Here is a 216,386-nt window from a genome sequence, read left to right on the forward strand (position 1 = left end):
GTCCGGTGGCGCGGCCGGCGTCCCCGCCGACCGGACCTGGACGCAGGCCGGGCTGCGCGCCGCAGGATACGACGTCAGGTATCTCGGGACAGGCGGCACGGGGTTCGTGGCCACGAACCGCGGCGGCGCGATGAACTACCCCTCGGCGCTGACCCGGGGACAGTGGGTCCTCCCGTGCGCCGATCCGGCGCTCATCGTCATCGAGGGTGGCGGCAACGACGCCGCCCGGGGCGCGACCGACGCGCAGATCACCGCCGGTGCCGACACGGTCGTGGCCACGCTCAGCCGGACCTACCCGTCATCGAGGATCGTGATGATCGGGACCCTGGCACGAGGAGCTGCCCATGGCGGTGGGAGGCGGACGGCGGTGGACGGCGTCCTGGGCGCCTTCGCCGCGAGCCACCACCTCCCGTTCATCGGCGTGGGTGACTGGGTGACCCGTTATCGGGCAGGCGACCAGCTGGCGGACGGGGTGCATCTCACCCAGGCCGGCCATGACCATCTCGCCGGCGTGCTGGGAACCCGTCTGGACGACATGCAGCTCACCCAGCCCGACCTCGCCCGCGCTCGGCCGCACGGCGGGTGATCCTGCTCCCGGCGGCCATCGGAGCGGCAGGGCGCAGGAGCACCCCCGGACGGCGTCAGGGAAGGGGCGCGGCGCCCGAGGCGTCCGCACGGGCCTCCGCGATGCGCGCGAACGCCGTGATGTCGAGGACCTCGCCGCGCGCGGTCGGGTCCACCCCGGCCGCCCGGAGGGCCTGCTCGGCCAGGACCGGGCTGCCGGCCCAGCCCGCGAGCGCCGCGCGCAGCGTCTTGCGGCGCTGGGCGAAGGCGGCGTCGATGACGGCGAACACCTGCTCGCGCGTCGCCGTCGTCACGGGGGGTTCCCGGCGGGTGAAGCGGACGAGGCCCGAGGCGATCTTCGGTGCCGGCCAGAACACGTTCATGCCGATCACCCCGGCCTTGGCCATGCTCGAGTACCAGGCGGCCTTCACGGACGGGACGCCGTAGGTCTTCGACCCGGGAGGCGCGGCCAGCCGGTCCGCCACCTCGTCCTGCACCATGACGAGGCCGTGGCGGAGCGATGGGAAGCGCTCGAGCAGGTTCAGGACCACGGGCACCGCGACGTTGTAGGGCAGGTTGGCCACGAGCGAGGTGGGGTCATGCGGCAGCGTGGTCACGCGCAGGGCGTCCTCGAGGACGACGTCGAGGGACGCGGCGCGGTCGGGACGCCACCGGGCAACGGTGTCCGGCAGCTTGCCGGCGAGGACGGGGTCGATCTCGACGGCGACGACACGCTCCGCGGCGTCGAGCAGGCCCAGGGTCAGGGACCCGAGGCCGGGACCCACCTCGAGCACGGTCTCGGCGGGGCCGAGGTTCGCGGCGGCGACGATCCGACGGATGGTGTTGCCGTCGATCACGAAGTTCTGGCCGAGGGTCTTGGTGGGGCGGATGTCCACCTCGGCTGCCAGGCGGCGGATGTCCGCTGCTCCGAAGAGGGGTGCTGGCGGGCCTGCGGCGGGGGGCGTGGTCACCCTGCCATCGTATCGGTCCGGCCGTGCGGGATCAGGCGAGGGACGCGGCGGGTGCCGGAGCCGGCGACGCCTGGTGGAACCCCTGGTCTCAAGGGGGGCTCCGGGCGCCGCCGACCCGCTGGGCGGTCTCCCGGCTGGGAGGGGGACCACCGGTCTGCCGCCGACTTCCGGTCTCAGGAGAAGGGCGGCCGGGAAGGCATCGCCTGCGCCGGTGCGACGCGGCGGGCAGCTCTGCCTCTCCACGAACACTACGGAGGCGCTCGTGGCCGGACACGCGTGCCGACCACCCGAGTGGACCGGGCGGACACTCGGGTGCTGTCCACCGGCCACCCGTTTCCGGGCCCTCCGGTACGGGCCCGCCCGTACCGGTCAGTCCCAGCTGCCGTAGACGGCCTCGGTGTTGGCCGTCAGCCGTGCGCACAGGGCGTCGAGGTCGGCATCGAGGATCCCTGCCATGGCGCGCACGGTGTACGGCACGGCGTAGGAGGCGTTGGGCCGGCCGCGATACGGGTGCGGGGTCAGGAACGGGGCATCGGTCTCGGTCAGCACGAGCGCCGGATCGGCCACGAGGAGGGCCTCGCGCAGGTTCGCGGCGTTCTTGAAGGTCACGGTGCCCGCGAACGACATGTACCACCCGTGCTCGTTGCAGGTCCTCGCGAGGTCCGCGTCACCCGAGAAGCAGTGCAGCACCACGCGGTCCGGCGCGGTGTCGGAGAGCAGTGTCGCCACGACGTCGTCGTGCGCCTCGCGGTCGTGGATCTGCAGCGCCCTGCCCAGCCTGCGCGCGATGTCGATGTGGCTGCGGAAGGACGCCAGCTGGCTGTCCCGGCCGTCCTCGCCGGTCCGGAAATAGTCCAGGCCCGTCTCGCCGAGGGCGCGGATCCGCGGCCCGGCGGCGAGCTGCTCGATCTCCGAGAGCGCGTCGTCGAGCCTTCCCGCGGCGGCGAGCAGCGGGGCCTCGTTGGGATGCAGGGCGACCGCCCCGAGGAGCCGCGGATCCTGGTCGACGACGGCGGCCGTGAAGCGCGAGGACGCGAGGTCCGTGCCCACCTGGACCGCCCCCCGCACGCCTGCGGCCCCGGCGGCGTCGAGGGCCTCGCCGATCGACACCTCCACCGCCCCCTCCTTGAAGTCGAAGTGCGTGTGGTTGTCGATCACGGGCACCGGCAGCGGCTCCGGCAGCGGGAGGTAGGCACCCTTGCGGCGCCGTCGGGCGGCCGGACCATCCCCCGCCCCGTCGGCACTGGCACCGTCGGCACCGTCGGAGGTCCCGGCATCCTCCGGTTCGCGGTAGGCGTGCGGTGTCTCCCCCACCGCGTAGGGGTGACGGACGGTCAGGGCGCTGGTACACATGGTCCACAGCCTAGTTGTGGTGCGGAACTAATCGCCCGGGAAGCAAGTTGAGCTAGTAACCTGTTGAATCATTCAGCTCGGTCTGTCCTGCCCAGCGCCGGAACGGCCGCGGCCGTTCCCTGCGTGTCGAGCGATCCCGGCCCTCCGGTACCGTTCGGCGCGGCAGCCGCACGCATGGAGGATAGCCATGGACGTCCAGCACAATATCGCCGAGGCGGCTGCGGACCCACGGCTCGCGGCGGCGCAGGACCCGGACGCCGCCGGCTTCTACGACATCGCCACGCGCATCCTCGACTCCATCCAGACGGTGATCGACGGCAAGCCCGAGGCCGCGCGCCTCGCCCTCACGGTCCTCCTGGCCCAGGGCCACCTGCTCCTCGAGGACGTGCCGGGGGTCGGGAAGACCCTGCTCGCGAAAACCCTGGCCCGGACGATCGACTGCACCGTGAACCGCATCCAGTTCACGCCGGACCTGCTGCCCTCGGACGTCACCGGGGTCTCCATCTACAACCAGGACTCCCGGCGGTTCGAGTTCCGGCCCGGCCCGGTCTTCGCGAACATCGTCATCGGCGACGAGATCAACCGCGCCTCGGCCAAGACGCAGTCGTCCCTGCTCGAATGCATGGAGGAGCACCAGGTGACCGTGGACGGACACACCCATCCGCTCGGGGACCCGTTCATGGTGGTGGCGACGCAGAACCCGATCGAGATGGAGGGCACCTATCCCCTCCCCGAGGCGCAGCGCGACCGCTTCATGGCCCGGATCTCGATGGGCTACCCCGACGCCCGCGCGGAGGCCGACATGCTGGAGACCCACCAGTCCGTGTCACCGCTCGCGGGCATCCGCCCGGTGGCCAGCGTGGCGGACATCGCCGGGATGATGCGGCAGGTCCGCGCTGTGTACGTCTCGCCGGCCGTGAAGGACTACACGGTGGCCCTCGGCCGTGCCACCCGCGACCACCCGCGGCTGCGGCTCGGCGCGAGCCCGCGGTCGCTGCTGCAGCTGCTGCGGGCCGCGAAGGCCGGCGCCGCCCTGGAGGGCCGCGACTTCGTGCTCCCCGACGACGTCGCCGCGATCGCCGACGCCGTCCTCGCCCACCGGCTGCTGCTCGACCGCAAGGCCACGAGCGCCGGGGAGACGGCGTCGACCATCGTGGCGGACGTGCTCTCCCGCGTCCCCGTGGCCCGGGAGGCGCCGCGGCGATGACACTCCCCCGTCCCGGTTCCGCCACCTAGCGCCCGGCGGCCTCTGATGAATCCCATCGAGAAACTCCCCTCGGGCTTCCTCACCGTGCGCGGCTGGGGGTTCGTCCTCAGCGCCGTGGTCGCCCTGCTCTCCGCGCAGGTCCTCGGCCGCCGGGACCTCCTCTATGTCGGTGTCCTGCTGCTCGCCCTGCCGCTGGCCTCCGTCGTCGTCCTCCGGCTCGTGAGACCGCGGTTCACGGTGAGCCGCCGGTTCCAGCCGCAGACCATGGAGATCGGCTCCACGACCACCGTCACGCTCTCCCTCACGGCGAGCGTCGCGGGTGGAGCGAGCATCGCCATGGAGGAGCAGCTCCCCCCGCGGTTCGGCCTGGCACCCCGGTTCAGCTACCCCTCCCGCAACCCGACCCGCGACGGCGTCTCGCTCTACGAGTACCGGATCCGCTCCGCCTCGCGGGGCGTCTACGAGATCGGGCCCGTCACGGCCGAATTCACGGACCCGTTCGGCCTCGGGAAGTCGCGCCGCGTCCTCGGCACGGCGGACCCGCTCGTGGTCACCCCCGCGCCGGTCGAACTGCTCGTCTCCGCGCTCGCCGGGTCCCGTGGCAACGACGGCATGGCCGCGACGCGACGCCAGGCCAACCCGAGCGACGACGACGTCATGACGCGCGAGTACCGGCACGGCGATTCCCTGCGGCGCGTGCACTGGGCCGCGACGGCGCGCCACAGCGAGCTCATGGTGCGCCAGGAGGAATCCGTCACCACGCCGCAGGCCACCCTGCTGCTGGACCAGCGGCACCACAGTTTCAGTACCGGATTCAGCGCTGTCTTCGGCGCCGACGCGGCCGGCGACAGCGCGCTGTCCACATCGCCGACCTTCGAGTGGGCCGTGACCGCCGCCATGTCGATCAGCGCGCACCTGCTCGAACGCAACTACGCGCTGCGGTTCCTGGACCAGCAGGGGGCGCCCGCGCTCCTGCACTCGCCCTCGGCACCGTTCCCGTCCGAGGAGGAGCACCACGGCCAGGGTGCCGTCGAGGGCATCGCCGAGGGACTCGCGGCACTCGAACTCGCCCCCGAGGCCGGGCACCGCTCGCAGGGCCACAACGAACACTCGGGCAGCACCGCCGTGCGGGCCGGCGAGGCGGCCCGCACGGCCGTGCGCCGCGTCCGCCGGAGAGCAGCCGAGACACCCCTGAAGAGCCCGCACGCCAGGACCCAGCACGCGGCCTTCGGCGACGACCTGCTGGACCGGCTCGCCGCGAACCGGCACCGCGGGCCGCTGATCGCGGTCCTCGGCCTGATCACCACGGAGGAGGCACGGGCCCTGGCGTCGGCCGCCGACTACGGGTCGCCGGCCTACGCCATCCTCGCCACCGAGCGGCCTGCCGAGTCTCAGCGGCAGCTCGACCTCCTGCGCGAGGCCGGCTGGCATGCCACGGCGGCCTCGCGCTCGGCCGGGCTGCCCGTCGTCTGGGCCGGCCTCGAACACGCCGTCGGCCCGCGGCCCGCGCAGGCCTCCCCCGCGGCGGGCCCGACGCCCCCGGGGCGTCCCTCCCGCGCCCCGGTCCCCGGGGGGCCGGCATGACCTCCACCCTCTCGCGTCCCGCGTCGACGCCGGCTCCCCCCACGCCGCGGCCGGTTCCCCCGACCGATCCCTGGCACTGGGCCGTCACGGGAGCCGCGCTGCTCACCGTGCTCGCGGCGTCGACCAGCCTCAACGGCGTCGTCGAACCGTGGACGTGGCTCCGCCCCGTCCTCCAGACACTCGTCCCCGTGCTCCTCGCCATGGCGCTGACCCGGACCCTGCGCCTCAGCGGCGTGCTCACGGCGCTGGTCGGCGTACTCGCGCTCGTCGGCGCCCTCACCGCGCGGTTCTTCCCGCAGCAGAGCGTCCTCGGCATCATCCCCGGGCCGGGAACCCCGCTCGAGCTGCAGCGCCTCCTCGCCCAGGCGGAGGAGACCGTCGTCTCCCAGGTCGCGCCCGTCCTGCCGGGAGCGGGACTCGTCCTGGTCCTGTGCGCCGCCCTCGGGCTCATCGCCATCATCATCGACATCTTCTCCACGACCATCCGCATGCCGGCGGCGAGCGGCCTCGGGCTCTTCGCGGTCCTGGTCACCCCCGCCGTCGTGAAGCCCGACGGCGTGGGGATGCCCGCCTTCGTGGCGACCGTCGTGGCGTTCCTGCTGCTTCTGGCCGTCGCGCAGCGCCGGGAGGACCGCCTCGCCTCGAGCGGCGCTCGCGCCTCCTCCGGCTTCGCGGGCCGGGCGGCGATCATCGGCGCGGCGGCGCTCGCCGTGACGGTGGCCCTGCCCGCGATCATCCCGGGATTCAACTCCGGGGCGTTCCCGCAGGGCGCCCGGGTCAACGTGTGGGGCAACGCCACCGGGCTGAACCCCGCGGTGACCCTCGGCAACGACCTCCGCAACCCCACGGGCTTCGGCCGCATCACCTACTCCACCAACTCCGACGTCCCCCTGTACCTCCGCGCGGTCACCCTCGAGGATTTCAGCGGCCGCCGCTGGGAACCCGATCAGCGGATCAACGACCGCGAGAGGGGCGTGGCCGAGATCGGCGCGGAGGCCGGCACGCCGGAGAACCCTCCCGAGAGCAGCACGGTGTTCACCCGCGTCACGACGCAGAGCTACGCGAGCCCCTGGCTCCTGACCCCCTATGCGCCCGCGGGCGTCACGAACCTCGCCGGGGCGTGGGCGTGGGATCCGGCGAACCTGTCCATCCTCGCCACCGACGGCGGGTCGACCGCGCGCCAGGAGTACCTGGTGCAGAGCCGTTCCGCCGACCTGACGCGCGAGGGACTCGGCGTGATCGGGCCCTCGGACGCCGATGCCGTCGCCGAGGTCTTCACGGCGCTGCCGGACGACACCCCGGAGATCGTCCGCACGAGGACCGCGGAGGTCACGGACGAATTCGTGAACCCCTACGACAAGGCCATCGCCATCCAGAGCTACCTGCGCGGCCCCGACTTCTCCTATTCGGTGGAGGCCCCCGTGGATGGCGGGTACGACGGCAACGGCATGGATGTGATGGCCCGCTTCCTCGAGGCGAAATCCGGGTACTGCGTGCACTACGCCGGCACGATGGCGGTCATGGCGCGTGCGGCGGGCATCCCCAGCCGCGTGGCGATCGGCTATACCCCCGGCAGCCCCACCGGCGACACCACGGAGGGCCCCCTGGGCACGGAGCTCCGCGAATTCGTCGTCGACTCCCGCAACGCGCACGCATGGCCCGAGCTGTACTTCGAGGGCGTGGGCTGGGTCCAGTTCGAACCCACGCCCTCCCGCGGCGTGGTGCCCACCTACGCGCAGCAGGCGTTCTCCCCGGTCGGGCCCCGGGCGGACGATACCGATGCGCTGAACCCCGGCGGCAATCCGGGCCCCCCGGACCCGTCGGCGTCCGCGACCGACCCCGCGGAGGAGGGTGTGCAGGCCGGGGGCGGAGCCGCGCAGGACGAGGCCCGGCCCGTGGCGGGTACGCTGGCCGGCTTCGGCCTGACCCTGCTCGCGCTCCTGCCGGTCCTCCTGCGGACGGCGAGGACCAGGGCCCGCCGCCGCACCGTCACCGTCGGCGAGGCCGCGGGCGGCGTCGGGGGCACGGGTGGCAGTGCTGGCGACCGTGCGGCGACCGCCGCCTGGGCCGAGACCACCGAGATCGCCGGTGACTACGGCTACGCACTGGAGCCCACCGACACGCCCCGCACCTTCGCCGGCCGGCTCAGCCGTGACGCAGGATTCGAGGGCGACCCCGCGACGTCCCTCTCCCGCCTGCGCACGGCCTACGAGTTCGAGGAGTACGCCGACCACGGAACGACCGGCCCCGCGTCCCTCCCGGCGTCGACCCGTGCACGGCGGGCTGCGCCGCGCTGGGACGACGTCGACACCGTCACGCGCGCGCTCCGCCGACGCAGTTCCTGGTCCACCCGGGTCCGGGCGAGGATGCTCCCGCAGTCACTGCTCAACCGGTTCCGGAGCAGCGGACGCCGCTGAGGCCCGCGCATCCGGACGCACGAAGGCCGGCACCGCGGGTGCCGGCCTTCGTGCGTGCCCGGAGGAGTTCCGCGTCCTAGGAGGCGTTGGGGTCCGCGATCCCCACGTACTGCGTATACAGGTACTCCTCGATGCCCTCCGCGCCGCCCTCGCGGCCCAGGCCCGACTGCTTGACGCCGCCGAAGGGTGCCGCGGCATTGGATACGACGCCGGCGTTGAGGCCCAGCATGCCCGTGTCGAGCCGCTCGCCCATGCGGAGGCCGCGGTTGAGGTCGCGCGTGAAGACGTAGGCGACAAGGCCGTACTCGGTGTCGTTCGCCAGCTCCACCGCCTCGTCCTCGGTGCTGAACGTGATGATCGGCGCCACGGGTCCGAAGATCTCCTCCTGCATGATGCGCGAGGAGCGGGGCACGTTCGTGAGGACGGTGGCCTGGTAGAAGTAGCCGTCGCCCGTCACGGGGGCGCCTCCGGTGACGGCGACCGCGCCGTCGCCGACGGCCGCGGTCACCAGCTCGTGGACCTTGTCGCGGCTCTTCCGATCGATCAGCGGGCCGAGCTTCGACGCGTCCTCCGTGCCGCGCGCCGGGGTCATACCCTGCATGCGCTCGGCGAGGGCGGCGGCGAAGCGGTCGGCCACCGATTCGTGGACGATGAAGCGGTTGGCCGCCGTGCACGCCTCGCCCATGTTCCGGAGCTTCGCCAGCATCGCCCCGGTCACCGCGGCGTCGAGGTCGGCGTCCTCGAACACGACGAACGGCGCATTGCCGCCGAGCTCCATGGAGGTCCGCAGCACGTTCTTGGAGGCTGCCGCGAGGAGGTTGCGGCCCACCGGGGTGGACCCGGTGAAGGAGAGCTTCCGCAGGCGCGCATCCTCGATGAGCGGCCCGGTGACATCACCCGCGGTGGTGGTGTTGACGATGTTCAGCACACCGGCGGGGAGGCCCGCCTCCTGCAGGACGGTGGCGAACAGCGAGGACGTGAGCGGCGTCAGGTTCGCGGGCTTGAGCACCATCGTGCAGCCGGCGGCGATGGCCGGCGCGATCTTCCGCGTCGCCATGGCCAGGGGGAAGTTCCACGGCGTGATGAGCAGGCACGGGCCCACGGGCTTCTTGCTCACGAGCAGGCGCGACTTCCCGTCCGGGGAGACCGAGTACCGGCCCGAGGTGCGCACGGCCTCCTCGGAGAACCAGCGCAGGAACTCGGCGCCGTAGGTGACCTCGCCGCGTGCCTCGGCCAGCGGCTTGCCCATCTCGAGCGTCATCAGCAGGGCGAATTCGTCGGCGCGCGCGGTGACCAGGTCGAAGGCCCGCCGCAGGATCTCGCCCCGCTCGCGCGGAGCGGTGCGCGCCCAGTCGGCCTGCGCGGCGACGGCGGCGTCGAGTGCTGCCATGCCGTCCGCGGGCGTCGCGTCCGCCAGCGTGAGCAGGGTGCGGCCGGTCGCCGGGTCCTCGACGTTGAAGGTGGCACCGGACGTCGAGGCCCGCCACTCCCCGTTGATGAGGAGCCCGGTGGGCACCTTGTCGAGTACTGCCTTCTCCTGGTCGGCGGTGACAGCCATTGTGAGCTCCTTCGCGAAGATTCGGGGCGCGCCCCGACGGGGGCATTCCCGCTCACGCTAGACCCGGCGGTGAACGGGTGTCCAGTAAGGGCTGCACCACGGAACGTCATTCCCTTTGGACGAGTGCACAGCACCCGGAGCGTCCGCGTCAGCGTGCGGCGATCACCGCGGCGTACAGCTCCCGCTTGCTGACGCGGGCCTCGGCGGCGACGGCCGCCACGGCGTCCTTGAGGCGCATGCCGCCGTCCATGAGGGAGTTCACCTGGGCCACGTGGTCCTCGGGCCGGGAGGGCGGCGCCTCCGGGGCGCCGGCGAGGACCACGGCGATCTCGCCGCGCACCTCGTTCTCCTGCGCCCACTGGAGGAGCTCGAGGAGGGAGCCGCGGATGACCTGCTCGTGCACCTTGGTCAGTTCGCGGGCCACGGCGGCCTGCCGGTCCGAGCCGAACGCCTGCTGGAGGGAGCGCAGCATCGCCTCGAGGCGGTGCGGGGCCTCGAAGAACACCATCGTGCGGCGCTCCGCGGCGAGGTCCGCGAGGCGTCCTGCCCGCACGCCCGGCTTGCGGGGCAGGAACCCCTCGAAGCAGAACCTGTCGGTGGGCAGCCCGGACAGTGCGAGCGCCGCGAGCACCGCGGACGCGCCGGGCACCGCCGTCAGGTCCAGGCCCTCGGCCACCGCGGCCTCGACCAGCCGGTAGCCCGGATCCGAGACCGAGGGCATGCCGGCGTCGGTCACCATCAGCAGGGTCGCGCCGTCGCGGACGAGGTCGAGGAGCTCGGGCGTGCGCTCGGCCTCGTTGTGCTCGTGGTAGCTGATGACCCGGCCCGTCACCGTGACGCCGAGCGCCTGCACCAGGCGGTGGAGCCGGCGTGTGTCCTCGGCGGCGACGACGTCGGCCGTGTGGAGCAGGCCGATCAGCCGCTCGGTCGCGTCCCCCATGTTGCCGATGGGCGTCGCCGCGAGGACGATCCGGCCACGGCCGCTGTCGTCGCCCGCCGTGCCGCGGTAGGCCGTGACGGGGGTCCTGACCTCGGCGTCGTCGGGCTGCTCCGCGTCGTCGGGCCGGTCGGCCTCGTGGACGTCGTCGGGCCGGTCCGCCTCGTGCGCCGAGGGGTCCTCCCGGACGGAGTCGGGGGCGTCGTCGTCGCGTGGCTGGTTCACTGCACCAGCCTAGCCCTCCGCGCGGCCACGCACCCCTCCGGGTGCGGAGCCCGCGCCTCCGCCGCCGGTAGCATGGCAGGGTGAGCCCCACCGCCGTCCGACCCCGACGGGACAGTCCGCAGCAGGCCGGGTCCTGGGTCCTCGCTCCCTCCCTCGCCTTCACGCGCGATGCGCTGCTGGCCCGCCTCATCGGCGCCGCGACCGCCGACGGGGCCCTGCGCTGGATCCTCCCGCTGGCCCTGGCCCTCCTCGGCGGGATCCTGCGCTTCGCCCGCCTCGGCGAACCCGGTTCCCTCGTGTTCGACGAGACGTACTACGTGAAGGACGCCTATTCGCTGCTGCAGTCGGGCTACGAGCGGGAATGGCCCGAGAACGCGAACGACTCCTTCAACGCCGGTACCCCGGACGTGCTGCTCAGCACCGCCGACTACGTGGTCCATCCGCCGGCCGGCAAGTGGATGATCGCGTTCGGCATGCTGCTGTTCGGCTCGGACAATGCCTTCGGCTGGCGCTTCTCCGCTGCCGCCGTCGGGACCCTCTCGGTGCTCCTGCTCGCCGTCGTGGCCCGGCGGATGTTCGGCTCGGCGCTGCTGGGGGCCGCGGCCGGGCTGCTGCTCGCAGTCGACGGCCACCACCTGGTGCAGTCGCGCACCTCGCTCCTGGACATCTTCCTGAGTTTCTGGCTCCTCGCAGCGTTCGCGGCGCTCCTGGCGGACCGCGACGACGGACGACGGCGCCTCGCCGGTCGGCTCTCCGCGCCGGCGCACGCGGGCGGCCTCTCCCCCGCACGCCTGGCGTACGGGCCGTTCCTGGGCTTCCGCCCGTGGCGCCTCGCGGCCGGGGTGTGCCTCGGGCTGGCGCTCGGCACCAAATGGTCCGCCCTCCCGTACCTCGCCGCCTTCGGCCTGCTGACCGTCGCCTGGGACATGAGCGCGCGGCGCATCGCCGGGGTGCACCACTGGGTCCTCGGGGCAGCACTGAAGGACGGCCTGCTCGCTTTCGCCTCGCTCGTCCCCGTGGCCGCGCTCACCTACCTGGGGACGTGGACGGGCTGGTTCCTGTCCTCGGACGCCTATGACCGGACCTGGGCCCGGCAGAACCCGTCGGAGCAGTGGGGCTGGCTGCCCGACGGGCTCCGTTCCCTCGCCGAGTACCACCGCAGCGCCTACACCTTCCACCAGGGCCTCGGCTCCGACCACCCCTACGAGGCGAGCGCCTGGTCGTGGCTCGTCGTGGGCCGGCCGACGTCGTACTTCTACGAGAAGCCGTCCGGCTGCGGGGCGGACGCCTGCTCGCAGGCCGTGACCGTGCTCGGCAACCCGCTCATCTGGTGGAGTGCGGCACTGTCCCTGGTCGTCCTCCTGTTCTTCTGGCTCGGGCGCCGCGACTGGCGCGCCGCGGCCATCCTCACCGGCGTCGCCGCGGGCTACCTGCCCTGGTTCCTCTACCCGGAACGCACCACCTTCTACTTCTACGCCGTGGCCTTCGAACCGTTCCTCGTCCTTGCCCTGGTCTACTGCCTCGGCCTCGTGCTCGGCGGACCCGCCGCGGACGGCGCCCGGCGGCGGACCGGCGTCGTGCTGGTGGGTCTCTTCCTGGCCGCCGCCGTCGCGCTGTCGGCCTACTTCCTGCCCATCTGGACCGCCGAGGTCATCCCCTACGACCAGTGGCGCGCCCGCATGTGGCTGCCGAGCTGGATCTAGGGCCGCGGCCCACCCTGACCCCTCCCCGGAGGCGCCGGTTCCCATCGGACGTCACCGGAACGAAAGCGAGCCATCGTGCGCGAAACCATCACGGAACTCCTGGTCGACCTGCCGTCCACCAGCAACACCACCGACCTCCTGCTGCGGACCCACGACGCCGATCCGGGGCGGGCGCTGTACGCACTGCGGTCGGGGACGCGGTGGCAGGACGTGTCGGCGGCGGAGTTCCTGCAGCAGGTGACCCGCCTGGCCAAGGGCCTGATCGCATCCGGCGTGCAGCCCGGCGACGCCGTCGCCGTGATGTCGAGGACGCGCTACGAGTGGACGCTCGCCGACGTGGCGATCTGGTTCGCCGGAGCCGTCACCGTCCCCATCTACGAGACCTCCTCCGCCCACCAGGTCGCGTGGATCCTCGAGGACGCACAGCCCGCCGTCGTGTTCGTCGGGGACGGGCCGACGACCGGCGTCGTCCTGGACGCCGCGGCCCGGGTGGGCCGCACGGAGACGACCTTTGTGGTCCGGCTGACCTCCGGGCCGGTCGACGGCACGGCGACCCTCGCGACGCTCGGCGAGGCCGGCGCTCGGGTGTCCGACGACGCACTCGAGGCGGCGCGCTCTTCCCGCGGCCTCGACGATGCAGCCTCCATCGTCTACACCTCGGGCACCACCGGACGGCCGAAGGGCTGTGTCATCACGCACGGCAACTTCGCGCTGTTCGCCGTCAACACCCTGGAGTTCCTGCCGGAGTTCCTGAAGCAGGAGAACGCACGGACCCTCATGTTCCTGCCCCTGGCCCACGTGCTGGCGCGTGCCGTGCAGGTGGTGTGCTTCACCGGTGGCATCACCCTGGCGCACTCCGGCTCGGCGGCGCAGCTGCTCGAGGACCTGACGACCTTCAAGCCGACGTTCCTGCTCGCCGTCCCGCGCATCTTCGAGAAGATCCACGCCACGGCGGGCAGGCGTGCGGCGGAGTCCGGCACGGGGCGGCTCTTCGCGGCCGCCGAGCGCACCGCCGTCGCCTACTCGAGGGCGGTGGACGCACGCGGCCGGGGTGGGCGCGGCCCTTCGCCCGTCCTGCGCGCATCGCACGCGGTCTTCGACCGGACCGTCTACCCCCGGCTGCGGGACGTCTTCGGCGGCGAGGTCGCCTACACGGTGTCCGGGGCCGGTCCGCTCAGCGAGCACCTGACGCACTTCTTCCGCGGCGCCGGGATCATGGTGCAGGAGGGCTACGGCCTCACCGAGAGCACCGCACCGTGCACCGTGAACACGGTGTCCCTGACGCGCGTCGGATCGGTCGGCATCCCGATGCCCGGCACCAGCGTCCGGCTCGACGACGACGGCGAGGTGCAGGTGAAGGGTGCGGGCGTCTTCGCCGGGTACCACCACGACGACGCCGCGACGGCGGAGGCCTTCACCGGGGACGGCTACTTCAGGACGGGTGACCTCGGCTCGCTCGACGAGGACGGCTTCCTGACCATCACCGGGCGCACGAAGGACCTGATCGTGACCGCCGGCGGCAAGAACGTGGCACCCGGACCCCTGGAGGAGAAGCTCCGGGAGCACGCGCTCGTCGGCCAGGCCGTCGTCGTGGGTGAGGGCAGGCCGTTCGTCGCGGCGCTCATCAGCCTGGACCGTGAGGCGCTCGGGCCCTGGGCGGCCGCCCACGGCAGGGCCGGTCTCACCGCCGGGCAGGCGGCCCTGGATCCCGACGTCCTCGCCGGCCTGCAGTCCGCCGTCGACGTCGCGAACGCCACCGTCTCGCAGGCCGAGCAGATCCGGAAGTTCACCGTGCTCGACATCGAGTTCAGCGTCGAGTCGGGGCACCTGACGCCCACCCTCAAGCTGAAGCGGGCCGCCGTCGTCGCCGACCACACCCGGGCGATGGAGGAGCTCTACGCCGGGCGGTAGCCGCCCGGTGTACGGCTAGGAGGCGTCCAGCGCCTCGCGGTTCCGCGCCTGCGCTGCGTCCTGGGCCATCATGGAGCTGTCGCGGCGGGCCTTCGTGGGCCAGGTGAGGACGAGCGTGAGGAGCGTCGCCGCGAGCACGAGGGCGGCGACCGTCACCGCGGAGTCCGTCCAGAACTGCTCGGGGAACAGCCGGATGAGGGTGTCGTCCACGCGGAAGGTCCAGGTGCCGTCGGCGAAGAACAGTGCATGGACCTGCGTGAAGAAGGTCTCCCAGGCGAGGACCGCCAGCACGGTCAGGACGACGATGCCGACCAGCGTCAGCACGGCCCCGGAGAACAGTGCGCGCCGGATCCCGCCCCTGTAGTGCCGCGCGAGGTAGATGCACGCGAGGACGGCGAGGACGAAGAGCACGAGGGCGATGAAGAAGGACAACCCGAGGACGCCCTTCACATCCGCCATGTGGCCGACCTCCGAGTCGAGGAACAGCGGCTCGCCCTCGGGCGTCACCAGTCCCCCGAGATAGCGCGGGGGCGCGAAGTTCAGCACGTAGTCGAGCGCGTACGAGCCGTAGGTCATGCGGTCGTCCAGCGAGAACCCGTACTGGTCGGCGGGGAACCCGGGCCGGTGGTACTCGAGCCACAGGAACGACGACGTCGCAACGGCCCGGATGGCGGCCGCGACCACGATGATCGGGAAGAACAGGGCGACGACGACCTGCAGGAAACGCGGGAGGGCGGGTTTTGCTGCGGCCGCCTGGTCCCTGGCCGCGGCACGCCTGGCGGCTTCGCTGTCCGGCGGGCGCACGGAGAGGGCCGCCGTATCCGTCGACGGTTCCGCACCGACCGGCGCGTGGCTTCCGCTCCCCGAAGCGGGGACCGCGCCGGACGACGGCGATGCTGCCACCGCTACGGCGGCAGCCCGCGGTCCGGCGGGGTCCTGTGCGTCGTCGGGCCGACCGGCGGCCTCCGGCTGACCGGCAGCCGACCCGCCCGACGGCGTGTCGTGGTCCGCATCGACGCCTGAGAGGTCCGGGAGGACCGCGGCGTCCCGCATGGGGAGGTGGTGGCGCTGGGCGATGGCCGGGCGCGGCTCTTCGACGCGGTCCGTCCTGGCGGCGCCGTCCTCGGTCGTACCGGATCCGGCGCCGGAATCGGCAGCAGCGGACCCGGCGGCGTCGGCCTCCGTGTCGCCGACCTCGGCAGCAGCGGACCCGGTAGCGCCGGCCTCTGTAGCACCGGCCTCGGTGGCACCGGACCCGGTAGCGCCGTCAGTCTGGTCCTCGACCCGGGCAGCGCCGGGAATCCCGGAGTCCGCCCCGACCGCGGCCGCGTCGTCGCCCACCCCGTGCTCACGGGACGCGCCGGAAGCGCTCGGACGGGTGTTGTCGGTCTCTGCCACTTCGCTGTCTCCTTGATGGGTGCCGCCGGTGACTGCATCCGGCGTCTTTCGACCCTAGCGGGCGTTCGGGTGCCCGGCCGGGAGGCTCCCCGCATGCCGGCCGCACACCGGGTCAGGCGGTGACGACGGCGTCTCCCCGGTCCACGACACCGAGGTCACCGCGGTGCCCGGCCGCGACGGCGCGCCGTCCGAGGATCAGCGTGTACGCCCAGTAGGCGGCGAAGACCAGGAATCCGAGGGTGAGGCGCAGCCACGGCGGCAGGCCGCTGGGCGTCACGAACCCCTCGACGAGTCCCGAGACGAGCAGCACCAGCACCAGCCCGAGCGCGACCGTGATCAGCGCGCGGCCCTCCTCCGCGAGGGCTGCGGCACGCGGCCTGCGCCCGGGCGCCACCCAGGCCCAGAAGATGCGCAGCCCCGCGGCGGTGGCGATGAAGATGGCGGTCAGCTCCATGAAGCCGTGCGGCAGGATGTAGACGAAGAAGACGCCGAGACGGTCGTACTCCGCCATCATGCCGGCGGCCATCCCGATGCCCTGCGCGTTCTGGTACAGGATGAACACCGGCCAGATACCGGTGACGCCGAACGCGACCGCCTGGAGGGCGATCCACGCGTTGTTGGTCCAGACCAGGCCGGCGAAGGACGCGGCGGGATTCTCCGAGTAGTAGTTCACGAAGTCCTCCTCGACGTACCGCCGGAGCTCCTCGTCCGTCCCGAGCGCCTGGATCACCCCGGGGGTGTCCACCACCCAGAGTGCGTAGAGCCAGGTCACCGCGATGAAGAGCACCCCCACCACCGCCGTGAGCCACCGGATGCGGTAGAACGCGGCGGGCAGGGAGAAGGCGAAGAACTGCGCGATGTCCTCCATGGTGTTGGACCTCGCACCGGTGAACCGGGTCCGCGCGCGGGAGAGCCTGGTCGACAGTGCCCCGGACAGCGCGCTCTCGGGGTCCACGGACCGGATGATCGACAGGTGCGTGGACACGCGCTGGTAGAGCACCAGCAGTTCGTCCGACTCCGCGCCGTCGAGCCGGCGCCGGCCCACGAGTTCGTCCAGGCGTTGCCAGTCGCTGCGGTGCACCGCGATGAATGCGTCCACGTCCATGGCCCAACCCTATAGTCACGGCGTCGTCGCGGAGCAGCAGCGGCACGACGGCGCTACGCTGCATGAGGGGAGCACGGACCAGCAGGATCCGTCACCAGCTGGTCAGGGGGACATTCATGAGTTCGGTCGTCACCGGCGAAGCAGTCGTCCTCGAACTGAAACCGGCCGGATTCGCCGCCCGCGGACTGAGTGTCATCATCGACATCACCGCCCAGGTCGTCCTCGCGATCCTCCTGCTGCTGCTGATCGGGAACGTCTTCGGCGGAGTGTTCGACGAGGCGTTCACAGCGGCCCTCGTCCTGGTCGTCGTCGTGCTGCTCCTGCTCGTCCTGCCGGTCACCGTGGAGACCCTGACCCGCGGGAAGTCGCTGGGCCGCCTCGTCATGGGCCTGCGGATCGTGCGCGACGACGGCGGGGCGATCCGCTTCCGCCACGCCTTCATCCGCGGCATGCTGGCGATCCTCGAGATCTACATGCTCCTCGGCTCGCTCGCGTTCCTCGTCTCCCTGTTCAACGAGCGCTCCAAGCGCCTCGGCGACCTGCTGGCCGGGACCTATGCCATGCGGGAGCGGGTGGTCGCCAGGCCCCGGGCCGTGGTCGTCATGCCGCCGCGCCTCGAGGCCTGGGCAGCGACGGCGGACATCGGCCGGCTACCGGACACCCTGGCCCGCCGGATGTCGCAGTTCCTGGCGCAGGCTCCGCGGCTCACGCCGTCGGCCCGTGCCTCGCTCTCCCTGGACCTGGCGGCGGAAGCCAGCCACCACGTCTCCCCCGCTCCCCCGGCGGACACCCACCCGGAGGAGTTCCTGCACGCCGTCATCGCCGCGCGGCGGGACCGCGACTACGCCGCGATGATGCGCCAACGCGAGCGGACGGAGTCGACGGCGAGGAGGCTCCACACCCTGCCGTTCGGCGAGGGGGCAGGGCGTCCGGGTCACAGTGGACCGGACCACCCTAGGGCTGGTTGACCCACTCGTCCCACGGGACGTTCCAGTCGCCGAAACCGTCCCAGACGTACATGGGGCCGTAGTCCGTGTTCAGGATCTGCACCACGTCCCCGGTCCCGAAGGTCTCGTAGAAGTACTCGGCGCCCTCGGGCGACATCCCGATGCAGCCGTGGGAGACGTTGAAGTTGCCGAGGGCCACCTGCGCGGCGGGCAGCGCCTCGTGCACGAACGCTCCGCCGTTGCTCAGCCGGCTCGCGTGGTTGACGACCGTCGGAGGATAGTAGGCGGGGTCACCCGGCTCCAGCCCGATCGATTCCGCCGTGAACCGGGTGCTCTTGTACTGCTCCATCACCACCATGTAGCCCTCGGTGGAGGGCCAGTCCTCGGTGCCGAGGGTGATCGGGAACGTGGCGTCGAGCTTCCCGTCGAGGTACACCTTCATGGTCTTGGTGGCATTGTCGGCGACGGCCAGGCGCGTGCCGTGGGTCTTCACGGTCCTGGTCGTGTCGCCGTTGCCGATCATGCCGTTGCCGAAATCGACGCCGAACAGTCGGGACTGGACCGTGATCGTGCTGTTCGGGGCCCAGAACGTCTCGGGGCGGTAGCGGGCCTTGGTGTCCGAGAGCCAGTAGAAGGCGCCGGCCTGCTTGCTCGTGCTGGTGACGGTGATGGCCTTCTCCACGGCGTCCCGGTTGGTCACCGGTTCGCTGAACGTGAACTCGAGCGGCTGGCCCGTGCCGACGGTCGAGCCGTCCAGCGGGTACATCGCGGCGTCGGCCTCGTTCGCGGGTTCGACCGTCCGGAAGGTGGAGGTGCCACGCCGGGTCTCGCCGGCGGCATCCCGGGCCGTGTAGGAGAACTCGTACTCGGTGTCGAAGGCGAGGCGGTCGGTCGCGGTCCAGCGCGCGCCGTCGTCGGAGAAGGTGCCGACAACGGGTTGGCCGCCCGCGCGCGGCGCGAGTTCGACGGCGTCGAGCGTCGCCCCGGTCACCGTCACCGCGGCCTTCGTGGCCGGGTTGACCGAGAACGCCTTGTCCGTGGGCGTGAGGCCCACCGTGTACTCGCCGGCGGGCGCGGCAGCCTGGGTCGCCGCAGGGGCCGCGTCGCCGGCCGCCCCGGAAGGGGATGCCGATGACGGCGACTGGGGGTTGTTCCACGGTGACGCCGTCGCGATGCCCACGCCGCCTCCGACGGCGACGATCGCCGCAGCACCGATGGCCGCGATCTTCCAGCCGTTCCGACCCGCTGCGGCCCTGCCCGATTTCTGCTTCATGCGCATGCGTCCAGCCCTTCCACGTCTCTGCCTGTGAGCGACTGTACGTGACGTGACGCGCCTCACCGCGCAGGCCGCACACGGTGTCCGGAACGGAATCGGCTGCCGCCGGTGCCCGTGCGGGCACCGGCGGCAGCCGTGTCGAAGGGTCCGCGTGCTCCCTAGTAGCGGTACTGCTCCGGCTTGTACGGACCGGCGACGTCGATGTCCAGGTATTCGGCCTGTCCCTTGGTCAGCTCCGTGAGCTCGACGCCGAGTGCGTCCAGGTGCAGGCGGGCCACCTTCTCGTCGAGGACCTTCGGGAGGACGTACACCTCGTTCTCGTACTCGGGGTTGCCTTCGGCGTCGTCCTGCTCGAACTTCGTGTACAGCTCGATCTGGGCGATCGTCTGGTTGGCGAACGAGTTGCTCATGACGAACGAGGGGTGGCCCGTGGCGTTGCCGAGGTTCAGCAGGCGGCCCTCGGACAGCATGATGATCGAGTGCTGCTCCACGCCGGCGGCCTCGTCGGCCGGGATGACCCACTCGTGGACCTGGGGCTTGATCTCGATCTTCTCGACGCCGGGGATGCGCCCGAGGCCGGCGATGTCGATCTCGTTGTCGAAGTGCCCGATGTTCCCCACGATGGCCTGGTGCTTCATGCCGGCCATGTGGCGGGCCATGATGACGTCCTTGTTGCCGGTGGTGGTGATGAAGATGTCGCCCTGCGCGAGGACCGACTCGAGCTTCGCGACCTGGTAGCCGTCCATCGCGGCCTGCAGTGCGCAGATCGGATCGATCTCCGTGACGATCACGCGGGCGCCCTGGCCGCGCATGGCCTCGGCCGCACCCTTGCCGACGTCGCCGTACCCGCAGACGACGGCCACCTTGCCGCCGATCAGCACGTCGGTGGCCCGGTTGAGGCCGTCGGGCAGCGAGTGGCGGATCCCGTACTTGTTGTCGAACTTGGACTTGGTGACGGAGTCGTTGACGTTGATCGCGGGGAAGAGGAGCTTGCCCTGCGCGGCCAGCTGGTAGAGGCGGTGCACGCCCGTGGTCGTCTCCTCGGTGACGCCCTTGATGCCCGCGGCGATCGTCGTCCACTTCTGCGGCTCGGACCCGATCGTGGAGCGGACGGTGTCGAGGAACACGGTGTACTCGTGCGAGTAGTCGGCGTCGCCCTCCTGCGGGTTCGCGGGCACCGCTCCGAGCGCCTCGAACTCGGCTCCCTTGTGCACCAGCATGGTGGCGTCCCCGCCGTCGTCGAGGATCATGTTCGGGCCGAGGCCGTCGGCCTGGCCGGGCCAGGTGAGGATCTGGGTGGCGGTCCACCAGTAGTCCTCGAGGGACTCGTTCTTCCACGCGAACACGGGCACGCCGGCGGGCTCCTCGACGGTGCCGGTGCCGACGACGACGGCTGCGGCCGCCTCGTCCTGGGTGGAGAAGATGTTGCACGAGGCCCAGCGCACCTCGGCGCCGAGGGAGGTCAGCGTCTCGATGAGGACGGCCGTCTGCACCGTCATGTGCAGGGAGCCGGCGATGCGGGCTCCGGCGAGGGGCTGTGCGTCGGCGTATTCCCGACGCAGGGCCATGAGCCCGGGCATCTCGTGCTCGGCCAGGCGGATCTGGTGGCGGCCCGCCTCGGCGAGTGAGAGGTCGGCAACTTTGTAGTCGAAGGTCATGGTGTCCTGGTCCTTGGAGGTTCGGGAGGCTGTGGAGTAGGCGGTGCGGTCGGCCGTGTCAGGCGCGCGCGCCGCCCTCGGGTAGTTCGCGGCGGAGGAGCACGGGGATGCCCTCATCGAGGGAGTAGGACAGGGGAACGCCGTCGGGCCCCGGTGAGGAGGACCTGAGGACGCTGCCGTCCTGGACGAGCTTCGACCCGGTGACGGGGCAGCGGAGGACGTCGAGCAGTCGGGATGGGAGGTTCGCCACGGGGGAACCCTTTCGCTCGGAAGGAATGGGGATTCTGCTCCCAAGTCTAGCGCGGGCGCCTTCTCCGGCCTCAATCGGACGATCCGGCCGGGCAGGGCCCGACGAGGTCCCGGAGGGGCGCAGGGCGGCGCCCGTCAGGGTTCCGGCAGGATCCTCAGGTGGCCACGCCGGGGGCCACTGACGCCGATCGGGGGTTCCATGGGGGCCTTGGTGCCGCGGGGTCCGACCGGCGGGGCCTCCACCGGCTCCGCGGCAGCCTCCCGCACGGCGTCGGCCAGCGCCAGCAGGTCGTCGGAGTTGTGCTCCGGCGCGGCGTCGGGGAGCGTCAGGCGGACCACCTCCCAGCCACGGGGCACGGTGAGGCGTTCGGCGTGGACGGCACAGAGATCGTAGGTGTGGGGTTCGGCGTAGGTCGCGAGGGGGCCGAGGACCGCCGTCGAATCCGCGTAGACATAGGTCAGCGTGGCCATCGCCCGGCGGGCGCAGGCCGATCTGGAGCATTGACGGAGTGATCCCACGATCGGCAAGCCTACCGGGGATCGGCCGGGCGGGCCGCCGTGACGCGCCCCGGGGACCGCGCCGCATCACGGATCCGGCCGCGCCGGGCGTCGGCGCGGGAGTGCGTGCATGCGGGGCAGTCGAAGGCATAGAGTCGTTCCATGCAGGATGCTCCTACACTCTCGGTGAACCTGACTGATCCGGCGGCCGCGGAAGAGCGTCCGGCGCGGTCGTTCTACGAGCGCCGGCGCAATCGTCGGGGGCGCGGCATGCGCGGCGACGCACTCCCGCAGTACCTGCCGGGTGCGCGGTCGCGCTCGGAGCAGTTCGACGACTGGGTGATGGAGTCGGCGCAGCGCCTCGAACGCCTGTGGGGCGAGCGCATCCAGGACGTCCAGATCGTGGTGCAGGAGATCCCGGACGGCCTCGAGGACATGACGCCGGAGTCGCTGAGGGGACTCCTGGGATCGTGCTCCCCCGCCTCACCGAACCGACCGGCGGTCATCACCATCTACCGGCACCCCGTCCTCATGGCCGCCCGGAGCGTCCTGTCCGTCAACGAGCTCGTGCACGACGTCGTCGTCGAACAGGCCGCCGAACTCATGGGACTGGCTCCCGAGGCCGTCGATCCCGCCTACGGGCGCTCCCAGGCCTAGCAGCCCAGGCGGTCCCGCAGCGTCCGGACGCAGCCCCCGCTAGTACCCGAGGTCCACCGGGATGCTCTGCGGGCCGGTGGCACCGGCCGGGACGCCTGCCACGGAGATCCCGCTCCTACCCCCCGGCAGCGTCATGACCTGCGCGCCGTACACGGGGTCCCCGGTCGCATCAATGACCACGCCGGTCGGCGACCGGCCCAGGGACGACGACGGCACCGTCACGGACGTGCCGCCCGCGATGCCGATCATCACCGGCTCGCCCAGTGCGCCGTCGGCCAGGACCGGCGTCAGGGTGATCTCTCCCCTGCCGCTCGGCGCGCCCAGGACCAGGGAGGAGTCCACGCCCTCGGCCAGCGCCACCGCATGATCGCTGCCCAGGCGGACAACCGCCGGGGCTCCCGCGAGATCCACCGGTTCGCCGTCGTCGGTCCCGCGGATCACGCGCGCGGCCGCCACCACCGAGACGTCGGAGGTGACGGCGACCGTGTAGTTCCCCTCCGGGAGCGCGTCGAGGGGGACACTCGTGACCGAACCCGCCGGGGCCCTCACGACTCCCCCGCCGGGCAGGTCCACGTCACCGTCCGGGCCGAAGACCCGGATGTCCAGCACGGCGTCGCTCGCTCCGGGGACGAGCACCTGCAGCTCGGGTGAGGCGGTTCCGTACCCCTCCTGCTCGCGGATGCGCCGCGCCGTCGCCGCGTCCTGGACGACGACGCCGGGCACCACCTGGGTCAGTCCCGCCGGAGCGCTCGGCGAGAGGAGGTCCACCCCGCCGGGCGTCAGGCCGCGCAGGACGCTCTGCTGGATGACGCCGGTCACACGCCCGCCGTCGCTGCGCACGCGCACTGCCACCTGCTCCTGGTTGCCGGCGAGCGCGGCCAGCACGATCCGCCGGGTCTCGCCGGGCGCGACCAGCTGGTCGCGCGTCCCGGCCGCTTCGATGGGACCCTCCGGCCCGTGGAGCTCGAGCGACACGGCGGCGGGCGTGCCGGTGGGGTTGGTCAGGATCAGGACGGAGGACTGCCCGACGGTGGTCGCGGCGCCCAGGAGCCACAGATCGCTGGACGGCACCTGGCAGCCGGTGGCTGCGAGCCCGCGGAGGTCCCCGTCGGTGGCGGTGTAGGTGGCGGTCGCGGCGGCCACCGGGGTGAGCCCGCCCTGCGGCTGGGCGCGGAGGACGGTCGGCGCGTCGACGGCGATCCCGCGGGTGACGCCCGCGACGCGGTTCGTCAGGCCGTCCTCGCCGCTGCTGGCGGGGCTGTCCGCTACCAGGGTGGACCCGGGCGTGAAGTCCCGGATCAGCGACAGCGGCTCGTCCCCGCCGACGGGCAGGAGCGCGCTCCCCGTCACCGTGGCGCCCAGGTCGCTGAGCACGACCCCGGACACGGTGGTCTTCGCGCTGGCCGACGCGGGGCCGAACTCCGGGTCGGCGCCGTCTCCGATCGACTCGATCAGTCGCGGCGGTGCAGGACAGACCGCGGTGTAGTCACCGGCGGGGACGGCGGCTGCCGGGATCCCGACGTCGGTTTCTGGGGTCGCGGGCAGGGCGGACGGGATGCCTCCGGAGGCGATCGCCGCTGTGGCCGCGAGGAGGACGACGCCGGTCGCAGCACCGAGGGCGGTGCCGAGGCGGCTGGGTGCCCGCACGCCGGCCGCCCTGTCGCGCGCCACGGCGCGCGCCGCCACAGCCGTCTCCGCGGCGTGGGTGGTAGCCGGGACACCCGGGGCGTGGGTGGTATCGACCGCGTGGGCCGCCTCCGTGGTGCGCTCCCCGGATGCGCGCTCCTCCGCCGGACCCTGCGGCGCGGCGTCCTTCGTCGATCGGTCGGTCTTCCGTCCCCAGCTCACATCGAACCGCTTCCACTGGTCGCCGGCTGCGGGCGGGCGCCGTCGCCGTCCAATTCGCCGTCAAGTCCGTCCTCGAGTCCGTCGTCGATCGGGTCGGGCCCCCGGCCGGCTCCGGACCTGCCGGGCCCTGCGCCGTCGGGGCCGGGACGCTGCGTGGGCTGCCGCGACGGGCGGCCCCCGCCCGGTCGCACGGCCACGGGCCGGGACGGGATGGGGACGGCGAGGAGGAGCGTCAGTCCGAGGACGAGGGCTTGGAGCCCCTCGGACCAGGGCTGGTAGGCGCTGGTGTAGGAGAGGTCCACCGTGCCACCCGTGGCGGGCAGCACGAAGGACTGCTGCCACCCCTCGGACACGGGTGCGAGCCTCCGGCCGTCGAGGCTCGCCTGCCATCCGGGGTCGGCCTCCTCCGCCAGGACGAGTCGCCGGCCCTCGCCGCCCGCGGGGACCGTTCCGCTCGCGTCCACCTCCGAGGACGGGACGACGTCCTCCGTCCGGCCCTCGGCGTCGACGACCCGCGCCCGGGCCGTGAGGTCGACGGCGTCCTCCGTGCCGCCGTCGGGCGTGGCCGGAGTGACGCGCCAGAGGCGCCCGGCCTCCGTGTCGCCGACGGCGGTGAGGCCGGGCACGGAGTCGATCCGTCCGCTGAGGAAGTCCCCGGCGGCGTCGGCCTGCCGGAGGACGACGAAGCCGACACCGAGGTCGCGCAGGTCGCCGCGCGGATCCGCCCCGGTGGCTCCGACGATCACGGCGACGCTCGTGCGGAGGAGCCGCGCGGACTCGGTGTCCTCCTGCAGGGTCACCTGGCCGGTGCCCTGCAGGGTGCGGGCGGCGTACAGCGGGTTGAGCGCGTCGAGGGTGGTCCCGGCGCCGCGCGTCAGGGCGGCACCGACCCTGTCGTCGTCATCGACCGTGATGACGAGCGTGCGGGTCCGGTCCGGGCCCGTGCCGCGGTCCGCCGCGGTGGCGGGCAGCGGGCGCTCGGCCACCGGATCCACCCCGATCGTCGTGCCGAAGTCCGTCGTGCCGGCTCCGGCGGGGGGTACCTCGTCGGCGGGGCTGTCGGGAAGAACCACCGGCTCGGCGACGGCTGCGGGAGGGCCGGCCGGCCCGGGGGCGAGCCACAGTCCGAGGCTCAGCAGGGGGCCGATGGCGAGCGTCGCGCCTGCGGCGATTCGGAGGAGCTGCCGGCCCGCGCGGGCCGGGGCCGCAGGTGCACCGGCGTCCGGGCGGCCCGGCAGCCCCGAGAGCGCGGCGGCGAGCAGGCACAGGGTCACGGCCGAGACGAGCGGTCCGGGGAACGCCGTGACCAGGGCCGAGCCGTCCGCGGCGACGGGGACCAGCGGGGTCAGCACGCCCAGTGCCAGCGCGAGGATCGCGAGCAGCCAGAGGGGGCGCACGAGGGTGCCGCCGGCGCCGGGTCGGAAGAGCGCGACGGCGGCCAGGACGATCACGGGCCCGCCGACGGCGATCGCGGCGACGAGCGACCAGGGGCCCGGCCCGAGGAGGCCGGCCGCGGCCGGCGCGAGCATCGGGTCGAACCGCACGGGGAACCCGAGGAGCTGCTGCCAGGGCGCGGCCGGGTCGAAGGCGAGCGGCACGCCGGGATCGCCGAGGAGCCCCCGGGGGTCCGGCACGGCCGAGAGGACGTACGGCAGGTACAGCGCGACGACGGGCAGCAGCGTCCACCACAGGGGGCGCGCCCGCTTCCCGCCGACGATCAGGGCGACGACCAGCCCGGCCACGGCGAAGGCGCCGAGGGAGGGCGCCGAGGCCGAGGCCACGGCGAGGACGAGCCCGGCGGCGGCGCCAGCGGTCCAGCTGCGGGTCCCGTTGATGCCCGGTCGCAGGATCCCGTCCGGCACTGTGCGGGAGGTCACCGCGCCCCCGACCGCCCGGACGACCCCCAGCAGGGCCAGGGGAAGGAGGATGTGGGCGAGCAGCGCGCCGAGGCGGCCCTGGCCGAGGGCCACCTGGAGGGCGGGCGCCGCGCCCCAGAAGAAAGCAGCCCAGAGGCGCAGCCCGCGGGACCGCGTCAGGGCGCCGGCCGCGAACCACGCGGTCAGGCCGGCGAGGGGAAGCGCGCAGACCAGGGTGACGACGACGGCCGTGTTCGCCGAGCCGAGGCCCAGCAGGGAGAGCATCCACAGAACATAGGCGAACGGCGACCCGTGGGCGGGGAACCCGGTCCCCAGGCCCACCCACCATGCCGTCGCACTGTCCCAGGCGGCCCCCGGGGTCGCGGCGACCGGCAGCAGCGCCCCGCCGGCGACGGCCGGGGCCCCGACAAGGCGGTGGAGGCCCAGGAGCGCGGCGGCGAGCAGCACCACGACGGCGAGGACCGCCCCGGACCCGATCCAGAGTCGCGCCGGGGTGGACAGTGCGGCGAAGTCGTCGTTGCTGTCCCCCGACGGGATGTACTCCTCCGCCCGCTGCAGCGCATCCTGACCGGTGGACGCGCCGCGCGAGGTGAACGCGTCGATGACCGACCGGCGGTGGGACCACACCTCGCGGCGGGACGTGATGAGCGGGCGCACCACGGACCGCGGGCGGCGTCGGCTCCGGGCGGCGGAGCGGCGGGACCGCCAGAGGTGGAACGGCCGGCCGACACCGGCGAGGCTGCCGAGCAGCTGGCCCGTGCCATGCGCCGGGTCCTTCGCGAGGAGACCGAGGAGCAGCCGGGCCAGGCCGCCGAGGACCGCGCCGACGGCGAGGAAGGGCACGGACGGGGCGGCGGCGTGCTTGAGCCGCAGGTACACCTCGGCGGCCCGCGCGCCGTGCGCCGTGGACACCGGGTGCGGCCTGGACCGCGCGTGACGCAGCACTGCCCTCGGCACCACCACCACGCGGTGGCCTGCGAGGCGGTTCCGCCAGCACAGGTCGACGTCGTCGCCCACGCCGTGGAGGGCCGGGTCGAAGCCGCCGAGGGCGTCCCACACGTCCCGGCGCACCAGCATCCCGGCGGAATTGACGGCGAAGACGTCGCTCCGCGCGTCGTACTGCCCCTGGTCGTGCTCGTCGACATCGATCAGCGTGAGCCGCTCCGCCCACCGGCTGACGGACAGTCCGACGTCCACGAGTTCACGGCGATCGTCCCAGGCCACCTGCTTCGCGCCCGCCACGGTGACCGACGGGGCGCGCTCGACGGCGAGGAGCAGTTCGGCGAGCGCCCCGGGTTCGGGTGCGGAGTCGTCGTGGAGGAGCCACAGCCAGTCGTGGTGGCCCTCCCCGGACCCGCGGTAGGGCGGTATCTCGGCGACCGCGGTCCGCACGGCGGTTCCGAACCCCGCCCGGGCGGGAGCTCCGACCACGGGGCTGCCGGCCGGGAGCAAGAGCTGGAGGAGGGACGCCGAATCGTCGGTCGATCCGGTGTCGACACCGACACAGAGATCGGCCGCGCGGGTCTGGCGTCCGAGGGCTTCCAGGGTTGCCGGAAGATACTCGCCATCGTCGTGGGCTACGACGACGGCGGTGACGCGGAGGTGCTGCTGAATCAGACTGCTCGCTTCCGCAACCTGCGGCGCTCCCGCTCGGACAGACCACCCCAGATACCGAAGCGCTCGTCGTTCTCCAGCGCGTACTCGAGGCATTCGGACTTCACGATGCAGGAGCCGCAGACCTTCTTGGCGTCGCGGGTCGAGCCGCCCTTCTCCGGGAAGAAGGCCTCGGGGTCGGTCTGCGCGCACAGCGCGTCAGCCTGCCAGGACAGTTCGCCGTCGTCGTCGATGTTGCCCGGCGCGATCGGGGACCCGATCCAGGTGGGCCTGCCGGCGGGCGCCGACTGCGGCCGCGCGTCCTCCTGCACCTCGGGCAGGGCCGGGGAGAACTCGGGGGCGAGGCCCGGAATAACGAGGAGGCTGCTGGGGCCGTCGACGTCGGGAAGCTGCGTGAGTGTCTCGTGGGCGGTGAGGAATGCCGTCGCCTGGTCCCCGAACGGGGAACGCGTGCCTTCGCGGTAGCGCTCGCCGGCCATCGGATCGGCAGGATCGAGGAACCAGTCGGCGGGAACGCCCCGTGAGCCGTAGCGGGCCGAAGCCTGCGCCACGATATCCGGTCGTTCCTGTGTGCGTTCTGCCTGCCCCATGATCAGCCTTCCCGGTGTCGCCGTTCCAGCATCAGCTCGGGTCGACCCTCGCGCCCGGCTGCTGGAACAGATCCGTTGCCCTAATTACACGGGTGTAAGACGATTTTCGTCAAGCGGCGGGGTGAATCTTATAGAGTCGGAGCCGGACAATCACGAGCGCCACGCCGCCTGGACTACCTGTCTTCGTCGGCGCGTCGGCGCGTAGTCACTACTTGTATCGACGCGGAAAATCGACCATCGAGGCGGAAGAGGCCCATCATGCCACAGACACCAACACAGCTCCTGACAAGGATGCGGTCCGTCAGTCCCACCTCCCCGCGCCTGGTCTGGCACGGCAGGGAAGGCCGCATCGAGCTGTCCGGGCGCGTCTTCGACAACTGGGTCGCCAAGAGCTCGAACCTCCTCGTCGACGAGCTCGACGCCGCCGGCGGGACGACCGTCGCCGTCGACCTGCCGGTTCACTGGAAGACGCTCGCCCTCGTCTTCGCCTGCTGGCAGGTGGGCGCCGTCGTCGTCCTGGAGGACGACGACGTCCGGTCCGCCGCGACCGTCGGCACGTCCGCCGACGCCGACATCGTGCTGTCCTCGCAGGCCGGCGTGGAGGTGGACCCGCCGCGACTGCTGGCCTGCGTGGCCCTCGGCTCCCTGGCGCTCCGATGGGACGGGACGCTGCCCCGGGGGGCGGTCGACTTCGCGGCCGAGGTGCGGTCCCACGGCGACGTCTTCCTCGACGCAGCGGACGATCCCGGGGCGGCGTCCGCTCCCCTGGTCCGCACCCCCGGAGGAATGCTGACGGCAGCGGACCTCGTGGACACCCTGGCGCTGCCGGGTGGTCACGGGCGGGGCAGGGACTCCGCTGCCGGAGCCGCCACCACCGATACCACCAGCACCACCTATACCGATGCCGGGTCGCCGACGCTGCTCCTCGAACCCGGCGTCGGTCTGCTGCGGGCCCTGTCCGCGGCGCTCGCGGTGTGGGAACGGGACGGGGCACTCGTCCTCGTGGAGGACGGCGTCCCGGTCACCGATCGGATGCTGAGCGGCGAGAGGGTCACTGACCGGCTGGGGACTGCCTGACCTTCTCGGCCCCGGGGGCCGTCGCGGCTGGGTCCGCCGGGTCGGCCTGGCCCGCCTGCGGATGGACGAGCTCCTGGTCGTGGCTGAACTCCGGGTCCTCGTCGAGTTCGACGTTGAACACCCAGAACCGGTAGGCGACGAAGCGGACGAACGTGGCGAGCACGGTGCCGAAGACCCCGACGATGAACAGCGGACCCGGCTCGATGACGTCGAACACATACTTGGCGACCCAGACGCAGCCCGCGGCGATGCCCATGCCGATCACGTTGATGAAGACGAACATGGCCAGTTCGCGGGCCGGGTTGGGCTGGCGGCGGCGGCGGAAGGTCCAGTAGCGGTTGGCGACCCACGCGAAGATCGTCGCTATGCCCGCCGAGACGAAGCGCGCCTTGACCTCGCTGCCGCTCATGGGCCCGTGGATCAGGTACCAGTACAGGCCGTTGTCGATGACGAAGGCCACTCCGCCGACCGCCCCGAATTTTGCCACCTCGCGCCAGAAGATGGAGGCGAGGCCCCTGATCCGATCCATGAGTCCTGCCACTGTCAACCTCCGTGGTCCGATACGAACGCCGGTACCGCAGGGCATGCTCCCGGCGGACCTGCAGGACAAACCGCGACGGGGCCAGCAGAGCGAGCAACCCAGGCTGACCTTTGCATGGCGCGTTTCGAGCCATTTTACGGCCTCTTCGCGGCCACCCGTCCCCCACCGGGTTCGAAAACCCCGGTGGCGGTCCGACGACTCCCCGTGAGACACGGCCCGGACTCCTCCGTCCGACCCGCCGGATGGCCGGGTCCGGCCGCCCCGTGGTTACCCTGTAGTGGTGACTTTTCCCGTGATAGGCGTCATCGGCGGCGGCCAGCTCGCCCGCATGATGGCCGGCCCCGCCGTCGAACTCGGCCTCGAACTCCGCGTCCTTGCAGAGGGCCCCGACGTGTCCGCAGTGGCGGCCGTCGCCCACTCGCAGGTGGGCGACTACCGCGACCGCGAGACGCTGCGTGCCTTCGCCGCGGGGGTCGACGTCGTCACCTTCGACCACGAGCACGTCCCGGGTGAGCTCCTCGCGGAACTGGCGGGCGACGGCGTCACCATCCACCCCTCGCCGGCGGCGCTCCGGCACGCCCAGGACAAACTGGTGATGCGGCGGGCCGTGGACCGGCTCGGCCTGCCCAACCCGTCGTGGCAGGCGGTGACGGACCCGTCCGACGTCGTGTCCTTCGCGGCCTCGACCGGGTGGCCGGTGGTCCTCAAGACACCCCGCGGCGGATACGACGGCAAGGGGGTCCTCGTGCTGTGCGACGCCGCGGCCCTCGAGTCGGCCCGGGACTGGTTCACCGGCGGCGAGCTGCTGGTCGAGCAGTTCGTCCCGTTCAGCCGTGAATTGTCCGTCCTCGTGGCCCGGCGGCCGTCCGGGGAGGCCGTGGCGTGGCCGGTGGTCGAGTCGATCCAGGTGGACAGCGTGTGCGACGAGGTGATCGCCCCCGCCCCCGCCCTGGCGGACGATGTCGCCCGCGCCGTCACCGCTGCAGCGCTGCATCTCGCCGAACGCCTCGACGTCACCGGCGTCATGGCGGTCGAGCTCTTCGAGACCCCCGGGTCCGGACCGGGCTACCTCATCAACGAACTCGCGATGCGCCCGCACAACTCGGGCCACTGGACCATGGACGGCGCCGTGACCGGCCAGTTCGAACAGCACCTGCGTGCCGTGCTCGACCTCCCCCTGGGATCGACGGCCCCGGTGGCGGAGCACGCCGTCATGAAGAACATCCTCGGCGGGGTGAACATGGACATCTACGCGGCGTACCCGGCGGCCCTGTCCTCAGGACCGTCCGCTAAAGTGCACTTCTACGGCAAGGACGTGCGTCCCGGCCGGAAGATCGGCCACGTGAACGCGCTGGCGGCCCGCGGGGAACCGCTGGCCGACGTCCGCGCGAGGGCCACGAGGGTAGCCGCGACACTCCGCGACGGCACCGGGACACCCTCCACCATCCAGGAATGACCGAAGGGAATGCAGTGACGAACGCCCAGGTAGGCCTCGTGATGGGCTCGGACTCCGATTGGCCCGTCATGGAAGCCGCAGCGGCTGCACTGGCCGAGTTCTCCATCCCCTACGAGGCGGACGTCGTGTCCGCGCACCGCATGCCCGACGTCATGATCGAGTACGGCCGGAGCGCCCACGAGCGCGGACTCCGGGTCATCATCGCCGGCGCCGGGGGCGCCGCCCACCTTCCGGGCATGCTCGCCTCCGTGACGCCGCTGCCCGTGATCGGCGTGCCGGTCCCGCTGCGCTACCTCGACGGCATGGACTCGCTCCTGTCGATCGTGCAGATGCCGGCCGGCGTCCCCGTGGCCACCGTGTCCATCGGCGGCGCCCGCAACGCGGGACTGCTCGCCGTGAGGATGCTCGCCTCCGGCACGGACGAGCAGGCGGCCACCCTGCGCCGCCAGCTCATCGAGTTCGCCGGGGCGCTCCGGCGGACCGCCGAGGAGAAGGGCAGCGCCCTCCGCTCCCGCATCGCGGAGTCGACGGCGGCCGACGCATGATGACGGCGACGCGCACCAACGGCCACGGAGCGCGCGGCGCCGGCACCTCCACCGATCCCGTGCGGTACCCGGAGTCCGCTCCGCCCGCGGTCCGCACCAAGCGCGCCTTCGTCCTCCTCGCCCTGACGCTCGTCCTGCCGGGATCCGCGCAGACCGTCGCCGGGGACCGGCGCCTCGGGCGCAGGGCGCTGCGCACCACGTTCGCCTGCTGGGCGCTCCTGCTCCTGGGCATCATCCTCGCCGTGACGGACCGGAGCCTCGTCGTCGGCATCGTCACCCACCGCTGGTGGTCGCTGCTGCTGATCGCCGTGCTCCTCGGGATCGCCGTCGCGTGGGCACTGCTCTTCCTGAACACCCTGCGCCTCATCCGCATCCCCCTGCTCGACCGCGGCATGCGCCCCGTCGTGGCAGGCGCCCTCGCAGTACTCATGGTGCTCACCAGCGGATCCCTCGCCTATGGCGCCTACGTCCTCGGGGTGGGCCGCTCGACGGTCGGCTCGATCTTCCAGTCCGGACCGGCCTTCGACCCCGTCGACGGCCGGTACAACTTCCTCCTCATGGGCGGCGACGCCGGGGAGGACCGCACAGGCCGCAGGCCGGACAGCATCTCGGTGATCAGCGTCGACGCCGAGACGGGCGCCACCGTCACGTTCAGCATCCCGCGCAACTTCCAGAACGCCCCGTTCTCCGAGGACTCCCCCCTCTGGGAGGTCTACCCCGACGGCTACAACTGCGGCGACCCCTGCATCATCAACAGCCTGTACACGGACGTGACGCAGAACTACACGGACCTGTACCCCGAGGCCCAGGATCCGGGCGCCGAGGCGATGATGGACGCTGCGAGCGGTGTCCTCGGGATCGAGGTCCAGTCCTACGTCCTCGTCGACATGAACGGCTTCGAGCAACTGGTCGACGCCATGGGCGGGATCCGGATCGACGCCGGCGGCTGGGTCCCCATCACGGCCGCCGAGATCCCCGGCACCGATCCGATCCGCCACTACCCGCCGGACGGCTGGATCAAGCCGGGCGTCCAGACCCTCGACGGCTATCACGCCCTGTGGTATGCCCGGAGCCGCGAGTTCGTCACGGACTACGACCGCATCGCCCGCCAGCAGTGCGTCCAGCAGGCCATGATCGCCCAGCTGGACCCGGCCACCCTTTTGAGGCGGTTCCAGTCGATCGCCGCCGCCGGCACACAGATCGTCGAGACGGACATCCCGCAGGACCAGCTGGCCGGCTTCGTCGACCTCGGGCTCAAGGCCCAGGGCCAGGAGACCCGCCGCCTCACGATCGGCCCCCCGGACTTCGGCACACCGGCGGAGAACTTCGTCACCTATCCCGACATCGACCTCATCCATGCCCGGGTGCAGGAGATGCTCGCGGTCGGTGACCCCGCCGCGGGCGGAGCCCTGCCGCTCGAGCGTGCGGGACTCGTCGCACGGGTCCCGGAGCAGACCGTCGACGACGGCATCACGGAGGAGTACCTGCAGGAACTCGCGACGATCGGCGACGACCTGACGCTCGGCCAGCTGCTGTCCGACAACGGGGAATGCTCCCCCGCCTGACCCCGCAGTGGCCGCCTCCCGACGATCAACCCGACCATCCCAAGGACCTGACGATGTATCTCCTCGACAACACCCTCCGCCCCTACGCCTGGGGGTCGGACCACGCGATCGCCGACCTGCTGGGCAGGGAGCGGTCGGGCGGGCCCGAGGCGGAGCTGTGGATCGGGGCGCACCCGGACTCGCCCTCGGTGGCGCTCGGTCCGGGCGGACCGGACGAGGCGCCCGACGCCGCCGCGAGCCGTGCGGGCGGGCGCCCGCTGGACGAGCTGATCGCGGAGGACCCGGAGCACCACCTGGGCGCCGTAGTCGCGGCGGAATTCGGCCGGCTCCCCTTCCTGCTCAAGGTCCTCGCCGCGGAAACCCCGCTCTCGCTCCAGGTGCATCCGACCCTCGAGCAGGCCCGGGAGGGCTTCGCCCGCGAAGAGGCCGCCGGGGTGGACCGCGCTGCGGCGGGACGCAACTACAAGGACGACAACCACAAACCGGAGATGCTCCTCGCGCTGACGCCGTTCGAGATGCTGTGCGGCTTCCGGCCGGCGGCGCAGGCGCGGGCCGTCGTCGCGATGCTGGCGGCGCAGATCGACGCCGCCGGCCTCGCCCTCCCTCCCCTGGTCCCGCTGCTGCTCCAGGATCTGGCCCAGCCGGAGGAGCGCACCGCCCTGCGGTCGGCCTTCGAACGGCTGATCGCGGGCGGCACGGATGTCACGGAAGCGACGGCGGCGGTCGTGGCCGCCCTGGCCTCCGGCGCCCCGACGGCGCCGTACGAGGCGGAGCTCTCCACCGTCGTGACGCTCGACGCGCAGTACCCGGGCGACTCGGGGGTGCTGATCTCCCTGCTGCTCAACCGCGTCTCGCTGGCGCCCGGGGAGGCCGCCTACCTCCCGGCCGGCAACGTCCACGCGTACCTGCACGGGCTCGGCATCGAAGTCATGGCCTCCTCGGACAACGTCCTGCGCGGCGGACTCACGCCGAAGTTCGTGGACGTGCCGGAGCTGCTCCGAACCATCTCCTTCGAGGCCGTCGGCGTGCCGACACTCGGCGCCGAGACGACGCTGCTGGGACAGGAGGTGTTCCGGCCGCCCTTCCGGGAGTTCCAGCTCCAGCGCGTCCAGCTCGAACCCGATGCCGGGCCCGTCCCGCTGGCGCAGGAAGGGCCCGCAGTGATCATCGTGGTGTCGGGCTCCGTGCTGCTCGACTCGCCGAAGGGCGAGCTGCGGCTGGAACGCGGCGACAGCGCCTTCCTGCCCGCCGCGGAGGCGCCGGTCAACGCCCACGTGGTGTCCGGGGCCACGGGCCCCGCCCTGGGCTTCGCCGTCACCACCGCCCCGGGACGCTGAGACCATGGACCACTTCCTGCAGAGCCCGCAGTGGGGCGCACTCCAGCGCGACCTGGGACGCACCGTCCATGAGCACTCGGGTCCCGGCTGGCGCTTCCTGGCCATCGAGGAGAGCAATCCCGCCGGGCCACTGCTCTACGTCCCCTACGGTCCGATCGCCACCTCCCCGGCCGCCTTCGACGCCGCACTGGCCGCACTGACGGACCTGGCGCGCAGCAGCGGCGCCGTGTTCGTCCGGATCGAGCCGGTGGATGCAGGCCTCGCGGATGCCGACCCCGCCGCGTTCCTGCGCACGCGCGGCCTCCGGCCGGCCCCGGCCAACCAGCAGCCGGAGCTCACCTGGATCGTGGACCTGGACCGGGACTTCAAGGACGTCCTCGCGGACATGAAGCCGGTCAACCGCAATCTGTACCGCAACATCCACAAGAAGGGCGTGACCTTCCAGTCCAGCCAGGACCCCGCGGAGATCGCGGTCCTGCTGCGCTTCCTGCACCTGACGTCGGCGCGCAACGGCTTCAAGCCGCAGAGCGACGACTACCTGACCCAGGTGGCCCGATCCCTCATGCCCGCCGGCGCCGCGACCCTCTTCATCGCGGAGCTCGACGGCGCGCCGATCGCCGCCGCCCTCGCCTACGACTCGGCGGACACGCGGACCTATGCCCACGCAGCGCTGGACGACGCCCACCGGAAACTCAGTGCCGGGATCCCGCTGCTGGTCACCCTCATGGCCGATGCCGCGGACAGGGGACTGAAGCAGGTGGACCTCTGGGGCGTCGCCCCCGCGGACCACCCGGACCACAAGTGGGCGGGCTTCACGGCGTTCAAGAAGTCCTTCGGCGGCCGCGAGGTCGCCTACCCGGGGACCTGGGACCTGCCGGTGCGCAAGCTGCGCTACCGCGGCTACGAGCTGGCCCGGGCCGGGGCGCAGGCCGCCCGCCAGGGCCTGCGCGCCGCACGGACACTGCCTGCCCGGCTGCGCACCGCGGTCCACCGCTGACGCGGAGGCTCGTACGGCGGCGCGGCCCCTGTCCCGGCGGCTCGTACTTCGCAGGACAGCCGGCCCCGGCGGCTCGCGCGGCGCGGCCCGCTAGTCCCGGACGCGCGCGTAGGTCTCCCACTTGTGGGCCTGGTGCTCGCCGTCGACCACGCGGATGGTGCCGGACTTCGAGCGCATGACGATGGACTGCGTGAGGACCTTGTCCTTGCTGTAGCGCACGCCGCGCAGCAGGTCGCCGTCGGTGATGCCCGTGGCCGCGAAGTAGCAGTTGTCGCTCGTGACGAGGTCGTTGGTCGACAGGACGCGGTCGAGGTCGTGCCCCGCGTCGAGCGCCTTCTGCTTCTCCTCGTCGCTGGTGGGCCAGAGCCTGCCCTGGATGACGCCGCCGAGGGACTTGATGGCGCAGGCCGCCACGATCCCCTCGGGGGTCCCGCCGATGCCCATCAGGGCGTCGACGTCGGTCCCCTCGCGGGCCGCGGCGATGGCCCCGGCGACGTCGCCGTCCATGATGAACTTGGTGCGCGCGCCGGCCGCGCGGATCTCCTCGACGAGCGGCTTGTGGCGGTCGCGGTCCAGGATCATCACGTTGAGCTGGCTGACCTTCTTGTTGTTCGCCTTCGCGATGAGATGCAGGTTCTGCTTGACCGGCAGGCGCAGGTCCACCATGTCGGCGGCTTCCGGCCCGGTCACGAGCTTCTCCATGTAGAAGACGGCGGACGGGTCGAACATCGAGCCCCGCTCCGCGACCGCGAGCACGGCGAGCGCGTTGTTGATGCCCAGCGCCGTCAGGCGGGTGCCGTCGATCGGGTCGACGGCGACATCGCACTCGGGACCGCTGCCGTCGCCCACGCGTTCACCGTTGAACAGCATGGGGGCCTCGTCCTTCTCGCCCTCCCCGATCACCACGATGCCGTTGAAGTGCACCGTCTGCAGGAGGGACCGCATTGCGTCCACCGCGGCGCCGTCGGCCAGGTTCTTGTCGCCGAACCCTACCCAGTGACCGCCCGCGATGGCCGCGGCCTCCGTGACGCGGACGAGTTCGAGGGCGAGGTTCCGGTCCGGTTCCTTGTCCCCGACGGCCAGGGCCGGTGACAGGGTCGAGTACTGGGCATTCGTAGCGTTCTGGGACACGTCTATCCTCATCGTCGAAGGTCATCGGCCAGGATGCGGGCGTACCTGTCCGGTGGTGTCATCATAGGCGCGCGGACGGCGCCGCGCCCGCCCATGGCGCATCCGTGCTGCACCCCGGGCACCCGCCCGGTTAGGTGCCGCGGCCGGCATCAGCGAAAATGGAGGGGTGAGCGATCAAGGCGACGAGCGGACCACCCCCGGGACACGACCACGCTCCGGGGACGGGCGGGACGAGGCCGAGCAGCCGGCCGCGCAGGCGGTCGAACAACCGTCCCCGCGCCCGGCCGACGGCGCCCGGCTCGCGGAGGAACTGGACGCCGACGCCCCGCCCATCACGCTCACGCCGAACCAGGCCAAACGCGCCAGCTCCACGGCCCGCGGCATGCTGATCGCCACCGGCGCGACCATCGCCGTCGTCCTCCCGGTCTACTTCCTGAATCCCACCTACACCGCGGAGACCTACCGGCGCGACATCGACGTCGAGACCGTCGCGCGCCAGGCCGCGGGCGACGCCGGCTACCTCCCGGCGTCGCCGGCCCTGCCGGAGGGCTGGTCCTCCAACTACGCACGCTGGGTCACCGGACGCAGCGACGCCGTCGATTTCTGGGAGGTCGGGTTCCTCACCGCGGACACCGGCTTCATCCAGCTCACCCAGACCGACGACGCGAACCCCACGTGGACGGCCCAGCGCGTCGGCGACGCCCAGGTCTCGGGCGCGCGGACCATCGGCGGGATCGAGTGGGACCTCCTGGACGCGCCGAACGGCGACACCGTCCTGACGTCCGAGGTGGACGGCGTGACGGTCGTCCTCAACGGGGAGGCCTCCCTCACCGAGTTCGACACCGTGGGCGAGGCCGTCGTCGAGGACATCCGGCAGAACGCCGTCGAGGAGGCCGAGCGCCTGTCATCTTCGGCCGCGGACGGCTCCTGAGGGCCGGAGACAGTACAGTGGGCGGCGTGACCCAGCAACTGACCCCCGCCGCTGCCTGGCTTCGACTGCAGGAGGGCAACGCGCGGTTCGTGGCCTCCGACGTCTCGCACCCCAACCAGGACGCCCTGCGCCGCACCGCGCTCGTGAACGACCAGAACCCGTTCGCCGTCATCTTCGGCTGCTCGGACTCGCGCCTGGCCGCGGAGATCATCTTCGACCTCGGCCTCGGCGACGTCTTCGTGGTCCGCACCGCCGGGCAGGTGATCGACGACGCCGTCCTCGGCTCGCTCGAGTACAGCGTGAGCGTGCTCGGCGTCCCGCTGATCGTGATCCTCGGTCATGACAGCTGCGGTGCCGTCACCGCGACCATGAACGCGATCGAGACCGGCGACATGCCCACGGGCTTCCTCCGCGACCTCGTCGAACGAATCACCCCGTCCGTCCTGACCGCGCGGCGGGCAGGGATCAGCGACGTCAACACGACCGTCATCGAGCACACGAAGCAGACCGCCCAGCGGCTGGTCGACAGCTCCCGCGTCATCTCGGACGCCGTCGAGGACGGGGCGGTCGCCGTCATCGGCGTCTCCTACCGCCTCGACGAGGGCAAGGCCGTGCTGGTGTCAGGATTTGGCGCACTGTAGAGCCAGCAGTGAGAATTGCGGCATGACTCCAACGCCTGCAGCCAGCCCGGAATACCGCATCGAACACGACACCATGGGCGAGGTGCGTGTCCCGGTCGACGCCCTGTACCGGGCGCAGACGCAGCGGGCCGTCGAGAACTTTCCCATCTCCGGCACCACCCTCGAGCGGTCGCACATCGAGGCGCTCGCGCGCATCAAGAAGGCCGCAGCGACGGCCAACGCCGAGCTCGGCGTGCTCGACGAGGAGCGTGCGCGGGCCATCGAGGCGGCGGCCGAGGACGTGGCGTCGGGCCGGTACGACGGCGACTTCCCCGTGGACATCTACCAGACGGGCTCGGGCACGTCCTCGAACATGAACGCGAACGAGGTCATCGCGACCCTCGCGAGCCGCGCACTCGAGGCAGCCGGGAGCTCCACCTCGGTGCACCCGAACGACCACGTCAACGCGTCGCAGTCCTCGAACGACGTCTTCCCCACGTCCGTCCATGTCGCCGCGACGTCGGCGCTCGTCAAGGACCTCATCCCGGCGCTGGCGCACCTCGCCGAGGCGCTCGAGCGCAAGGCCGCCGAGTTCAGCACCGTGGTCAAATCCGGCCGCACCCACCTCATGGACGCCACCCCGGTCACGCTGGGCCAGGAATTCGGCGGCTACGCGGCCCAGGTGCGCTACGGGATCGAGCGCATCGAGGCCTCGCTGCCCCGGGTGGCCGAGGTGCCGCTGGGCGGCACCGCCGTCGGCACCGGCATCAACACCCCGGCCGGCTTCTCGGCGCGGGTCATCGAACTGCTCGCCGAGGACACCGGGCTCCCGCTCACCGAGGCACGCGACCACTTCGAGGCGCAGGCCAACCGCGACTCCCTCGTCGAGGTCTCGGGCATGCTGCGCACCATCGCTGTGTCCCTCACGAAGATCCACAACGATCTGCGCTGGCTCGGGTCCGGCCCCAACACCGGCCTCGGCGAGATCGCCCTCCCGGACCTGCAGCCCGGCTCGTCGATCATGCCCGGCAAGGTCAACCCGGTGATCGCGGAGGCCGTCATCATGGTCTGCGCGCAGGTGGTGGGCAATGACGCCACCGTGGCCTGGTCCGGTACCAACGGGGCGTTCGAGCTGAACGTCGGCATCCCCGTGATCGCCCGGAACGTCTTGGAATCCATCCGCCTGCTGAGCACCTCGACGCGCGTGTCCGCCGACCGCATGATCGACGGCATCACCGCGAACGTCGAGCGTGCGCGCTTCCTCGCCGAGGCGTCCCCCTCGATCGTCACGCCGCTCAACAAGTACATCGGCTACGAGAACGCGGCGAAGATCGCGAAGAAGGCCGTCGCCGAGGGCCTCACGGTGCGCGAGGCCGTCGTCGCCCTCGGGTTCGTGGAGCGCGGCGAGCTGACCGAGGAGCAGCTGGACTCGGCGCTCGATGTCCTCTCGATGACGCGACCCCCGCAGGCCTGACCCGCAGCGGTCCCCGGCTCCGGGAGGGGCGTACCCGCCCGGGTGCGCCCCTCCCCCGTGTCCGGGACGCATTATTTTGCACTTGAAGGTTTCGAGTGCAAATATATACTCCGTGACTGAGAGTGCAACAGACGAGGCCCCCGGGCTCCGGGAGCGCAAGCGCCGCCGGACGAGGGCCTCCGTCGTGTCGGTGGCACGGCGGCTCACCCTCGAGCACGGCCTCACCGGATTCACGGTCGAGCAGCTGTGTGACGAGGTCGGTATCTCCCGGCGCACGTTCTTCAACTACTTCCCGTCGAAGGAGGATGCCGTCCTCGGGCATCCCGACGAGGGCCTCCCGCAGGCGATCCTCGACGCCTTCATCGACTCCGGCCGGACCACACCACCCCAGCCCCTCCTCGACGCCCTCGCCGACCTCTTCGCGGCGTTCGGCAGCCGGATGGCGATCACGCGGGAGGAGTACGAGGCGATGTCCGCCGTCCTGCACCGTGAACCGCACCTCCTGGTGAGGATGGCCGCCCGGACCGAGTCGAAGTCCCAGCTCCTGACCGACCTCATCCTCGAGCGGGAGGGCCTGCCGGCGGACTCCCCGGAAGCGCGCGTCGCCACCTTCGTGCTGGGCGGCCTGGCCCGCAGGTCCTTCGACGAGTTCTTCGCGGAGGGCAACCCCCTCTCCTACGGGGAGGTCTTCCGGCGGAACATCGACGCCCTGCGCTACCTCTTCCCTTCCCCTTCACCCTCCCCTTCCCCGGAGGCCGCCGGCGGCCTCCCCGTTCCCGAGAACCAGGACACAGCATGAGTACAACGACGGCGCAGGACGGCGCGCTCCTCCTGACGCAGAGACGCATCTGGATCATCTTCTCGGCGCTCATCGCCGGGATGCTGCTCTCGAGCCTCGACCAGACCATCGTCTCCACCGCCATGCCCACCATCGTGGGCCAGCTCGGCGGCGTCGAGCACCAGGTCTGGATCACGACGGCGTACCTCCTCGCCACCACGATCGTGATGCCCATCTACGGCAAGTTCGGCGACGTCCTGGGGCGCCGCAACCTCTTCCTCTTCGCCATCGCGCTCTTCACGGTCGCCTCGATCGGGTGCGCGTTTGCCACGGACTTCTGGGCGTTCGTGATCTTCCGGGCCATCCAGGGCCTCGGCGGCGGCGGCCTGATGATCCTGTCGCAGGCGATCATCGCCGACATCGTCCCGGCCAACGAGCGCGGCAAGTACATGGGCCCCCTCGGCGGCATCTTCGGCCTCAGCGCCGTCGCCGGGCCCCTGCTCGGCGGCTACTTCGTGGACCACCTCACGTGGAACTGGGCGTTCTACATCAACATCCCCATCGGTATCGCCGCCTTCGCCATCGCCTGGTTCACGCTGCGGCTGCCGTCCAGGAAGGCCACGAAGCGCATCGACCTCCCCGGCGTCGTCCTGCTGTCCATCGCCACGACCTGCCTGATCTTCTTCACCGACTTCGGCGGCGACGCGGCAGAGGGCTGGACCTCGCCGCTCACCTGGGCATTCGGGGCCGGTATGGTCCTGGCCGTGGCGGCCTTCATCATGGTCGAGCGCCGCGCCGAGGACCCGATCATCCCGCTGCACCTCTTCCGCAACCGCACCTTCGTGACCAGTACCGGCATCGGCCTGACGCTCGGCCTCGGCATGTTCGCCGCGCTGGCGTTCATGCCGACCTTCCTGCAGATGGCCTCCGGGACGTCGGCCGCCGTGTCCGGGCTGCTCCTCGTCCCGATGATCGTGGGCCTCATGGGGACGTCGATCTGGTCCGGCATCGCGATCTCCCGCACCGGCCGGTACCGCAAGTACCCGATCGTCGGCGTCTCGATCACCCTCGCGACCCTGGTCTGGATGTCCACGCTCACGGCCGCCACCCCGATCTGGGTCATCTGCACCATGCTGTTCTTCTTCGGCGCGGGGCTGGGCCTCATCATGCAGGTGATCGTCCTCGTGGTGCAGAACGCGGTGGCCCCGACCATGGTCGGCGTCGCCACCAGCACCAACAACTACTTCCGCGAGGTCGGTGCGTCGCTCGGCGTCGCCGTCTTCGGCGCCATCTTCACGAGCCGCCTCTCGGAACGGCTCAACGGGACATTCGCCTCGTTCGGCGCCAGTCCGGAGGCCGCGGGCCAGGCAACATCCACCCTCGATCCGGCCGCGCTCAACGCCCTGCCGGACCAGGTGCGCGCCGCCGTCGTGAGCGACTACGCCGAGTCGCTGGCGCCCGTGTTCCTCTACCTCGTGCCGTTCCTGGCGATCGCCCTCGTCCTCGCGCTCCTGCTGCGGGAGATCCCGCTGTCGGCGACATCGGGCATGGTCGCGCGCGGCGAGGCGATCGGCGGCGAGGAAGCCGTCCGCCTCGAGCGCGAACGCGCTACCGGCCCGGGCGGCTCCGCGGGCCAGGCGCCGACCACGACGGCGGGCGCACCCACCGGGTCGTCGGAGCATTCCGACGCCTGAACCGTCCGACGCCCGGCCCGAGCGGCGGCCGGCCCGTGCGCGCTGCCGACCCGAGCGGCGTCCGGCCCGAGCGGCGGCCGACGCGTGCGCGCTGCCGGCCCGTGCGCGCTGCCGGGACGGTCAGGACAAGAAGCGGGCCACGCCGTCGAAGGCTGCGGCCCCCTGCACCAGGCCAGGTGCCGGGGGCTGAGGTGGGGCAGGGCCTCCAACGCGAACCAGCGGACGTCGGTCGACTCGTCGTCGTTGACGCGCGCAGTGCCGCTGACCCATCGGCACCGGAAGTCGAGGGTCAGGAACGTCGCCACGTCGCCGTTGGGGTAGGTGATCGGCCCCACGACGTTCGTCCCGAGCAGGCACTCGACTTCGACGATGACGCCGGTCTCCTCCTCGACCTCGCGGCGCAGGGCCATCGCCGGCTCCTCGCCGGGGTCCACCATGCCCGTGATGATGGCCCACGCGCCGTTGTCTGCCCGCCGACCGAGGAGCACGCGCCCGTCGTCGTCGAGGACCACGCCGCCCACCCCCGGGAGCCAGAGGGGGTCGTGGCCGATCTTGCGGCGCAGTGCGATGACGAAGTCCGGGGTGGGCATGATTTTCAGCGTAGTACAGCGAGGCCGAGGGCTGCCCCCGCGATGAGGAACGGCCCGAAGGCCACCGACGAGTGGAGCGTCGCCCGCCGTACGGCCAGGAGCATCAGGCTCCAGGTGCCGCCGAGCACGACGGCGAGGAACGGCCCCCACCAGAGTTCGTCCCGACCGGCGAAGCCCAGGTAGAGGCCCAGGAGTCCCGCGAGCTTCACGTCCCCGAGACCCAGCCCCCGGGGGTGGAGCAGGTGCAGCGCCGCGAAGGCGACCAGGAGAACCGCTCCCCCGCCCAGCATCCACGGGATCCGCTGCCAGTCCCCCGCGGTACCGGCGGCAGCCCCCAGGAGCAGGATCGCGGCGGGATAGGACGGCAGGACGATGCGGTCCGGGAGCCGGTGGGTACGCCAGTCGATGATGCTCAGCCGGACGCCGACGACGGCGAACCCCGCGAGCGCGGCGGCGAGGAGGACGAAGGCGGCGGGCTCCCTGGCCAGGTAGTCGGAGAGCAGGGCGGTCACGGCTCCAACCTACGCGACGGCCCTGATCCGGCGGTACGGCGACGGCTAGACTGTGGAAATGTCGGCCCACCACAGTTCCAGTCCCGAGGAGACGTTCCGCTCGCTCTGCCGCTCCTCGCCCTGGCGCTGGGAGACCCTGCGGTTCACCATCACCTGGCGCGCGCCGTCGGAGGCGGGCAGCGACACGGCCCCGCCGCTTCTGGCGTGGCTGCGCCGGCCCGCGGCGCTGCGCGTGGAGGCCGCGGACGGCACGCTCCTCCATTCGACCACCGGCAACGAGACCTCCCGCGACGCGATGTACGTGAGCGCCACCCGGAAGTCGTGGCTCCTCGCACCGCGCCTCGTGACCCCCGTGTACGACGACGCCGGGTTCGTGCGACGCCGGCCGGAGGCCGCCTACGGCGAGGCGGTCTTCGGCGATCCGCGCTGGTCCTCGATGCTCGACCCGGTGGAGCTCGCCGGCAACGCACCCGTCGCGATGCTCTTCCCCGGGGCCAACCGGGTCGAGGTGGAGGATCTCGCGGAGGAGGTGTTCGCCGGCCGCCCGGTGCTCGCCGCGACGCTCACCCCCAACGCCGGCTACACCGCGACCGCACCCGACCGACCCCTGATCGGCGAAGGGCGGACGCGCGTGCTCATCGACGTCGGCACGGGGGTCTGCGTCTCCACGACCGCGCTCGACGGCCCGACGCGCGGCGCCGGCCACGACCTGCAGATCCTCGGCGTGGACGAGTACCTGACCGACGACTACTTCCGGGCGGCGCCGCCGGAACTGAGCGACGTCAGCCGGCATGTGCCGTGGATCGTGAAATGACCTAGGTCTCCGTACCTTCCAGCAACTCCGTCACGAGGGCCGCGATCGGCGAGCGCTCCGACCGCGTGAGGGTGACATGCCCGAACAGCGGGTGCCCCTTGAGGATCTCGACGACGGCCGCGATGCCGTCGTGGCGTCCCACGTGCAGGTTGTCGCGCTGGGCGACGTCGTGCGTGAGGACGATCCTGGAATGCTGCCCGATGCGGCTCATGACCGTCAGGAGCACGTTCTTCTCGAGGGACTGGGCCTCGTCGACGATGACGAAGGAGTCGTGCAGGCTGCGGCCACGGATGTGGGTGAGCGGCAGCACCTCCAGCATGCCGCGGTCCAGGACCTCCTCGACGACCTCCTGCGACACGAGCGCGCCGAGGGTGTCGAAGACCGCCTGCGCCCAGGGATTCATCTTCTCGTTCTCACCGCCGGGGAGGTAGCCGAGCTCCTGGCCGCCCACGGCGTAGAGCGGCCGGAAGACCACGACCTTGCGGTGCTCCCGGCGTTCGAGCACCGCCTCGAGTCCCGCGCACAGGGCGAGGGCGGACTTGCCGGTGCCGGCCCGGCCGCCCAGCGAGACGATCCCCACCTCGGGGTCCAGCAGGAGGTCGATGGCCAGGCGCTGCTCGGCGGAACGACCGTGCAGCCCGAAGACGTCGCGATCGCCCCGCACCAGGCGCACGTGCTTGTCCGCCCCGATGCGCCCCAGCGCCGAACCGCGCGGCGAGAGCATGATGACACCGGTGTTGACCCGCTGCTCGGCGGCGGCCGGCGTGAAGACGGCCTCGTGCCGGTACAGCGCGTCCATCTCCTCGACCGTGGCGTCGAGTTCCGCGACGCCGGTCCAGCCGGAATCCCTGACGAACTCGCTGCGGTACTCCTCGGCCCGGAGTCCCATCGCGGAGGCCTTGACGCGCAGCGGCAGGTCCTTGGAGACCACCGTGACATCGCGCCCCCCGACCGCGAGGCTCTTCGCGACCGCGAGGATCCGCGAATCGCTGTCGCCGCTCCTGAACCCGACGGGCAGCACGTCCGGGGACACATGGTTCAGTTCGACGCGCAGCGTACCGCCCTCATCCCCGAGGGGGACGTCACGGTCGAGGCCGCCGTGGGCCACCCTGAGGTCGTCCAGCAGCCCGAGCGCCTTCCGGGCGAAGTATCCGAGCTCCGGATCGTGCCGCTTGCCCTCGAGTTCGGAGATCACGACGATGGGCAGGACCACCTCGTGTTCCTCGAACCGCAGGATGGCCCGGGGGTCCGACAACAGGACCGAGGTATCGACGACGTAGCTGCGACGGTGGGCCGATGCACCGGTCGGTCGTGCGGTGGTGGGTGTCGCCACGTGGACTCCGCTCCGGGGTGGACGCACCCCGAATTCGTAGGGTCGGGGCACGGTACGGATCCGGGCACCCGTCGATGGCTCGACCCTACGCCTCCGGTCCGTGCGGCGACGATCGGAGCCGCCGTGTCGGGCGTGAAGAACCGGTGAACTCTCAGGAGCCGAAACGGCGCTGGCGTCGGCCGAAGTCGCGCAGGGCGCGCAGGAAATCCACGCGGCGGAAATCGGGCCAGAGGGCCTCGCAGAAGTAGAACTCGCTGTACGCGCTCTGCCACATGAGGAAGCCGGAGAGCCGCTGCTCGCCGGAGGTGCGGATGACGAGGTCCGGGTCCTGCTGGCCGCGCGTGTAGAGGCGGGCGGAGATGTGCTGGTCCGTCAGCTCCTCGGCGAGCGTCTCCAGGGACATCCCCCGGGCCGCTGCGTCCCCCATGAGCTCCTTGACGGCGTCGACGATCTCACGCCGCCCCCCGTAGCCCACCGCGACGTTGACGTGGATCCCGTCGATGGTCGACGTGGACGCGGCGAGGTCCACGAGCTTGCCGCTGAGGTCCTCCGGCAGCAGGTCGAGGGCGCCGACCGGCTGCACCCGTACCCGGTTGCTCTCGCCCAGCCGGTCCAGGGTGTTCGCGATGATGTCGAGGAGCTGGTCGATCTCCTCCTGGGGGCGGCCCATGTTGTCGGTGGAGAGCATGTAGAGGGTGACGACGTCGACGCCGAGTTCCTCGCACCAGCCGAGGAACTCGTGGATCTTGTCCGCGCCGGCCTGGTGGCCATGGCTCGTCGGAGCGCCGGCGAGCTTCGCCCACCGGCGGTTCCCGTCCACCATGACACCGATGTGGTGGGGGATCCGCTCGGGCGCGAGGTTGCGTTGCAGCCTGCGCTCGTAGAAGCTGTAGCCGACTTCGGGGAACTTCCACGTCACGCCCGGCAGCACCTCCTGAGTCCATGGTCCGGCGGGGGCCGGAACTTCGTCGCGACGGAACGCCCGGCGCTCCGCATACCTCTTCCTACCGTACCGGCAGTCGCCTCACAACGGCCTGCGCCGATGCTGTCCAGGGGTTGCGGGTGCCTCACGGGCAGCGGTCCGCACGCATCGCCGTGGGCTAGAATCCGGGCTATGACCCCGCGCGACCAGGCCCCCCACCCCCGCCCTTCGGACCCCGCCGGCAGCCGCGCCACGGCGTTCGAGGACACGGTCGGTTCGGTGGCCGGACCCCTCGCGGACGCGATGGCGAGCAAGCCGCTCTGGCGGGGGTGGATCCATGCGGTGGCGACCCCGCTGGCGGTCGCGGCCGGCATCGTCCTCGTGGTGCTGGCGCCGACGCCGGGGCTGAAGATCGCCTCCGCCATCTACGCCTTCACCGGCGTGCTGCTCTTCGGGGTGAGCGCCGTCTACCACCGCGGCGACTGGAGCCCCGGGGTGAAGGTGGTGCTCAAGCGCCTCGACCACACCAACATCATGCTGGTCATCGCCGGGTCCTACACGCCCCTCGCCTGGGCGCTGCTGCCGCGCGGCAAGGCCGAGACACTTCTGTGGATCATCTGGGGCGGCGCGATCGCCGGCGTGCTGTTCCGCAACCTCTGGGTCGATGCCCCGCGCTGGCTGTACGTCCCGATCTACGTGGCGCTCGGCCTCGGCTCGGTGTTCTACATGCCCGACTTCTTCCGGGCCGACGTCGCCGCCGCCGTCCTCATCTGCGTGGGCGGCGCGCTCTACATCACGGGCGCCGTGTTCTACGGGATCAAGCGTCCCAACTTCTCGCTCCGCGTCTTCGGGTTCCACGAGCTGTTCCACGCCTTCACCGTGGCGGCCTTCGCCGCGCACTTCATCGCGATCATGCTCGCGGTCCTGAACCCCGTCCAGGCCTAGCGGTTGTCCGGTCCGTGCTTCCCTCCGGGCATGGGCCGCCCGGTGTCGTCCTGGCCCGTCGGCCGCCCGTCGGCCGCACCGTCGGGAACGCCGTCCGCCGCAGCGCCGGGCCCGGCGTCGCGCTGGGCACGAGCCTGGTCCACCTCCGCGGTGTAGCGGACGCGGCGGATGCGCTTGGTCATGTCGCGGATCAGGAGGATGACCAGCACGACGACGAAGAGGGTCGCCAGGAACCCGAGGGTCCCGGGCGTCACGGACGCGGGGTCCAGCCCTGGTTTCAGCGTCGGATCGCCCGACGGCGTCATCGTCGTTGCAGCCAGGCTGAGGTCAAGGAACACGCATGCACCACTTTCGAAGCTCGCAGCGGATCACGGTGACCGCCGCCTGCAATTCTACGCGGGATAGAACTGGTGGACGGACCCCGGGGGTCCTACGCGTCGGCGGTGATGCCCGCGAAGAAGTCGTGCTCGGGCACCTGCGACGCCACCCGCGAGGTGATGAGCGAGTAGTCCTCCCACGGCCACACCCTCTGCTGCATCTCGACCGAGACGGCGAAGAAGAAGCCCTCGGGGTCCACCTGGGTGCGGTGCGCGAGGAGCGCCCGTTCGCGGTGCCCGAAGAAGTCCCCGCAGTGGATCTGCGTGGTGGTCGCGTGGGTGGGAGCGGACGGCTGGTGCCCCTCGGCATCCGCCTCGAGCCACTGCGCGATGCGCTCGGCGTACGGGGACTGCAGGCCGGCATCCTCGAGGGCGAAGTGCAGGGCGCGGAAACGCTCGGGGTTGAACGCGCGGTCGTAGTAGAGCTTGGACACGCTCCAGGCCTCGCCCGTCCTGGGGTAGCGCCCCGGGTCGGCCGCCGCGTCGAACGCCTCCACGGCGACGCGGTGGGCCATGATGTGATCGGGGTGCGGGTAGCCGCCGTTCTCGTCGTAGCTGATGATCACGTGCGGACGGAACTCGCGCACCAGCTTCACGAGGGGCGCGGCCGCCCGCTCGAGCGGCTGCAGGGCGAAGCACCCCACCGGCAGGTCGGGCAGGGGGTCGCCCTCGGGCAGCCCCGAGTCCTCGAACCCGAGCCACCGCTGCTGGATGCCGAGCTCCGCGGCGGCGCGGGCCATCTCGAGCCGGCGGAGGCCGGCGAGGTCGCGCCGGCCGTGCGGATCGTCGTTCATCGCCGCATTGAGGATGTCGCCGCGCTCACCCCCGGTGCAGGTCGCCACCATCACCTCGGCTCCTGCCGCCACGTAACCGGCCATCGTGGCCGCACCCTTGCTCGACTCGTCGTCCGGGTGGGCGTGTACCGCGAGGAGGCGGAGACCCTCGCGGGACTCGAGGGGCTGATCCTGGGTTAGCAACACGCGCTCCTGGCTGTTCGGGGGGAGGTTCGGGTGGGAGCGGCCGGAAGGGGCCGCCGTCGACGGACGGTAAAATGGGAGCGTGAGCTCCGCCGAAACGCCAACACCCAGAGTAGCCAATCGCTACGGCACCCCCAAGCCGAAGAAGCCGATGGGGCGCATCCGGATGCTGGTCGTCGCCCTGGTCCTCGCCGCGGTGGCGGCGATCGCCGCCGTCGCCCTCACCACCGGCAGTCCCCCGGTGTCCTCGAAGGACGTCGGCTTCTCGCTCGTCTCGGACGAGCTGGCCAGCGTCGACTTCGAGGTGACGAAGGACCGATCGGCGACCGCGCAGTGCGCCGTGCAGGTGCTCAGCGAGAACTATGCGGTGGTCGGCTGGAGGATCGTGACCATCGGCCCGAACAGCGCCGAGGAGGGCGCCAACGACGGCGGTACCACGGCCCACCGCACCGATGTCCGGACCGATTCGCCCGGCGTGTCCGGCGGCGTCAACGCCTGCTGGGTCGTGGAGGACTGAGCCGGACGGCCCGGCTTCTTGGGTTCTGGCCCTCCCCCCACTAGAATGATGTGATACGTATCGCCCCGCTTCACCGGCGTACCGGCCACCCGGTCCCACGAGGCGGGGTGTTTGCTTGCCGGTGACCTCGGCTGCACCGCCGGCCCGTCGAGTGACCATGAGCCCCGCCGTCCTGGTGGCGGCCGTACCGAAGGAGTTACCCCGTGTCCACCAACAGCGCCCCCGCGGCCTGGCTCACGCAGGAGTCCTACAACCGGCTCAAGAGCGAACTGGAGCACCTGTCCGGTCCCGGTCGTACCGAGATCGTCGCCCGTATCGAGCAGGCCCGCTCCGAGGGCGACCTCAAGGAGAACGGCGGCTACCACGCCGCCAAGGAGGAGCAGGGCAAGTCCGAGGCCCGCATCCGCCAGCTCACGCATCTGCTGGAGAACGCGCATGTCGGCGAGTCCCCCGCGGACGACGGCGTCGTCGAACCGGGGATGATGGTGTCCGCGAAGATCGCCGGGGAGGTCGAGGACTTCCTCCTGGGCAGCCGCGAGGTGGCCGGTGACACGGATATCGACGTCTACAGCGAGAAGTCGCCCCTCGGCGCGGCCATCCAGGGGACGAAGGCCGGCGACACCGTCACCTACGTGGCGCCCAACGGCAAGGAGATCACCGTCGAGATCATCTCGGCCACCCCGTACGTGGGCTGACGATCCGGCCCCACCGGTCGGCTACGAGCCGATCCCGAAGCGGTCCGCCCTCCCGGGGGCGGGCCGCTTCCGTTTGAGCAGGAACGCGGCGAGGATCCCCCCGCAGGCCCCGAACAGGTGCGCCTGCCAGGAGATGTTCGAGCCGATCGTGGGCAGGACGCCCCACAGGATGGAGCCGTATGCGGCGAACAGGACGACGGCGAGCAGGATCTGCTTCCAGTCCCGGTTGTAGAAGCCGCGCGTGATCAGGTAGGTGAAGAGGCCGAACACCACGCCCGAGGCGCCGACGGTGAGCCCGCCGCCGAACAGCCACGTGCCGATGCCGGAGGCGAGCCAGCTGATGCCGATGGCCGCGACGAAACGCCGTGCACCCTCGAGGAAGGCCAGGAACCCGAGGACCAGCAGGGGCAGGGTGTTGCTGGCCAGGTGCTGGACGCCGCCGTGCAGGAGCGGCGCGAAGACCACGCCGTCGAGCCCGTCCACGCGGCGGGGCGCGATCCCGAGGGTCCTGACCAGCAGGTCGCCGAGCCCGGCGTTGACGAGGAACACCGCCCACATCGCGGCGACGAGGCCGACGACGGTGATCAGCCCGGCCTGCGCCCGCCGGGCGAGGGGCTGCTCACCCAGGGCACTCACCCCTGGACGACCATGGGCTGGAAGCCCTCGGCGCGCAGATTGCTGAGGACCTGCTCGCAATGCTCGTCCCCCTTGGTCTCCATGTTGATGGTGATGGCCACGTCGCCCATGCTGATCGATCCGCCCACCCGTGTGTGGTCGACCCCCGTCACGTTCGCGTCGGACTCCGCGATGATCCGCGAGATGGTGGCGAGCGAGCCGGGGCGGTCGTCGAGGAGCATGCGCACCACGAGGTAGCGTCCCGCGGCGGCGAGGCCGCGCTGGATGACCTTCAGCATGAGCATCGGGTCGATGTTGCCGCCGGAGAGCACCACCACCGTGTTGCCCGGGTCGGCGCCGTCCTCCGTCAGCTTGCCGTCGAGCAGGGCCGCCACACCGACGGCACCGGCCGGTTCGACGACCATCTTCGAGCGTTCCAGCAGGAAGATGAGCGCCCGGGCGAGGGAGTCCTCGCTCACCGTCACGACGTCGTCCACGAGCTCCCGGATGATGGAGAACGGCAGCTGCCCCGGCCGGCCGACGGCGATGCCGTCCGCCATGGTCGAGACCTTGGTGAGGGGCACGAGGGCGTCCGCGGCGAGGGACGGCGGGTAGGCGGCCGCGTTCTCCGCCTGCACCCCGATGATGCGGATGTCCCGCCCGAGCTCCTTCGCGCGCGCCTTGACGGCGACCGCGACCCCGGCGAGGAGCCCGCCGCCGCCCACGCCGATGAGGATCGTGTCGACGTCGGGCACCTGCTCGAGGATCTCGAGGCCGACGGTCCCCTGGCCGGCCACCACGTCCACGTCGTCGAAGGGGTGCACGAACACCGCGCCGGTCTGGTCGGCGTACGTCCTGGCCTCGGCGAGCGCCTCATCGACGTTGTGGCCGTGCAGCACCACCTCGGCGCCGTGTCCGCGGGTCGCGGCGAGCTTCGGGAGGGCCACACCGAGGGGCATGTAGATGCGCGCCGAGATGCCGAGCCGCGCGGCCGCCACCGCCACGCCCTGCGCATGGTTGCCGGCGGACGCCGCGACGACGCCGCGGGCGCGCTCGGCGTCGGTCAGTTTCGCCATCCGGTTGTAGGCTCCGCGCACCTTGAAGGAGCCTGCGCGCTGCAGGTTCTCGCACTTGAAGGACACGGTGGAGCCGGTGAGCCGTCCGAGGGCCCGCGACTGCTCGATGGGGGTCCGGGCGATGACGCCGTCGAGGGTCCGGTGCGCGGCCTCGACGTCGGCGAGGGTCACCGCGAGCTCGGTGGTGGAATCGGTGGGGGGAACGATCGCGGGCTCGAGCACGCCGGTGGTGCCGGCGCTCGCCGTCCCTGGGGTGAAGTCGGTCGTTGCTACGGTCTGCTCGGTCACGGGGAGGTCTCTTCCTGGGGGGCTGGCACCGTCGATACGGCGGGTGGGTCCGGGGTGCTGGCCGGTGACGACGAAGGCTGGTGCTCCGCCGTGACCGGCCCGCTAATGCCGGCCCTTCCCCCCTGGGGCCAGCCCTGCCGGAGCACGACCTCGTCGTGCTCCCAGGCCCTGTGCGAGATGTACCGTACGGAGGCGTTCAGGACTGCCAGGATCGGGACGGAGAACAGCGCTCCGGGGATCCCGGCCACGATCGTGCCGCCGGCGACGGCGAGGACCACCGCGAGCGGGTGGAGGGAGACGGCCGGCCCCATGACGAGCGGCTGGAGCACGTGTCCCTCGACCTGCTGCACGAAGAGGACGATCGCGAGCATGATCAGGGCGTTGACCCACCCGTTGGCGACGAGTGCGAGCAGGACGGCGACGGAGCCGGTGGCCAGTGCGCCCACGACGGGGATGAAGGAGCCGAGGAACACGAGCACGCCCAGGGGCAGCGCCAGGGGCACCCCGATGATGGCGGCCCCGACGGCGATGCCGATGGCGTCCACGCCCGCGACGAGGATCTGGACGCGCACGTAGCGCGCCATGGACAGCCATCCCGTGCGCCCGGCGCCGTCGACTGCCGCCCGTGCGCGGACCGGCGCGAGTCCGACGACGAACCGCCAGATGCCGGGGCCGTCGAGCATGAAGAAGATCAGGGAGAACACGGTGAGGAAGATCCCGGCCGCGATGTGCCCCGCAGTGGATCCGAAGGAGAGGGCACCGCTGAGGATGGACGCGCTGTTGTTCTGGATCGCGCCGCCGAGGTCCTGCAGGTACTGGTCGATCTGCGTCGCGGTGAGCTGCAGGGGCCCCTGGGACAGCCAGTCCAGCAGCTGCTGCACCCCCGCGACGGCTTCCCCCCACAGGCTCGCCATCCCGACCGTGAGCTGCTGGCCGACGAGCAGGAGGGCGCCCGCGATGATGCCGAAGAACCCGACGAGCGTGATCGCGACTGCCAGGCCGTTCGGGACGCGCCGGCGGTGCAGCGCGATCTTGAGCGGCATGAGCAGCGCGGCGAACAGGCCCGCGATCATGAGCGGGATGACGAGCACCGAGATCCAGGTGAGGAGGTAGATCAGCACGCCCCCGACGACGAGCACGAGTCCCAGCCGCCAGGCCCAGGAGGCGGCGATACGCAGGGCGAAGGGGACGTCCGACCGGTCATCCGTCCGGGGGGCACGGGGCGTGGCCGCGGGCCCGCCCTGCGGCGGTCCGGGAAGGGTCACAGCACCGCGGCTCACAGCGCGCTGCAAGGCGCGCTGGGGTTTCGCTCCGCGGAGACGCTGCATGGCCCAATCTTTCCATAGAACGCCCGCGCGCCCGCTACCCGAGAGCTGGCAGTATGCCCCATCGGGCCGAGAACGACGCCCCCGCGTCGAGCCACCGCAGGCCCTCCCCCGAATTGAACGCATCGGCCGGGGCGGTCATGGGCTCGATGGCCACGGCCCTGTCCACTCCGGGATAGACGGTGCTCACGTAGACGTGGGCGTAGGCGAAGGACGCGTCGGCCCAGAGGGTGACACGGCGGCCGTCCGGAGCGGCCAGGACGTGCTCGTGTCGCCCGTCGACGGTGGCGAGTGCCGTGAAGGCCGTGTCGAACCGGATGTCGCCGATCCGCCGGCCGTTCCGGAGGTCGTGCTGACCGGTGACCCCCACCCTGCCGGTCGGGATCGACCGGTCGTCGGTCTCGAACATCTCGTCCGCCAGCAGCGTCAGCGTCAGCTCGTCCGTGGGCACGTCGGAGATCGTGAGGTAGGGGTGGGCGCCCAGCGCGAAGGGCGCGGCGTCCGGGGAGAGATTCGTCAGCTCCTGGGTGACCGTGAGCTGCTCCTCCGTGAGCTCGTAGGTGGCGCGGTGGAGCAGGTGGAAGGGATAGCCGTGCTGGGGGAAGATCTCGGCCTCGAGGACGGCCTGGGAGGGACCGATGTGGACCGCCCGATAACCGGTGTTGCGGAGGAGTCCGTGGATGGCGTTGCCCCTCGACGGCTCCGTGATGTCCAGGCGCTGCTCCCTGCCGTGCAGCGACCAGCGGCCACCGGCCACGCGGTTGGGCCACGGGGCGAGGAGGATGCCACCGCCTCCCGCGGGGATGTCGCCGTCGCCCCACGTCTCGGTGACGGCCACGCCGTCGCACTCGTAGGAGCGCAGGGCAGCCGCGAGGCTGGCGATCACGACCGTCGACGAGCCCGCCCGCAGGGTGTGGTTGATGCCGCTCGCCAGCCGAGGAGTCGCCGATGCCATGCAGCGATGCTACCCGCCGGGCCCGTCCCGGCATGTCCTGCATCCGGGTGGAGCCAGCCCCTATGATAGGTTTTGTGCGTTTCAGTGCGGACTCGTTCGGTTTCCGTCGCTCCTCGCTCGTTTCCCGTTTCCCGTTTCCCGTGTCCGCCAGGAGGGTCATGCTCGCAGCAGAACGCCACGCGGCGATCCTCGAGCGGCTCTCCGGTCAGGCGGCCGTGCGGGTCAGCGGGCTGGCGATCGCACTCGGCGTCTCCGAGATGACGGTCCGCCGTGACATCGACATCCTGGAGGCCCGCGGAGCACTGGTCCACGTCCACGGAGGAGCCGTGCGCCCGGGCACCCTCAGCTCGGTCGAGGCGGGCTTCGACGTCAACCGGACCCGGGCGGGCGAGGCGAAGCAGCGGATCGCCGCCACGGCCGTGTCCCTTCTGACCCCCGGCATGACGGTCTCCGTCACGGGCGGCTCCACGACCTTCGCCCTCGCCCCCCTCCTCTGCCGGGTCCGGGGACTGACGGTGATCACCAACTCGCTCCCCCTCGCGGACGAGCTGTTCAGGCTGAGCGCCGGCCCGCTCTCCGACGGCGCCCCCAGGGTGCTGCTCTCGGGCGGCGAGCTCACGCCGTCGAAGGCCCTCGTCGGCCCGCTCGCGACCGGCACCCTCGCCGCCCTCCGCGCCGACCTGTGCTTCATGGGCGCCCACGGCGTGGATGCCGCCGCGGGCATCACCACGCCCAACCTCGCCGAGGCGGACACCAACCAGGCGTTCGCCCGTACCTGCGGCAGGCTCGTGGTGCTGGCGGACGCGACCAAGATCGGCGTCGTCAGCCTCGCCCGCGTCGCGGCGCTCGACGCCGCGGCCACCCTCGTCACCGACCGGCATCCCGGCGCCGACTACGCCGCACTCACGCGCATCCTCTGCGACCCCCTCACCGACCCCCACCTGGAAGAGCGCCCATGACCCTCATCACCCCCACCCGCCTGTCCGACGGGCGCGAGCTGATCTACTTCGACGCGCAGGAGTCCAGTGCCGCCCGGCACCGCGACGCGGCCGCCACGCGTGACGAGCGCGAACTGCCGGCGCGCGGACCGGCAGGGACCGCCCGGTACGACGCCCTGACCGGCGAGTGGATCGCCGTCGCCGCGCACCGCCAGTCGCGGACGCACCTGCCGCCCGCGGACCAGTGTCCGCTGTGCCCGACGACGACCGCGAACCTCTCCGAGATCCCGGCCTCCGACTACGAGGTCATCGTGTTCGAGAACCGCTTCTCCTCCTTCGGCCCCGACCTCGGCGACCTGCCGGCCGCCCCCGCGTGGGGTACGACGACGACGGCGTACGGCCGGTGCGAGGTCGTCGCGTTCGACTCCGCGCACGAGGGCTCCTTCGGGTCCCTGCAGCCGGAGCGCGCACGGACCGTGATCGACGCGTGGGCCCAGCGCACCGAGGCACTGTCCGCGATGCCCGGCATCAGGCAGGTCTTCTGCTTCGAGAACCGGGGGGCGGACATCGGCGTCACGCTGCTGCACCCGCACGGGCAGATCTACGCCTACCCGTTCATCCCGCCCCGCGCCGCGACCCTCGCCGCGAAGGCCGCGGAGTTCTTCGAGGCCTCCGGCGGACGGCAGACACTGATGGGTCACGCCCTCGCCGCCGAACGGGACTCCGGAGAGCGCATGGTCATCGAGGGTGAGCACTTCAGCGCCTTCGTGCCCTTCGCCGCCCGCTGGCCGCTCGAGGTGCACCTGGTCCCCCACCGGCAGGTCGCGGACATCGCGGGCCTCACGGGCGAGGAGCGCGACGAGCTCACGATGGTCTACCTCGAACTCCTCGGACGGCTCGACGCCCTCTACCCCACGCCCACGCCGTACATCGCCGCCTGGCAGCAGGCTCCCATCGATACGGTGCTCCGACCCTCGAGCTACCTCCACCTCCAGCTCACCTCTCCCCGCCGCGCCGCCGACAAGCTGAAGTTCCTGGCGGGTTCCGAGGCGGCCATGGGCGCCTTCATCAACGACACCACCCCGGAGAAGGTGGCGGAGGCCCTCCGCAGCGCCTCTCCCGCCACAGCCCGGAAGGACCAGGCATGAACTCCACCCCCCACGATCTCGCGGCCGCCTTCACCGACCGCTTCGGCCGCGAACCGGACGGCCTGTGGTCGGCCCCCGGCCGCGTCAACGTCATCGGCGAGCACACCGACTACAACGACGGCTTCGTCCTCCCCTTCGCCATCAAGCACTCGACGACGGTCGCCGTGGCGGTGCGCCCGGACCGGATGGTGCGGGTCGCCTCCACCTTCGCGACGGACGGCGATCCGGTGATCGCGGACCTCGACACCCTCGAGGAGGGCAGCGTGGAGGGCTGGGCGGCGTATCCCCTCGGCGTGCTGTGGGCCATGGAGCAGTCCGGCTACCGCTGCCCCGGCATGGACATCCTCGTCGACTCGTCGGTCCCCGTCGGCGCGGGACTCTCCTCCTCCGCCGCGCTCGAGTGCGCAGTCGCCGTCGCGGCGAACGACCTCTCGGAGGCCGGCGTGTCCCGCCGGGAGCTGGCCGCGATCGGGCAGCTCGCCGAGAACCGCATGGTCGGAGCGCCGACCGGCATCATGGACCAGTCCGCGTCGCTGTTCGGCGAGGTGGGGCATGCCGTCTTCCTCGACTGCCGGTCCGGTGAGTCCCGACTGGTGCCCCTCGACCTCGAGGGTGCGGGGCTGGAACTCATGGTCATCGACACGCGCGTCAGCCATTCGCACTCCACCGGGGGCTACGCGGCCCGCCGTCGATCCTGCGAACTCGGCGCGGAGCTCATGGGGGTGCCCGCTCTGCGCGACCTCACGGTCGAGGACCTCGCCGAGGCGGCGGGCGTCCTGGACGAGGAGACGTTCCGGCGCGTGCGCCATATCGTCACCGAGAACGCGCGGGTCGAGGACGCCGTCGACGTCCTGTCGCGGAAGGGCCCCGCCGACCTCGGCTCCCTCCTCGTGGCCAGCCACGCCTCGATGCGCGACGACTTCGAGATCTCCTGCCCCGAACTCGACACCGCGGTGGACGCCGCCCTGGGCGCCGGAGCGCTCGGCGCGCGGATGACCGGTGGCGGGTTCGGCGGCGCCGCGATCGCCCTCGCACGCGTCGACGACGTCCCCGCCATCCGCTCGGCGGTCGAGGCGGCGTTCTCCGCCGCGGGCTTCCGGGCGCCGGTCATCTTCGGCGTCCTGCCCGGGGCGGGTGCGGCGCGCGTCGCCTGAGGACCGCAGCCGCCGGCGGGCGGCCCGGAACGGCGAAGGACCCGCACCCTCGAGGGTGCGGGTCCTTCGCCGGAACTGCCGGTCGTCGCCGACCGGCCGGTACTAGTCGCTGCCGCGGATGATCGCGAGCAGGCGCAGGATCTCGACGTACAGCCAGATCAGCGTGACGGTGAGGCCGAAGGCCGCCGTCCACGAGTACTTCTGGGGAGCGCCGTTGCGGACACCCTCGCTGATCGAGGTGAAGTCGATGATCAGGGAGAAGGCCGCGAGGCAGATGGCGAAGAGCCCGATGACGAGGCCGAACGGGATGCCCTGCTCGAAGCCGAACATGCCCTCCGTGCCCGGGATCCCGCTGCTGCGGAGGCCGAACATGCCCTCGGTCGCACCGAAGAGCATGAGTCCCAGGTTCACCAGCGAGAACGCTGCGTAGCTGATGATGGCGATCATGAAGAACTTCATCGCCTTCGGCGTCGCACGGACCTTGCCGCTCTTGAACAGCGCGAGCGTCACCCCGAAGACCACGAGCGTGCCGAGGACGGCCTGCACGGCGATGCCCGGGTACATGGCCTCGAGGAACATCGTGATGCCGCCGACGAACAGCCCCTCCAGGCCGGCGTAGGCGAGGATCAGTGCCGGTGACGGCTCACGCCGGAACGCGTTGACGAGGCCGAGCACGAAGCCGCCGAGCGCACCGATGACCATGAGGGGCAGTGCGAGGCCGGGCAGGACGAACGCGGGGATCGCGGCACCCACCAGGACGACGCCGATGCAGAGCAGCGTCTTCACGATCACGTCGTCGAAGGTCATGCGCCCCGTCTGGGCGGGTCCGGCGGACGGCTGGTTGTACATGTGCTCCAGCTGCTGCTGGTTCGCCATGGTCTGGCCCGCATACATCGTGGTGCCGACTCCCGCCGCCTGGTTGCCGCCCCGGGTAGCGGAACGGAAGGTCTTCCCGTTGAATACCGGATTACCGCCAAGTGCCATTTTCTGTAGTCCTCCAATAGGGGGCTGAGTGTCGTACGAACCCTATCAAGTGCAACGGTTCGACCCGGGGTTTGTTCCCGGGAACGCCCGTGCTCGCCCCAGGGCGGAATTTCAATACCAAGGTGCCTTGGTAAAACATTCGTTACCGAATTGCTACCTTCGCTCGAAGCTTTTGCGAATTGGGGAAACATGCCCCTAGTAACATGATCCACACGTCCGTGACACTCGTCACACATACTGATCCTGGCGGTTCTCCGTCGGGCTTGCCCCCACCGTGGAGGTTCCCATCTTGATCACCATGTCCACGCCTGCACGGATCAGGAGGTCGCTGCTCCTGGTGCTCGGCCTGCTGACACTCGTGCTGCTCGGCGCCCCTGCGGCGCAGGCGTCCCAGCAGCAGTCCGTCCCGGCGGTACATCAGACGCAGACCGCCGCCACCGTCCAGGCCCAGCAGTTCGAGAACCGGATCGGCGGCGTGCTCCGTGGCACCGACGGGCCCATCGCCGGTGTGACGGTCACCGCAAAGGGCAACGGCTTCGAGGGCGAAGCCACGTCCGGCCCCAACGGCGCCTGGAGCATCGGCGTGCCCGAGCAGGGCACCTACGAGGTGGAGGTCGACGAGGAGACGCTCCCCGAGGGGATCACCCTCGCGGAGGGCCAGGAGAACCCTCGCGAGGTGACCTTCGCCAACACCTCGAGCGCCACCACCCTCTTCCTGTTCGGTGAGGGCATCGTGTCGCAGCAGGCGTCCTTCATGGACACCCTCGCCGAGCGCGCCCTGGCAGGGTTCAGTTTCGGCCTCCTCCTGGCGCTGAGCGCCGTCGGACTCTCCCTGATCTTCGGCACCACGGGCCTCACCAACTTCGCCCACGGCGAGATGGTGACCATCGGGGCGGTCCTCGCGTTCGCCTTCTCGGCCGCCGGGCTGCCGATCGGCGTCGCGATCGTGCTGGGGGTCATCGGCGGCGGCGTGCTCGGCTACGTGCAGGACGCCGGTCTCTGGAAACCCCTGCGGCGCCGCGGGACCGGCCTGGTCCCCATGATGATCGTGAGCATCGGCCTCGCGCTCGCGCTGCGCTACACCATCCAGTTCTTCTTCGGCGGAGCCACCCAGCAGCTGCCGGGGTCGCAGAGCGAGATCATCGACCTCGGGTCGGTGTCCATCTCCCGGAACAACCTGACCTCGCTGATCGTGAGCCTCGTGGTCATCCTGCTGGTCGCCTTCCTGCTCCTGCGCACGCGCATCGGCAAGGCGACCCGCGCCGTCGCGGACAACCCCGCCCTCGCTGCGGCGTCGGGCATCGACGTGGACCGCGTCATCAGGATCGTATGGGTCATCGGCGGCATGCTCGCCGCCCTCGGCGGGATCCTGTGGGCCTACTACCGCCCCGGCGTCTCCTACAACATGGGCCAGCAGATCCTGCTGCTCATCTTCGCGGGAGTCACGCTCGGCGGCCTGGGCACGGTCTTCGGCGCCCTCGTCGGTTCCATCATCGTCGGCCTGTTCGTGGAGATCTCCACGATCTGGCTGGAGGCAGACCTCAAGTACGTCGGGGCGCTGCTCATTCTGATTCTCGTGCTCCTCGTCCGGCCGCAGGGCATCCTCGGCCGCCGTGAGCGCATAGGTTAGGGGCTCTTCATGGACTTCGGAAACATCCTCATCAACGCCTTCGGCGAGATGATCAGCCCCACCACGGCGGCGTACGCCCTTGCGGCCCTCGGTCTCGCGGTGCACTTCGGCTACTCGGGCCTCCTGAACTTCGGGCAGGCCGGCTTCATGGCCGTCGGGGCCTACGGCTACGCGATCGCGACCCTCACCTTCGGCGCACCTCTGCCAGTGGCGGTCCTGGTGGCCGTCGTCGCCTCCGTGATCTTCGCGATCATCCTCGGCATACCCACCCTCCGCCTGCGGGCGGACTACCTGGCGATCGTGACCATCGCGGCGGCGGAGATCATCCGCTATATCGTGACCACCAACGGGCTCACGGATGTCACGGGCTCGGCCAACGGGCTCGCGGCGTTCGAAGGCGGGTTCTTCGGGCTCAACCCGTTCCCCCCGGGGACGTACAACATCGGCCCGCTCGGGATGAACGAGCGCGACCTGTGGATCCGCGTCGTCGCCTGGAGCGTCGTCACGATCGCCTGCATCCTCGTCTGGCTCCTCATGCGCAGCCCCTGGGGCCGCGTGCTGAAGGGCATCCGCGAGGACGAGAACGCCGTGCGATCGCTCGGCAAGAACGTGTACGCCTACAAGATGCAGGCCCTGATCATCGGCGGTGTCCTCGGGTCGATCGCGGGCATCATCTTCACGCTGCCGCGCGGCGCCGTCCAGCCCGCGAACTACGCGACGGAGCTGACGTTCTTCCTCTACACGTGCCTCCTCCTCGGCGGCATGGCCACTGTCCTCGGACCGGTCATCGGGGCGATGATCTTCTGGGTGGTGCTCTCGTTGACGCAGGGAATCCTGTACGGCCTGATCGAGGTCGGCGCCATCACGTTCCTCACCAACTCTCAGGCGGGTCAGCTGCGCTACATCCTCGTGGGTGTGGCCCTGATGCTGCTCATGATCTTCAGGCCGCAAGGCGTCCTGGGCAACAAGAAGGAGTTGGCGTTCGCATGACCGGCAACCACAGCGACAACCATCACGACAACGATCCGGAGATCACCCCGGACGGCGCCACCCCCGTCCCGTCCGGCGCCCACGCCGCGGCGGCCCCGGCCGGCGCCGTCGAAGGCGGCTCGTCCGCCGGAGCCGCCCCGCCGGGCCAGGACTACATGACGGATTCCGAGCCGATCGCCACCGGGGAGACGGCGCCGGGGTGCAGCAAGCGCGACCCCATCGTCGTCGCCCGCAAGGTGACCCGCAGCTTCGGCGGTATCAACGCCGTCGACGTCGAGCATCTCGAGATCCCGCGGCACAAGATCACCGCCCTGATCGGCCCCAACGGCGCCGGCAAGACGACCCTCTTCAACCTGCTCACCGGGTTCGACACACCGAACAGCGGCGACTGGGAGTTCGACGGCAAGCCGCTCGCCAAGGTCGCCTCGCACAAGGTGGCCAGGATGGGCATGGTGCGCACGTTCCAGCTCACCAAGGTGATGGGCAAGCTCACCGTCATGGAGAACATGCGTCTCGGTGCTGCGAACCAGCCCGGCGAGAGCCTCGCGCGGGCCCTGTTCAAGGGCATCTGGGGTGGCCGGGAACGCGAGATCACACAGCAGGCCGAGGTGTTGCTGGAGAAGTTCAAGCTCGACACCAAACGCGACGACTACGCGGCGTCCCTCTCCGGCGGGCAGCGCAAGCTCCTCGAGATGGCGCGGGCGCTCATGGTCCGGCCGCGGCTCGTGATGCTCGACGAGCCGATGGCGGGCGTCAATCCGGCGCTCACGCAGTCGCTGCTGGAACACATCAAGAACCTGAAGGCGGACGGCATGACTGTCCTGTTCGTCGAACACGACATGCAGATGGTCCGCCACATCGCCGACTGGGTCGTGGTCATGGCCGAGGGCAAGGTGGTCGCGGAGGGTCCGCCCGCCATCGTCATGAAGGACCAGGCCGTGATCGACGCCTACCTGGGGGCGCACCACGACGTGGACCTCGGCGACGCCGAGGGCATCGAACGCCTCGAGGCGGAGCTGGCCCACGACGAGGAATCGGTCATCGGCACCGAGGACGAGGGCGTCCTCGGCCGCGGTGTCGTCGAACTCGGAGGCGAACCGCGCACGACCGGCCCCGCGCACAAGGATGAGGAGACGAAGTAATGGCTGAATTCGAGGGCGACTCCGTCGTCAAGGTCACCGATCTCGTCGCGGGATACCTGCCGGGCGTGAACATCCTCAACGGGTGCAGCATCGAGGCACGCCGCGGTGAGCTCATCGGGATCATCGGCCCCAACGGCGCCGGCAAGTCGACGCTCCTGAAGGCGATGTTCGGCCTCGTGAAGGTGCACTCCGGCACCGTCATCGTCCGAGGGCAGGACCTCACGGGCCTGAAGGCGAACAAGCTCGTCAGCCTGGGCGTCGGCTTCGTACCGCAGAACAACAACGTCTTCTCCACCCTGACCATCGAGGAGAACCTCCAGATGGGCATGTACCAGAGGCCGAAGGACTTCAAGGAACGCTTCGACTTCGTGGCGAGCCTCTTCCCGGAGCTCGCGAAGCGGCGGGCGCAGCGGGCCGGGTCACTCTCCGGCGGCGAGCGCCAGATGGTCGCGATGGGCCGTGCCCTGATGATGGATCCAGCGGTGCTGCTGCTGGACGAGCCCTCCGCCGGCCTCTCGCCCGTGAAGCAGGACGAGACGTTCCTCCGCGTGCACGAGATCAACCGTGCCGGCGTCTCGGTGATCATGGTGGAGCAGAACGCTCGCCGCTGCCTGCAGATCTGCGACCGTGCGTATGTGCTGGACCAGGGCAAGGATGCCTACACGGGCACCGGCCGCGAGCTGATGAAGGACCCCAAGGTCATCCAGCTGTACCTCGGCACCCTGGCCGACACCGCCTGAGCGCGGCGCCTCGTGGCGGGACACCAGTCCCGGCACGGGGCATGATCCTGCCGCCGAGCGCAGGAGTGGGCGGAACCTCCACCGGTTCCGCCCACTCCTGTTTGAGCCCCGCTACGGGGAGATCGAGAGCACGGCCTGCACAGCGGTCTCGTGGGCATCGATCAGCCGGGCGGGCATCCCGCGTCCGGACCGACGGCCCCCGCGGGCTCTCGCCGCCTCGCACGAGCCCTCCGTGCGCCCTATTGCGCCCCCACTGAGCCCTCCTGACGCCTCCTGCGCACTTCCCTGGCCCGGCCGCACTCCTCGCACTCCATGCCCCCATGCGGCCTCCGGCCGCCCTCCTGCGCCCTCCTGCCCCCTCCTGAGCATTCCTGCCCTCCGAGCGCCCTCCTGCGCCCTCTCCAGGCGAGGACCCGGCGACGCCTGACCCCGTGGCCCGCGCGCGTCCCCCGAGGCCCGAGCGCACGCCGTCCCGTGCTCGGGCAGCACAAAGCCCCGGTCGCGCCTTCGGGAGAAGGGCGGCCGGGGCCTTGTCGGTGTCGCCTGTATCAGCTACCGGGGCGGCACCCCGGACAGTCCCTAGAGCTTGCCGACCTCGGAACGGCTCGGCTGGGGCTTGTTGTCGGCGTCGTACTTGTAGATACCGATGGCAGCCTCCGTGGGATCACCGTTCTCGTCGAACGAGACAGGACCGGAGATGCCGTCGTAGTCGATGTCCTCGCCGTCGCGGAGGAGCGTGACGCAGCCCGCGAAGTCGAAGCACTTGGTGCCGTCCTTCGACACCGCCGCGAGCTGCTCGGCGATCGCCGCGCCCTCGACGCTTCCTGCTGCCTCGGAGGCGAGCGAGATCAGGTTCACGGCGTCGTAGCTCTCCCCGGCGTAGGCGAAGCTGTCCAGGTTCGGATCGACGGTGGCGAGGGCCTCCTGGAATCCGGTCCCGGTGAACGGGCCGGGGATGGTGCCCTGGGCTCCTTCGAGGGTGCCCGGATCGAGGTCCTTGCTGTAGTCGGTCGTGTTGCCGTCGACCATGAAGATCGAGCTGGCGTCGATGCCCTTGGCGACGAGCAGGGGGACGATGCTCTTGGCCTCGTCGAAGCTGATCAGGACGATCGCATCCGGCTTCGCGGCGGCGATGGCGTCGACCTGGCTCGAGAACTGGGAGTCGCCGGTGTTGAACATCTCGTTACCGACGACCTGCCCGCCTGCCCCTTCGATGACCTCCTGGATGTTGCTCTGCAGGCCCGTGCCGTAGGAGTCGTTGAGCGTGATCATGCCGACGGTCTGCGCACCGCACTCCATGATGTAGTTGCCGAGCGTGCGTCCCTGGAGCACGTCCGAGGGCGCCGTCCGGAAGTAGAGGCCCTTGTCGTCCCAGGTCGTGAACTCGGGCGAGGTGTTGGCGGGCGAGAACTGCACCACGCCGGCGCCGGTGATCTGGTTGATGACGGTCTTCGAGACACCCGAGGACGCCGCGCCGATGATAGCGCTGACATCCTGTGACAGCAGGTCGGTCACGGACTGCGTCGCGATGTCGGTGGTGGTGTCGCCCGAGTCGCGGTGCGTGATCGAGATGTCCTGGCCCAGCACGCCGCCGGCCGCGTTGACTTCCTCGACGGCGAGGTTGACGCCCGCGATCTCCGGCGGGCCGAGGAACGCGAGCGTCCCTGTGGTCGGCAGGATGGATCCGAGCTTCAGCGGTGTGGGGCTCGTGGTCTTGCTGTCCGGTACGGCTGCAGGATCACCCTTCTGGCCCTGCTCCTCGCCGGTCCCGCCCTCGCTCTCGGGGCATGCCAGCGCGGATGCGCCCGCCGCCGCGGTGGTCTCCGTGCCGCCGCTGTCGCCGCCGTCGCCTTCGGAACCCGTGGTCCCGCCGCCACCGCAGCCGGAGGCAAAGAGCGCGACGCCCAGGCTCAGGGCAGCGACCTTTGCCGCGCGCGGGGCGTTCTCCCCTATGCCGAAACGCGCGAAGTTGCGTGTTGCAGTCATGAATTAGTCTCCTCGACCGAAAGGCTTGTGCTGCCTTTGATGCGTGTTGCCAGGTGTTCCTGGCTTATGGGAAAAGCTAATCCAATTTCGTGTCCGAGATAAGGGAATCGGGTTACATCCTTGTAACGCTCGTCACAGCCGCGACAGCCGACTCTTGACACAGGGCACTGATCAGTATTCTGTCGATCTTCTGCGGGTCGACCATTCCGCCGATCGTCCGCCGCCGGAATCGCCGACAGCCCGGCACGGGGAGAGGTGCCCCAGCAGGGACTCGAACCCTGACTGAACAGATTTTAAGTCTGCTGCCTCTGCCATTGGGCTACTGGGGCCGATCGGACGCTCCAGCCTACCGCGGGCCGGGAACAGCCCGGCGGCGTCCGGGAATGCAGAACGACGGCGACCCGGTGCGGATCGCCGTCGTTCTTCCTACGCGTGCTGCGCGACGCTCAGGCGGAGGCCTTCGCGGAGGCCGCCTTGCCCGCCGGTGTGGGCGGCTGGCTCTGCAGAGCGGTGTCCTTCCTCGGCGGCGGGGTGGCCGCCTCGCGGAACTGGCGCTGGGGGGTCTGCAGGTCGGAGATCGGGGCGAGGTCCCGACCGAACAGGAAGCTCATGCTCCAGTTGACGATGACACGGGCCTTGCGCTCGTACATGGGCATGGCGAAGCCGTGGTAGCCGCGGTGCGCGAGCCAGGCCGGGAAGCCCTTCATGCCGAAGCCCATGATGTTCGCGACGCCCTTGAACTGGCCGAACCCCGCGACGGCGCCGAGGTTCGTGTGACGGTACTCCTTGACCTCGTCCGCGCCGTAGTTCGCCGCGAGGATGTTGGCGGCCAGCAGCTTGGCCTGGCGCACGGCGTGCTGGGCGTTGGGGACGCAGAAGCCTCCCACTCCCCCACCCGTGAGATCGGGGACGGCCGCGACGTCGCCTGCGGTCCAGGCGTGGTCGATGGGCCCGTCATCGCCGGTGATGCGGAGTTCGGCAGAGGCGCGGACGCGGCCGCGCTCATCGACGGGGAAGTCCGTGGAGCGGACCACGGGGTTCGCCTGGACGCCGGCGGTCCAGATGAGGGTGTCGGTCCCGAACTCGTCGGCGGGGGTCTTGTCCGGCATGTTGATCAGCTTCAGGGTGCCGTCCACGGCGCTGGAGAGCGAGGTGTTCAGGAGGACCTCGATCTGGCGTGAGCGGAGGTGCTCGACGACCCACTCGGCCTGCGCGGCGGTGACCTCGGGCATGATGCGCCCCATGGCCTCGACAAGGACGAAGCGGAGGTCGTTGCGGCTGAGGCGCGGGTTCGCCTTCACGGCGTCGCGGGCGGCGTCCTCCATCTCCGTGATGGTCTCGATGCCGGCGAAGCCGCCACCGACGACCACGAAGGTCAGGGCGCGGTCCCGCTCGGGGCCCTCGGAGAGGATGGAGCCGGTCTCGATGCGCTCGAGCATGCGGTCGCGCAGGGCGACGGCTTCCTCGATCGTCTTCAGGCCGATGCCCTGGTCCTTCAGTCCGTCGATCGGGAAGGTGCGGGTGATGGAGCCCGCGGCGACGACGACGTCCGTGTAGCCGAGGTCGAAGGAGTCCCCGCCGCCGGTGGGTGCGATGGTCGCGGTGCGGCCGGCGTGGTCGATCGAGGTGACCTTGCCCGAGATCAGCTCGGTCTTCTTCAGGTGCTTGCGGTGGGACACGATGGCGTGACGCGGCTCGATGCTCCCGGCGGCGACCTCGGGGAGGAACGGCTGGTATGTCATGTAGGGCAGCGGGTCCACCAGCGTGACGATGCCGCCGTGGTCCTTGACCTTTTTCTGGAGCCTGTGCGCGACGTACAGGCCGACATAGCCACCGCCGACGACGAGGATGCGCGGGCGGTCAGAGAAGTGTGGGTTCGATGCCATTCTTCGATGCTACCGGACTTTGTGAAAATCTTCACTAGCTCGGCGAGGGCCCCGGAACCCCTCCCCGGTCGTGGTCGTCGTCGTCGACCGCCCGCCCCTCGCCGGCCGTGGGCGCTCCTTCTGCCGCCTGGCGTCGGCGGACGCGAGCCACCTGCAGGGCTCCCGCCACGAGGATGGCGAGCATCAGGCTCCCGAACCCGAGCACCACGATGGCGGGGATGTTGTGGACCGAGACGAGGGGGTCCTCCGCCTGCGGGGCGGGTGGGGCGGGGATGACCTCGGGCGCCGGCCGGCTGGGCGGTGCGGGAACGGGCGCCGGGGTCTGGCCGCCCCGCCGGTAGAGCTCGATCCACTCGGCCATGCTGCCCAGCCGGTTCTCCTCCGGCACCGTGACGTCACTGCCCACGGCCGCGGCCACGTCGAGGACCCCGTAGCCGTAGAGGGTGTCGAAGCCCGGCGCTCCGGCATCCTTCGCCGTACCCACGATGCGGTTGACGACCTGCGCGGCCGAGAGCTCCGGGTACTTCGACCGGATCAGGGCGGCGACGCCCGAGACGAGCGGAGCGGCGCCGGACGTCCCGGACCAGTCGGCGTAGAACCCGCCGGGCAGTCCGCCCACCAGGTTCTCGGAGGGCGCCGCGACCGCGATACTGATGCCCTCGCTGGACGCCTCGTCGCTGGCGACGCCGGACCGGTCGAGGCCCGCCACCGCGAGCACTCCGGGGATCGTCGCGGGCGCGCCGACCTGCGCCAGGCCGCCGGCCCGGTTGCCGGCCGCGGCGACGATCACGACGTCGTTCTGCTCGGCGTGGAGGAAGGCGTCGTCCCAGCTCTCGGGCCAGGCGGTGCTGGTGCTGCCGAGGGACATGTTGATGACGTCCGCGCCGTGGTCGACGGCCCAGCGGACGGCGTCGGGCACCTGCTCGTCCACGGAGATACCGGCAGGGTTGGGGCCGCTGTTCGGCCCCTCGATCCAGACGGACACCGCGAGCAGGTCGGCCTTCGGAGCGACACCGACGATGCCGTCCGGACCCGCCCCGTACTGGGAGAACGGCGCCGTCTCCGCCGGGGGTGTCGCCCCGGCGGTGCTGCTGCCGGAGGGCCTGGGGGCAGGGGCGTCGGTGTGTCCGCGGCCCGCCAGGAGCGTGCTGACCAGGGTCCCGTGGCTCGGCACCTCACCGATGCCGCGCAGCCCGCCCGGATCTCCCGCGCCCGAGGCATCGGTACCGCCCACCACGGCTCCGGCGAGGTCCGGGTGCGTCGCGTCCACGCCGCTGTCGATCACGGCCACCGTGACGCCCTCGCCCTGCGTGCTCTTCCAGGCTTCGGCGATGCCGTATTCCTCGAGCCAGTACTCCTTGGCGCGCACCTGGTCGGCGGCGGCCGGCAGGGCTGCCTGCAGCAGGACGCCCAGGGCGACGACGACGGCCGTCCCCGTCCGGAGGGCCGCGCGGGCTGGGGTGCGCATCAGCTCAGGAGCCCCGCTGGACGACGCTCAGCGCGATCCCGTCGAGGATGTCGTGCTCGCTCGTGATGGCGGTGGTGACCCGCCCGCCGGTCCGGACCGACACGCGCTCGAGGATCGTCTTCCAGATCAGGGCACCGGCACCGATGACGTCCACCCGGCCGGGATGCATGTAGGGCAGCGCCGCGCGCGCGCCGCGCGGCCTGTGGAGGAGGTCCGACGCCGCCGCCGAGATCGCCGCGATGGACAGCTCGGTGCCATGGATGCGGTCGGGCTGGTAGTCGGGCAGGTCCAGGGCGTGCGCGGTCACCGTGGTGACGCTGCCTGCCACGCCGACGATCTTCGTGACCCGGTCCAGTGGCACCTCGTCCGCCGCTTCACCGATGAGGCGCACGACCTCCGCCTCCATGGCCGTGATCTGTTCCTCGGACGGCGGGTCGTCCCGCAGGAAACGCTCCGTGAAGCGAACGCAGCCCATGTCCGTGCTGCGCGCGGCGATCAGTCCCTCGATCGTGCCCGCGACGAACTCCGTGCTGCCCCCGCCGAGGTCGATCACGAGCACGGTCTCGTCCGCGTCCGTCGCCAGCACGCTGACGGCGCCGTCGAAGGAGAGCTGCGCCTCCTCGTCCCCGGAGACGACCTCGGGCTCGACGCCGAGGCGCGCCCGGATGCCGTCCACGAAGTCCTGCCGGTTCTCGGCGTCCCGCGATGCCGACGTCGCCACGAACCGCACCGGCGGGTTCCCGTGGTGCGCGATCAGGGCCGCGTACTCCTCAGCGGCGGCGAAGGTGCGCTCGAGGGCGGCCTCGGACAAGCGCCCGGTCGCGTCGACGCCCTCACCGAGCCGCACCACGCGCATGAGGCGCACGACGTCGGTCAGCACGCCGTCCTGGATGTCGGCGATCAGCAGGCGGATCGAGTTGGTGCCGCAGTCGATGGCAGCGGTGCGCATGGCTTCTCCTCGCGGGGGTGCGGTCGTGGACGCCTCGGCGGCACCGCGTCGGCGTGCCGCACGCTTGGCCTCGAGGTCCTCGGGGCTGAGTCCCTGCGTCCTGGTGTGGCGGCTGAGGTCGGCGTCGGGCGCCTGGCCCGTGGTGTCCCACGCTCCCTCGCAGTAACAGCGGTCCGGGGTCCACCACGGGGCGATGCGGCTGATCGACTCGTCGCCCAGCGGGTTCACGCCGGGACCGGCAGCGAGTGCGTGGCCCGTCAGCACGTGCAGGCATTTCACGCGCGTCGGCATCCCGCCGGCCGACACGCCGTCGATCTCGGGGACCGGGCCCGTGCCGGCGCGCAGCCCGACGGCGTCGCGTGCCGCGAGGTAGGCGAGGTGCGCCCCGCGGTAGCCCTCCGCGAGGTCGGGGTCCGCGGTGAGTCGGTCGCTCATCTCGGTCATCACGCCGTCGGCCTCGAGGCGGGACACCGCCGCGGTGATGACCGGGTGCGTCAGGTAGTAGGTGGTGGGGAACGGGATGCCGTTGGACAGGCGCGGGGCCGTGGTGGCGACGAGCGGGTTCCCGCAGACGCACCGGGCGCCGATCTCGACGACGTCGCGGACGGGACGCCCCAGCTGACGGCTGAGGACGTCGAGGTCGCGGTCGCTCGGGGTCCTGCGATCCTTCGAGCGGTCCTCGAGGGTGTCGTGCTGCTCGTGCTGGGTCACGCTGTTCCTTCCTTGATACGCCCTGAGGATACGCGGCGGGGGTGCGCCGCGGGCGTACGGTCCGGCGGGGCACACGGTCCGTACGGGGCGTCGCCTCGGTGGCGAGGTGCCCCGTCGCTCAGTCCGTCGCCGCGCGGGTGACCGACCCCCAGAGGGAGTCGACCCAGGGCAAATCGGTGGGTTCGGCAGTCGATCCCTCCCCCGTGCTCTCCTCCAGGCCCTCGCCGCCCTTGACGAGGTAGCGGGTCTCGCCCGGCATCACGAGGAAGATCCGCTCGCGGGCCTGCTGCTTCACGAAGGCAGGATCGTCCCAGCGTGCGAGTTCCGAGGTGTAGTCGGCCTGTTCCTGCTGCTGCCGGGCGATGTCCGCCCGGAGGGCGTCGAGCTCGGTCTGCTGCTGCAGGTAGCGGCTCACGGACGGCGCCAGCAGCACGATCACGGCGACGAGGACGACGGCGAGGGCGAGCAGGCGTCCCGAGAAGGCCTTCGCCGGGATAGGTGTCGCTTCCTCGGCCGGTTCGATGACCGACTCCGCCCGCCTCGACCCGAGCCGCCCGCGCCGGATGGCGCCGGCCAGCTGGGACCGTTCCGCCGCCCGGGCCGCGGACGCCGACGGAGCCGGGGCCCCGGCGACGTCCGGTCGCGGTGGACGGGCCGACGACGTCGCGCCGGCGCGGGGTGCGCCGGAGGCACCCGACCCCGCTGCCGCCCGCGGGTCCTTCGTCGCCGAAGGGCCAGCGGTGCGCTGTGCGGACGGCTTCCGCGGCGACGACCCGGCGGGCCGGGGTGTCGCCGGCGCGTGGCCGGCGGCACGGGAGCCGTGGGCAGGGGGCTGGCCCTTGGACGTGCCGGGACCCGGCCGCTCCTCCGCCGCTGGCGTCGGGCGGCCGGCTCGCGGCACGTTAGGGCGGCGGACGGTCATGGAGCTCCTCGTCGATGCTTTCGCGTGTGGTCGCGTGGGTCCTTCACAGGACCCGTCTAACGAGGGTAACCGCCCTCTCGATCAACTGCGGACGACTAGGCCGTGAAACGCGGGAAGGCGCTGCGACCGGCGTAGCGTGCGGCGTCGTCGAGCTCCTCCTCGATGCGGAGCAGCTGGTTGTACTTCGCGACGCGCTCGCTCCGGGCGGGTGCGCCGGTCTTGATCTGGCCGGCGTTGGTGGCCACGCAGATGTCGGCGATCGTGGTGTCCTCGGTCTCGCCGGAACGGTGCGAGGTGATCGTCGTGTAGCCGGCGCGCTGCGCCATCGAGATGGCATCCAGCGTCTCGGTCAGGGTGCCGATCTGGTTGACCTTGACCAGCAGCGAGTTCGCCGTCCCGGTGGAGATCCCCTTGGCGAGGCGCGTGGGGTTCGTGACGAAGAGGTCGTCGCCGACGATCTGCACCTTGTCGCCGATCGCGTCGGTGAGGTGCTTCCAGCCTTCCCAGTCGTCCTCGTCGAGGGGATCCTCGATGGAGACGAGCGGGTAGTCGCGGACGAGCTCCTCGAAGTAGGCGCTCATCTCCTGGGTGCTGAGGGACTTGCCCTCGAACTGGTATGCGCCGTCCTTGTAGAACTCGGACGCGGCGACGTCGAGCGCGAACGCGATGTCGGTGCCGGGGGTGTAGCCGGCGCGCTCGATGGCCGTGGTGATGAGGTCCAGTGCGTCGCGGTTGGACGGCAGGTTCGGGGCGAAGCCGCCCTCGTCGCCGAGACCCGTGGCCAGGCCCTTCTCCTTCAGCACGGACTTGAGCTCGTGGTACACCTCGACGCCCCAGCGGAGGCCCTCGGAGTAGGTCTGCGCACCGAGGGGCACGATCATGAACTCCTGGATGTCGACGTCGGAGTCCGCGTGGGACCCGCCGTTGAGGATGTTCATGAGCGGGACGGGCAGCACGTGCGCGTTCGGGCCGCCGAGGTAGCGGTACAGCGGGAGGGTCGAGGACTCCGCGGCGGCGCGGGCGATGGCCAGGGAGACGCCGAGCATCGCGTTGGCGCCCAGGTTGGACTTGTTCTCGGTGCCGTCCAGGTCGATCATCGCCTGGTCGATCGCACGCTGGTCGGCGGCGTCGAACCCGAGGAGGGCCGGCTGGATCTGCTCGATGACGGCTTCGACGGCCTGCAGGACGCCCTTCCCGAGGTAGCGGTCCTTCTCGCCGTCGCGGCGCTCGTTCGCTTCGAACGCGCCGGTGGAGGCCCCGGAGGGGACGGCTGCGCGGCCGAAGGTGTCGTCGTCGAGCAGGACCTCGACCTCGACCGTGGGGTTGCCGCGGGAATCGAGGATTTCCCTCGCGTGGATGGCATCGATGATGGCCATGGAATAGCTCCTCTTCGTTGGAGTGTAAGGATCACATCCTGTTGGACGTCTTTGTCAGGGCAACGGAGGTGTTGCTCCCAGCCTAGTTCACGTGCGTCCCGCCGGTGCCGTGGGTCACGCGGTTGTGACGCGGCCTGCGGGCCTGCGGACCGGATCCGGACTCATGCCCCGTCGAGGGCATCCCGCTGGTAGTCGAGCACGGCGCGGCGCAGGGCACGCTCCGGGTCGAGGCCCGCGCCGAGGGCCCGGCGGACCAGTGCGAGCAGTTCCAGGCCGAGCTCGGCCTCGTCCCCGGCCTCGTTCCCGGGCTCATCCCCGGCTGGTGGCTCCTGCCGGTCCTCCCCCGCGCGCCCGAGGGCCTTCGCGGCGAAGGCCAGGGCGGGGAGGTGGTGCGGGATGCCGTCGAACGGCGAGGTGCGGGCCGGCCGCTCCCGGGCCTTCACGGCCTGCCACATGGCGACGATCCCGTCGATCGACGGCGGCACCGCGGCACGCCCGTCGGGGTCGGCTGCGGCGGCGTCTGCGGCGGCGGCGTCGGCACGCCCGTCGGGGTCGGCTGCGGCGCGGAGGCTCCCGTCCCCGGCGAACACGTGCGGGTTCCGGCGCACCAGTTTGTCGGTGAGCCCTTCCGCCACCTCGGCGAAGCCGAAGGAGCCCGCCTCGGCCCGGAGCTGCGCATGGAGGACCACCTGGAACAGGACGTCGCCGAGCTCGCCCCGCAGTTCGTCGAGAAGCGCCCGGTCCGGGGTCCCGGCCCGCGCGACGTCGTCGACCGCCTCGTAGAGCTCGTACGTCTCCTCCACGAGGTACTCGAGCAGGGCAGCGTGGTCGAGGGCGGCCGTCCACGGGCAGTGGCTGCGGAGCAGGGCGACCACCTCGATGAGCCGCTCGACCGCCGCGCCCGGGGAGTTCCCGGGCGCGGCGTCGCGTGCTGCCGTGGCGTCCGTCACCCGGTGGTTCAGGCGGAGGCCTGCCGGGCGGCGGCGTCGAAGCGCTGCGCGATGTGCTCGGCGAGGGCCTCGCGGTCCTCGAGCGGCAGGAACGCGGCGTCGACGGCGTTCAGGGTGAGCTCCAGGAGGTCGCCGAGGTCGTACCCGAAGGTCTCGACGAGCAGCTCGAACTCACCGGTCAGCGTCACGCCGCTCATGAGCCGGTTGTCGGTGTTGACGGTGACCTTGAAGCCCAGCTGGTAGAGCAGGTCGAAGGGGTGCGCGTCGATGGTGTCGCCGAAGGCCTCGATGGCCCCGGTCTGCAGGTTCGACGACGGGCACAGCTCGAGCGCGATCCCCCGGTCCCGCACCCACGACGCGACCAGGCCGAGGTTCGCGATGCCCACCTCTTCGCCGTCGGCGGCCTGCTCGTCCGCCGATTCCTCGATCTCGATGTCCTCGGCGATACGGACGCCGTGGCCGAGGCGCAGGGCGCGGCCGGCGACGAGCGCGTCCCGGATGCTGTCGAGGCCTGCCGCCTCTCCCGCGTGGACGGTCACGGGGAACTGCTCGGAGGCCAGGAAGGTTAACGCATCGGCGAAGCGGGACGCCGGGAAGCCGTTCTCCGCACCGGCGATGTCGAAGCCGACGGCACCGCGGTCGCGGTGGCGGAGGGCGAGCTCGGCGATCTCCTGGCCGCGGTCGGCATGACGCATCGCCGTGATGAGCTGGCCCACCTGGATGACGCGGCCGGCGGCGATTGCTGCTGCGGCGCCTGCCTCGAGCCCCTCCTGCACGGCCTCGACGGCCTCGTCGAGGCTCAGGCCCTGCTGCGTGTGCTGCTCGGGGGCCCAGCGGACCTCAGCGTAGACGACGCCGTCGAGCGCGAGGTCCTCGACGAACTCCCGGGCCACCCGGATGAGCCCGTCGCGCGTCTGCATGACGGCGATCGTGTGGTCGAACGTCTCGAGGTACCGCTCGAGGGATCCGGAGTCCGCGGATTCGCGGAACCAGGCACCGAGCGACTCGGCGTCGGACGCCGGCAGCTTATGGCCGACCGCGGCGGCGAGCTCGAGGATGGTGGCCGGCCGCAGCCCGCCGTCGAGGTGGTCGTGGAGGGAGACCTTCGGGAGGGTCAGGATGTCGATGGCAGCGTCGGAGACGGCGTCGTTCTGGGTCTGGGTCACGCTGCCCAGCCTACGCGATGCGCATCGGCGCGGGCCGTCCCGGGCCGGCCGGCGGCGGGGTCCCGGCCCCGGCCGGTCGGCCTCCCGGGCGGGATACGCAGCGGCCGGCCTCACCCGGGGATGGGGCCGGCCGCACGTGCGCCGGGGGTCCCCCGGCCGGGCGTCCGCCTAGGCGATGCGGTCGATGATGAGCTGCTGAGCGGGCCGCGATCCCTCGGGCGCGATCACGACGGCGTCCGCCAGCGCCTCGCGCGCACGCCCGAACCTGTCGGGGGTGTCGGTGAGGAGCGTCATCAGGGGCTCGCCCGCGCGCACCGTGGCCCCGGGCTTCGCGTGCATCCGCACGCCGGCGCCCGCCTGCACCTGGTCCTCCTTGCGGGCGCGGCCGGCGCCGAGGCGCCACGCGGCCACGCCCACGGCCAGCGCGTCCAGGCCCACGAGGACGCCGTCGGCGGGAGCGAGGATGACCTCGGACTCCTTCGCGACCGGCAGGGCCGCGCGCGGGTCGCCGCCCTGCGCCTCGATCATCCTGTTCCACACGTCCATGGCGCGGCCGTCCTTCAGGGCGGCGGCGGGATCGGCGTCGCGGACGCCGGCGCAGGCGAGCATCTCCTCCGCGAGGCGGACGGTGAGCTCGACGACGTCGGACGGTCCGCCGCCGGCGAGGACCTCGACCGACTCCTCGACCTCGATGGCGTTGCCGGCGGTGAGGCCCAGCGGGGTGCTCATGTCGGTCAGGAGTGCCACGGTGTTGACGCCGGCGTCCTTGCCGAGGGCCACCATGGTCTCGGCGAGCTCGCGGGCCTGGTCGACGTCCTTCATGAAGGCACCGCTGCCCACCTTGACGTCGAGGACGAGCGAGCCGGTGCCCTCCGCGATCTTCTTGCTCATGATCGAGGACGCGATGAGGGGGATCGCCTCGACGGTGCCGGTGACGTCGCGGAGCGCGTACAGCTTCTTGTCGGCGGGCGCCAGGCCGGTGCCGGCCGCGCAGATGACCGCGCCCACCTCCGCGAGCTGGCGCAGCATGTCCTCGTTGCTGAGATGCGCCTGCCAGCCGGGGATGGATTCGAGCTTGTCCAGGGTCCCGCCGGTGTGCCCGAGGCCCCGGCCGGACAGCTGCGGCACGGCGACGCCGAAGACGGCGACCAGCGGGGCGAGCGGCAGGGTGATCTTGTCCCCCACCCCTCCGGTGGAGTGCTTGTCACTCGTCGGGCGGCCGAGCGAGGAGAAGTCCATGCGCTCGCCCGAGGCGATCATCGCCGCCGTCCAGCGCGAGATCTCGGCACGGTCCATGCCGTTGAGGAGGATCGCCATGTTGAGGGCGGCCATCTGCTCGTCGGCGATGGCGCCGCGGGTGTAGGCGTCGATGGTCCAGTCGATCTGCTCGGGCGAGAGGGTGCCGTGGTCACGCTTGATACGGATGATGTCGACGGCGTCGAAGGCTTCGGTCATGGAGGATCCTCGGATCTGTTCGGGGCGTGTACGCGATGGGAAGGATGGGGCGGGGCGCGACCGGTCCGGCCGCGCCCCGTCGGAGGGGGTGCTCAGGCGAGGTGCTGCGGCCCGAAGGCGTCCGGCAGGACCTCGTCCATGGTGCGGACGCCGCTGACGGTCAGGAGCACCATGTCCGGTGCCCGGAACTCGTACAGCAGCTGGCGGCAGCGTCCGCACGGCATGAGGGTGTTGCCCTCGCCGTCCACGCAGCTGAAGGCCCGGATGCGCCCGCCGCCGCTCATGGCGAGCGCACTGACGAGCGCGCACTCGGCGCACAGCGTCAGTCCGTAGGACGCGTTCTCCACGTTGCAGCCGGAGATGATCCGGCCGTCGTCGAGGAGTGCCGCCGCTCCGACGGGGAACTTCGAATAGGGGACGTAGGCGTTCTTCATCGCCGCCGTCGCGGTGGCGGTGAGGGTGTCCCAGGGGATCCCATCGGGGGTCGTGGTCTCGGTCATGGCGGGTGCTCCTAGCCCTTGATGTACGGGATGCCGCTGGCTCCGGGCGCCCTCGAGCGGCCCACGAGGCCCGCGACGGCGAAGACCGTCACGACGTAGGGCAGCATGCGCAGGAACTGGTCCGGCACCGGTGTGCCGAGCAGGCTGAGCACGTTGGACAGGTTCGTGGCGAAGCCGAACAGCAGCGCCGCGAAGAACGCACCGATCGGATTCCACCGGCCGAAGATCATGGCGGCCAGGGCGATGTAGCCCGCGCCCGCCGTCATGTCGCGCCCGAAGCCCGAGACGGCGACGAGCGTGAAGAAGGACCCGCCGATGCCCGCGACGACGCCGGCGAGCAGCACGTTCGTGAAGCGCATCCGGTTGACGTTGACGCCCAGGGTGTCGGCGGCCTTCGGGTGTTCCCCGACCGCGCGGGTGCGCAGGCCCCAGCGGGAATGGAAGAGCGCCACGTAGATGACGGCGACCGCCACGTACATCAGGTAGCCGACGATGGTCTGCTCGAAGAGGATCGGCCCGATCACGGGGAGGTCCGAGAGCAGCGGGATCTCGATGATGGGCAGGCGCGGCGGCGAGTTCCACCGCTCCGGGTCCTCGGTGAGGAGGGCGGAGAACAGGAAGCCGGTGAGCCCGGACACCAGCACATTGAGCACGACACCGACGATCACCTGGTTGACGACGTAGCGGATGCTGAAGATCGCCAGGACGAGCGACACGAGGACGCCGGCGACGGCGGCGGCGAAGAGGCCGACGAACGCGCTGCCGGACAGGGACCCGGCGACGGCGGCCGCGAAGGCGCCGAACAGCAGCTGCCCCTCGATGGCGATGTTGACCACGCCGGAGCGCTCGCACAGGATGCCCGAGAGCGACCCGAAGATCAGCGGGACCGCGAGGGTCACCGAACCGGCGAGCAGGCCGTAGAGGGCCACGTTCGGCGTGCGGGCGCTGCCCACCACCCAGGTCAGGAAGGCGATGAGGAACAGGACGGCGAACACGGCCGGCACCCACGCGGGCACTTTCCGGCCGGAGCGCGTCCGCAGGAACGCGATGGCGGCGAGGGCGAGCATCCCGAGGGCGGCGATCCAGCCGACGACGGGCGCCGACACCACGATCGGGGGCAGGACCATCGCGTCGCCGTCCTCCGAGAGGCGGAACGTGACGTCGTTGTCCGGGGCCCCGATGGCGAAGACCAGGAGGGAGAAGAGCGCCACGACGGCGAGGATGATCGGGGTCTTCCAGGTACGCACTCCGGCATCGCCGGCATCGCGGGCGCCGCGCGCGGGCGCTTCGGTGGTTGCTGTGCTCATGCTGCTGCTCCGGTCGAGGCTGGCGTGCGGGTCGTGGAGCCGCCCTTGCCGGTGCGGGGGGCGCCGGGTGAGGGGAGGCGGAACAGCGCGCGGACGAGCGGCGGCGCTGCGATGAAGAGGACGATGAGCGATTGCACCACGAGGACGATGTCGATGCTGGTGCCGGTCGACGCCTGCATGGTCACCCCGCCGGCACGGAACGCGCCGAACAGGATGCCCGCCGCGAAGGTGCCCCACGGCGTGGACCGCCCGAGCAGGGCGACGGTGATCGCGTCGAAGCCGAAGCTCGCAGCGACTCCCGAGGTCAGCACCTTCTCGGTGCCGGACACCTGCGCCACGCCCGCGAGTCCCGCGAGGGCACCGGCGATGGCCATCGCCAGGATGTAGCCCTTGCTGACGTTGATGCCCGCGGTGCGGGCGGCGCTCGAGTTGGCGCCGATGGCGCGCAGCTCGAAGCCGACCGTCGAGCGGTTGAGCAGCCATGCCACGAAGAACGTCGCGAGGACCGCGACGACGAAGCCCCAGTGCAGGCGGAACCCGGCGCCGAGCAGCGGCGGGTAGAGCGCCGTCGCGTCGAGCTGCGGGCTGATGGGGTTCGTGGACCCCGGCCGCTGGAACGCCGGGGTACTCAGGAAGTAGAGGACCAGGTTGACGGCGATGTAGTTGAACATGATGGTCAGGATGACCTCGTGGGCGCCGGTGCGGGCCTTGAGGACACCGACGAGCCCGGCCCAGATCGCACCGCCGACCATGCCGGCGAGGATCACCAGGAGCAGGTGGATGCCGGCCGGGAGGTCGAGCGTGAAGCCGACCCAGGCCGCGAAGGTCGCGCCGATGAGGATCTGGCCCTGCGCACCGATGTTGAACAGGCCGGCACGGAACGCGAGCGCCACACCCAGGCCCGCGCAGATGAGCGGCGTGGCGACCGTCAGCGTCTGGGTCAGGGGGTAGATCATCCGGGCGAAGGTCTCCCCCTGGAAGTTGAACACCGCGCCCTGGAAGAGGGCGATGTACGCGCCCGACGCCGCTGCCCAGCCTGCCGCCAGGGTGTCCTGGGGCCGACTGAAGAAGTACGACGACGCCCGGGCCACGTTCTCGTCGGTGACCGCGATGAGGAGGCCGCCGAGGATCAGGGAGAGGACCACGGACAGGAAGGCGACGAGCGCGTTGCCGGTCACCACGCGCTGCAGGAGCGTCGACTCCGTGGCGGGTCCGCTGCCGGGACCGGCTGCGGAGGCCGGTACGGCGGGAGGGGGCAGTGCCCCTCCGGCCGTCTCGACCGCGTTCCCGAGCCGCGCCTCGTCCTGGCGTGCGGTCTCCTTCGCTTCCCGACGGCTCAGCGGAGCGTCGCCGTCGGTCGCCGGCGTGGCCGGCCTGTCGTCCTGCGGGCTCACAGGTTTCCTCCTTGAACGTCGTGTGCCTGGGCCAGTGCTTCGTCGCCGGGCATGCCGGCCATCATCAGGCCGAGGACATCCCGCGACACCGTGCCGGGCACGATGCCCATCAGGCGTCCGCGGTACAGCACCGCGATCCGGTCGGCCAGTTCCAGGACCTCGTCGAGCTCGGTCGAGACGATGATGACGGGGGTGCCGCCGTCGCGCTCCGCGACGATGCGCCGGTGCAGGAACTCGATGGATCCGACGTCGACGCCGCGGGTCGGCTGGGAGGCGATGAACAGTTTGAGCGGCCGCGAGAACTCGCGGGCCATGACGACCTTCTGCTGGTTCCCGCCGGACAGCGTGCCCGCCGGCGCGGATGCGGACTGCGTCCGGATGTCGTACTCCGCGATCTTCTCCTCGGCGTTCTTCTCGATGACCGCGGGCGACATGGACATGCCCCGGGCGAAGGGGGCGGCGTCGTAGCGGTTCAGGACGAGGTTCTCGGCGACCGTGAACGTGCCGACGAGGCCGTCCACGCTGCGGTCCTCGGGGACGAATCCGACGCCGGCGCGGATGACGTCCTTGACCCTGCGGCCCAGGAGTTCCTCGCCGTCGAGGGTGATCGAACCCGTGACGTGGTCCTGGAGCCCCATGATGGCCTCGGTCAGCTCGGTCTGCCCGTTGCCCTGGACACCGGCGATGGCGAGGATCTCGCCCTGCGCCACCTCGAAGCTGAGTCCGTCCACGACGCGCTGCCCGTTGGCCGCCTGGACCGTGAGGTCGTGGACCTTGAAGGTCACCTCGCCGGGGGTCGCGGGCTTCTTCTCTAGCGTGAGGTTGACCGATCGCCCCACCATGAGGGACGCGAGCTCGGTGGTCGGTGCGCTCGGGTCGGCCGTGCCGACGACCTTCCCGCGGCGGATGACGGTGATGACGTCGGAGACGGCCTTCACCTCGCGGAGCTTGTGCGAGATGAAGACGATGGACTTCCCATCGGCCTTGAGCTGCCCCATGATGCCGAGCAGTTCGTCGGTCTCCTTGGGCGTCAGCACGGCGGTGGGCTCGTCGAGGATCAGCACCTCGGCGTCGCGCACGAGGGCCTTGATGATCTCGACGCGCTGCTGGACGCCGACGGGCAGGTCCTCGACCACGGCATCGGGATCGACGTCGAACCCGTACTGGTCGGAGATCTGCCGGATGCGCGTGCGCGTCTTCTGCAGGTCGAGCATGCCGCCCGCCTTCGTGGCCTCGTTGCCGAGGGCCACGTTCTCCGCGACGGTGAAGACCGGCACGAGCATGAAGTGCTGGTGCACCATGCCGATACCGGCGGCCATGGCGTCGCCGGGCCCCTTGAAGGTCACCGGCTCGTCGTCGACGAGGATCTGGCCCTCGGTGGGGTCGTACAGTCCGTACAGCACATTCATGAGCGTCGACTTCCCGGCCCCGTTCTCACCGAGCAGGCTGTGCACCTGTCCCGGTTCGACGACGAGATCGATGGAGTCGTTGGCGACGAGCGATCCGAAGCGCTTCGTGATGCCGATCAGTTCGAGTTTCACAACTCATCCAACCTGTTCTGTTCTCTTGTCGTGTCCTGACTCGTCGCTGGTCGAGCGGAAGCCACGTGAAGGATACCGGGCGGGGCCTCGGGGCACCCACCGGCGTCAAACGCAAACCGCCCTCCTCCCGGCGTGAACCCGCGGGAGGAAGGCGGTCCTGGTGCGTTGCCGTGCTACTTCGGGCTGGCGGCCGAATCGACCGTGATCTCGCCCGAGACGATCTGGTCCTTCAGCCCGTCGAGCGTCGACTGGAGGTCGGCGGGGACGTTGGCCTCCTGGTCGTGGAACGGCGCCAGTGCGACGCCGCCGTTCTCCAGGGTGCCCACGTACGGGGTGTTGTCGAAGTTGCCCTCGACGTCGGTGCTGATGACGTCCTCGACGGCGTCGCCCATGAGCTTCATGACCGAGGTGAGGATGAACTCCTCGCCCTTGCCGGCGGTCTCGTAGCCGTCCGAGTCGACCCAGATGGCCTTGACGTCCTTGCCGCCCGCGTTGGCCTCGATGACGGCGTCGAGCGTGCCGGAGCCGACCGGACCGGCGACGGGCATGATGATGTCGGCGCCTTCGTTGATGAAGTTCTGGGTGTTGGTCTTGCCTGCGGCCTGGTCCTCGAAGTTGCCAACGAAGGTGCCGTTCTGGCTCTCCTTGTCCCAGCCGAGGAGCTGGACGTCGCCGCCGGTCTCCTCGTTGAAGTAGGTGACGCCGTCGGCGAAGCCGTCCATGAAGATGGTCACGGTCGGGATGTTGATGCCGCCGAACGTGGCCACCTTGCCGGTCTCGCTGGTCGCTGCCGCTGCATAGCCGGCCAGGAATGCGGCCTGCGCCGTGTCGTAGATGATCGGCTTGACGTTCGGCAGGTCGATCGAGTTGTCGTCGACGATCGCGAAGTTCGCCTCGGTGTTCTGCTCGGCCGCGGCCTTCGTGGTGTCGGCGAGCAGGAAGCCCACGGTGACGGTCAGGTTGCAGCCGGCCTGGACCATGCTGTCGACGTTCGGGCCGAAGTCGGTCTCGGCCTGCGACTCGGCCTGGTTGGTCTTGATGCCGAGGTCCGTCTCGGCCTTCTTCAGGCCCTCGTAGCTGGACTGGTTGAACGAGCGGTCGTCGAATCCGCCGGAGTCGGAGACGATGCAGCCGAGGTAGTCGGCATTCGCCTCGGCGCTCGAGCCGCCTCCGGACGACTCCGCTGCCGGGGGTGCCCCGCAGCCGGAGAGGACGAGGGCCGATACGCCCAGAACGGCGGCGGACAGGCCGGTGCCGCGCGAAATTCTGCGCAGTGAATTCTTCAAAATGCCTCCAGGAGAGAAATGCGCCACGAGAAGGAATGCCAGCGAGTGTCCATCCCGGGTCACGACTGATCCGAGGCTCTGTTGTCGCTGGAAAGACCGTGGCGCCGCGACACCGTCGGTGCAGCACGTATGCGAACATCCTAAGGGCCAAGTGACGGGGAACACTACACGGGCGCACCGCGCGTGGCGATCGTTTGGATTTCGTTATGCACAGGGCACTGAGCACCTGTCCCGGGGCGCCCGGACCCGCCTCTACCCGTCGGCGTCGAGCACGGTCTGCAGGGCGGCGGCGGTCATGACACGGACGCCGTACTCGATGGCCCGCTCGTCCGGCCTGTAGTCGCCGCGGTGCAGGTCGTAGGTCTCCCCGCCCGGCGTGCGGGTACCCAGGCGCATCATGGCGCCGGGCACCTCCTGGGTCATCCAGGCGAAGTCCTCGCCCCCCATGGACTGCGGTGTCAGGACGACGGCGCCCGGGCCGAGCTCGGCGCGGGCCGCGGCCTCGAGCAGGCCGGTCTCCGCCTCCTGGTTCACCACGGGGGGCACGCCGCGGGTGTGCTCCAGCTTCACGGTCACGCCGAAGGGCGCCGCGACCTCGCGGACGGCACGGTCGAGCAGCTCGCCCGCGGATTTCCAGGCGTCGGCGTCGAGGCACCGCAGCGTCCCCGACATGTAGCCGTGCGCCGGGATCGCGTTGGGTGCGGACCCGGCGTGGATCTGTCCCCACACGAGGGAGACGGCGCTGCGCACGTCGATCCGCCGGGAGAGCACGGCCGGGACGTTCACGGCGATGGACGCCAGCGCGAACACGAGGTCCTCGGTCAGGTGCGGGCGGGAGGTGTGGCCGCCGCGACCGCTGAGCTCGACGCGGATGGTGTCCGACGCCGACGTGATGGCGCCGATGCGCGTGCCGACGAGGCCGACGTCGATCCTCGGGTCGCAGTGCAGCGCGAGGATCCGGGGCAGGCCGGTGAGCACCCCCTGGGCGATCACGTCCAGGGCGCCGCCGGGCATCATCTCCTCGGCGGGCTGGAAGATGATCCGCACCGTGCCCGGCAGGGGCTGCTCGCGGTCGAGGTCCGCGAGGACGAGGGCGACGCCGAGCATCACCGTGGCGTGGATGTCGTGGCCGCAGGCGTGGGTCACGCCGGTCGAGGCCGACGCGTAGGGAAGGCCCGTCTCCTCGATGATCGGCAGGGCGTCGATGTCCGCGCGTAGGCCGAGGCGGAGCGGTCCCCGGCCGATGTCCACGACGACGCCGGTGCCCTCCAGCCGCTGCGGGACGAGTCCCGCCTGCCGGAGCCGCGCGATGAGCAGGTCCGTGGTGCGGTGTTCCTTGAAGGACAGCTCGGGGTGGCGGTGGATGTCACGCCGGATGCCGGTCAGCTCATCGAGCAACAGGTCGAGGGATGCACCTGCCCGTGAGGCAGCCGAACTCTGGGTGCTGAACGTTTCCACGTCCTCAGCCTACCGACCGGCGGCCCGGAGGCGGCACTTCATCGCCCCGGTGCCGGTATCGGCCGATTGCTTGCCTCCTAGAGCACGTCGGTGTCACCGCTGGCGCGGAGCCTCTCGACGGCCGTCTTGACCTCCTGCGCGTGCTCCTTGGTGGTGACGAGCAGGGCGTCGGGGGTGTCCACGATGACGACGTCGTCGATCCCGATCAGCGCGATCACCCGCTTGGTGTCCGAGACGACGATGCCCGAGGCGTTCTCGGAGAAGACGCGCGCCCCCTCCCCCATCACCGTGAGCTCGCTGTTCTCCTCGGCCGGGTTCAGCCGGCCGATGGCCGCGAAGTCGCCGACGTCGTCCCAGCTGAACTCGCCGGGGATCATGGCGACGTCGCCCGCGGCGGCCGCCGGCTCTGCGACGGCGTAGTCGATGGCGATCTTCGGCAGCGTCGGCCAGACGCGGCGGGCCACCTCGACGCGGCGCGGCGTGTCCCAGGCCTCCGCGATCTCGGTGAGGCCAGCGTAGAGCTCGGGCTCGTTGGCGGACAGGTGCTTGAGCATGAGGTCCACGGGCGCCACGAACATGCCGGCGTTCCAGGAGTAGTTGCCGCTCTCGATATAGCCGTCGGCGACGTCCTGCGAGGGCTTCTCCACGAATTCGATGACGGCGTGCGCGCTCGGCGCCCCGTCCACGGCGAGGGGCTCACCGGCGCGGATGTACCCGAAACCGGTCGACGCGTGGGTCGGTTTGATGCCGATGGTCACGATGAAACCGCGGGCGGCCGTGTGGATGGCCTCGCGGACCGCGTCCTGGAACACGTCGACCGGCGAGATCACCTGGTCGGCGGCGAAGGACCCCATGATGATGCGCGGGTCCCTCCGGTGGAGGATGGCGGCGGCGAGCCCGATCGCTGCACCGGAATCCTTCGGCTCCGACTCGAGGACCAGGTTCAGGTCCTCGATCTCAGGGAGCTGCTCGAGCACCGCGCGCCGGTGGACGACGCCGGTGACCACCATGATCCGACCGTCGCAGAGCGGACGGAGGCGGTCGTAGGTGGCGCGGATCAGGGTGCTGCCGGAACCCGTGAGGTCGTGCAGGAACTTGGGCGCCGCCGCCCGCGAGAGCGGCCACAGCCGTGTGCCGGTGCCTCCGGCGGGGATCACGCCATGGAAGCGCGCGAGCGCATCGTCCGCGGGGTCGGTGTCAGGGGTGTGGGCAGCCGCCCTCTCAGTACTCATCCATTCCACGGTAACCGACGCACCCCGGGCAGGGGATCCTCCCGCGGGGGCGGCCGACCGCCGGGCGTCGACCACCGGTGTCGACGCCGGTGTTAACAACGTCACAGGTGAGGGGTGCCTACATTGAACCGGAAATGTCACCGCCCTAGATTATTCTTATCTGAAGAGTGCTGTCGCACCGGCGTAATCCCTGCGTATATCGCGCTAACGCCCTCGCGATGCAGGGAGGTCAATTCAATGCCGAAGACGAAGACACTGTCACCAACAGGCACCCTCTACCGTGGCCGGGAAGGCCAATGGTCCTGGGTTGCCCACCGCATCACCGGGGTCGTGATTTTCTTCTTCCTCCTCGTCCATGTCCTGGACACCTCGCTCGTGCGGGTCTCGCCGGAGGCCTACGACGCCGTCATCGCCTCCTACAAGAACCCGATCATGGGCCTCGGTGAGCTCGGCCTCGTCGCCGCGATCGTCTTCCACGCCTTCAACGGCATCCGCGTGATCCTCGTGGACTTCTGGAAGAAGGGTCCCAAGTACCACCGCCAGATGCTCTGGAGCGTCGTCGGCCTCTGGGCGGTCGTCATGATCGCCTTCTCGATCCGCCATCTCTCGCACGTCTTCGGAGGTTAGTACGCCATGGCTACGCCAACCATAGAAAGCCCCCGCTCCGGCCGGGTGTCCCCAGGCTACTCCCGCACCTCCGGCTCCCGCGGCAACTTCGAGATGATCGCCTGGCTGTTCATGCGCATCTCGGGAGCCATCCTGGTGGTGCTGATCTTCGTGCACCTCTACGTCAACCTCGTCGCGGGTGACGGCATCAGCGGCATCGACTTCGGGTTCGTCGCCGGGAAGTGGGCCAGCCCCATCTGGCAGATCTGGGACCTGACGATGCTGTGGCTGGCCATGCTGCACGGCACCAACGGCATCCGGGTCATCATCAACGACTACGCGGAGAAGAACAGCACGCGCATGTGGCTGAAGGGTGTCCTGTACACCTCGACCGTCGTCATCGTGGTCCTCGGCACGCTCGTGATCTTCACCTTCGATCCCTGCCCCGTGGTCAACGGTGTAGCCCACGTCGCGGACTACTGCCCCGCCCCGTAACACCTGCCGCAGGCCGGCAGTCCCCGCATGTGGGCCCACCGTGGCGCACTCATGCACCCACAACGGTTCCAACAGAAAGAGCGACCAGCATGCAGGTCCACAAGTACGACGTCGTCATCGTCGGCGCTGGCGGCGCAGGAATGCGCGCGGCCATCGAGTCCGGCCAGCGCGCACGCACCGCCGTCCTGACGAAGCTCTACCCCACCCGCTCGCACACCGGGGCCGCACAGGGTGGCATGTGTGCGGCACTCGCCAATGTCGAAGAGGACAACTGGGAGTGGCACACGTTCGACACCGTCAAGGGCGGCGACTACCTCGTCGACCAGGACGCTGCCGAGGTCATGGCGAAGGAAGCCATTGAAGCCGTCCTCGACCTCGAGAAGATGGGCCTGCCGTTCAACCGCACGCCCGAGGGACGCATCGACCAGAGGCGTTTCGGCGGCCACACCCGCGACCACGGCAAGGCACCCGTCCGCAGGTCCTGCTACGCGGCCGACCGCACGGGGCACATGATCCTCCAGACGCTGTACCAGAACTGCGTCAAGCACAACGTCGAGTTCTACAACGAGTACTACGTGCTGGACCTCCTCCTGGTCGACCAGGAGGTCCTGGTGGACGGCGAGACGCGCATCGAGAAGCGCGTCGCGGGCGTCGTCTCCTACGATCTCGCCTCGGGAGAGCTGCATATCTTCCAGGCGAAGTCCGTCGTCTTCGCCTCGGGCGGTGTCGGCAAGGTCTACAAGACCACCTCCAACGCCCACACCCTGACCGGTGACGGCATGGGCATCGCCTTCCGCCGCGGCATCCCCCTCGAGGACATGGAGTTCTTCCAGTTCCACCCGACGGGCCTCGCGGGCCTGGGCATCCTCCTCTCGGAGGCCGCCCGCGGCGAGGGTGCCATCCTCCGCAACTCGGAGGGCGAGCGGTTCATGGAACGCTATGCCCCCACCATCAAGGACCTCGCGCCGCGTGACATCGTCGCCCGGTCCATGGCGAACGAGGTGCGCGAGGGCCGCGGTGCCGGGCCGAACAAGGACTACGTCCTCCTCGACCTGACGCACCTGGAGCCCGCGCACATCGACGCGAAGCTGCCCGACATCACCGAGTTCGCCCGCACCTACCTCGGCGTGGAGCCCTACACGGAGCCGGTGCCGGTCTTCCCGACGGCGCACTATGCGATGGGTGGCATCCCGACCACCATCAAGGCCGAGGTCCTCTCGGACAACGACACCGTGGTCCCCGGCCTGTACGCCGCCGGCGAGGTGGCCTGCGTCTCCGTCCACGGGTCGAACCGCCTCGGCACCAACTCGCTGCTCGACATCAACGTGTTCGGGAAGCGGGCCGGCCTGGCCGCCGCCGAGTACGCCCTGACCGCCGACTTCGTCGACATCCCGGAGAACCCCACGGTCGAGACCGAGGAACTCCTGAACCGGGCGCGCAGCTCGGAGGGCGGGGAGCGCGTCGCGCTGATCCGCAAAGAACTGCAGGACATCATGGATGCCAACGTCCAGGTGTTCCGCACCGAGCAGACCCTCGTGGAGGCCCTGCGCGTGATCGATACGCTGGAGGAGCGCTACACGCGCATCACGGTGCAGGACAAGGGCAAGCGGTTCAACCTCGACCTGCTGGAAGCCGTGGAACTCGGGTTCCTCCTCGACATGGCGAAGGTCATGACCGCGGCGGCCCTGCACCGCAGGGAGTCCCGCGGCGGCCACTTCCGGGAGGACTTCCCCGAGCGTGACGACGAGAACTTCATGACCCATTCCATGGCCTACAAGGATCCGAGCGCCACCGAGACCAGTGGCGTCCGCCTTGAGACCAAACCGGTGATCTTCACCCGATACCAGCCCATGGAGCGTAAGTACTGATGAGCACCGAAACAATGGAGAAGGAGCCGGCCTCCAAGGTCGAGCTTGCGCCCGGCGTCGGCGGCGGCGGAGAGATCCCCACGTTCGACATCACCCTGAAGGTCCGCCGCTACAATCCCGAGGTGTCCGACGAGGCGCACTGGGACGAATGGCAGCTGACCATGTACGGCACCGACCGTGTGCTGGACGCCCTGCACAAGGTCAAGTGGGAGCACGACGGCTCCGTGTCCTTCCGGCGGTCGTGCGCCCACGGCGTCTGCGGCTCGGATGCGATGCGCATCAACGGCCGCAACCGGCTCGCCTGCAAGACGCTGCTGAAGGACCTCGACACGTCCAAGCCCATCCTCGTGGAACCCATCAAGGGACTCCCCGTGGAGAAGGACCTGATCGTGGATATGGAACCCTTCTTCCAGTCCTACCGCGAGATCATGCCGTTCCTGGTCAGCAAGGGCCACGAGCCCAGCAAGGAGCGACTGCAGTCCGCCGAGGAGCGCGACCGCTACGACGACACCACCAAGTGCATCCTGTGCGCCGCGTGCACGTCGTCCTGCCCCGTGTTCTGGACCGATGGCCAGTACTTCGGACCGGCCGCGATCGTCAACGCCCACCGCTTCATCTTCGACTCGCGGGACGACGCCGGGGACATGCGCCTGGAGATCCTCAATGACAAGGAGGGAGTCTGGCGCTGCCGGACCACCTTCAACTGCACCGAGGCCTGCCCCCGCGGCATCCAGGTCACGAAGGCCATCTCCGAGGTCAAGCAGGCGATCCTGACCCGCAAGATCTGATCCGGCACGCCGGGCACGATCCGGCGCTGCAGCACCTGGGAAAGGGCGGTCCGTCCCGACGGGCCGCCCTTTCTGCGTCCGGGTGGGCACGGCTGCCGGTCGGACGTCGCCGCACGCCGCCGCCCGTCGGGCTAGGTGCGGCTCCTCCGCCTGCTCCGCTGCCGCAGCGATCCGGCCTTGGCATGGTGCAGGCGCGCGGACTCGGCGGCCGCATCCGCCGTCCCCACGGCGCACCAGGCGGTCGCGAGCAGGTACACCTGGCTCAGCAGGTAGAACCAGACGAACAGGGCGACGACCACCGCGACCGACAGCAGGATCACGCTGTTGCCGAAGAGGCCGACGATCTGCGTCGAGAAGAACCGGAGCACCGAGGTCCCGATGCCTGCGATGAGCGCGCCCTGGAGGAGGATCGGCTTCGGCATCGTGATCGCGGAGGAGGATCGGAGCAGGACCACGACGACGAAGGTGTCCAGGAGGATCATGATCGCGAAGCCCGCGGCCTGGGTCAGCCCCTGGGTGGCCGCGCCCAGGTCGAGGAAGGAGAGCAGTGCCCCCAGGGTGTTGGTGGCGACCACGCCGAGCGCTGTCGTCACGAGCATCACGACCCCGAGCAGCGCGAGGGTGACGAGGTCCTTCGCCCAGAGGACGGGCGGCATCACGGCCACGGGACGCAGGCCGAACATCCCCCGCATCGCCTGGCGCATCCCCCCGATCCACCCGAGGGAGGTCACCACCATCACGCCCGCGGAGATGACGATGGTCCAGCCGAGGTTACTCGTGGCCTCGAACAGCGCGTCGGGCGTCACGAGGCCGGCGGCCCCCTCCCCCTGGTCGATCAGGCCCGGGACGGCCTGGTCGAGCAGGTCCACGGCGATGTCCTGCAGGTTCTCGTTCCCGGCGATGATGATGCCCAGGGCGGCGAACACGACCACCAGCAGGGCCGCGATGGCGAAGAAGAGGCGGTAGGCAAGACCCGCGGCCATGAGGGGGCCACGCCGGCGGAGATACAGCTGGAACACCCGCACCGCGCGGAAAGTATTGATGCGTGACAGGGCGAGATCCACCCGCGCGACGAGGAGTTCGACGCCGCCACCGCCTGAGCGGGTCAGCCGCCCGAGCCGGATCCGGGCTTCTGCGACCCTGCGGTGCAGCCCGGGCAGATCGGCCGGCGACGGCGGATCAACCGGCTGCGGCTTCGGAGCCGTCAGTACCTTGACCAAAGTACAGCTCCTCCCTCAGTTTCCAGAGGCCCGACGGTACGTGCTCATAGAGTCCCATGGATCGCACCTCGAACGAGGCCTCGAAGGTGCGCAGCTCCTCGACGGCGGCGTCCATGCCGGCGTCGGAGACATCGTGCGCCACGGTGACGTGCGGATGGAACGGGAAGTCGAGCTCACGCTCGAGCGGACCGGACTGCAGCCTGGCATGGAGATCCACGCACTCGTGGAAGCCCTCCACGAGCGTGAGGAAGACCACCGGGGAGACCGGCCGGAAGGACCCGGTGCCGAGGAGCCGGACGGTGAACGGGGCCTGGTCGCGGGCCACCGCGCGGACGTGGTCGATGGTCTCGTCCCAGTCCGTGGCCGGCGTCGTCGTGATGAGGGTGATGTGCGGCGGCACGACCGCCGCCATCGGGTCGCCGAAGGACGCCCGCCACAGCTCGAGGGTGCCGGCGAGGGGCTCGGGAATCGGGATGGTGACCCCCACGGAGCTACCGGTCACGCTGGAGAAGGACGAGTCTCCTACCGCTCCGCGGGGCTGGATGGTCGAGGCGCACATGGGTCAGAGGGACCCGGCGCCAGGAAGGAAGCCGACCCGCGCGTAGACCTCGGCGAGGGTGGGAGCGGCCAGGCTGCGGGCCTTCGCGGCGCCCTTGGCGAGCAGGCGATCGAGTTCCGCGGGGTCGGACAGCAGCTCCTCCGCCCGGCTGCGGACGGGGGTCAGGGCGTCCACCACCACCTCGGCGAGGTCCACCTTCAGGTGGCCGTACATGCGCCCCTCGTACTCGGCCTCGAGTTCCGCGACGGTCCGCCCGGACAGGCTGGAGTAGATCGCGAGGAGGTTGGAGATCCCGGGTTTCCCGGCCCTGTCGAAGCGGATCTCCGTTCCGGCATCGGTGACCGCGGACCGGATGCGCTTGGCGGTGACCTTCGGGTCGTCGAGGAGGTTGATGAGCCCGGCCGGGGACGAGGCGGACTTCGACATCTTCGCCGTCGGGTTCTGCAGGTCGTAGATCTTCGCGGAGCCCTTCTGGATAAAGGGTTCCGGCACCACGAACGTCTCACCGAACCGCGTGTTGAACCGCTGCGCCAGGTCGCGGCTGAGCTCCACGTGCTGGCGCTGGTCCTCGCCCACCGGGACCCCGTCCGGCTGGTAGAGGAGGATGTCCGCGGCCTGGAGGACCGGGTAGGTGAACAGGCCCACGCTCGCGGCATCCGTCCCCTGCTTCGAGGCCTTGTCCTTGAACTGCGTCATGCGCGAGGCTTCACCGAATCCGGTGATGCAGTTCAGCACCCAGGCGAGCTGGGTGTGTTCCGGGACGTGCGACTGCACGAAGAGCGTCGCCCGGTCCGGGTCGACGCCGCCCGCGATGTACTGTGCGGCGGTGAGCCGGGTGCGGTGCGCCAGTTCCTGCGGGTCCTGCGGCACCGTGATGGCGTGCAGGTCGGGGATGAAGAAGACGGCGTCGTAGGTCTCCTGCAGGCGCACCCACTGGACGAGCGCGCCGAGGTAGTTGCCGAGGTGCAGGGAACCCGCCGAGGGCTGCATGCCCGAGAGGATGCGCTGCCGCCGGTCCGGGTGCGCGGCGGGCGTGGGGTGTGTCATGGAAGCTGTCCTGAATCTAGATCTGGTAGTCGACGACGAGCGGCGCGTGGTCCGAGAACCTCGTGTCCCAGCTCGGCGCCCTGTCGACGTCGGAGGTCACGGCGCTCGTGGCGAGGGCCCGGGTGGCCAGCTGGTAGTCGATCCGCCAGCCGGTGTCGTTGTCGAACGCCTTGCCGCGCCAGGACCACCAGGTGTAGGGGCCGTCGACATCGCCCGCGAGGTGGCGTGCCACGTCCACGAAGCCGCAGTCGTCCGAGAAGAAGCGGTCGAAGTACGCCCGCTCCTCGGGAAGGAAGCCCGCGTTCCTGATGTTGCCCTTCCAGTTCCGGATGTCGAGCCGGGTGTGGCCCACGTTCAGGTCCCCCATGACCACGGCGTGGTCGGCGCCGTCGCGTAGCTGGGGCAGACGGGTGGCCATGGCGTCGAGGAAGCGGTACTTGTCGTCCTGCTTCTGCGTGCCGACCTCTCCCGAGTGGACGTAGGCGCTCACGACGGTGAGGTGTGCGCCGTTAACGTCGAAGTCGGCCTCCACCCAGCGGCCGGACGTGTCGAAGTAGGAGTCGCCGATCGTGGTCCGCGTCGCCGTCGGCTGCTGCCGGGAGGCGACGGCCACCCCGGCGCGTCCCTTGGCCTCGGCCTCGGTATGTAGGATGTGCCAGCCCTCGCCCAGCAGGGTCCGGAGGACGGCGTCGGGGGCCCGGACCTCCTGCAGGCAGAGGATGTCGATGTCCCGCCCGTCCAGCCAGTCCTGCATCCCACGCTTGTAGGCGGCGCGGATCCCGTTGACGTTGACCGAGGCGATGCGCAGGGGTTTCTGTGGGGGATTCGAAGCCGGACTCACCCGATCAACTGTACCCGGCAGGGTATTCCGATTCATCCGGGGGGAGGGCCCCTCAGTCGACAATGGTGCCCTCGACGGGCCCCTCGGTGGAGCCCTTCATCATGGAGCGGGCGTTGTGCGAGGTGATCTCGATCGTCTCGAGGGCCCGCTCGACCATGCCTTCGTCCCTGCCGAGGTACTCCCTGACCACGCCGACCTGCACCTGGACGATCTTGAAGCTGTGATCGAGCTTCAGGTCCCGGGCCCGGTCCGAGGTGACGGGCCGCGCCGGGCCCTGCCCCGACGGACCCTGCCCGGCCGGCCCGAAGACCCCCTGGGCCTCCAGGCGCGCCGTCGCCTTCCGCGCCGCTCCCCGGAGGCTGAAGACCACATAGCTGAAGACGAGGAGCCACCCGAGCGAGACGATCACCACCAGCCAGCCGACGACGTCGTTCTGGTTCGCCGCGAACACCACAGCGACCAGGAACACGATCAGCATGACGGCCATCCCTGCACTGCCCGTGCCGATGCGACTCCGGCCCGCGGGCCTCCCATTACTCCCTAATGACTGCATCCCACCATTCTCGCGCATCGGCAGCGGCGCCCCCGGTGCTTCCACCGCGGGCGAACTGTCAGGCTTTGATAAGTTTCCTTCCAGAATTCCCATCCGTGATGGCAGTCACCCCGAAGTACACCCGTGCGCGCCCCCTCGGTGCGCTTCATTCGTACAATGGAGGAACACCCATGAACAAGAAGATGCGTCTCCTGGCCGTACCGGCCCTCGCACTCGGCACCGTCGCCATGGCGGGATCCCCGGCAATGGCGGCCGACGCCAGCTACTCGTCGACCCTCGGCCAGCTCAACGGCACCACCGGTACCGGCAGCATCACCGTCGATGTCACCGGCGACACCGCCATGGTCAACCTGCAGGTCTCCGGCCTGGCCGAGACCTTCATGGACGGACCGTACCCGCACGTCCAGCACATCCACGGCGGCGCCATGGGCACCTGCCCCACGATGGCCCAGGACGCCAATGGCGACGGCATCGTCAACGTCACCGAGGGCGCCGGCAACTACGGCGGCATCCTGACCACGCTGACCACCTCCGGCGCCACCACGCCGGCAGAGGGCCTGAACCTGGCGCTCGGCGGCCAGGGCGGTACCTACAACGTCCAGCGTGAAATCACCCTCGACGCCGCGACCAAGGCATCCCTCGAGGCCGGCACCGCCGTCGTCGTCGTGCACGGTCTCGATCCCGCGACCGCCGGCGTCTCCACCGAGGTCTTCTCCTCCCCCAGCGATCTCGATCCCAAGCTCCCCCTCGGAGCCACGTCGCCCGCACTGTGCGGCACCCTCGTGAAGGGCCAGATGGCTGCCATGCCTTCCGGCGGAGCCGACACGGGCGTCGCCATGGAGTCCTCCTCCAACACCACGGGCATGATCGCCCTCGGTGGCGGCCTCGTCCTAGCCGCAGCAGCCGGCGGAGCCTTCGTCGTCCGTCGCCGTACGGCCGACAACGCATAGTCCCGATCATTCACGATGATCGATAGAGTAACCGGCCACCGCTGGGGCTTCACCGCCCCGGCGGTGGCCGCCCTTTTCCTCCTGACCGGGTGCGGAGCCGCGGGCACCCCCGCGACCGCGCCGGCTCCCGCCGCCTCCCCGAGCGTCTCCTCGGGCGCAGAAGCGGGCACCGACGCGACAGCGCCCTCCGCCCCGCCCTCCACGGCGTCGGCCACCCCCTCGAGTGTGCCGTCGACCGCCCCGGCTGCGGCACCTCCGCTGCCCGCCGTGCTCCCGGCCTCGGCGCCCGTCACCCTCGAGATCGCGTCGATCGGCGTCCGGACCGACCTGCTGAGCCTGGGCCTGCGCGAGAACCGCAGCCTCGAGGTACCGCCCGACGGCCCGGGAGCGCCCGCGAGCTGGTACGACCAGTCCCCCACGCCCGGCGATCGTGGTCCGGCCGTCATGCTCGGCCACGTGAATGCCACCGACGGCGGCAAGGGCGTCTTCGCCGACCTCCGCGCCCTCAAGGCCGGTGACCGCATGAGTGTCATCCGGGCGGACGGCACGACGGCGGTCTTCGAGTTCCAGCGCGGCGAGGCGTACGGGAAGGACTCGTTCCCCACCCTCGAGGTGTACGGGAACACCCCGGGATCGGAACTGCGCCTCATCACCTGTGACGGCTACAACCCCGACACCGGGGAGTTCGACGACAACTACGTCGTGTACGCGACGCTCGTCGCCTAGGTCCATCCGCCCAGGGAGTCCATCCTCCAGGGACGACATCCGCCGGGGACTACCGCAGGAAGAGCTTCCGCAGGCGCAGGGTCGTCAGCAGCATGCCCACCGCGATCATGACGAGGAAATAGCCGAGGTGGAGCACCGTCGCCGAGGTGAACGAGGCGACGCTGATCTGGCGCAGCAGTTCCACGCCGTGCCAGAGGGGCAACGCCTGGATGACCCACTGGATGCCCTGCGGATACACGCTCAGCGGGTAGAAGGTCGCCGAGAACAGGAACATCGGCAGCATCACGAAGTTGATCCACTCCATCTGCTGGAACGTCTTCATGAAGCTCGTGATACCCATGCCGAAGGACGCGAACCCGAACGCGATCACCACCGACGCCGGGATGACGAGCAGCGCCACCGGCGAGGGGACAAACCCCATCAGCGCCATCACCGCGGTGAAGCCCGTGGCGTACAGGGCCCCGCGCAGGAGGGCCAGGAAGATCTCGCCGATGGCGACGTCCAGCGGCCCGAGCGAGGTGTAGAGCATCCCCTGGTACAGCCTGGCGAAGTTCATCTTGAAGAAGACGTTCCAGGTGCTGTCGTAGACGGCCCCGTTCATGGCCGAGACCGCGAGCAGGGCCGGTGCGATGTAGGCCGCGTAACTGATCGGCCGTCCGTCGGGTCCCTCGACCGTGCCGACGAGGGCGCCGAGGCCCACGCCCATGGAGACCAGGTAGAGCACCGGTTCGAAGAAACCGGACACCATGATGAGCCAGTTGCTGCTGCGGGTCGCCAGGAGCCCCCGCGCGATGACCGCCCTGGCGTTGCGTGAATACAGGGCGGCCATGCGCCGCTTCGAACCGTCCAGCACATAGTCCTGCGCGGTGAGCTGGGCACTCATCGGCCGAGCCGCCTCGCGTAGACGGAGCGGGCCAGGCGCAGTCCGACGGTGGCGAGGGCCACCAGGTACAGCACATGGACCACGGTGAGCCAGAGCGGGACGACCTGCCCGTAGGTGAGGCTCCGGCCCAGTTCGGTGCCGTGCCAGAGCGGCGAGATCCAGCCGATCCACTGCAGGAAGACCGGCAGGGTGTCGAGCGGGAAGAACGTCCCGGAGAAGAGGAACAGCGGGGTCACGACGAAGCGCATGACGAGCGCGAACTGGCCCTTGTCCTCCTCGACGCTCGCCGAGTAGGCCATCAGCGGGAGGCCGAACGCCAGGCCGCTGAGGACCGCGACGGGGATGACGGCCGCTCCCGTGGCGGACGGCGACGCACCGAAGGCGGCGACGATGAGGAAGTAGATGATGGTGGTCGCGGTCAGCCGGGCCGTGATCGCGAGGACGTGCCCGTGGACGATCTGGTCGGTGCTGAGGGGCGAGGCGTGCGGCCCGTAGTAGAGCCGCCGCCACTTGAACCCCGCCATGACGGGGTAGGTGAACTCGGTGGCCGCCGTCATGATGGTCGCGGATGCCAGCAGGGCCGGGGCGAGGAACGCGAGATAGCCGACGCCGCCGAAAGCCGTGGCGGAGTTCGCGTCGACGAGCGTGGCCAGGCCCACGCCCATCGCGAACAGGTACATGACCGGGGTGCCGACGCTGGATGCGAGCAGCGTCCAGCGGTAGCTCTGCATGGAGCGGAGCACATGCTCGGCGTAGTACCAAGATCCGAAGGCACGGGCCCTGCGCGCGGAGACCTCCGGCGGGTGGGCGTGGAGGAGGTACGGCGGGCCGGCGGGGGCGTCCCGGACGGCGGTGGGCTCGCGGTCACTCAACGAGGCTCCTCCCGGTCAGGCGCAGGAACACGTCCTCCAGGGAGGACCGCCGCACGAGGGACGTGAGGGGCTTCAGTCCGCGGGACGTGACCTGTTCCAGGGCCGCCTCGCCGTCCCGGGCGTAGATGAGTACGCGGTCCGGCAATGGCTCGAGCCGCTCCCCGATGCCCTGCAGCTCACCCGCCACCGTGGTGTTGCGCTCCGAACCGAACCGCAGCTCGAGCACCTCGCGGGTGGAGTGCTCCCGGATGAGCTGCGCGGGCGACCCCTCCGCCATGATCCGGCCCTTGTCCACGACCACGAGCCGGTCGCAGAGCTGTTCCGCCTCGTCCATGTAGTGCGTGGTGAGGATCAGGGTCACCCCGGACTCCTTCAGCCGGAACAGCCTGTCCCAGAGGATGTGCCGCGCCTGCGGGTCCAGGCCCGTGGTGGGTTCGTCCAGCAGGAGGATCTTCGGCTCGTTGATGAGCGAACGCGCGATAGTGAGCCGGCGCTTCATGCCCCCGGACAGCGCATCGACCTTGGCGCCCGCCTTGTCGGTGAGCTGGGCGAACTCCAGCAGCTCGTCGGCCTTCGGCTTGAGGTAGCTCATGGGGAGGCCGAAGTAGCGGCCGTACACGATGAGGTTGTCCCGCACCTTCAGTTCCTCGTCGAGGTTGTCCTGCTGCGGCACCACCCCGAGGTGGGCGCGGACCTCGGGGCCGTGGTCCTCGGGGTCGAGGCCCATGATGGTGAGCCGGCCCGACGTCCGCTGCGAGACACCGCCGATCATGCGCATGGTGGTCGACTTCCCCGCACCGTTCGGGCCGAGCAGGCCGAACGACTCCCCCGCCGGCACCTCGAAGGAGATGCCGTCGACGGCCTTGAAGTCGCCGTAATGCTTGCTGAGCTGCTGCGCGGAGATGACCGGCGGTCCGGCGGGAGGGGTGGGCACCCGCCCAGCCTAGGGGACAACTCCCCTGGGCAGGACCCCTGTGGGGGGTTGCGGGGTGTCTACGCCTGCGCGGCCCGACGCTCGGCGGCCTCGACGACGTTCGTGAGCAGCATCGCCCGGGTCATGGGCCCCGCTCCCCCGGGGTTCGGCGACAGCCAGCCGGCGACGGACGCCGCGGCGGGGTCGACGTCGCCGGTGAGCTTCGCCTTCCCGGTCTCCGGGTCCTCGACCCGGCTCACACCGACGTCGAGCACGATCGCGCCGGGCTTGAGCTGGTCCGCGGTGATCATGTGCGGGATCCCGGCGGCCGCCACGACGACGTCGGCGCGGCCGAGGTGGTCCGCGAGGTCGACGGTCCCGGTGTGGGCCAGGGTGACGGTCGCGTTGATCTGCCTGCGGGTCAGGAGCAGCCCGAGCGGCCGGCCCACGGTGACGCCACGTCCCACGACGAGCACGTCGAGGCCCTCGAGGGCGACGTCGTGCCGGAGGAGGAGCTCGACGATCCCGTGCGGGGTGCACGGCAGGGGCGACTCCATCTCGCCGTTGACGTTGAGGACCAGCCTGCCGAGGTTCATCGGGTGCAGGCCGTCGGCGTCCTTCGCCGGGTCGATGCGCTCGAGGATCGCGTTGGTGTCGAGGTGCGCGGGTAGCGGGAGCTGCACGATGTACCCGGTGGTGGCGTCGTCGCCGTTCAGCTCGTCGAGGACCGCCTCGAGTTCCTCCTGGGTGACGGTGGCGGGCAGGTCCCGGCGCACCGAGGTGATGCCCACCTGGGCGCAGTCGCGGTGCTTGCCTGCGACATAGGAGTGGCTGCCGGGATCATCCCCGACGAGCACCGTGCCGAGTCCCGGTGTCACACCGCGCTCCCGGAGGGCGCTGACGCGCCCGGTCAGTTCCTCCTTGATCCGGGCGGCGGTCGCCTTACCGTCAAGGATGCGGGCTGTCGTCGTCATGAGGATCGTCCTTCTCGGGGTGTCCAGTTGTTCGAGCAGGAAGGCCTTGCCGCGGTCGCAGCAGCCGGTGAAGCAGCATTCCTCGGCCGGGATGTCGTAGCCGGTCGACGCCGCGGCCTCGGAGGCGAGGGCGCCGGGCGGGAGCCCGTCTACCACTCCTCCTGGCCCGGGTACAGCGGGAAGTCGGCGGCGAGCGCGGACACGCGGGCACGGAGGGCCTGGACGTCGGGTGAGGGCTTGAGCGCCGCGGCGATGATCTCGCCCACCTCGGTGAACTCGGTGGCGCCGAAGCCGCGGGTCGCGAGTGCGGGCGTGCCGATGCGCAGGCCCGAGGTGACCATCGGCGGACGGGGATCGAAGGGCACCGCGTTGCGGTTGACGGTGATCCCGACCGAGTGCAGCACGTCCTCGGCCTGCTGGCCGTCGAGCGACGAGTTCCGCAGGTCCACGAGGACGAGGTGGACGTCCGTGCCTCCCGTGAGCACCGACACGCCGTGCTCGGTGACGTCCGACGCCGTGAGGCGCTCCGCGATGATGCGTGCACCCTCGAGGACGCGGTCCTGGCGCTCCCTGAACTCGGCCGAGCCGGCGATCTTGAAGGCCGTGGCCTTGCCCGCGATGACGTGCATGAGCGGACCGCCCTGCTGGCCGGGGAAGACGTTCGAGTTGAGCTTCTTGGCCCATTCCTGCTTGGCGAGGATCACGCCGGAGCGGGGACCCGCGAGGGTCTTGTGGACCGTGGAGGTGACGACGTCGGAGTACGGGACCGGGCTGGGATGGACGCCGGCGGCGACGAGGCCGGCGAAGTGCGCCATATCGGTCCAGAGCAGCGCGCCGACCTCGTCGGCGATCGCGCGGAACGCGGCGAAGTCGAGCTGGCGGGGGTAGGCCGACCAGCCGGCGATGATGACCTGGGGCTTCGCGGCGAGCGCCTGCTCGCGGACCCGCTCCATGTCCAGGCGGTGGGTGTCCTCCTCGACGCCGTAGGCCGCGACCTCGTAGAGCTTGCCGGAGAAGTTCAGCTTCATGCCGTGCGTCAGGTGCCCGCCGTGCGCGAGGGAGAGGCCCATGATCTTGTCACCGGGCTTGATCATGGCGGAGAGCGCCGCTGCGTTGGCCTGGGCGCCGGAGTGCGGCTGGACGTTCGCGAACTCGGCGCCGAACAGCGCCTTGACCCGCTCGATCGCGAGGTTCTCGGCGACGTCGACGTGCTCGCACCCACCGTAGTAGCGGCGTCCGGGGTAGCCCTCCGCGTACTTGTTGGTGAGTACGCTGCCCTGCGCCTCGAGGACGGCGCGCGGCGCGAAGTTCTCCGAGGCGATCATCTCGAGGGTGTCCCGCTGCCGTGCGAGCTCGTCCCTGAGGACGGCGGCGATCTCCGGATCCACCTCGGACAGGGGTGCGTTGGTGACGGAGTCGGCGTGGGACGGAGCGATGGGCGAAGTGGTCATCGGTTGATCCTTCTCTGGGTCTCGCAAGGGGTCAGCGTGAATCGCGGGCGGGGTCGGGACTGCAGTCCGTGCCCCGGCCGCTCATGAAACGTGACCCGCGGCCCAGGCGTGCGATCCGTGGTCTGCACTGGAGGCGTGGGCGCCCCGCAGGGGATCCCGGCCTCCTGCCGCTTCCTGGTGGTTGCCCACCCTACGCCAGTCGCGACGCTCCCATGTTAGCCGGAATACGCTGACGGCGGGACAGGTTCCGCATCAGTGGAGCGGTGGCCGACGAGCGGCGCCGCAGCGGGGAGGTCGTTCGCCATGCAGGGACCGGCGCGGGAAGGGCTCGGGACCGGAGGGCGCGTCCGCGTCGTCGTGATCGGTGCCGGCCAGGCGGGGCTGAGCAGCGCCTACCACCTGGTGCGCCGGGGACTCGAGCCGTACCGGGACTTCGTGGTCCTGGATGCCAACCCCGCGCCCGGCGGCGCCTGGCTGCACCGCTGGCCGGCCCTCACCTTCGACGCCGCCCACGCCCTGCACGACCTCCCGGGCCTCGACCTCGGGACACCGGACCCGGAGGAGCCCGCCTCGCGCGTGGTGAACCGGTACTACGGCGACTACGAGCGGACCTTCGGCCTGCCCGTGGTCCGGCCGGTCACGGTGGTCCGCGTGGAAGCCGACGACGACGGGCAGGCTGACGGCCCCCTCCGCGTGGCCACGACGGACGGCACCTGGACGGCCGACGTCGTCATCAGTGCGACCGGCACCTGGGACCGCCCCTACTGGCCCCACTACCGCGGCCGCCGGGTCTTCCGGGGGCGTCAGCTGCACACGCACGACTACCGCTCGGCCGGCGACTTCGCGGGCCGGCGCGTCCTCGTGGTGGGCGGCGGGACCTCGGCCGTGCAGTTCGTCCTCCAGCTCCACGCCGCCGGGGCCACGCCCGTCTGGTCGACCCGCCGTCCGCCGTCGTTCACCCGCCGCCCGTTCGACGCCGAATGGGGCCGCGGGGTCGAGGCCGCGGTCGATGCCCGGACGGGTGCCGGCCTCCCGCCAGCCAGTGTGGTGTCGGCGACGGGGCTGCCGCTCACGGCGGACTACCGGGCGGGCATCGACGCCGGGATCCTCGTGTCGCGCGGGCCGCTGGCCGAGCTGCACGAGCGGTCCGCGGTCTTCACGGACGGCACCGAGGAACCCGTCGACGCCGTCCTCTGGGCCACCGGCTTCCGCGCCGCCCTGGACCACCTCGCACCGTTGCGCCTCCGGGAGCCCGGCGGCGGCATCGTCATGGACGGAGTGCACGTGCTGAAGGAACCACGGCTCCTGCTCGTCGGCTACGGTGCATCGGCGTCGACGCTCGGCGCGTCACGGGCCGGACGGGCCGCGGCGACGGCGGCCGCGGTCCGGCTGCGCGGGATCGCGTCACAATCGGGACCCCCCGGTAATCTGGCGTAGGTGACCTCCCCCGACGCCTCCCGCTCCTTCTCCCTGACGCTGTCCTGCGCCGACCGGCCCGGGATCGTCCACGGCGTCTCGGGCGCCCTGGTCGGCGTGGGGGCCAACATCACCGAGTCGCAGCAGTACGGCAGCCCGGACACGGGCACCTTCTTCATGCGCGTGGCACTGGACACCGACGCGTCGGAGGAGGACCTGCGCTCGGCCCTCGGGCCCGTGGCCGCAGAGTTCGGGATGGACTGGTCGCTGACCCCGTCCGCGCGCCGCACCCGAACGCTCATCATGGTGTCCAGGGCCGCGCACTGCCTCAACGACCTCCTGTTCCAGCACCGCTCCGGCACGCTCGCCATCGACATCCCCGTGATCGTGTCCAACCACCGCGACCTCGAGGAGCTCGCCGCGTTCTACGGCGTCGAGTTCCACCACATCCCGGTGACGCCCGAGACCAAGGACGACGCCGAGGACAGGCTGCGCGCACTGATGGACGAGCACGGGATCGAACTCGTGGTCCTCGCGCGGTACATGCAGATCCTCAGCGACCGGCTCTGCGGGGACCTGCTCGGCCGGGCCATCAACATCCACCACTCGTTCCTGCCGTCCTTCAAGGGTGCCCGCCCGTACCACCAGGCCCACGCGCGCGGCGTGAAGCTGATCGGCGCCACCGCCCACTACGTCACCGGGGCCCTCGACGAGGGACCGATCATCGAGCAGGAGGTCATCCGGGTCGATCACGCCCGCACGGCCGAGCAACTGGCCTCGATCGGGCGGGAACTGGAAGGCCGGGCGCTGGTGCAGGCGGTGCAGTGGCATGCGGAGCACCGCGTCCTCCTCGACGGGCGCCGCACGATCGTCTTCAACTGACCCCGCTCCCGCGCCGGCGGGGCGTCGCCTAGGCTGACGCCATGGCACACCTCATCACCTTCCGCGGCAGGACCCCCGTCATCAGCGATTCGGCGTTCACCGCGCCGACCGCATCCCTCATCGGGGAGGTGACGCTCGGCGGGTCCGCCAGCGTCTTCTACGGTGCCAGCGTCCGCGCCGACACCGCCCCGATCTCGATCGGCGAGGGGACCAACCTCCAGGACAACGTGGTGGTCCACGCCGATCCGGGCTATCCGGCCACGATCGGCGATCGTGTCAGCGTCGGACACAGCGCCGTGGTGCACGGGTGCACCATCGAGGACGACTGCCTCATCGGGATGAGCGCCACGGTCATGAACGGCGCCGTCATCGGCGCCGGGTCGCTCGTCGCCGCCGGCGCCGTCGTGCTCGAGGGCACGGTCGTCCCGCCGCGGTCGCTCGTCGCGGGCGTCCCGGCCAAGGTGCGCCGGGAGCTGACCGACGACGAGGTCGAGGCTGTGCGGGCCAACGCGGAGCGGTACAAGACTCTCGCCCAAGAGCATCGCCAAGCGTTCACTTCTTGACGACAGGCACCCGTTACGGCAGCCTTGATCCCATGCCCGCAGAATCCCCCTCGACGGCGAGGACGAGCGTGAGCGGCCCGCCTCCGAAACCGGGCTCCCAGTCCGCCCTGCGCGAGCGGAACCAGCAGCGCATCATCGCGGCCCTCATGAGCGGAGGCCCACGGACCCAGGCGGAACTCGCCCGGCAGACCGGCCTCTCGACGGCGACGGTCTCGAACATCGTGAAGTCCATGGCCACGACCGGGGTCGTGAGCACCGTGCCCACCACCAGCTCGGGGCGCCGGGCCCTGTCCGTCATCCTCAACGACAACGGGCAGGTCGTGGCGGGCATCGACATCGGCCGCCGGCACCTCCGCGTGGTCCTCGCGAGCCCCAACTACCGGATCCTGCAGGAAGCCTCCGTCCCCCTGCCGCTCGGCCACAGCGCCTACGACGGCCTCGCCGCCGCGTCGGACCTCCTGGACACCCTGCTCGAGAACGGCGGTATCTCCCGGAGCGCACTCCTCGGCGCCGGCATCGGCATCCCCGGCCCGATCGACCGACGCAGCGGGACGGTCGTGCAGGGGGCCATCCTGCCCGAATGGGTGGGCATCAACATCCACGAGACGTTCAGCGAACGGCTGGGCGTGCCCGTCTTCATCGACAACGACGCCAATCTGGGCGCCCTGGCGCAGGTGACGTGGGGGCCCCACAGCGCGGTGGACAACCTGATGTTCATCAAGGTGGGCTCCGGTATCGGCTCCGGCCTCGTCCTCAATGGGGCGCTGTTCTACGGGAATGTCGGGGTCACCGGGGAACTGGGGCACACCACCATCAACGAACACGGCCTCATCTGCCGCTGCGGCAATCGCGGCTGCCTCGAGACCGTCGCATCGACCTCCACCATGATCGAGCTGCTCAGCCGCGGGAGCAGCGAGCCCGTCGACACACGGCGCATCATCGACCGCGCGCTCACCGGCGACACAGCGACCCTCCGCGTGATCGACGACGCCGGCCTCGCCATCGGGCGGGCGCTCGCCCACATGGCCAACCTGATCAACCCCGAGACGATCGTCGTCGGCGGTCCGCTCACCGATCTCGGCGAGATCCTCCTCGGGCCGATCCGACGCGGACTGGCCCGCCACGCCGTGCCCATCATCGGCGAGACGACGACCGTCTGCATGTCCTCGCTCGGTGACCGCGCCGAGGCGCTCGGAGGTGCGGCCGTCGTCCTTGCCCAGTCGGGGCTCTCCCCCGCGCTCGTGGGCTCCACCTAAAGATTTCCTCTGTTTTCCCGGAGCTCTGCGTTCAACAGTTGACTGCAAGGGCCCGGGCATGTTCAATTCTGTTCGGGTCGTGATTGGGCCTGCATCAAGACAATGCCGTCACTGCGGGAGAACCAATGAAGAACCACATCATCCTCGAGATGCGCTCCATCACGAAGGAGTTCCCGGGCGTCAAGGCCCTCGCGGACGTCTCGATCGAGGTCCGCGCCGGCGAGATCCACGCCATCTGCGGTGAGAACGGCGCCGGGAAGTCGACCCTCATGAAGGTCCTCTCGGGGCTCTACCCGTACGGCGACTACTCGGGCGACATCATCTTCCAGGGCGAGGAGGTCCGGTTCAAGGACATCCGCTCCAGTGAGGCCGCCGGCATCGTCATCATCCACCAGGAGCTCGCCCTCATCCCCGAGCTCTCCATCGCGGAGAACATCTTCCTCGGCAACGAGCCCACCCGCTTCGGCGTCATCGACTGGGACCACGTCAACCGGTCCACGCTGGAGCTCATGGCCCGCGTGGGCCTGAGCGAGGACCCGACCACCAAGATCAAGGACATCGGCGTCGGCAAGCAGCAGCTCGTCGAGATCGCCAAGGCGCTCAGCAAGTCGGTGAAGCTGCTCATCCTCGACGAGCCCACCGCAGCCCTGAACGAGTCCGACTCGCAGCACCTCCTGGACCTGATGGCCGGCCTGCGGGCCAAGGGCATCAGCTGCATCATGATCTCCCACAAGCTCAACGAGATCGAGCAGATCGCCGACTCGATCACGATCATCCGCGACGGCAAGTCCATCGAGACCCTGCACGTCAAGGAGGACGGCGTCGACGAGGACCGCATCATCCGCGGGATGGTGGGCCGCTCGCTCGAATCCCGCTTCCCGGAGCACACCCCGAAGATCGGTGAGACCTTCTTCGAGGTGCGGAACTGGACCGTCGGACACCCCACCGTGCCCGACCGCCTGGTGTGCAAGAACTCGAACTTCAAGGTGCGGCGCGGCGAGATCGTCGGGTTCGCGGGGCTGATGGGCGCCGGGCGCACGGAGCTCGCGCGCTCGGTCTTCGGCCGCTCCTACGGCAACTTCAAATCGGGCCAGATCGTCATGGACGGCAAGGAGATCACCCTCCGCTCGGTACCCCACGCGATCGACGCCGGCCTCGCCTACGTCACCGAGGACCGCAAGTCGCTCGGCCTCAACCTGCTGGACGACATCAAGACCACCACGGTGTCCGCGAACCTGAAGAAGATCACGCACGGGCTCGTCGTCGACCGGGACGAGGAGTTCCGGGTCGCCGAGGAGTACCGGAAGTCCCTGCGCACCAAGACGCCGAGCGTCAACGAGGGCGTCGCGAAACTCTCGGGTGGCAACCAGCAGAAGGTCGTCCTCGCGAAGTGGATGTTCACGGACCCCGAACTGCTGATCCTCGACGAGCCCACCCGCGGCATCGACGTGGGCGCCAAGTACGAGATCTACGGCATCATCCAGAAACTCGCCGACCAGGGGAAGGGCGTCATCGTCATCTCCTCCGAACTACCCGAACTGCTCGGCCTCTCGGACCGGATCTACACGATCTTCGAGGGCGCCATCACCGGAGAAGTGGACCGCGAGCACGCGAACCAGGAATCCCTGATGAAACTCATGACCGCCAGCAGGAAATCCGCCTGACCCGACGCCCCTAGGAAAGACACCATGAATTCCCTCAAACAAATCTTCGGCGGGAACACCCGCCAATTCGGGATGATCTTCGCCCTGGTCGCGCTCGTCCTGTTCTTCCAGTGGCGCACGGGCGGCAAGATGCTCACGTCCGTGAACATGATGAACCTGTTCAACGGTAACTCGTACATCCTCATCCTCGCCATCGGGATGGTGCTCGTCATCATCGCGGGGCACATCGACCTCTCCGTCGGCTCCGTGGCCGCGTTCGTCGGCATCGTCGTCGCGATCGCGATGCGCGACTGGGGCATCCCCTGGTACCTCGGGGTGGTGCTCGGCCTGGCGCTCGGCGCGCTCATCGGGATGTGGCACGGCTTCTGGGTGGCCTATGTCGGCATCCCCGCGTTCATCGTGACCCTGTCCGGGATGCTCCTGTTCCGCGGCGCCAACCAGTCCGTGGGCAACTCCCTCACCGTCCCGGTCCCCGAGGGCTTCCGCTACCTCGGCGCCGGGTACCTGCCCGAGGTCGGCCCGAACATCGGCTACAACAACCTGACCGCGCTGATGGGCCTCGCCCTCGTGGCCTTCGTGATCTACAACGAGTTCCGGGGACGCCGCAAGCTGGAGAAGATCAACGCCGACGTCCCCCCCATGTGGGTCCCCATCACCAAGGTGGTCCTGCTCTCCGCGGTCATCCTCTACGCGACCTACCTCTTCGCCACCGGGCGTCCAGGCACGTCCTTCCCCGTTCCCGGCCTGATCCTCGGCGTCCTCGTCATCGTCTACGCCTTCATCTCCAACAAGACCGTCGCCGGCCGCCACGTGTACGCCGTCGGTGGCAACCGCCACGCGGCGGAGCTGTCCGGCGTGCAGGGCAAGCGCGTGAACTTCATGGTCATGATGAACATGTCGATCCTCGCGGCCCTCGCCGGGATGATCTTCGTCGGCCGTTCCACCGCGTCCGGCCCGTCCGACGGCGTCGGCTGGGAGCTCGACGCGATCGCTGCCGTGTTCATCGGCGGCGCAGCCGTCACGGGCGGCGTCGGCACCGTGGTCGGATCCATCATCGGAGGCCTCGTCATGGCCGTCCTGAACAACGGACTGCAGCTCCTCGGAGCCGGCGCGGACCAGACCCAGATCATCAAGGGCCTGGTGCTGCTCATCGCCGTCGCCTTCGACGTCTACAGCAAGAACCAGGGCAGGCCGTCCATCATCGGCCTGATCACCCGGAGATTCGGCGGAGGGGACGGCGGCAAGAAGGTCGACACCGAAGCACCTACCCCGGCACCGACCGAGCAGGCCGTCGGAACGAAGCAGGTCATCTCCCACGACGTCTAGGACCCGGCACACCCGGGTCCCGGCACCAGAGCTTTCCCCGTCCACCAGAAGCAAGAGAAAGAGAATGAGAATGCGTACTTTCGCAAAATCCCTCGCAGCGATCGCTGCCATATCGGCGCTGGCGCTGACCGGATGCGGCCGCGAAGAAGCGGCTCCCTCTGCAGACGGCGAGACCGCCGCTGCAGGCTTCGAAGCAGGATCGGCCATCGGCGTCGCGCTCCCGCAGAAGACCTCGGAGAACTGGGTCCTCGCCGAGGAGCTCTTCAATGAGGGCCTGACCGAGGCCGGCTACGATCCCGACGTGCAGTTCGCCAACGGCGGTGTCTCCGAGCAGCAGAACCAGATCAGCTCCATGATCACCAATGGTGTGAAGGTCCTGGTCGTCGGTGCCATCGACGGCGCCCAGCTCGGCACCCAGCTGCAGCAGGCCAAGGATGCCGGCATCACCGTCATCGCGTACGACCGCCTGCTGACCAACACGGAGAACGTGGACTACTACGTGGCCTACGACAACTTCCAGGTCGGCGAGCTCCAGGGCCAGGCCCTGCTGGACGGCATGAAGGCCGCGAAGCCCGAGGGCCCCTACAACATCGAACTGTTCGCCGGTTCGCCGGACGACGCCAATGCGAAGGTCTTCTTCGACGGCGCCATGAGCATCCTCCAGCCCGAGATCGACAACGGCAACCTCGTCGTCGTGTCCGGCCAGGAGACCTTCGACCAGGTCGTCACCCAGGGCTGGAAGGCGGAGAACGCCCAGAAGCGCATGGACACCCTGCTGTCCGGCAGCTACAGCTCGGAAGAGCTCGACGGCGTCCTCTCCCCCAACGACACGCTCGCCCGTGCGATCCTGACCTCGGTCGAGGGTGCCGGCAAGCCCATCCCGGTCGTCACCGGCCAGGACTCCGAGGTCGAATCCGTGAAGTCGATCATGGAGGGCAAGCAGTACTCCACGATCAACAAGGACACCCGCGCCCTCGTGGAACACGCCATCGTGATGGTCAACGACCTGCAGGCCGGGAACGAACTCGAGATCAACGATCCCGACTCCTACGACAACGGCGTGAAGACGGTTCCCGCGTACCTGCTCGAGCCGCAGATCGTCACCAAGGAGAACGCAGCGGAGGCGTACGCCAACGACCCCACGCTGGCTCCCCTGACCCAGTAGCACCCGCCCGGATCCTTCCGGGAGCAGGACCCGAAGCGCCCCGGCCCCGGCCGGGGCGCTTCGTCGTGCCGGGGATGGACGCAGCTCCGGCCAGCGGCAAGGATGGGTCCATGAACCCACAGCACCGCATCATCACTCCCCCCTGCGCCGGCGCCGGGGCTCCCAGCCCGGTCGTCGCCACCGGCCGGCCCCTGAAGTGGGGCGTGATCGCCACGGGCGGGATCGCGTCCAAGGTCACGCAGGACATCGCGCTGCTGGAGGACGCCGTGCTCCATGCGGTCAGTTCACGCAGTGCCGACAGCGCCGCCGCCTTCGCGGACCGCTTCGGGTTCGCCACGAGCTACGGCAACGACGGCGGCGTGGCCGGGTACCAGCGGCTCGTGGACGATCCGGAGGTCGACGTCGTCTACATCACCACACCGCACGGCCAGCACTACGCCGTCGCGAAGGCCGCCCTCACGGCGGGCAAGCACGTCCTGTGCGAGAAGCCCTTCACCATCAATGCCACCGAGGCGGAGGAACTCGCAGCCATCGCCGCTGACCGTGGGCTGTTCCTCATGGAAGCGGTCTGGACGCGCTTCCTGCCCAGCGTGAACCGCGCCTGGGAGATCATCCACTCCGGCGAGCTGGGCGACATCCGGTGGATACAGGCGGACCTCGGGTTCACCGCTCCGGAGGACCCGGCCAGCAGGCTCTGGGACCCGGCGGCCGGCGGCGGTGCGCTGCTGGACCTCACGGTCTATCCGCTCACCTGGGCCCTGGGGTCCCTCGGCTTCCCCGACTCCGTGTCCGCCATCGGCACGCTCAACAGTGACGGCGTCGACCTGCAGAACGCCGTCACCCTGAGTTACGGGAGCGGCGCGTACGCCCAGCTCTCGTCGTCATTCATCGCCTCCTGCCCGGGCCAGGCGACGGTGTGCGGGTCCGGGGGCTGGCTGAAGACCGGTGGCGGGAACCTGCACAACCCGCAGGAACTGACGATCAAGGCCGGAGACGCGGACGCCCGCGTGGAGCACTTCGAGCAGGCCGGCGGCGGGTACACCTACGAACTGCGCGAGGTGACCCGCTGCATCCAGGAGGGCCTGACGGAGAGCCCGACGATGCCGATCGGCGACACCGTGAAGACCATGCGCCTGCTCGACGGCGTACGCGCCCAGATCGGCCTGCGCTACGCGAACGACACGCACTGACGGAGCCGGCACCGGAGAACGGGGCCTGACATGCAGAAGCCGGTGTACCGCGGAGGCGGTACACCGGCTTCCGTGAAGAAGGAGGGGGCTACTTCGCGAGGATCGCCAGGACCTCCGACAGCTTCGCCGACGGACGCATCACCTCGGTCACCTTCGTGACGTCGGGGTGGTAGTACCCGCCGATGTCCGCGGGTGACCCCTGGACGGCGAGCAGCTCGGCCACGATGGTGTCCTCGTTACCCGTCAGGGCCTCGGCCACCCGGGCGAAGCTCGCCGCGAGCTCGGCGTCCTGCTCCTGCTTCGCCAGTTCCTCGGCCCAGTAGCGGGCGAGGAAGTAGTGGCTCCCCCGGTTGTCGATCTCGCCGACGCGGCGGCTGGGGGACTTGTTCTCGAGCAGGAAGGTGCCCGTCGCCCGGTCGAGCGTGTCGGCGAGGATCTGCGCACGCGGGTTCCCCGTCGTCGTCGCCAGGTGTTCGAAGCTGACGGCCAGCGCGAGGAACTCGCCGAGGCTGTCCCAGCGGAGGTGGTTCTCCTTCACGAGCTGCTGCACGTGCTTGGGAGCCGACCCGCCGGCCCCGGTCTCGAAGAGCCCGCCGCCGTTCATGAGGGGGACCACCGAGAGCATCTTGGCACTGGTGCCCAGTTCGAGGATCGGGAACAGGTCGGTCAGGTAGTCGCGGAGCACGTTGCCGGTGACGGAGATGGTGTCCTCGCCCTGGCGGATGCGCTCGAGGGTGAAGGCCGTGGCGTCGACGGGCGTCATGATCTCGAGCGTGGCGTCGTCCGTCCCGTGCTCGGCCAGGTACTCCCTGACCTTCGCGATGAGGATCGTGTCGTGGGCGCGGCCCTCGTCGAGCCAGAACACGGCCGGGGTCGCGGAGGCACGTGCACGGGTCACGGCGAGCTTCACCCAGTCGAGGATCGCGGCGTCCTTGGTCTGGCAGGCGCGCCAGATGTCGCCGGGCTGGACGTCGTGCTCGATCAGCACCGTACCCTCGCCGTCGACCAGCTGCACCGTGCCCGCGGCCTGGACCTCGAAGGTCTTGTCGTGGCTGCCGTACTCCTCGGCGGCCTGCGCCATGAGGCCCACGTTCGGGACGGTCCCCATGGTGGTCGGGTCGAAGGCGCCGTGGGCGCGGCAGTCGTCGAGGACCACCTGGTAGATGCCGGCGTAGCTGCTGTCCGGGAGGACGGCGAGCGTGTCCGCTTCCTTGCCGTCCGGTCCCCACATGTGACCGGAGCTCCGGATCATGGCGGGCATGGACGCGTCCACGATCACGTCGCTCGGCACGTGCAGATTGGTGATGCCCTTGTCCGAGTCCACCATGGCGATCGCGGGCCCGTCCTCCATGCCCCGGGCGATGGCCTGCCGGACGCCCTCGCGGACGTCCTCCGGGAGCTTGTCGAGGCCGCCGAGGATGGAGGCCAGGCCGTTGTTCGGGCTGAGGCCTGCGGCGGTGAGCTGGGTGCCGTACTCCTCGAAGAGCGCGGGCAGGAAGGCGCGGACCACGTGGCCGAAGATGATGGGGTCGGACACCTTCATCATGGTGGCCTTCAGGTGCGCCGAGAAGAGCACGCCCTCCTGCTTCGCGCGGGCGACCTGCGCCGTCAGGAAGTCATTGAGGGCGGCGGCGCGCATGACGGTGCCGTCCACGACCTCACCGGCGAGCACGGGGAACGCGTCCTTGAGCACGGTGACGGTGCCGTCGGCGGCGACGTGCCGGATCGAGACGGTGCCGTCCACGGGGATGACCACGGACTTCTCGTTGGACCGGAAGTCATCGCTCGTCATGTGCGCGACGTTCGTCTTCGACTCCGGCGTCCAGGCACCCATGCTGTGCGGGTTCTGCCGTGCGTAGTTCTTGACGGAGGCGGGGGCGCGGCGATCCGAGTTGCCCTCACGGAGGACGGGGTTCACGGCGCTGCCCTTGACCTTGTCGTACCGCGCGCGGACGTCCTTCTCCTCGTCCGTGGACGGGTGGTCCGGATAGTCCGGCAGCGCGTAGCCCTGGCCCTGCAGCTCGGCGATGACGGTCTTGAGCTGCGGGATGGACGCGCTGACGTTCGGCAGCTTGATGATGTTCGCTTCCGGCGTCTTCGCCAGCGCACCGAGCTCGGCGAGCGCATCCTCCATCTGCTGGTCCTCGGTGAGGCGGTCACCGAAGAGGGCGATGATGCGTCCCGACAGCGAGATGTCCCGGGTCTCCACCTCGACGCCCGCCGTGGACGCGAACGCCTCGATGATCGGCAGGAACGAATAGGTGGCCAGCATCGGCGCTTCGTCGGTGTGGGTGTAGATGATCTTGGCCATGGGTTGGCGTCTCCCTGGTGCTCATGCGTTGTACGGGTGGTTGGGGGTTGCCCATCGGCTCTAACCTACCGAGCTTTTTCGGGCTTCGCCTAACGGCGGAGGCGGGGCGGCGTCAGTGGAAGAAGTGGCGCGCACCCGTCAGGTAGAGCGTGACGCCTGCTGCATTCGCGGCGTCGGTCACTTCCTGGTCGCGCACCGATCCGCCCGGCTGCACCACGGCGCGGACGCCGGCGTCGAGCAGGATCTGGAGGCCGTCGGCGAAGGGGAAGAAGGCATCCGACGCCGCCACGGACCCGCGGGCGCGCTCGGTTCCGCCGAGGGTGTTGGCCCGTTCGACGGCGAGCCGGCACGAGTCGACCCGGTTGACCTGGCCCATCCCGACGCCGACGGAGGCGCCGTCGCGCGCCAGCAGGATGGCGTTGGACTTGGCGGCACGGCATGCCTTCCAGGCGAAGGCCAGGTCCGCGAGGGTGGCGTCGTCGGCGGTGTCACCGGCGGCGAGCGTCCAGGTCGAGGGGTCGTCGCCGTCCGCGTCCAGGGCGTCGGCGACCTGCATGAGCACTCCCCCGGAGACCTGCCGGAACTCCACCGGGTTCCGCCCGTAGCCGTCCGGCAGGGTGAGGAGCCGGATGTTCTTCTTCTGGGACAGGATCTCCACGGCCTCGGCGGAGAACGACGGCGCGATCACGACCTCCGTGAAGATCTCCTTCACCGTACGGGCCATCCCCGCGGTGACCTCGCGGTTCGCGGCGATGACGCCACCGAACGCGGAGACCGGGTCGCAGGCGTGGGCCTTCGCGTGCGCGTCGGCGATCGGGTCCTCGGCGTCGGCGGATCCGATCGCGACGCCACACGGGTTGGCGTGCTTGATGATCGCGACGGCGGGCTCGTCGAAGTCGAAGGCCGCGCGCAGGGCGGCGTCCGCGTCGACGAAATTGTTGTAGCTCATGGCCTTGCCGTGCAGCTGGTCGGCCTGCGCGATGCCCGGCGTGGCACCCTTCTCCACGTACAGTGCGGCCTGCTGGTGCGGGTTCTCGCCGTAGCGCAGCACCTCGGACCGCTCGAGGGCGAGCCCCGCGTAGCCCGGCCACCGGACGTCGTCGTCCGTCTCGAACTGCTCCGCCGTCCAGGACGCGACGGCGGTGTCGTACGCGGCGGTGTGCGCGAAGGCCAGCGCGGCCAGCCGGCGTCGTGCCGCGAGGTCGAAGCCGCCCTCCGCGGCGGCGGTGACCACGTCGCCGTAGCGCGCGGGATCGACGACGACGGCGACCGACGGGTGGTTCTTCGCCGCGGACCGGACCATCGCGGGCCCGCCGATGTCGATCTGCTCGACGACGTCGTCGGGTTCCGCACCCGAGCGCACGGTCTCCACGAAGGGGTAGAGGTTCACGACCACGAGGTCGAACGCCTCGATGTCGAGTTCTGCGAGCTGGTCGATGTGCTCCTGGCGGCGACGGTCGGCGAGGATGCCGGCGTGGACCTTGGGGTGGAGGGTCTTCACGCGCCCGTCGAGGGTCTCCTGGAAGCCGGTCACCTCGGAGACCTCGGTGACGGGGACACCCGCGGCGGCGATGCGCTGCGCGGTCGAGCCCGTGGAGACGATGGTGACGCCCGCACGGTGCAGGCCCTGCGCCAGCTCCTCCAGGCCGGTCTTGTCGAACACCGAGATGAGTGCTCGGCGGATGGGGACACGGTCAAGGTGGGTCAGGCTCACGCAGATCTCCGTAGGTCGCTTCGCTGGGGTTCGCCCCCCAGTCTATAGGGGCGTCCGGCCGATACCCCTGGATGATCGCCGGCGCTCGAGAGGGCGGAAACGACCGGCCGAGGGGCCTTTTCCCGGTCATCCCTGCCGTCTCGGCACCTTCTCGGCACAGAATGATGCGTACAGTTCTCGCAGGACCCACGCCCCTCCCCCGAAGGCACCATGAGCATCAATACGCAACTCCCCACCGGCGACCAGGTGGTGCAGGACCTGCCCTGGCGCTGGAAGGTCCAGGGGAAGATCTTCCTCATCGGCGGCCTCGGCTTCATGTTCGACGCCTGGGACGTCACCCTGAACGCCTACCTGATCCCGCTGCTGATCGGCGACTGGGGCCTCACCTCCGGCCAGGCCGCGTGGATCGCGACGTCGAACCTGATCGGGATGGCCGTCGGCGCCTTCGCGTGGGGATCCGTCGCGGACATCATCGGCCGCAAGAAGGCCTTCACCCTCACGCTGCTCGTCTTCGCTGTCTTCACGGTGCTCGGGGCGTTCTCGCCGGACATCGTCTGGTTCTGCGTATTCCGGTTCCTGGCCGGTTTCGGCCTCGGCGGCTGTATCCCCGTGGACTACGCGCTCGTCGGCGAGTTCACGCCGCGGCGCCAGCGCGGCCGGGTCCTGACGGCGATGGACGCATGGTGGCCGATCGGCGCGTTCCTCTGCGGCGTGGTGACGACGGCGATCATCGCGCAGTTCGGCGACTGGCGGTACGCCATGCTCGTCATGGTGCTGCCGGCGCTCCTCGTGTTCTGGGTGCGGAGCAGCGTGCCCGAGTCGCCGCTGTACCTCGTGCAGCGCGGCCGGCGTGACGAGGCCCGGGCCGTCATCGACGACCTCGTAGCGAGGACCGGCGCCGACGAGCGGGAGTGGCGGCTGCCGGAGCCCGAGGACACGCCCCGGCTCTCGCTCGGCAGCATCTCCGGGCAGCTCACGGGTCTCTGGCGCTACAACTGGCGCATCACCCTGACGGCCTGGAGCCTGTTCCTGACCATCCTGCTCGTCTACTACGGGGCGCTGACGTGGATGCCGCGCATCCTCATCGCCTCGGGCTATGCGCAGTCCGTCGCGTTCATCACCACCACGTTCATGACCGGTGTCGGTTTCCTCGGCGTGATCGCCGCAGCCCTGCTGGTGGAGCGCGTGGGCCGCAAGTGGCTCCTGGCGATCACCGGCCCGGGCTCGGCCGCGCTGCTCGTGGCCTTCGCGCTGACCCTGGACCTGCCGGCCGTCGCCACGGCCTGGCTGCTGGCGTTCGGCTTCGTGGTCCAGGTGGCGATCCCCGTGCTGTACACCTACGTCTCCGAGCTGTACCCCACCGAGCTGCGGGGCAGCGGGTTCGGCTGGGCATCGACCATCTCCCGTATCGGGGCGGGCCTGGTGCCGCTGATCTTCGGCACCCTGCTGTGGCCCGTGCTCGGCCTGCCGCTCACGTTCGCGCTCATCGGCGGCCTCGTGGTCCTCGCCGTCGTGTTCATGGCGTTCAACGCGCCCGAGACGAAGGCCGCCCGCCTGCGCTGACCTGCGCCGCCGGGCGGGAGGGACGACGACGGGGTGCCGGGCGGGCACCCCGTCGTCGTTCCCCTGCCTCGGTGTCCCGGGTCAGGACTCGGGCAGTTCCGCGTCGGGGGTCTCCTCGAGGGAGACGACTTTCCAGGCGCCGTCCATGAATCGGACGGTCGCACTGTAGATGGTTCCCTCGGGAGAGAACGGGCGCTGCGTGACGATCGAGCCGTCGTCCCCGAACTCGGTGTACGCGTCCGGGTTGACGGGGATCAGGGCGACCACGTCGGAGCCCTCCACGACGTCCTCCTCCGGCGTGGTGAGGTAGACGTTCTCCACCTTGGGCTGCCCGCCGAGCACCCAGCCGCCGTCCTCGTAGAGGGACTGCAGCCGCTCCGCCTCGGCCTGCTCGCCCGCGGCACCGTCCACGAGTTCGAGCAGCGCGGCGTCGTCCCCGGTCTGGAGGACGTAGGCCTTCACGTCGAAGTAGTAGTAGAGGAAAGCCCGGGCGCCGTCGGCGGTCGCCTCCCCCATCAGGTCGTTGGTGGCGGGCTCCTGGATGTCCACGGCCGCGGCCGATGAACTGGCAGGCGACGGCGACGCCTCGGCCGGGGTGGCCGGCGCGGTCCCGGAGGTGCCGGCGCAGGCCGTGAGGGCCAGCAGGGTGAGGGCGGCGGTGGCCGCGCGGCGGGGGAAGGTCATGGTGGTCCCAACGGTGCTCGACGGATCGGTAGTGGCCTGAGGCCACTACCACCCTACCGGTGCCAGAAATAGTTTTCGCGTAAATTGCGCGCGGAGGATTGACTCGCCGTGTGACGTCAGACACGCTGGTGCCTGACCCCCAGAAGGAGACCCCGTGAAACCACGCCACGCCACCGTCGTCGTGCTGACCGCCCTTGTTGCCGGTTCCGTCGCCGCACCACCCGCTTTCTCCGCCCCGAAGAGCCCCTCCGACTCCTCCTCCGCGTCGGCCCAGCACTCGCTGCGCTCCGCCGTCACGGACGAGAACTTCTACTTCGTCATGGCCGACCGCTTCCAGAACGGCAGCACGGCCAACGACGACGGCGGCCTCGGCCCCGATCCGTCCGTCTCCGGCTTCGACCCCACCCGGAAGGGCTACTACAACGGCGGCGACCTCAAGGGCCTGCTCCAGGAGCTCGACTACATCCAGGGCATGGGCACCACCTCCATCTGGCTCACCCCGAGCTTCAAGAACCGCGCCGTGCAGCCGGAGGACAACTCGGCCGGCTACCACGGCTACTGGATCACCGACTTCACGCAGATCGATCCGCACCTCGGCACCAACGAGGACCTCAAGACGCTCATCGACGCCGCACACGCGCGGGGGATGAAGGTCTACTTCGACATCATCACCAACCACACCGCGGACGTGATCGGCTACGACGCCGGCGAGCGCGCGCCCTACATCTCCAAGGACGAGCAGCCGTACCGCGACGCCGACGGCACCGCGTTCGACGACCGCGACTACGCGGGCACGGACACCTTCCCCGAGCTCGACGCCGAGACCTCCTTCCCGTACATCCCGGTGGTGCCGGAGGCCGACAAGGACCTCAAGGTCCCCGAGTGGCTGAACGATCCCACGCTCTACCACAACCGCGGCGACACGACCTTCGCGGGCGAGGACTCCTTCTACGGCGACTTCTTCGGCCTCGACGACCTCTCGACCGAGCACCCCGTGGTGGTGGACGGCATGATCGACATCTACAAGACCTGGATCGCCGACTTCGGCGTGGACGGCTTCCGGATCGACACCATGAAGCACGTCAATGACGAGTTCTGGCAGGAGTTCGGCCCCGAGGTGCTCTCCTATGCCCAGGCGCAGGGCAAGGACGAGTTCTTCATGTTCGGCGAGGTCTTCGACACCACGAAGTCCTTCACGTCGCAGTTCACCACGCGCAACCGCATGCAGTCGGTCCTCGACTTCCCGTTCCAGGCCGCAGCCCGCGGCTACGCCTCGCAGGGCGCGCCGGCAACCGACCTCGAGCGCTTCTTCGCCGGCGACGACTGGTACACGGACGCCGATTCCAACGCCTACAGCCTGCCCACCTTCCTCGGGAACCACGACATGGGCCGGATCGGCAGCTTCATCGCGAGCGACAACCCCGGTGCCGCCGACGACGAGCTGGTGGCCCGGGACACCCTTGCACACGAACTGATGTACTTCTCGCGCGGCAACCCGGTGATCTACTACGGCGACGAGCAGGGGTTCACGGGCCCCGGCGGCGACCAGGATGCGCGGCAGACGCTGTTCGCGAGCCAGGTCCCCGAGTACCTCGACGACGACCTGCTGGGCACCGACGCGACCCACGCCACGGACACCTTCGACCCGGCCCACCCCCTGTACCAGGGCATCGCGACCCTGGCCGACGTCACCGCGGAGCACCCTGCCCTGCGCAACGGCGCCCACCAGCACCGGTACGCCTCGGACGGCCCGGGCATCTACGCGTTCTCCCGGACCGATGCGAAGGACCAGCGCGAGTACGTGGTGGCGCTGAACAACAGCACCGAGCCGAAGACCGCGGCCATCCCCACCTACGCCGGCAAGCGCACCTTCGGCCTCGTCTACGGCGACGCGCCGAAGCACGCGAAGTCCGCGGCGGACGGCGCCCTCACCGTCACGGTCCCCGCGTTGTCCACGGTGGTCTACGAGCTGTCGGGGAAGATCCCGAACTCCAAGGCCGCACCGGCGATCAGCCTGCAGAAGCCGGCACCCGCCGCCGAGGACAACGGCCGCATGAAGGTGTCCGCCGACGTCGCCGGCTCCTCGTTCTACGAGGTCACCTTCGAGGCCCGCACCCCGGGCGCACCGTGGACGAGCATCGGCACGGACGACAACGCGCCGTACGGCGTCTACCACGACACGAGCGCCCTGCCGGCCGGATCGGCCGTGGAGTACCGCGCCGTGGTCCTCGACAACGCGCGCCACACGCGGACCTCCGCGGCGGCGTCGGCCACCGTGGCGCAGCCGCGGCTGACGATGGGCCTGCCCGCCGAGGGCACGCAGGTGCAGGGCGACGTCGAGGTCACGGCCACCGCGAGCCCGGAGAACTCGGAGTACGCCGTGACCCTCGAGCGCAGCATCGCCGGCGGGGCCTGGACGGCCATCGGCTCGGACGACTCGTCGCCGACCTACACCGCCGTCGACGATCTCGCGGCCCTCGACCTCGCCGAAGGCACCGAGGTCCGGTACCGCGCCGTGCTCGGCACGTCGGTGAGCGACATCAGGACCGTGAGGGTCGGCTCGGTCATCGAGCAGCCCGGCACCGTCGCGGTGGCCGGCAGCCTCGACTCCGAGCTGGGCTGCGGCGGGGACTGGGATCCGGCGTGCGACCAGGCGCAGATGACGTTCGACGACGCATCGCAGACCTGGATCCTCGAGGTCGCGGACCTGCCCGCCGGTAGCTACGAGTACAAGGCGGCTCTCGACCGCGGCTGGACCGAGAACTACGGTGCCGGCGGCGGCCGTGACGGCAGCAACATCGTGCTCCAGCACGCGGGCGGTCCGGTCACCTTCGTGTACGACCACCGCACGCACGTGATCACCACGCGCTAGCTCGTCGGGAGCGCCTGCACCGACGGCCGGGACCGCGAGGTCCCGGCCGTCGTCATGTCCGGGGGTGGAGGGGGTGCGCTAGAGCCAGTCGTTCCGCTTGAAGGCCCAGTACAGGCCGCCGCCCATCGCGACCATGAGCAGCAGCGCGAACGGATAGCCGAGCATCCAGTGGAGCTCGGGCATGGTGTCGAAGTTCATGCCGTAGATCGAGGCGATCAGGGTCGGTGCGAAGAGGATCGCCGCCCAGGAGGAGATGCGCTTGACCTCCTCGCCCTGCCGGAGCGACGTCTCCGTCAGGCGTGTCATCTCCTCGTTCTGCCGCTGGGCCACGAGGGTGGAGTGGACCGTCAGGGCGTTCTGCAGCAGCGTGCGGAACGTGTTGACGCGCTCGACGACGCGGATCACGTGGTCCTGCACGTCCCGGAGGTTCCGCGCGAGTTCGTCGTCCATCCGGTACTTGTCGGACCCCCGGAGCAGGGCGTCCATCATGGCCTGCAGGGGCTGGGTGGCGCGCTGGAACTCGATGACCTCGCGGTGCAGTTCGTAGATCCTCCGCGTGACGTCCGGCGCTCCCCCGAACAGTTCGTTCTCGATCTCGTCGATGTCGTTCTCGAGGCCGTGCACCACGGGCCCGTACTCGTCCACCACCTGGTCGAGCATCGCGTACAGGACGGCCTGCGGGCCCGTGGAGAGCAGCTCCGGGTCCGCCTCGAGCCGGCGGCGGACGATCCCGAGGTCCGGGGATTCGGCGTGCCGGATGGTGACCACGAAGTCCTGGCCGATGAAGATGTGCAGCTCGCCGAACTCCACCTTCTCCTCGGCGTCGAGGTAGCGGGCCGGCCGCAGCACCACGAACAGGGTGTCGCCGTAGCGCTCGAGCTTCGCGCGCTGGTGCCCGTTGGTGGCGTCCTCGACGGCGAGGGGATGCAGGCCGAACTCGGTCTCGACCGCCCGGATCTCGTCCCGCTCGGGCCGGTAGAGGCCGATCCACCCCATGCCGCCGCTGTCCCGCATCAGCTCGAATGTCTGGTCCAGGGTCTCCGGGTTGATGCGCTTCCTGCCGCCGACGTAGACGGCGTTCGCGACCAGCGGCATGTCAGGCGCCGGCCCGGTCGGAGCCCGCAGCATCGCCGGCAAGCCCGGCGAGGGTCTCGATGAGGAGCCTGCGCTCCTCCCCCTTGATCCGCTCGTGCAGCGTCTCCTCGGTGTCTCCGGGCAGCACGGCGACGGCGGCCTGGGCGAGGATGGGCCCCGTGTCCACGCCCGCGTCGGCGATCATGACGGTGCAGCCCGTCACCTTCACGCCGTAGGCCAGGGCGTCGCGGACGCCGTGGGCGCCCGGGAAGCTCGGCAGGAGCGCCGGGTGGGTGTTGAGGTAGCGGTCGGGGAACGCATCGAGGAAGTGCTGGTCGACGATCCGCATGAACCCCGAGGACACCACGTAGTCCGGCTCGTACGCGGCGACGGCCCCGGTGAGGGCGCGGTTCCAGTCCGCCCGTTCCCCGTACTGCCGGAAGTCCACCTCGAACGTCGGGATCCCGGCCGCTGCCGCACGCCGGATGCCGCCCGTACCCGGGCGGTCGGCCCCGACCGCGGCGATGGTGACGGCGAGACGGCCCTCGGCGACGGCGTCGATCACGGCCTGGAGGTTCGATCCGGAGCCGGAAACGAGGACGACGATACGCATGACTCAACCTTAGGGTCTCGCCTCGCCTAGGGTTGAACCATGGCAAGGCGAGGAACCACGAAGCAGCAGGACACCGACCAGGCCGGACCGCGAGGTCCCGGGACCGGGCCGAAGGCACCGGACGACCCCGCGACGGCGCGTACCGCGTCCGCCAAGTTCTGGCTGCGCCTGTTCCTCCTGGCACTGCTGGGTGCGTCGCTGACCAGCAGCCTGGTGCTGCCGTGGAAGGTGCTCGCGCTCGTCCTGGCGCTGTTCGCCCTCGCCGCCGGCGTCGTCGGACTCGTCAAGGCCATCGGCGCGGGACTCCCCCGCTTCGTCGTGCTCGCGACGTCCCTCGGCCTGGCAGCCGCCCTGTTCCTCACGGCGGGTACCGCCGCGTCGGTGCTCCTCTGGCCCATCACCCGGACCTACGAGGACTGCATGTCCCGCGCGCTGACCCTGCAGGCGCAGAGCGACTGCGAGGACGGCCTGCGGAGCCTCGACGGGTTCGGCGGCGCGTAGGGCTCAGCGCCGCCGTGGCTCCCGCTCGAGCAGGGGTGCGAGGGCGTGCCCGAGCAGGGCGCCGACCGCCACCTCCAGTGCGAACCACAGGCCGACCGCCAGCGGGTCGGGCCCCAGGTCGGTGAAGCGGCCCAGACCGAGCGAGGCGCGGGAGAGGAGGGCGACGGCGGCGCCGCCCAGCCCGGCCGTGATGCCGATGAGTCCGGCGAGCGCGAGGGTCGACGCCGTCGCGGTGAGCCATCGCCTGCTGCTGTGCAGCACGAGCCATTCGTCGAAGTGGTTCTCGCCCTCACGGAAGAACCACCAGCCCGCGAGGAGCCCGGCGAGGACCGGGATGGCCAGGGCCGCGTACCCGTACTCGAGCGGGCCGGCCGGGAGCGCGCCGAGGATGGGCAGGGCGGGCAGGGGGCCGACGGTGCTGGCCAGCGGCGTGAGGGAACTCCCCGTCCCGAGGGCGAAGCCCGCGCCCGTGGACCAGGCCATGGTCCACAGGGCGACGTTCGGCAGGAGCCCGAGCTGGAGCAGGGTGATGACGGACGCTCCGGCGATCCCGCCGTCGATGCGTTCGTAGATCGCGGCGATGCCCGCCCAGTTCAGCCCGATCGCGACGGAGAGCAGGGCAGCCGAGAGGCACGCGGCGACCAGCACGGCGACGAACCCCGAGCGGACGATCGACCAGGCGTAGGACCCCGCCCAGCGGGAGTGCTGACTGGCGCGGCCCACCCAGGCCGCGAAGTCCACGCCCACCAGGCGGCTCCAGGCGCCCGCCTCCCGGTAGGCGCCGGTGATCAGCCCGATCCCGGCGGACACGGGAGGGATCAGGGCGCCCGCCGCGAGCGGGACGGAGGCGTCCGGGGTCGTGGACACGTACGCGATGCCCGCGCCGATGGCCGCGTAGGTGATCAGGGCGCCGAGCAGCACCTGCCAGAGCTGGTCCGTGTAGGAGGCCCGGGCGAGGCGGCGCCCCGCACGCCAGGCGAGGAACAGCGGGACGAGCACCAGGCCGAGGGGGATGACGTGCAGCAGCCCCGACGACGCCTCGGCCCCGGCCACACCCGGCGGGAACTGCAGCACGAGGGGCACGCCGTGCATGACCAGCCAGCCCTGGCCGGCCAGGCGGGCGGCGGACTCCGCCGTCCGGTCCGCGAATCCGCCGGTGAACCACACGGCGGCGACCGGCAGCAGCACGAGCAGGGCCGAGATCACGGCGGCCTGTCCGAGTTCGAGCACCCCCTGGAGCCACAGGGGCATGGGAAGGGCACGGGGCTTGGTGGGGATTTTCATCCCTTCCATGGTGCCACCGGCACGAGCTCCCGGCGCCCACCGACGCGGGGTACACAGGGCGCGGGGGCGGCGCGGGGCGGCGCGGCGCTGCTCATCCGAAGATGTCGAGGAGGCCCTTGACCACGGCGAGGCCCGCACCGATGAACGCGATCACGATGACGAACAGGCGGGCCTGGTCGTCACGGACGAAGCGGCCGAGCTTCTCCCCGGCGAAGATGCCGGCCACGATGGCCAGTCCGATCGCGAGCCACATCCACGGCGCGAGGACAGGCGCCTGGGCCGGATCGAGGAGCAGTTTCGTGACGAGCGTGACCGTGCCGATGCAGACGAAGAAGGGCTGGAGTGTCGCGGCGAAGGGCCGCTGGGGCCAGCGCGCGAGGAGGGCGTAGGCACTGACGGCGGGACCGCCGACCCCGGCCATCGAGTTGGTGACGCCGGCGGCGAAGCCCGCGACCGCCTTCGGCGTATTGCCGCGCACCACGACGTCGGACCGCTGGAGCACCAGCGAGACGGTCAGTGCCACGAGGACCACGGCGCCGACCGTGACGGACAGCGGCGCGGACGGGAGGGCCACCGCGAGGAAGGACCCCGGGACGGACCCGAACAGGGAGGGGACGACGAGCCAGCGGAACATGCTCCAGTCGATGTCCTTCCAGACCCTGCCCACGATGATGGCCGAGGACACCACGCCGCAGAGGTTCACGAGGAGGACGCCCTCGTGCGGCCCGAGGATGATCACGAGGAACGGGGCGATCAGCAGCGCGAAGCCCAGGCCGGCGATACGCTGCGCGATGGCCCCCACGAGGATCGAGGCCAGCACGATGCAGAAGATGCCGAGAGTCACCCAGCCACAGTACGCCCAGGCAACCATCAAGTCGGTCCCGGGCCGCCCAGCACCCCGGCGGTACGCTGGGGCCATGACGGCCCTCACCACCGCACTGGCCACCGCCGACTGGCGCCGGCGCGTCTTCCGCCTCTACGGCGACGTGCGCGAGCACGCAGCGTCGGAGTCGCCCGAGGCCGCCCACGCCACGTGGCGGGACGGCCGCGACGAGCTGTTCCGCAGCCACCCGGCGTCGGCCCTCAAGGACCGCGCGAAGGAGTCCTTCGCAGGGCTCGCGGTGGCACCCTATGACCCGGCCTTCCGGTTCGAGGCCGAACTGGACGACGACGGCGCGGGCCAGGAGATGGACGTCGCGACCGGCACGGACGGCGTCGTGCCGTTCCGCCGACTCGGCAGCGTGCTGCTCCCCGGGCTCGGGAAGCTCGCCCTGTGGAAGCTCGGCTCCTACGGTGGTGGCCTGTTCCTCCCCCTGCGCGACGGCACGTCGGGCCGGCCCGGCGGCGCGTACGGCGGCGGGCGCTACGTGCTGGACACCGTCAAGGGCGCCCACCTGGGCGAGGGACTCGAGCCCTGGCGCCTCGTGGTGGACCTCAACTTCGCCTACAACCCGTCCTGCGCCTACGACGAGGAGTGGGCCTGCCCCCTGCCCGGTCCGGACAACCGGCTCGCGGACGACGTCCCCGTGGGCGAGCTCTACCGGGAGTACTGACCCCGGCACCGGACGGGGCCCCATTTCGCCGGACGTTCACCCCGCCGCCACGCCCCGGTGATCCGCCCGGCGCGTCCGCGGGCGAGGGTTGGGGCGTGAGGATAGCCATCGTCGCAGAATCGTTCCTGCCCCACATGAACGGGGTCACCCACTCGCTGCTCAAGGTGCTCGCCCACCTGCGCGCCCGAGGCGACGACGTGCTGGTGATCGCGCCGGCGTCGTCCCGGCTCGACGCACCGGCGCCGTCCCGGGTGGAGGGCTTCCCCGTCCACCTCCTCCCGTCCGTCGCCCTGTCGGGGTACGCCGACGTCCGGCTGGCCGCCGGGACGGTCACCCGCGTACGCCGCATCCTCGCCGCGTTCGGGCCCGACGTCGTCCATGTCGCCTCGCCGTTCGTCCTCGGCTGGCGCGCCGTGCAGGCGTGCGGGCAGCTCGGCATCCCCACGGTCTCCGTCTACCAGACCGAGGTGCCGGCGTACGCCGCCCGGTACGGCGTCCCCTGGCTCGAGCCGCTGCTGTGGCAGCGCGTCGAGAACATCCACGACGCCTCCACCCTCACCCTCGTGCCGTCCACCTTCGCGCTGGACCAGCTGCGGTCCCGCGGCGTGCAGCGGCTCAACCTGTGGCGGCGCGGCGTCGACACCGAACGGTTCTCGCCCACCCGGTACGACGCCGCATGGCGGGCGACCGTCGCGGAGCCGCACGAGCGCATCATCGGCTACGTGGGCCGGCTCGCGGCGGAGAAGCAGGTCGAGGATCTCGCCGTGCTCGACTCCCTGCCGGGGACACGGCTCGTGATCGTCGGCTCCGGGCCGCAGCGGGAGAGCCTCCGGGCCCGGCTGCCGAGGGCGCACTTCGCCGGGTTCCAGGGCGGAGCGGACCTCGCCCGCAGGCTCGCGTCCTTCGACCTCTTCGTCCACCCCGGCGAGTCCGAGACGTTCTGCCAGACCATCCAGGAGGCCATGGCGTGCGGCGTCCCGGTCGTCGCCGTAGGCCGGGGCGGCCCCCTGGACCTCGTGGACGCGTCGCGTACGGGCTGGACGTACACCCCCGGCGACCTGCAGGGCCTGCGCACCGCCGTCGTCGACCTCGTCGGCGACGACGCCAAGCGCCGCGCGTTCGGCCGGGCGGCGCGCGCCTCGGTCCAGGGGCGCACCTGGCCCGTCCTCTGCGAGCAGCTGGTGACCTACTACGAGAAGGCCATCACGGTGCAGGGACGCCGGGCCCAGCTCGCCGGCACCGGGGCCGCCGGCGTCACGGACAGGGCGCGGCGGGCACCCCGGCACGACTGATCCGCGGACCCGGAGGGCTGGACTCGGCTCCCCGGAGGCGGTATGGTGCGCAGTCGCAATCGCCACGCGTGCGCAGGCTCTATCATGGGAGCAAACCCACCCACTCTTCGGAGGTTCCGATTACAGACACGGCCGCCCAACACGACATCTACTTCGGCGCGCCCGAGCCGGAGAATGAAGCCGAGATCCTCGAGTCGGCGTCGCGCGCGGCGGTGGCCCGGCTCGAGGGCCGCCCGGACATCACGACCGTCAAACGGCGCTTCACCCTGATCAACCAGGACCGCACGCCGCACCAGGCGATGGTCGAGGACCTGCTGTTCATCCGGCGCGCGCTCGACGACGCCGGCATCGGGTTCCTGCTGGTGCGCGGCAACGACGAGCGGCCCGTGATCGCCGTGGACGTGGACGACCGCGAGAAGCTGCGCGCCGCGCTCGTCGAGGCCTGCCGGGACGAGCCGTTCTACTCCCGCACCGTCGACACGAAGCGCCGCACCACGCTGCTGGTGAGTGACGGGCACCTCTCGAGCAGCGGCAAGGCCCGCATCTTCCGCCTGTTCCGGCCGCGCATCGAACCCCTCGGCGGGCTCGCCTACGGCCCGTCCGCCGGCGTGCAGATCGAGCTGTGGGCCCTCGGCGACAGCGCCATCGAACTGCCGGTGGAGAACTCCCTCACGCGTCGCACCCTCCCCGCCGCCGAGGTAGTGCGCGGCGAGGTGGTACGGCACGGCCTCACCTGGCCGACGATCGACAACATGTTCGCCGACCACGCCACGGACATCGATTTCGACATCGACCTCGTCTTCTCCTGGGTGGACGGCAGCAGCCCCGAGTACCGTGCGGCGCGTGCCGCCCGCATGAAGGGCGTGGTGGTCGGTGAGGGCGACGACCACGAGGCGCGCTTCCGGCAGATCGACGAGCTCAAGTACGCACTGCGCTCCGTCTACATGTTCGCGCCGTGGGTCCGCCGGATCTTCATCGCGACGGACTCGGACCGCCCCGACTGGCTCGCCGACCACCCGTCCGTCACGTTCGTGCCCTCCGAGGAGCACTTCAAGGACCCGTCCGTCCTCCCGACGCACAACTCGCAGGCCGTCGAGGCGCAGCTCCAGCACATCCCGGGCCTCTCCGAGTACTTCCTCTACTCCAACGACGACATGTTCTTCGGCCGGCCCGTGGCCCCGGACATGTTCTTCTCCCCCGGGGGGATCACGAAGTTCATCGAGGCGGATACGCGCATCGGCCTGGGCGACAACGACGCCGAGCGCAGCGGCTTCGAGAACGCAGCCCGCGTGAACCGGCGCCTCCTGCACGAGCGGTTCGGCCGCATCACCACGCGGCACCTCGAGCACACCGCCGCCCCCCTCCGGAAGAGCGTCCTGCTGGAGATGGAGGCGGAATTCGCCGCCGAATTCGCGGCGACGGCGGCATCACGCTTCCGCGCCAAGGACAACATCTCGGTCACCAACTCGCTGTACCACTACTACGCACTGCTGACCGGCCGCGCCGTCACCCAGGAGATGGCGAAGGTGAAGTACGTGGACACCACCCTGCGGTCCGGGCTGAAGAGCCTGAACAAGATGCTGGACAAGCGCAACCAGGACTTCTTCTGCCTCAACGACGGCAGCTTCCCGGAGGTCCCGGACGACGAGCGGGCCCACCTCGTGACGGACTTCCTCGAGAAGTACTTCCCGGTCAAGGCCCCCTGGGAGATCTAGGAACCACCCCGAGGGGCGGGGTGCGTGCCAGACTCGCGCGATGCAGACCCTCCTGCCGTACCGATGCCGCGGCCAGCGCCCGGGTGCTGGACCAGGCGAGGCTCGGCAAGCAGCGCGTGGAGACCCTGCAGGTGCTGCGCGCCCTCGTCATCCCCGACTACGGGTGGCGGCAGCACCCCGCCATCCGCATGTGGATAGGCTACGTCCCGGCGCTGACCCTCTACGGCCTGGCCATGGTGGCCGAGGGGGTCTCGCGCGGTCACGCCGACTCGACGCACCGGCAGATCCTCGAGTTCGCACCGCACGTACTGGAACGGTCGGACGTGCCGGTGCCGCCATGGTTCGGGGACCCGGCGCTGCACGTGAGCCACCGGTCCAACCTCGTCCAGAAGGCGCCCGGGATCTACCGTGACCGGTTCCCCGGCGTCCCCGAGGACCTCCCCTATGTCTGGCCCCTGCCCGAACGCGAGCGCGTGCCCGCCGAGCCCGTCGGCCGGCGCCTGTGGGTCTGGCGTGCCGGTCGGCTTCACGCTGCCGGCGACACGGCGGGCGACACGGCGGGCGACGCCGTCGCGATCGCCGACCCGGAGGGCCTGCGGTTCCGGACCGGGCGCATGGGCCGGGTCGTCATGCACGAGGACGGGCTGGTGCGCACCGCCCGGCTGGATGGCTGGCTGCGGCGCTCCGACTTCGACCCGCCGGCCCTGCTGCAGGATCCGCGGACGCTCTTCGGCGTCGGCGTCCCCGGCGCACTGCACCCCTGATCCCGCCGCGTCCGACCCCCCGGCGCCGGGTCAGGCCGAGGTGAGCTGCCGGGCACGTCCGGCTTCGGGGATGATCACGCCGTGGGCCTCGAGCCGGCGCTGCGTCTCCTGGCGGGGGACCACCTCCCCCACCGTGGTGTGCCGCCCTGCGGGGACCACCGAGTGGACGATCGTCTCCTCGTAGACGTGGACGAGGTTGTAGGACTGCGCGCCGTCCCGGCCGCGCGTCCCCCCGCCGTCGAACATCAGGTCCTGCGTGTAGCACGTGGCACTCGCCACCGAGACGGGGACGCCGGCGAACATCGCCGTCGTCGAATAGTGCAGGTGCCCGGCGAGGATCGTGCGGACGTCCGAGCCGCGGACCACGCCGGCGAGCGAGCGCTGGTCCCGCAGTTCCACGAGCACCGCGAGGTCCTGGACGCTGGGGACCGGCGGGTGGTGCAGGGCGAGGATGGTCCCGTGCGGTGCGGGCACCTCCAGCTCGGCGGCGAGCCAGCGCAGCTGCCCGTCCGCGAGCTCGCCGTGGTGGTGCCCGGGGACGGTGGAGTCCAGGGTGATGATGCGCAGGCCGTCGATGAAGTGGACGGCGTCCACCGGCGCGTCCCCCCGTCCGCCCGGCACCCCGTCGAGGAGGCCCGCCCGGAAGGCCGCACGGTCGTCGTGGTTGCCCATCGCCCAGATGACCCTCGCCCCGAGCCGTTCCGCCGCGGGGTCCACGATCGCACGGAGCTTCGCATACGCGCCGGGTTCCCCCTTGTCCGCGAGGTCACCGGTGAAGACGATCGCGTCCGGCCGCGCACCGGACGCCTCGAGGTCGTCGAACACCTCCTGCAGCCTCTGCTCGCTGTCCACGGCCCCGTACAGCGGGGCGTCCCCGCCGAGCAGGTGCGTATCGCTCATGTGGAGGACGAAGTGCTGGGGCCGGGGGTGTTCTGCTGTCCGGGGGACCATGGGACCTTTTCCGATAGCTGGTGGGCACGCTGGCTTGTCTGCCATCAAAGCAGAAGGCCCTGCCCCGGTCCATGAACTCACGGCGGCACGGCGCGAAACATTCAGGAAACATGCGCCGCCGGGCACCGTCGAGTAGGGTCGCCCCGAGGCGGTGTTCACCGGGTCACCGAGGACCCGGCAGGCGGAGCACGAGGACAGGAGACCCGGCATGTGCGGACGATTCGTCATCGCGGGCAACAGGGCCGACCTCATCGACGCCTTCGACGTGGACGAGGCAGTCGAGGACGAGGTGCAGCCGTCGTGGAACGTGGCGCCGACCGACACCGTGCGGCTCGTCGTCGAACGGCTGGACCCGCACACGGGCGAACTGACGCGCCGGCTGGAATCGGCTCGCTGGGGCCTGATCCCCTCCTGGGCGAAGTCGGCGTCCGTGGGAGCACGGATGATCAACGCCCGCAGCGAGACCCTGCTGGAGAAGCCCTCCTTCCGGGCCGCCGCGCTCAAGCGCCGGGCGATCGTCCCCGCGGACGGGTACTACGAGTGGCGGAAGAACGACGACGGCTCGAAGACCCCGGTCTACCTGCACGGCCCGGACGGGTCCCTCCTGGGCTTCGCCGGTCTCTACGAGTTCTGGCGCGACCCGGCGACCGCGTCCCCGGAACACCCGCAGGGGGAATGGGTGGTCAGCTGCACCATCATCACCCGGCCGGCGAGCGACGCCCTCGGCGAGATCCACGACCGCACGCCGGTGATCCTGCCCCCGGAGCTGCGCGGCGACTGGCTGGATCCACGCAACGACTCCCGGCCGGCGGTGCAGGAACTGCTGGACGCCATCCCGGACCCCCACCTGGTGCCGCGCCTGGTCGGACACCGTGTCGGGTCGGTGCGCAACGACGGACCCGACCTCATCGACCCCCTCCCCACGCCGCCGCCCGACGCCTAGGGTCGGAGGATGACGACGACCCGGACGGACGCGCGGTCAGGACGGCCGAGCACAGGCGCTCGCGGGCCACGGGTTCCCCTGGCTCGCGGGGGTGGAGTCGGCGGTCGCGCAGGCGACCGAGGTCGGCGGGCACCAGGTCGGCAGGCGCCGGCCTCGGGCCGGGTCGCCGCCGCCCGCCCGGGCAACGCGATACGCTGACCGCATGGGCTGGTTGAGGCGTCAGACGATGGTGGGCATCGCCCGCGGCACGGTGAAGCGCGGCGTGCTCACCCTGGTCACGGCGCAGGCGGTGGTCATCGCGGGGGTCGTCGCCGTGGACGTGTACCAGAGGAGCCGGCGCACCAAGCGCCCGGGCTTCCCGCAGCCGGGCACGTTTCACACCACGATCGCCGAGACGGAGACCACCGTCTTCACCTACGGCGAGGACCTCTTCGACGCGATGATCGCGGCCATCGACGCCGCCAAGGACCAGATCCTCCTGGAGACTTACATCTGGAAGGGCGACGAGGTCGGCCTGCGCTTCCGGGACGCCGTGAACCGGGCCGCGGATCGCGGCGTGGACGTCTTCGTCATCTACGACGGCTTCGCCAATCTCGTGGTCAACCCGTTCTTCTACGACTTCCACCCCGCCGTCAACACCTACCGGTTCCCGGTCATCCGTCCCGCGATCATCTTCACGAACATCCGGGGCACGGGTCTCGACCACCGCAAGGTCCTCGTGGTCGACGACGAGGTGGGGTTCGTGGGCGGCTACAACATCGGGACGCTGTACGCGACGAAGTGGCGTGACACGCACCTGGAGATCCGCGGACCGTCCGTCTGGGAGCTCCGCGAGGCGTTCGTCAGCGTCTGGAACATCCGGGCCATCCCGAAGCGGCCCGAACTGCCGGACCTCAGTGCCACCTACTGGGAGCCGCGGATCCGGGCGGTCAACAACGTCCCGGCCCTGCTGGTGTTCCCCATCCGCGGCGTCTACCTGGACGCGATCAACCGCGCCCACAAGCACATCTTCATCACCACCGCGTACTTCATCCCCGACCGGCAGATCCTCGATGCCCTGCTGCGCGCGAGCCGCCGGGGCGTGGACGTCCGGGTGATCCTTCCCGAGGATTCCAACCACGTGGTCTCCGACTGGCTGTCCCGGGGGTTCTACTCCTCGCTCATCAGCGCCGGTGTGAGGATCCTGCTGTACCAGAACTCCATGATCCATGCGAAGACCGCCACGGTCGACGGCGAGTGGAGCACGGTCGGCACGGCCAACATCGACCGCCTCAGCCTGACGGGCAACTACGAGATCAACCTCGAGATCTTCGACCGGGACCTCGCGGCGACGATGGAGGAGATCTTCGCGGTGGACTCCTCGAACAGTCGTGAGCTGACGCGGGAGGAGTGGGAGAGCCGCCACCTGGTGGCCCGCGCCAGCGAGATTATCCTCGCTCCGCTGCGTCCGTTCCTGTGACCCCGGCCGGCCCCCCGGGGCCCCGTCCGGGCCCGGCGAAACGCTCCAGGTAGCCGCGCTGCGAGGAGTCGACATGCCCGGCCATCAGCCGCCCGGCCTCGGTCTCGTTCCCGGCGTCGATCGCGGCGATGATGAGGCGGTGCTCGCCCCAGGACTGCTTCCCCCGATGGTCGACGTCGGCCGCGTACAGCCACTCGATCTTGCCGGAGATCTGCCGGAGCAGGGCGGCCAGCGACGGGCTGCCGCCGAGTTCCGCGACACCGAGGTGGAAGCGGATGTTCAGGTCGGGCAGCTCCGCGAGGGCGTCGGCCGCGACGGCGCGGTCGCCGTCGTCGAGGACGTCCGTGAGCGCCCGACGCGCCGACCACCACTCGGTGTCCGGCGCGTCGGCCCCGAACTGTGCTTCGGCACGGCGGGCCGCGCGCCGCGCGATCGTGGCCTCGATGACCCCCCGCACGGCGAACAGGTCCTCGGCGTCGTCGAGCGGGATGGCCGCCACGGTGGACCCGGCGTAGGGGCGCGACTCGACGAACCCCTCCGCCTCGAGAGCCCGCAGCGCCTCCCGCACGGGCACGCGGGAGACGCCGTACTTCGTCGCGAGCGCTGCCTCGGTGACGCGGGTGCCGGGCGCCAGGACCCCGAAGATGATGTCGTGGCGGACGGCGTCGAGGACGCGCTGCGGCGCCCCGGCGTCCTGGTCAGGCCGCAACTGGCGCGCCCGGGACGGTCGCGTGGAGCTCCGGGACGGTCTCAGCGTCCTGCAGCATAGCCCTGTGCTCCCCGCGGATTGGCCGCGGCGGACAGCACGCCGGTCGCGTGGTCCCGGGTCACGGAGGAGAGGCGGCCGAGCGCCCAGTCCCCCGCCCGCGTGATGATGTGGCCGCGGCGTTCGAGGTCCGCGATGAGCTCCTCGCCCAGCCGGTCCTCGACCACGGCGCCGCCCGGCTCCCAGGTGCGCGGCCAGAACGATCCCGGGATCGACGTGGTGTGGAGGGACGGTGCGTCGATGGCCTGCTGCGGCGTGTAGCCGCCCACGATGGTCCGCAGGATGTAGAGCAGCTGCCACTGGTCCTGCTGGTCGCCGCCGGGTGAGCCGAGGGCGACGACGGGCCTGCCGTCCTTCAGGACGAGCGTCGGGGTGAGCGTGGTGCGGGGCCGCCTGCCGGGCTCGAGCGTCGACGGTCCGCCCTCCTCGAGCCAGGTCATCTGGAGCCGCGACCCGAGGCAGAACCCGATCTCGGGGATGGTCGGCGAGGACTGCAGCCAGCCTCCGCTGGGCGTCGCGGAGACCATGTTCCCGGCCGCGTCGACGACGTCGATGTGGCACGTGTCGCCGCGCGTCTCACCGCTGCGGGCCACCGTGGGTTCGCCGACGCCGGCGAACCCGCTGCCGCCGGCGGGCGGCGTGTAGTCGGTGCGCAGCGGCGGCGTGAAGGGGCTGCGCCCGGGGACCGTCCCGGGCCGGAAGTCGAGGGAGGCCTCGTCGCCGATGAGCGCGCGCCGCCCGGCGGCGTACTCCTCGGAGAGCAGGTACTCCATCGGGACGTCGGCGTCCCCGTAGTAGGCCTCGCGGTCGGCGATGGCCAGCTTCTGCGCCTCGAGGATGGTGTGCGCGCCGATCGCCGTGGACGGGTCGAGCCGCTCGTCGTCGAATCCGTCGAGGATCGCGAGGGTCTGCAGCAGGGCCGGGCCCTGGCCCCACGGCCCGGTCTTCGCGATGGTGTACCCGCGGAACTCGAAGGTGGTGGCCTCCTCATAGCCCGCCTCGAAGCCCGCGAAGTCCTCGAGCGTCAGCACGCCGGCGTGGTCGAACCCCGAGGAGTGCCGGTGCGGTGTCCGGACGAACTCGACGGCGGCCTGGGCCACGAGCCCGGTGCGCCACTCGAGCCGCGCCGCGTCGATCCGCCCGGTCCTCGTGTCGGCGTCGGACCCGGCGTCGACGAGGGACGCGAGCACGCGGGCGTACGCCTCGTTGCGGATCAGCTCCCCCTCGCGCGGCGGCCTGCCCTCGGGCATCCACAGGGCGGCCGACGTGGGCCAGTGCTCGGTGAAGAGGTCCGCCACGGCGGCGATCGTCGCCCCCACGCGGCCGAGGGCCGGGTGTCCGTCACGGGCGTACCCGACGGCGAAGGCGAGGACGTCCTCGAGTTCCCACGTGCCGTGGTCGCGGAGCAGGATCAGCCAGGCGTCGACGGCGGCGGGCACCGCGGCGGCGAGGGCACCCGCACCGGGGACCAGTTCGAGGCCCTCGGCGACGTAGTGCTCGCGGGTGGCCGCGGCCGGCGCCGGACCCTGGCCCATGAGGACGACCGGGCGGCCCGGCTCCTCCGCCGTGGCGAAGACGCCCGTCATGTCACCGCCGGGCCCGTTGAGGTGCGGCTCGACGACGTGCAGGACGAACGCCCCGGCCACGGCGGCGTCGAAGGCGTTGCCGCCGCGCTCCAGGACGGCCTGCGCGGAGGCGGTGGCCAGCCAGTGCGTCGACGCACTCATCCCGAACGTGCCCTGCAGCGTGGGACGGGTGGTGAAGGTGGGAGGAAGCGTGTACGTCATCGGATCACTTTCGGAGGGGAATCGACGGTGCGCGACCGTGGTCGCGGGACTGTCTGCATTGAATACAATCGACACTCCAAGGATAAGCTTCGTATACATTCTCTCAAAGCTGTGACAGAAGGACATCATCGTGACGAAGAACCGGGTGGCGACGGACCGCCTCCATCTGTGGCTCATGCTCATCCTGACATTCTCCACCGGGGTGATCGACGCCGTCGGCTACCTGGGGCTCGATCGCGTCTTCACGGGCAACATGACCGGCAACGTGGTCCTGCTCGGCATGGCCTTCGCGGGCGGCGCCGACCTGCCGATCCTCCGGCCGGCGCTGGCCCTCGTCTTCTTCATGCTGGGCGCCGCACTGGCCGGCCGGGCCCTGCGGAAGGCGCACGAGGGGTGGTCCGGCCGCACCTCGGGCATGCTCCTCGCGGTGACCGTCGGCCTGACCGCGCTCTCCGTGTATGTCGCACTCGTCGATGTGACCGCCGAGGAGCTCCTCGGCAGCATCACGACGTCGGTGCTCGCCACCGTGATGGGCGTGCAGGCCGCGACCGCCAAGCGCCTCAAGGTCGCCGAGATCACCACCGTCGTCGTCACCTCCACCATCACGGGCCTCGCCTCGGACTCCCGCCTCGCCGGGGGGAAGAGCCCCTTCTGGGCACGCCGTGCCTCCGCGATCGCACTGATCATGGCCGGCGCCGTGGTGGGCGCCCTGACCCTGAGGGTCGACCTCTGGCTCGGCATCGCGGTGTCGGCACTCCTCTCCGCCGTCGTCACGCTCCTCGGGCACCTCCGCCACCGACAGGACGTGAGGGACGGCGACCCGGAGAATGTCGGGGAAGCCGCACTACGGTAGACGCATGGGACAGGTTGAGCAGCAGTTCGCATTCCACCGGCTGGCACTCTCGTGGCCTCGGCACCGCTGGTGGAAACCGCTCCTCACCGCCCTGCTCGGCGGCGTGTTCTACGTCGTCTTCGTCCTCATGGTCCTGGTCACGGGGCTCGCGCTCGCCAGCCTCACACCCGCCGGCGTCGGACCCTACTTCGATTCCCTGGCGGTGCTGGATCTCAGCAACCCGGTGATGTTCGCCTTCACCCTCGTCTCCCTGATCCTCATGATCCCCGCACTGGCCCTGGCCGCCCTGATCATGGGGCCTCGGCCGATCGGCCTGCTCTCGTCCGTGGCCGGCCGTCTGCGGTGGCGGTGGCTCGCGGTCTGCGCAGGCGTCTCGGTCGCCGTGTTCCTCGTGAACCTCGCCCTCTCCTTCGGGGTCGGCGCGCTCTTCCCGGCGGCGGCGGAACCGGCGCCCGTGCCGCCGGAGACCTCCACCCTGCTGATCCTGCTGGCCCTGTCCATCTTCGCCGTCCCCTTCCAGGCCGCCGCCGAGGAGTACGTGTTCCGCGGATTCCTGATGCAGGCCATCGGCAGCTGGCTCCGCCACCCCGCCTTCGCGATCCTGCTCCCCGTGCCGCTCTTCGTCCTCGGCCACGGCTACGATCCGCTCGGCCAGGCCGATGTGGCGGTCTTCGCGATCTTCGCGGGCTGGATCACCTGGCGGACCGGTGGACTGGAGGCGGCGATCGCGGTGCACGCGGTCAACAACATGACCATCTTCATCCTGGGAGCCTTCGGCCTCGTGGATGTGAACTCCACCGAGGGGTCGCTGAGCGGACTCGTCCTGTCCGCCGGGACCATGGCCGTCACCGCCGTGATCATCGTCCGTCTGGCGGACCGGCGCGGCGTCGCCCGTACACGGACCGTCGCCCCGTGGCCGGCACTGGAGCCGATGCGCCCGGTCCCGGGCGGGCCCCTCCCGACCGACCGCTGACGGCCGACCGCTGATGGCCGACCGCTGACGACCGACCGCTCGGGGGCTATGCTCCCCGATGTGTCCTCCCCCGTCCTCGTCACCGGCGCCACCGGCACCGTGGGCCGGCCCCTGGTGGCGGCCCTGCGTGCCCTCGGCGTGCCGGTGCGCCCTGCAAGCCGGCGCGGGACGGACCCCGAGGGGGTCGCCTTCGACTTCGGCGCTCCGTCCACGTGGCCGTCGGCCTTCGACGGCGTGAGCACCCTGTTCCTCGTCCGGCCGCCGCACATCGCGAATGTCGCGCGGGACATGGTGCCGTCCCTCGTGGAGGCACGCCGCCGCGGCGTGCGGCACGTCGTGCTGCTCTCCGTCCAGGGCGCCGACCGCGTGCCGGTCCTGCCGCATGCCCGGCTGGAGCGGTGGCTCCGGTCCTCGGGCATGTCCTGGACCTTCCTCCGACCGTCGTACTTCGACCAGAACCTCAGCACCGTGTTCGCGGCCGACATCCGCGACCATGACCGCATCCTCGTCCCGGCCGGCGCGGGCCGGACGGCCTTCGTGGACGCCCTCGACGTCGCGTCCGTCGCCGCCGCCGTGCTCCGCGAACCGGGCCTCCACCGCGGGCGGGCCTGGTCCCCGACGGGCCGCGAGGCGCTCACCTACTCGGAGGTGGCCCGGATCCTGTCGGAGGTGCTCGGCCGGCCGGTCACGTACCGCGACCCCGGCATCCTCGGGTTCTTCCGGCACGCCCGCACGGACCTCGGCATGGACGCCCCCATGGCCGTGACCACCACGGTCATCCACGCCACCGCCCGGCTGGGCGTCGCGAAGCACCTCACGGACGACGTGCGGCTCGTCACGGGGCGGGAGCCGGCGTCCTTCCGGTCCTTCGTCGACCGGGAGCGGGCGGCCTGGGAGCGGCCGGGCGCGTGACGGGGCCGCGTCCCGCCGCCCTGGCCCTTCGCCCCGTCCCCGCCTCAGGCCTCGACCCGCAGCCCCATGCCCTCGGCGAGGAAGGGAGCCAGCATCAGGAGCTGGTGTTCGTCGATGGTGGCGCCCCGCAGCCCGTCGAGGCCGTTGATGCCACGGAAGCTGCTCGTGCGGAGATCCGTGTCCGTCAGGCGGGCGCCGTCGAGCGTGAGGGTGCCGATCGTGCAGTCCCGCAGCGCCACGCGGGTGGCCCGGGCGCCGGTGAGGTCCAGTTCGCCGATGATGCATCCACTCACCAGGACGTCCGTCAGCTGTGCGCTGCGCAGGTTCACGTAGTCGAGCTTCCCGCCGTCGAGGTGGACGCCGTCGAGCCTGCTGTCGTACAGCTCCGCCGAACCCCACCGGGTGCTCCGCAGCGAGGTCCGGCGCCAGGTGCTGCGCGGGGCCCGGAGGACCGGGGCGAAGAGGTCCGCGAAGCAGCACCCGATGAAGCGGGCACCGCGCAGTTCGGTGTCGTTCAGGGACGCGCCGTCGAGCACGCACTCCTGCAGGGTGATCCCGGCCAGGTCCTCGCCGTCGAGCACCGGCCCCTCGTACTGCTCGCCCTCCCGGTGATCGCCGTCGAGGAGATCCGGCGCAGCAACGCGCGTGAGGCCCCTCGGCGGCTGCAGGGCCAGGCGTGGCGCGTTCGTCGTGGTACGCGTGGGGCGCGGGGGCATCGCTGGATCCGTTCGTCGGGTCGTCCGGCCGCACGTGGCGGCAACCGGACCTCAATCCAAGCACCGAACGCCCGGGCAGTCCCGCCGGCGCCACCGCCTGCCGCGGCGGTGACCGTGCTCTACTGGGGCATTCGTCGATCCAGGGGGAGGACAACCGATGACCGGCAACCACCCGCAACCCAATGACGATCCACGGTACGAGGGCATCTACCAGCGGGGTGGTGCCAACGACGCGGCAGCGAGGACCGGATCACCGGCTCCCGGCGCTCCCGCCCTGCCGCCCGTCGCGGAGCAGTACGCCGCGGCGTTCAGCGCGGTGCAGACCGGGCCCTACTCAGCGCCCTGGTTCACGCACGCCGGCATGGCCGCCCCGGTGCTGCTGCTGCTCGGGGTCGCCACCGCCGTCGTCCAGCTCTTCGTGCTCTCGATCCGCCACACGCTGACTGCACGCTGACCGGCTGCTGACCGACTGCTGACCGACTGCTGATCGGGTGCTGATGTGTCGCTGGCTGTCTGCCGATCGGATGCAGGGCGCGGCCCCCGTAGTGTGGAGGGCATGGAATCGCCGATCGAGAGCTACCTGAAGACCATCCACCGGGAGATCTCCGAACTGAGGGACGGCAAGCCCTACAGCACCATCCCGGCGATGGCGAACGTGGACCCCGACAACTTCGGGATCTGCCTGACCACGGTGGACGGCTACATGTACGAGGTGGGTGACACCCGCGAGGAATTCACCATCCAGTCCATCTCGAAGCCCTTCACCTACGGGCTGGCGCTCTCCGACCTCGGCATGGAGGCCGTGGACGCGAAGGTGGACGTCGAGCCGTCCGGGGACACGTTCAACGAGATCTCCCTCGCGCCCGGGAGCGGCCGGCCCTCGAACGCGATGATCAATGCCGGCGCGCTCACGGCCACGTCCCTCATCCGGACGCGGGGCGGCAACACGCGCTTCAAGCGCATCCTCAGCACCTACTCGCAGTTCGCGGGCCGCCAGCTGGGCGTCGACGAGGAGATCTTCCGCTCGGAGCTCGAGCACGGCCACCGCAACCGCGCGCTCGCCTACCTGCTGCGGTCCTTCGACATCATCGAGGACGATCCGACGCCGGTCATCGAGGACTACTTCCGCCAGTGCTCGGTCATGGTCAACTGCATGGACCTCTCGGTCATGGCCGCCACGCTCGCGAACTCGGGGCGCAACCCGCTCACGGGCGTGGAGGTGATGGACCTGCTCGCCGTCGAGCGCGTCCTGTCCGTCATGACCACGTGCGGCATGTACGACGACGCCGGGTCCTGGATCAGCACCGTGGGCATGCCCGCCAAGAGCGGTGTGGCCGGCGGGACGATCGCCGTCTTGCCCGGCCAGGTGGGCCTCGCCATCTACTCGCCTCCCCTCGACGAGCACGGCAGCAGCGTGCGCGGCATGGCCACGAGCCAGCGGCTGTCCCGTGACATGGAGCTGCACTTCGTCCGGGCCGCGCGGGCCGGCAAGTCCGCCATCCGTGCCACCTACGACATCCTGGCCGCGCCGTCGGGCATCCGGCGCACCGACGAGGCGATGGACGTCCTCCGCGACCACGGCCACCAGGCGAGGGTGATCGAACTCAACGGCGACCTGCTCTTCGCGGGCACGGAATCCATGGTGCGTGAACTGAGCGGGCTCGACGACGACGTCGACTTCGTGATCCTCGACCTGCGCCGCGTCGACGAGGTCGCCGACGTCTCCCTCCGCCTGCTCGGGGATGCGCGGGAGAACCTGGCCGAAGTGGGCTGCGACCTCGTGCTGATCGACGGCGAGGGCACCCTCGCGGAGACCTTCAAGGACGTGGACCGTCCCGTCCCCACCTTCGACACGCGCACCGGCGCCGTGGAGTGGTGCGAGAACGAACTCATCACGCGGTACGGCGGGGACCTCCTGCTGCCCTCGAAGGTCGAGGTGTCCCAGTGCCCGGCACTGAGCCCCCTCAGCGACGAGGACGTGGCGGCCCTGACGCTGCGCATGGAGGACCGCTCCTACGAGAAGGGCCACGTGGTGCGGCGCGTGGGGCAGGCCTTCGGCGGCGTCTACTTCATCCTCTCGGGCAAGATCGTCACATCGGCGCCCGGGCCCTCCGGCGAACGCCTCAAACTGACCACCCTGAGCGCCGGCATGACCTTCGGTGAGCTGGCGCTCGGCAGCGACGACCGCCAGGAGACCACCGTCAAGGCGCTGGAGGACGTGCACGTGAAGGTGCTCACGGCCCAGGCCATCCGGACCATCGAGAAGGAGGACCCTCCCCTCGCCGTCGAACTCTGGAAGGCGCTCACCCGGGACGCCTACACGCGCGTGGACCTGTACCTGCGTGAGACCGCCGTGCGCATCCGCGACTAGGCTGGTGCGATGACGGTGCTGATAGCGGGCTGCGGGGATCTCGGGACCGAGGTGGGGCTGCGACTGGCCGCACGGGGCGAGCGCGTGGTCGGATGGCGCCGCTCGGCGGACCTCCTCCCCGCCGCGATCGAGGGCGTGGCGGTCGACCTGACGCAGCACCCCCTGCCGCCGATCCCGCCGGACACCGACGTCGTGATCATCGCCACCGCCGCCGGGGACCGCACCGAGGCCGCCTACCGCAGCGCCTATGTCGACGCGACCCGCACCATCCTCGCCGCCCTCGAGCGCGACGGCGTGACGCCCCGGCGGATCCTCTTCGTCTCCTCCACCGCGGTGTACGGGGACTTCGACGGCGCACTCGTCACCGAGGAGTCACCCGCGGAGAGCACGGCGCCCACGGCCCGGCTGGTCCGGGAAGCCGAGCAGGTGCTCCTCGAGGGCTCGGACCAGGGGACGGTCCTCCGACTCTCGGGCATCTACGGCCCCGGCCGCACCCGCCTGATCGACCAGGTGCAAAGTGGACGCGCGGTCCTGCCCGTGGAACCGCAGTGGACCAACCGGATCCACCGCGACGACGCCGCGGCCGCGATCGTGCACCTGGTCACCGGGGTCCCCTCCCCCGCACCGATCTACCTCGGCAGCGACGAGCTGCCCGTGGATCTCGGCGAGGTGCTGAGGTTCCTGGCCGCCGAGCTGGACCTGCCGGAACCGCCGCAGGGCGATTCGGCGTCGAGCCGGGGCGGTGCCCGCCGCGTGGACAGCAGCCTCCTCCGCGCGACCGGCTTCACCTTCACCTATCCGACCTACCGCGAGGGCTACCGGGCGGTGCTCGCCGGCCAGGGGGTCAGGCACCCCTAGGCGAGGCGGCCGCCGCGGCCGAACGCGCGCGCGCCGTGAGGCGTCCCAGCCGCACGAGCGACCACCCGAAGATGCTCACCACGAGCAGGTTCCGCAGCGTCAGCAGGACGGCGACCGCCGGGGCGAGGTCGTAGCGCAGGGCGTCGTAGAACACGGGGTAGACGAGGGTGGTCAGTGCTGCGGTCGCGAGCATCGCGATCGCCGGGTAGCGCCACTCCGCCGCACGGTCCAGCACGAGGCCCGCGGCGATCGTCGCCGTGATCCACAGCATGAACTGCGGCGAACCCACCTTGTTGAACACCACGAGGGTGCTGACGAGGGCCAGCGACCCGGTGGCGAGCAGCGCGCTCGGCTCGGCACCGCGGTGCAGGGCGATCGCGAGGAACACGGCGACCAGGAGCAGCGTGAGGGCGAGCAGCGGTGACATCAGGTCCCCCACCAGTCCGCTCAGCGCACCCCGGACCTCCATGGTGTTGATGACCTCGTCCTCGAAGAAGTACGCGCCGGAGGTCCCCGTGATCGCCTGCCACACGCCCGGCGTGCTGAGCGGCGCCTCGAGCTGCATGCCGCGGGCGCCCTGGGCGCTCAGGAATCCGGTGAGGTTGCGGACGTCGCCGAACACCGCCACCACGACGGCGATGCCCGCCGTGAGCGCCGCGCCCGCGGCGAGGATCCGGAGCCGTCCCCCGCGGACGACGACAAGGGCGGCGAGCACCACGGCGGCCGGCCACACCTTCATCCACGTGGCGGCGCTGAGCAGGAGGGATGCGGCGAACGGGCGGGCGGCGACGATCAGCAGTGCCGTGATGACGAGGGGGGCGGTCAGGCCGTCGATCCTGCCCACGGCCACCGGCCCGAGGAGCGCGGTGGCGGCGAGCCACCAGTAGGCGGCGGTGAACGACGACGGCGTGCCCCGCCGGATCAGGGCGGCGACGCCGACGGCGTTGAGGCCCGCGAAGAGCACGAACCAGGCGAGCTGGTACAGGTAGGGCCCGAACAGCGCGGCCACGAGCATCGGGGCGAGGCCGCCGACCGGGTAGACCCACGCCGTGTCGATGCCCTGCCACACGCCGTCGTCCAGGGCCTGGTACGCCCACTGACGGTAGAAGCGGACGTCGCTGAGCACTCCCCCGCCGATGATGAAGGGCAGCAGCCGCGCGAGGAATCCGGCGTGGACGAGGGCGAAGAACAACCAGACCGAGCGGGCACTGTTGCGGGTCTCCGGGCGGGGCGGGCGGATGCGCACGGGTGGCTCCTGATCGGGGGTGGCGGCAGCGGTAATCGTCTCACCCGCCGCGTGGACGGCGCCAATCACCGGCGGCCCGCGCCGTCACCTGCCCACGCTAGCTCGAGGGGACGTACCCGAGCGCCTTGTCGACGACGCCGGGCAGCGGCCGGCCCTCCAGGTAGAGCAGGAAGTTCCGTTCGAACTGCGCGGCGAGGTCGTCCAGCCAGGAATCGGCGTTGCTCGCCAGGTGCGGGGTGACGAGGACCGTCGGCAGGGACCACAGCGGATGGTGCGGCGGCAGCGGCTCGACGGCGAAGGTGTCCAGCACGGCGCCAGCGATCCTCCCGTCCGCGAGGGAGCGGACGAGCGCCTCCTCGTCCACGAGCCGGCCCCGGCCCACGTTGATCACGACCGCCGAGGCCGGCAGCGCGCCGATGACCTCGGCGCTCACGAGGTTCTCGGTGGCCGGGGTGAGGGGTGCCACGAGGACGAGCCAGTCGACCTCGCGCACCACCCGTGCGAGGTCGGCGGAGGCATGGATGCGGCCGAAGTCGTCGTCGTGCCCGACGGCGGTGCGGCCCGCCCCCTCGACGTGCACCCCGACGGCGCGGAGGAGCCGCGCCGTGTGGCGGCCGATGCTGCCCGTGCCCACGACGAGCGCGCGGGTCCCGGCGATGTTCCGGCCCTCGCGCCACGTCCACCGGGCGGCCCGCTGCTGATCGCGCAGCGGGCCGAAGCCCTTCGCGGAGTGGAGCATGGCGCCGAGGACGTACTCCGCCATCGGCTGGTCGAAGACGCCGTGCGCGTTCGTGACGACGACGTCGGAGGCCACGAGCCCGGGGAACAGGAGCTTGTCCACGCCGGCCGCGGCGACGTGCAGCCAGCGCAGGGATCCTGCGGCATGCCACGCGGCGGGCAGCGCCCCGGAGAAGTAGTCCCACAGGTAGAGCACGTCGGCGCCCTCGAGCGCGCGGTCGAGGTCGGCGGCCTGCGCGACCCTCACCTCGGCGAGCCCGGCGACACGCTCGAGCCCCCGCACCGGCCGTGCTCCCTCGAGCACGGCCACCACGGGGCGCTCACGCACCGGACTGCTCGGGGCTGTGACCGAGGGGCCCTGCTTCCGTCGTCGTCACCCCGGGGCCCTCGGGCGGGCCGGCGACGGCCCCCGCGCCCCGCTCCGGCCTGTTCTCGGTGGAGAGGTCACGGAGGTAGCGGAGCACCACGATCGCGACCGCCGTCGTCGGGACCGCGAGGAATGCGCCGATGAGCCCGAACAGGGTGCCGCCCACGGTCACGGAGGCGAGGACAACGGCGGGATGGATCTCGAGCGTGCGGCCCACCAGTAGCGGCTGGATGAAGTTGCTCTCGAGCTGCTGGACCAGCACCACGAGTCCGAGCACCAGCAGGGCGCTCACCCAGCCGTACGCGAGGAAGGCGACGAGGGTGGCCACGAGGCCGGACACGATCGCCCCGACCACGGGGATGAAGGCGGAGAAGAACACGAGCACGGCCAGCGGGATGGCGAGCGGGATGTCCAGCAGCACGAGGCCGAGCCCGATGAAGAGGGCATCGACGAGCGCGACGGTGGCCTGGGCGAAGATGTAGGAGGAGAGGGTCTTCCAGGTCCCGCTGGCGATCGTCGAGGCGTGGCCGAAGGCGGCGGAGTTCGTCCAGCGGGACGCCCACGGCATGAACCGGTCGCCGTCCTTGAGGCAGAAGAACGTGAAGACGAGAGCCAGCAGCACGACGACGGTCAGGGACGTCAGCTCGCTCAGCCCGGCCGTGATCCCGGTGACGACGTTCCCGACGTTCGCCTGGAGCTGGGTCAGGGCGGTGTCGACGACCTCGTCGAGGCTGGCCGCGTCGAAGTTCAGTGGCGGCCCGGCGACGAAGTCGACGAGATCGGCGACGTTGTCGCGGGCCAGGACGGAGAGCTCGGCGATGCCGCCCGCGATCGCGGGGATGGTCGCCGCCCCGATGCCGACGACGACCCCGAGGAAACCGACCAGCGTCACGAGGGCCGCCAGGACCTTCGGCAGGCCCCTGCGCAGGAACCGATTGACGGGCCAGAGCACGGAGGCGAGGAGCAGCGCGAACAGGGTGGGCAGCACGATCGACCACAGCGCCCCGGTGACGTACCAGAGGACCACCAGGCCCGCGAGGACGATCAGCGCCCGGGCGGTCCAGACGGCACTGACGCGCAGCCCGTCGGCGAGCGCGCGGGGGCGGAAGCGGCGGGCCACGGTGGACCCGTGCGGCTCGGCTCCCTGGCTGCCGTGGCCGGTGGGGGTGCCGGTGTCGGTGGGGGTGCCGGTGTCGGTGGGGGTGCCGGTGTCGGCGGGGGTGTCGTTCCGGCCGCCAAGGCTCTCGGGGTTCTCGCGTGTCACGTAGCCATCCTGCCCTAACAGCGCCTCGTACCGGAGAATTGCCCCATGAGGCAAGCAATACTCCCCCCGGCCCGACAGCAGGCGCGCGCACGGTCCACCCGCTCGGCGATCATCCTCTCCGCGGCCGGGATCTTCGAGGAGCACGGGTACGGGAACACCGCCCTGGCCGCCGTGGCCTCCGCGGCAGGGGTCACCAAGGGGGCACTGTATTTCCACTTCGCGTCGAAGGACGCCCTGGCGGAGGCGGTGATCGATGAGCAGCACGCGATCGCGTCGGCGGACGGCGCCCGTGTCCAGGCGCTGGGGCGGCCGGCGCTGGAGACGATGGTGCTGATCTGCCGCGGATTCACCCTGCAGCTGATCGAACACTCCGTCATGCGCGCCGGGATCCGCCTGACCTTCGAGGCGTCGGCCTTCGGGCACGACGTCCGCCGGCCCTACCTCGACTGGGCGTCGCTCTTCGGCGAGCTGGCCGCGATCGCGCAGCAGGACGGCGACCTGCGCCCGGACCTGGACGCCGACGCCTTCGCACACGTGGTCGTCGGCTGCTACACCGGCGTGCAGATGGTGTCCAACGTCCTCACGGGCAGGGCAGACGTGGTCGAGCGGCTCGCCGACCTGTGGCAGATGCTCCTGCCGGGAGTCGTCGTCGCGGACCGTCAGGAGCAGGTCCCGCAGCTCGTGGCACTGTTCCGTGACGGTCCTTCGGAATAAACCGGTCGGACGGTTTGTTTTCTGGCCGATCGCCGCTAGTGTTGCTGCTGGCACTGCAGGGTCTCCGTGGGGGAAGTACCCTGCCCGGTCCCGAGGGATCGTGCCCCGGGCGCCCACGGAAGCGATTCGCTTCCGTGGGCCGCCCGAACTCCACCGGGCACGACGCGCCCCACCGGTCGCCCTCCCGGTCGCCGGGCACGGGCTACGCTGGCAGGACCCCCCCACGCCAGCAAAGGTGACGTATGCGCTACGTGAAACTCGGTTCGACCGGCCTCGACATCTCCCCGCTCGCCCTCGGCTGCATGAGCTACGGCACCCCCGACCGCGGCAACCACGCCTGGACCCTGCCGGAAGAGCAGAGCCGTCCCCTGATCCGCGCCGCCGTGGAGGCGGGCATCAACTTCTTCGACACCGCCAACGTGTACTCGGACGGCTCCAGTGAGGAGATCGTGGGCCGCGCGCTGGCCGAGTTGACGCGCCGCGAGGACACGGTGATCGCCACGAAGGTGCACGGCCGCATGCACGAGGGGCCGAACGGCGCCGGGCTGTCGCGCAAGGCGATCCTGGCGGAACTGGACAACAGCCTGCGCCGCCTCGGGACCGACTACGTGGACCTCTACCAGATCCACCGGTTCGATCCCGCGACGCCCCTGGAGGAGACCCTCGAGGCGCTGCACGATGTCGTCAAGGCGGGCAAGGTGCGCTACCTCGGGGCGTCCTCGATGTACGCCTGGCAGTTCTCCAAGGCCCTCTACCTGCAGCGCATCAACGGCTGGACCCGGTTCGCCACCATGCAGGACCACTACAACCTGATCAACCGCGAGGAGGAGCGCGAGATGTACGGACTGTGCGCGGACCAGGGGATCGGCGTCCTGCCGTGGAGCCCGCTCGCGCGCGGGAAGCTCACACGCCCGTGGGACGAGACGACGTCGCGCTCGGAGACGGACCAGTTCGGCAAGACGCTCTACGGCACCCTCGACGCCGACCGCCGCGTCTCGGACGCCGTCGGCACGGTGGCGGAGGCCCGCGGCGTCACCCGCGCGCAGGTGGCCCTCGCCTGGGTGTCGCGCAATCCCGTGGTGTCCGCGCCGATCGTGGGGGTCGGCAAACCCCGGCACCTCGAGGACGCTCTCGCCTCCCTGGACCTCGAGCTGACGGACGCGGAGGTCCTCGCGCTCGAGGAGCACTACGTGCCCCATCCCCTCGTCGGGTTCTGATGCGCGTCCTCCCCGTCCCCACCGGCGGCCGCTGACCCGCATGCCCGCCGATCCCGTCCTGCCCGCCGATCTCGTCCTGCTCAACGGCCGCGTCTTCGACGGCCTGTCCCTCCACCCCTCCGCGACGGCGGTCGCCGTCGCGGGCGGCACCCTCTCGGCGGTCGGGACGGACGCCGAGGCCCTCGCCGCGGCCGGTCCTCGCACCGACGTCGTCGACCTGCGCGGACGCCTCCTCACCCCCGGCTTCACGGACGCCCACGCACACACCTTCATGGGTGGTATCGAAGCACTCGCGTGCGACCTCGCGGAGCACCGAGGGGCGGCCGGGGTGCAGCGTGCCGTGGCCGTCTATGCCGAGGGCCCGGGCAGGGGCCAAAACTGGATCACCGGGGCCGGCTGGTACAAGGGCGACTACGACGGCGGCTTCCCGGATGCCCTCGTGCTCGACGCCGTCGTGCCGCACCGGCCGGTCTACCTCATCAACCGGGACCACCACAGCGCCTGGGTCAACACGGCGGCTCTGGGGCGGGCAGGCATCGACGAACGCACCCCCGACCCGTCCGACGGGCGGATCGGCCGCCGGGCCGACGGATCGCCGAGCGGCATCCTGCACGAGGGGGCCATGTCCCTCGTCGCCCGGCTGCTGCCTCCGATCACCCGGGCCGCCGTCGAGGCCGGCATCCTGCACGGCCAGCGCCACCTCCACGCCCTCGGCGTGACGGGCTGGCAGGAAGCGATCATCGGCGACTACGCCGGCTACCCCGACGCCGCCCCCGCCTACCGCTCGCTCGCGGCCTCGGGCCGACTGACGGGCAGGGCGACCGGCGCCCTCTGGGTCCCCCGGGGCCTCACCGTGCAGGACATCCCGGACCTGATCGAGGACTTCCGCGAACGCCGCCGCATCAACGCGGAGGCGGGATTCCCGACGTCGAGCGCCAAGATCATGGTCGACGGCGTGCCCGAGAACCGGACCGCCGCCCTCCTGGACCCCTACGAGCCCGTCGGCTGCGGCTGCGTGGCCGCCCCCCACGACGACCGCGGACCGACCTACCTGCCGCCCGAGGTGCTCGACGCCGTCGTCGCCGCCCTGCAGGCGGCGCGGTTCGACCTCCATCTGCACGCCATCGGCGACCGTGCCGTCCGCACCGCCCTCGACGCCGTCGCGCAGGCCAGGGCCCGGGTGCCGTCCGACGACTCCTGGCGGCCGCGGCACACCATGGCCCACGTGCAGCTGGTGCACCCCGACGACGTCCCGCGGTTCGGGGACCTCGGGGTGACCGTCAACGCGCAGGCGCTCTGGGCCTGCAGCGACGAGCAGATGCGGTCCCTCACGGTGCCCCTGATCGGCGAGGACCGGGCGCAGTGGCAGTACCCGTTCGCGTCGATGGTGTCCGGCGGCGCCCCGCTCGCGATGGGCTCCGACTGGTCCGTGTCCGACGCCGATCCATGGCAGGCGATCCACGTGGCGGTGAACCGGACGCACCCCGACCATCCGGGCATCCCGCCCCTGGTCCCGGAGGAGGCGCTGACCCTCGACGCGGCCCTGTCCGCCTACACGGCCGGTTCCGCCCGCGTCACCCGGTCGACGGCGGGCATGCTCCGCGCAGGCCTCCCCGCGGACCTCGCCGTCCTGGGTGTCGACCCGTTCGCCGTCGACGCCTCGGAGCTGCACACGGTGGCCGTGGACCTGACGGTCGCGGGCGGGCGCGTGGTCTTCGAGCGGTAGCGTGCGCCTGCTTCGCTAGGCTGGAGGCACCACCGACCGTTCCACCGCGCCGAGGAGATCCATGCGTCCGACCACGAGAACCCGCCTCCTGATGACGGGCGTGGGGGCGGCCCTCGTGCTGTCCGGATGTGCGGGCGGTCCCGTGCTCGATGTCCTCGAGCAGGACCAGACGGAGCAGGACATCCTCACCATCCAGACGGACCTCGACGGGATCGACCTCGCGACCACGCGGTTCCTCGCCGAGCAGGACGGCGTCGAGTACTTCGCGGCCAGGCCGGCCGCCGGCAGCGCGAGCGAGGACACCGTCTGCCTGCTGGCGGAGGAGGGCATCGGGGTGGGCCTGGAATGTGCGCCGCTCGAGCGCGGTACGGCCGGTGCGGCGATGCGCGACAACAGGGCCACGGTGGTGCTCCTGCCGGACGACATCGACCGCAACGCCCTCACGGACGACGGCTACGGACTGCTGCATCCCAATCTCGCGATCCGTCCGGCCGACGCAGGGTAGGCCGTGCTCACGGCCGGCGTGGATCTCGCCGCAGAATCCAGGGGCACGGCCCTGGCGGTGGTCGACTGGTCCCTCCCCACGGCCACCGTGGACGTGCGCGTCGGGGTCGCTGATGCGGAGATCGCCGCCGTGGCACCCGGCGTCGACCGACTCGGGATCGACTGCGCGTTCGGGTGGCCGGACGACTTCGTCACCTTCGTCACCCGCCACGCCGAGGGCCGGCGCGTGGACGGGGACGCGGAGGAGGGCATGGCATGGCGCCGCCGCCTGTCCTACCGCGCGACGGACCGCGTGACCCGGGACATCACGGGCCGGTGGCCGCTGAGTGTCGCGACGGACCGGCTCGGCCTCACGGCGATGCACTGCGCCGTCCTGCTGGATGCGATCGGCGATGCCCTGGGCGCACCCGTGGACCGCTCGGGCGGCGGCACCGCCGTCGAGGTGTATCCCTCGGCCACGCTGCGGGGCTGGGGCTTCGACACGCGGGGCTACAAGAAGGACGCCGGCCTGCGTGACGCCCTGCTGCACCGGCTCCTCGACGAAGCGCCCTGGCTGGACCTCGGGAGCGCCGGCCGGCAGCTCATGATCTCCTCGGACGACGCGTTCGACGCCGTGATCGCAGCCCTCGCCGCCCGCGCGCACGCGCTCGGCCGGACGCACGCGGTGCCGCCGGAGTCCCGGGAGCAGGCGCGCCGGGAGGGCTGGATAGCGCTCCCCGTGGGACGGTTGGGGGAACTCGCACCAGGGGGCGCGACGCACACGGAACCGAGGTAGGAGGCAGCTGTCATGGACCTGGCTGAATGGGCCGGCACCCTGTACGTCCTTTCGCTCGACCGCTTCACGGCGTCGCGGAACACGGCGGCGAAGGAGGCGGCGAAGGCCGGGGACAGGGAGCTCGCCGCCGCCCTGCGCACACTCCCCAAGCCGTCGTCGGCCGCGTGGCTCGTCAACGTGCTCGTCGACCGCCGTCGCGGCGAGGTGGAGCAGGTGCTGGAGCTGGCCGCGTCGCTCGAGGAAGCACAGGCGGGCCTCGATCGGGCACGGCTGCACGCGCTGGGCCAGCAGCGGCAGCGCCTCCTCGCCGCCGTCGCACGCCAGGCGCTGGACGCCGCCGCGGAGATGGGGCACGACGTCGGTCCCGCGGCACTCCCCGGCGTCGAGCAGACCCTGCGCGCTGCCCTCGCCGACCCCGCTGCGGCGGCCGCCGTCCTGACCGGGCGGCTCGTACGCCCCCTCGAGGCGAGCGGCTGGGATCCGGTGGACCTCGACGGCGCCGTCGCGGGTCCCTTCACGCCTCCCGCGCCGTCGTCTGATGCCGTCTCCGACGCAGTGTCCGACGCAGTGTCCGATGCCGCGGACGGAACCGGCGACGACGATGCCGGCCAGCAGAGGGAGCTCCCACGGAAGGCCTCAGCGCGTCGGCGCCGCGAGGCCGAGACAGGTCTCGCCACAGCCCGCGAAGCCCTCGCCGACGCGCGGGACCGGCTGGCGGCGGCGACCGAGGCAGCGGACCGGATCATCGATCGGCGCGACGGGCTGACCGCGTCGATCGGGGACCTCGAGGAACGCCTGGGCGCTCTGCGCCGGGACCTGGCCGATGTCGACGCGCAGAGCTCCGCCCTGGCCCGCGAATCGGAGGCCTCCGCCCGCTCGGTGGAGGAGGCGGAAGCGGCAGAGGACGCGGCCCGGAGACTCCTGGACGAGTGACGCCGCATCCGCGGTCGGTCGTCAGGTCAGCGCCCGCTCATCTCGTTGCACGGCGCGGCGCCGTCGTCCGTGTGCCGCCGGACTTCCCACTGGGCACGGTTCGCGAACCCGTGGAAGACGCGGCGGTCGCCGGCGGAGAAGCCGTGGGGGTGCTGATCCAGGATGCAGAAGGTCCCGATGTTCCACCCTCCGGGTCCGCGCAGCGGATACGCCGCGTAGAACCTCAGGGAGGGTTCGTCGACCACCAGGGGGTGGTGACGGAACCGGTGGTCGCCCAGCGTGTCGGGAAGCACCAGCGGAGCGGACGTGCGGATGACCTCGTCGCAGAAACTCTCCCGCCTGGGCAGGAGCTGGCGCAGGGGCCCGACCGACGCCTTGAGGTATTGGTGGTCCGCACCGATCAGGGAGACGCTCGCGGAGCTCACGGCGAACGTGTCACGGGCCTCGACCACGAGGGCGTCGAGCGCGTGGTCAGGACCCGAGGCCAGCAGGCCACTCGCGGTCAGCGACCGCAGGCGTTCCTGCTCGGCTTCCTCCTCGGTGAGCAACCACGCCGCCGCCGCGCTGATGCTCGGACCCTCGGAGGTCCGGGCGGAGCCCATCGAATCCAGGACGTAGGGCACGCAGCTGGGCAGGTCCCGATCCCAGAACATCTCGTTGATCGCGTGTGCGAGGATGTCGCGCTCGAGATCGCCCGGGCCCATGTCGCCCGTGCTCGAGTCGCCCTGCAGGAAGGCACCCACCTGGGTCTCGGTCATCAGCCCGCCCATGGCGCAGTAGTTCAGCCATACCCTCTCGAGGGAGAAGCCGCCCGCCGACAACGCGGTCAGCATCAGCCCCAGCTGGACCTGGTGCACGGCTTCTCTCCTCGAGGTTCTGGATCATGCTGTCCCCCAAGAAGATCAGCATGCTTATGGTTCTACGGTAGCTCAGGATCGGGCCGGGGAAAAGCCCGGACACCGATCTCAGCGCAATCCGGCACCGGGAGCCACCAGCTGCACGATGTTTCCGAGGAGCGCCGCGTTGAAATCCACACCGAGCTGGTTGGGGATCGTCACCAGGAGGGTGTCGGCCGCCTGCACCGCGGCATCGGCGGCGAGCTCTGCGGCGATGACGTCCGGGGCACCGATGTAGCTGCGGCCGAACCGGGACCGGGCGCCGTCGAGGATTCCCACCTGGTCCCGCGATTCCCGCTGGGCGCGGACGCCGAAGTAGTACTCGTCGGCGTCGCTGACGATCGGCAGGATGCTGCGGCTGACCGACACCCTCGGGGTCCACCCGTGCCCGGCCTCCGCCCAGGCCTTGCGGAAGATGCCGATCTGCTCCGCCTGCAGCTCGTCGAACGGGACGCCGGTGTCCTCCGTGAGGAGGGTCGAACTCATCAGGTTCATCCCCTGCTCCCCCGCCCATCGCGCCGTCGCCCGGGTTCCCGATCCCCACCAGATGCGCTCGGGCAGTCCGGGCGAGAGCGGTTCGATCGGGAGCCTGGAGGCGCTGCCCGACATCCGCGGGTTGGGATCGGCGATCCCGCGGCCCGTGATCGCGTGACGGAAGAGCGCTGCCTTGTCACGTGCCAGGTCCGCGTCGTCGGAGCCCTCGCTCGGGAGGTAGCCGAACGTGCGCCAGCCGTCGAGTGCGGTCTCGGGAGATCCGCGACTGATCCCGAGCTGCAGGCGCCGGTTGCTGACCAGGTCGGTGACGGCGGCCTCCTCCGCCATGTACAGCGGGTTCTCGTACCGCATGTCGATGACGCCGGTGCCCAGTTCGATGGTCTTCGTCCGCGCGGCCATGGCGGAGAGCAGCGGGAAGGGCGCCGAGTACTGCGGTGCGAAGTGGTGCACGCGCACGTAGGCGCCGTCGACGCCGAGCTCCTCGGCCGCCACGGCCAGCTCGATCGCCTGGACGATCGCCTCCTGTGCGGTGGGAACGAGTGAACCCCGCACATCCTGGTAGTGGCCGAAGGACAGGAACCCGATTCTCTTCATGCCGGGTGCAGCGCCACGGCACGGTCCCGCATTCCCGCGTTCCGGCATTCCCCCATTCCGGCATTCCCCCGTTCCCTCGGTCCCGCGCGACGGCCGATCGACGGCCGACGGAGCGCCTCGAACCCGCTCCCCCCGCCGGCCGGCCCGGCATGCAAGACTGCGACCATGACGATCCCCATCAAGGCCTATGCCCACGTCCGCCTCACGGTCACCGACATCGACATCTCGCGTGCGTTCTACGACGACGTCTTCGGCCTGCCCGTCGCCTTCGAGGTGCCGGAGGACGCGGACGAGAACACGCGCGAGCAGCTCGGCTTCCTGTTCGGCGGAGTGATCTACCAGCTCGGCGACACCCTCCTGGGGCTGCGGCCGGTGGCGGACGATGCCTTCGACGAGAATCGCGTAGGCCTCGACCACCTGTCCTTCACCGTCGAGGGCAGGGACGTGCTCGACGACGCCGCGACGCAACTGGATGGCCGGGGGATCCTGCACGCCGGGGTGAAGGACATCGGCGCGGGCTACATCCTGGAATTCCGTGACCCGGACGGCATCGCCCTCGAACTCTTCGCACCCAAGGCGTAACGACAGCACGTCGATAAGTCTCCGGTGGAGCGCTAGTTCGCCCCGTTCACCTCGAGCTCGGCCCGGTCGGCAAGGCTACGGAGCTGCAGGAGCGCACGCTGATCGAGCTGCCGGGGTTCGGTGTCGAGGATGCACAGGCTGCCCACGAACCAGCCGCCGGGTCCGCGCAGCGGTACTCCGGCATAGAAACGGATGAAGGGTGGTCCCACGACGAAGGGGCTGTCCCGGAAGCGCTCGTCCTCCAGCAGGTCGGGCACCACCAGGGTGTCTTCGCTCCTGATGGTCACGTTGCAGAACGCGGCGTTCCTCGGGATGGAGCGCGGGAAGGACCCCACGAACGACTTGAGATACTGCCGATCCTCGGCGATGAGCGAGATGATCGCCGTCGCGGTCGCGAAGTGGATCTGGGCGTAGCGCGTCAGGCGGTCGAAGCGCTCCTCGTCGCCTGTATCGAGGAGGTTCGACCGGTGAAGGGAACGCAGCCTTTCACGTTCGGTCGCACGGGCCGTGAGCGACGCCGGCAGATCCGAAGGAGCGGGCGCGACGAGGGAGAGGGGGGTCGGCAAAGAAGAGTCCGCTCAAGTGTGGGGGTGGGGGAGACCATCCGTTGACCAAAGCAACGGATATATCCATACTGGCTGACAGATCTCAAGCCGACGGCCCCGAATGGCACACAAAGCAGAAATTTTAGCGAACTTTTCCCTGAATTCCGTCCTGGTTCACCTCTTTCCCCCGCCAGGCTCCCGTCCTGTCCGAAGAGCGGCCAGGCGCAGACCAACGGGAAGGTCGGCATCTGCTCCTCGCCCGCGATCTCCAGCACCGTCGAGAGGACACGACCATCGAAGCCGGTGAGCAGCACGCCGGGGGCGTCGGCTGCCTCCTCTCGTCGGACACGCTGCCCGGGGTCATCAAGATATTGCGGGCCATGAGCGTGGTCGAGACGTTCCTTGTAGAGGATGTCGCGTGGAGGCGACAATACATAGTGTTAGCTCTTGTGTTCTATATAACAGGTTGTAAAATAGTACACATGTTCTACAACAGCCACAACGATGAAGGCCCGCACGGCGCGTACGGGCCGAGCGTGAGCACCTCCGAGGTGCGCGGGTGGATCACGAGCCTTGCATCCTCGAACACTTCCTCGTCGTCACCCGCCAGCTCGTCGTTACCGGCGGACTCCTCGCCGGGCGATGCTGCGGGCGGCAATCCGGCCGGGGCATGCACCGCCTGCGGCAGGCCGCTTGTCGCAGGCACGCCTGATGCCATCCCCGAGGGCTACGAGGAATCGTTGGTCTCCCGTATGCGAGCGGTCGAGGACCTGAAGAGTGCGCTAACGGCCGACCAGGCCCGCACAGCCCTGGCTTTGGACACCGCTCGACGGCGAGCGGAGGCGGCCGCAAAGATGCCGGCCGACCAGCGTGGCCGGGGCGTGGGGGCCGAAGTCGCCCTGGCGCGGCGGGAATCCCCGCACCAGGGCTCGCGGCTGCTGGGATTGGCCAGAACCCTGATCATCGACATGCCGCATACCCTCGCGGCTCTGGAATCAGGTCAGCTCAACGAGTGGCGCGTGACCGTGATCGTCCGCGAAACCATCTGCCTCAGCGCCGAGGACCGGCGTGCTGTGGACGCCGAGCTGGCAGCCGATACGGGCGCCCTCGAAGGCGTCGGCACCCAGGGGCTGAAGAACCGCACGCGCAAGATCGCATACCGGCTCCAGCCCGAGGCCGCCGTGGCGAGAGCGCGCAAAGCCGTCAGTGAACGCTATGTCAGTTGTCGGCCGGCTCCGGACACCATGGCCTACCTGACAGCTCTGCTTCCCGCAGCCGAGGCCATCAAGGCGTACTCCGCACTCTCGCGTCATGCGGACACGCAGGTCGGCGCTGGGGAGAGCCACGGGCGCGGACGTGGGCAACTGATGGCCGACGCCTTCGTCGAACGTCTCAGCGGCTCGCCCGCCGGGTCGGTACGGACAGAAGTCCAGCTGATCATGACCGATCGGACCCTGCTCCAGGGTGACAGCGAGCCCGCATACCTGCCGGGCTACGGCTGCGTCCCGGCGCAGTACGCCCGGGATCTGCTCCGGGGTGGCCCCGACAGCTGTGGCGTTCCCCGAGGGAACACCGCCGATACCTGGGACGCCGCGGACACCGAGCGCCGAATGGATGCTCTGGGCATCGTGGACGAAGCCGATGACAAGGCCAGCGGCAGGAACCGCCGGAAGACCACCATCAACGGTGGCACCGGCAGCACCTCCCCTGTCCCTGTCCCTGTCCCTGTCCCTGGCGGCGATGGTGCCGGCGAAGCCGATGACTCCGCCGCCCAGGTCTGGTTGCGGCGGCTCTACACCGCCCCGGACAGCGGACAGCTGGTGGCGATGGACTCGCGGGCCCGGCTTTTTCCGCCGGGACTGCGGCGCCTGATCACTGCGAGGGACGCGACCTGCCGTACGCCGTACCGTGACGCGCCGATCCGGCATACCGACCACGTCGTTCCATGGCGCCTCACCGGTACCACGAGCGCCGACGGGGGCCAGGGGTTGTGCGAAAGCTGCAACTACACGAAGGAAGGCCTGGGCTGGTCCTCGCGACCCCTACCCGGAGCACCGCATGCGATCGAGCGGCGCACCCCCACCGGACACACGTACGTCTCCGTCGCACCACACCTACCGGGAACAGCCCTGCCAAAAACACCCCTGCCGGGAAGGACCCGACGGCCGGTGCACCCGGTGATCGTCCTCATATTCCACCCGGTTGCCGCGTGAGTACGGATCACTCCTCGATCCCGTCGGGACTTCCGGCACTGGGTCCCCGCACCGCACAGGGCTAGGGTTCTGCAGCGTGGATGCACTATCACTGCCGCAGCGCGTAGCCCGGTCCGTGGGGGCGAGCCCCGTCTCGGAGAAGGTGGCGAGGGCGCAGGAGGTCCTGTACGGACCATTGATCGACTGGGTCCGGAGCAGCCCTTTCCACACCGGCGTCCTCGGCCACTCGATCCATCCGCCACTAACCGATGTGACGCTCGGGTGCTGGCTCAGTGCGTCCATCCTCGATCTCGGCGGCGGAGCGCAGTCCCGCAGCAGCGCCACGCTGCTGGTCGGAACCGGGGTGGTGGCCGCCGTTCCGACGGCGCTTTCCGGCGCCGGCGACTGGGCGGGCATGGAGGGAGCCGAGCGGCGAATCGCGGCGGTGCATGCGCTGGGCACCGACATCGCCATCCTCCTCCTCCTCGGGTCGCTGATAGCCCGCAGGCGCGGCCGCTTCGCCCTGGGCACGAGCCTCGGCCTCGCCGGGAACGCCATCGTGGCCGGATCCGGATTCCTCGGCGGCCACCTCGCCCTCACTCGTGGAACCGCCCGCCGGACCGCATCACCGGCCAGTGGAACCCTTGCCGCAGACGACCTGGGTGAAGATCCCTGATTGGGCCGGTCGCCCGGCACTGGGTAGGAGCGGTCACCGCAGGAGCGGTCACGGCAGGACCGGTCACGGCAGGAGCGACGACAATCCCCGGCACGGCAGACGGCGGCGGACCACCCTCAGGGCAGCCCGCCGTCGTCGTGCGATCAGGACCGGTCGGATCCAGTCATCAGGACCAGCCGTCAGGGCAGCTTGACCGCCAGGACGCTGCAGCGCGCGGACAGCAGGATGGTCTGCGCAGTGGAGCCCATGATCAGCTTGCCCACCGGCGTGCGATGGCGCAGCCCGATCACGATCAGCTCGGCGCCCAGCTCCTCCGCCGTATCCACGACCTCCTCGGCCGCCGTGGCCTCCGAGATGCTGTGGCGGACCGAGAACGGGACGCCTGTGGCCCGGAGCATGGCGTCGAGCTTCGAGACGTCCTCGTCGTCGGCGTAGGCCGGGTTCACGAGGCGGTCGGCACGCGTGGTGTTGATGACCACGAGGTCCGCCTCCCGTCGCCTCGCCTCCTGGACGGCCTCGGAGACCGCGGCCTCCCCCAATGCATTGGGCACATAGCCCACCACGATCGTGCTCATCGGTCGGTGTCCTCTCGGCCAGTCGTGGCTGCGCGCGTCGCGGTCATCGTGACCGCAGTCTCGGACCCGGATGCGGTTCCCCGCACGATGGTGGGGGTATCGGCCGGGGCATCGGCGTCGGCGAGCGCGCCGGCGCCTGCACCAGAGGCATCGGCAGTGGCCGGGGCACGGACGTCGGCGTCGGCAAGGGCGGGCCTGTCGACGTCGGCCGCCACCATGGCCTCGAACCGGCGCTGGCGACGCTTGAGCAGGAGGGACAGCGCGAAGATGACGATCAGGACCACGTAGATCGTCGCCGCGACCGGCGACTGCACGAGCGCCACGGGATCACCCTGCGAGATCGCGAGCGAACGCCGCAGCTGGCTCTCGAAGATAGGCCCCAGGATCAGGCCCACCACCATCGGCGCGATCGGATAGCCGAATCGCCGCATGAAGAACCCGAGGATGCCCACGATCAGGAGGATGATGACGTCGATCGGCGTGAAGTTCACCGAGAACGCCCCCAGCACCGCGAACACCAGGATGCCCGCATACAGGTAGGGCCGCGGGATCTGGAGGATCTTGACCCAGATGCCCACGAGCGGCAGGTTCAGGACGAGCAGCATCAGGTTGCCGACGTAGAGGCTCGCGATGAGCGCCCACACGAGCGTGCTGTTGGACTCGAACAGCTGCGGCCCCACCGGGATCTGGTAGCGCTGGAATGCCACGAGCATCATGGCGGCGGTCGCCGTCGTCGGGATGCCGAGCGTCAGCAGCGGGACGAGGACGCCGGCGGCCGCAGCATTGTTCGCCGCCTCCGGACCGGCCACCCCCTCGATGGCGCCCTTGCCGAACTGCTTCTTGTGCTCGCCCTTCGCGAGCTTGCGCTCGGAGGCGTAGGACAGGAACGTCGCCACATCGGCGCCGCCCGCGGGGATGGTACCCACGGGGAACCCGATCATGGTGCCGCGGAGCCACGGCTTCCAGGATCGGCGGAGATCCTCCTTGCGGAGCCAGCTGGTCTAGCCGCCGGTGACCGGGATGACCTTGACGGGCCCGTGACGGAGCCTGGACCCGACGTAGAGTGCCTCGCCGACGGCGAACAGCGCGACGGCCACGAGGACGACGTCGATCCCGTCCGCCAGGAACGGGCTGCCGAACGTGTAGCGCTGCTGGGCGGTGAGTGCATCGAAGCCGACGAGCGCGATGAACAGGCCGAGCCCGAGGGAGGCCAGTCCGCGCAGCACGGAGGAGCCCAGGAGTGCACCGACCGTCAGGAACGCGACGATCATCAGCGCCACGTACTCGACCGGGCCGATCTGCACGGCGAAGGCGGCGACGTACGGTGCCACGAAACTGAGCAGGACCGTGGCGATGGTGCCGGCCACGAACGAGCCGACGGCCGCCGTCGCCAGCGCCGCCGCGCCCCTGCCGGCCTTCGCCATCTTGTTGCCCTCGAGCGCCGTGACGATCGAGGACGACTCCCCGGGAGTGTTCAGCAGGATCGAGGTCGTGGACCCGCCGTACATGCCGCCGTAGTAGATGCCGGCGAAGACGATGATCGCCGCCGTCGGCTCGAGGCTGTAGGTGATGGGCATGAGCAGCGCGACGGTCATGGCCGGCCCGATGCCCGGCAGGACACCCACGGCGGTGCCGACGAGCACACCGCCGAGCGCGAAGAGCAGGTACATGGGCTGCATCGCCGTGGCGAAGCCCTCCATGAGCAGGAAGAAGTTATCCACCGAAGACACCGAACCCTTCGAGGAAGCCCGGCGGCAGCGAGACACCGAGGAGCCCCGCGAAGACGAACTGCAGCACCAGGGCCAGGACGACGGCGGTGACCAGGTTGCGCCACCACGGGCGGGCACCGAGGGACCAGGCCGCACCGAAGAACAGGATCGCGGCGGCGAGGGGCCATCCGAGCGGGACGATCAGGAAGGCGTGCAGCAGCACGAGCCCTGCGAGCTTCCCGACGGTCAGCCAGTCGGTCGTCGCGTCGAGGTCCACGTCCTCGCCGTCGTCCGCTGCCCCCCGGTGGCCGCGGAGCACCTGGAACACCAGGCCTGCCCCGACGACGAGGAGCAGCGCGGAGACGGCGAACGGGAAGGCCCGCGGCCCGATGTCGCTGGCCGATGGCGGCGTCTGGATGCCGGCGCCCGCCACGAAGCCGAGCACACCGATGCTCACGATGATGAGTGCGAAGACCAGCTCACCGACCGGCTTGCCGGGAGCGGCGGAGGTGCCGCTCCCGGCGTTCTGGACCGAGGTACTCATGGCCTACAGCAGTCCGATGTCGGTGAGGGTCGTCGTGACGCTCTCGATGTCCTCGTCGAGGAAGGTCTGGAACTCGTCGCCCGTCAGGAACGCATCCGCCCAGTTGTTCTCCTCGAGGGTGGCCTTCCAGGTGTCCGTGGCGTGGAGGTCGGTGACGAGCTGCGTGAGGGCGTCCACCTGGGCGTCGTCGATACTGCCGGGGGCGACGACGCCGCGCCAGTTGGTCAGCACGAGGTCGATGCCCTCCTCCGTGAGGGTGGGGGTGTCGGGCAGCTGGGGTGCGGCGTCCTCCCCGGACACCGCGAGGGCGCGCAGCTTGCCCGCGTTCACCTGCTCGGCGTATTCGCCGACCCCGGAGATGCCCGCATCGACCTTGTTGCCCAGCAGGGCCGCGAGGGATTCGCCGCCGCCGGAGTACGGGATGTAGTTCAGGTTCTCGGACGCGATGCCCGCCTCCTTCAGGACGGAGCCGGCGAGGATGTGGTCCGCGCCGCCGGCCGAGCCGCCCGTGATGGAGACTCCCTGCCCCTTGGCCTCGACGTCGTCGAGCAGGTCCTGCACGGTCTGGTAGGGGGAATCCGCGGGCACCACGATCACGAGGGGCTCCTCGGTGAGGCGGGCGATCGGCGTCGTGTCCTCGATGCGGTTGGCCGCGTTGTTGGTCTCGACGGCGCCCACCATCACGTAGCCCATGACCATGAGCGTGTTCGGATCCGTCTCGGTGGCGAGCTTCGCGAGGCCGTTGGTGCCGCCGGCGCCGCCGACGTTGACGACGGACGCGTTACCCACGAGCTCGTTCTCCTTGAGGTCGGCCTCCATGGCCCGGCCGGTCTGGTCCCAGCCTCCACCGGGATCGGCGGGCACCACGATGTTGAGCTTCTCGATGGTCCCCTCCGCGCCTTCGGCGGTGGCGCTCTCGGTCATCGAGCCGCAGGCCGAGAGGGCGAGCGCGGAGGCGAGGGCGAGGGCGGTGAAGCTCGAACGGCGCGCCGTTGTGCGATCGATCGTCATGGGTTTCTCTTCCTTGAGCTGAATGCGGGATGTGATGCGGGTCACCACAGCTGTCCTCAGGCTAGGAAGGCCGCCGAGCGGCGGTAAAGCATGCGGTCGTAGTGCTCGTAGTGGTCTTTGTGGTCACGACTGATCGGCGAGGACGGATGAATGTGACGCCAGGGCGCGTGTCACACTGTGGGGATGATCAGGACGATGCCGCTTCGATCGCAGCTGTTCCTGCTGCAGCTGGCCATCGTGCTGGTGATCGTCGCCGTCGCCGGCTCCACCGCCGTCGCGATGCAGCGGCTGCAGATCCGGGAGCAGTACCAGGACCGCATGGTCGGTGTCGCCCAGTCCGTCGCGCAGCTGCCCTCCGTGATCGAGGCGTTCGACGAGGCGGATCCCAGCGCCACCATCCAGCCGATCGCCGACCTCATCCGTGAGTCCACCGGGGTGACCTACGTCGTCGTCACCGATGCCGAGGGCCTCCGGTACTCCCACCCCAACCCGGAGCTGATCGGCGAGCCCGTCTCCACCGATCCCTCCGTCCCGCTCTCGGGGGAGATCTTCGTGGGCACGCAGACCGGCACGCTCGGCGAGTCCTGGCGCGTGAAGGTCCCCGTCTACGCCGACGGCGACAACACCGACGGGGACATCATCGGCACCGCGTCGGTGGGGGTCCTCGAGTCCGCACTCGACGCCGACCTCTACGAGGACCTCCCCCGCCTGCTCGCGTGGCTGATCGTCGCCGCGCTCGTCGGCTCGGCGGGCGCCATCTGGATCTCGCGGCTCGTCTGGCGCCGCATCTACCGGCTCGAACCCGAGCAGATCGCGTCCCTCCTCGAGACGCGCGACGCCATGATCCACGGCATCAGCGAGGGCATGGTCGCCGTCGACGCCCACCACCGGATCGTGCTCCTCAACGACGAGGCGAAGAGACTGCTCGACCTCGACGACGACGCCACCGGCCGGCCCGCCGCCGCCGTCATGGAACCCGCCCTCGCCCGGCTCCTCACCGATCCGGCGGACACCGACGAGACCGTGCTCTCCGGGGAGCGTGTGCTGCTCGCTCGGACGTCCGACGCGCTCGTGGACGGCGTCCGCGTGGGGCGGGTGATGATCCTCCGTGACCGCACCGAGCTCTACCAGCTGCTCACGGACCTCGACGGCGAGCGCGACGCCACGCAGGCCCTGCGCGCCCAGGCGCACGAGTTCGCGAACCGCATGCACACCATCTCCGGCCTGCTCGAACTCGGCCGCACGGAGCAGGCCGTCGATTTCATCTCGCGGTCCGGTCACGGCGGTTCGCTGGTCTCCGGCTCGATCGCCCCGGGCATCGAGGATCCGGACGCCGCGAGCCTGCTCATGACCAAGAGCACCATCGCCGCGGAGAAGGGCATCACGCTGTCCATCGACGACACCTCCACGCTGGAGGCCGACGGCACCACCGACGTCGTCACCATCCTCGGCATCCTGATCGACAACGCCCTGGAGGCCGCCGCCGACGGCGGTCGTGGCCTGGTCGCCGTGCACCTCGAGACCACCGACGACGGCGTGCGCATCACGGTGTCCGACGACGGGCCCGGCGTGCCTCCCGAGGACGTCGCCGGCATCTTCTCCTCCGGGTACTCGACGAAGGACGGCGGCCGGACCGGCACGCGGGGCTTCGGCCTCGCGCTCGTGGAGAGGATCGCGCGCAGGCGCTCCGGGCACGTCGTCGTCGACGATGCGGAGCTCGGCGGTGCCGAGTTCACGGTCTGGCTCGCGCCCTCGCTCGCCGACGTACCCCGCTCCACGCTGCAAATGCCGTGACCACGCCCGCGCTGATCCCCACCCTCGTGGTCGACGACGACCGCGAGGTCGCCGGCATCCACACCGGGTTCCTGCTGGCCCACGGCGCCTTCGACGTCGTCGGGGCCGCGCACACGGGAGCCCGCGCCCTCGACCTCGTGCAGGAGCTGCAGCCCCGGCTCGTGCTGCTCGACATCCACCTCCCCGACATGTCGGGGATCGACGTGCTGCGGGCACTGCGCAACCGGCCCGGCGAACCCCTCGATGTCATGGCGATCACCGCCGCCCGCGAACTCGACACCGTGCGGGCCGCGGTGGCCGGCGGTGTGCTGCACTACCTCGTGAAGCCCTTCAGCGCCGCGGTCCTGAACCAGCGGCTGGACCACTACGTGGCGTACCGGCGCGAGCTCGACACCCACGCCGGCGACAGCGCGTCGGCACTGGACCAGCACCGGATCGACCAGCTCCTCGGCACGACGGCGGGAGCAGGACCCGCGTTGCCCGGGACGACGGCGACGACCCTGCTCGCGCCCCCGAAAGGACTCTCCGCGCCGACGCTCGACGCCGTCGTGCTGGACCTGCGAGGGCAGGGCCGCGGGACGTCGGCATCCGAGGTCGCGGCCCGGCTCGGCATGGCCCGCGTGAGCGCCAGGCGCTACCTCGAATTCCTCGTCTCGCGGGGGCAGGCGCGGATCGTCCCGCAGTACGGGTCCGCGGGCCGGCCGGAGAAGTTCTACGTATGGACGGACGATGCTCCCCGCGGGTGAGGAATAACGGCGACACCGGAAGGTTGTTCAGAGCATGACGGAGAACGCGACAGACCAGGCAGGCGCCCCGCGCCCCACGATCGGCTTCATCGGCAGCGGCCACATCGGCTCGCAGCTCGCCCGCCTCGCCGTCGCCCACGGCTACCGGGTGATCATGAGCAACTCGCGCGGGCCCGGGACGCTGCAGGACCTCGTCGCGGAGCTCGGGTCCGCAGCACGCGCCGGCACCGTGGAGGACGCGGCGGCTGACGGCGACGTCGTCGTCGTGACCGTCCCGCTGAAGAGCATCGACGCGGTCCCGGTGGAGCCCCTCGCCGGCAAGCTGGTCATCGACACGTGCAACTACTATCCGCAGCGCGACGGCCGGATCGCGGAACTCGAGGACGAGAGCACGACGACGAGCGAGCTCGTCCAGCGCCACCTGCCCGGATCCTCCGTGGTGAAGGTGTTCAACAACATCCATTCCGCGCAGCTCACCACCGACGGCACGCCGGCCGGCACGCCGGACCGCCGTGCGCTACCGATCGCCGGGGACGATGCCGACGCCGGGCAGGCGGTGGTGGAGCTCCTCGACGAGTTCGGCTTCGACGCCGTGGACGCGGGGTCCCTCGCGGAGGGCTGGCGCTTCCAGCGCGACACCCCCGCCTACGGCGCCGCACTCGACGCCGCGGGGATCCGCGAGGCGCTGGGGCAGGCGACGCGGTACACCGACAGGTAGCGTCCGCCCGAGCGGCCCTCGGGTACTTTGGTTCCAGTGCTTCATGGTCCCTGCGACCCGGTGAGCGTCTCAGTGCGGCCGACCCGGCGCACACAAGTCACCGACAGTGCCTCGGCGCACGGAAGCAGAAGTGGAGTGTGCTGCGGCATGGGGACAGTGACAACCGGTCTCTCCGTGGATCCTGCGCGCGGGGAAGGCTCCCTCGGGGGGCGCGCGCTCCTGATCCGGGCCATCGTGCTCGTGACGGCGGTCCTCGGCCTGAACTACATCGTCTGGCGGTGGCTCTTCTCCATCAACTGGGACGCGTGGTGGATCGCGATCCCGCTGGTCCTGGCGGAGACGTACTCGCTGATCGACTCGCTGCTGTTCGGCTTCACGGTGTGGAGGCTCAGGAGGCGCGAGCCGCCGGAGGCCCCCGCCGACCTCACCGTGGACGTCTTCATCACCACCTACAACGAGCCGCTGGACCTCGTCCTGACCACGGCGCGGGCCGCGAGGGCCATCCGCTACCCCCACAAGACGTGGATCCTCGACGACGGCGACCGCGCCGACGTCCGGGCGGCCGCGGAGGCGGAGGGCATCGGGTGGATCACGCGCTCGGCGGACTGGAAGGACATGCCGCGCCACGCCAAGGCCGGCAACCTGAACAACGCCCTCATGTCCACGGACGGAGAGTTCCTCGTCATCCTCGATGCGGACCAGATCCCCGACCCCCTCATCCTGGACCGGACCCTCGGGTACTTCACCAACGAGAAGATGGCCCTGGTCCAGACCCCGCAGGTCTTCGTCAACGTGCCGGACTCGGACCCCCTGGGAAGCCAGGCTCCGCTCTTCTACGGGCCGATCCAGCAGGGCAAGGACGGCTGGAACGCCGCCTTCTTCTGCGGCTCGAACGCGATCATCCGCCGTGAGGCGCTCATGCAGCTCGGGGTCACGCGCTACGTCACGGAGATCGAGCTCGCCCTGCACAAGGCCCTCAAGACCTCCGACAAGGTCATCGCGAAGGCCAAGAAGAACCTCGGCGCGGACAACGAACGCGTGACCGAGGCGCTGGACCTGGTGGCGAAGGACCTCCGCCGCGTCCGCCGTCGCCTGCAGAAGGGCCACGGCATCTCCGAGGTGACCTACGAGTTCCAGCAGCGCGTCACGGCGGTGACCCGCACCCTGGTCGCTGCGGACATCGCCGCGTTCCACGACGACCTGGCCTCCCTCGCCGACCTCGGCATCGAAGGCCTGGAGGGCCTGGAGACCGGGCTGGAGGGCGCCTCGGCGAGCACCCCGGCCCTCGCCGTCGTCGACGACACGGCCCTCGACCAGCTGGCCCAGCGGTCCTGGTCCCCGCTCGCGGCGATCGACGCCGTCCGCGTCCTCATCGAATCGGTCAACGCCGAGCGTTCCGGCGAGGCGCAGGCCGTCATGCCGATGGCCACCATCTCCGTCACCGAGGACATGGCCACCTGCATGCGGCTGCACTCCCTCGGCTGGGAGTCCGCCTACCACCACGAGAAACTCGCCGACGGCCTGGCGCCCGAGGACCTGAACTCGATGCTGACCCAGCGCCTGCGCTGGGCGCAGGGGACCATCCAGGTGCTGTTCCGCGAGAACCCGTTCGCGCAGAAGGGCCTGACGTTCGCCCAGAAGCTCATGTACGGGGCCACGATGTGGAGCTACCTCTCAGGGTTCGCCGCGATCATCTACATCGCGGCGCCCATCATCTACCTCGTCTTCGGCATCCTCCCGGTGGACTCCATCAGCACCGAGTTCTTCCTGCGGCTGATCCCGTTCCTGGTGGTCAACCAGCTGCTGTTCGTCATCGTCGGCAAGGGCGTCAGGACGTGGCGCGGGCAGCAGTACTCCCTCGCGCTGTTCCCCGTCTGGATCCGGTCCATCACCTCGGCGTTCGGCAACGTCTACCTGGGCCGCGACCTGGACTTCGCCGTCACGCCGAAGACCCTGCAGCAGGACACCACGCTGCGCTGGGACCTCGTCAGGCCGCAGCTCTGGGCGATGGGACTGCTGGCCGGGGCGGCCGTCGTCGGCATCATCCGCATGATCCTCGGGCACGCGGACATCCTCGGCACGTCGGTCAACATCGTGTGGGTGGTCTTCGACCTCGTCATCTTCAGCGTCATCATCGAGGCCGTCCGCTACCGCGGGTACGAGCACTACCGGTCGGACATCGCCGCGGCCACGGCGCGGCAGGAGGCGAGAAGCCTCCGGCGCTAGCTCCTGCCCCGCCGGAGACGACGCCACAACGAGGTCCTCGGCGGTTCAGGTGGCGTGGCGGCCTCGGCGTCACGGCGGGCCGACGCCCTGCGGTCGCGCCAGCGCTGCACCTCGGCGTCGACGTCGCGCAGCGGGGTGATCACCGGCGGGCCGCCGAGGAGCTGGCGCCTGGCGTCGACCACCCGGTCGTTGAAGTCCTCGAGGATCTCACGGACCTGCCGCTCGGTGTACTGGCGGTCGAGCCGGGCGTCCAGCTCGGCGTCCTCGGTGCGCAGCAGGATGGCGCGGGGGCCGAGGCCCGTGATGTTCTCGCGCTGGATCAGGCCCTTGACCCACCAGTCCGGGTCGTGTCCCTCCCCCAGCCCGGGGATCGGTTTGCCGGCGAGCGCCAGGTTGTCGAAGTCACCGCGAGCGACGGCGCGGTCGACGATGAGGCGTGCGCGCTTTGCCTCGTCCTCGCCCCGGCGCAGCGGCGCGAGCTCCCCGTCCGCCTCGCCGCCGTCGCCGTTCTGGCGCTGCCGTTCGGCCATGGCGTCACCCGCATCGCCCTGGGCGGCGCGGTACTGGGCCGCCCTGCGCAGCCTCTCCCCGTGTTCCTGTGACTCGCCGATGCCGCTGCCTCCCCGCGCGTGTGCCGTCCCCTCCAGTATTCCGAGGTGCGGAATCCGCCCGCAACCGATTCCCCTGCGGACGAACGCACTCGCGCCGCGGGAGGAGACAACGACGGCGGGCCGCCCCCGGGAGGGCGACCCGCCGTCGGGGCGGAGGAGGTGCTAGACGAGCCAGGCCGTCGTGTCGGCCGGCAGTCTGCCGTCCTCGAGCGGCGAGCTGCTCAGCAGCACCGTGCCCTCGGGCAGGTCCACCGGCGCCGAGCCGAAGTTGGTCACGGAATGCCAGCCGTTCGGACGCGTGAAGTGCAGGACGTCGGCGGAGGGCTCCTCGGCCCACGCGAAGTCCTCCTCGCCCTGCAACTCACGGCGCAGGGCGAGCGCTCGGCGGTAGAAGCCGAGGTTGGAGGCGGGGTCGGCCTCCTGCACCTCGACGGCGTACTCCCCGAACCACTCCGGCTGCGGCAGGTGCGCGCCCTTGAACCCGAAGCCGAAGGAATCGCCGTCCCGCGTCCAGGGCAGCGGGACGCGGCAGCCGTCACGGCCCACGTCGACGCCCTTGTTGCGGAAGAAGGTGGGGTCCTGCCGGTCCTCGTCGGGGATGTCCGCGACCTCGTGGAGGCCGAGCTCCTCGCCCTGGTAGAGGTAGGCGGAGCCGGGCAGGGCGAGCATGAGCTGGGAGACGGCGCGGGCACGACGCTCGCCGAGCGCATGGTCCAGCGCAGGCTCCCTGCCGCCGCTCATGAGCCAGGCCGAGCCGTCCTGGCCGTCCTCGCTGTCCGCGCTGTCCTCGCCGACGGGCGGCAGGCCGTAGCGCGTGGCATGCCGGACGACGTCGTGGTTGGAGAAGACCCAGGTCGACGACGCCCCCGAGGAGGTCGCTTCGCCGAGGTTCTTGGTGATGATGTCGCGGAACTGGCCGGGGTTCCAGTCGGCCTTGAGGAGGTCGAAGTTGAAGGCCTGGCCGAGCCCCTCGGGGCTCGCGTAGCGGGCGCGGCGGTCGGCGTGGACCCACGCCTCGGCGACGGCGGTGCGCGGCGGCGTGTATTCGTTGAACACCTGGCGCCATTCCGCGAACACCTCGTGGACCTCGTCGCGGTCCCAGAAGGGGTGCTTGCCCTGGTTGTTCCCGCCCTCGGGGCCGAGCTCGGCCTTGGACGGCAGCGGCTCGGTCATGTCCTTGGTGAGGGCGTGGGCCACGTCCACGCGGAAGCCGTCGACGCCGCGGTCGGACCAGAAGCGGAGGGTCTTCAGGAAGTCGTCGCGGACCTCGCGGTTGTCCCAGTTCAGGTCCGGCTGTTCCCGGGCGAAGATGTGCATGTACCACTGGCCGTCCTCCGTGCGCTCCCAGGCGGGACCGCCGAACACGGAGTCCCAGTCCGACGGCGGCTCGGAGCCGTCCGGGCCCTTGCCGTCGTGGAAGATGTAGCGGTTGCGTGCGGCGGACCCCTTCGGCGAGGCGAGGGCCTCCTGGAACCATTCGTGCCGGTTGGAGGTGTGGTTCGGGACGATGTCCGCGACGAGCTTGATGCCTGCCGCGTGCAGGGCGGCGACCATCTCGTCGAAGTCCTCGAGCGTACCCAGCTTGGGGTCGACGTCCCGGTAGTCGTCGACGTCGTACCCGCCGTCCGCGAGCGCGGACGGGTAGAAGGGGCTGAGCCAGACGGCGTCCACGCCGAGGGACGTCAGGTACGGGATGCGGGACGTGATGCCCTTGAGGTCCCCGATGCCGTCACCGTTGGAATCGGCGAAACTCCGGGGGTAGATCTGGTAGACGGCGGCCTGGCGCCACCAGTGCGGATCCTGCATGCGCTCGGCGAGCGCCTCGGCGGACAGCCCGGTGGCGGCGTCCACGGCGGAGTCGACGTCGGGATTGACGGTGGAAGTCATAGGGTGTGCCTCTCTGGTGTGGAAGTGTGGGCACGGACGTGCCGGCACAGCGATGCGCCGGGCGTCGATCGGTACTCCACTCCCGATTATTTTTGCGATTGAAAATAAAGGATGTCAACGACGAGGCTAGTACGGGGAGGTGGTGTGATGGACGCGGTCACCTCGCTCGCCCCCGCCAGCCCGGCCCGGGCCCTGGCTCGCGAGGTCCTGATCCGGGGCCCCATCTCCCGCGGGGACCTCGCGGCGCGCCTCGGCCTGTCGGTCGCCAGCCTCACCCGCCTGAGCAAGCCGCTCCTCGACGCCGGCGTCCTCCGCGAGTCCGAGGAGGTCGGGGTCGCCTCGATCGGGCGGCCCGTCCGCCCCCTCGAGGTCAGCCCGGACGCGCACCGGTTCGTGGGCGTCAAACTCACCGGTGAGGCCGCTTCGGCCGTCGCCACCAACCTCAAGGCCGACGTCATCGGGACGGGCGAGCGCGCGCTGCCGGGCCATGCCGTCGAGGACGTGGTCGACGCCGTCGTCGACGCCGTGGCCGACCTCGGCGCCGTCGACCGGTTCAGCGGCATCGGCATCAGCATCGGTGGCAGGGTCACTGCCGATTCCGCGGTGCTGCGCGCCCCGTTCCTCGGTTGGCGCGACGTCCCCCTCGCTGACCTCGTGCAGCAGCGGACCGGCCTGCCCGTCGTCGTCGAGAACGACGTCGTCGCACTCACCATCGCGGAGCAGTGGTTCGGCGCGGGGCGCGGCGAGAAGGACTTCGCTGTCCTGACGGTCGGCGCGGGCGTAGGCTACGGGCTCGTCATCAACGACGTCGTCATCGCCCCGCCGGACGCCGGGCTGGGCCTCGTGGGGCACTATCCGCTGGACCCGGACGGGCCGCGCTGCAGCGACGGCCACCGCGGTTGCTCGTCGGCCGTCCTCACCATCCCGGCCATCTGCTCCCGGTTCACCGCCTCCACGGGCGAACATCGCTCCTACGAGGAGGTCCTCGCGCTCGCAGGCCGGGGCCATCCCGTGGCGGGCGACGTCGTGGGGGCCGCCGGTGCCGCCCTCGGCCTGCTGGTGTCCGCCGTCGCGAACCTGACGATGGTGGACCTCGTCATCCTGTCCGGCGAGGGTATGGGCCTCGCCGACGTCGCGCGCCCCTCGCTGCAGGCCGCGATCCACGACCACCGGGACCCGGAGGCGGCCCCCATCCGGCTGAGCCGGCAGCCGACCGACTTCGCGCAGTGGGCGCGCGGGGCCGCCGCCGTCGTCATCCAGCGCACCATCCTCGGGACGCTGCGCTGAGGCACCGCCCGCCCGGCACGGAATTATTCAGCACGCTGATGAATTGCACCAGTATGACTACTATCGCGATCATCGGAGCAGGACGCGGCCTCGGAGCCGCAGTGGCACGCCGTTTCGGGGCAGAGGGCTTCGCCGTGGCCCTCATCTCCCGCAGCCAGGGCAAGCTGGACGCCCTCGCGGAAGACCTCGGCAAGGAGGGTATCCAGGCCCGTGGCTTCGCCGCGGATGTGCGGAACCCCGAATCGATCGCCGCGGCCCTCGAAGCGGCGACCGAGACGCTCGGCCCCATCGAGGTCCTGCAGTACAGTCCCCTCCCGCAGAAGGACTTCATGCGGCCCGTCCTCGAGACGACACCGGCGGACCTCAGGGGTCCGGTCGAATTCTCCATCTACGGGCCCGTGGCCGCCGTGCACCAGGTCCTGCCCGGCATGCGCTTCCTCGGGGAGAACCGCGGCACCATCCTTTTCATCAACGGAGGCTCGGCCGTGAAGCCCGGCCGCACCGTGACCGGGACCTCGGTGGCCTTCGCCGGTCAGGCCGCCTACGCGGAGCTGCTGCACGAGGTGCTCGCCGAGGAGGGCATCCACGTCTCGCAGCTGATCATCGGCGGCCGCATCATCGAGGGAGATCCGGAGAAGGACCCGAACGTCCTCGCGGACCTCATCTGGGGCCTCCACGCCCGGCGGGACACGTTCCGCCACCAGGTCAGCGCCGACTGACACCTGGCGTCCTGAGCACCCGCAGCACCAGAGAACCCCGAGCCACCCCGGAGGACCACCATGAAGATCGCCCTGCTCGGCGTCGGACGCATGGGCCACGAACTCGGCGTGCACCTGCTGCAGGCGGGCCACGACGTCACGGCGTGGAATCGTACGGCGAGCGCCGTCGACCGCCTGCGTGACGCCGGCGCCGGCCAGGCCGACTCGGCCCAGGCGGCCGTGCAGGACGCCGACGTCGTCATGACGGTGCTCTTCGGACCGGACACGGTCCGCGAGGTGGTGCTCTCCGGGCTCGAGATCCCGGCCGAAGCAGTCTGGCTGGACGTCACCACGGTCTCCCCGGAGGACGCCCGTGAGTTCTCCGATTACGCCGCTGCTGCGGGCATCCGCTACGTCCACGGGCCCGTGTTCGGGAGTCTCGCCCCGGCGCGGGCGGGCCTGCTCGGCGTCGTGCTCGGCGGCGAGGCCGGGGATGTCGACGTCGTCGAGCCCCTCGCCGCGCTGTGGGGCGACGCCGAGCGCCTGCGCCGCGTCGCGACGCCGTCGGACGCTGCGACCGGGAAGCTGCTCGCGAACCTCGCCCTGGGCGTCACGCTCCAGGGGCTGGTGGAGGCCCTGCGCCTCGGCAGGGCCAACGGGCTCGACGCCGCCGCGGTCCTCGACCTGCTGCAGGGCACGGCACTCGGTGCCATCGCCGGGATGAAGGGGCCGGTCATCACCGGGGGCACGTTCGGCGACACCCAGTTCTCCGCCGACCTGCTCGCCAAGGACGCCCGGCTCATGCTGCGTTCCACCCCCGATCCCCTGCCCGCGGTGACGGCACTCCTGCAGTCCCTCACCGATGCCCAGCGCGCCGGTGCGGGCGACGACGACATCGCCGTGATCGCGAAGCCCGAGCTCGGCTAGCTGCACGATCCGGCCCGGCCGGAAAGCACTGTCCGGATGTCGGCGGATCTGGGTACGGTACGAGGTATGGCTACCCCAGACATCCCCGGACCCGATTCCAACCACCAGCGCCCCGACGGCGTCTCCGACATCACCGTCGAGGCGCTCGGCAAGCTCTCCGAAGCCCTCGAGGTCGTGGAGCACGCCCGCGGCTACCTCTACGGCTTCCACCGCCTCACCGGCAAGGCCGACCTCAATCTCTCCGAGGCCGAAGAGCTCTTCCGGAAGGCCGGCCACACCGAGATCGCGGACAGGCTCACCACCGAGATCATCGGCCGCAACGTGATCGAGGGCCGGTGGACCTTCCAGATCATGGAGGACTACGACGACAACTACTACTCCGAGTTCAAATCCTTCGAGAAGGAGGCCCGCGACTCCCTCGTCGAGGGCAAGCGCCACATCTTCGAGGCGGAGATGAAGGAGGAGCGCCGCACCAAGGGCCGGGCGCACCACGAGGCGCTGCCGCCGGAAGCCTGAGCGGAGTACCTCGGCAGTCTTGGCGGAGTCCGTCAGCGGCCCGGGCCGCTGACGGACTCGAGGCTTCGGGTGAACTCCTCGTAGTCCCTTTGGTTCTGGTCGGCGTAGACGGCGGCGAAGGTTGCCAGGGCGTGATCGAAGGCCGCTCCGGACCCCAGGTAGGACGCGATCGCGGTGGGGGCGCCGGTGCGGGCGTGAGCGCGCGCGAGCGTCCAGGCACACAGACGGGCGTGGGCCATGAGCCTCGACGCGGAGACAGCGGTCAGGTCCGCGGAGGTCTTCCAGTCCCAGAGCTGACGGACGTAGAAGTCGCGCTCGACGCCGTCGATACCCGTGGTCCGCAACCAGCCCAGCAGGATGTCACTCGAGGCCTGGATGAGGCGCTGGCCCTGGACCACCCGCTCGCCGTGGTTGGAGTACCGGCTGGGGCCCAGATGGATCTCCAGTACGGAAGCGTCGGCCTGTTTCAGCTGCAGCACGAGGGGGTCCGCGTGCTCACGGCCCACGAGCAGCACGATCCAGCTGAGCGTGCCGACGCTGCCGACCCCGACGACCTTCCGGGCGACGTCCTGATACTCGTAGTGATCGAGCAGTGGCTGCCGGTCAGGGGAGAGCGTCTGCCGGTAGTCGGCCATCACCCCGCGGATCCCCTCCTCGAGGTGCTGCGCCTCGAGGCCGGGCAGCAGCTCGTGGAGCGGGACCACCAGCGGCGGATCGTCGATGATCCTCGGACGGCCGTCGACGACCTCCGTCAGTCTGCGGGCAGCCCGTGCACTGGTCCTGCTCAACGCACCGGCGACGTCGTGTTCCGCTTCCTTCGCCGCATGACCGCCCAGGTTCTTCCTGATGGCCGGGAGCAGCGACCGGACGTCGAACGAGGTGTACCAGACGTCCAGCGGGGTCATCGCGGCGAAGGATCCCATCGCTTCCCGATAGGCCCTGGCGGTCTCGAGGACGGCAGTCCGTCCTTCCACCCCGGCGAAGCCATGGTCCCGTGCGGCGATCTCGACGCTGGTCACCAGCCTCTTGACGTCCCATTCCCAGGGCCCCGGGAGCGTCTCGTCGAAGTCGTTGATGTCGAAGACCAGGCGCCGTTCGGGGGACGCGAAGCCGCCGAAGTTGCTGATGTGGGCGTCTCCGCAGAGCTGGACGTTCAGCCCGGTGGTCGGGGTGTCCCGCAGATCCGCAGCCATGATGGCTGCAGCGCCGCGGAAGAACCCGAACGGGGACGCGGCCATCCGCTCGTGCCTGAAGGGGATGAGCCCGGGAACGCGGTCTTTCTCCTGGTCGCGAAGGATCTCCACCGGGCTCACCCGATCGGAGGGAGCAGACCACTCACGGTGGCTCCTGCGGGGTGCGCGCCGCCGCAGGTCCTTGCCGACGTCGGCTCCGGGCGCCGTCGACCGCCCGGCCCCGGTGATCGGCGCCCGCGCGTCCTTCGTATCCGAACTCTGCATCACGCTGCTCCCGTCACGAGCTGATACAGGCAGGTTCCTGCAGACACCGCCCGCCGGCTTCACCCGAGCGAGGTGAAGACCGCAGCGTGTGCCGGCTCCCGCAGGACCGGTGGTGCGCAGGTGGTCACCGGGACATCAGTAGACTTCGGGTATGTTGCGCTCCGACGACCGATCCCCGGCACCTCCCTCACCGGGACGCCGCCCGTGACGCCGGACAGCGCGACCGCGAGGACACCGGACGCCGTCCGACTGCCGCTCGACCCGGCTCGTGCCGGGTACCGGAACACCGGGGGTGACCCCCTGGACTTCCTCACCGACCGGGTCGACGCAGCCCGAGGATCCCTCCCGCGCGCCCTGGCCCTCGCCGGAGAACTGGGTGCCGCCGTCCCCCTGCCGGGATCGGGCAGGACGGCCCTCACCTGGCAGCTCCTCACCACTCTCGCCGCCGCGGACCTCACCGTGGCGCGCGTCGTCGAACCCCACCTCGATGCCCTGGCGATCCTCGACCAGGCCGGGACGAGCGCTCCCGCCGGACCCGCCGGACCCGCCGGATCGGCCGGCCTGCCCGGCGGCGCCGGGACGTGGGGCGTGTTCGCGGCGGAAGGACCCGGGGTCGCGCTCACGGCGTCGGAGGAACCGGACGGCACCTGGACCCTGACGGGCGTCAAGCCCTGGTGCTCCCTCGCGGACCACCTCGATTCCGCGATCGTCACCGCGCACGTGCGCGAGGGGAAGCGGCGGGCCTTCGCCGTGGACCTCCGCGCCGACGGCGTCACGCCGGAGCCCGCCGAGGCGTGGATCAGCCACGGCCTGGCCGCGGTCACCAGCTGCTCGGTGCGCTTCGATGCCGCCGCGGCCGTCCCGGTCGGAGACGCCGACTGGTACCTCACGCGGGACGGCTTCGCCTGGGGCGGGATCGGCGTCGCCGCCTGCTGGTTCGGAGGCGCCCTCGGCGTCGCGCGCACCCTCCTCGCCGCGTCCCGGCACCGCACCCCGGACCAGATCGCCCTCATGCACCTCGGCCGCGTCGACGCCGCCCTGCACGGCACCCGGACGGCGCTCGCAGCCGCGGCGGACGCCGTCGACGACGGACGCGCCGGCGGACAGGACGGCGCGCTGCTCGCGGCGCGCGTGCGCTCCCTGGCGTTCGACTGCGCGGAACGGGTGCTCGAGGCGGCCGCCCACGGGCTCGGCCCGGCGCCCCTGGCGTTCGACGAGCGCCACGCCACCCGCGTCGCGGACCTGCACCTCTACCTGCGGCAGCACCACGCCGAGCGTGACGACGCCGCACTCGGCCGGCGCGTCCTCGAGGGATCGCAGCAGGGCGGTGCGGCGTGGTGAGCTTCACGCACGACGGCGAGGGGACGCCGGAGAGCCACTGGCGCACGTGGGAGCAGGACCGTGAACCGGGCGGTGATCTCCAGGTCGAGGAGCTCTTCGACGGACGCCTGCCCTCCCGGTTCATCCTCCTCGCCGCGCACCCCGACGACGAGACCCTCGGCGCCGGCGGCCTGCTCTCCCGGCTCGCGCGCGACGGCGTGCGGTGCGACGTCGTCGTCCTCAGTGACGGCGAGGCGTCCCACCCGTCCTCCCCCACCCACTCACCGCGGGACCTCGCGGAACTGCGGCGCAGCGAGGTGACGAACGCCCTGCAGGTCCTCGCCCCGGCCGCCCGGCTGACCTTCGAGGGCCTGCCCGACGGCGGGATCACGCCGGAGGACGTCGCGACGGTCCTGGTCCGCGAACTCGGCGACGGCGAGACCGCCCGCACCCTGGTGGCCGCACCGTGGCGCCACGACGGCCACTCCGACCACGACGCCGCGGGCGCCGGCGCGGCCCGGGTCTGCAGCGACCACGCCATCACGCTGCTCGAGTACCCCATCTGGCTCTGGCACTGGGGCACGGCGGAGGATCATGCGGAGCAGCTCGCCGACCTGGCGCTGCACCACCTGGGCGCCGACGAGCACGCCCGCAAGGGCTCCGCCCTCGCGACCCACGTCTCCCAGAGCCTGCCGCTGTCGGACGCGCCGGGTGACGAGGTCCTGCTGACCCCCGCCGTCCTGGAGCATTTCCGCCGCAGCTTCGAGTCGTTCTTCGTCAGCGGCGCGCCGTCGACCTTCGAACGCCTGCACCGCGACCGGGCGGACCCCTGGGAGGTCGCCGAGCGGTTCTACGAGCAGCGAAAGCGCGCCCTGACCATCGCCGGCCTGCCGCGGCGCCGGTTCCGCCGGACCCTGGAGATCGGCTCGTCGGTCGGCGCCCTGACGAAGGACCTCGCGGCCGTGTCGGACACCCTGCTGGCGCTCGACACCAGCGAGACGGCGGTGCGCCGCACCAACGAGGCGGTCATCATGCACGCTGCCGCCGGCGCCAGGCTCGCCACCGTCCCACGGGACTGGCCGCGCGAGGACGGCCCCTTCGACCTGATCGTGCTCTCCGAGACCGGTTACTTCCTGTCCTCGGACCAGCTCGACGACGTCATCCGTCTCATCGGCGAGTCGCTCGACGACGACGGCGTGCTGGTCCTGTGCCACTGGCGCCACCCCATCGAGGGCTGGGAGCTGGACGGGGACACCGTCCACCAGCGCGTCCGCGACCGGTCGGGCCTTCCCACCCTCTCCCTGCACACCGAGGAGGACTTCGTCCTCGAGGTCTTCGTCCCCGCGCCTGCCGTGTCCGTCGCCCGACGGGAGGGCCTGGTGTGATCCCCGGCCAGGTGGCCGTCGTCGTGCCCGCACGCAACGAGGAGGAACGGCTCGCGGCCTGCCTCGCCTCGGTCGACGCCGCCCGGCTGCACCTGCTCCGCACCGTTCCGCGGATCCTCGTCTCCGTGACCGTGGTCCTCGACCGCTGCACGGACCGGTCGGCCGCCGAGGCACGCCGGGGGCCGGGGATCTCCGTCATCTCGGGCAGCTTCGGCTCCGTCGGTGCGGCCCGTGACGCGGGCGTGAGGTTCGCGCTCGCGAAGTCCCGCAGCCTTCCGGTCCGCACCTGGATCGCGAACACCGACGCCGACACCACGGTGCCGCGGGACTGGCTCGTCCAGCACCACCGTCTCGGCAGCAGCCACGACCTCGTCCTCGGGACGGTCCGGCCCACGCTCACCCCCGACAACGGCGAACGGCTTCGGCTCTGGGCCGACGCCTACGTGCCCGACGACGGACACCGCCACGTCCACGGCGCGAATCTGGGCATCAGGGGAAGCACCTACGAGGAGCTCGGCGGCTTCGGCCCGCTGGAGCAGGACGAGGACGTCCGCCTCGCAGAACGGGCCAGGGCGGGCGGCGCTCGGTGGACCGCCTCCGGGGCACTGACCGTGTCGACGTCGTCGCGCACCGTCGGTCGGGTGCCGGCCGGCTTCGCCACGTACCTCACATCGCTCGGCTGAGGGAAGCCGGCAGCGGTTTTCCTGATTGTCCGAGGCATCTGTTAGACAAGGGGTGTCACGGAGAGAGCCTCGCATGGAGCGGGCCCGCGTGGCCTCATTCATGGGGGATGAACAACATGCGATTCGGGGACATGCTGCGCGAAGCGCGCAACGCCGCGGGGCTGACGGAAGCGGAACTGGGGGACGGGGTCTACTCAACCCACTTCGTCACCCTGCTCGAGCGCGGTCTGCGCCAGCCCACGCCGGAGATGGTGCAGCACCTCGCTGCGCGGCTCGGCATGGACGCCCGGACCCTCGGCTGGTGGGTGGAACAGCCGGCCATCGACGACCAGCCGGGCCTGACCACCGCCATGTTCGCCGCGAACTATGCGCGTGATATGCATGACCACGCCCTGGCGGCATGCGAGGCGGAGCACGCCGCGAACATCGCCCACGAGCAGAGAAATGCTCCGGCCTGGTGGGATATGTCCATGCTCCAGGCCCAATCACTGATCGGCCTTCGCCGGCTCGACGAGGCGGAGAACGTCCTGCTGTCCATGGACAGGTCGTCACTGATGGCCGCCACACCCGAGCTGCAATCCGTCGTCCAGGGGCGGCTGTCCACCATCGCCCGGAACACGGGACGGCTGGCGGAAGCCGTGGAGCTCGCGCGCCGGTCGATGGAGCTCGCCGCTGAGCTCCCGGATCATGCGCCGTCCCGCCTGCAGGCCGCCTTCATCCTGATCGCCGCGCTCTCCGTCAAAGGCGAGCTGGAGGAGGCGTGGGAGGTGGCGACGAGCCTGGACATCGTGGACGGAGCATCCCCCGCTCCGTCCCTCCTGATCGCCCGCGGGGCCTGGGCGATCGGCAACATCGCCTTCCGCCGTGGGGACGTCGAGGTCGGCGAGAAGTACTACGCGCTCGCGGGCGAGCTGCTGCTGCCGCAGGCGGACGTGCAGACCTGGACCGAGTTCCACTGCGCCAGCGCCGGCTACAAGTTGGTCCTGGGGTTCGTGGACGACTCGGTCCGAGCCTCGCTCGCCAACGCGGAGCTCGGGCTCCAGATCGTGGGCACCGAGACCCAAAGGCTGGAACTCGCGCTTGCCCAGGCCCGGTTCGCCCTCCTCACCGGAAGCCTCGATATGGCGGAACAGCTCCTCAAGCGGCTGATCGACCAGCGCGATCTGCTCGACTTCGAGTCCGAGACGGGGCTCGAGGAAAGCCTCGGACTGTACTACGCGGCACGTCGGGCCCCCCGGCAGGCCGCCCACCACCTGACCGCTGCGGCGCGGCTGCACTCCGAGGCCGGCGCCGACGAGAAAGCACGCGAACTCCTGGACCAGATCCGGGCCCCTCTCCGGCTGACCGGCACGCCCCACCGGCACCATCGCTACCGGGCTGACGTCATCTGCCCTCAGACCGTCGACACTCCTGCCGTGTGGTCCTACCATGGCAGGAGCGCGAATGCCCTTGGGCATCAGGGCCGCGCTCGTCGGAGAGCGGCCCACCCGCCGCTTCTCGGTGCTGGGGCCGGTCACAGCGTCTCGTGATGAAACGCACCCCAAGGATATTCATCATGCAGAGGAACAGCACGCCCATCGTGGCGGCGGCACTTGCCGTCGCCCTCCTGTCCACCGCCGGAGCCGCCACAGCGGCCCCCTCGGTGACCATCTCCTCCCACCGCAGCGGGTCCGTGACGGCCGGCGACACGACAGAGCTCGCCACCGGACTCGTCGGCCCCCTCCGCGTAGGGATCGGCCGCGGCAACACCGCCTACGTGTCCCAGAACTTCGCGGGCAAACTCACCAGCGTGGACCGCAGCGGAACCGCGACCACGCTCCTCGACCGCCCGGGCATCGAGATCGGCGGCGTGTCCACCAACAAGGGCGACGTCTACTTCACCGAGAGTGCGGGCGGCCCGATGAGCCCCGATGTTCCGTTCGTCGCGAATGTCAGCGTCCTCGAGAAGGGCACACCCCGGGTGATCACCGATCTCGCCGCGCTCGAGACGGAGACCAACTTCGACGCCGACAACGAGTACGGCTTCCAGGACCTCCCCGCTGACTGCACGGACCAGCTCACGAAACAGGTGCCCGCGGACGTGCTTCCCTTCCTGCTCCCGCGTGGCGGTGAGGTCTACTCGCACCCCTACGCGACCGCGGTGTCCCACTCCGGGCGCTACGTGTACGTCGCCGATGCCGGGGCCAACGTCATCTGGACGGTGGACACGCGGCGCGAGACGGTCGACGCGACGGTTCTCGAACCCGTGCCCACGCCCGTCACGCCGGCGCTCCTCGCCTCCCTCAAGGCACAGCAGGGCATCGACCTGCCGGCATGTGTCCTCGGCCTGACCTACAACTCCGAGCCCGTCCCCACGGACATCGAGTTCGGTCCGGACGGTCTGCTGTATCTGACGTCGCTGCCCGGGGTGCCGGAGGATCCGACGCTCGGGTCGGTGCGCAGTTTCGATCCCGCGTCGGGTGACGTCGAGCTCGTCGTCTCCGGTCTGACCTCGCCCACCGGGCTGGCCTTCGACCGTGCCGGCAACCTGTTCGTCGCCGAGCTCTTCGCCAACAGGATCTCGGTCATCGCCGCGGGGACCGAGGAGGCGGTGCCCTTCCGTGAGGTCACCCAGCCCGCGGACGTCGAGGTCGACGGCAAATACCTGTACGCGACCACCAACGCGGTACCGGGCGAGCCCGAGGCCGGGGCTCCTGCTCCCGCGCCGCAGGGCACGCTGGAACGCACCCGCCTGGACTACGACAAGCGATAGGGAGCACGACGACGCCGCGTCCCGACGGGATGCGGCGTCGTTCTGTGCGCGGCCGCGTCGTCGGAGGAGGCCTGCCCGGCTCAGCCGTTGTCGGCCGCGGGAGCAGTGACGGGGTCGGCGGTCCCCGGTGCCGGATCGGAGCCGCGGAGGAAGAACGCGCCCAGCGAGCCCGCGAGCGTCGCGAAGACGGCCACCGAGTACACCGCGAGCAGGACCTGCAGGATGCGTGCGAAGGCGGTCGTCGGGGTGAGGCCCGTACCGGTGATCGTCGCCATCGCGGCCTCGAACAGGGCGTCGGCGTACGAGTCGTGCGTGCCGGTGGCGTGCAGCAGCTGGCTGGAGGCCAGGACGACGACGGCGGTGACCGCCGCGAGCCAGCCGATGCGGCTGGACAGCAACCGGCCGGCGGACCGCGACCCCCCGGACGCCCGCGGAGACGATCCCCCCGAATCGGGCGAAGCGGGCGAGCCGCAGGAAGCGCAGCGCCTGCAGGGCGCGGAAGAACCGCAGGAAGGGCACGAGGAGGAAGACCACCTGCCACCAGTTCTTCGTCCAGAACGCCCTGCTGAATCCGGCGATGGAGGCGCGCAGCAGGAATTCGTCGTCGTCGTCGTCGTCGTCGCGCTCATCGCGTCCGTCCCGGGTAGCCGGGGATCCCCGGCGCTACCGGTCGTGCTGATCGACATGCGCCGGTGGCCGTCAGTGCTGCGGCCGGAAGCGTCGGATGCTGTACACGATGAAGAGGGCCGCGAGCACGCCGGACAGGGCAAGGCCCGGACCGACGCTCCAGCCACCCGGGATCCACCACGTCGCGCTCAGGGGCCACCACCCCGGAGCCGGGGGCTGCACGCCCCACAGGACCCCGAGCAGGACGAGACCGAGGGCGCCCGAGAAGCTGAAGACGATGTTCGGCGTGGTCTTCACGCCCTGCGCGGCCCCCGCGAAGGCCTTCTCCTTGACCGGACGCAGCCACCGTCGCGCCCAGTCGTACTGCTGGGCGAGGACGGCGAGTCCCGCGACGAGCGCGAGCAGGCCCGGCCCCGGCAGGACGAGGGCGGCGAGTCCTATCAGCACGAGCAGCCATCCGACCACGAGGCCGAGGACGCGACGGGCGCCCTGCGGCCTGCTCCGTCCGGCCGACGTCGAGCCGTTCGACCGCCGCCGATGGCCGGGTCGGTGGCCGGGTCGGTGGCCGGGTCGGTGAGTAGGGAGGTGGCTAGTTCGATGCATCCGAATTATTCAGTAGGCTTCGCATTCCTCTATGATGGACACCGATCGATGCCGGAGGCAAGGACCTCGGCCGCGCACGCCGGGCTTGCCACACCGCCCGGCACGTGGCCGGCAGGATGCCCCGACCGGCAGGACCACATACTCCCCGCGCAGCGCGGGTTCCCAGAAGGAGATTCATCGTGATCGGATTCATCATCGCCGGCCTCATCATCGGCGCACTCGCTCGACTCATCAAGCCCGGCAAGCAGAACCTCGGCCTGGTCGCCACGCTTCTGCTGGGGATCGTCGGGTCGCTCATCGGCGGCACCATCGCGAGCTTCCTCGGCACCGGGCAGGTCATGGAACTGAACGTGATCGGCTTCATCGTCTCTGTCGTCGTGGCAGTGCTGCTGATCGGCGTCGCCGAGAGCCTCTCGGGCCGCCGTCGCGTCACCCGCTGATTCTTCCCGGCACGCCTTCGCCCGGCCGATCGTTACCCCAGTACCCATGCCTACGGTACGTCCAGCTTGCGGGTGTAGCGTAGATGTCAGATGGGGCACAGATTCGTTCGGAAGGCTCAATCATGAACAAGAACTGGCGCTGGCTCCCCGCCGGCATCGTCCCGGTCGTCATCGTCACCGCCGCGGTGAGCGGTTCCGCGGTCGCCGAAGCGCAACCGCAGCTCCCCGCGAAGACCGCCCAGGAGCTGCTCGAGTTCGTAGCCACCGGCGCTGATGACGCCTATTCCGGCACCGTCGAGCAGTCCTCGAACCTCGGCCTCCCCGACATCAGCATGGCCACCCCTCCGGGTGCCACGTCCAGCTCGGACCCCACCTCCACCGCGCTCGAGCTCCTCACCGCCGACCACACCGCCCAGGTCTACGTCGACGGGCCGGACCGGGCACGCGTCCAGGTCCTCGACCAGCTGGCCCAGCGCGATGTCGTCGTCAACCAGGACGACGTGTGGTTCTACGACTCGAGCGCCAACGAGGCCGTACACGCCGTCGTGCCCGACCGCGAGTCCGCGAAGGCCGAGCTCGAGGCGAAGCTGCAGGAGAAGGCCGCCGACTACCCCGAACTGCAGGACATCCCCCGCACCCCCGCGGAGCTTGCCGAGGTGTTCCTCGCGACGATCGACCCGACCACCGAGGTGACCGTCGACGGCACGAGTCGCGTCGCCGGCCGCAGCGCCTACGAGCTGCTGCTGACCCCCGAGGATGCCACGACCCTGATCGGTTCCATCGCCGTCTCCGTGGACTCCGAGACCGGCGTCCCGCTCAGCGTCACCGTGCAGGCCAAGGGCCAGGAGGACGCCGCGTTCAAGGCGGGCTTCAGCGCCGTCGACTTCAGCACCCCCGACGCCGGCATCTTCGAGTTCACACCGCCCGCTGACGCCACCGTCACCGAGGCACCCACGGCCGACGACGCCAGGGCCCACATGGAGGCGAAGGACGAGCCCGTCGCAACCGATGAGCCCGTGGTCATCGGCGAAGGCTGGAGCGCCATCGTGGAACTGCCCGCCGGCACCGCCGCGAAGCTCGGGTTCACCCCGGGCAGCGGTGAGGCCGCCGGGATGGGCGACATCATGGACATCAAGCCCGGCATGGACCCCCAGGAGGTCGCGGGAGCCCAGGCGATGCTGGACCAGGCCCTCACCGAGGTCGACGGCGGCAGCGCCCTGCAGACCTCACTGGTCTCGGTGCTCGTCACCGATGACGGCCGCATCCTCGCGGGCGCCGTCGGCGTGGACCAGCTCGTCGCCGCAGCCCAGCGGTGATCGGCAGGCAGCCTGCGGACCCCGCACAGCCGGTGAAGGTCCGCGGGTGAGCGCTGGCGGGTTCGCGATCGAGACGCGCGGACTGACCAAGGTGTTCGGCCGCCAGAAAGCCGTGAACGACGTCGACCTCGCCGTCCCCCGCGGCACGGTGTTCGGCTTCCTCGGCCCCAACGGGTCCGGGAAGACCACCACCATCCGCGTGCTGCTGGGGCTCGCCGCGGCGTCCAGCGGCGAGATCCGACTGCTCGACGGCGACATGCCGAAGGATGCGCGCACCGTCCTGCCGCGCGTCGGAGCCCTGGTCGAGGGCCCCGCCATCTACCCGTTCCTCTCCGGGCGGGCGAACCTCCAGCGGTTCGACGCCGCGGATCGCCACACCTCCCCTGCCACCCGGGACCGGCGCGTGGACGCCGCGCTCGAGCGCGTGGGCCTCAGCCATGCGGCGAAGAAGCGGGCACACGCCTACTCGCTCGGCATGAAGCAGCGCCTCGGCATCGCCAACGCACTGCTCGCCCCGCGCGACCTGCTGATCCTCGACGAACCCACCAACGGCCTCGACCCGCAGGGCACCCGCGAGGTCCGCAGCCTCATCCGGTCCCTGTCCGAGGACGGCACCACCATCTTCGTCTCCAGCCACCTGCTCGCGGAGGTGGAACAGATGTGCACGATGATCGCGGTCATGAGCGCGGGGAGGCTCGTGGCCCAGGGCTCCCTGGACGAACTCCGGGCCGGGGGCACCGTCCGGGTCCGCGTCACCACGCCGGATGTGGCCGACGCCCGCCACGTCCTCGCCGGCCTCGGCCTGCGCCCGGAACCGCACGGGCGCGACGACGTCATCGCCGCAGAACTGGCCGTCCCCGGGCTCCTGCCGGAGGCTGTCAACGCCGCCCTGGTCCGCGCGGACGTGCGGGTCCGCGGCTTCGAGGCCAGCGGCGCTTCGCTCGAGGACCGCTTCGTCGCACTCACCGGAGAGGGGTTCGACGTTGCCGGCTGAATCCGCAGTCACCCGACCACCGCGCACGGGAGGCGGCCTCGGCCTGTCCCTCGTCCTGTCCGAGATCACCGTGCTGTTCCGGCGGCTCCGCACCTGGGCGATGATCGGCGCACTGGCGCTGATCCCCATCCTCATCGCCGTCGTCGTCCGGGTCTCCTCCGACGGCTCGGCCAGCGGACGCGGCCCGGCATTCCTCGACAGCATCACCCAGAACGGCCTGTTCGTCTCGCTCACCGCGCTGACCGTGGCCATCCCGCTGTTCCTGCCGCTGACCATCGGCGTCGTCGCGGGAGACACGATCGCCGGGGAGGCGAACCTCGGCACGCTCCGGTACCTGCTCGTCGCTCCCGCCGGGCGCCTCCGGCTGCTGCTCGTGAAGTATGCCGGGGCGGCCCTGTTCTGCCTCGTCGCCACCCTGACGGTGGTGGTCACCGGTGCGATCATCGGGGCGCTGCTGTTCCCCGTGGGCCCGGTGACACTCCTGTCGGGGGACACCGTGGGCATCACCGGCTACTTCGGACGGCTGCTGCTGCTCGCGCTGTACGTGACCGTGTCGCTCATGGGGCTCAGCGCCATCGGGCTGTTCATCTCGACGCTGACCACCATCCCCGTCGGGGCCATGGCCGCGACGGCCGCGCTGGCCGCCGTCGCGCAGATCCTCGGTGCACTCCCCCAGCTCGAATGGCTGCACCCCTGGCTGTTCACCAACTACTGGCTGGGATTCGCCGACTTCCTGCGGCAGCCGATCGTCTGGAACAGCTTCCTCGACAACGCCCTGCTGCAGCTCGGCTATATCGCCGTGTTCGGGAGCCTCGCCTACGGGCGGTTCAGCACGAAGGACATCCTGAGCTGACCCCGGGTCCTCGAATGGCCCTGCCGACTTAGTTTAGGCTACCCTTGCTTATGAGGGCTGAGCTCTCCAGACGACTTCCCCCCTGCCTGAGATGAGACCCGGATGCACCCGCGCCCCCTGACGAAGACCCTCGTCGGTCTGACCGCCCTGACCTCGATCCTCACGGGCTGCAGCGCCATCGGCGGCGAATCGGCCGACCTCCAGATCTACTCGGCGCGGCACTACGATCTCGAGGGCGCCTTCGGGCAGTTCACCGACGAGACGGGCATCACCGTCGAATTCATCACCGGCGACGACGCCGAACTCCTCGAGCGCCTCAAGGCCGAGGGCGACGACACCCCGGCGGACGTCTTCATGACGGTCGACGCCGGCAACCTCTGGAACGGTGCACGCCAGGGCGAACTCGCCGCGACCGAGTCCCCGGTCCTCGACGAGGCCGTCCCCGAGGACCTGCGCGACGCCGAGGGCCGCTGGTACGGGCTCGCCCTGCGCGCCCGCACCGTCACGTACAACCCGGACGCCGTGGACCCCGCCGAGTTCGATGCGACCGAGACCTACGCGGGCCTCGCCGACCCGAAGTGGAAGGGCCGCCTGTGCATGCGGGACGCCACCTCCGCCTACACGCAGTCCCTCGTGGCCAGCCTGATCGACCTCCACGGCCGGGAGCGCGCCCTCGAGATCGTCGAGGGCTGGGTGGCCAACGACGTCGACATCCTCAGCAACGACATCCTGCTGCTCGAAGCCATCGACGCCGGGACGTGCGACGTCGGCATCAACAACCACTACTACCTGGCCCGGACCCTCGAGGAGAACCCCGACCTCAACGTGGACCTGTTCTGGGCGAGCCAGGAGGGCGCCGGGACGCACGTGAACATCTCCGGCGCGGGCGTGGTCGAGGGCTCCGACAATCCGGAGGACGCGCAGAAGCTCATCGAGTGGCTCGCCACCGACGGGCAGAACGCCTTCGTCGACGCCAACCACGAGTTCCCCGTCAACCCGACCGTCGAGCCCGAGCCGGTCATCGCCGCGTTCGGCGAGTTCAAGCGCATGCCGCTCAACGCCGAGGCCTACGGGACGCTCAACGCCGACGCCGTCGACCTGCTCGCCGAGGCCGGATACAAGTGACGGACACGGCTGCGCTCGCCGAGCCGCGGCCGCCCCGCCGTCGCTACCGGACATACGGCGTCGGCCGGCCCGCCTGGTCGACGCTGGTCGTGACCGTCGCCGTCGTCGTCGCCACCCCCGTCCTGGCGGTCGTCATCGACGGTCTCGGCAGCCTCGGCAGCACCGCCCCTCCGCGGGACCTCGTCCCCATGATCCTCACCACCATCGCCCTGATGCTGGGCGTCGGCGCGGGGGCGCTGCTCGTGGGCGGCGGCCTGGCGTGGCTCGTGACCGCCTACCGGTTCCCGCTGCGCGACCTGCTGGTCTGGCTGCTCGTCCTGCCCCTGGCCGTGCCGGCCTACGTCCTCGGGTTCATCTTCCTGTCCGTCTTCGACGTCGCCGGGCCCGTGCAGTCCCTCCTGCGGACCGTCTTCGGGACGGACGTGTGGGTGCCCGAGGTCCGCTCGCTGCCCGCTGCGATCCTCGTGATGACGCTGTCCCTCTACCCGTACGTCTACCTGATGGCGCGCTCGGCGCTGATCGAGCAGTCCTCCGGGACGTACGACGCCGCCCGCACCCTGGGCGCCAATCGCGGGCAGGCCCTGCGACGCGTGGTGCTGCCGCTCGCCCGGCCGTCGCTGGCCGCAGGACTGGCCCTGGTGATGATGGAGACGCTCACCGACTTCGCCACCGTGCAGTACTTCAACGTGCAGACCGTCTCGGTGGGCGTCTACCTCGTCTGGAAGGGCACGTTCGACTTCCACGCCGCGACGCAGCTCGCCGTGCTGGTCCTGCTGTTCGCCGTGGCGGTGCTGGCCGCCGAACGGGCGCTGCGCGGCCGGGCACGCTACCACCAGCAGGGCGGACGCCGGCAGGGCTTCCAGCCGGAACGGCTGCGGGGCGCACGCGCCTGGACCGCGACGGCGGTCTGCGTGGCGGCCCTGTCCGCCGGGTTCCTCATCCCCGTGGGACAGCTGCTGATCTGGGCGTTCGGGCAGGTCGTCACCGACGCGTCCTTCCTCGCCGACCCGCGCTTCGCCGAATACCTGGCCAACAGCCTCCTGGTCGCAGCGCTCACCGCCGTCGCGTGCGTCGCCATCTCGCTGGGTGTCGGCCACGCGATCCGGATGGGCGGGGGCCGCCTCGTCTCCTTCGCGGCCCAGCTGACCACGTTCGGGTACGCGGTGCCCGGCGCCGTCATCGGGATCGGGGTCCTGCTGTCCTTCGCCGCCCTCGACACCGCGCTGGAACGCGCCGGGGTCCCCGGGGGCACCGGGCTGATCGTCACCGGCTCCGTGGTCGGCATCCTTTACGCCTACGTGATCCGGTTCCTCGCCCCGGCCTACCAGTCCGTCAGCGCCAGCCTCGAGAAGATCGCCCCGACCGTCACGTCCTCCGCGCTCAGCCTCGGTGCCGGACCGCGCCGGATCCTCGGCCGGGTGCACCTGCCCCTCGCCCGGCCAGGCGTCGCCGTCGCCCTGATGCTCGTGGTGATCGACGCGATCAAGGAACTGCCCATCGTGCTGCTCCTGCGGCCCTTCGGGTTCACCACGGCGTCCGTCTGGGTCTACGAGCTCGCACGCGAGAACTTCTGGGAAAAGGCCTCCCTCCCGGCCCTCGTCATCGTGGCAGCGGCCATCATCCCCGTCTTCGTACTCGTCCGGCAGACCCGACGGCGCGAAGTACACGGGACCACCTCCGGAAAGGAAGGACAGTGACGGCACAGATGCAGAGCGCGCCACCGGCCGGTCCCGGCCCAGCGGGCGCCCCGCCGGCACTCACCCTCGAGGGGGTGACCAAGCGCTACGGCTCCGCCCGCGGCGTGGAGGCACTCGACCTCACCATCCCCGCAGGTGAACTCGTGACCCTGATCGGCCCCTCGGGGTGCGGCAAATCCACGACGCTGCGGCTCGTGGCGGGTCTGGAACGGCCCGACGCCGGGCGGATCACCGTCGCCGGTGACGTCGTCGCGGACAAGAGCCGGTTCGTGAACCCGGAGAACCGCCGCGTGGGGCTCGTCTTCCAGGACCACGCACTCTTCCCGCACCTGACCGTCGCCCGGAACGTGGAGTTCGGGCTCGACCGCGTGCCGCGGAGCGAGCGCCGCAAGCGCGTCGGCGACCTCCTGGACCTCGTCCAGCTGGCCCACCTCGCGGACCGGTACCCGCATGAGCTCTCCGGCGGCGAGCAGCAGCGCGTGGCCCTCGCCCGAGCGCTCGCGCCGCGCCCCGCCGTCGTCCTCCTCGACGAGCCGTTCTCCAGCCTCGACGAGTCGCTGCGCGCACAGGTGCGCCGTGACACCGTCGCGACACTGCGCGAGACCGGCACCACCGGCGTGCTCGTCACGCACGACCAGACGGAGGCGCTGTCCGTGGGGACCCGCGTGGTCGTCATGCACGACGGCGTGATCGAACAGGCCGATGTGCCCGAGAAGGTCTTCGAGAAGCCCGCCACGCGCTTCGTCGCCTCCTTCATGGGCGACGCCGACTTCCTGCCCGCCCACGTGCACCGCGCCCTGCTGACCTGCGAGATCGGCGTCGTGTCGACGGTGCCGGGCTGGGCGGACAGCGATGTGGACGTCGACGTCGTCCTCCGGCCCCACGAGGTGGCCCTGCGCCCTGACCCGGGCGCCACCGCCCACGTCTCGGCCGTGGAGTACCACGGCGCGTTCGTGCTGCACCACGTGACGCTCGCATCGGGGCGGACCCTGCGCTCCTGGCAGCCCCACGACGTGCGCCACCCCGTGGGCACGCCGGTCGTCGTAACCGTGGCGCCCGGCACCTCCCCCACACTCCTCGTCGGCGACCGGGCCGTCACCACGCCGCCCCGCAATGCGCCGAGGCCTCCGGTAGCCCCATGAGCGTCGACCCGGACCTCTCCGAGGCCACGTTCACCGACCTCGTCCGCCACGGCGACCGCCCCGCGATCCTGACCGCCGACGGCGTGCTCTCGTACCGGGAACTCGCGGCGCGGGTCGACGAGGTCGTGAGGCGCCTCGGTTCGGAGCGGCGGCTCATCCTGCTCGCGGCCCGCAACGATCCCGAGACCCTCGTGGCCTACCTCGCGGCGATCACGGCCGGCCACCCGCTGCTGCTGGTCCCGGCGGACAAGCCCGCCGCGGTGGAGTCCCTCGTCACCGCCTACGAGCCCGACGTGGTCATCCGGACCGCCGGCGGCTCCCTCGACGTCGCCGAGCGCTGGCCCGGCACCCGGCACGAGCTCCACCCCGATCTCGCGCTGCTCGTCAGCACCTCCGGGTCCACCGGCTCCCCGAAACTGGTCCGGCTGTCCCGGACGAACCTCGAGGAGAACGCACGGTCCATCGCCGAGTACCTGGGCATCGGCCCCGACGACCGCGCCGCCACCACCCTGCCCTTCTCCTACTGCTACGGCCTGTCCGTGATCAACAGCCACCTGGCCCGCGGGGCGGGTCTCGTGCTCACGGACCTGTCCGTCGTCGACCCCTGCTTCTGGGACGTCTTCCGCGAGCGCGGTGCCACCTCCTTCGCCGCCGTGCCCTACAGCTTCGACCTGCTGGACCGCGTGGGCTTCGCGGACATGGACCTGCCGAGCCTGCGCTACATCACCCAGGCCGGCGGGCGGCTCGCACCGGAGAAGGTCCGCTTCTGGGCGGAGACCGGCCAGCGCCGGGGCTGGGACCTGTTCGTCATGTACGGGGCCACGGAGGCCACCGCCCGGATGGCCTACCTCCCGCCCGACCTCGCGGCGGAGCACCCGGGGACCATCGGCGTGCCGATCCCCGGCGGCTCCCTCCGGATCGACCCCGTCGACGGCCTGCCCCACGGTGAACTGGTCTACTCCGGGCCGAACGTCATGCTCGGTTACGCCGAGACCCCCGAGGACCTCGCCCTCGGCCGCGAGGTGCACGAACTGCGGACCGGCGACCTCGCCCTGCAGCACCCGAACGGCCTCTACGAGGTGGTGGGCCGCCGCAGCCGGTTCGTGAAGATCGCCGGGCTGCGGGTGGACCTCGGGCAGGTGGAGCGGATCCTCGCCGACCTGGGCGCCGTCGCGGCCGTCGCCGGCTCCGACGACGACGGCCTCGTGATCGCCGTCGAGGGGGAGCACGACGGCAGCATGCTCGCGAAGGTCCTCGCCGTCGATCTTGGACTGCCCCGGGCCGCCATCGGCCTGCACCTGGTGGAACGCCTGCCCCGGCTGGGCACCGGCAAGATCGACTACCCCGCCGTCCGCGAGCTCGCGGCCCCGAAGGCCGCCCCCGCGCCGGCCGAGCGTCCCGGCAGGGAAGGCCTCGCCGACGTCCCGCGCATCTTCGCGGAGTGCCTGGACCGCCCGGACGTGAAGGACACGGACACGTTCGTCACGCTCGACGGCGATTCGCTGTCCTACGTGGCGCTCTCGGTCCGGCTGGAGGCGGCGCTCGGTCCGCTGCCCGCCGACTGGCACCTCCTGCCCGTCCGCGAGCTGGCCGGCCGCAGCAAGCCGCGGCGCCGCCGAATCGTGTCCTTCCTGGAGCCGTCGATCGTGCTGCGGGCCGTCGCGACCGTCTGCATCGTCGCTGCCCACGTGGAGCTGTTCACGTTCCACACCGCGCACCTGCTCTTCGTCATCGCCGGCTTCAACTTCGCGCGGTTCCAGCTCACCGGGACGAGGTCCGCGCGGCTGCGGCGCCAGGCCAGGAGCCTGGCGAGGATCGTGGTCCCGTCCGTCGCCTTCATCGCGGTGGCGTACGTCCTCACGGACGACTACAGCGTGGCCAACATCTTCCTGCTCAACGGGATGGTGGGGCCGCAGGAGGTCACCAGCGAGTGGCATTTCTGGTTCGTCGAGATGCTCGTCTACGTGCTCGTCGCCGTCATGGCCCTGCTCGCCCTCCCCTGGCTGGACCGCCTCGAACGCCGCCTGCCGTTCGCCTTCGCCCTCGGGCTCCTGGCGGTCACCCTGCTCAGCCGGTACGACATCGTCGACCCCGGACTGCCCAAGCCCCTGCCCGTGTTCTGGCTCTTCATGCTCGGGTGGGCGGTCGCGCGGGCGGACGACACCCGCCGTCGGCTGCTGGTGTCCGTCCTCGCCGCACTGACCGTGCCGGGCTCGTTCGACGACCCGCTGCGCGAGGCGACCATCGTGGTGGGACTGCTGCTCATCACCTGGGTGCCGGCGCTGCCCGTGCCCTCGGTCCTGCGCCGCGTGACCGGCTGGCTCGCCGCCGCATCGCTGTACATCTACCTGACGCACTGGCTCGTCTACCCGGTGCTGATGCCCTTCGGCCAGGTCGTCGCGGTGGTCGGGTCCCTTCCCATCGGCGTGGGTTACTGGGCCCTGTGTCGGTGGGTGCCGGTCGCCGTGACGCGGTGGCGGACGCATTCCGTCCAGCGGCAGCCGGTGACCGCGGGGGTCTCCAGGGCCTGAGCCGCGTCAGACCCGGCGCCCGCAGGCCCGCGTCAAGCCCTGCGTCCGCCGGCCCGCGTCGATCCGGCCGTCGGCCACAGCAGGTCCAGCGAGTGCAGCGCGTGCCGGCGTGCAATGGCGACGACGGCGGCCGCGCAGATCTCGGCGTCGCTCCCGGCGTCGTGATGCCGGAAAGCGCCGAGGTTCAGGGCCTGCGCGACGTGCGGGAGCTTGTTCACCTCCAGGCCGAGGAGGCGGCGGGCGAGGGCGACCGAACAGTGGAACGGATTCTCCGGCACGGCCAGTCCCGACTCCGCGCACGCACCGCGCAGCACGGAACGGTCGAAGGGCGCATTGTGGGCGACGAACGGGTCATCCCCCGTGAAATCCATGATGCGCCGCAGGCTCTCCGGCCATCCGGGGGCCGTGCGGACGTCGGCAGGACGGATGCCGTGCACGGCGACGTTGATCGAGGAGAACTCGCTGACGGAGCGCGGCGGTTTGATCAGCCAGGACGCGGATTCGACGACGGCGCCGTTCATCACCCTCGCCAGCCCGACGGCACACACCGACCCGCGCTTGCTGTTCGCCGTCTCGAAGTCGATCGCGGTGAAGTTGAGACCGTGCATTGTTCCCCTCAGGAGCTGCCGGCACCCGTTCGGGGGCCCCCGACAGCCTAGCCGTCATCCACGGCGTCGCGCCCGAGGGTCCGCCCGGCGCCGGATGCGGAAATGCTGACGTAATCCTGCTGACAAACGGCGCATCGACGCGACCCGTTGCCGCCCTGCGGCCGATAGGTTCGTGGTGATCGGGGCGGGGCTCAGCCCGCCCCGATCCCACATGCGTGAGTGAAGCGGTAGTCGAATGGGGACCCAGTGAGCACGAGGACAACGCCATGAGTGCTGCCGCCGAACCGTCGGAGAGCGATGTCCGCTACACCGAGCCGGAGGGCCTCGGCCTCCTGCGGCGGCGCGCCCCGGGACAGTCCGTCATGGAGGAACTGCTCGAGGTCCGCGGCCACCGTGACACGCGGGGCCTCGTCGCCCGGGCCTTGGGCGTCCACCTGCTCGACGCCGCCAGCCGCCCCTGGTACTGGGGTGCACTCGGCGAGCGCGCGGTGGGACGCACCCTCGCCGCGCTGGGGCCGGAGTGGACCGTTCTGCACGCCGTCCCGGTCGGTGAGAAGTCGGCCGACATCGACCACGTAGTGATCGGGCCCACGGGCATCTTCACCATCAATACGAAGCGGCACCCGGGCCAGAGGATCTGGACGGCGAAGGGCACCTTCATGGTCGCCGGGACGCGGCACCCCTACATCCGGAATTCGGAGCACGAGGCGGCCCGGGCCGGGAAGCTGCTCTCGGCAGCGGTCCGCCAGGCGGTCACCGCCGAGGCGGCAATCGTCGTCGTCGGCGCGCAGCAGGTCACCGTGAAGGAGAAGCACCGGTCCGTCGCGGTGCTCACCGAGCCCCAGCTCCTACGCTGGCTCACGCGGCGCCCGGTCGTCCACACGCACCAGCAGGTCGCCCTGCTGGCGGCGGCCGCTGCGCAGCCGTCGACCTGGCGGCGCGCACCGTCGGCGCTCAGCGACCCCGTGGAGGTCGCCGGATCCTTCGACACTCTCCACCGGTTGGTGGAACAGGCACGACGACGGCGGATCGGCTGGCTGCTCGCGGTGCCGGCGGCGGTCGTCGCGTCCGCCGTGGGCGCGCTGCCGTTCTGAGCCCTGCCCCTTCCGACCCTCCCTGACCCGAGAGCCTTCTCCTTGCTGCACTTTCCCTCGAACAACACCGCTGCCCACAGACCGGATCCCGTTGACGTGAACCGCCTGCATCAGCTCCTGGGCCACCACGTCTGGGCGTTCACCAGCTTCCGGGTCGATGCGCCCGGTCTGCCGGTCGCCGAGGTGGACTGGCTGTTCTACAACTCGCTCAGGGGCACCTTCGTGCTCAGCGAGTGGAAGCGGTACCCGGCCCTGGTGCTGCAGGTGATGGACGAGGGTAAGCCATGGATCCTGGCGAACGGGGCGGCGGTCCCGAATCCGGTGGAGCAGGTAGGCAGGCAGCTGCAGGCCGTCCGCCGGGTGCTGCGGCAGGACATCTGCAGGAAGTACTTCCCGTCCGTCGACCAGCATTCCCTCAACCTGTACCCGAGTGTCTATTCGCCGCAGATCGACGAGGCGACCCGGCGGGAGCGGTTGCGCTACGGCGCGGTCCACGGCTCCCTGGAGGAGGTGGCCCTCATGGTCGAGCGCAGGGCGGTCACCGCTCCCCTGCTGGTGTCGGGCGTCAGTGCACGGCTGGAGCTGGCGGAGACCCTGACCGACCTCTTTCGCTGCTCCATCGGCTCGGCGGTACGCCGGAAGCTCGACCCTCCTCCGCCCGTGCAGCCGGATCCTGGTGTCCGCATGGCGGCCATCCATCGCGAGCTGGCCGCGCTGCATCTCGAGCTTGCGTCGCTGCTCGATGCTCCAGCTCAAGTAGCGGCTCTGACCCCGATAACGGTTCCCGCGCCAGTAGCGGCTCCAGCGCCAGTACGAGCTTCCGCGCCACCGCGCATCAGTCCCGTCCTACGATCTGACGCCCTACGGCAGTCGCCCGCGAAGGCGCCCACATCCCCTTCGCCGGCGCCGGCGCCGGTCACAAAGCCCTCCAAAACGCCTGCTGCGGGTCACCTAAAACGTCACGTGACGCGCCTCGTCCCGGCATCGAAACCCACCTCGGAGCACCTCCGTGATGCTTTCCTCGCTGCCCTACAGGACGGCCAGTTACGGTCGAGCGGCGTACACATCGGCCTGTTCGGCTCGCTCGTGGGTCAGCACCTGACGGGCGGAGTGAACCTGTCCGATCTCGCCCCCGGTGGATTGAGCAAATGGTGCCATGCGCAGGCCGAAGCGGCAGGAGTCCCGATCGTCAGGGATCCCAAAGATCCCTCCATCGTCAGATCGACCCGGCGGACCAACCAGCAGAAGGAACCCGTATGAACCAGATCGTCCACGACCGGCCCGAGCAGCTCCAGATGATCCTGTCCGGGCTCCTTCAGGGGGAGCAAGCCGTCGCTGTCTACGACTGCATCGGAGTCGGAACAGGCTTCATCGGGCTCACCAACCAGCGCGTCATCCTTCAGGACAAGAGTTTCGTGGGGAACAAGGTGGCGCTGACGTCCCTGCCCTATCGGAACATCCAGGCGGTATCGATGCTGACCAACAAGTCGATGCTCGGGAAGTTCGCGTCCAGCTCGTCGATTGCGGTGTCAGCCGGATCGAGAGCCTTCGAAGCCGACTTCCGGGGGGATGAGAAGGCCAAGCACGCCCACGACGTCATCCTGTGGCACCTCATCAACCGGTGACCAGCTGGACAGAAAGGGAACACCCATCCCGGAGGAATCGGATGGGTGTTCCGCCTACTTCTTGCGGGCCTTCTTGAGCACGTCGGCTGCCTGGCGGTAGATGCGCTGCGCCTCGGGACTTGTGATGACCTGGTAGACCTTCTTGCCATCGACGATCAGTCTCTGAGCCTGAGCCCGCACAGCGGGATCCGTGGCAATGGAGTGGACCTTGACTCCGGCGGCCTTTGCCTTCCCCCCCGCTGCCCTTCACGAAGGCCGCGGCCTTGTCCCCTGCTCCAGCCATGTAGCGCCCCCATAGTGATGATTCGTTCAGTAAGATGAGTACTTCGGGGTATTCAACCACGTAGTCAGAAGACGTTCGAACCACTCGGAACCCCCGCCGCCTACAGCTCCGGCGCCCGCTTCGCCCAGCCCGTCGCCTGCTCGAATGCGTACGCCACCTGCAGCAGCTCGATGTCGCTGCCGTGCGGCATCGTGATCTGCAGCCCCACCGGCAGGCCGTCCGCGCTGAAGCCTGCCGGGACCGACACAGCGGGCAGACCCGTTGCGGAGATCAGGCAGGCAGAGCGCATCCAGTCCAGGTAGGTCTCGAACGCGACGCCGTTCAGCGACGTCGGATACCGCTCGGCGGCGTCGAACGGGAGGACCTGCGCAGCCGGACTCACGAACACGTCGTACGTCCCGAAGTAGCGGCGCACGCTGGTGTCGAGGCGGGTCCGGGCGAGCGCGGCGTCGACCAGATCCTGCGCCGTCAGCTGCTGCCCCTGCTCCACGTTCCAGCGGATCTCCGGCTTGATGACGTCGCCGTGCTTCGCGACGAGGTCGCCGAGGCCGAGCACGAAGTCGAAGGCCCGCGTGGTCCCGAACACCTGGTCGGCGTCGCGCAGGTCCGGCGCTGCTTCCTCGACGATCGCGCCGAGACGCTCGAAGACCCGCAGCTCCCGCTCGAGGACCCGCAGCACCTCGGGGTCCACGGGCACTCCGAGACCGAAGTCCGGCGACCAGCCGATCCGCAGACCGGTCAGGTCCCGCTCCAGCCCGGTGCCGAATGAGCCCCGCACGGGATAGGCGTACGGGACCGCGGGATCGGCCCCAGCGATCACCGTCATACCCAGCGCGATGTCCTCGATGTCCCGCGCCATCAGCCCGTTGCGGCTCAGCCACGCCCAGGCGTTGCGCGTGGGCGCGGACGGGACGACGCCGATCGACGGCCGGTACCCGACGACGTTGCAGAACGACGCCGGGACGCGCAGCGAGCCGCCCATGTCGCTGCCGTCGCCCAGCGGCTGGATGCGGGCCGCGATCGACGCCGCCACTCCCCCGCTGCTGCCGCCGGCGCTGCGGCTCGTGTCGTACGGGTTGACGGTGGTCCCGAACACCTCGTTGAAGGTGTGCGATCCGGCGGCGAACTCCGGCACGTTCGTCTTGCCCGTCGTGACCACACCGGCATTCTTGAGGCGCCCGATGATCAGGTCGTCGAACGTCGGCACGAAGTCCTTGAAGATCATCGAGCCCTGCGTCGTCCGCAGACCCCTCGTGTTGTGCGTGTCCTTGTGCGTCATCGGCAGGCCGTGCAGCGGCGGCAGGTCCGCGCCCGACGCGGCGAGCTCGTCGGCCGCAGTGGCGAGCTCGACGGCGCCCTCCCGGTCCTCCGTGATCACCGCGTTGATCCTGCCGTTGACGGCGTCCATCCGGTCGAAATGCGCCTCGAGCGCCTCCCGCGCGGACACGTCACGACGGCGGATGGCGGCCGTCAGGTCGGCGGCGGACAGTTCGTGCAGCTCACCGCTCACGCGGCCTTCCCCACCTTCGACAGCAGCGCCGTCATGGCTGCCTTCACGCCGGTGGTTAGGGTCGGCTCGATCGCCGGCGCGAAGTACGGCGAGTGGTTGCCCGGCACGGGATCGTCGCCGTCGAGAACTCCCTGCGGGTGCCCACCGAAGAACCAGTAGACGCTCGGCACGCCGATGGCCTCGGCCAGGAGCCCGAAGTCCTCGCTGCCCATCACGGGCGGGGACTCGATGACGGCGTCCTCGCCCAGCACCTCGCCGAGGACGGCCATAAGGTCCTCCGTGGAGGAGGGGTCGTTGTAGCACTGGGGGAAGCTGATCAGTTCCTCGATTACCGGCTCCGGAGCCCCCGACGCCGCTGCCTCGGCGCTGATGATGCGCCGGAGCGAGCCGAGCACGCGCTCCCGCACGTCGACGTCGAACGTGCGCACATTGACGGTGAACTCCGCCGACGCCGGGATGATGTTCTCCTTCAGGCCGCCGTGGAACGTGCCGATCGTGACGACCGCGGACTTCATCGGGTGGACCTCGCGGGACACGATCGTCTGGATCCGGACCACCATGTGCGCGCCGAGCACGATCGGGTCGATCGACTGGTCCGGCTGCGACCCGTGTGCCTGCTGGCCTCGGACGGTGACCTTCCACGCATCGGCCATCGCCATGGCCGTGCCCTTGCTGATGTTGACGGTGCCGGCGAGCCCGGGCCAGACGTGCTGCCCGTAGATGATCGACGGCTGGGGCGCCTTGGCCCACAGACCGTCCTCCACCATCGCCTCCGCGCCCTCACCGGTCTCCTCGCCGGGCTGGAAGATGAACACCACCGTGCCGGACCAGGCGTCGCGGTTCTCCGTCAGCAGCTGCGCGGCGGTGAGGCCCACGGTCATGTGGGTGTCGTGGCCGCAGCCGTGCATCACGGGGACCCCCGTGCCGTCGGCGAGGTGTCCCGCCGTCGTGCTCGCGTAGTCCAGCCCGGTGTCCTCGGCGATGGGCAGGCCGTCGGTATCGGCGCGGTAGCCGACCACGGGTCCGTCGCCGTTGCGCAGGATCCCGACGACGCCGGTCCCGCCGCACATGAACGTCTCGAGCCCGAGGTGGTTCAGCTTCTCGAGGATGAAGGCGGCCGTGTGCGTCTCCTGCATGGACAGCTCGGGGTGGGCGTGGAGGTGCCGGTAGAGCTCGTGCATGGCCGTGGTGTGGGCGTCGGAGAGATCGAAGACGTCGGTGTCGATGGTCATGGTGTCCTTTCGGGCGGACGGTGTCGAAACGTTGTTGACAGGGGAGCCTAGTTGACGAGCGTGGTAGGAGTCGCGGTCGCCGTGCGCGAGCGCAGGAACCAGGCGAGCACCGCGGTGATCAGGACGACGACGCCGGTGGCCGGCTTCGCGAGGGCGGGAACGGCCGGCACCAGGACGAAGAGCACGAGGGCGGCGACGACGACGGCGATCACGGTGACGCGCGGCTGCTTCATGGTGACGATGAGCTGCACCAGGACGCCGCCGATGATGGCGGGGAAGATGTACAGGCGGGCGACGTCCACGATGTCCGTGGGGATGACGCTGACCAGCCAGGTCCCGAGGATGCCGACGAAGGTCAGCATGGACAGCACGTGAACCATGGCCGCTCCGCAGATGGCCATGAGCGCGGCGAACTCGCCCCGTTTGGTGCCTGCCTTCGCGCCGATGGCCGCCTGCGCCACGAGGGCCGACGGGAGAAGCTTGTTGGCGATGTTGCCGATCATGAACGCCTGGTACATCGCGGCGGGACCGAGCACCGGGTAGTAGGTGATGGGCTCCACGAACCAGAGCACGAAGAAGGCGGCCGCGACGGCGAGGTACGCCGTCCAGATCATGCTCGCGGTGATCCCCAAGTCGGTGAACAGCACGAGGTAGAGCGGGGCGGCGAGGGAGAAGAGCAGCGCCGCGCCCATCGTGAGCTGGCCCCAGCGGGAGGTGGTGCGGTCGAACTCGGCGAGGGAGGCGTTCGGCGTGACGGCAGTATCTGCAGCAGACATGGTGGTTCCTTTCGGGTGAGGTACTGCCTAGGCGGCGGGGGCCATGCCGGAGGTGTGGGCGATGTAGGCGGCGATCAGGCCGACGATGATCGAGATGCCGAGGCCCCATTCCCGCAGCCAGGTCGCGGACGTCCTGCTGGCGAGGGACATGCACACCGCCATGGTCACGGCGGAGACGATGACGGACAGGATGTGGACGGGTGTCTTCCCGAGTTCCGCGATGCCGAGGCTCGCGAAGGCGCCGATGAGGGCCGCGGCGGGGACGATCGCCATCAGGGCGGGGTTGACCTTGCGGAGCTTGGTATCGCCCCGGCGCAGGATCGGCGTGAGGATCAGGGTGGCGAGCATCCACCCGGCACCGGACATGCTCATGGCCATGAAGGCGACCACGAACACCGCCTGGGTGTAGTCGGGGCCGCCCAGGGTGGCGCCCATGGTGCCCGCGGCGAGACTGGCCGACGCCGATTCCGTGGCGGCGGACCCGACGAGCCCGATGCGCACCAGCACGGCAGGCGTCCCGAAGAGGGTGAGGAGGGCGATGCTCACCAGCACCACGGCCAGGGACGGGCCGATGGCCGCGATGGCTCCGGCCCTGAAGGAGATCTTGAGCTCCTCCGCCGAGATGTCGGCGGCCGGGCCGGCTTTCTTCGCGGCCTTCATGTAGACGAGGGACTGCACGATGATGGCGCCGAAGACACCGATGGCCAGGACCCAGAGGACGGGCATGTTGGCGATCGCAAGGATGTCCGTGGACAGTCCTTCGGGAGTCAGTGCTGTTTCCATGGGAACTCCAGGGGCGGGGTGGGTGGGGGAAGGGTTGCGCGGGTCAGGACGTGGGGCGGCTGTCGGTGGTGTCGAGGCGGCGGAGGGTCCCCACGAGCGCTTCCACACCCGTGGCGATGTTCTCGGTGCTGCTCCATTCCTCGGGGCAGTGGCTCTTGCCGCCCTTGGAGGGGATGAAGATCATGCCCATGGGCGCGAGGGTGGCCATGTGCACGGCGTCGTGGGTCGCACCGCTCGGGATCGGCATCCAGGGCAGGCCGAGGGCGTCGACGGCGGCTCCGGCGACATCCTGCACGCTGGACGCCGCGTGCACCACGGTGTTGTCGGTGGACCACTCGAACCCGACGTCGACGCCGAGGTCGGCTGCCTTGGCGGCGATCTCGCCGGTCAGGCGTCCCTTGACGCCGGACAGCCAGGTGGGGTCGACGCTGCGGACCTCGCTGTACATCCGGACGAGCGACGGGACGACGTTCGGTGAGCGGGACTCCGATTCGACCCGCGTCGACGTGGCGACACCGTGGGTCGGCGCCCCGCAGCCTTCGGCCCGCACCGCGAGGACGGCCTCGGCGGCGGCGGCCATGGCGTCGCGGCGGTCCTCCATCGACGTCGTGCCCGCGTGGTCGGCGGCTCCCGCGAAGGTGGCGATGAAGCGCTCTATACCGGTGATCGCGGTGACGATGCCGAGGGGCAGGCCGCGCTTCTCGAGGGTGGGGCCCTGCTCGATGTGCAGTTCGACGAACGCGTGCAGGGGTTCCTTCGCCCACGGGACATCCAGGAGCCGGGAGGGGTCGAGGCCGTAGTCGGCGTAGGCCTGCCCGAGGGTGACGCCGCGGTAGTCGCGCCGGTCGAGGTCCTCCGGCGTGAGCTCCTGGGCCGCGGAGCGGCTGCCGAGGCAGCTGAGCCCGAAGACGTTCGATTCCTCGCCGAGGAAATCGACCACCAGCAGGTCCCGCCGCAGTCGGATCCCGGATTCCTGCAGCAGGCGGGCTGCCTCGATGGATCCGAGCACGCCTACGATGCCGTCGAAACGACCGCCGCCGTCGACCGTGTCCGTGTGGGAGCCCGTGACAAGTGCGGGCAGCGAGGCCTCGCTCCCCGCCAGCCGTCCGACGATGTTGCCGGCCGCGTCCACGTGCACCTCGAGCCCGGCCTCACGCATGCGGGCGGCAGTCCATGCGCGGGATGCGCGGTACGGCTCGCTGAAGACCTCGCGGGTCCAGCCGGGCCGGTCGCCGTCATTGAATGCGGAGAGCTCGGCGACACCGGTACCGAGACGGTCGTGGGTCTCGAGGGAGGGCACCTGGAGCATGGAATCAGTCCTTTGCACAAACGTTTGCGGTGGGGTGCAGCGAAGGGGTTGCTGCAAAGTGTGGCCCCAATCACACTACGGACGCATCATTTCGTCAATGTTTCTGTGGGATGAAGCCTGCGATCTACCGTGGTCTGTGCGCAAACCTTTGCGGACGATGGTGCAGGGGAGGCGCATGGGGCTCCCGCGGGCCTAGACTCGATGCGATGAAGGAAGATCCCAGTTCGCAGCCGGCCCGGGCGCGTCCTGTCACCCTGGCGACGATCGCCGGTCATGCACAGGTGCACATCTCGACGGTGTCGCGCGCCTTGAGCGACGACCCCGTGGGGATCGGCTCCGACACGGTGAAGCGTGTCCGTGAGCTCGCGGCAGCACTCGGCTACCGGCGCGACGTCGGTGCGGCGGGGCTGCGGACCGGCAGCTCGCGCCTGATCGGCGTCCTCGTCCCGCGACTCACCGACCTCGTCCTCGCCTCGATCTACGAGAGCATCGACGCGGCAGCGAGCGCGGCAGGGTACGGGACCGTCGTCGCCAACACGCTCGACGATCCGGAGCATCGCCGTGCCCGCCTGGATGCGATGCTCTCGCGGAGGATCGACGGCGTCATCATCGGCGACTCCCACAGCGGCGACACGGCCGCGCATGAACTACGAAGCCGCGGTGTGCCGTATGTGCTCGTGATGCGCACCCTGGAGGGGCACCTGTCGGTGACGACGGACGACTACCGCGGTGGCCGGCTCGCCGCTCAGCACCTCCTGGCCCTGGGGCACCGCCGGGTCGGCGTGATCGCCGGAGACCAGCTGGCGAGCACGGGCCGCGAGCGCACCCTCGGCTTCCGGAGGGAGTTCGAGTCCGCGGGCTATTCCCTGCCGGAGCCCTACGTGGTGGCGTCGGCCTTCAGCACGCCGTCCGGACTGACCGCAGGTGCAGAACTGATGACGCTGCCGGAGCCGCCCACGGCCATCTTCGCCGTGCACGATCTTCTCGCCCTCGGGGCCATGGGCGCCATCCGGGACGCCGGCAAGCGGGTCGGGGCGGACGTGGCGCTCATCGGCTACAACGATCTCGACCTCGCCGGCACCCTGCCGGTCCCGCTGACGTCCGTCCGTTCGGATCTCGCGGCCATGGGGACCCAGAGCGTGGAGGCCCTGCTCCGGACCATGCGGGGTGAGCCCACCCGGAGCGTGCTGCTGCCGCCGGAGCTCGTGGTGCGGGCCACCACTCCCCCGCTGCGCGCGTAACGCGTGCCCGCGGGCTGTTCCTCTCCTTGACCTGGAAGCCACTGCCGCCGTCGTGGCAGCCCGAGCTTGTGAAGAGGTAGGTGGTCAGGAGGCTCCGGCCCAAGGTAAGGGCAAGGTCCTCACCGTTGACTGGTCCCGGGATGGACGACACCGCGTCCACGAGAGGGAGGCATCGTGAATCCAGAAGCGGCCGCAGCGGCCGGCGTCGAGCCGGCATCATCGTCATTCGACAAGCCGTCCGGTCTGTCGCGCCGGGGGGCGATGTTCTCGGCCGCTTCGGCAGGCCTGCTGTCCGTCCTTCCGATGGGAGCCCGGAGTGCCTCCGCTGCTCCGGCCCCGAAGCCGGCACCCACGGTGCAGAAGCCTGCCCGGCTGGGGCCGGCCTCCGGCCATGCGGTCGGGAACCCTCGGGGTGCGGAGGTCGCGGTGAAGTCGCGCCGCGCCCAGCAGGGTCGATTCGGCCTGATGTTCCCGTCCCTGCAGCCTTTCGCCCCACCGGAGGCGCTGCTGGGCGTCCTGGCCCAGCGGATGATCGATCCACGGCAGCCGCTCGCCGATGTCTCCGCCAGCGAGGACGGTTTCGACAACGCGGGAATGCCGGCCGGATACACCTACCTCGGCCAGTTCGTGGACCACGACATCACGCTCGACATCACGCCTCTGTCCCTGCAGAAGGCTGATCCCCTGGCTCTCAAGAACTTCAACACACCGTTCTTCGACCTCGCCTCCGTCTATGGACGCGGACCGGCGGAGGACCCGCATCTTTACGACCCGAAGAACCCCTCCCTGCTCCTGGTCGCGACCACACCTGAAGGAATACCGGACCTACCCCGCACACCGGCCGGTACCGCGATCATCGGCGATCCGCGAAACGACGAGAACCTCATCGTGTCCCAGATGCATGTGGCATTCCTGAGGTTGCACAATCACTTCGTCGGCCTCGGCCATTCCTTCACCGAAGCGCGCCGGCTTGTCCGCTGGCACTACCAATGGGTGATCGTCAACGACTTCCTGCCCCGCATGGTCGGGTCCGCGCTGGTCGAAGCCATGCTGCTCCCCCAGGCCGATGGGACCAGGAAGGTCGACGGCCGGTTCTATAAGCCGGGGAACCGCCTGAAGCCGATGATTCCGCTCGAATTCTCCGTCTGCGCCTACCGGTTCGGGCACAGCATGATCCGCGCCGAGTACGAGATGCACGACAACACCACCTTCCCGTTGTTCGGCCCGACGGGGCAGGACCTGCGCGGGTCCCGCCCCCTGCCGTACGACACGCGGGCGGACTGGAACTACTTCTTCGACATCCCGGGTTTCGAGCCGCCCATGGGCCGCAACACCGCCCGGCTCATCGACACCCAGCTGTCCTTCCCCCTGGCGAACCTGCCGCCCACGGTGGTGAGCCACATCGACGGTGCCATCTACGCCCTCGCCCACCGTAATCTGCTGCGGGGCGTGGCGCTGGGGCTTCCCGCGGGGCAGGACGTCGCGAAGGCGCTCGGCGTCCCTCCCATCCCGAATGCCAGGCTCGGACTGTACGAACCCGAATGGGGCAACAAGGCACCCCTGTGGTTCTACATCCTGAAGGAGGCAGAACTGCAGGGCGGCCGCACCCTCGGGCCGGTGGGCGGGCGGATCGTCGCCGAGGTCATCCTGGGCCTGCTGTCCCTCGACCCCGAGAGCTATCTGAATGCACGCACCCCGTGGACGCCGGCCGATCCCGCGTTCGGGATGGGAGAACTGCTGAAGATGAGCGGTGCAATCTTCACGAAGGAGGAGGATCTGCCCGAGGACGAGATAGAGGGCGCCTGACGTAGGTTCTCGAGCCCCCGCGGCGCCCTGCCGAGTAGAAACTTTGCCGGCACTCCTCGGGCCGAGGCAGCGCTGTTCCCTCCCCTGCTCGGACGAGCGCCTACCATGGTGAGCAGTTCAGACACCGCCACCATTTGGGGAAGAAGTGGATTACTACGCCGTCGCGTCCCTGCGCGAGAACCACGGGGGGTGGTCGCTGCTCCGTGCCCAGAACGCACCGTTGGCGCTGGCCTTCTTCATGGCGGCGTTCACCGGACCCAACCAGCGCAACCTCGGCCGGCAGCAGCTCATCGACGTCCTCGACGACGTGCTGTTCGACGTCCGCGAGTCCCTCGGCGAAGATTCCTTCCCCCGGGAGGCAGCCGACTACCTCGACGACTGGGCGGCCCCGGAGCGGGCATGGCTCCGCAAGTACTACGCACCCGGCGAGGACGAACCCCGATACGACCTCACCGCCACGTCCGAGGACGTGGTCCGGTGGGTGGAGAGTATCCAGGGGCGCGCCTTCGTGTCCACGCAGTCGCGCCTGACCAGCATCTTCGCGGTCCTCAAAGCCCTGGTGCAGGGGTCGGAGACGGACCCAGAGGTGCGCCTCGCGGAGCTCCAAAGGCAACGGGACGGGATCGACGCCGAAATACAGCGCCTGCGAGACGGCCACCTGCGCGTGATGAGTACCCCGGAGGCACTGGACCACCTGCAGCAACTCACTGGTCTCGCCAAGGATCTGCTCTCTGACTTCCGTGAGGTCGAGCAGAACTTCCGGACGCTCGACGGCGAGGTGCGCGAGCACATCACCACGTGGGACGGGACGCAGGGAGAGCTGCTCGCCTCGATCTTTGCCAACCAACAGGGCATCACCAGTTCGCTGCAGGGCCGTACGTTTCAGGGCTTCTGGGATTACCTCATGTCCCCGCAGCTGCGGACCGAACTCCGGGACCTCCTGCACCGCGCCACTCAGATCGAAGCCCTTGCCGAGCGGGATGAACTGCGCCGCCTCGGCACCCTGCACCAGGACTGGCTGCCGGCCGTCGAACAAACCCAGACCACGGTGCGCCAGCTCTCCCAGCAGATGCGCCGGCTGCTCGACAACAAAGTGTTCCTCGAGAACAAGCGCATCATGCAGCTCATCCGGCAGGTCGAAGGCGGAGCGCTCGCAACCCGCGGCAGGCCGCCGTCGGGCGTGTTCATGGACATCGCGGCCCCGACCGTGGACGTCGCACTGCCGTTCGAGCGCCCGCTCTACGAGCCGAGCCGCCGTGCGATGGTGGACGACGTCGTCGAACTCTCCGATGACTCCGCCGTCGATGCCGACGCGCTCTTCAGCCAGTTCTATGTGGACAAGCACCGGCTCGCCGCCAACGTCGACTTGGTGCTCGAGGAAGCGGAGCAGGCCACCCTTGCGGAGGTCACCGCCGCATACCCGCTGTCCCAGGGCCTCGCCGAAGTGGTCGCCTATCACCAGCTGGCCGACGAATCGCCATGGGCGTCGGTTACCGAGGACAGCACCGAACAGCTCGCCTGGACGCTTCCCGACGGCAGCATCCGCGAAGCGACCATCAACCGGATCATCTTCGTGAGGCCCTCATGACAATGCTGACCCCCGAATCCGCCACCACCCCGCCGGAACTCCCCGGTGTCGTGACCCGGCTCTTCCTGGGCGTGGTGTACGCCGAGACGGACGAGAAGACGTGGCAGGCGCTGCTCGGGCTCGCACCCCAGGTGCGCGACTACGTCGCCGTGCTCGGACTCGACCTCATTCTCGACGAGCCCGAGGGCTACGCGTTCCTCCGCTCCGGCGACGATGCGGACACCGCACTCCCCCGGCTGATCCCGCGCCGCCGGCTGACCTTCCAGGTCAGCCTGCTGCTGGCGCTCCTTCGCGGACGCATGCTCGAGTTCGATACCAGCAGCAGCGACACGCGACTCATCATGACGGACCAGGACCTCTCGGACACGGTCTCGGTCTTCCTGCCGGACAGCAGCAACGAGGCCCGCGTGCTCGACCGCCTTGCCACGGACATCAAGAAGGTCGTCGAGCTGGGATTCCTGCGCAGGCTCCGCGGCCAGCCCGGCACGTACGAGGTGATGCGCATCCTCAAGGCCTTCGTGGACGCGCAGTGGCTCGAGGAGTTCGACGCACGCCTCGCCGACTACCGGGCCGCCCTGGACGGCACACCCGCCATTGCCGGGACAACGGAGGAAGCAGCCGAATGAGCACCGACATCCAGGACAGCCTCTTCAGTCTCGACGACCTGCCACACGACGATGACGCCCTGCCCGGCTTCCGGCTGCACCGCCTCGAACTGCTGAACTGGGGCACCTTCCACGGCGGTGCCAGGAGATTCAGGCTCGATGGCGTCAACTGCCTCCTCACCGGCGACATCGGGTCGGGCAAATCCACCGTGGTGGACGCCATCACCACGCTGCTCCTCCCGGCCCACCGGATCGACTTCAACAAGGCCGCGGGGGCGCAGAAGAAGGAACGCAGCCTCATGTCCTATGTGCGCGGGTTCCACAAGAGCACGCGGAGCACGGGTGGCGAGTACTCGAAGCCGGTGGCGCTCCGCCCCACCGGGATGCTGACCGTGGTGCTTGGGGTCTTCCACAACTCCCAGCTGGGGAAGTCCGTGACCCTTGCCATCACACTCTGGGCCACGCAGGAGGCGGGCCAGCCGGCCCGCTTCTACTCGCTCGCGGAGACCGATCAGAGCATCGCTGCCGACTTCTCCGACTTCGGCCAGGACCCGGCGAAACTGAAGAAGAAGCTGCGCGCCGCCGGTGTAACCGTCCACGACTCCTTTGACCCCTACGCCGCCGCCTTCAAACGCCACTTCGGGATCAACAGCAACCAGGCCATGGAGCTCTTCCACCGCACCATCTCCATGAAGCAGGTGGAGAACATCACCTCGTTCGTGCGGACCAACATGCTCGAAGAGGACGACGTCGCGGCGCGGATCCAGAACCTGATCCACCACTTCGACGACCTCAAGAGGGCCCACGACGCCGTCCTGAGGGCCAAGGACCAGATCGCTCTCCTGACGCCGATCCGCGACGGGTCGGCCCTGCACGCCCGGCTGAGTGACGAGGACAAGCGGGCCCGGACTCAGCGGGACCAGCTGCATCCCTGGATCACGCAGCAGCGGCTCCAGCTCAGTCTGGAGCACGCCGACGAGCTCCAGCGCACCGCCACCCGGTACCGCGAGGACAGCGTGGCGCTGGCAGCCGAGATCGCCGAGGTCCGGCACGAGCTCTCCGCCGTGCAGGAGGACATCCGGACCAATGGCGGCGGCCGCCTCACCGCGATCGACCTCGAGCTCGCACGCCTGGAAGAGCAGTCCCGGTTTCAGCGGGCCCGCTTCGAGAACTACAGCGTGGCCGCGGCCGACCTCGGACTCCAGCGTCCTGAGGACCGCGTGCTGTTCGACGCGAACCGCGCGCGGCTCGAGGACGTCGAGAACGGGCTGCGGGACAATGCAACGGATCTGCAGGAGCAGCAGACCGCGCTGACCGTGGAGCGCGCGGGACGGGTCAAGCAACTGGCCGAGGTCGAGGCGGAGCTCGTCTCCCTGCAGTCGCGGCCCACGCTGCTGCCCAGCGCCCAGTTGGACCTACGCCGTCGCCTGTGCGGCGGGACTGGCATCCCGGAGTCAGCGCTGCCCTATGTGGGCGAGCTGCTGCGCGTGCGCGACGGCGAGGGCGCGTGGGAGGGAGCGGCCGAGCGGACCCTGCGAGGCTTCGCCCTGTCCCTGCTGGTCCCGGACGAGCACTATGCCGCCGTCAGTGCCTGGGTGGACGGCAACAACCTCCGCGGGCGGCTGGTATACCGGCGCGTCGCAGGCACCTACTCCCCGAAGCCTCCCGCGAACGGCACCCTGGCCGCCAAGATCGCCATCAAGGCCGGGACACCGCTGCGGGACTTCCTTCTCGACGAGCTCGGCAGCCGCTTCGACTACATATGCTGTGAAACCCTGGATGATTTCCGCCGTCATCCGAAGGCACTGACGCCCAACGGCCAGCTCAAGGGCGGGCGGGGGCGCCACGAGAAGGACGACCGCCAGGGCCTGGGCGACCGGCGTACGTTCGTGCTCGGCTGGGACAACCACGACAAGATCGCCCGGTTCCACGCCGAGCGGGACGAGATTCACGGCCAGCTCCAGGGCATTGCCGCACAACTGGACCGCATCGCGGCGTCGCTCCGCGAGATCGGCCGGAAGAACCAGGACCTGGGCACTGTCCGCTCCGTCCTGACCTTCGCAGAGATCGGTTGGCAACTCACCGTGCGCCACATCGCGGATCTCACCGCGGAGCGAGCAGAGCTGGAGGGGGCGAGCGACGTCCTGCAGCATCTGGTGGGCACGGGGGCCGAACTCAGGGAGCGCCTGCAGAAGCTCGAGCAGAAGGGTGTCACCCTGCAGCAGCGCATCGGCGCCAACGACAAGGACGCCCGGGATATCGCCGAGGCCATCACCGAGTGCCAGGAGATCCTGGGCGATACTCCCCTGACCGACGACGAAGACGTCCGCGCCGCCGTCGCGCAACTCACCGCGGGCGTGCTCGGCGAGAAGTGTCTGACGTACCGGAACACAGCGTCCGTCAAGACCGCGGCCCGCACCGGCCTTACCGCAAGCATCGACGCGCTGACCAAACGCATCGCCACTGCGGCTGCCTCCACCGTGCGGCAGATGGCGGACTTCCGGAACAGGTACCCGAACGAGACTGCGGATATCGACGCGTCCCTGGACGCGGCCTACGAGTTCACCGGGATGCTCGACCAGCTGGCCAGCAACGACCTCCCCCGGTTCGAGGCGCACTTCAAAGAGTCCCTCAATCAGAACACCATCCACGAGGTGGTGGCGTTCAACGCGTTCCTCGACAGCCGCCGCCAGGACATCATCGGCCGGATCACGGAGATCAACGTGTCCCTCGCCGGCATCGACTACAACCCTGGCCGGCACATCCAGCTGGAGCACCAGAACACCACCGACCCGGACGTGCGCCAGTTCGGCAGCGACCTGCGCGCCTGTTCGGAGGGAAGCCTCGGCGACGCCGAGCAGTACTCGGAACAAAAGTATCTGCAAGTCGCAGGGCTGATTGAGCGCTTCCGCGGCCGCGAGGGCCTCACGGCGCTGGACGAACGCTGGACGGCGAAGGTCACCGACGTGCGGAACTGGTTCACTTTCTCGGCCTCGGAGAAGTGGACGGAGACCGGCGAGGAGCACGAGCACTTCACCGACTCCGGCGGGAAGTCGGGTGGCCAGAAGGAGAAGCTCGCCTATACCATCCTGGCGGCGGCGCTCGCCTTCCAGTTCGGCCTCGGCTCCGCGCAAGGCGCCGGCCGGGCCTCGTCCAGAACGGCCGGACGCAGCTTCCGGTTCGTCATCATCGACGAGGCCTTCGGTCGCGGATCGGACGAATCGGCACGCTACGGTCTGGAGTTGTTCCAGCGCATGAAGCTGCAGCTGCTCATCGTCACGCCACTGCAAAAGATCCATGTGATCGAACCCTTCGTGTCCCATGTGGGCTTCGTGGCGAATACGAATGGCGACAATTCCCAGCTCCGCAACATGACCATCCAGGAGTACCGCGATGAACGGGACCGGCGTGCCAGGTGAGGCGTCGACCCGCTGGACCTCGCTCGCCGATCTTCGCGCGCTGTCCACGACCGCCTGGCAGCGGGGCACCCTCGTGCGAGAGAAGCTGGAACCGACCGGGATCTATCCCCGCCGTCGTGCCCTGAAGAAGCCGACTGCCGCCGAGTTGCGCGACCACTACCCAGCTGCCCGGTCCTGGGCGGCCGAGCTGACCGCTGCAGGCCCGTTCAGCCTCGAACTCGCCGAGGTGGGCCGGACCACCATCGGAGCCAACCAGGTGCCCACGGCCGCGGTGTTCGCGACGATCGATGACGAGATCGCCTTCGTGCACCGCAGCAAGGACGCGGTGAAGGTGGTGAATCTCGCCGCGCGCCTCTCGGAGCTCGACCCCGCGCTGCGGACCTGGGCAGTCGCCCTGCCGCTCCAGCTCCTCGAGCTGGGCGAGGACGCGCTGACGGCCGCGCGGGTCGCGTTGTGGTTGAAGCAGCACCCGTCACCCGGCATCTACGTCCGGCAACTCAGTCTGCCCGGTGTGCACACCAAGTTCGTCGAGGGACACCGTCGGGTGATCGACGGGATGCTGGAGGTGCTGACGCCCGAGAAGGCGGCGCTACCGGAGGACTTCTCCGGCACTCCCGCGGCCCGGTTCGCCGCCCGGCACGGGTTCCTCCGCGCGCCCGAGCAGGTCCGCTTCCGAGTGCTCGACCCTGACCTCCAGGTGTTCGGCGGTGCACGGGACATCAACGTCACTGCAGAGGCGTTCGCTGGGCTGAGCCTGCCGGTGGAGCACGTGATCGTCACGGAGAACCTGGTCAACTTCCTGTCGCTGCCGGACCGTCCTGGGACTCTGGCGCTCTTCGGCGGGGGCTACGGTTTCTCATCGCTGCGGGATGCGCGGTGGCTGCGCGGTTGCCTGGTGCACTACTGGGGCGATCTGGACACCCACGGCTTCCAGATCCTCGACCAGCTTCGGGCGGTGCATCCGCAGGTGGCCAGCGTTCTCATGGACGAGCCGACGCTGCTCGCGCACCGGGACCGCTGGGGTATGGAGACGAAGCCGTCGCGCGCTCGTCTGACACGACTCACCGCTGCGGAAGCGGACCTGTACAGCGCCTTGCAGCAGGACGTGTATGGGCCATCGCTTCGCCTGGAACAGGAGCTGCTCCGCTGGGACTGGGTGGAATCGCGCCTGACCGTCTAGGTCTCATTTACCAGCCCTCGTCCTGCAGCGACGCCCGACTGCCGCTCGTTATCCGGGGTGCCGTTCTGCGGCTCCGAACAGAGGCGGTTCAAAATGCCAAAGTCTTGAGGGAAAGCAGCGCATTTCCACAGCACCAAATCGCCGCGAGGGATGTAGCGTTACTCCGAGCTATTCGTCCCAGGACGATTCAGCACGGGGGAGTTTGAATCGTTCGGCGTCCCCTAGCGCGCTCTTCATTTTCAAGAGCTTCAGGTCTACAAGGGGAATTAGTGAGCAATACAGAACAACCTTCGTACAATTCCAAGAATTTGGGAAGCCAGGGCGATCAGCCCTACGCACCGCAGAACCCCGGCTATCCCGGTTCGCCGGACAGGTACCCCGGGCCCAGCACTCAGCAGTATCCGCAGGCCCAGTATGGACAGGGGCAGGACTACTCGCAGCCTCAGAAGAGCTTCCTGGTGACGTGGTTGCTGTCACTCTTCCTGGGCGTATTCGGGGTGGACCGGTTCTACCTCGGCAAAGTCGGCACGGGTGTCGTCAAGCTCTTGACCCTGGGTGGATTCGGTATCTGGTACCTCATCGACTTGGTGATCATTCTTACGGGCAATCAGACCGACTCGCGAAAGCGGAGTCTCGCGGGCTACCCGGAGCACAAGGTGAAGGCATGGATCATCACCGCCGTACTCATCCTTGCGTCATTCGTCACCAATATGATGACCTTCTCGGCCCTCGCGGGTTCGATGCCGGCTAGTCAGCCGGCGCCGATCACCTCCGCGGTTATGGAGGAGCCCGCTGCTGTGGAGACAACGCCACCGACGGAGGCACTGACTTCGCCCGAAGCGCCTGCGCAGACGACACCACCAGCGCCCGAATCTGCGGGAACCGCAGGGCAGGCTAACGCCGTCGAATCCGCCGAGCGCTACCTCGAATTCACCGCTTTCTCACGTACTGGCCTGATCAAACAGCTGGAATTCGAGGAATTCTCCACGGAGGATGCAACCTACGCCGTCGACAACATCACCGTGGACTGGAACGAACAGGCAGCCAAGTCTGCGGCGAACTATCTGGAGTTCTCTTCGTTCTCGCGTCCCGCGCTTGTCGAGCAACTGATCTTCGAGGGCTACACACCAGAACAGGCGGAGTACGGGGTGAGTACAACGGGCCTCTAGCGGCCTGACTGGTTTCACCCCCACACGCAGGAAAGGCCGCTCGCTCCCGTAGGAGCGGGCGGCCTTTCACCGGTCTGTCGAGTGCAGAAACATGCCATATTTTGTCCGGGTTCGGACGGGCGGATCAGCCGATGGCGTCACGCAGGTCCTTCGCGGCCTGGGCGGGATCGTCGGCGCTGTAGATGCCACCGCCGACGACGGCGACGTCGGCACCCGAGGCCTGCACGTCCTTGACGGTTGCGAGCTTCACGCCGCCGGCCACCGAGAAGGCGACGCCGGACTCCTTGCCCGCGGTGAGCAGGGTGTTCAGGTCGTAGCCCTCCTGGGCCTGCTCGTCGAGGCCGGCGTGGAACTCCACGAACTCGGCGCCGAGGTCGGTGACCTCCTTGGCGCGGGCGGCCTTGTCGTCGACACCGATGAGGTCGACGACGACGCCCTTGCCGTGGGCCTTGCCGGCCTTGATGGCTCCGGCGATGGTGGAGTCGTCGGCAACCCCAAGGACGGTCACGAGATCGGCGCCGGCCTTGAAGGCGACGTCGGCTTCGAGCTCGCCGGCGTCCATGGTCTTGAGGTCCGCGAAGACGATCTTGTCCGGGTGGGCTTCCTTGATGGCGGTCACGGCGGTCATGCCGGCGTTCTTGACCAGCGGGGTGCCGAGTTCGATGATGTCGACGTACTCGGCGACCTTCCCGGAGAGCTCGAGGGCGTCTTCGACGGTCAGTACGTCCATGGCGAGTTGCAGTTTCATGAGGTGTCCTTTGCTAGCTGGGGATGAAGGGTGAGGGTGGCGCGCGCTATTCGAGGTTCGCGTGGCGGGGCCAGAGGTCTTCGGCGGGGGTGCCGTCGGCCTGCCAGAGGGTGTGGAAGGTGGCGTCGAGCGCCAGGAGCAGGGCCTGCTCGAAGAGGCTGCCGGAGTACTGGCTCGATGCCGTGCCGCCGTGGTCCGTCTTCTGCGCGGCGGGGATGACCACCACGCAGTCCGCGAGGTTCGCGAGCTTTGACTCGCCGTCGGTGGTGACAGCTGCGACGCGAGCGCCGACGCTGCCGGCCGTCTCGGCCGCGGCCACAGCTCCCGCCGTCGTGCCGGAGCCGGAGGCGACGAGCAGCAGGTCGCCCTCGCCGATGGCCGGCGTCGTTGTCTCGCCCACCACGTGGACGGTCAGTCCGAGGTGCATGAGGCGAATGGCGTGCATGCGCAGGGCGAGCCCGCTGCGCCCTCCCCCGGTGACGAAAACACGCCGCGCCTGCTGGATCTCGGAGACGAGCGCCGAGAGCTGGTCGTCCTGCAGGCCTTCGGCCGCACCGACGAGTTCCTCGTGGAGCAGGCGCAGGCCGGCGGACACCGAGTGGTCCTCGGGTGCTTCGGTCATCGGTGGGCTCCTGCCGGTCGGGGTTGGTCCGGACTTCAGTCCATCACCTCCCTAGGGCCCGTCAGGGCGCGAGCCCTACCCCGCCGAACCTAGGTTGCGCAGGGCTAGGCGAATCCGTGAACCACGCCACAGGAATTGCTGCCGGGCAGAGCTGTCAGGCGGGAGCCGGGGCCGACGTCGTCGCCTGGGCCAGGCGCGCGAGAGCGGCTTCGCTGCTGGAGCCCGGCGCTCCGTAGTAGGTGCAGACGCTCTGGTCCGCCTCGCCCGGGACGAGGAGGGTCTGGTAGTGCAGCACGAACTCGCCGACCACCGGGTGGTTGAAGCGGATCTCGCCCTGGTCCTTCTCGTGCACGTTCTGGTCGTCCCAGAAGCGCGGGAATTCGGGGCAGCCTTCGCGGAGGTCGGTGATGAGATCGGCGAGTTGGCGGTCGTCCGGGAAGCGTCCGACGTCGAGGTGCAGCATGGACGTGGTCTGCTCGCCGACCTGCTCCCAGTCCTGGTAGAGCTCCCGTGCCCTCGGGTCGAGCAGGATGAAGCGCGCGTAGTTGCGGTGGGTGGCCGGGAGCGCCTCGAAGTCGGTCATCAGCGCCCGCGCCAGACGGTTGCTCGCGAGCACGTCCGTGCGGCGGCCCAGGATGATCGCGGGGACCGGTTCCATGACGGACAGCAGGTCGTACAGGCCGGGCCGGACCCGCTGGGGCTCGTACGAGGGCGTGTGGTGCGGGGTCGGGGCGGTGCAGAGGTTGAGGAGGTGGTTCCGCTCCACGGTGTCGAGGCGGAGGGCCTGGGCGATGGAGTCGATGATCTCGAGGGACACCGCGCCGCCGCGGCCCTGCTCGATCCGCATGTAGTAGTCGGCGCTCATCCCTGCGAGGCGGGCCACTTCCTCCCGGCGGAGCCCGGGGACGCGGCGCACCCTGCCATCGAACGGGGCGCCGAGGTCGGTGGGTGAGAGCCGTGCGCGTCGCGAGCGCAGGAAAGCGGAGATCTCTGCGGCCCGGTCCATGCCTTCCATTCTGCCGCACCTTCCCTCACCGTCCCGGCAGGGTTCCGTCAGCGGGCGCCTCCCGCCGGTAGCCTGAGGCAATGAAACCTCTGGCAGACCTCCCCCCGTTCATCTACGGCACCACGCGGCTCGGGCACGACGACGTCCCCCGCGAGCAGCAGGCGCACATGGCCCGCACGGCGATCGACGCGGGTCTCTGGCTCCACACCTCCCGCCAGTACGACCACGCCCTCGAGGTGCTCGGCGCTGCCTTCGAGGAGGACCGCGCCAAGGTCCCGCCGGTCATCGTGAAGCTGGGTGGCGGAACGGCCGACGACGTCCGCGCCACCATCGCCGAGAACATCGAGCCCCTGGGCATCAGCTCGATCGACATCGGGCAGCTCACCGGCGTGGGCGCGTTCGCGGACGACATGCCGTCGGGCGGTCCCACCCTCGCCGACCTGCAGCGGATCAAGGACGAGGGCCTCGTGGGCCGCTTCGTCCTCGAGATCTTCCCGTGGACCTCGGAGGCACCGCTCAAGGCGCTGCGGGCCGGGCACCTGGACGGCCTGATCGACGGCTACGTCTTCTACCTCAACCCGCTGCAGCGCTTCGCGTCGAACGACCTGTGGGACGAACTGCTGGCGCAGGACAAGGCCATCATCTCGATGCGCACCGTGGCCGGCGCACCGGTCCACACCCTGCGTGATGTCCCGGGTGCCGCGTGGAAGCCGTACCTGCAGGAGCGGGCCATCGAGGTGGCGCCCATCTTCGAGCGCTGCGGCATCGAGAGCTGGGCCGAGTTCTGCATCCGGTTCACGCACAGCACCCCGCAGGTGGTGTCCACCGTCGGCTCGGCGAGCCGGGAGGAGAATCTGCGCGAACTGCTCACCTGCAGCCGGGACATCACGCCGCTGCCGCAGGACATCGTGGACGAACTGTTCGCGCTGCACCGCCGGTGGTCGGACGAGACGGATATCCACGCGGAGCTGTGGAGCATGTAGGTCTTCACCCTGAACGACGACGGCGGGGCATCCGCACGGCCGTCGGTGCCGACGCTCAGGGTCTCGTTGCGCTCAAGTAGGCTCGCACCGAGTCGGCGATGACATCGGCGTCCTTGGGAAAGCCGATGAAGTTTCCCGACGTGCGGCGAATGAGCCACCGCAGACCGATGAACCAGATCCCCGGAGCCGGTGAAGCGGGCCCCTGGCAAAGCGGCATCCTCCGAGAATCGGTCAGGTCCTCACCCAGCCAATCGAAAGCCCCGGTGTAACCGGTGCACCAGATGACGCTGCTGATCCCTGCGCTCCGAAGGCGAATGCGTTCTGGTGGGTCGAGCTCGACCGGTTGTTCCGCTTCGTCCGGTTCGGCCGCGGGGGCGTCGATTCGGTGGTCCTGAATATGGGCATCGATCACGCCCCGGATGGTCGCTGCGGAACGGTCTCCGTAGGTGACGTTGTCTGCAGCGCTGGTATCGAACGTGATCGTGTCACCATCGGCTGCCACGAGACGCCCCGTGAGTGTCGCGCCGGCCTTGGCCAAGAGTTGGAGGCTCATGCTCCGCCCGCCGGGCGCGAGCAGGGCCGGTACGGTGCTGACGGCTCGAGGGTCGGGGAGGTCCTCGGGTCGCTGCTCGAAGAAACCCGCCTCATCCAGCCATCTGACCGTGTCTCTTCCGCGATACCTGGCCGACGCGCGCCCGATCGGGCAGGTTGCCAGCCAGACCCGCCTGCCTGCGGCAAGCAATTCGTCGGTGATCTGTGTTCCGGACTGTGCGCTGCCGACAACCAGCACTGCCCCGTCGGGCAATTCATCCGGATTCCTGTACATGGAGGCATGGTGCTGGCTGATTCGATGGGGCAGCTCGCTCGCCAGAGCAGGCGGACGCGGGACGTTCTCACCGCCGCTCGCCACGACGATGGTGCGGGCTGCATACGGGCCGTCACTCGTCTGCAGATGCCATGAACCCCGATGGTGCGATAGCCCGACCACGGCGGTTCCGGTGATTACAGGAGCCTTCGAAGCCAGTGCTTCAAGACGTTGAACCACGTCGTGTCGGGTGAGGTAGGAGTCGGGATCCTGCGCACCCAACATCGTGTTCATGAATCCGGGGTTGTTGAGATGGAGCGAATTCCAGCGCTGCGTCCGCCATGTCTCCCCTGGTCGGGCCCGCTCGAGCACAACGTGGTCGATGCCGAGCCGCGACAGCGACGCACTTGCAGCGAGCCCGGCAGGTCCAGCTCCCACCACCACACACTCGAGCACCATGACGCGCCTGCCCTCACCGAACGTACTGTGACTACAGTGTGGACCCGGGAACGGTTCACTGTCATGGCTCTCCTACGCCCCAGGCCGGCCCTGCTGTCTGCCGTGACCCCACAAGTCATGCTTGATCACCCCCTGCCCAGCCACCAGACACGAACGGGGCAGTAACCCCTTGAGATCAATGGGTTACTGCCCCGCCGTCGTTCGGTGTGGTGCGTAGATCTAGCTGTCGCAGCCGATCCCGTCCTTGTCCCGGTCGAACTTCGGCTGGAAACCAGGCGAACCCACCGCGATCGGGGCCGCGCCCGCCGCACGGACAGCATCGCAGTTCTCGTAGTAGACCCCGGGTGCCGGAGCGACTGGAGCCGGGGCAGGCACGACCGGTGCAGGAGCGGGCGCTACCGGCGCGGGGGCAGGAACCACCGGAGCCGGTGCGGGAGCGACCGGCGCAGGCACGACCGGCACGACGACGGGCGCGGGGGCCGGCGTCTCGACCGGCTCAACGGGCGCTGCGACCGACGGCGCGATCTGGTTGGTCGGCGCAAGGATGCCTTTGCAGTCGGACAGGATGCTCGCCATGGCGTCGTGCTCGGCCTGCGTGACCCACAGCGTGTACGTCGCCTTGACTGAGACCTGCCGGGCCACGTACTCACAGCGGTAGTCCTTGTTCGGCGGCACCCAGGTGGCAGCGTCGCCGTCGCTCTTCTGCTGGTTGGTGGGGCCATCCGTGGACTGCAGGTTCAGCGGATCGTTCGCGAACGCGATGCGCTGGTCGAAACTGAGCTGCTGGGCACCCTTCTGCCACGCGTCCGAGAGGGCGACGACGTGGTCGATCTGCACGTCGCTGCTCGTCGCCTGACCGCGCAGGAACGGGATCACGGTCCCGGTGTACGGGTCGTCCAGTACGCCGGACTGCACCTTGCAGGGCACGGGGTTGGCGTAGGCGATCTCCGTCAGGTCGCGGTTCAGCATGTCATTGCGGGTATCGCACCCGTTGCGGTCGACGTCGGCCCACGCCTGCCCGAACTCCTCGCGGTCGTACCCGGTCTTCGGCGCGCGGCCCTTGATGGGCAGCGTCTCGAGGACAGCGAGCGCGGTGGTGTTGAAGGCCGGTTGGTCCGACGGCGCGCGGGGCGTGCCCGTCACATCGGCGGGGATCTCCGAGTCGAGTGGGGCGACATCCGACGGCGTCGGGCTGGGGGTGGGTGACGGTGTCGGCTTGGCGGAGGGCGTCGGCTTGGCCGAGGGCGTCGCTGTACCGGATTCGCCGGCTGGCTTAGTCGGTTCGGTCGCCTGGGCGACAGCCGTCGGAGCGGTGTCCAACGCCGTCGCGCTGGCGCACCCGGCGAGGAGGGCAATGGCGGCTGCCCCGGCGAGGATCTGCGCGGACCATCGCACTGTGAGACGCCCAAACAATTTCTGGGCGGGCAAGTGCAAAGAAGAACTAATGGAAACCCCCAGAACTGGCGGTGACGTCGAATGATCAGACAGTCATCGTGATGAGACAAGTCATCGAAGAATACAGGGCACGTCGATAGCACACCGGCGGCAGGCCCGTCGTGTCGAAGCTCGTATGTGGACAACTGCTCCCGCGGCCTGGGACAACGCCCGGCAATCGGTGAGAAATCCCGGAGGAATGGCTACGATCCGGGGACGGCGCCATCACCGCAGACTTACTTGCCGACCTCCGCGGTGGTCATTGCGTCGCTCGTCACCACCGTCCTGAAGTCCGTCAACCTCGCGGATATGACGCGATCCGATTGCCTGATTGCAGCAGGACTCCCTGATCGGTTCGGGAGTGCCGATGCGCTGCACCTTGCGATCGGGATCCGCCTCGAGAGGGACCTGAGTGGGCAAACCCGGGACACCCTCCTTGCCTCGAGATACCGAAGCTCAGTGAGTGTTCAGAGCGGCGGCAGAATGACCGTTCTCCCGAAGCTGTACTCAAGGGTTACTTCCTGTGAGCTATCGATGTCTGCAGGTGTCCTGAGCACGTGGGTGCGCGGCACCATGTCGGCTGTGCAGACTTCTCCTTCGCGGCTGTCGATGCCGATCATCAGCCGATGAGCGTCGATGACTTCGATCGAAGACGGGAATGCTGGACAACTCGAGCTGCCGACAAGAACGATCGCGAACTTCGCGCCGCCCTCAAGCCACCCGGCTTCAGGGAAGGGATAAGCCTGCTCCTGCGGGAGCGAGCCCTGCTCCGCGGTAATGGCCTCCGGCGGAAGCTCGCCCTCGGCTTCTGAGTCGGCAACCGATCCCGGCGTGACAGACGGTGGCTCGGTAGTCGGCTCAGAAGTGGCGGGGTCTGAGCCGTTCGAACATCCGGCTAGCCCCAGGGTTATTCCGATCAGTCCAACCCACGCAGGTCTCCACATGTCACGAGGATCCCAGCCGCTAATCAGGTTGTCCACGGCTGGGCGCAACTCGGGGCATTCACGACTCCGAACGAGAACCTCCGAGCTCGGAACCCGGGTGAGTTCGGCGGCAACTATTCCCTGCAAGTGAATAAGCACTTCTTGGTGTCATAGCGTCGTAGCAACAACATAACTGGATAGAGGGAGTTGCCTGGTGGGACGCAGGGCTTTGACGTTCTCGGATCGGGCAGACATC

190 protein-coding genes, 1 tRNA gene and 2 pseudogenes (1 of these 193 only partly in view) are annotated in these 216,386 nt (G+C 70.4%); 100 read left to right on the top strand and 93 right to left on the bottom strand.

From position 1 onward, the window contains the following. Positions 1 to 586, top strand: the 3' portion of a protein-coding gene (locus tag IWX63_RS03470; protein ID WP_334685596.1) for an SGNH/GDSL hydrolase family protein. Its footprint begins 215 nt before the window's first position; the window shows 586 of its 801 coding nt (coding positions 216-801); its start codon lies off the left edge, out of view; it ends in the stop codon at positions 584 to 586. 55 nt (positions 587 to 641) lie between these two features. Here the strand turns inward: IWX63_RS03470 and rsmA are convergent, their stop codons facing one another. Continuing rightward, entirely contained in the window at positions 642 to 1,535 is an 894-nt protein-coding gene (gene rsmA, locus IWX63_RS03475) for a 16S rRNA (adenine(1518)-N(6)/adenine(1519)-N(6))-dimethyltransferase RsmA (RefSeq protein ID WP_199276742.1), read from the bottom strand. Between the two features lie 369 nt (positions 1,536 to 1,904). Beyond that, positions 1,905 to 2,888: a TatD family hydrolase gene (locus IWX63_RS03480; RefSeq protein ID WP_199276743.1), complete on the bottom strand. Its 984-nt coding sequence runs from the start codon at positions 2,886 to 2,888 to the stop codon at positions 1,905 to 1,907. 187 nt (positions 2,889 to 3,075) lie between these two features. Between IWX63_RS03480 and IWX63_RS03485 the strand changes: the two genes are divergently transcribed. The 3 genes from IWX63_RS03485 to IWX63_RS03495 are packed head-to-tail and all read left to right on the top strand — an operon-like array spanning position 3,076 to position 8,096. After that, complete coding sequence (locus IWX63_RS03485; protein ID WP_199276744.1) at positions 3,076 to 4,095, top strand: AAA family ATPase; 1,020 nt, start codon at positions 3,076 to 3,078, stop codon at positions 4,093 to 4,095. 45 nt (positions 4,096 to 4,140) lie between these two features. Next, positions 4,141 to 5,679, top strand: a complete 1,539-nt coding sequence (locus IWX63_RS03490; RefSeq protein WP_199276745.1) for a DUF58 domain-containing protein — start codon at positions 4,141 to 4,143, stop codon at positions 5,677 to 5,679. After that, on the top strand, positions 5,676 to 8,096 hold the full coding sequence (locus tag IWX63_RS03495) for a transglutaminase family protein (protein ID WP_199276746.1): 2,421 nt from the start codon (positions 5,676 to 5,678) through the stop codon (positions 8,094 to 8,096). The genes IWX63_RS03490 and IWX63_RS03495 overlap by 4 nt, the downstream gene beginning before the upstream one ends. Positions 8,097 to 8,172: 76 nt before the next feature. Here IWX63_RS03495 and IWX63_RS03500 read toward each other — a convergent pair whose 3' ends face one another. After that, positions 8,173 to 9,654 carry an NAD-dependent succinate-semialdehyde dehydrogenase gene (locus tag IWX63_RS03500; protein WP_199276747.1) on the bottom strand — a complete coding sequence of 494 codons (1,482 nt, stop codon included), beginning with the start codon at positions 9,652 to 9,654 and terminating at the stop codon, positions 8,173 to 8,175. Positions 9,655 to 9,802: 148 nt separating this feature from the next. Further along, on the bottom strand, positions 9,803 to 10,594 hold the full coding sequence (rsmI, locus tag IWX63_RS03505; protein ID WP_199276937.1) for a 16S rRNA (cytidine(1402)-2'-O)-methyltransferase: 792 nt from the start codon (positions 10,592 to 10,594) through the stop codon (positions 9,803 to 9,805). A 302-nt stretch (positions 10,595 to 10,896) separates the two neighbouring features. On the opposite strand from rsmI, the gene IWX63_RS03510 reads away from it, so the two are divergent. Together IWX63_RS03510 and IWX63_RS03515 are read left to right on the top strand one after the other, a co-directional pair. Then, a complete protein-coding gene (locus tag IWX63_RS03510; protein WP_199276748.1) occupies positions 10,897 to 12,519 on the top strand; it encodes a dolichyl-phosphate-mannose--protein mannosyltransferase in 1,623 nt (540 codons plus the stop codon). A gap of 75 nt (positions 12,520 to 12,594) precedes the next feature. Beyond that, positions 12,595 to 14,430 carry an AMP-dependent synthetase/ligase gene (locus IWX63_RS03515; protein WP_199276749.1) on the top strand — a complete coding sequence of 612 codons (1,836 nt, stop codon included), beginning with the start codon at positions 12,595 to 12,597 and terminating at the stop codon, positions 14,428 to 14,430. 15 nt (positions 14,431 to 14,445) lie between these two features. Here the strand turns inward: IWX63_RS03515 and IWX63_RS03520 are convergent, their stop codons facing one another. Together IWX63_RS03520 and IWX63_RS03525 are read right to left on the bottom strand one after the other, a co-directional pair. Continuing rightward, the gene (locus IWX63_RS03520; protein ID WP_334685597.1) at positions 14,446 to 15,828 is read right to left on the bottom strand and encodes a TIGR01906 family membrane protein; all 1,383 of its coding nucleotides are present in this window, start codon (positions 15,826 to 15,828) and stop codon (positions 14,446 to 14,448) included. 112 nt (positions 15,829 to 15,940) lie between these two features. Next, positions 15,941 to 16,933 (bottom strand): stage II sporulation protein M, encoded by a 993-nt coding sequence (locus IWX63_RS03525; protein WP_199276750.1) that lies wholly within the window; start codon positions 16,931 to 16,933, stop codon positions 15,941 to 15,943. A gap of 116 nt (positions 16,934 to 17,049) precedes the next feature. On the opposite strand from IWX63_RS03525, the gene IWX63_RS03530 reads away from it, so the two are divergent. Continuing rightward, positions 17,050 to 17,901: an RDD family protein gene (locus IWX63_RS03530; RefSeq protein WP_199276751.1), complete on the top strand. Its 852-nt coding sequence runs from the start codon at positions 17,050 to 17,052 to the stop codon at positions 17,899 to 17,901. Here the strand turns inward: IWX63_RS03530 and IWX63_RS03535 are convergent. The 5 genes from IWX63_RS03535 to IWX63_RS16705 all read right to left on the bottom strand — a co-directional run bounded on the left by IWX63_RS03535 (position 17,888) and on the right by IWX63_RS16705 (position 21,725). Next, the gene (locus IWX63_RS03535) at positions 17,888 to 19,153 is read right to left on the bottom strand and encodes a L,D-transpeptidase (protein ID WP_199276752.1); all 1,266 of its coding nucleotides are present in this window, start codon (positions 19,151 to 19,153) and stop codon (positions 17,888 to 17,890) included. The two genes, IWX63_RS03530 and IWX63_RS03535, sit on opposite strands and share 14 nt — an antisense overlap. Before the next feature lie 161 nt (positions 19,154 to 19,314). Beyond that, a complete protein-coding gene (gene ahcY / locus IWX63_RS03540) occupies positions 19,315 to 20,814 on the bottom strand; it encodes an adenosylhomocysteinase (protein ID WP_199276753.1) in 1,500 nt (499 codons plus the stop codon). Between the two features lie 58 nt (positions 20,815 to 20,872). Next, complete coding sequence (locus tag IWX63_RS03545) at positions 20,873 to 21,064, bottom strand: hypothetical protein (protein WP_199276754.1); 192 nt, start codon at positions 21,062 to 21,064, stop codon at positions 20,873 to 20,875. 134 nt (positions 21,065 to 21,198) lie between these two features. Continuing rightward, positions 21,199 to 21,582 (bottom strand): DUF3499 domain-containing protein, encoded by a 384-nt coding sequence (locus IWX63_RS03550; RefSeq protein ID WP_199276755.1) that lies wholly within the window; start codon positions 21,580 to 21,582, stop codon positions 21,199 to 21,201. Between the two features lie 11 nt (positions 21,583 to 21,593). Further along, positions 21,594 to 21,725: a hypothetical protein gene (locus IWX63_RS16705; RefSeq protein ID WP_334685598.1), complete on the bottom strand. Its 132-nt coding sequence runs from the start codon at positions 21,723 to 21,725 to the stop codon at positions 21,594 to 21,596. Here IWX63_RS16705 and IWX63_RS03555 point away from each other — a divergent pair. Further along, positions 21,724 to 22,218, top strand: a complete 495-nt coding sequence (locus IWX63_RS03555; RefSeq protein ID WP_199276756.1) for a metallopeptidase family protein — start codon at positions 21,724 to 21,726, stop codon at positions 22,216 to 22,218. The genes IWX63_RS16705 and IWX63_RS03555 overlap by 2 nt on opposite strands. 39 nt (positions 22,219 to 22,257) lie before the next feature. Here IWX63_RS03555 and IWX63_RS03560 read toward each other — a convergent pair whose 3' ends face one another. From IWX63_RS03560 to IWX63_RS03570, 3 genes are read right to left on the bottom strand one after another with little or no spacing between them, the layout of a single operon-like run. Beyond that, positions 22,258 to 24,066: a DUF5719 family protein gene (locus IWX63_RS03560; RefSeq protein WP_199276757.1), complete on the bottom strand. Its 1,809-nt coding sequence runs from the start codon at positions 24,064 to 24,066 to the stop codon at positions 22,258 to 22,260. Beyond that, positions 24,063 to 27,653, bottom strand: coding sequence for a glycosyltransferase (locus IWX63_RS03565; protein WP_199276758.1), 3,591 nt, complete (start codon positions 27,651 to 27,653; stop codon positions 24,063 to 24,065). The genes IWX63_RS03560 and IWX63_RS03565 overlap by 4 nt, the downstream gene beginning before the upstream one ends. Further along, a complete protein-coding gene (locus IWX63_RS03570; protein ID WP_199276759.1) occupies positions 27,557 to 28,147 on the bottom strand; it encodes a WhiB family transcriptional regulator in 591 nt (196 codons plus the stop codon). Before IWX63_RS03570 ends, IWX63_RS03565 begins: the two co-directional genes overlap by 97 nt. 258 nt (positions 28,148 to 28,405) lie before the next feature. On the opposite strand from IWX63_RS03570, the gene IWX63_RS03575 reads away from it, so the two are divergent. Next, complete coding sequence (locus tag IWX63_RS03575) at positions 28,406 to 29,224, top strand: TIGR03089 family protein (RefSeq protein WP_199276760.1); 819 nt, start codon at positions 28,406 to 28,408, stop codon at positions 29,222 to 29,224. Here IWX63_RS03575 and IWX63_RS03580 read toward each other — a convergent pair. Beyond that, complete coding sequence (locus IWX63_RS03580) at positions 29,199 to 29,753, bottom strand: GtrA family protein (protein WP_199276761.1); 555 nt, start codon at positions 29,751 to 29,753, stop codon at positions 29,199 to 29,201. The two genes, IWX63_RS03575 and IWX63_RS03580, sit on opposite strands and share 26 nt — an antisense overlap. Before the next feature lie 292 nt (positions 29,754 to 30,045). Between IWX63_RS03580 and IWX63_RS03585 the strand changes: the two genes are divergently transcribed. The 5 genes from IWX63_RS03585 to IWX63_RS03605 are packed head-to-tail and all read left to right on the top strand — an operon-like array spanning position 30,046 to position 35,665. Beyond that, positions 30,046 to 31,221, top strand: coding sequence for a 5-(carboxyamino)imidazole ribonucleotide synthase (locus IWX63_RS03585; protein ID WP_199276762.1), 1,176 nt, complete (start codon positions 30,046 to 30,048; stop codon positions 31,219 to 31,221). Then, on the top strand, positions 31,218 to 31,766 hold the full coding sequence (purE, locus tag IWX63_RS03590) for a 5-(carboxyamino)imidazole ribonucleotide mutase (RefSeq protein ID WP_199276763.1): 549 nt from the start codon (positions 31,218 to 31,220) through the stop codon (positions 31,764 to 31,766). The genes IWX63_RS03585 and purE overlap by 4 nt, the downstream gene beginning before the upstream one ends. After that, complete coding sequence (locus tag IWX63_RS03595) at positions 31,766 to 33,331, top strand: LCP family glycopolymer transferase (RefSeq protein WP_199276939.1); 1,566 nt, start codon at positions 31,766 to 31,768, stop codon at positions 33,329 to 33,331. Before purE ends, IWX63_RS03595 begins: the two co-directional genes overlap by 1 nt. Before the next feature lie 53 nt (positions 33,332 to 33,384). Then, on the top strand, positions 33,385 to 34,668 hold the full coding sequence (gene manA, locus IWX63_RS03600) for a mannose-6-phosphate isomerase, class I (protein ID WP_199276764.1): 1,284 nt from the start codon (positions 33,385 to 33,387) through the stop codon (positions 34,666 to 34,668). Between the two features lie 4 nt (positions 34,669 to 34,672). Next, on the top strand, positions 34,673 to 35,665 hold the full coding sequence (locus IWX63_RS03605; protein ID WP_199276765.1) for a lipid II:glycine glycyltransferase FemX: 993 nt from the start codon (positions 34,673 to 34,675) through the stop codon (positions 35,663 to 35,665). Between the two features lie 90 nt (positions 35,666 to 35,755). Here IWX63_RS03605 and glpX read toward each other — a convergent pair whose 3' ends face one another. After that, on the bottom strand, positions 35,756 to 36,808 hold the full coding sequence (gene glpX / locus IWX63_RS03610) for a class II fructose-bisphosphatase (protein ID WP_052274139.1): 1,053 nt from the start codon (positions 36,806 to 36,808) through the stop codon (positions 35,756 to 35,758). A gap of 154 nt (positions 36,809 to 36,962) precedes the next feature. On the opposite strand from glpX, the gene IWX63_RS03615 reads away from it, so the two are divergent. The 5 genes from IWX63_RS03615 (at position 36,963) to IWX63_RS03635 (ending at position 42,293) form a co-directional block, all read left to right on the top strand. After that, positions 36,963 to 37,727 carry a DUF4245 domain-containing protein gene (locus IWX63_RS03615; RefSeq protein WP_334685599.1) on the top strand — a complete coding sequence of 255 codons (765 nt, stop codon included), beginning with the start codon at positions 36,963 to 36,965 and terminating at the stop codon, positions 37,725 to 37,727. A 26-nt stretch (positions 37,728 to 37,753) separates the two neighbouring features. After that, entirely contained in the window at positions 37,754 to 38,368 is a 615-nt protein-coding gene (locus tag IWX63_RS03620) for a carbonic anhydrase (RefSeq protein ID WP_199276766.1), read from the top strand. A 22-nt stretch (positions 38,369 to 38,390) separates the two neighbouring features. Beyond that, positions 38,391 to 39,821 (top strand): class II fumarate hydratase, encoded by a 1,431-nt coding sequence (locus tag IWX63_RS03625; protein ID WP_199276767.1) that lies wholly within the window; start codon positions 38,391 to 38,393, stop codon positions 39,819 to 39,821. Between the two features lie 112 nt (positions 39,822 to 39,933). Beyond that, positions 39,934 to 40,620, top strand: coding sequence for a TetR/AcrR family transcriptional regulator (locus IWX63_RS03630; protein WP_199276768.1), 687 nt, complete (start codon positions 39,934 to 39,936; stop codon positions 40,618 to 40,620). Continuing rightward, positions 40,617 to 42,293, top strand: coding sequence for an MDR family MFS transporter (locus IWX63_RS03635; protein ID WP_199276769.1), 1,677 nt, complete (start codon positions 40,617 to 40,619; stop codon positions 42,291 to 42,293). The genes IWX63_RS03630 and IWX63_RS03635 overlap by 4 nt, the downstream gene beginning before the upstream one ends. 173 nt (positions 42,294 to 42,466) lie before the next feature. Here the strand turns inward: IWX63_RS03635 and IWX63_RS03640 are convergent. Then, positions 42,467 to 42,883, bottom strand: a pseudogene (locus IWX63_RS03640) (NUDIX hydrolase); the annotation flags it as partial. A 5-nt stretch (positions 42,884 to 42,888) separates the two neighbouring features. Further along, the gene (locus IWX63_RS03645) at positions 42,889 to 43,395 is read right to left on the bottom strand and encodes a prepilin peptidase (RefSeq protein WP_199276770.1); all 507 of its coding nucleotides are present in this window, start codon (positions 43,393 to 43,395) and stop codon (positions 42,889 to 42,891) included. Between the two features lie 58 nt (positions 43,396 to 43,453). Between IWX63_RS03645 and IWX63_RS03650 the strand changes: the two genes are divergently transcribed. Beyond that, positions 43,454 to 44,209, top strand: a complete 756-nt coding sequence (locus IWX63_RS03650) for a hypothetical protein (protein WP_199276771.1) — start codon at positions 43,454 to 43,456, stop codon at positions 44,207 to 44,209. Between the two features lies 1 nt (position 44,210). Here IWX63_RS03650 and IWX63_RS03655 read toward each other — a convergent pair whose 3' ends face one another. Together IWX63_RS03655 and IWX63_RS03660 are read right to left on the bottom strand one after the other, a co-directional pair. After that, positions 44,211 to 45,542 (bottom strand): PhoH family protein, encoded by a 1,332-nt coding sequence (locus tag IWX63_RS03655; protein ID WP_334685600.1) that lies wholly within the window; start codon positions 45,540 to 45,542, stop codon positions 44,211 to 44,213. 151 nt (positions 45,543 to 45,693) lie between these two features. Next, positions 45,694 to 46,461, bottom strand: coding sequence for an isoprenyl transferase (locus tag IWX63_RS03660; RefSeq protein WP_334685601.1), 768 nt, complete (start codon positions 46,459 to 46,461; stop codon positions 45,694 to 45,696). A gap of 306 nt (positions 46,462 to 46,767) precedes the next feature. Between IWX63_RS03660 and trhA the strand changes: the two genes are divergently transcribed. Then, positions 46,768 to 47,409, top strand: coding sequence for a PAQR family membrane homeostasis protein TrhA (gene trhA / locus IWX63_RS03665; RefSeq protein WP_334685634.1), 642 nt, complete (start codon positions 46,768 to 46,770; stop codon positions 47,407 to 47,409). Here trhA and IWX63_RS03670 read toward each other — a convergent pair. Next, on the bottom strand, positions 47,406 to 47,747 hold the full coding sequence (locus IWX63_RS03670) for a hypothetical protein (RefSeq protein ID WP_334685602.1): 342 nt from the start codon (positions 47,745 to 47,747) through the stop codon (positions 47,406 to 47,408). The two genes, trhA and IWX63_RS03670, sit on opposite strands and share 4 nt — an antisense overlap. A gap of 92 nt (positions 47,748 to 47,839) precedes the next feature. Then, positions 47,840 to 48,763 (bottom strand): mycothiol conjugate amidase Mca, encoded by a 924-nt coding sequence (gene mca, locus IWX63_RS03675; protein WP_199276773.1) that lies wholly within the window; start codon positions 48,761 to 48,763, stop codon positions 47,840 to 47,842. Between the two features lie 82 nt (positions 48,764 to 48,845). On the opposite strand from mca, the gene IWX63_RS03680 reads away from it, so the two are divergent. After that, entirely contained in the window at positions 48,846 to 49,280 is a 435-nt protein-coding gene (locus IWX63_RS03680) for a DUF4307 domain-containing protein (RefSeq protein ID WP_334685603.1), read from the top strand. Positions 49,281 to 49,483: 203 nt separating this feature from the next. Further along, complete coding sequence (greA, locus tag IWX63_RS03685) at positions 49,484 to 49,975, top strand: transcription elongation factor GreA (protein ID WP_199276774.1); 492 nt, start codon at positions 49,484 to 49,486, stop codon at positions 49,973 to 49,975. Positions 49,976 to 49,996: 21 nt separating this feature from the next. Here greA and IWX63_RS03690 read toward each other — a convergent pair whose 3' ends face one another. The 4 genes from IWX63_RS03690 to IWX63_RS03705 all read right to left on the bottom strand — a co-directional run bounded on the left by IWX63_RS03690 (position 49,997) and on the right by IWX63_RS03705 (position 54,234). Next, entirely contained in the window at positions 49,997 to 50,611 is a 615-nt protein-coding gene (locus IWX63_RS03690; protein ID WP_334685604.1) for a rhomboid family intramembrane serine protease, read from the bottom strand. After that, entirely contained in the window at positions 50,608 to 51,873 is a 1,266-nt protein-coding gene (gene ilvA / locus IWX63_RS03695) for a threonine ammonia-lyase (RefSeq protein ID WP_199276946.1), read from the bottom strand. Before ilvA ends, IWX63_RS03690 begins: the two co-directional genes overlap by 4 nt. 77 nt (positions 51,874 to 51,950) lie before the next feature. Beyond that, on the bottom strand, positions 51,951 to 53,282 hold the full coding sequence (locus IWX63_RS03700; RefSeq protein WP_199276775.1) for an AI-2E family transporter: 1,332 nt from the start codon (positions 53,280 to 53,282) through the stop codon (positions 51,951 to 51,953). A 34-nt stretch (positions 53,283 to 53,316) separates the two neighbouring features. Further along, on the bottom strand, positions 53,317 to 54,234 hold the full coding sequence (locus tag IWX63_RS03705; RefSeq protein ID WP_199276776.1) for an aldose 1-epimerase family protein: 918 nt from the start codon (positions 54,232 to 54,234) through the stop codon (positions 53,317 to 53,319). A gap of 158 nt (positions 54,235 to 54,392) precedes the next feature. On the opposite strand from IWX63_RS03705, the gene IWX63_RS03710 reads away from it, so the two are divergent. From IWX63_RS03710 to galK, 3 genes are read left to right on the top strand one after another with little or no spacing between them, the layout of a single operon-like run. Then, a complete protein-coding gene (locus IWX63_RS03710; RefSeq protein ID WP_199276777.1) occupies positions 54,393 to 55,193 on the top strand; it encodes a DeoR/GlpR family DNA-binding transcription regulator in 801 nt (266 codons plus the stop codon). Next, complete coding sequence (gene galT, locus IWX63_RS03715; protein WP_199276778.1) at positions 55,190 to 56,320, top strand: galactose-1-phosphate uridylyltransferase; 1,131 nt, start codon at positions 55,190 to 55,192, stop codon at positions 56,318 to 56,320. Before IWX63_RS03710 ends, galT begins: the two co-directional genes overlap by 4 nt. Continuing rightward, complete coding sequence (gene galK, locus IWX63_RS03720) at positions 56,317 to 57,474, top strand: galactokinase (protein ID WP_199276779.1); 1,158 nt, start codon at positions 56,317 to 56,319, stop codon at positions 57,472 to 57,474. Before galT ends, galK begins: the two co-directional genes overlap by 4 nt. Positions 57,475 to 57,576: 102 nt before the next feature. Here galK and IWX63_RS03725 read toward each other — a convergent pair whose 3' ends face one another. Beyond that, entirely contained in the window at positions 57,577 to 58,458 is an 882-nt protein-coding gene (locus IWX63_RS03725) for a Bax inhibitor-1/YccA family protein (RefSeq protein ID WP_199276780.1), read from the bottom strand. A gap of 298 nt (positions 58,459 to 58,756) precedes the next feature. On the opposite strand from IWX63_RS03725, the gene IWX63_RS03730 reads away from it, so the two are divergent. From IWX63_RS03730 to IWX63_RS03745, 4 genes are all read left to right on the top strand, one after another. Next, positions 58,757 to 60,088: a branched-chain amino acid ABC transporter permease gene (locus IWX63_RS03730; RefSeq protein ID WP_199276947.1), complete on the top strand. Its 1,332-nt coding sequence runs from the start codon at positions 58,757 to 58,759 to the stop codon at positions 60,086 to 60,088. A 9-nt stretch (positions 60,089 to 60,097) separates the two neighbouring features. Continuing rightward, positions 60,098 to 61,078: a branched-chain amino acid ABC transporter permease gene (locus tag IWX63_RS03735; RefSeq protein ID WP_199276781.1), complete on the top strand. Its 981-nt coding sequence runs from the start codon at positions 60,098 to 60,100 to the stop codon at positions 61,076 to 61,078. A gap of 155 nt (positions 61,079 to 61,233) precedes the next feature. Then, positions 61,234 to 62,220 (top strand): ABC transporter ATP-binding protein, encoded by a 987-nt coding sequence (locus IWX63_RS03740; RefSeq protein WP_199276948.1) that lies wholly within the window; start codon positions 61,234 to 61,236, stop codon positions 62,218 to 62,220. Next, positions 62,220 to 62,960 (top strand): ABC transporter ATP-binding protein, encoded by a 741-nt coding sequence (locus tag IWX63_RS03745; protein ID WP_043444082.1) that lies wholly within the window; start codon positions 62,220 to 62,222, stop codon positions 62,958 to 62,960. The genes IWX63_RS03740 and IWX63_RS03745 overlap by 1 nt, the downstream gene beginning before the upstream one ends. 579 nt (positions 62,961 to 63,539) lie before the next feature. Here the strand turns inward: IWX63_RS03745 and IWX63_RS03750 are convergent. The 17 genes from IWX63_RS03750 to IWX63_RS03830 form a co-directional block, all read right to left on the bottom strand. Further along, positions 63,540 to 64,946: an ABC transporter substrate-binding protein gene (locus IWX63_RS03750; protein WP_199276782.1), complete on the bottom strand. Its 1,407-nt coding sequence runs from the start codon at positions 64,944 to 64,946 to the stop codon at positions 63,540 to 63,542. A 256-nt stretch (positions 64,947 to 65,202) separates the two neighbouring features. Then, positions 65,203 to 65,275 (bottom strand) — tRNA-Leu (locus tag IWX63_RS03755). A 117-nt stretch (positions 65,276 to 65,392) separates the two neighbouring features. Next, positions 65,393 to 66,832 (bottom strand): NAD(P)/FAD-dependent oxidoreductase, encoded by a 1,440-nt coding sequence (locus IWX63_RS03760; protein ID WP_199276783.1) that lies wholly within the window; start codon positions 66,830 to 66,832, stop codon positions 65,393 to 65,395. A 34-nt stretch (positions 66,833 to 66,866) separates the two neighbouring features. Next, positions 66,867 to 68,300 (bottom strand): S8 family serine peptidase, encoded by a 1,434-nt coding sequence (locus tag IWX63_RS03765; RefSeq protein WP_199276784.1) that lies wholly within the window; start codon positions 68,298 to 68,300, stop codon positions 66,867 to 66,869. Positions 68,301 to 68,304: 4 nt separating this feature from the next. Continuing rightward, positions 68,305 to 69,960, bottom strand: a complete 1,656-nt coding sequence (locus IWX63_RS03770) for a DUF501 domain-containing protein (RefSeq protein ID WP_199276785.1) — start codon at positions 69,958 to 69,960, stop codon at positions 68,305 to 68,307. Positions 69,961 to 70,078: 118 nt separating this feature from the next. Then, positions 70,079 to 70,882 (bottom strand): FtsB family cell division protein, encoded by an 804-nt coding sequence (locus IWX63_RS03775; RefSeq protein WP_199276786.1) that lies wholly within the window; start codon positions 70,880 to 70,882, stop codon positions 70,079 to 70,081. Positions 70,883 to 70,977: 95 nt separating this feature from the next. Next, complete coding sequence (gene eno, locus IWX63_RS03780) at positions 70,978 to 72,258, bottom strand: phosphopyruvate hydratase (RefSeq protein ID WP_199276787.1); 1,281 nt, start codon at positions 72,256 to 72,258, stop codon at positions 70,978 to 70,980. Positions 72,259 to 72,419: 161 nt separating this feature from the next. Then, positions 72,420 to 73,208 carry a MazG nucleotide pyrophosphohydrolase domain-containing protein gene (locus IWX63_RS03785; protein ID WP_199276788.1) on the bottom strand — a complete coding sequence of 263 codons (789 nt, stop codon included), beginning with the start codon at positions 73,206 to 73,208 and terminating at the stop codon, positions 72,420 to 72,422. An 8-nt stretch (positions 73,209 to 73,216) separates the two neighbouring features. Beyond that, positions 73,217 to 74,374 carry an adenosine deaminase gene (locus IWX63_RS03790; RefSeq protein WP_199276789.1) on the bottom strand — a complete coding sequence of 386 codons (1,158 nt, stop codon included), beginning with the start codon at positions 74,372 to 74,374 and terminating at the stop codon, positions 73,217 to 73,219. A gap of 168 nt (positions 74,375 to 74,542) precedes the next feature. Next, positions 74,543 to 75,829 (bottom strand): thymidine phosphorylase, encoded by a 1,287-nt coding sequence (locus IWX63_RS03795; protein WP_199276790.1) that lies wholly within the window; start codon positions 75,827 to 75,829, stop codon positions 74,543 to 74,545. Between the two features lie 92 nt (positions 75,830 to 75,921). Further along, a complete protein-coding gene (locus IWX63_RS03800; RefSeq protein ID WP_199276791.1) occupies positions 75,922 to 76,329 on the bottom strand; it encodes a cytidine deaminase in 408 nt (135 codons plus the stop codon). 11 nt (positions 76,330 to 76,340) lie between these two features. Continuing rightward, entirely contained in the window at positions 76,341 to 77,636 is a 1,296-nt protein-coding gene (locus IWX63_RS03805) for an ABC transporter permease (protein WP_199276792.1), read from the bottom strand. Further along, on the bottom strand, positions 77,633 to 79,030 hold the full coding sequence (locus tag IWX63_RS03810) for an ABC transporter permease (protein ID WP_442859091.1): 1,398 nt from the start codon (positions 79,028 to 79,030) through the stop codon (positions 77,633 to 77,635). Before IWX63_RS03810 ends, IWX63_RS03805 begins: the two co-directional genes overlap by 4 nt. Further along, positions 79,027 to 80,571, bottom strand: coding sequence for an ABC transporter ATP-binding protein (locus tag IWX63_RS03815; protein ID WP_199276793.1), 1,545 nt, complete (start codon positions 80,569 to 80,571; stop codon positions 79,027 to 79,029). Before IWX63_RS03815 ends, IWX63_RS03810 begins: the two co-directional genes overlap by 4 nt. A 173-nt stretch (positions 80,572 to 80,744) precedes the next feature. Continuing rightward, positions 80,745 to 81,857: a BMP family lipoprotein gene (locus tag IWX63_RS03820; protein WP_199276794.1), complete on the bottom strand. Its 1,113-nt coding sequence runs from the start codon at positions 81,855 to 81,857 to the stop codon at positions 80,745 to 80,747. Positions 81,858 to 82,109: 252 nt separating this feature from the next. Continuing rightward, positions 82,110 to 83,315: an amidohydrolase gene (locus IWX63_RS03825; RefSeq protein WP_199276795.1), complete on the bottom strand. Its 1,206-nt coding sequence runs from the start codon at positions 83,313 to 83,315 to the stop codon at positions 82,110 to 82,112. Positions 83,316 to 83,392: 77 nt separating this feature from the next. Further along, positions 83,393 to 84,547, bottom strand: coding sequence for a mannose-1-phosphate guanylyltransferase (locus tag IWX63_RS03830; RefSeq protein WP_199276796.1), 1,155 nt, complete (start codon positions 84,545 to 84,547; stop codon positions 83,393 to 83,395). Positions 84,548 to 84,784: 237 nt separating this feature from the next. Between IWX63_RS03830 and sdhC the strand changes: the two genes are divergently transcribed. The 4 genes from sdhC to IWX63_RS03850 all read left to right on the top strand — a co-directional run bounded on the left by sdhC (position 84,785) and on the right by IWX63_RS03850 (position 88,304). Continuing rightward, complete coding sequence (gene sdhC / locus IWX63_RS03835) at positions 84,785 to 85,174, top strand: succinate dehydrogenase, cytochrome b556 subunit (protein ID WP_199276797.1); 390 nt, start codon at positions 84,785 to 84,787, stop codon at positions 85,172 to 85,174. 6 nt (positions 85,175 to 85,180) lie between these two features. Next, complete coding sequence (locus IWX63_RS03840) at positions 85,181 to 85,648, top strand: succinate dehydrogenase hydrophobic membrane anchor subunit (protein WP_199276798.1); 468 nt, start codon at positions 85,181 to 85,183, stop codon at positions 85,646 to 85,648. Between the two features lie 89 nt (positions 85,649 to 85,737). Then, complete coding sequence (sdhA, locus tag IWX63_RS03845; protein ID WP_199276799.1) at positions 85,738 to 87,516, top strand: succinate dehydrogenase flavoprotein subunit; 1,779 nt, start codon at positions 85,738 to 85,740, stop codon at positions 87,514 to 87,516. After that, a complete protein-coding gene (locus IWX63_RS03850; RefSeq protein ID WP_199276800.1) occupies positions 87,516 to 88,304 on the top strand; it encodes a succinate dehydrogenase iron-sulfur subunit in 789 nt (262 codons plus the stop codon). The genes sdhA and IWX63_RS03850 overlap by 1 nt, the downstream gene beginning before the upstream one ends. A 131-nt stretch (positions 88,305 to 88,435) precedes the next feature. Here the strand turns inward: IWX63_RS03850 and IWX63_RS03855 are convergent, their stop codons facing one another. Genes IWX63_RS03855 through IWX63_RS03875 form a run of 5 tightly spaced genes read right to left on the bottom strand, consistent with a single transcriptional unit; the run spans position 88,436 to position 92,524 of the window. After that, entirely contained in the window at positions 88,436 to 89,524 is a 1,089-nt protein-coding gene (locus IWX63_RS03855; RefSeq protein ID WP_199276801.1) for a YihY/virulence factor BrkB family protein, read from the bottom strand. Continuing rightward, positions 89,484 to 90,026, bottom strand: a complete 543-nt coding sequence (locus IWX63_RS03860; RefSeq protein ID WP_334685605.1) for a 2'-5' RNA ligase family protein — start codon at positions 90,024 to 90,026, stop codon at positions 89,484 to 89,486. Before IWX63_RS03860 ends, IWX63_RS03855 begins: the two co-directional genes overlap by 41 nt. A gap of 60 nt (positions 90,027 to 90,086) precedes the next feature. Next, complete coding sequence (gene trpS / locus IWX63_RS03865; RefSeq protein WP_199276803.1) at positions 90,087 to 91,130, bottom strand: tryptophan--tRNA ligase; 1,044 nt, start codon at positions 91,128 to 91,130, stop codon at positions 90,087 to 90,089. A gap of 16 nt (positions 91,131 to 91,146) precedes the next feature. After that, positions 91,147 to 91,971, bottom strand: coding sequence for an exodeoxyribonuclease III (locus IWX63_RS03870; RefSeq protein ID WP_334685606.1), 825 nt, complete (start codon positions 91,969 to 91,971; stop codon positions 91,147 to 91,149). Positions 91,972 to 92,023: 52 nt separating this feature from the next. Further along, positions 92,024 to 92,524, bottom strand: a complete 501-nt coding sequence (locus IWX63_RS03875; RefSeq protein WP_199276805.1) for a hypothetical protein — start codon at positions 92,522 to 92,524, stop codon at positions 92,024 to 92,026. 170 nt (positions 92,525 to 92,694) lie between these two features. Here IWX63_RS03875 and IWX63_RS03880 point away from each other — a divergent pair, with 170 nt between their 5' ends. Both IWX63_RS03880 and IWX63_RS03885 read left to right on the top strand, forming a co-directional pair. Continuing rightward, complete coding sequence (locus IWX63_RS03880) at positions 92,695 to 93,474, top strand: CHRD domain-containing protein (RefSeq protein ID WP_199276806.1); 780 nt, start codon at positions 92,695 to 92,697, stop codon at positions 93,472 to 93,474. A gap of 15 nt (positions 93,475 to 93,489) precedes the next feature. Then, entirely contained in the window at positions 93,490 to 94,200 is a 711-nt protein-coding gene (locus IWX63_RS03885) for a sortase domain-containing protein (RefSeq protein ID WP_199276807.1), read from the top strand. Positions 94,201 to 94,249: 49 nt separating this feature from the next. On the opposite strand, the gene IWX63_RS03890 is transcribed toward IWX63_RS03885, so the two are convergent. The 5 genes from IWX63_RS03890 to glyA all read right to left on the bottom strand — a co-directional run bounded on the left by IWX63_RS03890 (position 94,250) and on the right by glyA (position 99,293). After that, on the bottom strand, positions 94,250 to 95,083 hold the full coding sequence (locus IWX63_RS03890) for an ABC transporter permease (RefSeq protein ID WP_199276808.1): 834 nt from the start codon (positions 95,081 to 95,083) through the stop codon (positions 94,250 to 94,252). Further along, complete coding sequence (locus IWX63_RS03895; protein WP_334685608.1) at positions 95,080 to 95,955, bottom strand: ABC transporter permease; 876 nt, start codon at positions 95,953 to 95,955, stop codon at positions 95,080 to 95,082. Before IWX63_RS03895 ends, IWX63_RS03890 begins: the two co-directional genes overlap by 4 nt. Beyond that, the gene (locus IWX63_RS03900; RefSeq protein ID WP_199276809.1) at positions 95,948 to 96,889 is read right to left on the bottom strand and encodes an ABC transporter ATP-binding protein; all 942 of its coding nucleotides are present in this window, start codon (positions 96,887 to 96,889) and stop codon (positions 95,948 to 95,950) included. The genes IWX63_RS03895 and IWX63_RS03900 overlap by 8 nt, the downstream gene beginning before the upstream one ends. Before the next feature lie 59 nt (positions 96,890 to 96,948). Then, positions 96,949 to 97,842: a bifunctional methylenetetrahydrofolate dehydrogenase/methenyltetrahydrofolate cyclohydrolase gene (locus IWX63_RS03905; protein ID WP_199276951.1), complete on the bottom strand. Its 894-nt coding sequence runs from the start codon at positions 97,840 to 97,842 to the stop codon at positions 96,949 to 96,951. 149 nt (positions 97,843 to 97,991) lie between these two features. Next, positions 97,992 to 99,293: a serine hydroxymethyltransferase gene (glyA, locus tag IWX63_RS03910; protein WP_199276810.1), complete on the bottom strand. Its 1,302-nt coding sequence runs from the start codon at positions 99,291 to 99,293 to the stop codon at positions 97,992 to 97,994. Between the two features lie 303 nt (positions 99,294 to 99,596). Here glyA and IWX63_RS03915 point away from each other — a divergent pair, with 303 nt between their 5' ends. The 8 genes from IWX63_RS03915 to IWX63_RS03950 all read left to right on the top strand — a co-directional run bounded on the left by IWX63_RS03915 (position 99,597) and on the right by IWX63_RS03950 (position 108,755). Further along, positions 99,597 to 100,730, top strand: a complete 1,134-nt coding sequence (locus IWX63_RS03915; RefSeq protein WP_199276811.1) for an FAD-dependent oxidoreductase — start codon at positions 99,597 to 99,599, stop codon at positions 100,728 to 100,730. After that, positions 100,731 to 101,591, top strand: coding sequence for a formyltetrahydrofolate deformylase (gene purU / locus IWX63_RS03920; RefSeq protein WP_199276812.1), 861 nt, complete (start codon positions 100,731 to 100,733; stop codon positions 101,589 to 101,591). A gap of 41 nt (positions 101,592 to 101,632) precedes the next feature. After that, positions 101,633 to 102,154 (top strand): gamma carbonic anhydrase family protein, encoded by a 522-nt coding sequence (locus IWX63_RS03925; RefSeq protein ID WP_199276813.1) that lies wholly within the window; start codon positions 101,633 to 101,635, stop codon positions 102,152 to 102,154. 32 nt (positions 102,155 to 102,186) lie between these two features. Beyond that, positions 102,187 to 103,410 (top strand): ROK family transcriptional regulator, encoded by a 1,224-nt coding sequence (locus IWX63_RS03930; RefSeq protein ID WP_199276814.1) that lies wholly within the window; start codon positions 102,187 to 102,189, stop codon positions 103,408 to 103,410. A 125-nt stretch (positions 103,411 to 103,535) separates the two neighbouring features. Further along, positions 103,536 to 105,074: a multiple monosaccharide ABC transporter ATP-binding protein gene (gene mmsA, locus IWX63_RS03935; protein ID WP_199276815.1), complete on the top strand. Its 1,539-nt coding sequence runs from the start codon at positions 103,536 to 103,538 to the stop codon at positions 105,072 to 105,074. A gap of 24 nt (positions 105,075 to 105,098) precedes the next feature. Beyond that, complete coding sequence (gene mmsB, locus IWX63_RS03940; protein WP_199276816.1) at positions 105,099 to 106,400, top strand: multiple monosaccharide ABC transporter permease; 1,302 nt, start codon at positions 105,099 to 105,101, stop codon at positions 106,398 to 106,400. Positions 106,401 to 106,464: 64 nt separating this feature from the next. After that, the gene (locus IWX63_RS03945) at positions 106,465 to 107,565 is read left to right on the top strand and encodes a substrate-binding domain-containing protein (protein ID WP_199276817.1); all 1,101 of its coding nucleotides are present in this window, start codon (positions 106,465 to 106,467) and stop codon (positions 107,563 to 107,565) included. A 110-nt stretch (positions 107,566 to 107,675) separates the two neighbouring features. Continuing rightward, positions 107,676 to 108,755, top strand: coding sequence for a Gfo/Idh/MocA family protein (locus IWX63_RS03950; protein WP_199276818.1), 1,080 nt, complete (start codon positions 107,676 to 107,678; stop codon positions 108,753 to 108,755). Between the two features lie 88 nt (positions 108,756 to 108,843). On the opposite strand, the gene IWX63_RS03955 is transcribed toward IWX63_RS03950, so the two are convergent. Together IWX63_RS03955 and purH are read right to left on the bottom strand one after the other, a co-directional pair. Further along, on the bottom strand, positions 108,844 to 111,066 hold the full coding sequence (locus IWX63_RS03955; protein ID WP_199276819.1) for an NADP-dependent isocitrate dehydrogenase: 2,223 nt from the start codon (positions 111,064 to 111,066) through the stop codon (positions 108,844 to 108,846). A gap of 112 nt (positions 111,067 to 111,178) precedes the next feature. Beyond that, positions 111,179 to 112,780, bottom strand: a complete 1,602-nt coding sequence (gene purH, locus IWX63_RS03960; RefSeq protein WP_199276820.1) for a bifunctional phosphoribosylaminoimidazolecarboxamide formyltransferase/IMP cyclohydrolase — start codon at positions 112,778 to 112,780, stop codon at positions 111,179 to 111,181. A 210-nt stretch (positions 112,781 to 112,990) separates the two neighbouring features. On the opposite strand from purH, the gene IWX63_RS03965 reads away from it, so the two are divergent. Further along, positions 112,991 to 114,343: an MFS transporter gene (locus IWX63_RS03965; protein ID WP_199276821.1), complete on the top strand. Its 1,353-nt coding sequence runs from the start codon at positions 112,991 to 112,993 to the stop codon at positions 114,341 to 114,343. Positions 114,344 to 114,424: 81 nt separating this feature from the next. Here IWX63_RS03965 and IWX63_RS03970 read toward each other — a convergent pair whose 3' ends face one another. Further along, a complete protein-coding gene (locus IWX63_RS03970; RefSeq protein ID WP_199276822.1) occupies positions 114,425 to 115,027 on the bottom strand; it encodes a DUF6318 family protein in 603 nt (200 codons plus the stop codon). A gap of 154 nt (positions 115,028 to 115,181) precedes the next feature. Between IWX63_RS03970 and IWX63_RS03975 the strand changes: the two genes are divergently transcribed. Then, on the top strand, positions 115,182 to 117,899 hold the full coding sequence (locus IWX63_RS03975; protein ID WP_334685609.1) for an alpha-amylase family glycosyl hydrolase: 2,718 nt from the start codon (positions 115,182 to 115,184) through the stop codon (positions 117,897 to 117,899). Positions 117,900 to 117,977: 78 nt separating this feature from the next. Here the strand turns inward: IWX63_RS03975 and corA are convergent, their stop codons facing one another. Continuing rightward, positions 117,978 to 118,994, bottom strand: coding sequence for a magnesium/cobalt transporter CorA (gene corA, locus IWX63_RS03980; RefSeq protein ID WP_199276823.1), 1,017 nt, complete (start codon positions 118,992 to 118,994; stop codon positions 117,978 to 117,980). A gap of 1 nt (position 118,995) precedes the next feature. Continuing rightward, complete coding sequence (purN, locus tag IWX63_RS03985; RefSeq protein WP_199276824.1) at positions 118,996 to 119,586, bottom strand: phosphoribosylglycinamide formyltransferase; 591 nt, start codon at positions 119,584 to 119,586, stop codon at positions 118,996 to 118,998. A 39-nt stretch (positions 119,587 to 119,625) separates the two neighbouring features. Here purN and IWX63_RS03990 point away from each other — a divergent pair, with 39 nt between their 5' ends. After that, the gene (locus IWX63_RS03990) at positions 119,626 to 120,087 is read left to right on the top strand and encodes a hypothetical protein (protein ID WP_199276825.1); all 462 of its coding nucleotides are present in this window, start codon (positions 119,626 to 119,628) and stop codon (positions 120,085 to 120,087) included. 3 nt (positions 120,088 to 120,090) lie between these two features. Here IWX63_RS03990 and IWX63_RS03995 read toward each other — a convergent pair whose 3' ends face one another. Continuing rightward, positions 120,091 to 121,371: a cell division protein PerM gene (locus tag IWX63_RS03995; protein WP_199276826.1), complete on the bottom strand. Its 1,281-nt coding sequence runs from the start codon at positions 121,369 to 121,371 to the stop codon at positions 120,091 to 120,093. Between the two features lie 91 nt (positions 121,372 to 121,462). Beyond that, the gene (locus tag IWX63_RS04000; protein WP_334685610.1) at positions 121,463 to 122,215 is read right to left on the bottom strand and encodes a sulfite exporter TauE/SafE family protein; all 753 of its coding nucleotides are present in this window, start codon (positions 122,213 to 122,215) and stop codon (positions 121,463 to 121,465) included. A 73-nt stretch (positions 122,216 to 122,288) separates the two neighbouring features. Here IWX63_RS04000 and IWX63_RS04005 point away from each other — a divergent pair, with 73 nt between their 5' ends. The 4 genes from IWX63_RS04005 to IWX63_RS04020 all read left to right on the top strand — a co-directional run bounded on the left by IWX63_RS04005 (position 122,289) and on the right by IWX63_RS04020 (position 126,695). Continuing rightward, positions 122,289 to 122,924, top strand: coding sequence for a DUF1684 domain-containing protein (locus tag IWX63_RS04005; protein WP_199276828.1), 636 nt, complete (start codon positions 122,289 to 122,291; stop codon positions 122,922 to 122,924). 95 nt (positions 122,925 to 123,019) lie between these two features. Then, positions 123,020 to 124,216: a glycosyltransferase family 4 protein gene (locus IWX63_RS04010; RefSeq protein WP_199276829.1), complete on the top strand. Its 1,197-nt coding sequence runs from the start codon at positions 123,020 to 123,022 to the stop codon at positions 124,214 to 124,216. Between the two features lie 299 nt (positions 124,217 to 124,515). Further along, positions 124,516 to 125,931 (top strand): stealth family protein, encoded by a 1,416-nt coding sequence (locus IWX63_RS04015; RefSeq protein ID WP_442859093.1) that lies wholly within the window; start codon positions 124,516 to 124,518, stop codon positions 125,929 to 125,931. Between the two features lie 83 nt (positions 125,932 to 126,014). Beyond that, on the top strand, positions 126,015 to 126,695 hold the full coding sequence (locus IWX63_RS04020; protein WP_334685611.1) for an MSMEG_6728 family protein: 681 nt from the start codon (positions 126,015 to 126,017) through the stop codon (positions 126,693 to 126,695). Positions 126,696 to 126,725: 30 nt separating this feature from the next. On the opposite strand, the gene IWX63_RS04025 is transcribed toward IWX63_RS04020, so the two are convergent. After that, positions 126,726 to 127,595: a phosphodiesterase gene (locus IWX63_RS04025; protein ID WP_334685612.1), complete on the bottom strand. Its 870-nt coding sequence runs from the start codon at positions 127,593 to 127,595 to the stop codon at positions 126,726 to 126,728. A 259-nt stretch (positions 127,596 to 127,854) separates the two neighbouring features. Between IWX63_RS04025 and IWX63_RS04030 the strand changes: the two genes are divergently transcribed. Beyond that, positions 127,855 to 128,589, top strand: coding sequence for an SOS response-associated peptidase (locus IWX63_RS04030; protein WP_199276832.1), 735 nt, complete (start codon positions 127,855 to 127,857; stop codon positions 128,587 to 128,589). A gap of 202 nt (positions 128,590 to 128,791) precedes the next feature. Beyond that, positions 128,792 to 130,048, top strand: coding sequence for a phospholipase D-like domain-containing protein (locus tag IWX63_RS04035; protein WP_334685613.1), 1,257 nt, complete (start codon positions 128,792 to 128,794; stop codon positions 130,046 to 130,048). Here IWX63_RS04035 and IWX63_RS04040 read toward each other — a convergent pair. Further along, positions 130,017 to 130,757, bottom strand: a complete 741-nt coding sequence (locus IWX63_RS04040; protein WP_199276833.1) for a GntR family transcriptional regulator — start codon at positions 130,755 to 130,757, stop codon at positions 130,017 to 130,019. The two genes, IWX63_RS04035 and IWX63_RS04040, sit on opposite strands and share 32 nt — an antisense overlap. A 41-nt stretch (positions 130,758 to 130,798) precedes the next feature. Then, positions 130,799 to 132,601 (bottom strand): gamma-glutamyltransferase family protein, encoded by a 1,803-nt coding sequence (locus tag IWX63_RS04045; RefSeq protein ID WP_199276834.1) that lies wholly within the window; start codon positions 132,599 to 132,601, stop codon positions 130,799 to 130,801. 130 nt (positions 132,602 to 132,731) lie between these two features. Here IWX63_RS04045 and IWX63_RS04050 point away from each other — a divergent pair, with 130 nt between their 5' ends. From IWX63_RS04050 to IWX63_RS04060, 3 genes are read left to right on the top strand one after another with little or no spacing between them, the layout of a single operon-like run. Continuing rightward, the gene (locus IWX63_RS04050) at positions 132,732 to 133,454 is read left to right on the top strand and encodes a YoaK family protein (RefSeq protein ID WP_334685614.1); all 723 of its coding nucleotides are present in this window, start codon (positions 132,732 to 132,734) and stop codon (positions 133,452 to 133,454) included. A 4-nt stretch (positions 133,455 to 133,458) separates the two neighbouring features. Next, positions 133,459 to 134,427 (top strand): CPBP family intramembrane glutamic endopeptidase, encoded by a 969-nt coding sequence (locus tag IWX63_RS04055; protein WP_199276835.1) that lies wholly within the window; start codon positions 133,459 to 133,461, stop codon positions 134,425 to 134,427. A gap of 60 nt (positions 134,428 to 134,487) precedes the next feature. Then, positions 134,488 to 135,339 (top strand): NmrA family NAD(P)-binding protein, encoded by an 852-nt coding sequence (locus IWX63_RS04060; protein WP_199276836.1) that lies wholly within the window; start codon positions 134,488 to 134,490, stop codon positions 135,337 to 135,339. Between the two features lie 44 nt (positions 135,340 to 135,383). Here IWX63_RS04060 and IWX63_RS04065 read toward each other — a convergent pair whose 3' ends face one another. Next, complete coding sequence (locus tag IWX63_RS04065) at positions 135,384 to 136,055, bottom strand: pentapeptide repeat-containing protein (RefSeq protein WP_199276837.1); 672 nt, start codon at positions 136,053 to 136,055, stop codon at positions 135,384 to 135,386. A gap of 157 nt (positions 136,056 to 136,212) precedes the next feature. On the opposite strand from IWX63_RS04065, the gene IWX63_RS04070 reads away from it, so the two are divergent. The 3 genes from IWX63_RS04070 to IWX63_RS04080 all read left to right on the top strand — a co-directional run bounded on the left by IWX63_RS04070 (position 136,213) and on the right by IWX63_RS04080 (position 139,284). Next, positions 136,213 to 136,509, top strand: a complete 297-nt coding sequence (locus tag IWX63_RS04070) for a hypothetical protein (RefSeq protein ID WP_199276838.1) — start codon at positions 136,213 to 136,215, stop codon at positions 136,507 to 136,509. Positions 136,510 to 136,611: 102 nt separating this feature from the next. Beyond that, positions 136,612 to 138,426 carry a glutaminase A gene (gene glsA / locus IWX63_RS04075; RefSeq protein ID WP_199276839.1) on the top strand — a complete coding sequence of 605 codons (1,815 nt, stop codon included), beginning with the start codon at positions 136,612 to 136,614 and terminating at the stop codon, positions 138,424 to 138,426. A gap of 9 nt (positions 138,427 to 138,435) precedes the next feature. Next, positions 138,436 to 139,284 (top strand): NAD-dependent epimerase/dehydratase family protein, encoded by an 849-nt coding sequence (locus tag IWX63_RS04080; protein ID WP_199276840.1) that lies wholly within the window; start codon positions 138,436 to 138,438, stop codon positions 139,282 to 139,284. Here IWX63_RS04080 and IWX63_RS04085 read toward each other — a convergent pair. From IWX63_RS04085 to IWX63_RS04095, 3 genes are all read right to left on the bottom strand, one after another. Then, entirely contained in the window at positions 139,271 to 140,530 is a 1,260-nt protein-coding gene (locus tag IWX63_RS04085; protein WP_199276841.1) for a glycosyltransferase 87 family protein, read from the bottom strand. The two genes, IWX63_RS04080 and IWX63_RS04085, sit on opposite strands and share 14 nt — an antisense overlap. A gap of 97 nt (positions 140,531 to 140,627) precedes the next feature. After that, positions 140,628 to 141,596 (bottom strand): D-2-hydroxyacid dehydrogenase, encoded by a 969-nt coding sequence (locus IWX63_RS04090; RefSeq protein ID WP_199276842.1) that lies wholly within the window; start codon positions 141,594 to 141,596, stop codon positions 140,628 to 140,630. Next, positions 141,589 to 142,899, bottom strand: a complete 1,311-nt coding sequence (locus tag IWX63_RS04095; RefSeq protein WP_199276843.1) for an AI-2E family transporter — start codon at positions 142,897 to 142,899, stop codon at positions 141,589 to 141,591. Before IWX63_RS04095 ends, IWX63_RS04090 begins: the two co-directional genes overlap by 8 nt. A 45-nt stretch (positions 142,900 to 142,944) precedes the next feature. Here IWX63_RS04095 and IWX63_RS04100 point away from each other — a divergent pair, with 45 nt between their 5' ends. From IWX63_RS04100 to IWX63_RS04125, 6 genes are all read left to right on the top strand, one after another. Further along, entirely contained in the window at positions 142,945 to 143,613 is a 669-nt protein-coding gene (locus IWX63_RS04100; RefSeq protein ID WP_199276844.1) for a ScbR family autoregulator-binding transcription factor, read from the top strand. 242 nt (positions 143,614 to 143,855) lie between these two features. Further along, positions 143,856 to 144,830 carry an aldo/keto reductase gene (locus IWX63_RS04105; RefSeq protein ID WP_199276845.1) on the top strand — a complete coding sequence of 325 codons (975 nt, stop codon included), beginning with the start codon at positions 143,856 to 143,858 and terminating at the stop codon, positions 144,828 to 144,830. Positions 144,831 to 144,870: 40 nt separating this feature from the next. Further along, positions 144,871 to 146,556: an amidohydrolase gene (locus tag IWX63_RS04110; RefSeq protein ID WP_334685615.1), complete on the top strand. Its 1,686-nt coding sequence runs from the start codon at positions 144,871 to 144,873 to the stop codon at positions 146,554 to 146,556. A gap of 61 nt (positions 146,557 to 146,617) precedes the next feature. Then, a complete protein-coding gene (locus IWX63_RS04115) occupies positions 146,618 to 147,061 on the top strand; it encodes a hypothetical protein (RefSeq protein WP_199276846.1) in 444 nt (147 codons plus the stop codon). A 3-nt stretch (positions 147,062 to 147,064) separates the two neighbouring features. Continuing rightward, complete coding sequence (locus IWX63_RS04120) at positions 147,065 to 147,835, top strand: DUF429 domain-containing protein (protein WP_199276847.1); 771 nt, start codon at positions 147,065 to 147,067, stop codon at positions 147,833 to 147,835. Positions 147,836 to 147,847: 12 nt separating this feature from the next. Next, on the top strand, positions 147,848 to 148,768 hold the full coding sequence (locus IWX63_RS04125) for a hypothetical protein (RefSeq protein WP_199276848.1): 921 nt from the start codon (positions 147,848 to 147,850) through the stop codon (positions 148,766 to 148,768). A 26-nt stretch (positions 148,769 to 148,794) separates the two neighbouring features. On the opposite strand, the gene IWX63_RS04130 is transcribed toward IWX63_RS04125, so the two are convergent. Then, positions 148,795 to 149,625: a GAF domain-containing protein gene (locus IWX63_RS04130; protein ID WP_199276849.1), complete on the bottom strand. Its 831-nt coding sequence runs from the start codon at positions 149,623 to 149,625 to the stop codon at positions 148,795 to 148,797. Positions 149,626 to 149,733: 108 nt separating this feature from the next. Continuing rightward, positions 149,734 to 150,753 carry an LLM class flavin-dependent oxidoreductase gene (locus IWX63_RS04135; RefSeq protein WP_199276850.1) on the bottom strand — a complete coding sequence of 340 codons (1,020 nt, stop codon included), beginning with the start codon at positions 150,751 to 150,753 and terminating at the stop codon, positions 149,734 to 149,736. Positions 150,754 to 150,918: 165 nt separating this feature from the next. On the opposite strand from IWX63_RS04135, the gene IWX63_RS04140 reads away from it, so the two are divergent. Beyond that, positions 150,919 to 151,335 (top strand): VOC family protein, encoded by a 417-nt coding sequence (locus tag IWX63_RS04140; protein ID WP_199276851.1) that lies wholly within the window; start codon positions 150,919 to 150,921, stop codon positions 151,333 to 151,335. Positions 151,336 to 151,367: 32 nt separating this feature from the next. On the opposite strand, the gene IWX63_RS04145 is transcribed toward IWX63_RS04140, so the two are convergent. Further along, complete coding sequence (locus tag IWX63_RS04145) at positions 151,368 to 151,901, bottom strand: GAF domain-containing protein (RefSeq protein ID WP_199276852.1); 534 nt, start codon at positions 151,899 to 151,901, stop codon at positions 151,368 to 151,370. Between the two features lie 461 nt (positions 151,902 to 152,362). Between IWX63_RS04145 and IWX63_RS16710 the strand changes: the two genes are divergently transcribed. Further along, positions 152,363 to 154,093 carry an HNH endonuclease gene (locus IWX63_RS16710; RefSeq protein ID WP_334685616.1) on the top strand — a complete coding sequence of 577 codons (1,731 nt, stop codon included), beginning with the start codon at positions 152,363 to 152,365 and terminating at the stop codon, positions 154,091 to 154,093. A 76-nt stretch (positions 154,094 to 154,169) separates the two neighbouring features. Next, positions 154,170 to 154,748, top strand: coding sequence for a DUF2231 domain-containing protein (locus IWX63_RS04155; protein ID WP_199276853.1), 579 nt, complete (start codon positions 154,170 to 154,172; stop codon positions 154,746 to 154,748). 179 nt (positions 154,749 to 154,927) lie between these two features. On the opposite strand, the gene IWX63_RS04160 is transcribed toward IWX63_RS04155, so the two are convergent. From IWX63_RS04160 to IWX63_RS04175, 4 genes and pseudogenes are all read right to left on the bottom strand, one after another. Beyond that, positions 154,928 to 155,323 (bottom strand): universal stress protein, encoded by a 396-nt coding sequence (locus IWX63_RS04160; protein WP_199276854.1) that lies wholly within the window; start codon positions 155,321 to 155,323, stop codon positions 154,928 to 154,930. Continuing rightward, positions 155,320 to 157,044 (bottom strand): annotated as a pseudogene (locus IWX63_RS04165) (tripartite tricarboxylate transporter permease). The gene IWX63_RS04160 and the pseudogene IWX63_RS04165 overlap by 4 nt, the downstream one beginning before the upstream one ends. Beyond that, positions 157,037 to 157,576, bottom strand: coding sequence for a tripartite tricarboxylate transporter TctB family protein (locus tag IWX63_RS04170; protein ID WP_199276855.1), 540 nt, complete (start codon positions 157,574 to 157,576; stop codon positions 157,037 to 157,039). Before IWX63_RS04170 ends, IWX63_RS04165 begins: the two are co-directional and overlap by 8 nt. Before the next feature lie 3 nt (positions 157,577 to 157,579). Continuing rightward, on the bottom strand, positions 157,580 to 158,587 hold the full coding sequence (locus IWX63_RS04175; RefSeq protein WP_199276856.1) for a Bug family tripartite tricarboxylate transporter substrate binding protein: 1,008 nt from the start codon (positions 158,585 to 158,587) through the stop codon (positions 157,580 to 157,582). A 183-nt stretch (positions 158,588 to 158,770) separates the two neighbouring features. On the opposite strand from IWX63_RS04175, the gene IWX63_RS04180 reads away from it, so the two are divergent. From IWX63_RS04180 to IWX63_RS04195, 4 genes are all read left to right on the top strand, one after another. After that, positions 158,771 to 160,381: an ATP-binding protein gene (locus IWX63_RS04180; RefSeq protein WP_199276857.1), complete on the top strand. Its 1,611-nt coding sequence runs from the start codon at positions 158,771 to 158,773 to the stop codon at positions 160,379 to 160,381. Beyond that, complete coding sequence (locus tag IWX63_RS04185; RefSeq protein WP_334685617.1) at positions 160,378 to 161,127, top strand: response regulator; 750 nt, start codon at positions 160,378 to 160,380, stop codon at positions 161,125 to 161,127. Before IWX63_RS04180 ends, IWX63_RS04185 begins: the two co-directional genes overlap by 4 nt. 34 nt (positions 161,128 to 161,161) lie before the next feature. Beyond that, positions 161,162 to 161,845: an NADPH-dependent F420 reductase gene (locus IWX63_RS04190; protein ID WP_199276858.1), complete on the top strand. Its 684-nt coding sequence runs from the start codon at positions 161,162 to 161,164 to the stop codon at positions 161,843 to 161,845. A gap of 147 nt (positions 161,846 to 161,992) precedes the next feature. After that, positions 161,993 to 164,071: a glycosyltransferase gene (locus tag IWX63_RS04195; protein WP_199276859.1), complete on the top strand. Its 2,079-nt coding sequence runs from the start codon at positions 161,993 to 161,995 to the stop codon at positions 164,069 to 164,071. Here IWX63_RS04195 and IWX63_RS04200 read toward each other — a convergent pair. Both IWX63_RS04200 and IWX63_RS04205 read right to left on the bottom strand, forming a co-directional pair. Continuing rightward, a complete protein-coding gene (locus tag IWX63_RS04200; protein WP_199276860.1) occupies positions 164,068 to 164,601 on the bottom strand; it encodes a DnaJ family domain-containing protein in 534 nt (177 codons plus the stop codon). The genes IWX63_RS04195 and IWX63_RS04200 overlap by 4 nt on opposite strands. A gap of 243 nt (positions 164,602 to 164,844) precedes the next feature. Beyond that, entirely contained in the window at positions 164,845 to 166,488 is a 1,644-nt protein-coding gene (locus tag IWX63_RS04205; RefSeq protein ID WP_334685636.1) for a glycoside hydrolase family 13 protein, read from the bottom strand. Positions 166,489 to 166,716: 228 nt separating this feature from the next. Between IWX63_RS04205 and IWX63_RS04210 the strand changes: the two genes are divergently transcribed. From IWX63_RS04210 to IWX63_RS04225, 4 genes are all read left to right on the top strand, one after another. Continuing rightward, positions 166,717 to 167,856 carry an ROK family protein gene (locus tag IWX63_RS04210; protein WP_199276862.1) on the top strand — a complete coding sequence of 380 codons (1,140 nt, stop codon included), beginning with the start codon at positions 166,717 to 166,719 and terminating at the stop codon, positions 167,854 to 167,856. A 53-nt stretch (positions 167,857 to 167,909) separates the two neighbouring features. Then, complete coding sequence (locus IWX63_RS04215) at positions 167,910 to 168,575, top strand: SDR family NAD(P)-dependent oxidoreductase (RefSeq protein WP_199276863.1); 666 nt, start codon at positions 167,910 to 167,912, stop codon at positions 168,573 to 168,575. Between the two features lie 60 nt (positions 168,576 to 168,635). Continuing rightward, complete coding sequence (locus IWX63_RS04220) at positions 168,636 to 169,481, top strand: NAD(P)-dependent oxidoreductase (RefSeq protein WP_199276864.1); 846 nt, start codon at positions 168,636 to 168,638, stop codon at positions 169,479 to 169,481. A 66-nt stretch (positions 169,482 to 169,547) separates the two neighbouring features. After that, positions 169,548 to 169,997 carry a hypothetical protein gene (locus IWX63_RS04225; RefSeq protein WP_199276865.1) on the top strand — a complete coding sequence of 150 codons (450 nt, stop codon included), beginning with the start codon at positions 169,548 to 169,550 and terminating at the stop codon, positions 169,995 to 169,997. A gap of 32 nt (positions 169,998 to 170,029) precedes the next feature. On the opposite strand, the gene IWX63_RS04230 is transcribed toward IWX63_RS04225, so the two are convergent. Then, on the bottom strand, positions 170,030 to 171,454 hold the full coding sequence (locus tag IWX63_RS04230; RefSeq protein WP_199276866.1) for a DUF2252 domain-containing protein: 1,425 nt from the start codon (positions 171,452 to 171,454) through the stop codon (positions 170,030 to 170,032). Positions 171,455 to 171,526: 72 nt separating this feature from the next. On the opposite strand from IWX63_RS04230, the gene IWX63_RS04235 reads away from it, so the two are divergent. The 5 genes from IWX63_RS04235 (at position 171,527) to IWX63_RS04255 (ending at position 177,594) form a co-directional block, all read left to right on the top strand. Continuing rightward, positions 171,527 to 172,795, top strand: coding sequence for an acyl-CoA dehydrogenase family protein (locus tag IWX63_RS04235; protein WP_334685618.1), 1,269 nt, complete (start codon positions 171,527 to 171,529; stop codon positions 172,793 to 172,795). Then, on the top strand, positions 172,792 to 174,159 hold the full coding sequence (locus tag IWX63_RS04240) for a PIG-L family deacetylase (protein ID WP_199276867.1): 1,368 nt from the start codon (positions 172,792 to 172,794) through the stop codon (positions 174,157 to 174,159). Before IWX63_RS04235 ends, IWX63_RS04240 begins: the two co-directional genes overlap by 4 nt. Continuing rightward, positions 174,156 to 174,842 carry a glycosyltransferase gene (locus IWX63_RS04245; RefSeq protein ID WP_334685619.1) on the top strand — a complete coding sequence of 229 codons (687 nt, stop codon included), beginning with the start codon at positions 174,156 to 174,158 and terminating at the stop codon, positions 174,840 to 174,842. Before IWX63_RS04240 ends, IWX63_RS04245 begins: the two co-directional genes overlap by 4 nt. A 107-nt stretch (positions 174,843 to 174,949) precedes the next feature. After that, entirely contained in the window at positions 174,950 to 176,371 is a 1,422-nt protein-coding gene (locus IWX63_RS04250; RefSeq protein WP_199276868.1) for a helix-turn-helix domain-containing protein, read from the top strand. A gap of 26 nt (positions 176,372 to 176,397) precedes the next feature. After that, complete coding sequence (locus IWX63_RS04255) at positions 176,398 to 177,594, top strand: ScyD/ScyE family protein (protein WP_199276869.1); 1,197 nt, start codon at positions 176,398 to 176,400, stop codon at positions 177,592 to 177,594. Positions 177,595 to 177,674: 80 nt separating this feature from the next. On the opposite strand, the gene IWX63_RS16715 is transcribed toward IWX63_RS04255, so the two are convergent. Both IWX63_RS16715 and IWX63_RS04265 read right to left on the bottom strand, forming a co-directional pair. Further along, positions 177,675 to 177,992 (bottom strand): hypothetical protein, encoded by a 318-nt coding sequence (locus IWX63_RS16715; protein ID WP_334685620.1) that lies wholly within the window; start codon positions 177,990 to 177,992, stop codon positions 177,675 to 177,677. Between the two features lie 301 nt (positions 177,993 to 178,293). Further along, on the bottom strand, positions 178,294 to 178,824 hold the full coding sequence (locus tag IWX63_RS04265; RefSeq protein ID WP_199276870.1) for a PGPGW domain-containing protein: 531 nt from the start codon (positions 178,822 to 178,824) through the stop codon (positions 178,294 to 178,296). A gap of 179 nt (positions 178,825 to 179,003) precedes the next feature. Between IWX63_RS04265 and IWX63_RS04270 the strand changes: the two genes are divergently transcribed. The 8 genes from IWX63_RS04270 to IWX63_RS04300 all read left to right on the top strand — a co-directional run bounded on the left by IWX63_RS04270 (position 179,004) and on the right by IWX63_RS04300 (position 188,922). Beyond that, positions 179,004 to 179,264 (top strand): GlsB/YeaQ/YmgE family stress response membrane protein, encoded by a 261-nt coding sequence (locus IWX63_RS04270; protein ID WP_199276871.1) that lies wholly within the window; start codon positions 179,004 to 179,006, stop codon positions 179,262 to 179,264. A gap of 122 nt (positions 179,265 to 179,386) precedes the next feature. After that, positions 179,387 to 180,580, top strand: coding sequence for a LolA family protein (locus IWX63_RS04275; RefSeq protein ID WP_199276872.1), 1,194 nt, complete (start codon positions 179,387 to 179,389; stop codon positions 180,578 to 180,580). 46 nt (positions 180,581 to 180,626) lie between these two features. Then, complete coding sequence (locus tag IWX63_RS16720) at positions 180,627 to 181,574, top strand: ABC transporter ATP-binding protein (protein WP_334685621.1); 948 nt, start codon at positions 180,627 to 180,629, stop codon at positions 181,572 to 181,574. Further along, positions 181,564 to 182,427, top strand: a complete 864-nt coding sequence (locus IWX63_RS04280) for an ABC transporter permease (protein WP_334685622.1) — start codon at positions 181,564 to 181,566, stop codon at positions 182,425 to 182,427. Before IWX63_RS16720 ends, IWX63_RS04280 begins: the two co-directional genes overlap by 11 nt. 102 nt (positions 182,428 to 182,529) lie before the next feature. Next, positions 182,530 to 183,552 carry an extracellular solute-binding protein gene (locus tag IWX63_RS04285; RefSeq protein WP_199276874.1) on the top strand — a complete coding sequence of 341 codons (1,023 nt, stop codon included), beginning with the start codon at positions 182,530 to 182,532 and terminating at the stop codon, positions 183,550 to 183,552. Continuing rightward, positions 183,549 to 185,249, top strand: coding sequence for an ABC transporter permease (locus IWX63_RS04290; RefSeq protein WP_199276875.1), 1,701 nt, complete (start codon positions 183,549 to 183,551; stop codon positions 185,247 to 185,249). The genes IWX63_RS04285 and IWX63_RS04290 overlap by 4 nt, the downstream gene beginning before the upstream one ends. Further along, positions 185,246 to 186,391: an ABC transporter ATP-binding protein gene (locus tag IWX63_RS04295; RefSeq protein WP_334685623.1), complete on the top strand. Its 1,146-nt coding sequence runs from the start codon at positions 185,246 to 185,248 to the stop codon at positions 186,389 to 186,391. Before IWX63_RS04290 ends, IWX63_RS04295 begins: the two co-directional genes overlap by 4 nt. Further along, complete coding sequence (locus IWX63_RS04300; RefSeq protein WP_199276876.1) at positions 186,388 to 188,922, top strand: AMP-binding protein; 2,535 nt, start codon at positions 186,388 to 186,390, stop codon at positions 188,920 to 188,922. Before IWX63_RS04295 ends, IWX63_RS04300 begins: the two co-directional genes overlap by 4 nt. A 32-nt stretch (positions 188,923 to 188,954) precedes the next feature. On the opposite strand, the gene IWX63_RS04305 is transcribed toward IWX63_RS04300, so the two are convergent. Further along, a complete protein-coding gene (locus IWX63_RS04305; protein ID WP_199276877.1) occupies positions 188,955 to 189,530 on the bottom strand; it encodes a 3'-5' exonuclease in 576 nt (191 codons plus the stop codon). Between the two features lie 266 nt (positions 189,531 to 189,796). Here IWX63_RS04305 and IWX63_RS04310 point away from each other — a divergent pair, with 266 nt between their 5' ends. From IWX63_RS04310 to IWX63_RS04320, 3 genes are all read left to right on the top strand, one after another. Further along, entirely contained in the window at positions 189,797 to 190,624 is an 828-nt protein-coding gene (locus IWX63_RS04310) for a nuclease-related domain-containing protein (protein WP_199276878.1), read from the top strand. A 96-nt stretch (positions 190,625 to 190,720) separates the two neighbouring features. Further along, positions 190,721 to 191,884 carry a hypothetical protein gene (locus IWX63_RS04315; protein ID WP_199276879.1) on the top strand — a complete coding sequence of 388 codons (1,164 nt, stop codon included), beginning with the start codon at positions 190,721 to 190,723 and terminating at the stop codon, positions 191,882 to 191,884. Beyond that, a complete protein-coding gene (locus IWX63_RS04320) occupies positions 191,881 to 192,249 on the top strand; it encodes a PH domain-containing protein (RefSeq protein WP_199276880.1) in 369 nt (122 codons plus the stop codon). Before IWX63_RS04315 ends, IWX63_RS04320 begins: the two co-directional genes overlap by 4 nt. A gap of 54 nt (positions 192,250 to 192,303) precedes the next feature. On the opposite strand, the gene IWX63_RS16725 is transcribed toward IWX63_RS04320, so the two are convergent. The 6 genes from IWX63_RS16725 to IWX63_RS04345 form a co-directional block, all read right to left on the bottom strand. Further along, positions 192,304 to 192,429 (bottom strand): hypothetical protein, encoded by a 126-nt coding sequence (locus tag IWX63_RS16725; RefSeq protein ID WP_334685624.1) that lies wholly within the window; start codon positions 192,427 to 192,429, stop codon positions 192,304 to 192,306. 203 nt (positions 192,430 to 192,632) lie between these two features. Further along, entirely contained in the window at positions 192,633 to 194,042 is a 1,410-nt protein-coding gene (locus tag IWX63_RS04325) for an amidase (RefSeq protein WP_199276881.1), read from the bottom strand. Beyond that, entirely contained in the window at positions 194,039 to 195,274 is a 1,236-nt protein-coding gene (locus tag IWX63_RS04330) for an amidohydrolase (protein ID WP_199276882.1), read from the bottom strand. The genes IWX63_RS04325 and IWX63_RS04330 overlap by 4 nt, the downstream gene beginning before the upstream one ends. A 47-nt stretch (positions 195,275 to 195,321) precedes the next feature. Then, the gene (locus tag IWX63_RS04335; RefSeq protein WP_199276883.1) at positions 195,322 to 196,050 is read right to left on the bottom strand and encodes a hypothetical protein; all 729 of its coding nucleotides are present in this window, start codon (positions 196,048 to 196,050) and stop codon (positions 195,322 to 195,324) included. Positions 196,051 to 196,077: 27 nt separating this feature from the next. After that, positions 196,078 to 196,833: a DUF5058 family protein gene (locus IWX63_RS04340; RefSeq protein WP_199276884.1), complete on the bottom strand. Its 756-nt coding sequence runs from the start codon at positions 196,831 to 196,833 to the stop codon at positions 196,078 to 196,080. A 43-nt stretch (positions 196,834 to 196,876) separates the two neighbouring features. Continuing rightward, positions 196,877 to 198,142 carry a M20 family metallo-hydrolase gene (locus tag IWX63_RS04345; RefSeq protein ID WP_199276885.1) on the bottom strand — a complete coding sequence of 422 codons (1,266 nt, stop codon included), beginning with the start codon at positions 198,140 to 198,142 and terminating at the stop codon, positions 196,877 to 196,879. A gap of 206 nt (positions 198,143 to 198,348) precedes the next feature. Between IWX63_RS04345 and IWX63_RS04350 the strand changes: the two genes are divergently transcribed. From IWX63_RS04350 to IWX63_RS04380, 7 genes are all read left to right on the top strand, one after another. Beyond that, positions 198,349 to 199,383 (top strand): LacI family DNA-binding transcriptional regulator, encoded by a 1,035-nt coding sequence (locus IWX63_RS04350; RefSeq protein WP_199276886.1) that lies wholly within the window; start codon positions 198,349 to 198,351, stop codon positions 199,381 to 199,383. Between the two features lie 174 nt (positions 199,384 to 199,557). Beyond that, positions 199,558 to 201,189, top strand: coding sequence for a peroxidase family protein (locus IWX63_RS04355; protein ID WP_199276887.1), 1,632 nt, complete (start codon positions 199,558 to 199,560; stop codon positions 201,187 to 201,189). A gap of 145 nt (positions 201,190 to 201,334) precedes the next feature. Continuing rightward, positions 201,335 to 202,777, top strand: coding sequence for a DUF3375 domain-containing protein (locus IWX63_RS04360; RefSeq protein WP_199276888.1), 1,443 nt, complete (start codon positions 201,335 to 201,337; stop codon positions 202,775 to 202,777). Next, on the top strand, positions 202,774 to 203,403 hold the full coding sequence (locus tag IWX63_RS04365) for a DUF4194 domain-containing protein (protein WP_199276889.1): 630 nt from the start codon (positions 202,774 to 202,776) through the stop codon (positions 203,401 to 203,403). The genes IWX63_RS04360 and IWX63_RS04365 overlap by 4 nt, the downstream gene beginning before the upstream one ends. Further along, positions 203,400 to 206,801: an ATP-binding protein gene (locus IWX63_RS04370; RefSeq protein WP_199276890.1), complete on the top strand. Its 3,402-nt coding sequence runs from the start codon at positions 203,400 to 203,402 to the stop codon at positions 206,799 to 206,801. The genes IWX63_RS04365 and IWX63_RS04370 overlap by 4 nt, the downstream gene beginning before the upstream one ends. Continuing rightward, entirely contained in the window at positions 206,776 to 207,981 is a 1,206-nt protein-coding gene (locus tag IWX63_RS04375; RefSeq protein ID WP_199276891.1) for a Wadjet anti-phage system protein JetD domain-containing protein, read from the top strand. Before IWX63_RS04370 ends, IWX63_RS04375 begins: the two co-directional genes overlap by 26 nt. A 269-nt stretch (positions 207,982 to 208,250) precedes the next feature. Continuing rightward, on the top strand, positions 208,251 to 209,150 hold the full coding sequence (locus IWX63_RS04380; RefSeq protein ID WP_334685625.1) for an Ltp family lipoprotein: 900 nt from the start codon (positions 208,251 to 208,253) through the stop codon (positions 209,148 to 209,150). Between the two features lie 124 nt (positions 209,151 to 209,274). Here the strand turns inward: IWX63_RS04380 and hxlA are convergent, their stop codons facing one another. From hxlA to IWX63_RS04395, 3 genes are all read right to left on the bottom strand, one after another. Beyond that, positions 209,275 to 209,898, bottom strand: a complete 624-nt coding sequence (gene hxlA / locus IWX63_RS04385; RefSeq protein ID WP_199276892.1) for a 3-hexulose-6-phosphate synthase — start codon at positions 209,896 to 209,898, stop codon at positions 209,275 to 209,277. 46 nt (positions 209,899 to 209,944) lie between these two features. After that, positions 209,945 to 210,520 carry a 6-phospho-3-hexuloisomerase gene (gene hxlB / locus IWX63_RS04390; protein WP_199276893.1) on the bottom strand — a complete coding sequence of 192 codons (576 nt, stop codon included), beginning with the start codon at positions 210,518 to 210,520 and terminating at the stop codon, positions 209,945 to 209,947. A gap of 154 nt (positions 210,521 to 210,674) precedes the next feature. After that, positions 210,675 to 211,526 (bottom strand): helix-turn-helix transcriptional regulator, encoded by an 852-nt coding sequence (locus IWX63_RS04395; protein WP_199276894.1) that lies wholly within the window; start codon positions 211,524 to 211,526, stop codon positions 210,675 to 210,677. Positions 211,527 to 211,606: 80 nt separating this feature from the next. Between IWX63_RS04395 and IWX63_RS04400 the strand changes: the two genes are divergently transcribed. Further along, the gene (locus IWX63_RS04400; RefSeq protein ID WP_199276895.1) at positions 211,607 to 212,509 is read left to right on the top strand and encodes an aldo/keto reductase; all 903 of its coding nucleotides are present in this window, start codon (positions 211,607 to 211,609) and stop codon (positions 212,507 to 212,509) included. Positions 212,510 to 212,564: 55 nt separating this feature from the next. Here the strand turns inward: IWX63_RS04400 and IWX63_RS04405 are convergent, their stop codons facing one another. The 3 genes from IWX63_RS04405 to IWX63_RS04415 all read right to left on the bottom strand — a co-directional run bounded on the left by IWX63_RS04405 (position 212,565) and on the right by IWX63_RS04415 (position 216,187). Then, entirely contained in the window at positions 212,565 to 213,773 is a 1,209-nt protein-coding gene (locus tag IWX63_RS04405; RefSeq protein ID WP_199276896.1) for a flavin-containing monooxygenase, read from the bottom strand. A 219-nt stretch (positions 213,774 to 213,992) separates the two neighbouring features. After that, positions 213,993 to 215,168 carry a GmrSD restriction endonuclease domain-containing protein gene (locus IWX63_RS04410; RefSeq protein ID WP_334685626.1) on the bottom strand — a complete coding sequence of 392 codons (1,176 nt, stop codon included), beginning with the start codon at positions 215,166 to 215,168 and terminating at the stop codon, positions 213,993 to 213,995. Between the two features lie 506 nt (positions 215,169 to 215,674). Next, a complete protein-coding gene (locus IWX63_RS04415) occupies positions 215,675 to 216,187 on the bottom strand; it encodes a hypothetical protein (RefSeq protein ID WP_199276897.1) in 513 nt (170 codons plus the stop codon). Positions 216,188 to 216,386 lie beyond the last annotated feature (199 nt).

This window comes from Arthrobacter sp. CAN_A2, from assembly GCF_015752045.1.
Lineage (GTDB): Bacteria > Actinomycetota > Actinomycetes > Actinomycetales > Micrococcaceae > Arthrobacter_D.

Bases quoted from the DNA above. Each gene is read 5' to 3' on its own strand.
- IWX63_RS03480 (WP_199276743.1), bottom strand. From the start codon at position 2,888: ATGTGTACCAGCGCCCTGACCGTCCGTCACCCCTACGCGGTGGGGGAG.
- IWX63_RS03485 (WP_199276744.1), top strand. From the start codon at position 3,076: ATGGACGTCCAGCACAATATCGCCGAGGCGGCTGCGGACCCACGGCTC.
- IWX63_RS03490 (WP_199276745.1), top strand. From the start codon at position 4,141: ATGAATCCCATCGAGAAACTCCCCTCGGGCTTCCTCACCGTGCGCGGC.
- IWX63_RS03495 (WP_199276746.1), top strand. From the start codon at position 5,676: ATGACCTCCACCCTCTCGCGTCCCGCGTCGACGCCGGCTCCCCCCACG.
- IWX63_RS03500 (WP_199276747.1), bottom strand. From the start codon at position 9,654: ATGGCTGTCACCGCCGACCAGGAGAAGGCAGTACTCGACAAGGTGCCC.
- rsmI (WP_199276937.1), bottom strand. From the start codon at position 10,594: ATGGGGGACGCGACCGAGCGGCTGATCGGCCTGCTCCACACGGCCGAC.
- IWX63_RS03525 (WP_199276750.1), bottom strand. From the start codon at position 16,933: ATGGACGTGGACGCATTCATCGCGGTGCACCGCAGCGACTGGCAACGC.
- IWX63_RS03530 (WP_199276751.1), top strand. From the start codon at position 17,050: ATGAGTTCGGTCGTCACCGGCGAAGCAGTCGTCCTCGAACTGAAACCG.
- IWX63_RS03535 (WP_199276752.1), bottom strand. From the start codon at position 19,153: ATGAAGCAGAAATCGGGCAGGGCCGCAGCGGGTCGGAACGGCTGGAAG.
- ahcY (WP_199276753.1), bottom strand. From the start codon at position 20,814: ATGACCTTCGACTACAAAGTTGCCGACCTCTCACTCGCCGAGGCGGGC.
- IWX63_RS03555 (WP_199276756.1), top strand. From the start codon at position 21,724: ATGCAGGATGCTCCTACACTCTCGGTGAACCTGACTGATCCGGCGGCC.
- IWX63_RS16705 (WP_334685598.1), bottom strand. From the start codon at position 21,725: ATGGAACGACTCTATGCCTTCGACTGCCCCGCATGCACGCACTCCCGC.
- IWX63_RS03565 (WP_199276758.1), bottom strand. From the start codon at position 27,653: ATGCCTCGAGTACGCGCTGGAGAACGACGAGCGCTTCGGTATCTGGGG.
- IWX63_RS03570 (WP_199276759.1), bottom strand. From the start codon at position 28,147: ATGGGGCAGGCAGAACGCACACAGGAACGACCGGATATCGTGGCGCAG.
- IWX63_RS03575 (WP_199276760.1), top strand. From the start codon at position 28,406: ATGCCACAGACACCAACACAGCTCCTGACAAGGATGCGGTCCGTCAGT.
- IWX63_RS03580 (WP_199276761.1), bottom strand. From the start codon at position 29,753: ATGGATCGGATCAGGGGCCTCGCCTCCATCTTCTGGCGCGAGGTGGCA.
- purE (WP_199276763.1), top strand. From the start codon at position 31,218: ATGACCGAAGGGAATGCAGTGACGAACGCCCAGGTAGGCCTCGTGATG.
- IWX63_RS03595 (WP_199276939.1), top strand. From the start codon at position 31,766: ATGACGGCGACGCGCACCAACGGCCACGGAGCGCGCGGCGCCGGCACC.
- manA (WP_199276764.1), top strand. From the start codon at position 33,385: ATGTATCTCCTCGACAACACCCTCCGCCCCTACGCCTGGGGGTCGGAC.
- IWX63_RS03605 (WP_199276765.1), top strand. From the start codon at position 34,673: ATGGACCACTTCCTGCAGAGCCCGCAGTGGGGCGCACTCCAGCGCGAC.
- glpX (WP_052274139.1), bottom strand. From the start codon at position 36,808: ATGAGGATAGACGTGTCCCAGAACGCTACGAATGCCCAGTACTCGACC.
- IWX63_RS03625 (WP_199276767.1), top strand. From the start codon at position 38,391: ATGACTCCAACGCCTGCAGCCAGCCCGGAATACCGCATCGAACACGAC.
- IWX63_RS03635 (WP_199276769.1), top strand. From the start codon at position 40,617: ATGAGTACAACGACGGCGCAGGACGGCGCGCTCCTCCTGACGCAGAGA.
- IWX63_RS03650 (WP_199276771.1), top strand. From the start codon at position 43,454: ATGTCGGCCCACCACAGTTCCAGTCCCGAGGAGACGTTCCGCTCGCTC.
- trhA (WP_334685634.1), top strand. From the start codon at position 46,768: ATGGCGAGCAAGCCGCTCTGGCGGGGGTGGATCCATGCGGTGGCGACC.
- IWX63_RS03700 (WP_199276775.1), bottom strand. From the start codon at position 53,282: ATGCAGCGTCTCCGCGGAGCGAAACCCCAGCGCGCCTTGCAGCGCGCT.
- IWX63_RS03705 (WP_199276776.1), bottom strand. From the start codon at position 54,234: ATGGCATCGGCGACTCCTCGGCTGGCGAGCGGCATCAACCACACCCTG.
- IWX63_RS03710 (WP_199276777.1), top strand. From the start codon at position 54,393: ATGCTCGCAGCAGAACGCCACGCGGCGATCCTCGAGCGGCTCTCCGGT.
- galT (WP_199276778.1), top strand. From the start codon at position 55,190: ATGACCCTCATCACCCCCACCCGCCTGTCCGACGGGCGCGAGCTGATC.
- galK (WP_199276779.1), top strand. From the start codon at position 56,317: ATGAACTCCACCCCCCACGATCTCGCGGCCGCCTTCACCGACCGCTTC.
- IWX63_RS03725 (WP_199276780.1), bottom strand. From the start codon at position 58,458: ATGGCACTTGGCGGTAATCCGGTATTCAACGGGAAGACCTTCCGTTCC.
- IWX63_RS03730 (WP_199276947.1), top strand. From the start codon at position 58,757: ATGTCCACGCCTGCACGGATCAGGAGGTCGCTGCTCCTGGTGCTCGGC.
- IWX63_RS03735 (WP_199276781.1), top strand. From the start codon at position 60,098: ATGGACTTCGGAAACATCCTCATCAACGCCTTCGGCGAGATGATCAGC.
- IWX63_RS03740 (WP_199276948.1), top strand. From the start codon at position 61,234: ATGACGGATTCCGAGCCGATCGCCACCGGGGAGACGGCGCCGGGGTGC.
- IWX63_RS03745 (WP_043444082.1), top strand. From the start codon at position 62,220: ATGGCTGAATTCGAGGGCGACTCCGTCGTCAAGGTCACCGATCTCGTC.
- IWX63_RS03750 (WP_199276782.1), bottom strand. From the start codon at position 64,946: ATGACTGCAACACGCAACTTCGCGCGTTTCGGCATAGGGGAGAACGCC.
- IWX63_RS03760 (WP_199276783.1), bottom strand. From the start codon at position 66,832: ATGGCATCGAACCCACACTTCTCTGACCGCCCGCGCATCCTCGTCGTC.
- IWX63_RS03765 (WP_199276784.1), bottom strand. From the start codon at position 68,300: ATGCGCACCCCAGCCCGCGCGGCCCTCCGGACGGGGACGGCCGTCGTC.
- IWX63_RS03775 (WP_199276786.1), bottom strand. From the start codon at position 70,882: ATGACCGTCCGCCGCCCTAACGTGCCGCGAGCCGGCCGCCCGACGCCA.
- eno (WP_199276787.1), bottom strand. From the start codon at position 72,258: ATGGCCATCATCGATGCCATCCACGCGAGGGAAATCCTCGATTCCCGC.
- IWX63_RS03795 (WP_199276790.1), bottom strand. From the start codon at position 75,829: ATGACCGAAGCCTTCGACGCCGTCGACATCATCCGTATCAAGCGTGAC.
- IWX63_RS03800 (WP_199276791.1), bottom strand. From the start codon at position 76,329: ATGACCGAGACCACGACCCCCGATGGGATCCCCTGGGACACCCTCACC.
- IWX63_RS03805 (WP_199276792.1), bottom strand. From the start codon at position 77,636: ATGAGCACAGCAACCACCGAAGCGCCCGCGCGCGGCGCCCGCGATGCC.
- IWX63_RS03830 (WP_199276796.1), bottom strand. From the start codon at position 84,547: ATGAGTACTGAGAGGGCGGCTGCCCACACCCCTGACACCGACCCCGCG.
- sdhC (WP_199276797.1), top strand. From the start codon at position 84,785: ATGCCGAAGACGAAGACACTGTCACCAACAGGCACCCTCTACCGTGGC.
- IWX63_RS03840 (WP_199276798.1), top strand. From the start codon at position 85,181: ATGGCTACGCCAACCATAGAAAGCCCCCGCTCCGGCCGGGTGTCCCCA.
- sdhA (WP_199276799.1), top strand. From the start codon at position 85,738: ATGCAGGTCCACAAGTACGACGTCGTCATCGTCGGCGCTGGCGGCGCA.
- IWX63_RS03850 (WP_199276800.1), top strand. From the start codon at position 87,516: ATGAGCACCGAAACAATGGAGAAGGAGCCGGCCTCCAAGGTCGAGCTT.
- trpS (WP_199276803.1), bottom strand. From the start codon at position 91,130: ATGACACACCCCACGCCCGCCGCGCACCCGGACCGGCGGCAGCGCATC.
- IWX63_RS03875 (WP_199276805.1), bottom strand. From the start codon at position 92,524: ATGCAGTCATTAGGGAGTAATGGGAGGCCCGCGGGCCGGAGTCGCATC.
- IWX63_RS03880 (WP_199276806.1), top strand. From the start codon at position 92,695: ATGAACAAGAAGATGCGTCTCCTGGCCGTACCGGCCCTCGCACTCGGC.
- IWX63_RS03885 (WP_199276807.1), top strand. From the start codon at position 93,490: ATGATCGATAGAGTAACCGGCCACCGCTGGGGCTTCACCGCCCCGGCG.
- IWX63_RS03890 (WP_199276808.1), bottom strand. From the start codon at position 95,083: ATGAGTGCCCAGCTCACCGCGCAGGACTATGTGCTGGACGGTTCGAAG.
- IWX63_RS03905 (WP_199276951.1), bottom strand. From the start codon at position 97,842: ATGACGACGACAGCCCGCATCCTTGACGGTAAGGCGACCGCCGCCCGG.
- glyA (WP_199276810.1), bottom strand. From the start codon at position 99,293: ATGACCACTTCGCCCATCGCTCCGTCCCACGCCGACTCCGTCACCAAC.
- IWX63_RS03915 (WP_199276811.1), top strand. From the start codon at position 99,597: ATGCAGGGACCGGCGCGGGAAGGGCTCGGGACCGGAGGGCGCGTCCGC.
- IWX63_RS03925 (WP_199276813.1), top strand. From the start codon at position 101,633: ATGGCACACCTCATCACCTTCCGCGGCAGGACCCCCGTCATCAGCGAT.
- IWX63_RS03930 (WP_199276814.1), top strand. From the start codon at position 102,187: ATGCCCGCAGAATCCCCCTCGACGGCGAGGACGAGCGTGAGCGGCCCG.
- mmsA (WP_199276815.1), top strand. From the start codon at position 103,536: ATGAAGAACCACATCATCCTCGAGATGCGCTCCATCACGAAGGAGTTC.
- mmsB (WP_199276816.1), top strand. From the start codon at position 105,099: ATGAATTCCCTCAAACAAATCTTCGGCGGGAACACCCGCCAATTCGGG.
- IWX63_RS03945 (WP_199276817.1), top strand. From the start codon at position 106,465: ATGAGAATGCGTACTTTCGCAAAATCCCTCGCAGCGATCGCTGCCATA.
- IWX63_RS03950 (WP_199276818.1), top strand. From the start codon at position 107,676: ATGAACCCACAGCACCGCATCATCACTCCCCCCTGCGCCGGCGCCGGG.
- IWX63_RS03955 (WP_199276819.1), bottom strand. From the start codon at position 111,066: ATGGCCAAGATCATCTACACCCACACCGACGAAGCGCCGATGCTGGCC.
- IWX63_RS03965 (WP_199276821.1), top strand. From the start codon at position 112,991: ATGAGCATCAATACGCAACTCCCCACCGGCGACCAGGTGGTGCAGGAC.
- IWX63_RS03970 (WP_199276822.1), bottom strand. From the start codon at position 115,027: ATGACCTTCCCCCGCCGCGCGGCCACCGCCGCCCTCACCCTGCTGGCC.
- corA (WP_199276823.1), bottom strand. From the start codon at position 118,994: ATGCCGCTGGTCGCGAACGCCGTCTACGTCGGCGGCAGGAAGCGCATC.
- purN (WP_199276824.1), bottom strand. From the start codon at position 119,586: ATGCGTATCGTCGTCCTCGTTTCCGGCTCCGGATCGAACCTCCAGGCC.
- IWX63_RS03990 (WP_199276825.1), top strand. From the start codon at position 119,626: ATGGCAAGGCGAGGAACCACGAAGCAGCAGGACACCGACCAGGCCGGA.
- IWX63_RS03995 (WP_199276826.1), bottom strand. From the start codon at position 121,371: ATGAAAATCCCCACCAAGCCCCGTGCCCTTCCCATGCCCCTGTGGCTC.
- IWX63_RS04005 (WP_199276828.1), top strand. From the start codon at position 122,289: ATGACGGCCCTCACCACCGCACTGGCCACCGCCGACTGGCGCCGGCGC.
- IWX63_RS04015 (WP_442859093.1), top strand. From the start codon at position 124,516: ATGGTCGAGGACCTGCTGTTCATCCGGCGCGCGCTCGACGACGCCGGC.
- IWX63_RS04025 (WP_334685612.1), bottom strand. From the start codon at position 127,595: ATGAGCGATACGCACCTGCTCGGCGGGGACGCCCCGCTGTACGGGGCC.
- IWX63_RS04030 (WP_199276832.1), top strand. From the start codon at position 127,855: ATGTGCGGACGATTCGTCATCGCGGGCAACAGGGCCGACCTCATCGAC.
- IWX63_RS04035 (WP_334685613.1), top strand. From the start codon at position 128,792: ATGGGCTGGTTGAGGCGTCAGACGATGGTGGGCATCGCCCGCGGCACG.
- IWX63_RS04045 (WP_199276834.1), bottom strand. From the start codon at position 132,601: ATGACGTACACGCTTCCTCCCACCTTCACCACCCGTCCCACGCTGCAG.
- IWX63_RS04055 (WP_199276835.1), top strand. From the start codon at position 133,459: ATGGGACAGGTTGAGCAGCAGTTCGCATTCCACCGGCTGGCACTCTCG.
- IWX63_RS04065 (WP_199276837.1), bottom strand. From the start codon at position 136,055: ATGCCCCCGCGCCCCACGCGTACCACGACGAACGCGCCACGCCTGGCC.
- IWX63_RS04070 (WP_199276838.1), top strand. From the start codon at position 136,213: ATGACCGGCAACCACCCGCAACCCAATGACGATCCACGGTACGAGGGC.
- glsA (WP_199276839.1), top strand. From the start codon at position 136,612: ATGGAATCGCCGATCGAGAGCTACCTGAAGACCATCCACCGGGAGATC.
- IWX63_RS04080 (WP_199276840.1), top strand. From the start codon at position 138,436: ATGACGGTGCTGATAGCGGGCTGCGGGGATCTCGGGACCGAGGTGGGG.
- IWX63_RS04100 (WP_199276844.1), top strand. From the start codon at position 142,945: ATGAGGCAAGCAATACTCCCCCCGGCCCGACAGCAGGCGCGCGCACGG.
- IWX63_RS04105 (WP_199276845.1), top strand. From the start codon at position 143,856: ATGCGCTACGTGAAACTCGGTTCGACCGGCCTCGACATCTCCCCGCTC.
- IWX63_RS04110 (WP_334685615.1), top strand. From the start codon at position 144,871: ATGCCCGCCGATCCCGTCCTGCCCGCCGATCTCGTCCTGCTCAACGGC.
- IWX63_RS04115 (WP_199276846.1), top strand. From the start codon at position 146,618: ATGCGTCCGACCACGAGAACCCGCCTCCTGATGACGGGCGTGGGGGCG.
- IWX63_RS04125 (WP_199276848.1), top strand. From the start codon at position 147,848: ATGGACCTGGCTGAATGGGCCGGCACCCTGTACGTCCTTTCGCTCGAC.
- IWX63_RS04135 (WP_199276850.1), bottom strand. From the start codon at position 150,753: ATGAAGAGAATCGGGTTCCTGTCCTTCGGCCACTACCAGGATGTGCGG.
- IWX63_RS04140 (WP_199276851.1), top strand. From the start codon at position 150,919: ATGACGATCCCCATCAAGGCCTATGCCCACGTCCGCCTCACGGTCACC.
- IWX63_RS16710 (WP_334685616.1), top strand. From the start codon at position 152,363: ATGTTCTACAACAGCCACAACGATGAAGGCCCGCACGGCGCGTACGGG.
- IWX63_RS04160 (WP_199276854.1), bottom strand. From the start codon at position 155,323: ATGAGCACGATCGTGGTGGGCTATGTGCCCAATGCATTGGGGGAGGCC.
- IWX63_RS04170 (WP_199276855.1), bottom strand. From the start codon at position 157,576: ATGAGTACCTCGGTCCAGAACGCCGGGAGCGGCACCTCCGCCGCTCCC.
- IWX63_RS04175 (WP_199276856.1), bottom strand. From the start codon at position 158,587: ATGACGATCGATCGCACAACGGCGCGCCGTTCGAGCTTCACCGCCCTC.
- IWX63_RS04180 (WP_199276857.1), top strand. From the start codon at position 158,771: ATGATCAGGACGATGCCGCTTCGATCGCAGCTGTTCCTGCTGCAGCTG.
- IWX63_RS04190 (WP_199276858.1), top strand. From the start codon at position 161,162: ATGACGGAGAACGCGACAGACCAGGCAGGCGCCCCGCGCCCCACGATC.
- IWX63_RS04195 (WP_199276859.1), top strand. From the start codon at position 161,993: ATGGGGACAGTGACAACCGGTCTCTCCGTGGATCCTGCGCGCGGGGAA.
- IWX63_RS04200 (WP_199276860.1), bottom strand. From the start codon at position 164,601: ATGGCCGAACGGCAGCGCCAGAACGGCGACGGCGGCGAGGCGGACGGG.
- IWX63_RS04205 (WP_334685636.1), bottom strand. From the start codon at position 166,488: ATGCAGGATCCGCACTGGTGGCGCCAGGCCGCCGTCTACCAGATCTAC.
- IWX63_RS04210 (WP_199276862.1), top strand. From the start codon at position 166,717: ATGGACGCGGTCACCTCGCTCGCCCCCGCCAGCCCGGCCCGGGCCCTG.
- IWX63_RS04215 (WP_199276863.1), top strand. From the start codon at position 167,910: ATGACTACTATCGCGATCATCGGAGCAGGACGCGGCCTCGGAGCCGCA.
- IWX63_RS04220 (WP_199276864.1), top strand. From the start codon at position 168,636: ATGAAGATCGCCCTGCTCGGCGTCGGACGCATGGGCCACGAACTCGGC.
- IWX63_RS04225 (WP_199276865.1), top strand. From the start codon at position 169,548: ATGGCTACCCCAGACATCCCCGGACCCGATTCCAACCACCAGCGCCCC.
- IWX63_RS04230 (WP_199276866.1), bottom strand. From the start codon at position 171,454: ATGCAGAGTTCGGATACGAAGGACGCGCGGGCGCCGATCACCGGGGCC.
- IWX63_RS04250 (WP_199276868.1), top strand. From the start codon at position 174,950: ATGAACAACATGCGATTCGGGGACATGCTGCGCGAAGCGCGCAACGCC.
- IWX63_RS04255 (WP_199276869.1), top strand. From the start codon at position 176,398: ATGCAGAGGAACAGCACGCCCATCGTGGCGGCGGCACTTGCCGTCGCC.
- IWX63_RS04265 (WP_199276870.1), bottom strand. From the start codon at position 178,824: ATGCATCGAACTAGCCACCTCCCTACTCACCGACCCGGCCACCGACCC.
- IWX63_RS04275 (WP_199276872.1), top strand. From the start codon at position 179,387: ATGAACAAGAACTGGCGCTGGCTCCCCGCCGGCATCGTCCCGGTCGTC.
- IWX63_RS04285 (WP_199276874.1), top strand. From the start codon at position 182,530: ATGCACCCGCGCCCCCTGACGAAGACCCTCGTCGGTCTGACCGCCCTG.
- IWX63_RS04300 (WP_199276876.1), top strand. From the start codon at position 186,388: ATGAGCGTCGACCCGGACCTCTCCGAGGCCACGTTCACCGACCTCGTC.
- IWX63_RS04305 (WP_199276877.1), bottom strand. From the start codon at position 189,530: ATGCACGGTCTCAACTTCACCGCGATCGACTTCGAGACGGCGAACAGC.
- IWX63_RS04310 (WP_199276878.1), top strand. From the start codon at position 189,797: ATGAGTGCTGCCGCCGAACCGTCGGAGAGCGATGTCCGCTACACCGAG.
- IWX63_RS04320 (WP_199276880.1), top strand. From the start codon at position 191,881: ATGAACCAGATCGTCCACGACCGGCCCGAGCAGCTCCAGATGATCCTG.
- IWX63_RS04330 (WP_199276882.1), bottom strand. From the start codon at position 195,274: ATGACCATCGACACCGACGTCTTCGATCTCTCCGACGCCCACACCACG.
- IWX63_RS04335 (WP_199276883.1), bottom strand. From the start codon at position 196,050: ATGTCTGCTGCAGATACTGCCGTCACGCCGAACGCCTCCCTCGCCGAG.
- IWX63_RS04340 (WP_199276884.1), bottom strand. From the start codon at position 196,833: ATGGAAACAGCACTGACTCCCGAAGGACTGTCCACGGACATCCTTGCG.
- IWX63_RS04345 (WP_199276885.1), bottom strand. From the start codon at position 198,142: ATGCTCCAGGTGCCCTCCCTCGAGACCCACGACCGTCTCGGTACCGGT.
- IWX63_RS04350 (WP_199276886.1), top strand. From the start codon at position 198,349: ATGAAGGAAGATCCCAGTTCGCAGCCGGCCCGGGCGCGTCCTGTCACC.
- IWX63_RS04365 (WP_199276889.1), top strand. From the start codon at position 202,774: ATGACAATGCTGACCCCCGAATCCGCCACCACCCCGCCGGAACTCCCC.
- IWX63_RS04370 (WP_199276890.1), top strand. From the start codon at position 203,400: ATGAGCACCGACATCCAGGACAGCCTCTTCAGTCTCGACGACCTGCCA.
- IWX63_RS04375 (WP_199276891.1), top strand. From the start codon at position 206,776: ATGAACGGGACCGGCGTGCCAGGTGAGGCGTCGACCCGCTGGACCTCG.
- hxlA (WP_199276892.1), bottom strand. From the start codon at position 209,898: ATGAAACTGCAACTCGCCATGGACGTACTGACCGTCGAAGACGCCCTC.
- hxlB (WP_199276893.1), bottom strand. From the start codon at position 210,520: ATGACCGAAGCACCCGAGGACCACTCGGTGTCCGCCGGCCTGCGCCTG.
- IWX63_RS04395 (WP_199276894.1), bottom strand. From the start codon at position 211,526: ATGGACCGGGCCGCAGAGATCTCCGCTTTCCTGCGCTCGCGACGCGCA.
- IWX63_RS04400 (WP_199276895.1), top strand. From the start codon at position 211,607: ATGAAACCTCTGGCAGACCTCCCCCCGTTCATCTACGGCACCACGCGG.
- IWX63_RS04405 (WP_199276896.1), bottom strand. From the start codon at position 213,773: ATGGTGCTCGAGTGTGTGGTGGTGGGAGCTGGACCTGCCGGGCTCGCT.